General features: G+C 38.1%; 195 protein-coding genes, 1 rRNA gene, 2 pseudogenes and 2 riboswitches (1 of these 200 cut by a window edge). Of the genes and pseudogenes, 72 read left to right on the forward strand and 126 right to left on the reverse strand.

The features are described from left to right. Positions 1-62: 62 nt before the first annotated feature. Positions 63-1,584 (reverse strand): 16S ribosomal RNA (locus ASE74_RS00005). Between the two features lie 1,423 nt (positions 1,585-3,007). On the opposite strand from ASE74_RS00005, the gene ASE74_RS00020 reads away from it, so the two are divergent. Further along, complete coding sequence (locus tag ASE74_RS00020; RefSeq protein WP_055902529.1) at positions 3,008-4,381, forward strand: hypothetical protein; 1,374 nt, start codon at positions 3,008-3,010, stop codon at positions 4,379-4,381. A gap of 243 nt (positions 4,382-4,624) precedes the next feature. On the opposite strand, the gene glyA is transcribed toward ASE74_RS00020, so the two are convergent. Both glyA and ASE74_RS00030 read right to left on the reverse strand, forming a co-directional pair. Then, complete coding sequence (gene glyA / locus ASE74_RS00025; RefSeq protein WP_055902532.1) at positions 4,625-5,896, reverse strand: serine hydroxymethyltransferase; 1,272 nt, start codon at positions 5,894-5,896, stop codon at positions 4,625-4,627. 62 nt (positions 5,897-5,958) lie between these two features. Continuing rightward, positions 5,959-6,702 (reverse strand): ScpA family protein, encoded by a 744-nt coding sequence (locus ASE74_RS00030; protein ID WP_055902534.1) that lies wholly within the window; start codon positions 6,700-6,702, stop codon positions 5,959-5,961. 211 nt (positions 6,703-6,913) lie between these two features. Here ASE74_RS00030 and dxs point away from each other — a divergent pair, with 211 nt between their 5' ends. After that, complete coding sequence (gene dxs / locus ASE74_RS00035; protein WP_055902536.1) at positions 6,914-8,842, forward strand: 1-deoxy-D-xylulose-5-phosphate synthase; 1,929 nt, start codon at positions 6,914-6,916, stop codon at positions 8,840-8,842. Positions 8,843-9,273: 431 nt separating this feature from the next. Here the strand turns inward: dxs and ASE74_RS00040 are convergent, their stop codons facing one another. The 44 genes and pseudogenes from ASE74_RS00040 to ASE74_RS00260 all read right to left on the reverse strand — a co-directional run bounded on the left by ASE74_RS00040 (position 9,274) and on the right by ASE74_RS00260 (position 56,728). Then, positions 9,274-10,902: a hypothetical protein gene (locus ASE74_RS00040; protein ID WP_055902539.1), complete on the reverse strand. Its 1,629-nt coding sequence runs from the start codon at positions 10,900-10,902 to the stop codon at positions 9,274-9,276. 107 nt (positions 10,903-11,009) lie between these two features. Continuing rightward, complete coding sequence (locus tag ASE74_RS00045) at positions 11,010-12,344, reverse strand: undecaprenyl-phosphate glucose phosphotransferase (protein ID WP_235525974.1); 1,335 nt, start codon at positions 12,342-12,344, stop codon at positions 11,010-11,012. Positions 12,345-12,661: 317 nt separating this feature from the next. Then, positions 12,662-13,759, reverse strand: a complete 1,098-nt coding sequence (locus ASE74_RS00050) for a mannose-1-phosphate guanylyltransferase (protein ID WP_055902544.1) — start codon at positions 13,757-13,759, stop codon at positions 12,662-12,664. A 13-nt stretch (positions 13,760-13,772) separates the two neighbouring features. Beyond that, a complete protein-coding gene (locus tag ASE74_RS00055) occupies positions 13,773-14,747 on the reverse strand; it encodes an NAD(P)-dependent oxidoreductase (protein ID WP_055902545.1) in 975 nt (324 codons plus the stop codon). Next, complete coding sequence (locus tag ASE74_RS00060) at positions 14,744-15,679, reverse strand: glycosyltransferase family 2 protein (RefSeq protein WP_055902547.1); 936 nt, start codon at positions 15,677-15,679, stop codon at positions 14,744-14,746. The genes ASE74_RS00055 and ASE74_RS00060 overlap by 4 nt, the downstream gene beginning before the upstream one ends. A 4-nt stretch (positions 15,680-15,683) precedes the next feature. Next, positions 15,684-16,538: a glycosyltransferase family 2 protein gene (locus tag ASE74_RS00065; protein ID WP_055902551.1), complete on the reverse strand. Its 855-nt coding sequence runs from the start codon at positions 16,536-16,538 to the stop codon at positions 15,684-15,686. After that, entirely contained in the window at positions 16,538-17,698 is a 1,161-nt protein-coding gene (locus ASE74_RS00070) for an O-antigen polymerase (protein WP_055902553.1), read from the reverse strand. Before ASE74_RS00070 ends, ASE74_RS00065 begins: the two co-directional genes overlap by 1 nt. 10 nt (positions 17,699-17,708) lie before the next feature. Further along, complete coding sequence (locus ASE74_RS00075; protein ID WP_055902556.1) at positions 17,709-18,908, reverse strand: hypothetical protein; 1,200 nt, start codon at positions 18,906-18,908, stop codon at positions 17,709-17,711. A gap of 82 nt (positions 18,909-18,990) precedes the next feature. Next, positions 18,991-19,138, reverse strand: a pseudogene (locus ASE74_RS25425) (DapH/DapD/GlmU-related protein); the annotation flags it as partial. 1,069 nt (positions 19,139-20,207) lie between these two features. After that, a complete protein-coding gene (locus ASE74_RS00085) occupies positions 20,208-21,251 on the reverse strand; it encodes a glycosyltransferase (protein WP_055902559.1) in 1,044 nt (347 codons plus the stop codon). A gap of 7 nt (positions 21,252-21,258) precedes the next feature. Then, a complete protein-coding gene (locus tag ASE74_RS00090) occupies positions 21,259-22,692 on the reverse strand; it encodes a flippase (RefSeq protein ID WP_055902562.1) in 1,434 nt (477 codons plus the stop codon). 8 nt (positions 22,693-22,700) lie between these two features. After that, positions 22,701-23,927 (reverse strand): NAD(P)/FAD-dependent oxidoreductase, encoded by a 1,227-nt coding sequence (locus ASE74_RS00095; RefSeq protein WP_055902565.1) that lies wholly within the window; start codon positions 23,925-23,927, stop codon positions 22,701-22,703. A 4-nt stretch (positions 23,928-23,931) separates the two neighbouring features. Further along, positions 23,932-24,879 (reverse strand): GDP-L-fucose synthase, encoded by a 948-nt coding sequence (locus ASE74_RS00100; RefSeq protein WP_055902568.1) that lies wholly within the window; start codon positions 24,877-24,879, stop codon positions 23,932-23,934. Further along, on the reverse strand, positions 24,879-26,006 hold the full coding sequence (gene gmd / locus ASE74_RS00105) for a GDP-mannose 4,6-dehydratase (RefSeq protein ID WP_055902571.1): 1,128 nt from the start codon (positions 26,004-26,006) through the stop codon (positions 24,879-24,881). Before gmd ends, ASE74_RS00100 begins: the two co-directional genes overlap by 1 nt. Before the next feature lie 4 nt (positions 26,007-26,010). Next, positions 26,011-28,371, reverse strand: coding sequence for a tyrosine-protein kinase (locus ASE74_RS00110; protein ID WP_055902574.1), 2,361 nt, complete (start codon positions 28,369-28,371; stop codon positions 26,011-26,013). A gap of 17 nt (positions 28,372-28,388) precedes the next feature. Beyond that, a complete protein-coding gene (locus tag ASE74_RS00115) occupies positions 28,389-29,198 on the reverse strand; it encodes a polysaccharide biosynthesis/export family protein (protein WP_082458600.1) in 810 nt (269 codons plus the stop codon). Positions 29,199-29,356: 158 nt separating this feature from the next. Next, the gene (locus tag ASE74_RS00120) at positions 29,357-30,097 is read right to left on the reverse strand and encodes a tyrosine-protein phosphatase (RefSeq protein WP_055902577.1); all 741 of its coding nucleotides are present in this window, start codon (positions 30,095-30,097) and stop codon (positions 29,357-29,359) included. A 264-nt stretch (positions 30,098-30,361) separates the two neighbouring features. Continuing rightward, positions 30,362-31,639 carry a nucleotide sugar dehydrogenase gene (locus tag ASE74_RS00125; RefSeq protein ID WP_055903071.1) on the reverse strand — a complete coding sequence of 426 codons (1,278 nt, stop codon included), beginning with the start codon at positions 31,637-31,639 and terminating at the stop codon, positions 30,362-30,364. 362 nt (positions 31,640-32,001) lie between these two features. Beyond that, entirely contained in the window at positions 32,002-32,862 is an 861-nt protein-coding gene (rfbA, locus tag ASE74_RS00130; protein ID WP_055902580.1) for a glucose-1-phosphate thymidylyltransferase RfbA, read from the reverse strand. A 67-nt stretch (positions 32,863-32,929) separates the two neighbouring features. Then, positions 32,930-33,790: a dTDP-4-dehydrorhamnose reductase gene (rfbD, locus tag ASE74_RS00135; RefSeq protein ID WP_055902582.1), complete on the reverse strand. Its 861-nt coding sequence runs from the start codon at positions 33,788-33,790 to the stop codon at positions 32,930-32,932. Then, a complete protein-coding gene (rfbC, locus tag ASE74_RS00140; RefSeq protein ID WP_055902586.1) occupies positions 33,787-34,335 on the reverse strand; it encodes a dTDP-4-dehydrorhamnose 3,5-epimerase in 549 nt (182 codons plus the stop codon). The genes rfbD and rfbC overlap by 4 nt, the downstream gene beginning before the upstream one ends. Beyond that, positions 34,335-35,387, reverse strand: a complete 1,053-nt coding sequence (gene rfbB, locus ASE74_RS00145; protein ID WP_055902589.1) for a dTDP-glucose 4,6-dehydratase — start codon at positions 35,385-35,387, stop codon at positions 34,335-34,337. Before rfbB ends, rfbC begins: the two co-directional genes overlap by 1 nt. A gap of 194 nt (positions 35,388-35,581) precedes the next feature. Further along, positions 35,582-36,655: a relaxase/mobilization nuclease domain-containing protein gene (locus ASE74_RS00150; RefSeq protein ID WP_055902592.1), complete on the reverse strand. Its 1,074-nt coding sequence runs from the start codon at positions 36,653-36,655 to the stop codon at positions 35,582-35,584. A 23-nt stretch (positions 36,656-36,678) separates the two neighbouring features. Beyond that, a complete protein-coding gene (locus ASE74_RS00155; protein WP_055902595.1) occupies positions 36,679-37,059 on the reverse strand; it encodes a hypothetical protein in 381 nt (126 codons plus the stop codon). Between the two features lie 784 nt (positions 37,060-37,843). After that, positions 37,844-38,407 carry a DUF3109 family protein gene (locus ASE74_RS00160; protein ID WP_055903073.1) on the reverse strand — a complete coding sequence of 188 codons (564 nt, stop codon included), beginning with the start codon at positions 38,405-38,407 and terminating at the stop codon, positions 37,844-37,846. 2 nt (positions 38,408-38,409) lie between these two features. Further along, positions 38,410-39,183 (reverse strand): DUF3108 domain-containing protein, encoded by a 774-nt coding sequence (locus ASE74_RS00165; protein WP_055902598.1) that lies wholly within the window; start codon positions 39,181-39,183, stop codon positions 38,410-38,412. 97 nt (positions 39,184-39,280) lie between these two features. Continuing rightward, positions 39,281-39,796, reverse strand: a complete 516-nt coding sequence (locus tag ASE74_RS00170; protein WP_055902603.1) for a DUF2480 family protein — start codon at positions 39,794-39,796, stop codon at positions 39,281-39,283. A 65-nt stretch (positions 39,797-39,861) separates the two neighbouring features. Continuing rightward, on the reverse strand, positions 39,862-41,946 hold the full coding sequence (locus tag ASE74_RS00175; RefSeq protein WP_055902606.1) for a SurA N-terminal domain-containing protein: 2,085 nt from the start codon (positions 41,944-41,946) through the stop codon (positions 39,862-39,864). A gap of 160 nt (positions 41,947-42,106) precedes the next feature. Further along, on the reverse strand, positions 42,107-42,679 hold the full coding sequence (locus tag ASE74_RS00180; RefSeq protein ID WP_055902609.1) for a hypothetical protein: 573 nt from the start codon (positions 42,677-42,679) through the stop codon (positions 42,107-42,109). Next, on the reverse strand, positions 42,679-43,971 hold the full coding sequence (locus ASE74_RS00185; protein ID WP_055902612.1) for an OmpP1/FadL family transporter: 1,293 nt from the start codon (positions 43,969-43,971) through the stop codon (positions 42,679-42,681). Before ASE74_RS00185 ends, ASE74_RS00180 begins: the two co-directional genes overlap by 1 nt. A gap of 1 nt (position 43,972) precedes the next feature. Continuing rightward, positions 43,973-44,707, reverse strand: a complete 735-nt coding sequence (locus ASE74_RS00190; RefSeq protein WP_055902615.1) for a type III pantothenate kinase — start codon at positions 44,705-44,707, stop codon at positions 43,973-43,975. Positions 44,708-44,861: 154 nt separating this feature from the next. Then, positions 44,862-45,842, reverse strand: a complete 981-nt coding sequence (locus tag ASE74_RS00195) for a DUF6427 family protein (protein ID WP_055902616.1) — start codon at positions 45,840-45,842, stop codon at positions 44,862-44,864. Between the two features lie 57 nt (positions 45,843-45,899). Beyond that, positions 45,900-46,889, reverse strand: coding sequence for a glycosyltransferase family protein (locus ASE74_RS00200; protein WP_055902618.1), 990 nt, complete (start codon positions 46,887-46,889; stop codon positions 45,900-45,902). A 20-nt stretch (positions 46,890-46,909) separates the two neighbouring features. Then, positions 46,910-47,764, reverse strand: a complete 855-nt coding sequence (locus tag ASE74_RS00205; RefSeq protein WP_055902621.1) for a UDP-2,3-diacylglucosamine diphosphatase — start codon at positions 47,762-47,764, stop codon at positions 46,910-46,912. A gap of 375 nt (positions 47,765-48,139) precedes the next feature. Then, the gene (locus tag ASE74_RS00210) at positions 48,140-48,670 is read right to left on the reverse strand and encodes a thermonuclease family protein (protein ID WP_055902625.1); all 531 of its coding nucleotides are present in this window, start codon (positions 48,668-48,670) and stop codon (positions 48,140-48,142) included. A 275-nt stretch (positions 48,671-48,945) separates the two neighbouring features. Next, the gene (locus tag ASE74_RS00220) at positions 48,946-49,788 is read right to left on the reverse strand and encodes a hypothetical protein (RefSeq protein WP_055902630.1); all 843 of its coding nucleotides are present in this window, start codon (positions 49,786-49,788) and stop codon (positions 48,946-48,948) included. A 7-nt stretch (positions 49,789-49,795) separates the two neighbouring features. Continuing rightward, positions 49,796-51,127: a hypothetical protein gene (locus tag ASE74_RS00225; protein ID WP_055902632.1), complete on the reverse strand. Its 1,332-nt coding sequence runs from the start codon at positions 51,125-51,127 to the stop codon at positions 49,796-49,798. Positions 51,128-51,163: 36 nt separating this feature from the next. Continuing rightward, on the reverse strand, positions 51,164-51,544 hold the full coding sequence (locus ASE74_RS00230; RefSeq protein ID WP_055902635.1) for a DUF6804 family protein: 381 nt from the start codon (positions 51,542-51,544) through the stop codon (positions 51,164-51,166). 39 nt (positions 51,545-51,583) lie between these two features. Beyond that, positions 51,584-51,952, reverse strand: coding sequence for a DUF6232 family protein (locus tag ASE74_RS00235; RefSeq protein WP_055902638.1), 369 nt, complete (start codon positions 51,950-51,952; stop codon positions 51,584-51,586). A 160-nt stretch (positions 51,953-52,112) separates the two neighbouring features. After that, on the reverse strand, positions 52,113-52,451 hold the full coding sequence (locus tag ASE74_RS00240) for a hypothetical protein (protein WP_055902641.1): 339 nt from the start codon (positions 52,449-52,451) through the stop codon (positions 52,113-52,115). Positions 52,452-52,711: 260 nt separating this feature from the next. After that, positions 52,712-53,776 (reverse strand): type I restriction endonuclease, encoded by a 1,065-nt coding sequence (locus tag ASE74_RS00245; RefSeq protein ID WP_055902645.1) that lies wholly within the window; start codon positions 53,774-53,776, stop codon positions 52,712-52,714. Positions 53,777-54,018: 242 nt separating this feature from the next. Continuing rightward, the gene (locus ASE74_RS00250; RefSeq protein ID WP_055902648.1) at positions 54,019-54,684 is read right to left on the reverse strand and encodes a response regulator transcription factor; all 666 of its coding nucleotides are present in this window, start codon (positions 54,682-54,684) and stop codon (positions 54,019-54,021) included. Positions 54,685-54,698: 14 nt separating this feature from the next. Beyond that, positions 54,699-56,369, reverse strand: coding sequence for a tetratricopeptide repeat-containing sensor histidine kinase (locus tag ASE74_RS00255; protein ID WP_055902651.1), 1,671 nt, complete (start codon positions 56,367-56,369; stop codon positions 54,699-54,701). A gap of 149 nt (positions 56,370-56,518) precedes the next feature. Further along, complete coding sequence (locus ASE74_RS00260; RefSeq protein WP_055902654.1) at positions 56,519-56,728, reverse strand: hypothetical protein; 210 nt, start codon at positions 56,726-56,728, stop codon at positions 56,519-56,521. 366 nt (positions 56,729-57,094) lie between these two features. Between ASE74_RS00260 and ASE74_RS00265 the strand changes: the two genes are divergently transcribed. Continuing rightward, on the forward strand, positions 57,095-58,135 hold the full coding sequence (locus tag ASE74_RS00265; RefSeq protein WP_055902657.1) for a hypothetical protein: 1,041 nt from the start codon (positions 57,095-57,097) through the stop codon (positions 58,133-58,135). Between the two features lie 80 nt (positions 58,136-58,215). Here ASE74_RS00265 and ASE74_RS00270 read toward each other — a convergent pair whose 3' ends face one another. Next, positions 58,216-58,767: a hypothetical protein gene (locus tag ASE74_RS00270; RefSeq protein WP_055902661.1), complete on the reverse strand. Its 552-nt coding sequence runs from the start codon at positions 58,765-58,767 to the stop codon at positions 58,216-58,218. Between the two features lie 256 nt (positions 58,768-59,023). On the opposite strand from ASE74_RS00270, the gene ASE74_RS00275 reads away from it, so the two are divergent. Next, a complete protein-coding gene (locus ASE74_RS00275; RefSeq protein ID WP_055902663.1) occupies positions 59,024-59,386 on the forward strand; it encodes a hypothetical protein in 363 nt (120 codons plus the stop codon). Then, positions 59,383-60,408 (forward strand): hypothetical protein, encoded by a 1,026-nt coding sequence (locus ASE74_RS00280; RefSeq protein WP_055902667.1) that lies wholly within the window; start codon positions 59,383-59,385, stop codon positions 60,406-60,408. The genes ASE74_RS00275 and ASE74_RS00280 overlap by 4 nt, the downstream gene beginning before the upstream one ends. Positions 60,409-60,468: 60 nt before the next feature. Here ASE74_RS00280 and moeB read toward each other — a convergent pair whose 3' ends face one another. From moeB to ASE74_RS00320, 8 genes are all read right to left on the reverse strand, one after another. Further along, the gene (gene moeB, locus ASE74_RS00285) at positions 60,469-61,506 is read right to left on the reverse strand and encodes a HesA/MoeB/ThiF family protein (RefSeq protein WP_055902670.1); all 1,038 of its coding nucleotides are present in this window, start codon (positions 61,504-61,506) and stop codon (positions 60,469-60,471) included. Beyond that, positions 61,500-62,624, reverse strand: coding sequence for a 2-iminoacetate synthase ThiH (thiH, locus tag ASE74_RS00290; RefSeq protein WP_055902673.1), 1,125 nt, complete (start codon positions 62,622-62,624; stop codon positions 61,500-61,502). The genes moeB and thiH overlap by 7 nt, the downstream gene beginning before the upstream one ends. Next, positions 62,617-63,381: a thiazole synthase gene (locus ASE74_RS00295; RefSeq protein ID WP_055902676.1), complete on the reverse strand. Its 765-nt coding sequence runs from the start codon at positions 63,379-63,381 to the stop codon at positions 62,617-62,619. The genes thiH and ASE74_RS00295 overlap by 8 nt, the downstream gene beginning before the upstream one ends. Positions 63,382-63,391: 10 nt before the next feature. Further along, positions 63,392-64,027, reverse strand: a complete 636-nt coding sequence (locus ASE74_RS00300; RefSeq protein ID WP_055902679.1) for a thiamine phosphate synthase — start codon at positions 64,025-64,027, stop codon at positions 63,392-63,394. A 10-nt stretch (positions 64,028-64,037) separates the two neighbouring features. Beyond that, entirely contained in the window at positions 64,038-64,640 is a 603-nt protein-coding gene (locus tag ASE74_RS00305) for a thiamine phosphate synthase (protein ID WP_055902682.1), read from the reverse strand. A gap of 6 nt (positions 64,641-64,646) precedes the next feature. After that, positions 64,647-66,530 (reverse strand): phosphomethylpyrimidine synthase ThiC, encoded by a 1,884-nt coding sequence (gene thiC / locus ASE74_RS00310; protein ID WP_055902684.1) that lies wholly within the window; start codon positions 66,528-66,530, stop codon positions 64,647-64,649. Positions 66,531-66,613: 83 nt separating this feature from the next. Next, positions 66,614-66,817 carry a sulfur carrier protein ThiS gene (gene thiS, locus ASE74_RS00315; protein ID WP_055903075.1) on the reverse strand — a complete coding sequence of 68 codons (204 nt, stop codon included), beginning with the start codon at positions 66,815-66,817 and terminating at the stop codon, positions 66,614-66,616. Between the two features lie 61 nt (positions 66,818-66,878). Further along, a riboswitch (TPP riboswitch) is annotated at positions 66,879-66,967 on the reverse strand. Between the two features lie 311 nt (positions 66,968-67,278). After that, positions 67,279-68,949, reverse strand: a complete 1,671-nt coding sequence (locus ASE74_RS00320) for a S8 family serine peptidase (RefSeq protein WP_055902686.1) — start codon at positions 68,947-68,949, stop codon at positions 67,279-67,281. Between the two features lie 331 nt (positions 68,950-69,280). Here ASE74_RS00320 and ASE74_RS00325 point away from each other — a divergent pair, with 331 nt between their 5' ends. Further along, on the forward strand, positions 69,281-70,582 hold the full coding sequence (locus tag ASE74_RS00325) for a leucine-rich repeat-containing protein kinase family protein (protein WP_055902688.1): 1,302 nt from the start codon (positions 69,281-69,283) through the stop codon (positions 70,580-70,582). Positions 70,583-70,669: 87 nt separating this feature from the next. On the opposite strand, the gene ASE74_RS00330 is transcribed toward ASE74_RS00325, so the two are convergent. Continuing rightward, the gene (locus ASE74_RS00330) at positions 70,670-71,332 is read right to left on the reverse strand and encodes a DUF1349 domain-containing protein (protein WP_055903076.1); all 663 of its coding nucleotides are present in this window, start codon (positions 71,330-71,332) and stop codon (positions 70,670-70,672) included. Positions 71,333-71,512: 180 nt separating this feature from the next. On the opposite strand from ASE74_RS00330, the gene ASE74_RS00335 reads away from it, so the two are divergent. Further along, a complete protein-coding gene (locus ASE74_RS00335; RefSeq protein WP_055902691.1) occupies positions 71,513-72,079 on the forward strand; it encodes a Crp/Fnr family transcriptional regulator in 567 nt (188 codons plus the stop codon). 511 nt (positions 72,080-72,590) lie between these two features. Here the strand turns inward: ASE74_RS00335 and ASE74_RS00340 are convergent. Beyond that, positions 72,591-73,457, reverse strand: a complete 867-nt coding sequence (locus ASE74_RS00340) for an aldose 1-epimerase family protein (protein ID WP_055902696.1) — start codon at positions 73,455-73,457, stop codon at positions 72,591-72,593. A gap of 247 nt (positions 73,458-73,704) precedes the next feature. On the opposite strand from ASE74_RS00340, the gene ASE74_RS00345 reads away from it, so the two are divergent. Then, complete coding sequence (locus ASE74_RS00345; protein WP_055902699.1) at positions 73,705-74,034, forward strand: hypothetical protein; 330 nt, start codon at positions 73,705-73,707, stop codon at positions 74,032-74,034. A 69-nt stretch (positions 74,035-74,103) separates the two neighbouring features. Here the strand turns inward: ASE74_RS00345 and pepT are convergent, their stop codons facing one another. Next, positions 74,104-75,357 carry a peptidase T gene (gene pepT, locus ASE74_RS00350; RefSeq protein ID WP_055902702.1) on the reverse strand — a complete coding sequence of 418 codons (1,254 nt, stop codon included), beginning with the start codon at positions 75,355-75,357 and terminating at the stop codon, positions 74,104-74,106. Positions 75,358-75,416: 59 nt separating this feature from the next. Between pepT and ASE74_RS00355 the strand changes: the two genes are divergently transcribed. Genes ASE74_RS00355 through ASE74_RS00365 form a run of 3 tightly spaced genes read left to right on the forward strand, consistent with a single transcriptional unit; the run spans position 75,417 to position 78,535 of the window. Continuing rightward, positions 75,417-76,148, forward strand: a complete 732-nt coding sequence (locus tag ASE74_RS00355) for a hypothetical protein (RefSeq protein WP_055902707.1) — start codon at positions 75,417-75,419, stop codon at positions 76,146-76,148. A gap of 28 nt (positions 76,149-76,176) precedes the next feature. Further along, entirely contained in the window at positions 76,177-77,916 is a 1,740-nt protein-coding gene (locus tag ASE74_RS00360; protein WP_055902709.1) for a M14 family metallopeptidase, read from the forward strand. Positions 77,917-77,920: 4 nt separating this feature from the next. Then, the gene (locus ASE74_RS00365) at positions 77,921-78,535 is read left to right on the forward strand and encodes a rhomboid family intramembrane serine protease (protein ID WP_055902711.1); all 615 of its coding nucleotides are present in this window, start codon (positions 77,921-77,923) and stop codon (positions 78,533-78,535) included. Positions 78,536-78,688: 153 nt separating this feature from the next. Here the strand turns inward: ASE74_RS00365 and ASE74_RS00370 are convergent, their stop codons facing one another. Next, positions 78,689-79,672, reverse strand: coding sequence for a hypothetical protein (locus ASE74_RS00370; RefSeq protein WP_082458592.1), 984 nt, complete (start codon positions 79,670-79,672; stop codon positions 78,689-78,691). A 438-nt stretch (positions 79,673-80,110) separates the two neighbouring features. After that, the gene (locus ASE74_RS00375; protein ID WP_055902715.1) at positions 80,111-81,247 is read right to left on the reverse strand and encodes a hypothetical protein; all 1,137 of its coding nucleotides are present in this window, start codon (positions 81,245-81,247) and stop codon (positions 80,111-80,113) included. Positions 81,248-81,324: 77 nt separating this feature from the next. On the opposite strand from ASE74_RS00375, the gene ASE74_RS00380 reads away from it, so the two are divergent. Beyond that, complete coding sequence (locus ASE74_RS00380; RefSeq protein WP_055902717.1) at positions 81,325-82,356, forward strand: dipeptide epimerase; 1,032 nt, start codon at positions 81,325-81,327, stop codon at positions 82,354-82,356. Here the strand turns inward: ASE74_RS00380 and ASE74_RS00385 are convergent. After that, positions 82,334-82,531 (reverse strand): DUF6358 family protein, encoded by a 198-nt coding sequence (locus ASE74_RS00385; protein WP_055902719.1) that lies wholly within the window; start codon positions 82,529-82,531, stop codon positions 82,334-82,336. The genes ASE74_RS00380 and ASE74_RS00385 overlap by 23 nt on opposite strands. Positions 82,532-82,670: 139 nt before the next feature. Then, on the reverse strand, positions 82,671-82,988 hold the full coding sequence (locus ASE74_RS00390; RefSeq protein ID WP_029277953.1) for a rhodanese-like domain-containing protein: 318 nt from the start codon (positions 82,986-82,988) through the stop codon (positions 82,671-82,673). Positions 82,989-83,116: 128 nt separating this feature from the next. Here ASE74_RS00390 and ASE74_RS00395 point away from each other — a divergent pair, with 128 nt between their 5' ends. The 3 genes from ASE74_RS00395 (at position 83,117) to ASE74_RS00405 (ending at position 87,634) form a co-directional block, all read left to right on the forward strand. Continuing rightward, complete coding sequence (locus ASE74_RS00395) at positions 83,117-84,244, forward strand: DUF4407 domain-containing protein (RefSeq protein ID WP_055902722.1); 1,128 nt, start codon at positions 83,117-83,119, stop codon at positions 84,242-84,244. Positions 84,245-84,471: 227 nt separating this feature from the next. Beyond that, entirely contained in the window at positions 84,472-86,304 is a 1,833-nt protein-coding gene (locus ASE74_RS00400; protein ID WP_055902725.1) for a M61 family metallopeptidase, read from the forward strand. Between the two features lie 22 nt (positions 86,305-86,326). Further along, entirely contained in the window at positions 86,327-87,634 is a 1,308-nt protein-coding gene (locus tag ASE74_RS00405) for a M20/M25/M40 family metallo-hydrolase (RefSeq protein ID WP_055902728.1), read from the forward strand. A 172-nt stretch (positions 87,635-87,806) separates the two neighbouring features. Here ASE74_RS00405 and carB read toward each other — a convergent pair whose 3' ends face one another. Beyond that, positions 87,807-90,644 carry a carbamoyl-phosphate synthase large subunit gene (carB, locus tag ASE74_RS00410; protein WP_055902731.1) on the reverse strand — a complete coding sequence of 946 codons (2,838 nt, stop codon included), beginning with the start codon at positions 90,642-90,644 and terminating at the stop codon, positions 87,807-87,809. Positions 90,645-90,856: 212 nt separating this feature from the next. Continuing rightward, positions 90,857-91,174: a hypothetical protein gene (locus tag ASE74_RS00415; RefSeq protein ID WP_055902734.1), complete on the reverse strand. Its 318-nt coding sequence runs from the start codon at positions 91,172-91,174 to the stop codon at positions 90,857-90,859. Positions 91,175-91,609: 435 nt separating this feature from the next. Here ASE74_RS00415 and ASE74_RS00420 point away from each other — a divergent pair, with 435 nt between their 5' ends. The 6 genes from ASE74_RS00420 (at position 91,610) to ASE74_RS00445 (ending at position 98,773) form a co-directional block, all read left to right on the forward strand. Further along, positions 91,610-92,140 carry an AAA family ATPase gene (locus ASE74_RS00420; RefSeq protein WP_055903078.1) on the forward strand — a complete coding sequence of 177 codons (531 nt, stop codon included), beginning with the start codon at positions 91,610-91,612 and terminating at the stop codon, positions 92,138-92,140. A gap of 672 nt (positions 92,141-92,812) precedes the next feature. After that, positions 92,813-92,996, forward strand: a riboswitch (TPP riboswitch). Between the two features lie 55 nt (positions 92,997-93,051). Continuing rightward, positions 93,052-95,499: a TonB-dependent receptor gene (locus tag ASE74_RS00425; protein WP_369800100.1), complete on the forward strand. Its 2,448-nt coding sequence runs from the start codon at positions 93,052-93,054 to the stop codon at positions 95,497-95,499. A 163-nt stretch (positions 95,500-95,662) separates the two neighbouring features. Next, complete coding sequence (locus ASE74_RS00430) at positions 95,663-96,307, forward strand: thiamine phosphate synthase (RefSeq protein ID WP_055902736.1); 645 nt, start codon at positions 95,663-95,665, stop codon at positions 96,305-96,307. Between the two features lie 58 nt (positions 96,308-96,365). Next, on the forward strand, positions 96,366-97,658 hold the full coding sequence (locus ASE74_RS00435; RefSeq protein ID WP_055902739.1) for a hypothetical protein: 1,293 nt from the start codon (positions 96,366-96,368) through the stop codon (positions 97,656-97,658). Between the two features lie 63 nt (positions 97,659-97,721). Then, on the forward strand, positions 97,722-98,282 hold the full coding sequence (locus ASE74_RS00440; RefSeq protein WP_055902742.1) for a hypothetical protein: 561 nt from the start codon (positions 97,722-97,724) through the stop codon (positions 98,280-98,282). Continuing rightward, positions 98,279-98,773, forward strand: a complete 495-nt coding sequence (locus tag ASE74_RS00445) for a GNAT family N-acetyltransferase (RefSeq protein WP_055902744.1) — start codon at positions 98,279-98,281, stop codon at positions 98,771-98,773. The genes ASE74_RS00440 and ASE74_RS00445 overlap by 4 nt, the downstream gene beginning before the upstream one ends. A gap of 108 nt (positions 98,774-98,881) precedes the next feature. Here ASE74_RS00445 and ASE74_RS00455 read toward each other — a convergent pair. Beyond that, positions 98,882-101,370, reverse strand: a pseudogene (locus ASE74_RS00455) (outer membrane beta-barrel protein). 427 nt (positions 101,371-101,797) lie between these two features. Continuing rightward, entirely contained in the window at positions 101,798-103,477 is a 1,680-nt protein-coding gene (locus ASE74_RS00460; RefSeq protein WP_055902754.1) for a Zn-dependent hydrolase, read from the reverse strand. A 115-nt stretch (positions 103,478-103,592) separates the two neighbouring features. Between ASE74_RS00460 and ASE74_RS00465 the strand changes: the two genes are divergently transcribed. Continuing rightward, complete coding sequence (locus tag ASE74_RS00465) at positions 103,593-104,429, forward strand: N-acetylmuramoyl-L-alanine amidase (protein WP_055903083.1); 837 nt, start codon at positions 103,593-103,595, stop codon at positions 104,427-104,429. Between the two features lie 186 nt (positions 104,430-104,615). Here ASE74_RS00465 and ASE74_RS00470 read toward each other — a convergent pair whose 3' ends face one another. Beyond that, on the reverse strand, positions 104,616-106,271 hold the full coding sequence (locus ASE74_RS00470) for a glutamine--tRNA ligase/YqeY domain fusion protein (protein ID WP_055902758.1): 1,656 nt from the start codon (positions 106,269-106,271) through the stop codon (positions 104,616-104,618). A 264-nt stretch (positions 106,272-106,535) separates the two neighbouring features. Here ASE74_RS00470 and ASE74_RS00475 point away from each other — a divergent pair, with 264 nt between their 5' ends. The 6 genes from ASE74_RS00475 to ASE74_RS00500 all read left to right on the forward strand — a co-directional run bounded on the left by ASE74_RS00475 (position 106,536) and on the right by ASE74_RS00500 (position 110,238). After that, positions 106,536-106,955 (forward strand): cobalamin B12-binding domain-containing protein, encoded by a 420-nt coding sequence (locus ASE74_RS00475; protein ID WP_055902760.1) that lies wholly within the window; start codon positions 106,536-106,538, stop codon positions 106,953-106,955. Between the two features lie 3 nt (positions 106,956-106,958). Further along, positions 106,959-107,738, forward strand: a complete 780-nt coding sequence (locus ASE74_RS00480) for an enoyl-CoA hydratase/isomerase family protein (protein WP_055902763.1) — start codon at positions 106,959-106,961, stop codon at positions 107,736-107,738. A 257-nt stretch (positions 107,739-107,995) separates the two neighbouring features. After that, a complete protein-coding gene (locus ASE74_RS00485) occupies positions 107,996-109,045 on the forward strand; it encodes an AI-2E family transporter (RefSeq protein WP_055902765.1) in 1,050 nt (349 codons plus the stop codon). A 73-nt stretch (positions 109,046-109,118) separates the two neighbouring features. Then, a complete protein-coding gene (locus ASE74_RS00490; RefSeq protein WP_055902768.1) occupies positions 109,119-109,385 on the forward strand; it encodes a YtxH domain-containing protein in 267 nt (88 codons plus the stop codon). 51 nt (positions 109,386-109,436) lie between these two features. Next, positions 109,437-109,814 carry a phage holin family protein gene (locus ASE74_RS00495; protein ID WP_055902772.1) on the forward strand — a complete coding sequence of 126 codons (378 nt, stop codon included), beginning with the start codon at positions 109,437-109,439 and terminating at the stop codon, positions 109,812-109,814. Then, complete coding sequence (locus tag ASE74_RS00500; RefSeq protein WP_055902775.1) at positions 109,801-110,238, forward strand: hypothetical protein; 438 nt, start codon at positions 109,801-109,803, stop codon at positions 110,236-110,238. Before ASE74_RS00495 ends, ASE74_RS00500 begins: the two co-directional genes overlap by 14 nt. A gap of 183 nt (positions 110,239-110,421) precedes the next feature. On the opposite strand, the gene aspS is transcribed toward ASE74_RS00500, so the two are convergent. Beyond that, positions 110,422-112,167 (reverse strand): aspartate--tRNA ligase, encoded by a 1,746-nt coding sequence (aspS, locus tag ASE74_RS00505; RefSeq protein ID WP_055902778.1) that lies wholly within the window; start codon positions 112,165-112,167, stop codon positions 110,422-110,424. 284 nt (positions 112,168-112,451) lie between these two features. Continuing rightward, positions 112,452-112,856: a hypothetical protein gene (locus ASE74_RS00510; protein WP_055902781.1), complete on the reverse strand. Its 405-nt coding sequence runs from the start codon at positions 112,854-112,856 to the stop codon at positions 112,452-112,454. Positions 112,857-113,910: 1,054 nt separating this feature from the next. On the opposite strand from ASE74_RS00510, the gene ASE74_RS00515 reads away from it, so the two are divergent. From ASE74_RS00515 to ASE74_RS00530, 4 genes are all read left to right on the forward strand, one after another. Then, complete coding sequence (locus tag ASE74_RS00515) at positions 113,911-114,468, forward strand: RNA polymerase sigma factor (RefSeq protein ID WP_082458594.1); 558 nt, start codon at positions 113,911-113,913, stop codon at positions 114,466-114,468. Continuing rightward, on the forward strand, positions 114,461-114,988 hold the full coding sequence (locus ASE74_RS00520) for a hypothetical protein (protein WP_235525975.1): 528 nt from the start codon (positions 114,461-114,463) through the stop codon (positions 114,986-114,988). Before ASE74_RS00515 ends, ASE74_RS00520 begins: the two co-directional genes overlap by 8 nt. Before the next feature lie 129 nt (positions 114,989-115,117). Next, on the forward strand, positions 115,118-116,401 hold the full coding sequence (locus ASE74_RS00525) for a hypothetical protein (RefSeq protein WP_235525977.1): 1,284 nt from the start codon (positions 115,118-115,120) through the stop codon (positions 116,399-116,401). Positions 116,402-116,471: 70 nt separating this feature from the next. Continuing rightward, positions 116,472-117,017 carry a peroxiredoxin gene (locus ASE74_RS00530; RefSeq protein WP_162235768.1) on the forward strand — a complete coding sequence of 182 codons (546 nt, stop codon included), beginning with the start codon at positions 116,472-116,474 and terminating at the stop codon, positions 117,015-117,017. 53 nt (positions 117,018-117,070) lie between these two features. Here the strand turns inward: ASE74_RS00530 and ASE74_RS00535 are convergent, their stop codons facing one another. Then, positions 117,071-117,961, reverse strand: coding sequence for a bestrophin family protein (locus tag ASE74_RS00535; protein WP_055902785.1), 891 nt, complete (start codon positions 117,959-117,961; stop codon positions 117,071-117,073). A 141-nt stretch (positions 117,962-118,102) separates the two neighbouring features. Between ASE74_RS00535 and ASE74_RS00540 the strand changes: the two genes are divergently transcribed. Beyond that, entirely contained in the window at positions 118,103-119,626 is a 1,524-nt protein-coding gene (locus tag ASE74_RS00540; protein ID WP_055903090.1) for an MFS transporter, read from the forward strand. An 11-nt stretch (positions 119,627-119,637) separates the two neighbouring features. Continuing rightward, positions 119,638-119,889, forward strand: coding sequence for a DUF6814 family protein (locus tag ASE74_RS00545; RefSeq protein ID WP_055902788.1), 252 nt, complete (start codon positions 119,638-119,640; stop codon positions 119,887-119,889). Positions 119,890-120,020: 131 nt separating this feature from the next. Here the strand turns inward: ASE74_RS00545 and ASE74_RS00550 are convergent, their stop codons facing one another. Further along, on the reverse strand, positions 120,021-121,205 hold the full coding sequence (locus ASE74_RS00550; RefSeq protein WP_055902791.1) for a class I SAM-dependent rRNA methyltransferase: 1,185 nt from the start codon (positions 121,203-121,205) through the stop codon (positions 120,021-120,023). A gap of 111 nt (positions 121,206-121,316) precedes the next feature. Continuing rightward, the gene (locus ASE74_RS00555; RefSeq protein WP_055902794.1) at positions 121,317-122,327 is read right to left on the reverse strand and encodes a LacI family DNA-binding transcriptional regulator; all 1,011 of its coding nucleotides are present in this window, start codon (positions 122,325-122,327) and stop codon (positions 121,317-121,319) included. 265 nt (positions 122,328-122,592) lie between these two features. On the opposite strand from ASE74_RS00555, the gene ASE74_RS00560 reads away from it, so the two are divergent. The 5 genes from ASE74_RS00560 to ASE74_RS00580 all read left to right on the forward strand — a co-directional run bounded on the left by ASE74_RS00560 (position 122,593) and on the right by ASE74_RS00580 (position 131,189). After that, positions 122,593-125,823, forward strand: coding sequence for a TonB-dependent receptor (locus tag ASE74_RS00560; protein ID WP_055903092.1), 3,231 nt, complete (start codon positions 122,593-122,595; stop codon positions 125,821-125,823). A 17-nt stretch (positions 125,824-125,840) separates the two neighbouring features. Next, positions 125,841-127,685, forward strand: a complete 1,845-nt coding sequence (locus ASE74_RS00565) for a RagB/SusD family nutrient uptake outer membrane protein (RefSeq protein WP_055902797.1) — start codon at positions 125,841-125,843, stop codon at positions 127,683-127,685. A 10-nt stretch (positions 127,686-127,695) separates the two neighbouring features. Then, positions 127,696-129,342, forward strand: coding sequence for a DUF4957 domain-containing protein (locus ASE74_RS00570; protein WP_082458596.1), 1,647 nt, complete (start codon positions 127,696-127,698; stop codon positions 129,340-129,342). A gap of 70 nt (positions 129,343-129,412) precedes the next feature. Then, a complete protein-coding gene (locus ASE74_RS00575) occupies positions 129,413-130,435 on the forward strand; it encodes a pectinesterase family protein (protein WP_082458597.1) in 1,023 nt (340 codons plus the stop codon). Positions 130,436-130,448: 13 nt separating this feature from the next. After that, positions 130,449-131,189: a rhamnogalacturonan acetylesterase gene (locus ASE74_RS00580; protein WP_157255305.1), complete on the forward strand. Its 741-nt coding sequence runs from the start codon at positions 130,449-130,451 to the stop codon at positions 131,187-131,189. Between the two features lie 27 nt (positions 131,190-131,216). Here the strand turns inward: ASE74_RS00580 and ASE74_RS00585 are convergent, their stop codons facing one another. The 5 genes from ASE74_RS00585 to ASE74_RS00605 all read right to left on the reverse strand — a co-directional run bounded on the left by ASE74_RS00585 (position 131,217) and on the right by ASE74_RS00605 (position 135,268). Continuing rightward, a complete protein-coding gene (locus ASE74_RS00585) occupies positions 131,217-131,696 on the reverse strand; it encodes an SRPBCC family protein (RefSeq protein ID WP_055902802.1) in 480 nt (159 codons plus the stop codon). Positions 131,697-131,708: 12 nt separating this feature from the next. After that, the gene (locus ASE74_RS00590) at positions 131,709-132,638 is read right to left on the reverse strand and encodes a TIGR01777 family oxidoreductase (protein ID WP_055902805.1); all 930 of its coding nucleotides are present in this window, start codon (positions 132,636-132,638) and stop codon (positions 131,709-131,711) included. 5 nt (positions 132,639-132,643) lie between these two features. Further along, positions 132,644-133,459: a hypothetical protein gene (locus tag ASE74_RS00595; protein WP_055902809.1), complete on the reverse strand. Its 816-nt coding sequence runs from the start codon at positions 133,457-133,459 to the stop codon at positions 132,644-132,646. 152 nt (positions 133,460-133,611) lie between these two features. Next, positions 133,612-134,118, reverse strand: a complete 507-nt coding sequence (locus ASE74_RS00600) for a GbsR/MarR family transcriptional regulator (protein ID WP_055902812.1) — start codon at positions 134,116-134,118, stop codon at positions 133,612-133,614. A gap of 46 nt (positions 134,119-134,164) precedes the next feature. Beyond that, positions 134,165-135,268: an alginate lyase family protein gene (locus ASE74_RS00605; protein WP_082458598.1), complete on the reverse strand. Its 1,104-nt coding sequence runs from the start codon at positions 135,266-135,268 to the stop codon at positions 134,165-134,167. Positions 135,269-135,394: 126 nt separating this feature from the next. Between ASE74_RS00605 and ASE74_RS00610 the strand changes: the two genes are divergently transcribed. Then, the gene (locus ASE74_RS00610) at positions 135,395-137,890 is read left to right on the forward strand and encodes a YfhO family protein (protein WP_055902815.1); all 2,496 of its coding nucleotides are present in this window, start codon (positions 135,395-135,397) and stop codon (positions 137,888-137,890) included. A gap of 201 nt (positions 137,891-138,091) precedes the next feature. Here ASE74_RS00610 and ASE74_RS00615 read toward each other — a convergent pair whose 3' ends face one another. From ASE74_RS00615 to ASE74_RS00665, 11 genes are all read right to left on the reverse strand, one after another. Beyond that, positions 138,092-139,717: an NADP-dependent glyceraldehyde-3-phosphate dehydrogenase gene (locus tag ASE74_RS00615; RefSeq protein WP_055902825.1), complete on the reverse strand. Its 1,626-nt coding sequence runs from the start codon at positions 139,715-139,717 to the stop codon at positions 138,092-138,094. Between the two features lie 117 nt (positions 139,718-139,834). Continuing rightward, entirely contained in the window at positions 139,835-141,274 is a 1,440-nt protein-coding gene (locus ASE74_RS00620; RefSeq protein WP_055902830.1) for an MFS transporter, read from the reverse strand. 22 nt (positions 141,275-141,296) lie between these two features. After that, complete coding sequence (locus ASE74_RS00625; protein ID WP_369800102.1) at positions 141,297-141,980, reverse strand: bifunctional 4-hydroxy-2-oxoglutarate aldolase/2-dehydro-3-deoxy-phosphogluconate aldolase; 684 nt, start codon at positions 141,978-141,980, stop codon at positions 141,297-141,299. Further along, the gene (locus ASE74_RS00630) at positions 141,952-143,007 is read right to left on the reverse strand and encodes a sugar kinase (RefSeq protein WP_055902833.1); all 1,056 of its coding nucleotides are present in this window, start codon (positions 143,005-143,007) and stop codon (positions 141,952-141,954) included. Before ASE74_RS00630 ends, ASE74_RS00625 begins: the two co-directional genes overlap by 29 nt. A gap of 114 nt (positions 143,008-143,121) precedes the next feature. Further along, entirely contained in the window at positions 143,122-144,522 is a 1,401-nt protein-coding gene (gene uxaC / locus ASE74_RS00635; protein ID WP_055902835.1) for a glucuronate isomerase, read from the reverse strand. Positions 144,523-144,706: 184 nt separating this feature from the next. After that, positions 144,707-146,353, reverse strand: a complete 1,647-nt coding sequence (locus ASE74_RS00640) for a UxaA family hydrolase (protein ID WP_055902838.1) — start codon at positions 146,351-146,353, stop codon at positions 144,707-144,709. 1 nt (position 146,354) lies between these two features. After that, positions 146,355-147,866 carry a tagaturonate reductase gene (locus ASE74_RS00645; RefSeq protein ID WP_055903101.1) on the reverse strand — a complete coding sequence of 504 codons (1,512 nt, stop codon included), beginning with the start codon at positions 147,864-147,866 and terminating at the stop codon, positions 146,355-146,357. A gap of 114 nt (positions 147,867-147,980) precedes the next feature. After that, positions 147,981-149,012, reverse strand: a complete 1,032-nt coding sequence (gene pelA / locus ASE74_RS00650; RefSeq protein WP_055902841.1) for a pectate lyase — start codon at positions 149,010-149,012, stop codon at positions 147,981-147,983. A 254-nt stretch (positions 149,013-149,266) separates the two neighbouring features. Continuing rightward, on the reverse strand, positions 149,267-151,198 hold the full coding sequence (locus ASE74_RS00655; RefSeq protein WP_055902844.1) for a glycoside hydrolase family 88 protein: 1,932 nt from the start codon (positions 151,196-151,198) through the stop codon (positions 149,267-149,269). A gap of 5 nt (positions 151,199-151,203) precedes the next feature. Continuing rightward, complete coding sequence (locus ASE74_RS00660; protein WP_055902849.1) at positions 151,204-152,874, reverse strand: glycoside hydrolase family 28 protein; 1,671 nt, start codon at positions 152,872-152,874, stop codon at positions 151,204-151,206. Between the two features lie 159 nt (positions 152,875-153,033). Then, a complete protein-coding gene (locus ASE74_RS00665) occupies positions 153,034-153,990 on the reverse strand; it encodes a pectinesterase family protein (protein WP_055902851.1) in 957 nt (318 codons plus the stop codon). Positions 153,991-154,348: 358 nt separating this feature from the next. On the opposite strand from ASE74_RS00665, the gene ASE74_RS00670 reads away from it, so the two are divergent. Together ASE74_RS00670 and ASE74_RS00675 are read left to right on the forward strand one after the other, a co-directional pair. Further along, positions 154,349-155,989, forward strand: a complete 1,641-nt coding sequence (locus ASE74_RS00670) for a glycoside hydrolase 43 family protein (protein ID WP_055902854.1) — start codon at positions 154,349-154,351, stop codon at positions 155,987-155,989. A 4-nt stretch (positions 155,990-155,993) separates the two neighbouring features. Then, a complete protein-coding gene (locus ASE74_RS00675) occupies positions 155,994-156,779 on the forward strand; it encodes a rhamnogalacturonan acetylesterase (RefSeq protein WP_055902857.1) in 786 nt (261 codons plus the stop codon). A gap of 270 nt (positions 156,780-157,049) precedes the next feature. Here ASE74_RS00675 and ASE74_RS00680 read toward each other — a convergent pair whose 3' ends face one another. The 4 genes from ASE74_RS00680 to ASE74_RS00695 form a co-directional block, all read right to left on the reverse strand. Further along, entirely contained in the window at positions 157,050-157,484 is a 435-nt protein-coding gene (locus ASE74_RS00680; RefSeq protein WP_055902858.1) for a carboxymuconolactone decarboxylase family protein, read from the reverse strand. Positions 157,485-157,912: 428 nt separating this feature from the next. Beyond that, entirely contained in the window at positions 157,913-158,485 is a 573-nt protein-coding gene (locus ASE74_RS00685) for a Crp/Fnr family transcriptional regulator (protein WP_055902861.1), read from the reverse strand. Positions 158,486-158,538: 53 nt separating this feature from the next. Continuing rightward, positions 158,539-159,321 carry a GLPGLI family protein gene (locus tag ASE74_RS00690; RefSeq protein ID WP_055903103.1) on the reverse strand — a complete coding sequence of 261 codons (783 nt, stop codon included), beginning with the start codon at positions 159,319-159,321 and terminating at the stop codon, positions 158,539-158,541. Between the two features lie 5 nt (positions 159,322-159,326). Beyond that, positions 159,327-162,113 (reverse strand): outer membrane beta-barrel family protein, encoded by a 2,787-nt coding sequence (locus ASE74_RS00695; RefSeq protein ID WP_055902862.1) that lies wholly within the window; start codon positions 162,111-162,113, stop codon positions 159,327-159,329. A gap of 136 nt (positions 162,114-162,249) precedes the next feature. On the opposite strand from ASE74_RS00695, the gene ASE74_RS00700 reads away from it, so the two are divergent. Both ASE74_RS00700 and ASE74_RS00705 read left to right on the forward strand, forming a co-directional pair. Further along, positions 162,250-164,061, forward strand: coding sequence for a DUF4153 domain-containing protein (locus tag ASE74_RS00700; RefSeq protein ID WP_055902864.1), 1,812 nt, complete (start codon positions 162,250-162,252; stop codon positions 164,059-164,061). A 245-nt stretch (positions 164,062-164,306) separates the two neighbouring features. Beyond that, the gene (locus tag ASE74_RS00705) at positions 164,307-164,948 is read left to right on the forward strand and encodes a GIN domain-containing protein (RefSeq protein WP_055902867.1); all 642 of its coding nucleotides are present in this window, start codon (positions 164,307-164,309) and stop codon (positions 164,946-164,948) included. Between the two features lie 160 nt (positions 164,949-165,108). On the opposite strand, the gene ASE74_RS00710 is transcribed toward ASE74_RS00705, so the two are convergent. Beyond that, entirely contained in the window at positions 165,109-166,650 is a 1,542-nt protein-coding gene (locus ASE74_RS00710; protein ID WP_055902870.1) for an aldehyde dehydrogenase family protein, read from the reverse strand. Positions 166,651-166,773: 123 nt separating this feature from the next. On the opposite strand from ASE74_RS00710, the gene ASE74_RS00715 reads away from it, so the two are divergent. After that, complete coding sequence (locus ASE74_RS00715) at positions 166,774-169,284, forward strand: M1 family metallopeptidase (RefSeq protein ID WP_055902873.1); 2,511 nt, start codon at positions 166,774-166,776, stop codon at positions 169,282-169,284. A 92-nt stretch (positions 169,285-169,376) separates the two neighbouring features. On the opposite strand, the gene ASE74_RS00720 is transcribed toward ASE74_RS00715, so the two are convergent. Genes ASE74_RS00720 through ASE74_RS00730 form a run of 3 tightly spaced genes read right to left on the reverse strand, consistent with a single transcriptional unit; the run spans position 169,377 to position 174,917 of the window. After that, positions 169,377-170,273 carry a DUF1735 domain-containing protein gene (locus tag ASE74_RS00720; protein ID WP_162235769.1) on the reverse strand — a complete coding sequence of 299 codons (897 nt, stop codon included), beginning with the start codon at positions 170,271-170,273 and terminating at the stop codon, positions 169,377-169,379. 13 nt (positions 170,274-170,286) lie between these two features. After that, positions 170,287-171,789, reverse strand: a complete 1,503-nt coding sequence (locus ASE74_RS00725; protein WP_055902878.1) for a SusD/RagB family nutrient-binding outer membrane lipoprotein — start codon at positions 171,787-171,789, stop codon at positions 170,287-170,289. Between the two features lie 17 nt (positions 171,790-171,806). After that, on the reverse strand, positions 171,807-174,917 hold the full coding sequence (locus ASE74_RS00730; RefSeq protein WP_055902882.1) for a SusC/RagA family TonB-linked outer membrane protein: 3,111 nt from the start codon (positions 174,915-174,917) through the stop codon (positions 171,807-171,809). A gap of 271 nt (positions 174,918-175,188) precedes the next feature. On the opposite strand from ASE74_RS00730, the gene ASE74_RS00735 reads away from it, so the two are divergent. Beyond that, a complete protein-coding gene (locus ASE74_RS00735; protein ID WP_055902885.1) occupies positions 175,189-175,836 on the forward strand; it encodes a hypothetical protein in 648 nt (215 codons plus the stop codon). Between the two features lie 11 nt (positions 175,837-175,847). Here the strand turns inward: ASE74_RS00735 and ASE74_RS00740 are convergent, their stop codons facing one another. Continuing rightward, positions 175,848-176,303 (reverse strand): nuclear transport factor 2 family protein, encoded by a 456-nt coding sequence (locus tag ASE74_RS00740; protein ID WP_055902888.1) that lies wholly within the window; start codon positions 176,301-176,303, stop codon positions 175,848-175,850. Positions 176,304-176,553: 250 nt separating this feature from the next. Between ASE74_RS00740 and ASE74_RS00745 the strand changes: the two genes are divergently transcribed. The 7 genes from ASE74_RS00745 (at position 176,554) to ASE74_RS00775 (ending at position 182,666) form a co-directional block, all read left to right on the forward strand. Further along, positions 176,554-177,957, forward strand: a complete 1,404-nt coding sequence (locus ASE74_RS00745; RefSeq protein WP_055902889.1) for a tetratricopeptide repeat protein — start codon at positions 176,554-176,556, stop codon at positions 177,955-177,957. A 60-nt stretch (positions 177,958-178,017) separates the two neighbouring features. Further along, positions 178,018-178,785: a phosphosulfolactate synthase gene (locus tag ASE74_RS00750; protein ID WP_055902890.1), complete on the forward strand. Its 768-nt coding sequence runs from the start codon at positions 178,018-178,020 to the stop codon at positions 178,783-178,785. Positions 178,786-178,883: 98 nt separating this feature from the next. After that, positions 178,884-179,627, forward strand: a complete 744-nt coding sequence (locus ASE74_RS00755; RefSeq protein WP_055902894.1) for a shikimate dehydrogenase — start codon at positions 178,884-178,886, stop codon at positions 179,625-179,627. Between the two features lie 55 nt (positions 179,628-179,682). Beyond that, on the forward strand, positions 179,683-180,270 hold the full coding sequence (locus tag ASE74_RS00760; protein ID WP_055902897.1) for a hypothetical protein: 588 nt from the start codon (positions 179,683-179,685) through the stop codon (positions 180,268-180,270). Between the two features lie 52 nt (positions 180,271-180,322). Next, positions 180,323-180,961 (forward strand): MBL fold metallo-hydrolase, encoded by a 639-nt coding sequence (locus tag ASE74_RS00765; RefSeq protein WP_055902900.1) that lies wholly within the window; start codon positions 180,323-180,325, stop codon positions 180,959-180,961. An 89-nt stretch (positions 180,962-181,050) separates the two neighbouring features. Further along, positions 181,051-182,283, forward strand: coding sequence for an ABC transporter permease (locus ASE74_RS00770; RefSeq protein WP_055902903.1), 1,233 nt, complete (start codon positions 181,051-181,053; stop codon positions 182,281-182,283). A gap of 2 nt (positions 182,284-182,285) precedes the next feature. Continuing rightward, on the forward strand, positions 182,286-182,666 hold the full coding sequence (locus tag ASE74_RS00775) for a hypothetical protein (RefSeq protein ID WP_055902906.1): 381 nt from the start codon (positions 182,286-182,288) through the stop codon (positions 182,664-182,666). A 616-nt stretch (positions 182,667-183,282) separates the two neighbouring features. Here ASE74_RS00775 and ASE74_RS00780 read toward each other — a convergent pair. The 3 genes from ASE74_RS00780 to ASE74_RS00790 all read right to left on the reverse strand — a co-directional run bounded on the left by ASE74_RS00780 (position 183,283) and on the right by ASE74_RS00790 (position 188,224). After that, a complete protein-coding gene (locus ASE74_RS00780) occupies positions 183,283-184,959 on the reverse strand; it encodes a sodium/sugar symporter (RefSeq protein WP_055902909.1) in 1,677 nt (558 codons plus the stop codon). 380 nt (positions 184,960-185,339) lie between these two features. Beyond that, on the reverse strand, positions 185,340-186,671 hold the full coding sequence (xylA, locus tag ASE74_RS00785; RefSeq protein WP_055903105.1) for a xylose isomerase: 1,332 nt from the start codon (positions 186,669-186,671) through the stop codon (positions 185,340-185,342). Between the two features lie 68 nt (positions 186,672-186,739). Next, positions 186,740-188,224, reverse strand: a complete 1,485-nt coding sequence (locus ASE74_RS00790; protein WP_055902912.1) for a xylulokinase — start codon at positions 188,222-188,224, stop codon at positions 186,740-186,742. A 177-nt stretch (positions 188,225-188,401) separates the two neighbouring features. Between ASE74_RS00790 and ASE74_RS00795 the strand changes: the two genes are divergently transcribed. The 5 genes from ASE74_RS00795 (at position 188,402) to ASE74_RS00815 (ending at position 191,189) form a co-directional block, all read left to right on the forward strand. Further along, positions 188,402-188,737 (forward strand): tRNA-binding protein, encoded by a 336-nt coding sequence (locus tag ASE74_RS00795; RefSeq protein ID WP_055902915.1) that lies wholly within the window; start codon positions 188,402-188,404, stop codon positions 188,735-188,737. Between the two features lie 291 nt (positions 188,738-189,028). Next, positions 189,029-189,496: a nucleoside deaminase gene (locus ASE74_RS00800; protein ID WP_055902918.1), complete on the forward strand. Its 468-nt coding sequence runs from the start codon at positions 189,029-189,031 to the stop codon at positions 189,494-189,496. A gap of 239 nt (positions 189,497-189,735) precedes the next feature. Continuing rightward, complete coding sequence (locus ASE74_RS00805; RefSeq protein WP_055902921.1) at positions 189,736-190,344, forward strand: superoxide dismutase; 609 nt, start codon at positions 189,736-189,738, stop codon at positions 190,342-190,344. A 97-nt stretch (positions 190,345-190,441) separates the two neighbouring features. Beyond that, positions 190,442-190,903 (forward strand): hypothetical protein, encoded by a 462-nt coding sequence (locus ASE74_RS00810; RefSeq protein WP_055903106.1) that lies wholly within the window; start codon positions 190,442-190,444, stop codon positions 190,901-190,903. A 43-nt stretch (positions 190,904-190,946) separates the two neighbouring features. Beyond that, complete coding sequence (locus tag ASE74_RS00815; protein WP_055902924.1) at positions 190,947-191,189, forward strand: hypothetical protein; 243 nt, start codon at positions 190,947-190,949, stop codon at positions 191,187-191,189. Positions 191,190-191,371: 182 nt separating this feature from the next. Here ASE74_RS00815 and ASE74_RS00820 read toward each other — a convergent pair whose 3' ends face one another. Together ASE74_RS00820 and ASE74_RS00825 are read right to left on the reverse strand one after the other, a co-directional pair. Further along, complete coding sequence (locus ASE74_RS00820; protein WP_055902928.1) at positions 191,372-192,304, reverse strand: hydrogen peroxide-inducible genes activator; 933 nt, start codon at positions 192,302-192,304, stop codon at positions 191,372-191,374. Positions 192,305-192,420: 116 nt separating this feature from the next. Further along, entirely contained in the window at positions 192,421-193,347 is a 927-nt protein-coding gene (locus ASE74_RS00825; RefSeq protein ID WP_055902931.1) for a GDP-L-fucose synthase, read from the reverse strand. 113 nt (positions 193,348-193,460) lie between these two features. On the opposite strand from ASE74_RS00825, the gene trmB reads away from it, so the two are divergent. Beyond that, entirely contained in the window at positions 193,461-194,111 is a 651-nt protein-coding gene (trmB, locus tag ASE74_RS00830) for a tRNA (guanosine(46)-N7)-methyltransferase TrmB (RefSeq protein WP_055902934.1), read from the forward strand. Beyond that, positions 194,111-194,443, forward strand: coding sequence for an MGMT family protein (locus tag ASE74_RS00835; protein ID WP_055902937.1), 333 nt, complete (start codon positions 194,111-194,113; stop codon positions 194,441-194,443). The genes trmB and ASE74_RS00835 overlap by 1 nt, the downstream gene beginning before the upstream one ends. On the opposite strand, the gene ASE74_RS00840 is transcribed toward ASE74_RS00835, so the two are convergent. Beyond that, positions 194,433-194,792 (reverse strand): hypothetical protein, encoded by a 360-nt coding sequence (locus ASE74_RS00840; protein ID WP_055902941.1) that lies wholly within the window; start codon positions 194,790-194,792, stop codon positions 194,433-194,435. The two genes, ASE74_RS00835 and ASE74_RS00840, sit on opposite strands and share 11 nt — an antisense overlap. A 58-nt stretch (positions 194,793-194,850) precedes the next feature. Between ASE74_RS00840 and ASE74_RS00845 the strand changes: the two genes are divergently transcribed. The 3 genes from ASE74_RS00845 to ASE74_RS00855 all read left to right on the forward strand — a co-directional run bounded on the left by ASE74_RS00845 (position 194,851) and on the right by ASE74_RS00855 (position 196,329). Next, on the forward strand, positions 194,851-195,204 hold the full coding sequence (locus ASE74_RS00845) for a carboxymuconolactone decarboxylase family protein (RefSeq protein WP_055902946.1): 354 nt from the start codon (positions 194,851-194,853) through the stop codon (positions 195,202-195,204). A 175-nt stretch (positions 195,205-195,379) separates the two neighbouring features. Beyond that, a complete protein-coding gene (locus ASE74_RS00850; protein WP_055902948.1) occupies positions 195,380-195,943 on the forward strand; it encodes a DNA-3-methyladenine glycosylase I in 564 nt (187 codons plus the stop codon). Beyond that, positions 195,943-196,329, forward strand: coding sequence for a GNAT family N-acetyltransferase (locus ASE74_RS00855; RefSeq protein WP_200912241.1), 387 nt, complete (start codon positions 195,943-195,945; stop codon positions 196,327-196,329). The genes ASE74_RS00850 and ASE74_RS00855 overlap by 1 nt, the downstream gene beginning before the upstream one ends. A gap of 186 nt (positions 196,330-196,515) precedes the next feature. On the opposite strand, the gene ASE74_RS00860 is transcribed toward ASE74_RS00855, so the two are convergent. After that, the gene (locus ASE74_RS00860) at positions 196,516-197,199 is read right to left on the reverse strand and encodes a hypothetical protein (RefSeq protein WP_055902951.1); all 684 of its coding nucleotides are present in this window, start codon (positions 197,197-197,199) and stop codon (positions 196,516-196,518) included. Positions 197,200-197,351: 152 nt separating this feature from the next. On the opposite strand from ASE74_RS00860, the gene polA reads away from it, so the two are divergent. The 4 genes from polA to ASE74_RS00880 all read left to right on the forward strand — a co-directional run bounded on the left by polA (position 197,352) and on the right by ASE74_RS00880 (position 202,027). Beyond that, on the forward strand, positions 197,352-200,159 hold the full coding sequence (polA, locus tag ASE74_RS00865) for a DNA polymerase I (protein WP_055902954.1): 2,808 nt from the start codon (positions 197,352-197,354) through the stop codon (positions 200,157-200,159). 52 nt (positions 200,160-200,211) lie between these two features. Next, on the forward strand, positions 200,212-201,021 hold the full coding sequence (locus tag ASE74_RS00870; protein ID WP_055902958.1) for an energy transducer TonB: 810 nt from the start codon (positions 200,212-200,214) through the stop codon (positions 201,019-201,021). Between the two features lie 18 nt (positions 201,022-201,039). Then, positions 201,040-201,507 (forward strand): hypothetical protein, encoded by a 468-nt coding sequence (locus ASE74_RS00875; protein WP_055902960.1) that lies wholly within the window; start codon positions 201,040-201,042, stop codon positions 201,505-201,507. Between the two features lie 181 nt (positions 201,508-201,688). Continuing rightward, a complete protein-coding gene (locus tag ASE74_RS00880) occupies positions 201,689-202,027 on the forward strand; it encodes a hypothetical protein (protein WP_055902963.1) in 339 nt (112 codons plus the stop codon). 103 nt (positions 202,028-202,130) lie between these two features. On the opposite strand, the gene ASE74_RS00885 is transcribed toward ASE74_RS00880, so the two are convergent. The 8 genes from ASE74_RS00885 to pdhA all read right to left on the reverse strand — a co-directional run bounded on the left by ASE74_RS00885 (position 202,131) and on the right by pdhA (position 210,846). Beyond that, positions 202,131-202,808: a metal-dependent hydrolase gene (locus ASE74_RS00885; protein ID WP_055902966.1), complete on the reverse strand. Its 678-nt coding sequence runs from the start codon at positions 202,806-202,808 to the stop codon at positions 202,131-202,133. Between the two features lie 59 nt (positions 202,809-202,867). After that, entirely contained in the window at positions 202,868-203,173 is a 306-nt protein-coding gene (locus tag ASE74_RS00890) for a YbaB/EbfC family nucleoid-associated protein (RefSeq protein WP_055902969.1), read from the reverse strand. 22 nt (positions 203,174-203,195) lie between these two features. Further along, a complete protein-coding gene (locus ASE74_RS00895) occupies positions 203,196-204,179 on the reverse strand; it encodes a hypothetical protein (protein WP_055902971.1) in 984 nt (327 codons plus the stop codon). 5 nt (positions 204,180-204,184) lie between these two features. Beyond that, positions 204,185-205,417 (reverse strand): serine hydrolase, encoded by a 1,233-nt coding sequence (locus ASE74_RS00900; protein ID WP_055902973.1) that lies wholly within the window; start codon positions 205,415-205,417, stop codon positions 204,185-204,187. Positions 205,418-205,485: 68 nt separating this feature from the next. Further along, positions 205,486-206,037, reverse strand: coding sequence for a cupin domain-containing protein (locus ASE74_RS00905; RefSeq protein ID WP_055902976.1), 552 nt, complete (start codon positions 206,035-206,037; stop codon positions 205,486-205,488). Positions 206,038-206,234: 197 nt separating this feature from the next. Continuing rightward, complete coding sequence (locus tag ASE74_RS00910; protein WP_055902978.1) at positions 206,235-208,013, reverse strand: DUF885 family protein; 1,779 nt, start codon at positions 208,011-208,013, stop codon at positions 206,235-206,237. A 142-nt stretch (positions 208,014-208,155) separates the two neighbouring features. Further along, the gene (locus ASE74_RS00915) at positions 208,156-209,820 is read right to left on the reverse strand and encodes a dihydrolipoamide acetyltransferase family protein (RefSeq protein WP_055902980.1); all 1,665 of its coding nucleotides are present in this window, start codon (positions 209,818-209,820) and stop codon (positions 208,156-208,158) included. Between the two features lie 30 nt (positions 209,821-209,850). Beyond that, entirely contained in the window at positions 209,851-210,846 is a 996-nt protein-coding gene (gene pdhA, locus ASE74_RS00920) for a pyruvate dehydrogenase (acetyl-transferring) E1 component subunit alpha (RefSeq protein ID WP_055902982.1), read from the reverse strand. Between the two features lie 506 nt (positions 210,847-211,352). Between pdhA and ASE74_RS00925 the strand changes: the two genes are divergently transcribed. The 3 genes from ASE74_RS00925 (at position 211,353) to ASE74_RS00935 (ending at position 213,336) form a co-directional block, all read left to right on the forward strand. Then, positions 211,353-211,910 carry a C40 family peptidase gene (locus ASE74_RS00925; protein ID WP_055902984.1) on the forward strand — a complete coding sequence of 186 codons (558 nt, stop codon included), beginning with the start codon at positions 211,353-211,355 and terminating at the stop codon, positions 211,908-211,910. Between the two features lie 98 nt (positions 211,911-212,008). Beyond that, positions 212,009-213,106: a CapA family protein gene (locus ASE74_RS00930; RefSeq protein ID WP_055902986.1), complete on the forward strand. Its 1,098-nt coding sequence runs from the start codon at positions 212,009-212,011 to the stop codon at positions 213,104-213,106. 44 nt (positions 213,107-213,150) lie between these two features. Then, complete coding sequence (locus ASE74_RS00935; protein WP_055902988.1) at positions 213,151-213,336, forward strand: hypothetical protein; 186 nt, start codon at positions 213,151-213,153, stop codon at positions 213,334-213,336. Between the two features lie 113 nt (positions 213,337-213,449). Here the strand turns inward: ASE74_RS00935 and ASE74_RS00940 are convergent, their stop codons facing one another. Both ASE74_RS00940 and ASE74_RS00945 read right to left on the reverse strand, forming a co-directional pair. Continuing rightward, complete coding sequence (locus tag ASE74_RS00940) at positions 213,450-213,635, reverse strand: hypothetical protein (protein WP_055903108.1); 186 nt, start codon at positions 213,633-213,635, stop codon at positions 213,450-213,452. A gap of 273 nt (positions 213,636-213,908) precedes the next feature. Then, entirely contained in the window at positions 213,909-215,951 is a 2,043-nt protein-coding gene (locus tag ASE74_RS00945; RefSeq protein WP_055902990.1) for a M13 family metallopeptidase, read from the reverse strand. A 90-nt stretch (positions 215,952-216,041) separates the two neighbouring features. On the opposite strand from ASE74_RS00945, the gene ASE74_RS00950 reads away from it, so the two are divergent. Further along, on the forward strand, positions 216,042-216,983 hold the full coding sequence (locus ASE74_RS00950) for an SPFH domain-containing protein (protein ID WP_055902995.1): 942 nt from the start codon (positions 216,042-216,044) through the stop codon (positions 216,981-216,983). 209 nt (positions 216,984-217,192) lie between these two features. On the opposite strand, the gene ASE74_RS00955 is transcribed toward ASE74_RS00950, so the two are convergent. From ASE74_RS00955 to ASE74_RS00970, 4 genes are all read right to left on the reverse strand, one after another. After that, positions 217,193-219,358 carry a carboxy terminal-processing peptidase gene (locus tag ASE74_RS00955; RefSeq protein ID WP_235525978.1) on the reverse strand — a complete coding sequence of 722 codons (2,166 nt, stop codon included), beginning with the start codon at positions 219,356-219,358 and terminating at the stop codon, positions 217,193-217,195. 258 nt (positions 219,359-219,616) lie between these two features. Continuing rightward, on the reverse strand, positions 219,617-220,309 hold the full coding sequence (locus ASE74_RS00960; protein ID WP_055903001.1) for a hypothetical protein: 693 nt from the start codon (positions 220,307-220,309) through the stop codon (positions 219,617-219,619). 29 nt (positions 220,310-220,338) lie between these two features. After that, positions 220,339-221,181 (reverse strand): isoaspartyl peptidase/L-asparaginase, encoded by an 843-nt coding sequence (locus tag ASE74_RS00965; protein ID WP_055903003.1) that lies wholly within the window; start codon positions 221,179-221,181, stop codon positions 220,339-220,341. A gap of 69 nt (positions 221,182-221,250) precedes the next feature. Beyond that, the gene (locus tag ASE74_RS00970) at positions 221,251-222,126 is read right to left on the reverse strand and encodes a cyanophycinase (protein ID WP_055903005.1); all 876 of its coding nucleotides are present in this window, start codon (positions 222,124-222,126) and stop codon (positions 221,251-221,253) included. Between the two features lie 294 nt (positions 222,127-222,420). On the opposite strand from ASE74_RS00970, the gene cphA reads away from it, so the two are divergent. Next, the gene (gene cphA, locus ASE74_RS00975; RefSeq protein ID WP_055903110.1) at positions 222,421-225,036 is read left to right on the forward strand and encodes a cyanophycin synthetase; all 2,616 of its coding nucleotides are present in this window, start codon (positions 222,421-222,423) and stop codon (positions 225,034-225,036) included. 147 nt (positions 225,037-225,183) lie between these two features. Here cphA and ASE74_RS00980 read toward each other — a convergent pair whose 3' ends face one another. The 7 genes from ASE74_RS00980 to ASE74_RS01010 all read right to left on the reverse strand — a co-directional run. Continuing rightward, entirely contained in the window at positions 225,184-225,639 is a 456-nt protein-coding gene (locus ASE74_RS00980) for a PA2169 family four-helix-bundle protein (protein WP_055903112.1), read from the reverse strand. Between the two features lie 103 nt (positions 225,640-225,742). Next, positions 225,743-226,660: a glycosyltransferase gene (locus ASE74_RS00985; protein ID WP_055903006.1), complete on the reverse strand. Its 918-nt coding sequence runs from the start codon at positions 226,658-226,660 to the stop codon at positions 225,743-225,745. A gap of 169 nt (positions 226,661-226,829) precedes the next feature. Beyond that, positions 226,830-227,591: a class I SAM-dependent methyltransferase gene (locus ASE74_RS00990; RefSeq protein WP_055903008.1), complete on the reverse strand. Its 762-nt coding sequence runs from the start codon at positions 227,589-227,591 to the stop codon at positions 226,830-226,832. Positions 227,592-227,604: 13 nt separating this feature from the next. Then, entirely contained in the window at positions 227,605-228,252 is a 648-nt protein-coding gene (locus ASE74_RS00995; RefSeq protein WP_055903010.1) for a hypothetical protein, read from the reverse strand. Beyond that, positions 228,249-229,568, reverse strand: coding sequence for a flippase (locus tag ASE74_RS01000; protein WP_055903013.1), 1,320 nt, complete (start codon positions 229,566-229,568; stop codon positions 228,249-228,251). Before ASE74_RS01000 ends, ASE74_RS00995 begins: the two co-directional genes overlap by 4 nt. Positions 229,569-229,649: 81 nt before the next feature. Then, on the reverse strand, positions 229,650-230,264 hold the full coding sequence (locus ASE74_RS01005) for a hypothetical protein (protein WP_055903015.1): 615 nt from the start codon (positions 230,262-230,264) through the stop codon (positions 229,650-229,652). Between the two features lie 40 nt (positions 230,265-230,304). Continuing rightward, positions 230,305-230,686: the 3' portion of a DUF1569 domain-containing protein gene (locus ASE74_RS01010; protein ID WP_055903017.1), read on the reverse strand. The gene runs 137 nt beyond the window's last position; the window shows 382 of its 519 coding nt (coding positions 138-519); the start codon falls outside the window, past its right edge — the gene reads right to left on this strand; it ends in the stop codon at positions 230,305-230,307.

Genomic DNA, 230,686 nt, shown 5'->3' on the forward strand with positions numbered 1-230,686 from the left:
TTCGAAATATCATGTTGCTTCGAAATATCATGTTGCGTGGCGAGTAGGCGGTGCTACTCCAGAAAGGAGGTATTCCAGCCGCACCTTCCGGTACGGCTACCTTGTTACGACTTAGCCCCAGTTATCGGTTTTACCCTAGGACGCTCCTTGCGGTTACATACTTTAGGTACCCCCAACTTCCATGGCTTGACGGGCGGTGTGTACAAGGCCCGGGAACGTATTCACCGCGTCATTGCTGATACGCGATTACTAGCGAATCCAACTTCATGGGGTCGAGTTGCAGACCCCAATCCGAACTGTGAACGGCTTTGTGAGATTCGCATACCGTTGCCGGCTAGCTGCCCTCTGTACCGTCCATTGTAGCACGTGTGTAGCCCCGGACGTAAGGGCCATGATGACTTGACGTCGTCCCCTCCTTCCTCTCTGTTTGCACAGGCAGTCTGTTTAGAGTCCCCACCTTAACGTGCTGGCAACTAAACATAGGGGTTGCGCTCGTTGCGGGACTTAACCCAACACCTCACGGCACGAGCTGACGACAGCCATGCAGCACCTAGTTTCGTGTGATTGCTCACTCATTTATCTCTAAATGATTCACTAACTTTCAAGCCCGGGTAAGGTTCCTCGCGTATCATCGAATTAAACCACATGCTCCTCCGCTTGTGCGGGCCCCCGTCAATTCCTTTGAGTTTCACTCTTGCGAGCGTACTCCCCAGGTGGAACACTTAACGCTTTCGCTTAGCCGCTGACTGTGTACCGCCAACAGCGAGTGTTCATCGTTTAGGGCGTGGACTACCAGGGTATCTAATCCTGTTTGATCCCCACGCTTTCGTGCCTCAGCGTCAATAAGACCATAGTAAGCTGCCTTCGCAATCGGTGTTCTGAGACATATCTATGCATTTCACCGCTACTTGTCTCATTCCGCCTACCTCTAGTCCATTCAAGCCCATCAGTATCAAGGGCACTGCGATAGTTGAGCTACCGTCTTTCACCCCTGACTTAACAGGCCGCCTACGCACCCTTTAAACCCAATAAATCCGGATAACGCTTGGATCCTCCGTATTACCGCGGCTGCTGGCACGGAGTTAGCCGATCCTTATTCTTCCGGTACATTCAGCTTCCTACACGTAGAAAGGTTTATTCCCGGATAAAAGCAGTTTACAACCCATAGGGCAGTCTTCCTGCACGCGGCATGGCTGGTTCAGAGTTGCCTCCATTGACCAATATTCCTTACTGCTGCCTCCCGTAGGAGTCTGGTCCGTGTCTCAGTACCAGTGTGGGGGGCCATCCTCTCAGATCCCCTAGTCATCGTCGCCTTGGTGGGCCGTTACCCCGCCAACTAGCTAATGACACGCATGCCCATCTCAATCCCATAAATGTTTGATCATTGGATAATGCCATCCTGTGATTTTATGCGGTATTAATCCGGATTTCTCCGGGCTATCCCCCAGATTAAGGTAGGTTGCATACGCGTTACGCACCCGTGCGCCACTTTCAAATCCAGCAAGCTGGAYAATCTCGTTCGACTTGCATGTATTAGGCCTGCCGCTAGCGTTCATCCTGAGCCAGGATCAAACTCTCCATTGTAAAATGTKTTGTAAGATGCTGACCAGTTTTAACTATTGTTAAAAATAGTCTTCTTTTTTGTTATGTTGTCTGTTAGACACCACCTTTAAAATAAAGCTACGTAATCATGTACTTTGATCGGTACTCCATTACCTCGCTACGCTACATTGACATCTCTTTTAAGAACTTGCTATGTTGTCTGTTAGACACCACCTTTAAAATAAAGCTACGTAATCATGTACTTTGATCGGTACTCCATTACCTCGCTACGCTACATTGACATCTCTTTTAAGAACTTGTTGACCYGGTAACCTCACGGCCGGCCATTTTATATATCTTCGGTTTCAGTTTGGAAAAGTCTTSTTYGTCTTCCCCGTGTTTCATCCGTTTCAATCTTTTTTCTGTTYGCTTTCCGCAACATCCGCTGCTCAGCTTTTTGCCCTTCCTTTCGGTTGGGAGTGCAAAGGTAAGGATCTTTTTCAAACTTCCAAATAAAATAAATTTTATTTCGCAACATCCGCTGCTCAGCTTTTTGCCCTTCCTTTCGGTTGGGAGTGCAAAGGTAAGGATCTTTTTCAAACTTCCAAATAAAATAAATTTTATTTTTAAGGTCTTCTTTTTCCTTTCCCTTATTTCAATAGGCTGATTTTATTCAGCTTTCCGTCCTTCCGGAGCGGGCTGCAAAGGTAGCAATCTTTTCCTCACCTGCAACATTTATTTTAAAATAAATCCTGCCCTATCATCACCCTMTGCCATCCTTTTCTAATAAACCCTCTACCAAATCGCTGGCCACGGTTAAATCTTTTAAACCTTGTGTTTCCGCAACATCCGCTGCTCAGCTTTTTGCCCTTCCTTTCGGTTGGGAGTGCAAAGGTAAGGATCTTTTTCAAACTTCCAAATAAAATAAATTTTATTTTTTTGATTCTCATTTTTCCTTTTCCCTTATTTCAATAGGCTGATCTTATTCAGCTTTCCGTCCTTCCGGAGCGGGCTGCAAAGGTAGCAATCTTTTCCTCACCTGCAACATTTATTTTAAAATAAATCCTGCCCTATCATCACCCTCTGCCATCCTTTCATTCAAAACCCTTCCTCCGAAGCGGGATGCAAAAGTAGGGAATTTCAGCTTATCCGCAAAGAAAATATCACTATAAACGCACAGTTTAATGTAAGTGTATGGTTTTCAGAAAGAAAAATTTAATGGAGTGAGCAAACTTTTTGGAAGTTAACGTGTTTATAGGGGCTTTTTAATGAGATTTGCACGGTTTCATCTGCGCTCGACTGTTTGAAAATCAGAAAGACCCTGCTAGCTAAACCCGGCAGCAGCGGCAGCGCCCGGCTTTTCGCCGAGACTGAAACGTATTGAGGGGAAAACTTTTAGTAACACTATGATGTTATTGTATACTTATCTGTTGTAAGTGCTCAAACAATTTTCTAAGTTTGATTTATGCGTTCGATTATCTGTTTGATAGTACCCATCTTTTTACTTGCTTCATCTTGCCGTAAAGGAGAACGCATCACTACTGATGCAAATGCAAGGTTAAGTATAGCAAATACAGAATTATTATTCGACACTATTTTTACTGCTACAGGCTCTACAACAAAGCGGCTAAATATTATTAATAATAACAGCAATGCGGTTAAAGTTTCTGAAATTAGATTGGCCGGCGGAGTTGCTTCTGCGTTTAGTTTGAACATTAATGGTGAAAGTACGCTTACCAAAAACGAAATACTTATAAATGGGCGCGATTCCATAAACTTGTTTGTTAAGGTAACAATTAACCCGACTGCACAAAACCTTGCTTTTTTAGTTCAGGATTCCATTATATTCATTACGAACGGGAATAGGCAGGTGGTTCAGCTTTTGGCTTATGGCCAAAATGCCATATTCATTACAGAATCAACAATCAATTCCAATACAACCTGGGTAAAATCGCTGCCCTATATAGTTAATGGCGCACTAACTGTAAAAAATGGGGCTTCGCTGAACATTCAACCGGGTGTTAAAGTTTATTTTCATAAAGATGCCAATTTAAATATTGAAGGTAACCTTAATGTAAATGGAACGGTTACAGAGCCAGTTGTATTTTGTAGCGATCGGTTGGAAAAAATGTACAATGATGAGCCCGGACAGTGGAAAGGTATTTTTATAAAAAGAACCGGAAATGGAATGATCAAAAATGCACTCATCAAAAATGCATCTGTGGGCATAACTTCCGATTCGTTATCATCGAATGCCAATCCTAAATTAATTTTGAGCAACAGCATTATTAGAAACATGCAGGTGGCGGCCTATATTGGTTACCATTCAGAACTCCTTGCTTTTAATAACCTGATGTACAATTGCGGCAATTATTTAATTTATGCCGTAGGTGGAGGAAACTATAACTTAAAACATAATACTTTTGCTGCTTATAATTTGGATTTTCCCAGGAAAACGGCAGCACTGAGCTTTTCGGACTATTTATCGCCAACGGCGTATAACAAACTGCAATTAGAGATCAGAAATAACATTATTTGGGGCAGCTTAAACAACGAGTTGGATCTTCAAAACAAAAAAGCTACACCTGTACAGCTTAATCTGTCTAACAACTTAATCAGAACCACCAGCACTAGCTATACCAATAATGGAAATATTTTAAATACAGATCCACTCTTTATCGATAGTGAATCTGGAAATTTTGAGTTATCAGCGAATAGCGTTGCGAGAAAAAAAGGTGCCGATTTAAGTACTGATCCATACTTTGCAAGTTTTTTAAGCAAGGACATTAAAAATTATAATAGATTTTCTCCCTCAACGTTAGGGAGTTACGAAAAATAATAAACTATTTCCCCTTTCATAAAAACAAAAGGGAAAGAATTCTCGTTTATATATTTGAGAGCGTTAATTTAGATGGTAAGGGTCGATATTTCTAAAGAATATCGGCCCTTTACTTTTGCCAGCATTTTTTGAAATTAGGTTAACAATGCTTTCACATCTTATAAAAAAATCATAAAACAAAAAGCAGCTACAAATTAATGCAGCTGCTTTTTGGCTTATCCTAAGCTAGATTAGAAACTAATCTTATTTATAAAGCGGGAATGCGCTTACTAGTTTTATTACTTCAGCTTTCACTGCGTTCAGGTTAGCTGCATCTTCAGGATTGGTCAAAACTCTGTCAATGAGCTCCACAATCTGCTCCATTTCGCTTTCTTTTAAACCACGGGTGGTAATTGCTGCAGTACCTACACGGATACCAGAGGTTACAAATGGCGATTTATCATCAAAGGGAACCATATTTTTATTTACAGTAATCTCTGCTTTCTCCAAAGCATTTTCAGCCACTTTACCAGTGATGTTTTTATTACGGAGATCAATCAGCATCAAATGGTTATCTGTACCACCAGAAATAATGCCGTAACCTTTGGCTACAAATGCCTTAGCCATGGCTTGTGCATTGGCAGCAACCTGCTTAATGTAAGTGCCATACTCTTCACTTAAAGCTTCGCCAAAAGCAATTGCTTTAGCAGCAATAATATGCTCTAACGGGCCGCCTTGTGTACCAGGGAAAACTGCCATATCGAGCAAGTTACTCATTAAACGGATTTCACCTTTAGGTGTTTTCAATCCCCATGGATTTTCAAAATCCTGTCCCATCATAATCATACCGCCACGTGGGCCACGCAAAGTTTTGTGGGTTGTAGTAGTTACAATGTGACAGTGTGGAAGTGGGTTGGCCAACAGTCCTTTCGCGATCAATCCTGCCGGGTGAGAAATATCAGCCAAAACCAGAGCACCTATTTTATCGGCCACCGAACGGATAAAAGCATAATCCCACTCACGTGAATAAGCAGAAGCGCCACAAATAATTAATTTAGGTTTTTCTGCTAAAGCTACTTCCTCCAGTTTTTTATAATCGATTAGTCCGGTTTCTTTTTCAACACCATAAAATAATGGCTGGTACAATTTTCCCGAAAAGTTAACCGGCGAACCATGTGTTAAGTGACCACCGTGTGAAAGATCGAAACCTAATATTTTATCGCCAGGCTGTAAAACAGCGAGCATTACAGCTGCATTGGCCTGTGCGCCAGAGTGTGGCTGAACATTTACCCACGCTGCACCGAACAATTGTTTTGCCCTATCGATAGCAATTTGCTCCACAACATCCACTACCTGGCAACCGCCATAATAACGTTTTCCCGGTAAGCCCTCAGCATATTTGTTGGTCAATACCGATCCGGCAGCTTCCATTACCTGCTTGCTTACAAAGTTTTCTGATGCAATAAGCTCTAAACCATGCTCTTGGCGGTTTAACTCCTTATCAATAAGTTCAAAAATTTGGTTGTCGCGTGTCATCATTATATTAGGTTTGTATTTTTTTGGCAAAAGTAAGAAATTCAAATCTAATTTTGGCCGTATTAGCTTAATGCTTTCACATTAAAGTTGTTAAAGCCGCTCCCAATGGTTATCTCTACGATTTGTTGCTGCAACATTTCTAAAATAGCCAGGAAATTGTATACAAAATGAACCTTATTTTCAGAATTCTTAAGCACAAGAGCAAAATCGATCTGTTTGTTAATATCGAGCAGGTTGGCAATAAAGTGCTTTTGTTGTTCAATGGTATAAGGGTATTGCACAACCGTATGCTTCACCTCCTCGCTCCGCAATTCATATTTTTGCATCGTACGGTGATAAACGGTAAGCAGTTTATACAGATCCAGTGATAAAAGTTCATCCTGATGTGTAGACGAAGCCGCAGCCAAGGTAAGATCGTAGGCAATATTTCCCCTATGATCCTGCTTTAAACGCTCTTGCTCCAAAACCTTCATCTCTTCAGCAGCAGATTTAAATTGTTTATAAGCAATCAATCTCGCAATCAGGTCCTGTTCCGAATTAATTTCATTCCCCTCCTCATCGACCGAGATTCTGGGCAACAACATTTTAGATTTAATCCGCATCAGGGTGGCAGCTACCAGGATAAATTCACTCGCTACCTCCACATTTAAAGCCAGGAGCTGATGGATATAGGCTAAAAAGTCGTTGGTTATTTTTGCAATTTCTACATCCTGGATATTAAGTTCATCCCGCTCAATAAAGAACAACAACAAATCGAAGGGACCTTCGAATACCGGAAGTTTTATTTCAAAATTCTCTGCCTGCATCTGGATAAACAAACATAACAAAAATTTTCAGGTCCTAACAACCCAAACCCAATTATAAGGCCTTGTTTAAACAGCACCTGCAACTTTAAAAGCCTGTCGCTAAGCCCTCACCGCCAACCGCTTAACCCTCAAGAATAAACCACGATTTTTCGTTTCGATATTAAAACAAATTTACCTTACTTTGTATCTTGTTTTTTACCACAAATTTCGAATGCAAGTAAAAGCTGGCCCCCTATTATCTAAAATCAACTATCCCGCTGATTTAAAGCAATATAGTGAATCTGACTTAGAACAAATAAGCCAGGAATTACGACAGTATATTATTGACGTTGTAAGTGTTAATGGTGGGCATTTTGCATCCAGCTTAGGCGTTGTAGAATTAACCGTAGCCTTACATTATGCACTCAACACCCCCTACGATAAATTGGTTTGGGATGTGGGGCACCAGGCATACGGACATAAAATCTTAACCGGCCGCAGAGATTTATTTCATACCAACCGCGTATATAAAGGCATTAGCGGTTTCCCTAAAATTACCGAAAGTGAGTACGATACCTTTGGTGTTGGCCACTCCTCTACCTCAATTTCAGCAGCTTTAGGCATGGCGGTAGCTTCGCAGTTAAAAGGCGAAAGCGACAGGCAACATGTTGCCATTATTGGTGATGGTGCAATGACGGCAGGTTTGGCTTTTGAAGGGTTAAACCATGCCGGAATCGAAAACAGCAACGTGCTGGTGATTCTGAATGATAATTGCATGTCCATCGATCCGAATGTAGGTGCACTTAAAGAATATTTAACCAGCATTACCATCTCCAAATCGTACAACCGTTTCCGCGATGATATTTCCCATGTATTGGCCGGCCTTTCTAAACTCGGACCAAATGCCCATAAATACGTTAAAAAAATAGAGAAAAGCATCAAAGGGACCTTGCTGAAACAAAGCAATTTATTCGAAGCCTTGAACTTTAGGTATTTTGGCCCTGTTGATGGGCACGATGTAAAACGTTTGGCGCAAACCATAAAAGATTTATCTGCTATACCCGGCCCAAAACTTTTACATTGTATCACCGTAAAAGGAAAAGGTTTTGCGCTGGCAGAAAAAGATCAAACCGTTTGGCACTCACCAGGGCTGTTTGATAAGATCACAGGCGAAATCAAAAAAAGTATTCCCGATAAACCGCAACCACCAAAATACCAGGATGTTTTTGGGCATACCATGGTAGAACTGGCAGAAGCAAATGCTAAAATTGTAGGAATTACACCAGCAATGCCATCAGGATCGTCATTAAACATCATGATGAAAGCAATGCCAAAACGTGCATTTGATGTCGGCATTGCAGAACAGCATGCAGTAACCTTTTCTGCGGGTTTGGCTACTCAGGGTTTAGTACCTTTCTGTAACATCTATTCCAGTTTTATGCAAAGGGCCTACGATCAGGTGATCCACGATGTGGCCATTCAAAAACTAAATGTCGTATTTTGTTTGGATAGGGCAGGGTTGGCTGGTGCCGATGGAGCAACACACCATGGTGCCTATGATATTGCCTACATGCGTTGTATCCCGAACCTGGTAATCTCCTCTCCAATGAACGAGGAAGAATTGCGTAACCTGATGTTTACCGCTCAGCAAGAAAACATTGGGCCTTTTGTAATTCGTTACCCACGAGGTAATGGTGTGATGCCCGATTGGAAAAGACCTTTCAAAGCGTTGGAAATTGGCAAAGGCCGTAAAATATGTGATGGAGAAGATGTAGCATTGCTAACCATCGGTCATGTTGGTAATTTTGCTGTAGAAGCACGTGCAGAATTAAATAGCGAAGGCTTTCATCCGGCACATTACGATCTGCGTTTTGTAAAACCCTTAGATGAAGCTTTATTGCACGAAGTATTTGCGAAATACAAAAATGTAATCACCGTAGAAGATGGCTCGTTGCCAGGCGGAGTAGGTTCTGCAGTACTCGAGTTTATGGCCGATCATGGTTACAACGCCAACGTTATCCGCTTGGGTATTCCAGATCAGTTTATTGAGCATGGCGAACAGGCCGAGCTTTGGGCAGAATGTGGTTACGATAAAAATGCAATTGTAGAAGCAGTAAGAAAAGTGGCTGTAAAAAGAACAACAGATAGTATGGCGGGTTAAGGTGTGATCTTAATTCATTTTACATCATTCCTGCACAGGTAAACATCTAAATGTGATATGTGTTCTGAAATAAGCGTTACTTAAATAATGCTTATAATGAGCCTATAGGGAAACATGAACTTCCTTTGCCTCAATTATCAGAATTCAGAAATAAATCCCCTCAAAGCACGTCATTTCGAGCAAAATGAACGCATTCGAGAAATCCATCCTATTTACATTCTGTAATACTTTAGTCGAGAATAATAAATACTTTATAAATCCGCTTATTTATTTCCCAAGCACTGAATCATTTACCAAAATCCTAAACAGCGATACCATTTCCGCTTCTTTCCGTACCTCATTAGCAATAAACTTCCATGCACTAAACTCCTCCAACCAAAAAAGCCTCAGCTAAGAAATAACTGAGGCTCTTTTGATATAATAAGTCCTTCCTAAAAATCAGAATATAAATTCCTGAACGAACTGCGTAAACCGAAAGTAATCAAACCCGTATTATTTTTTCCGAGGCTATTACTTTCACGCCTTAATATACCGCCAACTTCTAAACGCAGATTATACTTCGGATTAACCACATAAGCAACTTTACCTTCAGCATAAAAAAGATCAGTACGGATACCTTGTGTTGTATAATTTCCAGTCGGTTTAACGGCATCCGTATAAGGTTCAAAAATATTCTTGCCATAGTTTTGCCCTGCTATATCCAATCCGTACTTGGCATACATCAGTTCACCACTAAAATCAAAACGTTTATAAGAATAGTTTAACAAGCCAACGACTTCTCTAAAGTTAGCCCCCAGCGGATGCGCTAAAGGTTCGCCATATTGGGCATAATTGATAATGGGCTTCCGGGAAGAAAATGTATAAGGCTTTGCGGTATTGTATTCTAGTAAATAATTTAATCCGGCAACATGGAAAACATCAGCTCCGCGGAACCCTAACTGCCAGGCATATTTATTTCTTGCGCTCCCATCAGAAGAGAAAAATTCTTTTGCCTGAAACTCATCAAGTGAAAATTGTCCATAGGCAACCAGCTCTTTTGCAAACTTGTATTTACCCGTAAATCCCAGCAACGCGTTATCTGGAGATCCACTCGAGGCCTCAATTGGCCTCAAAAAGATAATTGGATTGGCGTATCCCCAATCAAAGCCTCTCCTATTTCCAGCATCATCTGTTTGTGCCCATACAATCGAATCAAAAAATCCGATAGATAAACGGTTATTTACATTCCAGTCTAAATAATGGAATATCCCTCCCTTTTTTCTAAAACCAGCTTCATATGATAATTGAGGTGCACTTGGATCTTGCATAGCTGCCCACATCACCATATATTGCACATTACCCAAATTACCCGTCAGCTTTAAAAAAGGATATGGAGAGGCATAATCAGATAATAACAAGGAACGATAACCATCACCTACGAAATTTTTATCATAACCTGCTGTGATATTCAAATACTTTATAGGCGTATAAGAAACTGTAGCAGTAACATAAGACCAATCTGCCGTTAATGGATTAATATCAGGATTATATCCTTGACCATATTTACCACCAACCCGGTTATAAGATTGGCCAGGTACAATACCATTTCGATCTATATAGTTGCGATAATAATCAGCAAAACGACCTTGATTTTCAAATCCACTGGTATAGAAAGAAAACTTCTTACCTATTGTACCCCCAACCTGGTATCCACGGGTATTTAAATACGTATTTTTCTTACCGGAAAAATCTCTTCCTATCTGAAAGTCCGGTAAAAAATCGGCATATACTGTATAATCCTCTTTCTGAATATCCAATAAATGTTCCTGAAACAATTTTCTTGATACCCACGATTTCCTCGTTGAGTCTACTCCAATACTTAATAAAGCTGAGCTTTTATCGCGAAGCAAGCTATCATCAATAAAGAATGGTTTTAACGAGCTATGAATCCTGGTATTCGGATTATATACTTCACCGCTTAATTTCTGATAGAATTGATAAGAATACGGTTGATAAACAGCTTGAGCTTTCAGCTCATGGATAGAAACAACTAAAAATAGTAGGAATAAGATTTTCTTCATGTGGGAAATTTTAATTCGAAGGGCAAAGAACGCAAATTATTATGAATTAAACGACCTTGCTAAATTCCGAAAAAAGAAAAAGCCCTTTCGGGCCTGTGAGTATCTATTTAAAAAGCATTTTCTTCACCTTTAACCATATTAATTACCGTCATAAAAATGATTTTTACATCCAGCATTGCGCTCCAGTTTTCCAGGTACCAGATATCATGCTCAACACGCTTAACCATCTTATAATCTTCCTTAGTTTCTCCACGGTAGCCATTTACCTGTGCCCAACCGGTAATACCCGGTTTCAAAAAATGGCGCACCATAAATTGATCTACAATTCCTTTATATTGTTCGGTATGGCTTAACATATGTGGGCGCGGGCCAACAACACTCATATGCCCCATAAATACATTAAAAAATTGTGGCAGTTCGTCTAAACTTGATTTTCTCAAAAATTTTCCGATTGGCGTGATCCGGTCATCGTTTTTACTGGCCTGCCTTTTATCACTATCCGAATTCATGCGCATACTCCTGAATTTAAAACACCAGAAAGGCTCATCATCACGGCCACTTCTCAATTGTTTAAATAACACAGGTCCTTTACTTTGCATCTTAATAAGCAAGGCAATAATTGGATACAACCAGCTCAACACGAATAAAATCACTAAACCACTAAAAATCACATCAATTGCACGCTTTTTAAAACGGTTATGAATTTTCTCCAAGGGTTCAGAACGTAATGAAATTACGGGGAACTCGTTCCCTAAATAACTTACCGTGTATGGCGATAATAATGCACCACTAATATCTGGAATAAACTTCAAACGCACACATTGGCGTTCAGCTTCTTCAGTTAATAAAGTCATATCTGCCATTCGATCTGGAGCAATGGTCACATAAATATCTTTAATCCCTTTATCTACAGCCATTTTAAACTGGCGGCCTACTATATCAGAAATTTGTCCATCACGATTAAGGTAATCTTCGGGTACATCATTAATAAAACCATGAAATTCGATGTAACGCTGCTTCTCAAAATAACTGGCCAATTGTAAACCCGTAGCATTATTACCCATAATCGCAACTGATTTGACGCCTCGCAAATGGTTGAACAATAAAAACTGAAAAGATGTTCCAATAAAACGGTTCACTAAAAATAAAATGCCGAGCATCCCATAAAAAATTACCAGGAATGATCTAGAAAATTCATTTTGTTTAGAAAAAAACAAGTAGATAGAAAACAGTACACCATGTAATACAACACTTTTCCAGGTTCCCCTGTAAATCCTCTCTATTCTTCTCGATCCATACTCACTATACAAACCAAAGCTGGTGGTACTCACAATCCAGATCAGGTTACATACTACAACGTAATGCCACTGCAATTCAGAACTAACTGCTTTGCCCATATAAGCCGTGAATTCGTATGCAAAAAAGTACACAATATTGACCATTAGTAGGTCAGTGATTGGTAATATATATTTTAGAATAAATAAGTAACGTGTTTGCATAGGCTTAATGGGAAAACGAAAACATTTATCTGTGCTTTTTGTTTTAAGTGAATTACAATGAACAAAAGTTATGCCCAAATTCTGAATTGAATGTTAAATAATCATTAGCAAATCAGAAGGCGCTAATAATAAACCAATATAGGGCTAGAAAAGGCAGCTCGAAAAAGGAGTATCCTACTATCATTAAATAGTAGACTAATCGCACAATTTAGTAGACACACAAAAAAGTTTACCATCCAGGTAAACTTTTTTATATTTTGCTAAGCATATTTTATTCCATGCTCAATGACCATATCTTTAGCCACCTGTTTAATTTCCTGCTCATCAGATTTTGGATAAATTAACAATACCTCACCATCATCAACAACAATAAAGTTATCCAATCCTTTTATAACTGCGGCTTTATCACTGGGCAAATGTATAATACAATTACTGGTATCTTTTAAGTTAACTTTAGCTAAGTTAACCATATTATTATCAACATCCTTTTCCCCAACTGTATGTAAGGAAGCCCACGTGCCTAAATCCGACCAGCCAATATCAGCAGGGATGGTATATACATTGTTTGCTTTTTCTAGGATTGCATAATCAATTGATATATTTGGACTAGTAGGATAGTTTGTATTAATGAATTCAGCTTCTTTGTGTGTGTTATAGCAAGATAGACCGCTTTCGAATAGTCTTGCAATTTCAGGAGAATATTTTTCAAATGCTTTTTTTAAGGATACTGCAGACCATATAAATATGCCCGCATTCCAAACATAATCCCCACTTTTTAAATATTCTTCTGCCTTCGCTAAAATAGGCTTTTCCCTAAAGGCACTCACTTTTTTTATTTCACCAGATTGATTTTGATGGTCAATACTTACATCCTGGTATTGGATATAACCGTAACCCGTATCTGGTCTGGTAGGAGTAATACCTAATGTCAATAACGCATCATTATCCGCACTAAAGGCTAAGGCCTGTTCAATTTTTTCCACGAAAATATCTTCCTTTAGTATTAAGTGGTCAGATGGTGCAACAACGATATTAGCATCCGGATTTAACTGTGCAATCTTATATGTAGCATACGCAATGCAGGGTGCCGTGTTGTTACGGCTCGGTTCTAAAAGAATATTATCATTTAAAACATTTGGTAATTGCTCAGAAACTAAATTCGCGTAACTTTCATTTGTTAGAATAAAGATTTGGTCATTAGCGCAAATATTTAAAAACCTTTCGTAAGTAAGCTGAAGTAATGATTTACCAATTCCAAGAATATCAATAAACTGCTTCGGGAAGTGATTTCTACTTTTTGGCCAAAACCGTGAACCCACACCTCCGGCCATAATCAATACATATGTATTTTTATTCATGTAAATTTAATCCTTAATAAAGTCCAGTTTTCTCACAATCCTTATACCAATCTTTAAGTGCCTCCTTTAATGTAAACTGCAATTTATATGGCGATAAACTAAGTTTTTCTCCAGAGATATTTGTAGATATCATTAATTTTTTCACCCGATCAGGATGGATACCGCTAATCTTTTTACCCAATGTTCTTGCACCAAAATAAACTCCGCCTGCTGCTGATTTCAAAGCCCATGCAGGCACCAATATTTTGGGGGCCTTAGTATGGGTTGCATCAGCCATTGTAATACAAATTTCTTCAATAGTAGGTGCAGGGAAATAAGTTAAATTGTAGGTAACATGACCTGGCTTTTCCATTTGACCTGCTTCATATAATATCCGCACTACATCTTTTACATAAACGCTGGCCTTAATCGTATCTTTTCGTCCTGGGTAAAAGAAAAAGCCTTTTTTCAGTGAATTGTACAATCGGGTAAAATTCCCCCCCTCTTGCTTGCCAAAAACTACACCAGGTCTAACAATTACCAATTTTCGATTTGCTGGATCTTCAGCTTGCCATAACTTATGAATATACTCTGCCGTTAGTTTAGAAATACCATAAGGTGTATTAGGCATAGGCAAAGTCTCTTCATTTTTGAAATCTTCTGATGCGCCATATGGAGCAATAGAGCTGGTAAATACTATTGTTTGAATATTATTTTTACGGGCAAAATCGCAAACGTTCTGTGCACCAAAAATATTAGCTTCAAAATATTCATGGTCGGGGTGACCTGGTGTTGTATGCACTGCCGCAAGATTGTAAATAACACTATCTTTTGCATTGACAATACTTAAGTTGATTGATTGACGTACATCTAGGATCTCGAAACCGTCGCTAACTTTTTTCCTTAAATCGAAACTAAAAACTTCATCACTTGAATGCAAAGTTTCTTTGATATAACTTTTCAAATGAGTACCGATAAAACCGGAGCCTCCAAATATTAAATGATTCATTTGCTATTTTCTAATTTATCCCAATACCTACGGTGCATAGAAAAAGCTTTCCTTTGCCTTGCCGATAATTTTTTATGCATCATACCTAACTTATATCCTATAAACTTTGCTCCAATTGACATAATCATTTTAGGCAGAACTAATAGATTATGAGTAATAACATATTTCAATTCAGACTTTAGATATTTAAGTCCTTCCCCACCTGCAGATCCAAACTCCTCTAAAAGCCAAGGATTTGTTGAATGAAACACGCCAATGTCAAAATACCTCTTAAATTCTTCGTTTATCGTATAATCATGGGAATGATAAACTTCCGCATCTGCCACATAAGCAATCTTCCAACCCTTAATTAACATTTGCCCGCCAACAATTACGTCTTCAGCAAAAATTGTATTGGTAGGAAAGCCACCTACATCCTTTAAAGCTTCTCTGCTATAAGCAGCGTATGAATTAGAGCAAGATGCAGTTTTTATGCCCAATTCATATTTATCACTTAATTGCTTGACCTTTGATTCACTGGTATAATTAAATAATCTAGCGTGTGTTTCCAATACTTTGGCACCAAAATGAGGCAATTGTCTCCCGTATGCAATGCCCACGCTTTGATCTTGAAACGCGGCAACTAGCTCACTAAAAGAATTATCATCTTTTAAAATGCAATCTTGAGTAAGGTAAATCAATATATCACAATCTTGAGCAGCATCAGCCAACAACTGCCTAGCATATCCATGATCAAAATCTGCCTTGTTTATATCAATAGTTTCAAAGCCCGAAGATTTTGCCTCCAATTTAGTATTATCAATAGACCCTGAATCAAGAATTATTTTCCGGTCAACCTTTGCCGTTTGGAGATTAATTGACTCTAATACTTGACCCCATAATTCTCCTGCGTTTAGTGTAGGAATTAATAAAGCTATTTTATGCACTTTCATTAAATTAAATTTTATATGCTGATGAGTGAGCTATGGCAAATTTATAGGAATTAAACACCTGAAAAGTGTTAATAAATAATGCTGAAAATACCTTGGCAAAAATAAATTTTCTTTGCAGAAAACCAACTCCATTCGGGTATCTAGCTAAAACATTTATACCTACTCTTTTCTTTACCTCATCAAATGTCTCATTATGACTATGCTTAACATTAAACATATGGAAATAATATATTCTTCCGAACTTTCTCACAGTCTCATCAGCCCAGAAAGCATCTTCACTTGCTATAACAGGTTTAAATTTAACAGTCTCCCAATGTGATCTGGAAACAATAGAAGCTGCGTTAGAAAATCTATGATTATCTACTTTCATTTCTGGCTCAGTACTGTTGCTCGCTGGAAAGTTGTATTTCAAAAATACTTTATCATATATAGAACATCCAACCTGTTCATTTGGTACTTGCCTAAAATATCCAGAAAGAGTTCCTATTTTATCGAGAAACCTTTGAACCTCTTCAACCAAGTACTGACTTTCTAATTCAACATGGCCTGAAAAAAACAACACATGATCTCCCTTGGTTAGCTCCATCATTAGATTACACGTCTCTCCAAAAGAAAATTCTGAACTGGCTATGCTATATAAATTACAATTTTCTTTTTCCAAGAACTCCAACGTACCATCTGTACTGCCACTATCTAAAAAAACGATATCCAAATACCGGTAGAATGTCTGTGCCTTTAATGAGTCAAAAAAAAGCTTAATCCACTTGAACTCATTTTTGACGCGGGTTGCAATCGAGAATTTAATTTCTGATGTATTATCCTGCGATCTGATTTTTCTAAGAGTTTGAAACTGTTGCATTATATTTTTTTATAATTCATAAAAAACAAAATAAACCAAACATATTGGAATGCTACAGGTAAATAGAAAAAGTGATTGTAAAAAATTGAAAGTATTATACATTGAAACGTAATGGCACGGAAAAAAAACCTTTTGGAACCAGTAGCCCACCAAGTTAAATTACTTATCAACCCTATCACAAAAGCAAATATACCTAATCCATATTTGCCCATATCCATATATGAAGACATAAATGCACTGCTGACATTAAAAGCGGGTGTAACAAGATTTCCAGATACAGTATCTTGTTGGCCGAAAACAATATCTCTAATAAAACTAGGTAATAACAGTGATAGTGTATTGGGAAATAAGTAACTAAATTCGCGAACTTCAAATTGAAAGTTGAAGATTAGGTTGTTAATTGGTGTAGTAAGATAAACGTAAACCCATAGAAAGCCTGAGGGCAACCAATTAGGCCAATTATCACTCGGTTGTGCTAACTCATAAAATGCATCTGCCCCACTTCTCATGTCTCCAACTATTCCAAATAGAAAAATAACTATAAATCCATAAATAGCAACGGTCCTGATTAAGGAGAGTTTATTTTTTGCCATAATGAAAAATATAAAAGTTATCTCCATTAACATAACGATTATAACTTGACGACTTATCACGATTACATACCAAAAAATTAAAAAAAGCATGTAATATAAATACTTTTTGTCTTTATATTTTTTGAATAAATAGAATGACAAAACACAAAGCATCATTCCCAATGCATTTAACAATCCATGAACAGATTGTATACCAAAATCAAAGTATGTTTTGCCATTTTTTAAAAGTAGCCAGAGTACAGGTACTCCTCCTGAAACGATAATTTCAATAATGGTTAGAAATACCCAGATTTTGATAAATAAAAAATATCGATTTTTTAGTTTTAAGCTTAGATCTACAACAGATACACCTATCTTTATTTTTTTCTTTGGAAGAAATCCAACTAAATACCCTGCAGTAAAGCAGGCAAAGACCATTAAGAAAAATGTTATTGCATCATTTACTGATGATTCAAGCAAATTACTTAGCCTTAAAGACAGCAGGAAAATAACGAATATCCATGTACCTGCAAATAAAAGCACTGGCTGGAAATATTTCATTATGACATTATCGGTAAGTCTTGGCATATATAATTATTTAGTTCGAGTCTGAAATATGATTGCTAACAAAGCACAGTTGCATTTTAAAATCTTTTGATATATTTTCGTTCGACAATTGATTTTGTGCCTTTTTTAAGTTTTCTAACTGCTCAAAATATTCTTGTTTCTTTTCTCCTTTAATTATTAACCTTATTAGTTCAGCCATATCATCAATACTTTCACACAGATATCCAATATTACCTAACTTATCAAAATAGTACTCTAAATAGCTATTTTTTATTGCAATTATTGGTTTAAGGTATTTTACCGCATCAAAAAAAGTACCACTTGGGCAAAGTTCATAGTATCCTCCTGTTTTAAAAAAATATATAAAATAGTTTGACTTAGCTAAAGATTCTTCATAAACTGAATTAGGAATAAAGCTTCCGTCTCTTTTTAAAATATCTACAAATTCATTTATAAATGGTTGAAGTTCGGTTGCTACACTTCCAATTTGAGTTAGCTTTAATTCATTATTGGAAATATGAGTTCTAAGTATTTGAGCCAAATCAAAAAGTGATTCTGAATTCTTAATTAATGTTGCCGTACCAATATTCGACAAAGTTAGAATTTCTCCATTAGTTTTATTAAAAAGGTTATTACTAGAATATTCATAAGGGTGATCAATGACAATAAAAGAATTGTCAGAGATGGATGGGGTTGTGGCTATTAATTTATCCTTTATACTTTTACCATAAATTAAAGAGTTGTTAAACTTTAAATTTCTATTAACCATCATTTTTTTAATAAAATAGCGGAAAATTTTTGTAACAAGCTTCTTTTTATCCAAAAGTAGCACGCCCAAATCACCATGATGGCAAATGATAATTTTTTGTTTATATAGACCCGCTAAAAAATTCACAAACAATGCCGTAAATGGGAAACATGAAGTAAAGACAATGAGTTTCGCTCCATGTTTTTTTGCTTGTCTGAACATTTTACAGGATAATCTTGCCTGTCTGAAAAACTTTAGCGCTAAGTTAGTCTTCTTATCCTCTTTGGGTTTATACTTGTAACTATTTAAGACCAAATTTTGTTTGCTCAAATATGGCTTTTCAAGTAGCCTTTTAGAATGCAATTCATCTGCGTATAAATGTATTATATCGCCCGAAAATGTGATTTGCAATATTTCCAAAATACCAGCATTTACTATCACATGTTTCTCCCCCTGCATCTGTGGCTCAACTACTATAATCATCTTTTGAAGTAAATTAATTAATCAAACCATGGTAACCATGTTGGGTTATAATCAAGATCTTTAGATCTATCCTTTATAAATTTAGCAGGTACGCCACCAACCATTGTATAAGGCAGAACATCTTTGGTAACCAGAGCACCAGCACAAACGATAGCTCCTTCTCCTATGACTACTCCAGGTAAAATTGTTGCCCGCGATCCTATCCATACGAAATTACCAATAACAATATCCTTAGATCTAAAAGCAAAATTTCTAGAATTAATATCGTGATCACCTGTAATAATGTGTACATGAGGAGAGATAGATGTAAAGTTGCCAATCTTTAATTTTCCTCGGCCGTCTAAAAAACATTCTCGATTAATAACACATCCATTACCTATCTCAATATTTTTGCCATAAATAAAACAATTTAAATGAATGCTTGATTGCTTCCCTAACTTGATTTTTATCACTTTTCGATAATAAAAATGCCTTAACCAATAGAAAGGAATTTTATTAACCCAATAGTTTGGGAAATAATCAAATATGAATGCTTTAAAAATAGTATAAAGGCCTAATAATGGTGAATTACTTAAAGAAATAAGTATAACCATTTTTATATATGTAGCAGTTACTAATGGTGTGATTTTCTTATGCACCCGCAATACATTCAGCCTTTTTTTTAAAAAAACACTACTTTTCTTAAAATTGTCATCAGTAACGGTTATATTTCTATCATAAAATTTTATATTATTTTCATTTTTAGAGAAGCGAACTAGCAAGTCGTAATCAAACAAATAATTTTTATCAAATCCAATTGGAAAATTCTTTTCTAATATAAAATTTCTCTTCACAATTATTTCACCGAATAAGGGAGGGATACCTTGTAAAGGGTTATTTGTATTATATGATGAAACTTTATCAACAAGGGCCCCGTCTGGAAGCCTAATTTTTTGTCTGCCATAAAGTAAGTCTAATTCCGTAGTTACAAGATAGTCTACGAGATCTTTGACAGACTCTCTTTCATAGAATTGTAGACTAGATGGCAGAACATATAAATATATCCCTGTAGACACCTCTATCGCCTGTTTTAAACTAAACCCAAAATCAGTTCCCTCATCGTCAATATGAGTATACTTCACTTTGTCAATCCTGGAAAATGTTTTAGCTACAGAAGCTTTAGCCCCTAACACAATTAACTCGATTTTTTTCTCAGACATAAGTATACTTTCGACCAAATGGTCAAAAATTAACGAGGTCTTCTCTTCAAGTATTAAAACAATTGATAGAATTACTTTGCTTTCCATATTAAATAATCAACTATGGCTTTATTTTTCCATTAAGTCTCTTTTTAAGTTCGATTGAATTATCAACCACTCTTTCTGAAGTATTAAAGTAACCTTTTAAATAACTTTTTATATAGTAATATTTAATCATTTGCTGTTGATAAAAAGCAAATATTAAAACTTTAAAATTATATTTTTCAGATCTAAATCGGAGCCAATTTAAAAAAGTTGATATATATGATTTAAATCCTATTGCAAGCATTAAGTTGATAACAATAGCAATAATATTTACATCCTTTTCAAGGATATAAAATGTTATATTAAAAATTAAAAGAACAATAAAAAGAACTTGAAAGGATAGAGATATTAAATGCTTAAATAACATTGATACATTTGATTTGGCCTCTCCTTCTCCCAAACCATATCTTCCAGCTTCTTTCAAAAAGCCTATAGGCAAAACGTGACGTCCCCAAAAAACATTAGCTTCATCAACCATTAAAATTTTGTACCCTGAAGCTTTCACCTCCAATCCAAATATAAAATCATCTCCCGCTAAAGTTAACCATTCGCAATATCCCCCTATTTTATCAAATACTTCTCGTCTGTAAGCTATTGATCTAGATGAAGGTATAAAATTGGCAGCTTTAACATTGATATTATAGCCATTATTATTAATATATGCAGCTTTAGCTGCGAGTGAATTTTGATCGGCCTCAATAACACTAAAGCTTCCACCTACAACCATTACTTCAGGATTTAAAAGAGGATTAGTAATTGATTCAAGCCATTTATTAGTAAAGCGGCAGCCAAAATCCGTACTTGCAATAATATCATACTTTGCTGTTCTAATGGCAAGATTACGTCCCTCTGCTACATTACAGCGATGTTTCTGTAATACAATAATAGGAATGTTTGAGGTATCTCTCCATTCTAAAAGTTTTTCGTAAGTTCCATCAGAAGATCCAGCATCGGTAATGATAATTTCAGAAGGTTTTACAGTCTGACTTTCCAGGTCAGCTATAGTTTTTTCTAAACGACTACTTTCATTAAATACTGTTGATACTAAGCTAATTTGCATAAATAATTTACTTTTTAAACTTCAAAATATTAGATACTATTTCATCAACAAACTTATTTCTAAACAATAGTAACTGGAATAATATAAAACTAACTATATATACAAAAATTGATAAAGCCATCATTGATAGAGACGATAAGTAGTTCTTGAGGCCAAGAGTAAATAAAAAACTTGGTAGTAAAGATAAAACAATTAGAGACAATAGTTTATAGTCAAAAGTTATAGCTATATTCTTTCTTGCCCATATATATATATATATACAAACGGTTAGTTCTGCTAACAAACAAGAAATTGCTGCCCCTGTAAAACTATAAATCGGAATTAATATAAAGTTAGCCGTAAGACTCACAATAAGTCCTAAAATAGTGGCGTGTAGTATTTTTCTCTCTTGCCCAATAGGTAATAAATATTGTGTTCCAAAAACATTGCATAACCCGATGATTAGAGGAATTAAAGATAGAATTCGTAATACATTGATAGCTGGCAAATATTTTTCACCGGAAATTATAGTTAAAATTTCTTTAGGAAAAACAACACAAAAAAAAGAAAAAGGTAAAGCAATTAAGAATATTACATTAATTGACTTCGCCATTAGATCCCTAATCGCTTCATTGTTTTTATTGGCATGTAACACTGACATCCGTGGAATTAATACTGTTCCTATACCAGCGATTAGCAGCCAAAACATCTTTACTAATTTCAAGGGTACGTTGTAAAAACTAACCGCTACTGGTGTTGTAAAAAAACCCAAAATAACTGTATCTAAAACAGTATATACGCTTATAGAAACATTTATGCTAAATAGAACTAATAGTGGTTTAAGATGAATTGACAAATTTAATCTCTCAGGCCATCCCTTATAGAAATGTTTATAGAAATTGTAAAAATTAAGAAATGAATTTGCAAATACTAGCAATGAAAGAATTAAAAAATAAAGAATATAATCATCTTGCTGCTTAACCAATACCAATATTGCTATTACGCTAAGGCTTTTGATTATTAATGATCTTTTGGTTATGTAACTGAAATTTTCTATTCCTTGATAGTACCACTCGATCAAAAATGAATTTGACAAGATTGATAAACATGCAATCTGTATTAAACTAATTTGAGAGCCCAATTTTGGGATAAAAAAATGTAGGGCAAAAAAAATACAGCAACAAGTAAGTGCCAAGAAAAATTGTAATATTACAAGCTCTACAACTAGATCAGAATTTCTTTTTACATCATGTTTATGTTTTGCAATTTCTCTAACACCATAGAATGGTATACCTAAAGAAGACAAAATGATGAAATATTGCGAAAATGCATCAATAAAAAATATACTGCCTAAACCATTACTTGAAAGAACCCTTGTTACATATGGAAACGTAATTAAAGGAAATAATATTGTTGATGAAGTAAGTATAAAATTACTTATTACGTTCTTTTTTAAACTCATTTTATCATTTAGGCCAAATTTATTTTTTGTGCTAGGTCTAAACTGCTTTTAATGCAAACATCCATATTGTAATACTGCCACTCACCAAATCTACCTAGGGTATGAAGGCCAATATCTTGAAGATATTTTTTAACAGCAGTTGTCGCTGAATCGTAATTCTCATCAAAAACTACATAGGCATGTTCTGAAACATTATAATCAATAGGTCTTTTCAAAAAACTATCTTTTTTACCGTTCTCTATCATCTCTTCCTTGGTCTTCTCTCCCACAACCTCCGACATTGAATAATTTTTCTTTGGCTTGAAGAAACTTCCAATATGAATATATCTATGAAAAAAATTGTACGATTCAGGTATATAAGTCCAGGTTCTATCTGTTTCTTCAGTTTCCCAGAACATGGTAGTTACTTTATTATAGCGTAATTTATCTGCTGCATCTAAAACTTCATCAGGAGTATCCTTTATTAAATGTGGCAATATGTTTAAAGGCAATGTACTTATCACTAAATCATACTCTTTTTCCCCGTTTACAAGCCATTTTTTTCCTTTCTTTTCTATTGTATTTACAGTAAAGTCAGTTAAAATTGTTAAGCCCTCTGCTAACTTATCTATAAAAGTATTTTGATTATTAGTATCTGGGTAGTAAAAACTTGCATGTGGCATTTTGTCACTCTCATTACTAATTAAACCCTTAAAAAATGATTCCTTATTCGGGATAGGCAATTTTCCATCTACCCAAGCAGGGCTCATTTCACTCGGAGGCCTATTCCAAATTTTAGAATTATAAGGGATAAAGTAAGTTTCCGCTAATGTATTACCGAATTTTTTTCTAAACCAGTCTTCCAAATTTTCATAAACATTATCGTCCTCTGCGCTCAAAAAATCTTTAGTAATATCAATTGCTAGCTCTGGCGCAAAGTCATGAATCTGTTGTATTGCGTACTCTATGGGATAAGAAACCTCTTCTCCCCTTAATTTTATTACGGCATTACGTTGAACCTGATGCCAGCTGTCTTTTGGCAAAACTTCATTAAAAACAAAGTCCATTACATCAGGATATTTGGAGTTAAAGCAATGCCCACCTACAGGATGATATGCAACACCTTCGATAGTTTTTGTTCTCGCAATTCCACCATGTATTGAATGCCTTTCAAGTAATTCAACATCATGTTGCTTGGACAGCATTCGTCCTATACTCAGGCCGGAAATACCAGCTCCTAATATCCCAATTTTCATTTAATTAATTCTTTTTGTTTTTAAAATCTTCATAAGCCAATCTTAGCCCTTTTTCTAAAGTGGTCGCATAAGTCCATCCAAGATTAGTTAATTTAGAAACATCCATTAGCTTCCTTGGTGTACCATCTGGTTTATTGGTATCAAAATTAATTTCACCATGAAAGCCAACGACATCCCTAATCATAAAAGCCAACTCCTTAATACTTAAATCTTCACCACAGCCTATATTTACTAGACCAGCATCATTATAATTCCTCATTAAATGAATACATGCATCTGCAAGATCATCAGCATACAAAAACTCTCTTTTTGGAGAGCCACTACCCCATATGCTTACAGATGATAAATTGTTAATTTTAGCTTCATCAAACCTTCTGATCAAAGCAGGTAATACATGCGAGTTCTCAGGATGATAATTATCATTCAAACCATAAAGATTCGTGGGCATCACAGATATGTAGTTACAACCGAATTGCTGGCGATAGGCATCACACATCTTAATTCCTGCAATCTTAGCAATCGCATAAGGCTCATTGGTAGGCTCCAATTCACCTGTTAACAAATACTCTTCTTTGAGGGGTTGAGGAGCCATTTTTGGATAGATACATGATGAACCCAAAAACATCAATTTTTTCACATCAACACTTCTTGATGACTCGATAATGTTACTCTGAATCATGAGATTCTCATAAATAAAATCTCCTCTATAAGTATTATTAGCAACAATACCGCCTACTTTAGCAGCAGCTAAAAAAACATAGTCAGGCCGTTCATCCTCAAAAAAAACCTTTACAGCGCGTTGATCTCTTAAATCAAGTTCTGCTGAAGTACGGAAAACAAGATTAGTAAAACCTTTTTTTTGTAATTTTCTAAGTATTGCCGAGCCAACCATTCCTCGATGCCCCGCTATATACACCTTTGCATTTTTATCGTGAAAATACAATTCAGACATTATTCGTATTGATTTTTAATGGTATAACCATGAGATTTCAATAGTGATTCTTTCCTGAAATGATCCACGTCAGCCGCCACCATTTCTTTTACTAATGCAGCCAAATCATATTTAGGTTCCCATCCTAATTTAGTTTTTGATTTGGTAGGGTCTCCAATCAACAAATCAACCTCTGTAGGACGGAAATAAGTAGGGTCAACCCCTACAACCTCCGTTCCAATCTCAACTTGAAATTCAGGATTTGAACATGCGGATACGATACCTTTTTCTTCAACGCCTTCTCCAGTAAAATTAATTGTTATCCCAACTTCAGCAAAGGCCAAACGCACAAATTCACGAACTCTCGTAGTCACGCCTGTAGCAATTACGAAGTCTTCTGCAATATCTTGCTGTAATATCCTCCACATGGCCTCAACGTAGTCCTTAGCATGCCCCCAGTCACGTTCCGCATCCAGATTGCCTAAAAATAATTTCTTCTGTAGACCTTGGGCTATTTTAGCAACCGCACGGGTGATTTTACGAGTCACAAAAGTCTCACCTCTTAAAGGGCTTTCATGATTAAACAATATACCATTACAAGCGAACATACCATACGCCTCGCGATAATTTTTAGTAATCCAAAAGCCATAGATCTTTGCTACCCCATATGGTGATCGTGGATAGAAAGGTGAATTTTCATCATAAAATCCCTTATCATTTTTGTTTTCTGGCATCCCACCATATAATTCAGATGTGGATGCCTGATAAACCTTAGTCTTTTTTTCCAAGCCTAAGATTCTAACTGCCTCCAATATCCGTAAAGTTCCGATTCCGTCCACATTAGCAACATATTCAGGTGAATCAAACGACACCTTTACATGACTCATTGCACCTAAATTATAAATTTCATCTGGTTGCACCTCTTGAACAAGTCTGATTAAATTAGTCGAATCGGTTAAATCTCCATAATGCAGTTTAAACCTAACATTATCATCATGTGGATCTTGATAAAGATGATCAATACGATCTGTATTAAACAAAGAACTTCTTCTTTTAATTCCGTGGACCATATAACCTTTATCTAGCAACAGTTCCGCTAGATATGCTCCATCTTGTCCTGTTATACCCGTAATTAGTGCAACTTTCATTTTTCTACGAATTTTTAAATATATTTTTAAGCTTAGTTAATGAATTAGGCTTTTTATTTTCCCCGTAGGTACCATAGCCATAACCATAGCCATAAAGTTTGGTATCGATATCATTCACAACTATACCTAAGTTTTTCATTTTACCACTTGTAAACAATTCTTCAACTATGTTTAGTTGATTCTTTTGTGTAACCTTTTGACGCACTAAGTAAAGTGTTACATCGGCGTATATAGATAGCAATTGTGCATCAGTTATAATTCCGATAGGAGGAGCATCCATTATAATATAATCAAATTGAGTTTTTAATTCTTCGATCAGCCCAGGTGTATGTTCACTTAATAATGTTTCAGCAGGGTTTGGCGGTAGTGGACCTGAAGAGATAATAAACATATTTTTATTTATCGTTAATGGCTTAACAATGTCAGTAACTTTGATTTCAGGGCTAATTGTATAATTGCTAAAGCCAACCGAGTTATCAATGCCCAATTTTGCCGAAAGACCAGGTTTTCTCAGGTCAAACTCCATTAATAATACCTTTTTACCTGCCAGTGCAAGAATATTACCAAGATTTATTGCCGTAAATGATTTTCCCTCACCACTCATACTAGATGTAAGAAGAATAACCTTTTCGTTGTTATTCTTTAAATAGAATGAAAGATTAGTCCTTAGTGCCCTAAATTGTTCAGATATGGCCGATCTTCCTTGATTTGCTACAATTAAATTATCATCACTTTCGTTATGATTTATTTCGCCAATTACTGGAACTTGCGTCAATCCACCGATTTCATCCTTAGTAGTAACAGTTGTATTGAATAATGCTTGACTAAAAATTATTATTATAGGAAGCAAAATGCCAATAATTAACCCAATGGTATAAACTATATTTTTTTTAGGGGCAATTGGAAATAGTTCAGATTTTGGCGGGTCAATGGTTTTTGCAATTGAAATATTAGCTGTTTTTGAAATATTTGTTTCTTCCGCCTTCTGCATTAGAAAGATGTATAGCTCTTGCTTGATCTGTTGGTTTCTAGCTAACTTCAAATAATTTTTCTCAACTTCCGGAACTCCTGAAATTTTACCCTCTGCTTTTAACAACTGACTTTTAAGCCTGTTTCTAGTCAGTATGGCTGAACTTTTACTACTCTGAACATTTGAAAGTATATCACTTTTCAATCCCTTTATCTGAGTATCGATATTTTGAATGAATGGACTTTCTTCAGTTACACTTAACAGTTGTTTTTCTCTTTCAATTAAAAGCGCATTATATTGGCTCATTAAATTAGAGAAAACCATATCGGTTGGTATTAGTGCTGACGGAAAAACCCGCTTCACATTATTTTCATCAGTCAGATATTTCTCCAGATCATTTAGCACGCTTACTTGAGTCTCCGCTTTTGCCAGATCCGTACTAAATTCGCCAGTATTCTGCACTAGAAGTTTACCCTGCTCACTCATGTCTGCCAATTGATTCCTTTGCTTAAAGCTTTCCACGTTATTTTCAACGTCACCTAATTCTGCGGCAATAACATTAAGACGTTCCTTGATAAAACGATAAGTACTATCAGCTACAGCATTCTTATCACTTAGATTAGACTGTGTATATCTATTAATGAGTGTATTCAAAATATCCTCTCCCTTCGCCGGCACAGGGTAAGATAAACCCAAGTCGATTATGCTGACTTGTTTATTACTTACTGTAACACTAAGCTGTTTCATGAGTGATGCAACTCGAGTATCAATAGAGTTAACTTTTATAAAGTATTCACTTTCATCCATTTTAAACCCGGAGTTTTCTATTAGTTGGATTATCCCTACTCCTGGAACGTTAAATTTTTCGCCAAATGCAACTGTTTTTGCAAAGTCCCGGCTAGTAATTTTTAGTTTAGTTGTAGCAACTTTTATTACCTTAAAGTCAGTAGCATTAATTGTATCAACACTTTTAATGAAAACTAGGCTAATAGGAGATCTATAAAGTTCACGTACAAAAAACTCAGTTTTTTTTGAATAAACAACATTTAATTGCATATCCCTAACAACCTGTTCCATTAAAAAACGAGTTTTTAAAATTTCGGCTTCATTATCAACAGAATTTTTTGATCCCATAAGCCCTCCTAAATCCATTAGAGAACTAGCTTGCTTACCTAGATTACCACCCTTTTCATCGTCATTAACGATAAGCTTAGCTCTAATTTGATAGGTTGGAGCGGTATATTTCCCATATATAAAAGCTATTAATAAACATACAAAAATACTTATAACAAACCAAGGCCACTTATTTAGTAATTTGTTTATTATATCTTTAATATTGATGCTATCCTCTTCTTCTATATGGGAAACCATATTTCTTTCGGTTAGATTATTCATTATAATTTATACGGGATCTATTTAAAACTAGAAATGGCAAGCACAATTACTGAAATAACAGAAGCAATCACGCCAATCGTTTGTACTTGGGCAGAGTTAGAGGCAGATACCTTGCGTTTGTTTGGCTCTACATATACAACATCATTCTGCTTCAGGTAATAAAATGGACTATTAAATACCTTGCTACTATTTAAATCTAGTCTAACAAACTCTTTTTTACCATTATTATCTCTGACAATTAAAATATTATCTCTTCTACCATAAATCGTCAAATCACCAGCAAGACTAAGCGCATCCAATATACTTACTTTCTCATTAGGCAAAGTGTAAGCGGAGGGTGAATTAACCTCACCAAGAACACTAACTTTAAAATTTGCAAATCTTAATTGGACATTCGGTTCTTTGTAAACAGCCGCAGCTTTTTCTCTTATCAATTCGCGTGCTTGATAAGTTGTCAAACCTGCTACCTTAACTTTTCCGATAAGAGAAAGCTCTACATCACCGTTCCTATCAACTAAAAAACCTGAAACTTGCTGAGCAGCAACTGCTGTGTTAGCACCTCCACCTAAAACAGTGTTGCTTGCCGCTTGGTTAACTATCGCCCCACTCTGTGGATTGAGCGTAAAAATATTTATACTTAGAATGTCGTCAGACTGTATTACAGGCTCTGTGAAAATAGCTGCACTATCTAATTTAGCTTGTTTAATAGACTGAATATCCTGAAAATATGCTATTTTTTTATTACTTACACAGGATGTGGTAAGAGCTACTACTGCAGAAAATATCAAGTATCTCAGCCCTTTAATTACATTATTCTTATTACTCATAGGTATATATCCGTTCAAAATGCTAAAAATCATTTCAAACCGGTTGCAAACTTAATCATTTAATTGTAAAAGAAGAAAACCGTTGCGAGGATTATCTGTCACTCTCTTAGAGTTAATAATATTTTAAGTTATTTAACAATTGTTTATTTTAGCCATTACTAAGCTAACACAGAAGAAAATACTTGTTGATTTTTGAACTCATAATTGCCAATTAGGTCAAAAAGCTTCCCTGAATGAACTGCTTCAGTTAATGTATTCAGATGTTTATCATGGTGTAAATCAGTACCAACAAAATCATACATTTTTTCCTTGATTAATGTCTCAGCTAGCTGTTTCACTTCTTTACCATAGTATCCTAAAATAGATAAGATATTAAGCTGGAATAAACAATTTTTCTCTTTAAACCTTTTCAGTCTACTTTTATCCTTAAAATAAAACGTATAGCGTTCAGGATGAGCCAAAATAGGTTTGTAACCTTTGATCTCTAAATCAAAAATGGTTTGGCTAATTCCTGGGCTTTCGTTTAAATAGGACATCTCAATCAATAAATGCTTTTGATCGAGGCTACAAAGTTTACCATCCATTTTAAAATCCTGATCAATCATATATTCTGCACCTGCACTAAGCTTAATTAATATATTCGCTTTATCCATTTCCATTTGGAGCAGTTTTTTTGCTTTAAATATCGTCTCCCTATTATTTGGATACAATTCTTGATAAATATGAGGAGTAGCGATCAGCTGATGAAACCCTAACTCTTGAAGTGATTTAACAAAACGTAATGAAGTCTCAACATTTTGTGATCCATCATCAACACCAGGCAAGATATGCGAATGAATATCAACACCAAGCCAAGAAATATCGGTAACCTTATTTTTTTTTGTAAAAAAGCTTAACATACAATTATAAAAAATGGTAAGGATTATATAAAATCATTAAAAATCCATGTAAATAGAACATCATTTAGAACAAAATCGGGATGATTATTATTAATCTGTAACCATTAAAAGCCAAAATTATTATACAGAGTGAACCTTAACATTCAAATTTAGAATAAAGATAGTAATTACAAATTTACGAGTAGAGGAAATGAGACAAAAAGTAGATCTTTTAGTTGAGTTCTGCACTATTAACAGCAATCAACTTACTACTACTTATCCTATTTACAACCTGGCATCCACTAAACTTCGTTGTAGGTAAGATTTTGTATCAAAAATAACAGTCCCATTATCCTTAAATCCCGCATAATCCAGTTCTAAAAACTGTTTGTGCGCCACAGCTAAAATCACCACATCATAATCTTTAAATTCACTCCTTTCGATCAGATCGATATTATAATCCGCTTTCACCTCATTTGCATTGGCCCAGGGGTCATACACATCAACATTCATACTGAATGACTTGAGCTCTTTATAAATATCAATTACGCGGGTATTGCGCGTATCGGGGCAATTTTCCTTAAATGCAAAACCAAGGATGAGCGCGCTGGCACCGTTAATAACTTTATCTCTGGCAACCAGCATTTTGATCACCTTATTAGCTACAAACATCCCCATATTATCGTTTACCCTTCGTCCAGATAAAATCACTTCAGGTTTATAACCCATAGCTTCCGATTTATGCGCCAGGTAATAAGGATCTACACCAATGCAATGCCCCCCAACCAAACCAGGTTTGTAATTTAAAAAATTCCACTTGGTAGCAGCAGCAGCCAACACATCAGTCGTATCAATCTCCATCCGGTCGAAAATTAAGGCCAGTTCGTTTACAAAAGAAATATTCACGTCCCTCTGTGCATTTTCTATCGCTTTAGATGCTTCAGCAACTTTAATGCTTGGGGCCAAATGTGTGCCGGCGGTAATAATGGAAGCGTAAAGTTGATTAATTTCAACAGCAATTGCAGGAGTAGAGCCCGAGGTAACTTTTTTGATTTTAGTTAGCGTATTAATTTTATCTCCCGGATTAATCCTTTCTGGTGAATAACCACAGAAAAAGTCGATGTTATATTTCAAACCCGATATTTTCTCTAGAACAGGAACACAATCATCCTCAGTACAACCCGGATAAACAGTAGATTCATAAATGACAATATCACCAGGCTTAAGGACAATACCTAACATTTTACTGGCAGCAAGTAAAGGTTGCAAATCTGGCCGTTTAAGATGATCGATCGGAGTCGGTACCGTAACGATATAGATCGTGCATTTTGCCAGGTCGGCTATATTGGCACTCAATGTTAAACCTGGTGCAGATGCAGCAACTACATTTCTTAGATCTTCCAGGTCGGCTTCATTTGTTCGGTCTTGTAAATTATTTAACTCAGCCACCCGGTTTTCATTGGTATCAAAACCAATAACATCATATTTTTTAGCAAATTCGATAGCTAGGGGTAAGCCAACATAACCCAACCCAATAATAGCAATCTGCTTTTGTGTAGTCATTTTTTCTTTCGGTAATTGGCCAAAGATAAGATAAATCAGTAAAAGCTTTAATTGTACCTGATTCAACTCTAGAAATCGTAAGCCACAAAGCTCACAAACAAAAAAATAATATCAAACAGATAAGAGCAACGTAATGCTTAAAGGAACTGTCTCTTGTATGGCAAAGACTGCAGATTTTGTAGGAGAAGTTAATTTATGATATTACTTATTCATAATTCTACTATAATTTTCGTCCTCCGAGGAGGCGGGAATCTCATGCAATACGATTAGCCTCGCGAACAACAAACGCAAAAAATCTCCAACCAATACCATCGTATCAACTGGAGATTTATTTTAATGCGTTGTTAAACTATATTAACCTTTTACTTAATCTGTTTTAGCAGGTAACTACCATAGCCACTTTTAACCAATGGCGTAGCAATAGCCTTAAGTTGTGCTGCATCAATAAAGCCCATGCGGTAGGCAATTTCTTCAATACAACCTATTTTCAATCCTTGTCTTTCTTCAATAATCTGAACAAACTGACCCGCCTGCATTAAAGAAGTAAAAGTACCTGTATCCAACCAGGCAGTACCCCGGCTCAACACACCAACCTTTAATTTATTTCGTTCTAAATACACACGGTTTACATCAGTAATCTCGTATTCTCCACGTGGAGAAGGTTTAATGTTTTTTGCAATTTCCACAACTTCATTATCATAAAAATACAATCCAGGCACCGCATAATCAGATTTTGGCTCAACTGGTTTTTCTTCAATTGAAATAGCATTTTTATCCGCATCAAACTCAACCACACCGTAACGTTCAGGATCAGCTACCTGATAGGCAAATACTACACCACCATCCGGATCAGAACTGGCTTGTAACAATTTAGCCATTCCGTCACCATGAAAAATATTATCGCCCAATACCAGGGCCACTTTATCCTTGCCGATAAAATCTTCCCCAATAACAAAAGCTTGTGCTAAACCGTTTGGTTCTGCTTGTACAGCATAACTAAATTTACAGCCTAAACTTGCCCCGTCACCCAACAACTTCTCAAAATTAGGGAGATCATGTGGGGTAGAAATAATTAGGATTTCTTTAATCCCAGCCAACATTAAGGTAGATAGGGGGTAATAAATCATCGGTTTATCATAAACCGGCATCATCTGTTTACTACAGGCAAGCGTTAAAGGATGCAAACGTGTTCCGCTGCCGCCAGCTAAGATTATACCTTTCATATTTGTTAATCAGTTTTTAAAATACAATTAACAGGTTTAAACAATTTAAACAGTTAACCATTAATAATTATTGAGCTTTAATTTTTGATATACATTCAACCAAGCTAGTTCTCCAGTAAGGAATTTCAAGGTTAAATGTACTTTTTATTTTAGATTTATCCATCACCGAAAATGCTGGTCGGATCGCTTTGGTTGGGTAGTCAGATCCAGGGATAGGGTTAACCTTAACCATAGTTTCGCTGATATCAAAAATAGCCTTTGCAAAATCAAACCATGAGGTTACGCCTTCATTACTATAATGATATACACCATAAGCAGTTGATGAAGAATCGATAATAGCAAAAATAGCATTTGCCAGGTCGATAGCATAAGTAGGGGTACCCACCTGATCAGCAATAATATTCAGCTCATCACGATCAGCACCAAGTTTTAACATCGTTTTAACAAAATTGTTGGCATATTCAGAATACAACCAACTCGTACGGATAATAAAATGATTGGGCAGTTTAGCAGCTACAGCCAGCTCACCATCCAATTTAGTTAACCCATAAACGTTGATCGGTTTTGCTTCATCATCCTCCCTTAGCAACTTAAAGGTATTGCCTTCAAAAACGAAATCGGTTGATACATGAACCAAAGTTACTCCATTGGCCAAACAGGCCGAAGCCAGGTAAGCAGCACCCGTTTCATTAATGGCTTTAGCCAGCTCAGTTTCATCCTCTGCTTTATCAACAGCAGTATAAGCCGCACAATTAATTACAAAACCAGGTTTTACTACCGCTAAAAGTTTATGCAAACCGCTTTCATCTAAAATATTGGCATCCTGCTCTGCAGGAAAAACAATTTCCGTAATTCCTCTTCTTTCAGCAACTGTTTTTAAACATTGGCCCAACTGTCCGCCGGCACCAATTACTAATATTTTACTCATATATGCTGTAAAGCTGAAAAAGGTTTTAAAAGAAGATCTTTATCAGATATAGCCTGGTCTTCTTCAGGGATTAACCAATTGATATTTAAATCCGCATCATTATAAATCACCCCTGTTTCCGAAGCTTTATTAAAAAAATTATCGCATTTATATAAAAACTCTGCGGTTTCACTCAATACAGAAAAGCCGTGTACAAAGCCTCTAGGGATGTACAACTGCAATTTGTTTTCTGCGCTTAAACGCACAGCAACGTGTTTCCCATAAGTTGGAGAACTTGGGCGTACATCTACAGCAACATCCAATACCTCACCCTTGGTTACACGCACCAGTTTGGCCTGTGCAAATTCTCCGGTTTGAGCATGTAAGCCTCGGATAACCCCATAAGACGAATAAGATTGATTATCCTGAACAAACCGCCCGGATAAACCTGTTTTTTCCTCAAAAGTATTTTGATTAAAACTCTCAAAAAAATAACCCCTTGGGTCCTCAAATACCCTTGGCTTAATAATCAGGCAGTCTTTTAACCCTGTTTGTTCAATTTCCATTATTTACTGCTGTACTGTTGCTCGTAATAAGATTGATAATTACCCGAAGTAACATTGTTTAACCAGTCTTCATTTTGTAAATACCAGTCTACAGTTTTGGCCAATCCTTCTTCAAACTGTAAGCTTGGCACCCAGTCAAGCTGATTTTGTAACTTGCTCGAATCAATGGCATAACGTAAATCATGCCCAGCACGGTCGGTTACATAAGTAATCAGCTTAGCCGATTCACCTGCCTCACGACCCAATTTCTCGTCCATAATGGTACAAAGCAAGTTGATCAGATCGATATTTTTCCATTCATTATGGCCACCAATATTGTAAGTGTCGCCAGTTTTTGAATTGTGAAAAATCACATCAATTGCACGGGCATGGTCTTCAACCCATAACCAATCGCGAACGTTTTCACCTTTACCATACACGGGTACTGGTTTTTTATTTTTGATATTGTTAATGGCCAGAGGAATCAGTTTCTCAGGGAAATGATGAGAACCATAATTGTTTGAACAGTTCGAAATCACACAATCCATACCATAAGTATCATGATAAGCCCGTACAAAATGGTCAGAACTTGCCTTCGATGCAGAATACGGGCTATGCGGATCGTATGCGGTAGTTTCAGTAAACATACCTTCTTCGCCCAAAGCACCATAAACCTCATCGGTGCTTACATGGTAAAAACGTTTTTTATCGTAATCACCTTTCCAATATTCGCGGGCCGCATTTAATAAATTAACGGTGCCGATAACATTGGTAATCACGAAAGCAGTGGGGTCAGAAATAGAACGGTCTACGTGGCTTTCTGCGGCCAGGTGAATAACTGCATCAAAGTTTTCTGTTTTAAACAGATCGAACATCGCCGTAGCATCCGTAATATCTTCTTTTACAAATCTGTAATTTGGTTTATTTTCAATATCGGTTAAATTAGCAAGATTACCTGCATAAGTAAGTTTATCTAAGTTTACGATCTCGTAGCCAGGATAGTTATTTACAAAACGGCGTACTACATGTGAGCCAATAAAGCCCGCACCACCAGTGATTAAGATTTTTTTCACAGTTATTATATGATTTTCAATTCAGCTAAAGTAAGCTAGATTTGCATGAAATACAACTTATTTTGCATTTTGGTGCAACCTATTTTCCAAAATATGGAGAAATAGGGAGCATATTAAGATAGGAATATTAAATCTCCATTTTGTTTATAGGGTTTTAGTAGACGATGTCACATCCATAGTAGATATAAACTTATCTATCTTCTTTTTCTGCCCTTTTCCCAATCATTCTGATTTTTTTCAGAATAAATACTTTCCTTTTCTATCGATTCAGATATTTTGTTTTGGACTTCATCCGTTTTAAAAAAGATGACCTTATCTCCATCTATATATCCTTCTGGATTTTCCAAGCTTTTAGAGAGGATACTCAAATCAATAATTTCTTTGCCATCATGCACGAGCTTCATTTCATGATTGATCACTGTGAACCCCACAATTTCTCTATTCTTACGGTGATAAATGATATCAATTTTCAGCTGCTCACTTAGTAAAATGCTTAGCTCCGACTTATAGGCTTGCCTTAGATAAGCATGCCAGAAGGACGGATGACGAGTGGGATTACCGGAAACGATTTTCAACAATGTTTTAAATACGCTGTTTAGTGCATGAACTGGAATGGGGCTGGGGTGATATTGCTGGATTCGATTGTTAATAACATCAAGATTTACAGCATGCAGCGTTCTGGAATGTTTCACCATGTGCAGCGCAGAATCTCTCATATAGCCAGAATAACCCATGTTTTTCAAAAGGATTTGAAATTGGTCTAAACTATTGAAACCATAAGCCAGCGCTTTTGTGGCATCCCGCTCAGCCTGGGCCAACGGGTCATGACCGATCAATTCATGGAGCACTACCGATGACCTGAATTTTTCATACCGCGTCGGAACCGCTTTTCTATTCTTGCACACCCTGACTGAAACAATATGAACATGATTGTTTGGATTGTCGTTATGAAAGTAAATCAGGTATGGATTGTCTCCATAGCCCATCCTTTTTAACCATTGATGAGCGATATCAGTCAGTTCAGCTTTACTACGTGAGTTTCCTTTTGCCATAATACTTAGGTGAAGCTGTTTATTTTTAACCTTTGGATTGAGTGAACCAATCATTTGCAGATAGGCTTTAAAATCTGCAGCTCTGGGTTTGGATACCGGGCTAAGCGCCTGAAAATTCCTGACAGCCATTAACTCTGCTTTACCGCAGGATAATTTATCGTTATTATACTTTACGGCAGCAAACTTGCTATTGGAAGAAAGAAACTCAACAATCATTTATATGGATATGAATGACTACATCAATTATTTCCAATGAGCGCAATAAGCTTCTTCATGTACCTTGCTATATCCCGCTTAGATGAGGTCCATTTAGCGATCAGCTTAATCAACTCCTCAGCACCGGGCCGTTCAATCATTGTTTCACCATATCGTTGCAAAACACTTTGGAGCGCTAGAGAAGATGAATCCGATTCAACCGCAATTTTATCCATCCAGTCCACCAAAAAAGCTGAGTCTATTAAAAGATGTGCTCTTTTATCAAATAATATTCTCCTTAGATATTCAGACATCGTCAAACCAAGTTTAGTAATGTCTTTTTTTATCGCATGAAACTCTTCTTCGGTAACGCAGCAAATCAATTTTTGATTACGCAACTCATTCTCTTTATATGATTTTTTCATCACAGAATCATTTTTTAAGATTAAAAAGGAAGGGCTATACCTTAACCCCAATAAAATTCGTGATGAATGCTGAAATTTATTGACAATACCTATGGGAATACCTATTGATTTTTAATCTAATCTGAAGTAGAGCAATATTTGAAGATTTCGCACACAAGAGCTAGTCTGGCAATTTAAATCCATTAGTGCGTACTGAGCCATATTTAAGGCATTCTAAATGATGTTAACCCACCATTTAGAATATTTTTGAATGCACATAACTATTGAATATTTTTTCTGATGGATTCGAGAAGGAATCTTTATCGTTTAAGATTTGAATCCTGAGACACAAATCCTATATCATCATTGAAAAATAAAATGGCGCTGCCTCAATCCCCTTTTTCTTGGTTATTGACAATACCCATAACAATACCTATCGGTTATTTCTCTCACGCTTGCGCTAATTTGTTAAGATTTTATTAGCTTAGAAAAGACAACGTACACCAAATTGATCTGCTTCATTCATTTATAATTGAGGATTGCGTAGTTTATGGAATAATCGATCAAAGAGGAATATTTTAAAAGTGAGGCGGACTCATATACCCGGGACAGAAAATCCAAAGTACGGATGATTCAAAGAGACGGAGAAGAAGGTAATTTTGAAAAATGGTAAAGAATGAAAAAGATCTTGTAGCAACCAATAAGTATTACCAACTATAATAGCATTATCCGAAATTTTTCGATATCATTACAAATTGACATTCAACCATTTTAGAATTTTGATTAGCTTCAAACCACTTTTTGACTACATCGCAGCAACCGAAGCTTCCAATTCCTTATACCACTCTTCTCCATACTTACGGATAAGTGGACCCTTTAAAAAGCTGTAAACAGGAACTTTCAGTTCCCGGCCGAAAGTGCAGGCATCATGGCAAATATGCCAGCGGTCGTAATTTAACACATCAAACTCCGGGTATTTGGTAATCCGGATGGGATATAAATGGCACGAAATCGGTTTTTGCCAATCTACAATACCTTGCTCATACGCTTTTTCAATCGCACATTTGGTAATGCCACCCTCAAAAAGCACATAAGCACATTCTTTATTTTTATCTACACAAGGCGTGGTAAGGTCGCCGTCTTGATCTACCACATAAACACCCTGTTCTTCAATCGCCTTAATGCCTTTTTCATTTAGCAGGTGCTTAATTTTAGGATAAATCTCTTCAAGAACAGCCTTTTCATCATTATCCAATGGCGCACCAGAATCACCCTCCACACAACATATTCCTTTACATTTGCTTAAATTACAAACGAAATTTTCTTTCAATACATCCTCGTGCACCAGCACCTGTTCAACTTCTATCATCATTATTCTTTTGCTAAAGCATATTTCAGCCCACTGGCCGATTTTAATTCCATCGTTACTGCACCAACCAGTATCTCTACCTGTGCCTTTACAGGCACACGGTTTCCGTCATCTGTCACCCAAAGGTATAATCTACTGTCTTTTTTGAATATTCTACCCGGCTTAATTGAGGGACTAAACTTAAGGCAACGGATATTTCCCAATTTACTCTTAATGGTTTCTTTCCCGACATACTCCACTTCCAATGCTGAAATCTCATCTCCTAAAAAGTAGTTCAGCTTAAACTTGTCACCTGTTTTGATTTTACCGATATCAAGGCTCCGGGCAAAATAATAAGCAGAAACCAGGTCAAAAGTTTGCGTCGTTGGCGTGGTAAATGTTCCTCTGTTGGAAACCACTTTTTTAGCATCCTGGTTAAACCTGGCCTTATCCTGCCGTTTATAACTGGCTTCGCGAATATTCTCCTGATAAAAATACGGCAACAAATCTGTTTTATCAATATAGGAATCATAATGGTCCCTTATTTTGTAAAACACATCGAAAGTGCCTGAGGTCTGTGCATCAACGGAAAGTTTATAGGTAGGCTTATTATCAAATTTTAAATCTGAGTTGGCTACCTTAATCGTAGCTTCCGCTGCAGTAATAAATCCGTACCTTAATTTATATTGAAGAACTTCTCCCTCCTGAAATACGGCTTCCTTTTTCAGTGGAAGTTCCTGCGCTGTTGCGAAAAGGCTAAACAAACCTATCGTAAGGGTGATTATTGCTTTCTTCATGCTTTTGTATTCATTTGTGTGTATCAATGAAAGAAACGTCTTAAACAACTGGTCAGATTCTTTCACCAATGAAGATATACAAAAAGCAAACCAAAATTTAATCTTTTCGCTTATATACCGGAACAGTAGAGCAGGGCTCGCCGAACATAATGCTCTTTACAACCGGGGTTAGCAGATTGGTAACCTCCACATAAGCAGAAACCGGAACATCGATATCCCCGCATCCTTTTACCACCACACGCTCATTTGCATAATCCTGTGGATTAATTTTACCAAGCGCTTTGGCAAATAATACAGCCTCCAGGGTATTTAAATCGCCAAATACCACTTCATTGACATAGGGTTGTAATCGGTTGGCCAGTAACATATAAGCCCAGGTAGGAACTATTGCATCTGCAGAGCAGGTAATGGCTACATTTTTTCCCTCGTATTGTGTCCAGTCGTGATTTTTGATAAATTCCCTGAAATCTTTCTCTCTCAGCATTAAGCCATGAAAAAGATTATCTACGATATCGTATAATACCCGCTCGCCTTTATGATAAAAATCTTCAAGGTTTAAAGTGATCAAACCGCTATTGGCTACCTTATTAATAATGTTTTCCTGAATATCCATGGCCTTAAATAAAAAAACCGTTCCGACTGATCATCGGAACGGTTACAAAATTACGGAATTTCTAATTAATAGAATTTCACACGATTGTCTTTTATCTTCGCATTTTCCTGTAAAGCCTGGAAAGCAGATCCTAATGAACGCTGGCCTAAACTTAACAACATGCTTTCTTTTTGCTTGAACATATTTGCAATTGGTGCAGGGTTTGTAAATCCATCAACAGAAAATACATAAACACCACGCTCACCTTGCACAGGGGCTGATACTTTACCTGGTTGAGAACCAAAAACACTTCCCACCAATGCATTTTCTTGTGCCACACCCGGAATTACAGGGTTAGCAAACACAACATTTTGAACTGGATTAACCGGACGCGCTACTTTTGATGCAATTTGATCTAAACTTGCTTTACCAGCATTAGCCAACTTTTCTTTTAATAATTTTGCTTTAACAGCATTGATTACCATTGGCTCAATTTCTTTTTTCACATCATCTAAAGCTAAAATGCCTTTTGGACTGATTGATGTTAAACGGGCAACTACGTAAGCATTGCTCATGGTATAAATTTCTGGCAAAACATCACCTTTTTCAGCAGCATAAGCATCCTGAATCAATTTACGTGGGTTATCCAGTCCTGCAGCAAAGCCTTGAGTTGGAGCAACCTTATCAGCAACAGCAACTTTCAATCCTTTTTGTGCTGCAAACTTGCTAAAATCATTACCTTTTACATCTGTTAAGAAACTGCTTGCTGCTTTATAAGCTGCTGCCTGGGTTTTGCTACTTGCTGCCAATGCTTTTTCTACATAAGCCAACTTAGCCACCTTAGATGAACCGATCTGTTTTTCGATTTTAAGGATATGGTATCCGAACTGGGATTTTACCACTTTAATATCTCCGGCTTTACCATCAAATGCAGCATTTTCGAATTCAGGTACCATCGCACCACGTGCAAAAGTTGGCAATTCACCACCTTTATCTTTCGAACCATCTACACTATAGTTTTTAGCCAGTTCAGCAAAGTTGCCTCCTTTTAAAATTAATCCTTTTAATGAGTCAGCCAATTTAACTGCTTTATCTTCACCACCAACTTTAGCCGGATCGATTAAGATATGGCTTGCTTTTACCGAATCAGGAGAGATGCGGGTAGAAACAACTTTAATGATTTTATATGAGTTACCTGTTAATTTAGGACCATAAAAACTTCCGGCAGGTAAAGCAAACACTGCTGAATCAACAGCTGGATCTAATTTACCTTTAGTAATATAGGTAAACGGAACCTTAACGTCTGAATTGATTGCAGCGAAAAGTGAATCGTTTTTAGCCACCTGGAAATCAGCAGCAATTTTATCAACCTGAGTTTTAATGGCTAATGAATCTGCTTTGTTCGGACTGATACTAAAAGTAACATATTCGAAAGCACGGGTTTCCTGTGGATTGTTGAAACGCGCTTTATTCTGATCATAGTATTCGCTATAATCTGCATCCGTTACTTTAACCGACTTATCAGGTATAGATGCATAATCTAAACTTACATATTTAAAATTAGCCAGTTTGTTGCGGTTGTTATATTCATCAGTAGCCTCTAATGAAGTTACATAAACCGAATTACGGATCAGGTTAGAGTATTTGGTTTGTAACGCCTGGTTTTTAATTTCTTCCTGCAACATATTGGATTGTTGTATGGCTTGAGCTTCTTTCGATTTAAGAAAGTTCATCAGCGTTACACGATCCAACTGCCCGGTTTGAGGGTTAGAGAAATATTGTTTAATCAGCGGGCTAGGGTTCTGGCCTTGTAATAAATCCACAAGTTCATCTTCCGATACCGTTAAACCTAAACGGTCATATTCTTTGGTTAATAAAACTTTAGCCAATTCTGCATTCCAGGCCTGGTCTACAGCCATGGCAGTCATCTGTGCATTTGCACTACCGCCATATTGTTGTTTCATCTGGTTTACACCTTGATCAACTTTTGGTCCGAACTCATCAATATTGATATCGTTACCATCAATAGAACCTACTACCTTTTGATTTGCCGACCAAAAAGGTTTACCCACGTTAATTGCATCACCTACTAAAAATGCAACAATTGCAAAACCTATAGCAAAGACCAGGATATAGCCCGCACGGTTACGCAAAAATGTCATTAATCCCATATTGTAATTATAAATTTATTTAGTTCTTTTTTAAGAGGGCGCAAGATACAAATTTGCCTTAAAAAAGAAAACACAAAATTTTATTTATCAAGTGTTTAATTTTTAAGTAAATAGAAGCCTCTTTTTCTTGATAGAATGACCGTATTAGTGAATAAATAGCTTAAGGGGCCACGCCTTCTTTCATGTTCAGTTCTCCGTTTCCACTATCCATCTCATAGGTGCTAAAATCCTGCGGGGCTTTAAAGTTAATTCCTTCTCCCACGCTACCATCCGCACCTCTAACATATACCCTTTGATTTGAATAAAAGAACTTCTTCGATTCATCCCAGATCAGTTCCTGAGAAGAAAAAGTATCACCTTTACTGTTTTTCACCACTACATTTTTCCTGAATTCAGTTTTAAGTTCAGTATCCTTCCTAATGGCATAATCGCAAACCAGGTTACCATCAATGGTTCCGTTCGGGTTGTAAAAATCGATGTTTACGCCCTTAATCATTTCCTGATAAGAGCTGCCGTTAGATGGCGTAACCTTATCCAATATCGGAGCTGTACCTTTAGCCTTTAATCTGGCCGAATCGCTGTAAACAATATCTACACCAATGGTACGGTCTCTGGTTAAGGTTACCTTATTTGCAGAAACTGAATTTGCATTTTTTAGATCGTCGTCTCCACAAGATGCCAAAAACAATGGCAACACCAGAAACAGACCATATAAAAATGTTCTACAGTTCATTAGTCTACACGGTACTTACGAAACCAGGTATCGTTTAAAGTAAAGCCAAGGTGGAAATTGATGTACTGTTCTTTAACAAGATTGTTGTTCAGTGTTCCTCGTTGGCCAACCTCAGTTGTGAAGTTAATTTTATAAAATGCAGTACCACCGCTTGCAGTAGGCAGTGGGAAACCAAAACCTAAAGATGCGCCCATTTGCTTAATGTCTTGATTATTGATCTGAATATAGGTTTTATCATAACTTACGCCCAAACGGTAATCAACACGTTTCATGTAACTGTTGTAAGAAAAAGCATCTGGCGTCCATTGGCCACCTAAAGATGCACCCCAGCTGTCTTGCAAGCCTTGGTTTACATTATTTATGCTTGTTTTAGACCATTTACTCATTCTAAAATCTGCACCGATTAACCATTTATCATTTTGTTGAATGGCAATACCAAAATTATGTGTTAAAGGTAAAGTAAGGTTAGATTTTCCATTATCCACTGTGTTTAGCGTATCTGCTGCGGTACTTTCATTACCATCCACATCTCTTGTATATAGCGTAGCGTAAGAGGTTAGCGTAGAATTTACTTTTCCTGAAGTACTTCCAGAGTATCCTAAAGTAACGATGGTTTTCTTGCCTACATTAAAATCGTATTGGATACCATATGAATAATTTAAACCGCCAACACTATTTTTAGTCTGAAGTTTAGCATTGTAAGAACCGGCACTATTAAATTCAGTAGCACGGCTGGTTTGAAGGTTACCGAAAATATATTCCAGGTTACCACCAATTCTTAAATGGTCGCCAAAGCGGTAACCATAACCCAAATAAGCTTTTGATAAGCCACCTTCACCTTCATATAATTGATCCAATGTTGTGGTATCAACTTTAACCGTATTCCTATAATTATAACCCAAATCAGAGTAAGGCAAAATACCAAAACTCAATGCTGATCTTCTGGTAACCGGAGCAGCGAAAGCCAAATGGCTAAATGTAGAGTTAAAGCTCGATTCTTTTAAGTTATTGCGTGATAGGCTGGTTACACTTGCACTCATACCAATATCGATCGTTGTTAACGAAATACCAGCATACGATGCAGGGTTTTGCATATTGATGTTATTGAAACCTGTTACTTTGCTCACGGCAGTAGAAATTCCACCCATTGCCCTAAACTGTGGCAACAAAGATCCTTTTATATTTCCAAGTCCATATCTTGAATATGGTGATGATGTGGTAACCTGTGCCTGAGCACCAAAACCACAAACTAGAACGAGTATGGCTGCAATATAATTTATTCTTTTGTACATTTTAATCTGCAATAGCTTCATTTAATCCTTTTAATACCAGGTAGGGATCTTTTATAATTTGAGGGGCAAAGATGCTGTTTTGTAATTGCTTATACAAAAAATTAGCATCACCACCCGTTATAATTACCTTCAGGGCACTTTCTTTCTTATTATTTAAGGCAATAAAGCCTTCAATTTCATTTATTATACCTTGCAAAACACCATTCTTAATCGCCGATAAGGTATCAGTCCCTTCTACTATATCCTCTTTTGCATCCCACTCCACCAATGGCAAACGGCCGGTAAACTCATGCACAGCCTTAAAACGCATATTTATACCAGGGCTTATGCTGCCGCCAAAATATTCTTTTGATCCGCTTAAAGCATCATAAGTAATACAAGTGCCGGCATCTACCACCAAACTTGCACTTGCAGGATACAATCCGTTTGCACCCAAAATTGCTGCCCATCTATCTAATCCTAAAGTAACGGGTGTTTTATACCTGTTTTGCACTCCGTTAGTCAACATGGTTGAAAAGCGGATATAATCGGTATGCTTTTTTAAAAATACTTCCAGCGGACCAACTTCCTGGTTAACACTGCTGATGATTGATTTGGCCGGTGCAAATTTTTCAATCAATTGAGCCAGATCCAGTATCCCAAGTTTATTGAAACGCTGATGATGAACAATTTCTTTCTTTGCAAAAACAGCAACCTTTGCCGAAGAATTTCCAATATCAATGCTTAGCCTGCGCATTTGTAATCTCCCTCCGCAAATAATATGTTGTTTAGAAATTCCAATGACTCCATTTTTATCAATCCGATTAAAACTAAAAAAGCTTTAATTCTAAAATCATGCACAAAGCTATTAATCTTTGTCAAGTTTCGTTCTAGTTATTTGTTAAAAAAGGTTAAACAAATAGAAAATACTGCACCGAAAGCACAAATAAAAGGAACAATGTTTCGTAAAACCAACGTTTTTTAGCATTACTGAAATAGTAGGCCAACAGTACCGATCCGGGTGGTACACACAGCAGGAAATGCCACGTTCTGAAATCAGGTTTGAGGTAAAAACTGACCGCCGATACAATAAACATGAAAAACAACAGCTGAAAACTTTTACGGGTGCTGATAAAACTCCTAAAGAAATTTTCGCGCAGCTGAAGTGATGCCAGTATGATAATTATCGCTACCGGGATAAGCACCAAATAATCGTTATAATTAATTTTAAAAACAGAAGGGAATTTATTGCCCAGCGGTTTCCAGATCTGATAAAATGAACTTAAATTATCGTTCCAGTAGTAAAATACCGCCAGAAAAAAGAATACGGTTATAAATCCGATCAACCCGGCCAACCACTCCCGCCAGTTAAAAGACCTAAACAGCAGCAAAGCCAAAAAGATCATCAGCAGCATGGCCATAAAAGGGAAGTAAATCAGTGTGCCAACCGCTATGATCATCCCGATATCGAAAACGGTGGTGATGGAGTTGGCACTTTTTCCCAGTTTTAAAAATTTATCAATAATCCAGATCAGCAAAAAATTACAGATCAATGCCGGAGAGAGGATCATAAAAGGCATAAATAAACTTGTTCCCGTAACAAACATCAGTCCCGGCAGGAAACTGGGTTTAGCAAGTAAATTGTGGTTGTTTACTATCCTGTTAAAAATTAAAGCCTGAATAAATACCAGCACCGCAGCAATAAAAATATTGGTGGACGGATTAAAGGCATTATCTAAATCTATATTGATCAAAAGCCTTGCAAATGGCTCCAAGAAATCGAAGTTTAATTGCGCAGGAATCTCATAAAAGATGGCCATACGCATAAAAAATGTGTAAACCAGCAGCAACAAGAGGTTAATTGGACTTAGCTTTCTAAACTGATTAATCATGCCTTTTTAAAGAGTAGGCAAAGTAAAGAAAATAATTTAAGAGTAGCAGAAGAAAGACTAAGGCCGGGCATACTTCTTTACCATATCATCAATAATCCGGGCAGTTTCATCCGGGAAATGAAATTCATGCTGCTGAGGATTTTCCACCCAGTTTTTGATAATAGGAAGCCAGTTTCTTGTACTGCCCCAGATCACAGGCAGACCAAACTGTTTTAAGGCGTAAGCATTACATTGCTGCTCAAACTGGAAACGCATTGGTGCAACAAGCAGCTTTTTCTTTAAATAAAGTGCCTCAGCAGGCCCTTCAAATCCGCCTCCCGTGAACAACCCTTCGCAGGTGGCCAGACTTATATTGAATTTTTCGTTGTTGACAGGCTCTACAAAGACATTACCCTCCTGATAAGCTTCCTTGCTATGTTTTGAGAAAATTTCCCATTTAATGTCGGGGATTTGCATAAAAAGCTTCACGAGGCGTTTATCATCAATAGCGGGAAGATACACCGTGTAATGGCCTAGATTTTGGCTTTCCATATTGCGGATCTCCGCCCTGATTACCGGGGTATGAATAAATGTATCGTAGCGGTCGAAGTGAAAGCCAATGTGGTATTTTGTAGGAGCATAACGGCTCAAAATAAGCTTTCCCCAATCCAAAGTTCTTGGCCGGGGTACTTTTTTTGATTTAAATGCTGCTTGATGGCTCAATGATACGCATTCTATACCTTGCAGCTTACAGGCCCAGGCACTTACTGGTTCAAAATCGTTTACAATTAGGTTGTAATCTTTAAGTTCAAGCTGCTTCATGTCTTTGCGGAAACGGAAAAGATTCATGTTCAGCCAGGTTTTGAAATGATCTACGCCGCCTTTTTTCCCAAATATAAAGCTGAAACCGTGCAATTGATATTTTACGGGCTGACTGAGTTTTACATCGGCCTGTGTTCCGCTTACTAAAATATCCAGTTCGCCATATTGCTGTAACAAAGGAATAATTTCCCTCGCCCTGCTGATATGGCCATTACCTGTTCCCTGTATTGCGTAAAGTATTTTCATTTATGCCCGAATATCTAAAATTATTGGGCAATTTCATATTTTATATTCTGTAAAAGAATATTTATATCCAGTTTACTTTTTAGATCCTCGCCATCAGAAAGCAGCCCTTCATCAGTCTCATCCTTTGTAAAGTCCTGATGGTCATACTTAAATACAGTCCAGGTTTTGTTATTATATTCTAATGAAGTCAGACTTTCCACCCAATCGCCACTGTTCAGGTAAACTACTTTTCCATCTTCAGTAGCGATTTCGCGTTGTTCCGCCTGATGGATATGCCCACAAACCACATATTGATAACCTTTTTCGATGGCCAATTCTGCCGCTGTCTGCTCAAAGCTGTTGATGAACTTGACCGCATCTTTAAACTTGGCTTTTATTTTTTTTGAAAAGCTCATTTTTTCCCGGCCAAACGCGGTAAGCACCCAATTTACAAAACTATTGATCAGGATTAGGGTATCGTAGCCAACCGCCCCGAGTTTGGCGAGCCATTTAGAATGTTGCATGGTTACATCAAAAACATCACCGTGGAAAAACCAGGCCCTTTTACCGTCTAACTCTAAAATTAATTTATTCTGAAGGTGGAAAGTTCCCATTTCCATGCCATCGAATTTACGAAGCATTTCATCATGGTTTCCTGTTAAATAATGAACCTGAACGCCTTCTGAAACAAATTTCATCAATTTACGGATGACTTTCATGTGCGATTCGGGCCAGTAACTTTTGCTGAATTGCCAGATATCGATGATATCCCCATTTAAGATTAATATTTTAGGCTTAATGCTTTTCAAATATTTTAAAAGCTCTTTTGCATGGCAGCCATAAGTGCCCAAATGTACATCGGAAATTACGACTACATCTACGTTTCTTTTATCCATAAACGGGAAATTTTAGGGGGAAGAATTTTATTACCGCTCGTTGGGAGCAGTTTAGAGATAAAGTAAAGGTGTTACCACTCTTCTTCCTCATCAAGTTTTACCTCAAAGGGGCTAAAGAAATAAAGTACAACAATTAACAAACACACGGCAAAGAATGACTCTAACATATTACCTGATTTTACATTACAAATGTAAGACACTGGATATCAAACAAATGTTACGACATTGTTAAATTATTATTCTCAGGGTTAAAGTCTGTTAAAATGACTTATAATGGTTAAATGATGCCTGATTTTTTGTTATGCTATTTTTATAAATCGGACATTCTTCTCATCAAAGACTGTTGAGCTTGAATAAATAAGAAGATAAAGAGTTCTATTTTGAAAGGCTATGTTTCGATTCGCGCCATGCCCACGGTGCAATTGCATTTTGCTCTTGCCAGAGGCCGATTTTGTTTTTCCTGGCTGTGATTTCCAGCTGCGCGTACAGTGAATCACTGGAATATTTTTTAAAATGCCAGGCCATTCCCTGTTTAATCATTTCCTGATTTACCACTTGCTTTTTACGATTAATGACAACAGCAATTAACCTTCTATAACGGTCGTATTTCTGGCTTTGTACGTTTACCATTTGCCCGAAACATAAATCGGACAATGCTTTTTTAGCCTGATTACCAAAAGGCTGCTTACCTCGTTTTTCCGGACAATCGATATGGGCCAAACGTATTTTTAAGGGTTGGTTCTGGTACAATACTTCCATCGTATCGCCATCTAAAATGCGAATTACTTTGGCGGTAAAAACAAGGTTGCTGTATTTTCTCGGTTTGCTTCCGCCAGGTTGAATGAAGCAGCTTTGCAGTGTTAACAGCAAAAAGAGAACACTTAATTTCCCTTTTCCCAACCGCATAATGTTTTTCCGTCCTTTTTGGCTTTTTCTATATCCACCTTTACAATTCTATAAGTGCAATTGCTTAAACCGCGACAATTAGAGGTATAATGATATTTTTTTGCACCCGGGCTATTGCATAGGTATACAGTTTTGGTTTCTTTGCAAGCAATGTTGGTAATGAAAAATAAGATTAGGGAGAGGGTTTTCATGTTTAGGGATGGGTAAAAAGTTCAACAATTGATGATCTATTTATATACTAAATATGATTAAATGTAAAGATTAAGGCTTCTGGCTTACTTCATAAAATTACTAATTACTGCTTCAACGCTAGATGCTAGGTCTGTTGTTCGTAATTCAAATCTTTTCACTTTCATGGCTTTGAACCAGTCGGACCAGTATTGTTTTATCACATCCTCTTCATAAGGACTTTGGATAGATGGATTAATACCCAATACCATAATTTCTAGTTCTTTTAAATTGTAAGGAAAAGAGATAAAGCCCAAGTTACTTTTCTTCATAACGGCTAGGTAATTCGCGGTATTTAGCTTTTTTTGAGCTAGAAATTCTGGAGTGATGAATGAACTTTTACCTTTTATGACTATTTTACTGTTTTTGTGGTACATGTAACCATCGGTTAGTATCACTAAAATATTCCTATGATCTGGTTTTATACAATATTGCTGAACATTGTTTTTGAAGAATCTCCAGATGTCGGAGCCAATATAATTACCGTCTTTAATAGCATACTGATAAATTTTTACAGGTTTGTCGTTATAAACTTTATCTAGATTTAAAAAATCATTTTTACTGGATTTAGGATTGAAATCAACCTTTAATTGTTGACTTAACAACTCAATATCTTGTATTTCAGGTATAGGATTAAAAAACACCTGCATTTGATCCTTTAAAAGAAGCATCTTCTTTCTTTTTATGTGTTTAACAAAAAGCTTTTCTACAGATTTGATATATTGAAGATCGCGTTGATAAAGACCAGGATTCTTTTTAGGGTCAATCCGATCTGATAAATCAAGTAAAAAACTGATATTCAGGTTTTGATTTTGCTGGGCTTTAGTCCCTTTCGAGCAGATACAAGTGATCAAAAAGATCATTAATAGGCTTAGTATTTTTTTTTTCATGCTGGTTTTATAAAGTTGACATATAAACGGAATTTTGGGAATCTTCACTTGCACCTACATTTTTAAGGTTTTCATCATAACAGGCCCTGCATTCATTTTGAAGATCAAATTTTTCACGTTGTGAAATGCGAAGTTGTTCATTAACAAATGTGATCCATCCCTGCACATACTCCGAGGCATATAGTACATATTCTTTGGTAGGTATAATTACAGCATCAATGATCCTTTGTAGTGTAACAATGCGTCCTTGCGCTTCAACAGAAAGCTTCTTGATGCTGCTGAGTTCCTCTATCAGTTTTTCTTTTTGAATTTCGATATCCGCAATACGATCCTGGTGAATCTGAATATCTTTTTTTCTGCGTTGCTGTTCGTGTTTAATTTTATCTTTCTCACGGTGCTCTTTCATAATAAAATCGAATACCACACCCCAAATGAGGTATACAACAAAACCTGCAAAGATGATTCCCCAGAACTCTATTTTAGTTATAGCAATAGAAACATTAAATTCCTCAGAATCAAAGTCTTTATTCAACTTATCTATCTTTTCTTCTATCTGATAAGCCAGGATGGCATCAAAAACAAAAGTGGTAATGAAAAGTAATCCGATCTTTAAATAATTCCATTTGCTTTTAGCCTCTCCAAACATGTGGATTAAATAACCCAAACCAAGAAATACAAAAGGAATAAAGGTTACAAATACACCTTCTAATAATCCATCACGCCAGGCTTTTTCAAAGGCTTTTGCATCTAAAATATTCATAACAACTGTGATACTATTCGCATCCAATATTTTAAAAAAAGCGGAGTATGAGGTGGAGATATAAAAGGTAAATAAATATAAACTTAAGGGCATGAGAATGATTAAACCAATATAAAATTTAGCTGAAGCTCCCTTCGATGCACTGATTTGGTATTTTTCTGGATCTCGGGCCAGTTCGTTAATTTCGAACTTTAACTCTTCGATATCATCTTTTACCTTTCTAATATTGCTTTCTACCTGAGTAATCTGCTGTTTTTTGCTTTCTTCGCTGATGGAAAGTGTCTTGATTTCAGTTTCCTTGCTTCTTTGCTCATTGATGTAAGGTTCTTTGGCTAGTTGTTGTTTTTCTACGAGTTCTTTTTCCTCATTTTGAAACTTCGCATAAATAGCATTCAAACATATCGAAAGTGCCAGTGGACTCCCACTGTTTCGAGATCCGTCTCTAAAGCCTTCTTCGTGGTAAGTTCTTTTTCTTACCTCCGCTGCTTGTTCGGTAACAGGTGTTTTGATCTCCACATCGTCATCTTGTGGCACATCGGCTGTTTTGAGGTTAAAAAATTCTTCTATTTGAGCAATCATAACATTTAGTTTTGAGTTTGAATCATTATTTTATAGTTATACTTCCCGCTTTACAGAAACGATGCGGTCTTTAGCGTATGTTTTTTGAGTAGGTGCTAACTCAATAGTTTTTTCTTCTATTTTTGTGGGTGCTTTTTTACTATAAAAAGCAAACAGTAAAAAAAGTAAACCTGTAATTACATCAAGTGGAATCCAAATGCTTTTCCGGTGCAGGTAAATGGGGAAAAAAGGATTAAAAAGAATAAGGACTAGAATAAAAACAATAGCTAACGAATAGTTCTTTTGATTTATCCAGCTGTAAATGTGCAACACTGCTCCAAGTGAGACTATGGTTCTTAAAAAAGTGTAATATTCGATAGGCAACTTCAATATTGCTGCAAAACAACATAGAGCACAAACAATAAGAAAAACTTTCATAATCGAGAATTAGAATGTATTTATCGTAAACTGGATGCGCTAACCCCTGAATACAATGGCATCATTAAGTGCGTTTACAATTTTCTGAACATATAATCGATCTTTTGAAACAATACTGTTCACTTCTCCTGAATTGGTACTGATTCTAACAGTAAATTCATTTTTAATAAGAATACCAATACTTAGAATAATAAAGCCCATGATTCTTGCTTCACTGGAAAGTAACATTAGCGTGCCTATTACGATCATAATAGCAGGTAAAGTTTTACTTTTTATGATTTCAAAAATATGAACAGAAGATATGTTCCTCATTGCATAAGTTTTTGAGTTGGTAACATACCTGGATTGGGTAACCGTAACATTTATATCTTGGTAAAATGTTACTTCGCTTTGTAATTGTGCTTCCATAAGTAGTTTATTAGTTGTTTATTATCCAAAAGTAGACAAGTAACAAGGCTATACATTACGGGAAACCGTAACACAAAAAATTATTTTCAACTCACTCAAAAAACGAAACACTCTCATTATCAAACAGATAAAAATCAATCAACTGTGCATATTTAATACACTATTCATTTTTAGGCTTTATGTAATTCTCAGATTTTTCTTTTATCCACCAGTTATTATCAAGGCGTTTTATTGATTTAAAAGAACGGGTTATACCGGGTTTCATGGTTGCAGTATCGAGGTGCCTCGGCCACACATGTAAAATGGTGTCGGCACCGATACGTACCCACCAAAATGTTTTGCCGTAACGTTTTGTTGTATAAATTTCGCTTATCGTTCCTGTAATGGTGTTCATATTAAAACCAGGTTCCATTAACTGATAAGTTGTTATTTTTTGTTTCTGTGCACGGGCAATGCCAAAAGCGAATGTTAATAAAAGCAACGTACCTAAATGTTTCATTGCGCTAAGGTATTTAGGCAAAAAACGGATTCCTTACGGCAAACCCCATTCGGGTTATTTTATTTAGGATAGATGATTTATTTATGAAAGATTGGATGTATAAGGAATGCTTAACATAAATCATTGCAGTAGCGTATTTTCGGTTATAATATCAAGCTATACAAGATCAAAAAAAATGGTATTGAAAATGAGAGGTTGCCCTGTTTGCCACCAATACAAACGATGGGGCAACCTCTGCACTTTTGAGAATTAAACGTTAATTAATAAAGATCTATGGTTTGATGCAGCTGAATCCGGTAATTGTAAAGCTCATCCAAATTGAATAATTGTTTTTTCTCTCCGGCGTCTTTCCCGTTGTGAAAAGTTTCTATGTATTTATTAGCGGTATTAAAGTGGAATCTACAAATCGGCTTGCGGTTATTGTCATCTAAAAGCACTCCGAAATAAGATTGGGTATCCCGTGCAGCAATTCGAATGGAAGGGATTTTCTCGCGTAAAATGGCCTTTACAATCTGGAAAGCTTCTAACTCTTCCTCTGTGGTTACAATTTTAGATGCATCGGGATCTTCAATAATGGAAATCACTTTATCATCTTCCTTTTTTTCTATTTTCTCATTGATATTCAGCGCTGATTTTAAACGGTCGCTAATGGATTCGTTGATGGAAATGGCAAGGGCTTTTTTAGTATATTCTTTAAAAGCGATCATGCGGTTAGCGGTAAGGGGCTTATCAAAAAACCGGTTAACCAATAACTTCACTATTTCATCAGAAGGGCTATCAATCTCCTTTTCAAATTCCTTTCTAATGGCCTTAATGTATTTTAATCCTTCGGCAGAATCTAGGATGGTTTCTAAATTGTATTCATTTTTAGTAAAGCTTTCGAGAATTTTAATGGCATTGTCTTTCAAATCTTCGATATCGATGGTGAGAAAAGGTTTTTCATCCATGATATTTGGCTTTTCCAGATCGGCATAAAAGTTATAAACCGTACCATTGGTAAGTACACCAAAACGTGCTTTGGAAACATGGTAATAACGGTGAAGTTGAGAGTTATGTGCATCTGCACTTTCTTTCCAATGTTTGCATTCGAAAATAAGAATCGGTTCGTTGTTTTTACGGATCACATAATCTACCTTTTCACCTTTTTTGGTTCCGATATCACAAATATGTTCAGGAATCACTTCGGTTGGATTAAAAATATCATAGCCAAGAATTTGAATAAAAGGCATCACAAATGCATTTTTTGTTGCTTCCTCGGTATTAATCTGGTCTTTTAAACCCACTACCCGCTGATGAAGTTGTTCTAACTTTAGTTTAAGATCCATGTTGCCTGAGTTTTTTGGTTGTTGAACAAATGTAGAACGCGAGCTTGGTTTATTTTTACGGGAAACCGTAGAGGGGTGCATTGGTATCTTTGATATTGCTTATAGAAAGTTTTGTCCGCATTATCATTTTAAATAAGCCGGAAGAAACCGTTAGCCAATAGTTGCACACAGATTAAAGCTGAACCAGCCTGATCATCAATTTTATATTTTAGACCATTAAGCAGTTAAGGGAATTAAGATTATTAAATTACCTTATTTGCGATACAATAAGCGATGAGTTGCCCGTTATTGGAAATATTCAGCGCAGTTTTAATATAACTTATCCTTTTTTCGATACTGCTTAAACCAGATGGTTCCATTTTTTTTTCCTTTAAAATGCCAGCCATTTCTTTTTGGGTTTTGCCATCTAAAATTAGTGAAACGATTGTTTTGTCGTAAGCGGTAAAATCGTGCAGGTATTCTTCTTTTTGCCTCAGATTGGGCGAATGGTATTTTTTATTTTTATAAACACTTTCTAAAGCCAGTTTAAGGTCTTTCGCATCGTGGCGTGCCTTAGGTACAAAAGCATCTATATCATATTCCTTAAAAAGTGTATTGGCTATCAAAGCTCTGTTTTCTATAGAAAATACCAGAATTTTTAAGTCGGGCTGAATTTCCTTTAATGCCTTTATCAGTTCTCTACCTCCTGATATTTTTTGTTTTGGATAATCTTCATCAAAAGAAAGATCGGTAATGATCAATTCATAAGGATCGCCATCTCGAAGTGCTTTTTGTACGCGTGTAAATGCATCATCACAATAAAATACATAATCTTTATCAGCTATGGTAATCCCAAGATCGGTAAGTGCACTACGAAGTGATTTACTCACGATTTCATGGTCTTCGGCGATGAGTACGTTTTTGAACATATTTATATTTTTAATTAGATTGGAAATGAAAATTCAACACAAAGCCCTTCATCGGGCTTGGTGTCAAAAGTAATATGGCCCGAAATACTTTCTATACGGGTTTCCGTATTCCTCAAACCATTTTTAAATGTTAAAACCTCCATTCCTTTTCCATTATCCACATATATTACCTTTACAAGGCCATTTTCACGCTTAAAATCTATTCCAACCATATCTGCACCGCTATGTTTTTTCATATTGGTCATCAGTTCCTGCAAAATGCAAAATACCTCTGTTTTGGTATCATCTTTAATTCCTTCCCAAAGTTTTTCAGCATTACCTCCCAAAACGATGTTGATTTTCTCAGAGGCATAAGCATATAACATTTTTGATAACTCAACAGAAAAACTTTCTTCGTGGCTATTATCTTTATTATCGTAAGAAAGGTCTCTGGATATTTTATAAATCACATCCAACTTATCAGCGAGGTCGTTTTTATCTATTTCATTAGTATTCTCCACTTCCGACATTACCTGGTATACCCGATTGGCAACACGATCGTGAATTTTTTTAACATATTTAAGCTCCGTTCTTTTTACTTCGATTTCCTTCTCCTGTTGCAGGCTTTTTTTCCGTTTTAAGTAAAGGAAATAGCCGAAGATTAAAAATATTATCAGAGTACCGATCCCAATATTTCTAACTAAAATATCCTTTTGTTTCTCTATATTCTCTCCTTGTGCTTTTAGAAAGTTGGCTTTGTTTTTTTCCGAATTATAACGAATAACTGCAAATTGATTCTTGGCAGCACTACGGACAGTTTGTATGCTATCGCTTAGATTTTGATAAGTCTGAAAATATTTTTTGGTGGCTGGTGGAGGACTAAGTTTGATCAGTTTTTGTAAACCTTCCAAACGATCATCAACCCGGTTTAACACTTGAGCAATCTGATATCTCTTGTTTGCATAAAACAAAGCAGAATCAGGTTTAATATTGGTGTAATAATCAGCAAGATGGGCATAACTCGCATTAAGCTCTAATGAGAGATTGTTCCTTTTCCTAATATCTAATGCTCTTAATAATTCAGGGGCAGCATTGTAATTTGGGTTTTGAAGCCATTTGGTTAGGGCAAGGTTGGATAATACTTTGGCAAATGTTTCACTGTCAATTGATTGATTTAAAATATCTTGATAGATGGTTATTGCCTTTAGATAAGCTTTTCTTTTCCTGTAAATATTTCCAATATTATTTTTAAGCACAGCTTCGGGAACAACACCCGTAGTATAATCTAAAGCTTCTGTATAAAATTCAATAGCTTGATCATAATCTTTTAAATTTTCTGAAGCAAATCCTAAGTTATTTAAGTTCGCTTTTATAAATATGTGCTCTTTTGGTATTCTTTTATTGAAAAATGGAGATGCATTTATCGATAATTCTTGTCCTCCAAAATAATCACCATTATTAGTTGAGATCATAGCCATATTTAAAAGGCACTTCGCAACACCTAAATTATTTTTCTGTTGAAGAAAGAGGTCTTTAGCTTTATCCAAATAAAAAAAAGCACTATCAATTTTTTGTTCTACTAAGTATTGATATGCCTTATCGTATATAGGGTTATTTTCTTTTTTTTCGACTTTTATACCCGGGCTTTTCTTGGAGCAGGAGAACAAAAGCACGATGAAGATTATGGCAATATTGAGGCGCTTCACTTTTTTAGATTTTAATCTAAATTAAAGAAATTTAATTTGGATTGCACCTTATTTAAACGTTTTAAAATTGTTAAGCACTAGATGACTGAAATTTTTGAAATATTAAAATAAAAAATAAGGCGGCAATGTGCCGCCTTATTATCCTATTACTATTTCGGTATTTTGATCTGGCCACCTTCACCACCTGTATCGTCGCCCGGAGGGGTGTCTCCTGGGTTATTTGGATCATCTGGATTCGTATCACCAGGATCGGCATCAGCAGTATTTACAGTTGTTGTTCCGCCACAAGAAGCAGACTGATTTGTATTGTACGGAGTAGCTAATCCTAATAGGATTGCAATAAATAATGGAATAAACATTTCTTTAAAAATTTAAAAAGTGATGTACACGTAGTTCCCCACGCCCCATGCATGGGGGTTGCTACAAACTGTAAATCAGAAGGCCTTCTGAAATTTTTGGGAAGTGTTGAGTGTCTGTCGCGGGAGCTTGTAGCTGCTTCCCAAACCGGCTAATAACTACCGCGATTTCTACTCTTTTATTAATCAGTTTTTTAAATTAGCTTTGATAATGAATCGCTGCCTGTGCTGATCAACGATACAAATATGGGGTGAGTCAAAAGATTAATTATCAGTATATTCCGATGTTTCCTTTGTTTCCGCCTAGATTCCGGAAAACCGTAAATATTCCACTTATTCCGTCTTATTTTTACGCTAAATTTTAAAGAAATGTTTGAGGAGTATAAAAGATCGCTATTAGATTTCTACCGTATTAAAAAAGAGAATAATCTGCTTACGACTAATTTGGAAATCCCTGGTCGCGATAAATTAAAGAAAGAATGTGTTGAAGTGTTTCTGAGAAAAAACACACAGAAGGATAAGGATTTAGTCAAATCGATCTTCGATCCAACAAACAAGTATGAAGATCAGGTAAGAAGCATTGAAAAATTCAAGGTAGATAAGTTAAGGCCTTTGGTAAATTTTTTAACCGAAGGAACAAGTATTAGAGAGGAAAAATTTGTCAAACTTCTTGGCTGGTTGTTGGATTTCACCGCTTACGATGAATGGAGGCAACTTAGCGATGAGGATAAAAAACGCATTTTTGAGAAACTATTAAATGGGGGTAAAACTCCTCCTGTAAGTATAGGTCCACCAACGACCACAACAGATCCCCCAAAACCACCAAGGGAAGAAACCACCTATCGTCCCCGCTTCTCAACATCTCAAATAATTATATCCTGTATTATTTTACTTTTTATCACCAGCACTTCTTTTATCGCCTGGGAGCGTATGGCCGCAAGCGTTAGAACGCCCAACGCGGATGAAAAACACATGTATTGGAATGGCGATCATTACGAACCCGTTAAAAACGGGACACATGAACCTGGGGTTACAATTATCCCTTTAGACCTTAAACTTTTGCAACAACAAAGAAAGATTACTTTACCTGATACATTGACAAAATACTCGTTGGGTAAAGTTTGGTACAAAGGCCATGGGAATGATCATGAGTTTTTTACCGATAGTGGTGCATATCCTTCGGATACAAATAGAGTACTTAAGCCACTTTCAAACATGATCTTAACCAAATACACTTCTAATTACAAGTATATGCTCACCCGTTTAGTATGGCTTTTATGTGCGGCTTTTTTGATCAGTACTGGTGGTTATTTGGTGAGTAGGATGAAGCGGAAAATAATCCTTAAAAAGGATCCGCAAGTGGCTGAGGAAAATACCGATGACTTGATTGGAGCGGAATTAGCCCAATAATAAGCCTACTTTATTGTTGCATAATAATTTAGTAATGGTTTAACTCAAATGTTCACACTTGGGTTAAACCATGTTTTATTTTATTGGGCCCAGTTTACCTGGATATTGTGTTTTTGTGCATACACTTTGCCTTTTTCCATCAGTGCATTAAAATTTTGTTCAAATTGGGCACCATATTTCTGGTCGATGCTTTTAATCATTTCATCTTTCGCCGTTTCGCTGCCCTTACTGTCGCAGAGTTTAGCAAAGGCCATGTATTCGTTTTTATAAACAGGGATCACTCTTTCATACAATTGCTGCGAAAGACTTTTAATTTCCTTTTCTTCATCTCCCGATGCTGAAAGTTTTTTCACTTTTTCCAGTGATTGTTCAAGGTATAATATTTTGTTGTTGAGACTGGTAACGGCTTCGTTGCCTTTCTTTTTACTGGATGGAATATCAGGATATTCTTTGGTTTCGTCGTTAATATGACGAGCGAGATCGGCACTGGCAAAATCGTTGATCATGTTGGTGTTCAGGATGGCAATGTCGAAAAAACGTTCAGGGGTTTCGGAGCAAGCCGAGAAAAAAAGCGTGAAGAGGATTAAAATCGCGAATCCAGATTTTTGGGATAGTGCTTGTAATTTGTTCATAATCTAAATGGGTTTCCTTATAAAATTTAAATTTCGGTAGGAGCAAAGATTGAGCCGAGTTTTTGAGTTGTAAGCATAGAAACTGTTCTAGTGTTTGATAATAAAAAAAAATTAACACAAATCAGTATAATTCTAAATGCGATAATTATAATCATTTGGTCTTGATCTTCAACTACATAATATGTAAATTTAGTTCTCTTATACAGCCTTCTTTCAATTACGTTCTTATCATCTTGAATTAAACCCTAAAAAAGCCATGAACCAATCAGAATTAATTGAAAAAAAAAGGCGTTTTATCAAACGCACTTATTTCGGAGTGTCAGACAATCCGCTTGATGATGTAAATCCATTTGACGCCTGGGATGAATTTTTAGCGGCAAAGGTTAAAGACATGAATTGGGGAATAAATCCTGACGCTATAAAAAGATCAAAAATCAGGTTTGCCTATAATTTTAATAAAATTTTAGATCATTACAGTGTTTTACTTGGCCTTGATGATATCCTGGTAGACCTAGATAATGATGCGCAAACCAACGAATCGATGATCAATACCTGGGCGGATAAAGCCATTTTTCCGGGCGATAAAACTGAAACAGAAAACAAAGTGGAAGAGAAATGAAAAAGGCCTTACTAATGATCGCCTGCCTTGGCTTTGGAAGTTTGGCAGTTGCACAGGTAAATAAAAATGCCGATACCACAGCAAAAAAAAGCATTGTGGAAAAATCAAGTTCGTTTAAAATTTTTGATAAATATGGATTAAAGGTTGATCTGAAATTTATTGATCCTGAAAAAGGCTCGTTTGGGATTGATTATCAATTTCAACTAGATCGGAATCTGCTCGGACATGATCCGGCTAAAATCAATAAATTAAATCTATCACTAGGCAGCAGGGGGTTTGTAACCGTAGCTGAAGATAAAAATAAAAACAGCAGCTTAATCTCCGAAATTAAATTGGAAGGGCAACCCCTTTTTCACGTAAAAGGGAAAGAACTCGGCCCGCGGACGCCTATTGATCTCTCAGCGGAAGATGATCCCGAATTGCCTCCGGGCAAAGATCCACTTGTTGATGAAGCGAGAAATTTAGCAGCTCAGGTGGCTTCGCCTTTATGGCTTTCGTTTAATTTGCATGCCAAACACGAAACCACACAGGATTTCAGAAACTCCGACTTTGCATTTGGTCCGCAGCTTTCTGTTTCTACTTCCTACCTCAGCGCATTTCTCGATTTTCCTTTTGGTTTACTTCGGGCAGCTAAAAACAACAATCCAAGGCAGTTGGATTTATCAGTAGGCTATGATTATGTAACCGGAGCAAACAAAACCAGCCTTGCGCCTTTACTTGATGATGCTAAATTTATGAACAGGTTGAACCTCAAAGCAGAATGGGAAACAGGAATATTTTCAGGAAACGAACGCATTGCCTTTTTATTTGACTCATATTATGACCTTGACCGTAATTTATTGCTGAAAAATGCAGGTAAAGACTGGAATTATTTTTATATGATCAGGATTGAAAAACTTTTAAAAATTAACTTAGGGCCGGGCACCAAAACCAAGGTGGCTGTGAAATATACAGCAGGTGAGCTTCCGCCAAATTTCGATAAAGGTTTTGTACTTGGCGGGGGTTTCTCAATTGATTTTTAGTAAGCATATTTCTGGCGATTGTATCTTAAATTAACGATACAGTCGCTTTAAACTCAAAAATCAGATTCCATTTTTAAGGCTGTAGACCTCACCTGTGTAATTTTTCTTCAATATTTGTGCAGCCATTTTACTCCTTTGTCCGGTTTGGCAATAGCAGACAATTGTTTTACTTTTTGGAATGGTTTCAATTGAGTTTTCAAGATCGTATAATGGAATGTTGATCCCGCCGATATTGTAATCTTCATGTTCGAAATCCTCGCGCACATCAATCAGTACAACTTCTTTTGAATTTGTTTCGAGCCAATTGTTCAACGTTATTTTGTCGATTTCTTTTATCGAATCGCCCTTTTTTAAAACATTTATTCCACTGGTTTCTGCTTGCTTTTCTGATGCGATGTTAAATACCATAACAGAATTATTCAGCGCATTAATAGTCATCAGCTTTCCAGATAGGGTTTCTCCGATACCGGTGATTAACTTTAATGCTTCGTTGGCCATGTATAAACCAACAATACCAGGCAGCAGGCCAATTACACCACCCTCCACACAGTTGATATTTTCGGTTGGTGGAGCAGGATAAAGATTTCTATAATTAACACTACCAAAGTGGTTAAATACAGCAATTTGCCCTTCAAACTGTAATATCGACCCAAATATGAGTGTTTTATCCAAGCTTAGGCAGGTATCATTTACCAGGTAACGGGTGCTAAAATTATCAGAGCAATCAATCACCAACTCATAATCCCTGCAAATATTTATGGCACATTCATCGGTAAAACGTTCAGCATAAGCCTTAAGCTTAACATGCGGATTAAGTAGTGTAAGTTTTTTAACCGCCACCTTTGCCTTTGGCTGGCCAATATCGGTATGGTTATATAAAATCTGTCGGTGCAGATTACTCAATTCCACCATATCATCATCCACAATGCCAATTTCGCCAAATCCAGCCGCAGCCAGGTATTGCAAAACCGGGCAGCCCAATCCGCCGGCACCAATTACCAGCACGCTTGCCGCTTTAAGCTTTTCCTGCCCGGCCAAACCCAATTCTGGTAAGATCATTTGCCGGCTGTAACGGCTTAATTCTTCCTTTATCAGCATTTTTTATTAATTAAACTCATATCCCAATCTTTCCAGATCGGTTCATAACCTTGCTTTCTGATCATGGCTGCAATTTCCTGCGCGGAGCGTTCATCAGATATTTCGAACTGCTCTAATGATTGCGGCTCTACTTCATATCCTCCTGGATTGGTTTTAGAGCCTGCACTAATAGCGGTAATGCCCAGCTTAATTACCTGGTTTCTGAAAGCCATTGTTTCCCGGGTGGATATTGAGAGTTCTACTTCGCTATTGAATAAGCGGTAAGCGCAAATCAACTGTACCAATTCCTTATCGTTCATTACCACCTTAGGCTCTAAACCACCGCTAAAAGGCCGCAGCCGGGGGAATGAGATGCTAAATTTACTTTGCCAATACTGTTTTTCGAGATAGGATAGGTGTAGGGCCGTAAAAAAAGAATCAGTCCTCCAGTCTTCCAGTCCGATGAGTACACCCAGCCCCATTTTATGGATTCCAGCCTGCCCCAATCGATCAGGTGTTTCCAAACGGTATAAGAAATTGGATTTTTTTCCTTTGGGGTGGTGTTTGCGGTAATCGTCCTGGTGGTAAGTTTCCTGGTAAACCAGAACGGTATTCAGGCCGTGGTGAATCAGCGTTTCGTAATCTTCTACATCAAGCGGTTGTACCTCCATAGAGATATGGGCAAAATGAGGACTGATCAGATCCAAAACTTTTTTAAAATAATCGGTATGCACACTTTGGTTGGCTTCGCCTGTAACCAGCAAAACATGCTCGTAACCCATGCCCTTAATTACGGCTACTTCCTGCATAATTTCCATAGGGTTCAGGGTTCTTCGCCTCACTTTATTATCGTAGCTAAACCCACAATAAGTACAAATGTTATTGCACTCATTGGAAAGATAAAGCGGAATGTACATTTGGATTACCCTCCCAAAGCGATCCAAGGTTAGCCTTTGACTAATCTGTGCCATATCCTCTAAATAAGGCATTGCAGCAGGCGAGATCAAGGCTTTAAAATCATCCAGACTGCGTTGCGAATTGCTCAATGCCCTTTCTACATCGGCTGCAGTTTTATCATATATACTGGCCTTGGTATCGTCCCAATTATAGGATTCGAATATGTTGTTAAAGCTATTCATCAAGAAATGCGGTTAGTGGACTGCTTGCTGCTGCATATTGTTGCTGGCCTCCCAGTTTAGCTTCAAAGGCCATTCTACCTGCTTCTACAGCCAGTTTAAATGCGGTAGCCATAGCAGTTGGGTTTTTAGCGATGGCAATTGCGGTATTTACCAACACTGCATCGGCGCCAATCTCCATGGCTTTTGCGGCATCAGATGGTGCGCCTATACCAGCATCAATAATAACAGGTACCCTGCTCTGGCTAATAATAATCTCTAAAAAATCAATGGTTCTTAAACCTTTATTGCTACCAATGGGCGATCCGAGCGGCATTACAGCAGCGGTACCTACATCTTCTAAACGCTTACACAAAACAGGGTCGGCATGAATGTATGGAAGTACCACGAAACCCAGTTTAACCAGTTCTTCAGTCGCTTTCAGCGTTTCAATCGGGTCGGGCATCAGGTATTTCGGATCGGGATGAATTTCGAGCTTAATCCAGTTGGTTTCCAAGGCCTCGCGCGCGAGTTGAGCTGCAAAAACAGCTTCTTTCGCATTGCGCACACCAGAGGTATTGGGCAATAAATTGATATGCGGATGTTTAAGGTGATGGAGGATATCATCATCTTTACCTTTTAAATCTACACGTTTAAGCGCAACGGTAACCAGTTCGGAAGCCGAAGCGATTAATGCACTTTCCATCACCCTTGCCGAACTGAATTTTCCGGTTCCGGTAAAAAGTCTGGAGCTAAATGTTTGATCTGCTATTGTTAACATATCTGTAATTTTAATGCGAATGGATGTTAAATTTGCTGTTGATTTCCTCTAGCACAACCGAGGTTTGAATCTGGTTGGTAAGTGCAGCCGATATAGCAATTCCGTAAATTCCGGTTTCTAGAATTGCCGGAATATCTGCCGCTTCAATTCCTCCAATGGCCACAATTGGCGTTTTTATGTTAGCTTGACGAACTTTTTCCATCAATTTCCGGTAACCGGCCAAACCTACAATCGGACTCAGATTTTCTTTAGTACGGGTAAAACGGAATGGACCCAAACCAATATAATCTGCCCCTTCGGCTACCCTTTGCTGTATATGCTCGAATGTGTTGGCCGTACCACCGATAACCTGTTCCGGATTGATAATCTTCCGCGCTTCCAGAATGGGCATATCCTGCAAACCAAGGTGCACACCATAACTACCCACCGCCTTGGCCAGGTGAGGATAATCATTTATAATAAGTTTGGCTCCATAACTTTCGCATAATGCCTGCGCGGCTTTGGCAAAAGGGAGAATCTCAGTTTCCGAACTGTTTTTAATGCGGAGCTGAATCCATTTGCCGCCAGCCTTAAGCACCTGCTCAATGGCATCTATATGGGTTCCAGTTTGAGGGGCTTGTGAGATATATTGTAATGGCTGAATCATGTTCACGTTTTTAAAGATTTTGAGTGTAGCTTTGACATTCGAGCTGTGCTTTTTTGAAAGTATTTAACGCCTCCGAAAGGTTATTCCAAATGGAACCAAGTAGGGCAACCCCATCAAAATTCATTTCCTTTACCACACCGATTTCCTTTATGCCAATGCCTCCAAGGGCAATGATTTTAGGTTGACCGGTCTTCTTTTCCAATTGAAAACCTGATGGGATAACACTTTGATAACCCGGCTTGGAAATGCTGTTGAATACTGGTCCGAAAAAGCTGTATTTATATTGCTGGATGGCACCGATAGCTGATAACTGATGGATAGAGGTACTGAATATAAAGTTCTGAGGCAATTCCTGCTCACCTCTGTTTTTTCTGAAACTTTCGGTATGGTGAATTCTGTTAATGTTGTAATCTTTGGCCAGTGTATGGTAATGGTGTAAGGCAATCTGCGGATGGTATTCGGGTAAAATCCCCTCAATAATATCCCGATAGGCAGCTTCATCAGCATTTTCTTTCCGCAAGTGAAAAACCGCTAAACCTGCTTCAAAAAGTTGGTTTATCAGAAGGCTTTCTTGCTTAAAAATTGTTGGTTTAGCAATTACAATCAGTTCCATAATGGCTTAAGAATAAATTTCGCTGCCTTTTTCTGTAAATTCCTTTGATTTTTCCTGCATCCCTTTGGCTAAAGCATCTTCTGCCTCAACACCTTGTTTTGCAGCATATTCGCGTACATCCTGCGTAATTTTCATAGAGCAGAAATTTGGGCCGCACATGGAGCAGAAATGTGCAATTTTAGCACCCTCAGCAGGCAGTGTTTCATCATGGAATTCTTTTGCGGTATCAGGATCGAGTGATAAGTTAAACTGGTCTTCCCATCTGAATTCGAACCTTGCCTTGCTTAAGGCATTGTCGCGGTATTGCGCACCGGGATGGCCTTTGGCTAAATCGGCCGCGTGGGCAGCAATTTTATAAGTAATTACACCATCTTTTACATCTTTTTTATTCGGCAAGCCCAAATGCTCCTTAGGGGTTACATAACAAAGCATGGCAGTACCGAACCAACCGATCATGGCAGCCCCGATGGCCGAGGTAATATGATCATAACCCGGCGCAATATCAGTGGTTAACGGACCCAAGGTGTAAAATGGAGCTTCAGAACAGTGCTCAAGCTGCTTTTCCATATTGGCTTTAATCAGGTGCATAGGCACGTGGCCCGGGCCTTCAATAATGGTCTGCACATCGTGTTTCCAGGCAATTTTGGTGAGTTCGCCGAGTGTTTCGAGTTCTGAGAACTGTGCGGCGTCATTTGCATCGGCAATACAGCCTGGTCTTAATCCATCCCCTAACGAAAATGCAACATCGTAAGCCTTCATGATCTCGCAAATCTCTTCAAAATGAGTGTACAGGAAATTCTCCTTATGATGTGCCAAACACCATTTGGCCATAATGGATCCGCCACGAGAAACAATACCGGTAATTCGTTTGGCGGTTAATGGCACATAACGGAGCAATACGCCAGCATGAATGGTAAAATAATCTACGCCCTGTTCGGCCTGTTCAATAAGGGTATCGCGAAAAATTTCCCAGGATAAATCTTCTGCTTTTCCATTTACTTTTTCTAAGGCCTGGTAAATCGGAACGGTGCCGATGGGTACCGGAGAGTTGCGGATAATCCATTCACGGGTTTCGTGAATATTTTTTCCTGTTGAAAGGTCCATAATTGTATCGGCACCCCAACGGCAGGCCCAAACTGCCTTTTCTACTTCTTCTTCAATAGTTGAGGTAACGGCCGAATTGCCAATATTGGCATTGATTTTTACCAGGAAATTTCGCCCGATAATCATCGGCTCAAGCTCCGGGTGATTGATGTTGCAAGGAATCACTGCCCGTCCGGCAGCTACCTCTGTTCTTACAAATTCGGGGGTGATGTATCCTTTTGGTGTATTGGCGCCAAAGCTATTGCCCTGGTGCTGATGGTTCATTACCTCGTGTTGGCTGCCTAGTTGTTCGTTCAATAGATCAATCTGCTGATTTTCCCTGATGGCAATATACTCCATTTCGGCCGTTATAATGCCTTTTTTAGCATAATGCATTTGCGATACATTGGCACCTGCTTGCGCTTTATAAGGTTTATTGGTGAAGTTAAACCGCAGCGAATCAAGCTTCTCATCAGCCAAACGCTGCTGCCCGTAAACAGAAGAAAGCACCGGAAGCTCTTCCACATCAAGCCTGTTTTTAATCCACTGCTCCCTTAAGCGCGGCAACCCTTTTTTAACATCAATAATAACATTAGGGTCGGTATATGGGCCGCTGGTATCGTAAACGGTTACCGGTGGGTTAGGCTCGGTTAGGCCAAAACCGTTGTGGATTTTTGTTTCTGTTAAACTGATCTCCCGCATGGCTACCTGTATATTGTGGATTTTTCCGGGAACAAAGATTTTTCGTGATGCCGGAAAAGGACTGCGGCTAATGACTTCCTGGTTTGGTGTTTTTTCTTGTTTCATGTGGTAGTTTGAATATTGAATGATTGAATGGGGATATAAGAGATGTAAAGAATGAATTGAAAGTCATACATTCACTCGTTCTTTTACCCCCCTTGCGTGGCTTTTATGAGTATAATCTGATCGCCATGACTTAACAGATGGCCAGCCCAGCCCGATTTGGGAATGATGTTTTGATTTACCGCAATGGCAAGTCCGTCGGTTTCTAAAAGTAGAACAGTAGCAAATAGCTGTTCGATGGAACAGGTTTCCTTTAGCGAATGATTCTGATTGTTTATAGTTACTTCCATATTAAAAAATTTGGAAAAACTATAGAGATTGCCCCGTATTGGGGATCGAAAAGACAGCAATGGTATTGCTTTCACTTTTCCCTTCGGCAGTACTAACTGCATCAGGTTCAAAGGGTATTTCTCAGCACGTAGGCACCCCTAAAGTTTTTTTGTAAATATATAGGATTAAATTTCTAAAGCAAATAAAAAATAGTATAGATAAAATCTATATGATATGAAGACTAATATAGAGATGGCATAAAAATTTTAGAGAAACAAATCTCCTGAAGGTATTATCATCCGATAGCTATCTGATAACGAGTCCTTTAGCGGAGTCTGTCAATAACTGTTTACGAAGGGTCTTTTCCAATTAGCGTAATGTCCGGAAAAGATCCCTTACTGCGTTAAGGATGACAATCCTGGTGATTAAAACACTAATTTTTCATTCCCCAATCTTCGCTCCCTTTCTCTCGAACAAAAATCTATCTTGATGCAGTGATTGTTTTGCTTAGGTCCATCGCTTTCTGCATATCAGCAATGCCATATCCGAATGGAACTTCCGGTTTTCCAGCACGGTCTGCAGACTTTCTAATAACCTCCATAAGCTCCTCATTGGTAAGTTTAGGGTATGCTTGCCATAAACATGCGGCCAAGCCACACATAATCGGACTGGCGTACGAGGTTCCACTACGTGTTTCACTGTTCCCACTCTCATTAATTACACTTGCAGTACCACCTAAAGCTACTACATCAGGCTTCATCCTGCCATCTACCGTGACGCCCCAAGAACTAAAGGCACTAATTTTCAGGTTGCTGTAAATAGCCCCTAATGTAAGTACGTGAGGGGAATCGGCAGGGGTACCTACCCAAGTGTTTTCATTCCCGGCACAGTTAACAATAAAAATGCCTTTACTAGCTGCTACATTAGCACCACGTGTTGCTAAAGCCGTTTTCCCATCCATATCTTCAAACTTATATCGCGTATATGGGTAATAAAAACCTGTAGAATAAGAAAGAGATGAGTTAACAATATCTACCCCAACACTATCGGCATACTCAATAGCATTTACCCAATAATCTTCTTCGATAGGATATTCGGTAGACTCATCTTCACTGCGCAGCAACCAGTAATTTGCTTCCGGAGCGGTACCCACATAGTTGCCCGGCTGGTTGGTGGCCATGCATGAGGTTACCCAAATGCCATGACTGTCTACACTATAAGGATTATCATTTTCGTACACAAAAGACTTTGCCCCTTTTACATTTACATTTTTTAAAGCAGGGTTAGTTTTGAAGTTAATAAAGCCGGCATCGATCACCGCAATATCAATTCCTTCCCCTCTAAAACCTTTATTATGTAATGCCTGGCCATTATTAATACTAATATTGGTTAATGCTGAGCCATAATTTAATGATGCGCCTGGAGTACGGTTAGCACCAATTTGTGGCACATCTACATACTTAGAGGCGGTTGTTACTTCTTTTCTCTTTCCTTCCCACACCAGAATTACCTCTTTTACAAAGGGCAGCGCTTTGTATTTGTCGATTAAGAATTCATCTGTACAATTTACACTTACAGTGTTCAGCCATTTACTTTTAGCTACAATAGTGCCGCCCACCTGTTGTATTGCTTTTAGGTATTCGGGAGAAATTGGTAAGTCTGACGCATCGATTGGGATGTTTCTCTTACGTCTCCGTTCAATTGCTTTTGGAGAAAGAAATGATTCTGGATTATTGATCGATAAATTCGATTGTCCTTTGTCTTTGAGCACCAAACGAAATTTATAGTCGTTGCCGTCGGTAACCACAACCTTGCATTTGGCTACGCCTTTACCATTAACCAATGTAGCTAAAACATAAGTTTCTCCAGCGGCATCGGGCCAAACGACACCTTCATCCGTTACCCTGGCAATCCTTGGGTTCTCAGAACTCCAAACAACTGAATCAGACTCGCCAGAAAGTAAATTTTGAATTTTTACGGTTAACCTGGCACCAAAAAAACTATCGTTTGCGAGTTTTACCTCACCTGGCTCTATCGATATTGTAATAGCGGGTATGACTGGGGTTTCTGGCACTTCTGATTTTTTACAGGCAGAAAATAAAAAGCAGAATAAAAAAGGGATGAGATAAAGGCGATGGGCGTATAAATTCATGACGAACTTTAAAAATAATAATATCTTTTACAGAAAAAGAAACTCACTTTTAAAGCTACATTCTTCTTCATAGATTTTACAAGTATAAGGTAATTGTGCGGATTGCAGACATACATAAATAAAAAAACTACTTATATAGTAATATAACACATATTATATTTATCAACCCAGGTATTCAACCTGCACGCTAATCCATCCATCCACACCTACCGCCTTATGCAAAATGCAAAACTTCCTTATAGCGGTAGAAAACACCATCAATTTACAGCCGATCTTTATTAAAACGAGTCATATAGCCTATCTTCGTTCCAAAATATTAAACCTCATACCTATGCAAACCCTGTTGGCGCTACAAAGCGGTAAACTTAAAGGAACAGTATCTTTGAAACTTTCGGAAAACCTTACAGATTTTCCGCAGGAAATATTTGAGCTCGCCGATACACTCGAAGTGCTCGATCTTTCTTTTAATAAGCTGAGTACACTACCTACAGATTTCGGCCGGTTAAAAAAGTTGAGGATTTTTTTCTGCTCTGAAAACCTTTTTACCGTTTTACCGGAAGTACTTGCCGATTGCCCTTTGTTGGATATTGCGGGTTTTAAATCCAATCAGATTAAAACTGTGCCTTCAAAATCCATTAATCCAAATTTGCGCTGGTTGATTTTAACCAATAATAATATCGCCGATCTACCAAAAGAAATTGGGCTTTGTACACGCATGCAAAAATTAATGTTATCGGGAAACCGTTTAGCAACATTGCCCGAAGAATTGGCCAATTGCAAAAACCTGGGTTTACTTAGGATAGCAGCAAATAAACTCCATGAATTACCAAAATGGATAAGCACAATGCCGAAACTATCATGGATAGCTTTTTCTGGCAATAATTTTAGTAAAACCCCAGCTGTTGAAACACTTTCATTGATCAATTGGCACGATTTAGAAATCAGTCATTTGTTAGGTGAAGGCGCATCTGGCATTATCTCAAAAGCGAGCAGAACCATTGGTGATGAAACGAGTGAAGTGGCTGTTAAAATTTTTAAGGGCAGTGTAACCAGTGATGGATTACCAGAGGATGAAATGACCGCATATATTGCTGCCGGATACCATCCGGGCCTTGTTAACCTGATCGGGCAGATTGCACACCATCCTGAAGATAAGAAAGGCCTGGTGATGGATCTTATTCCTCATCATTTTTACAACCTGGGCAATCCACCGAGTCTCGAAAGCTGTACAAGAGATGTTTTCCCGGCTGAAATGCAGTTGACAGAACAGCAGCTGTTAAGCATTGCCAAAACCATTGCCTCATTAGCTGCACAATTACATGAGGCAGGCATAATGCATGGCGACCTATATGCACACAATATCCTGATTGATGAGCAGGGCAGCACGTTGTTTGGCGATTTTGGCGCAGCAAGTTTTTACGATAGAACAGCTAATAAAACCGCTTTCTTGCTGGAGAGGATTGAGGTAAGTGCTTATGGTTACCTGCTTGATGACCTGTTATGTTTAGCTAAGGATACTGCAAACAAAAAAGTATTAGCCGATCTTACAGCCATAAAAGATGCCTGCTTAGACCTATTGCCATCAAACCGGCCAGGTTTTGAAGATGTAGTTAACGCACTGGCAAAGATTTAGTGCCAATAAGTTGTTAGTCTGAACTTGTCGAAAAACTTTTATGTACTTCAACAAGCTCATGATGACCATAAAATAAGTTGATTGATCTTAATTCTGCTGTTTTTTTGCCCAATCCAGTCTGCGCTGATCAGGTGTAGGGGTTACCTTAAAATTTTCAAATGTGGCGTTAAAACCTTTTCCATCCGGGCAGGCAGCCACAAGGCCAACCATTACCGGCGCATTATCTTTAAAATAGCAGGTACGGAGCATGGTATATTTTTTATCATCCAACGAATAAAAAATCTCTACTGCATCCAGCTTTCTAACCGCTTTCATCCATATAGATGTAGGCGCCTGCGATAGCTCTACTACACTCCAGTCGCTGGTTTTGTGCGTAACCACGGCACTCACATTCTGTTTTCCATTTACAAATTCTACACCAGATTTTATCCATTCTTCCTCATTGATGCGCAGCATAATGCCCATTTGATCGAAGGTGGTTACATAATTCCCCGTAATTTTTACCTTCACCTCAAATTCACCACCATAGGTAGCATAATAAAAAGGAGCATCATCAACAGTAAAACCATAATGTGAAATGCGCCAATAATCTGTTTTGGCCGGAACAAACATGCTGAAAGTATTTTTATCCTTAATTTCCCACTTTTCAGGCTCATTAAACGAGTTCATTTTGGCAAGACTTTGTGCTGCTGATTTTTGTAAATTTAAGGAGAACAATACGCAGATTGCGGCTAATAATTTAAGTTTCATTTGTGTGTTTGTGGTTGATTTTGTGTCTTTGTGTTTTACAAACCTAAAGCAAGTTGTAATTTTTACAAAGGACATACATCACTATTTTATTGTGACCATTATCACGCATAGCGGGCTGATCAGATACAGGGAGTATATAAATCTGCAAGAAATATTACATTTGTTTTGTTGTACGGAAACATGGAAACAAATTTTTTAAGGGCGCATATTGATCAGATCGTTTGTTTAACAGATGAGGAATTTGCACATGCCAAATCTTTTTTCACCAGGCGGAAATATAAAAAGCACCAATATATTATTCAGGCAGGTGAAGTAAACAGCTGTGAACATTTTGTGGTGAAAGGAATTGTAAAATCTTCTTATACCGACCACGAAGGCAAAGAATATATTTTACAATTGGCCATGGAAGAATGGTGGTTTTCAGATCCTAATGCTTTTAATACCGGAACGCCTGCAACACTAAATGTAGATTGCATCGAAGACACAGAAACGCTTTCTATCTCATTCGACAACAAGGAGAAGTTGTGTGCCTCCTCGAGAAAAATGGAATACTTTTTCAGGAAAAAATACACCACCGGCAATATGGCCTTGCAAAAGCGGGTGCTCGCACTGTTGAGCAATAATGCGGGCGAGCGCTACAAACAATGGCGCAACCAATACCCAACTTTACAAAAAAGAATTTCTAAAACCCTTATTGCCTCATATTTGGGCGTTACCAGAGAAACTTTGAGCAGATTATCAGTCTGATCAACAATGCTTAGTGCTTCTTAAATTGATTAATGATCTGTAATCTTGAGACGGAATTAAAACAAAGTGGCTGATAAATAACAGGGGAAGCAGCTATTCACTTTTATCACATATGTAGCTAAGGTATTATTTTACAGATGAATAAAACTGAACGGAAACTTTTCGGCTATCTTTTTCATATTTGTATCAGGGTATTAAACAATTCATTTGAATTACTTCTCAATCGTCCCAATGATAATTTTAAAGTTCAATGAAACACGTTCTTCTTAAGAGCGTGTTTTTTTATTAAAAAAGCCTTCCATTGCAGAAAGGCCTTGTGTTTAATCTAAATCGTCCCGTTGATTTAATTTTAACGTTATAAATATAGTTATCAACGCATTAACAACAAATTAAAAGGTAAAAATACCCTGATATGGCAGTAAAATCCCTATAAAACTAACCCCATTTTCCACAAAAAAATGCCTGAGTAAATAAAGCTGATAAGTACTAAACTGAAAATAAAAAGATCAGCCTAAAAACATTCAACTTCCCAGAAACGCGACCAACTTTCGAGTGCTCCAAGCTTAACAATGCCTTCCTTATCTGTTAATTCCTGGTTGTGGTTAACGCCATCCGCAACGCCGCACCAAGGTTCTAAACAAACAAAAGGAGCATCAGTAGCGGCCCAAATGCCAAAGAAAGGAAAATCTTCAAAATGGAAATGCAGTCCATAATCATTTTTGGTATTCAGCAAACTGATGCAATTACTTTGCAGGGTTTTAAAAACCAGTGCATCATTATAAAACAGATCATGTGTTAGGTTTAACCTATGACTGCCAAGTTCAATATCCTGGGTTTCATTTGCCACCAAACCATCTTCCAACTTCCAATAAGTTAATTTCTCATCGGCGTTGAAAGCAAGATAATAATCCTCGTAAACGGTATTTGGCGTATTAGGAACCACAAATGCAGGGTGTGCGCCTATGGAAAATAAAAGGGTTTCTGTTCCGGTATTGATTACCTCATATGTTAAATTCAGTTTCCGATCAATCAAACGGTATTTAAGTTTCAACTCAAAATAAAAAGGATACACTTTTAAGGTATCTTCATTTTGGGTTAAGGTAAAAGTGGCTTCGGTTTCACTTGTTTTCTCGATGTTAAAAACATGATCTCGGGCGAAACCGTGCCGTGGCAACTCATAATGCTTGCCTTGATAACTGAAATTGTTATTTTTTAATGAGCCCACTATCGGGAATAAAACCGGGCTATGCTTTGCCCAATATTTTGGATTGGCATTCCATAAATATTCCAGGTTGGTTTCCTTGCTAAATAGACCTTGAAGTTCTGCACCTTTAGCCGCCAGGCTAACTTTTATATAATCGTTTTCGAGAGTTATCATTGCCCCCTAAATTAACAAAAAGATGTACTTTAAAAACATCTTTTTTATTAATTTTGATGATCACCTTAAAATATAGTCCACGACAAAAATCTCCAACAATGGCCATTAAAATTTTAAAAAGCAGTTATCGTTGTTGCGCTGTTTATGATGTATGCACAGCTTCTAGCTAAATTTTAAGCTCAAAAAAGCTTAATAGCTTCTTTATTTATATTATCAAGCGGATTAAACCGCTAAAAATCAGAAAACCATGGCGATAGATTTATCAAAATTATCGAACACAAAAGTGAAAGCCGCTATAACTGCGCTACAAAAAGGAGATGAAAAAACCTGGTTTCCTTTGTTTGCCTCAGATATTTCCTTTTATGATGATGGAAACCAGATGAAATTTAACAATTTCTTTAAAAAAGCATTGGGTCATGAGCGTTTTACCAATATTGATAAAGTTGAAAACAATGGCCTGGATGTGTATGGCAACTTTCATTCCGACCAATGGGGTGATTTCAAAACCTTCTTTAAATTTCAGTTCAATAAAGAAGGAAAAATAAACAGACTGGATATCGGGCAAGCCTTCTATTAAGTTTGGAGTTGGGCGTTTGCACTTGGATACAGCTCCAAAGTCAAAACAGCCAACCCCAAATTGCTATCACTACCCGCGCTCTTCCCAAATACAGGCAATATTTATAATCGTTTGAACCGCCTTTTCCATATCCTGTACGCTTACCCATTCCTGTTTACTATGAAAAGCATGCTCACCTGCAAAAATATTAGGACAAGGTAAGCCCATAAAAGAAAGCCGCGATCCATCGGTACCCCCGCGGATGCTCTGCTGTTTAGCAATTACACCAGCCCTTTCTATCGCCTCTATTCCGTATTGAACAATTTTAGGATGCTGATCCAATATTTGTTTCATATTGCGGTATTGGGCTTTAATTGCCAAGCTATAGCTGGAGTTTGGATATTTAGCCATTACTTTTTTTACTGTTTCTTCCAAAAACAGACCATGTGCGGCAAGGTTTTCGTCGGTAAAATCTCTGATTATAAATTGTGCTTCGGCTTCCTCCACTTGTCCGCTAATGCTTACCGGATGAATAAAACCTTCTTTTTGTGCTGTAGCTTCCGGAGTTAAAGCATCTTTCGGTAATGAATCTAAAACTTCGGACAAAATTTTTATCGCACTCTCCATTTTTCCTTTTGCAAAGCCAGGGTGGGTACTCACGCCATAGATTTTAAGGGTAGCACCATCCGCAGAAAAAGTCTCATCTTCAATGGAACCCAATGTTTCTCCATCAATGGTATAACCAAAATCGGCACCCAGTTTTTTTAAATCCACTTTGTCTACACCTCTTCCAATTTCCTCATCAGGGGTAAAAAGAATTTTAATTGTTCCATGTTTTACATCAGGGTTTTTCATCAAAAAAGCAGCTGCTTCCATAATTTCTGCCAAACCAGCCTTGTTATCGGCTCCCAGCAGCGTTGTACCGCTTGCAGTAATGATATCATTGCTAATTTGGTATTGTAGATCTTTGTGCGCTGATAATTTTATTACTATTTTATTATCATCAGGCAATATGAGGTCTTGCCCTTGATACTTGTCATGTATAATCGGCTTCACGTTTTCACCACTGCAATCGGGAGAGGTATCCATGTGCGAACAAAAGAATATTACCGGCAATGTTTTGGTTGAGTTTGAAGGAATAGTGGCATAAACATACCCGTTATCATCCATTTCTGCATCATTTAGCCCAATTTCCAATAATTCCTGAACCAATTCCCTTGCCAGGTTCTTTTGCTTTTCAGTTGATGGGCAAGTAGAAGAATCTGGATCCGATTGGGTATCAATTTTTGCATATTTTATAAATCTTTGTTCTAAAGATTTGTTAAAGTTGGTGTAAGTGCTCATAATTCAAAGGTAAAAGTTATGGATATTCGATAAACATATTATTTTTGTAAAAAAACAATATGATTTTAAATTTGCTGAGAGCTACATATATATCCCTTTTGCTTGTTTTTACAGGAAGTTTTTCTTTTGCCCAATCCAATTATTTTAAAATGTCGTACGGCTTTGGAGGAGGCGTAAACAAATCATATACAGATGTATATAAAGGAAGCATTGGTTACACGGCTTACGGTGTTTTCGATTATCATATTACACCTTTTGTAACCATAGGTTTGGAAGGACAGATAGGAAGGGTTCAGGGAGGAAATGTTCAAACCGATCTGCATAACCGCCAGTTTGTAAATCAGTACTCAGCAATTTCAGCGAATGTAAAATTGATGCTTGGCGAAGTTGTCGATTACGATAAAAGTGAATTTCTGTACAACATCAGAGGCTTGTATGCTGGTGTAGGTGTAGGTGTTGTTAACAATAACATTACCGATATTGTGCGTTATAAACCACTTTGGGCAGCTTACGATCCGGGTTATGGCCCTTTTCCGGGAAAAGATAAAAGTCTGAACCTTTTGGTGCCTTTAAACTTCGGTTTTAATTATTATATCAACGATGGTTATGGCTATATGCGGTACATCATCAATATCAATGCGCAATCTAACTTTACTTTCGGAGAAGGTTTGGATGGTTATAACGATTCAAGCACCAAGTTTAAAAACTACTCTCCGGATGTTTACAATAGTTATACCATCGGCTTTAGGTACATGTTCGGAAAGATTAAAGTTTACCATAAAACGCTTTAATAAGCATTTCATTTCTTAGATTTAAAGCATGAGAAAATTCTTCGTGTTTTGTTTGCTCGCTATGCGACTAAAAGCAACTGCACAGAAAACCCCTTTCGAATTAAGTGGTAAAACCGAAACCACAACTTATCATGCAGCGATAGCTTACTACGAAAATCTGGCTAAAACTTATCCTGAGGCCAGGCTGCTTACCTATGGCAATACCGACTTTGGCAAACCATTGCATTTATTGGTGTTATCACATGATCAGGTTTTTGACCCATCAGCGATTAAAAAAAGTAATAAAAGAGTTTTATTGATCAATAACGGAATCCACCCGGGAGAGCCCGAGGGCATAGATGCATCAATGATGCTGGCCCGCGACCTGCTAAAGGGAAAAAAAATTCCAAAAGATGTGGTCATCTGTATCATTCCACTCTATAATATTGATGGCAGTTTTAACAGAAGTGGCACTTCTAGAGCAAACCAAAATGGCCCCATTGCTTATGGCTTTAGGGGGAACAGTAAAAATCTAGACTTAAACCGCGATTTCATTAAAACTGATTCAAAAAACTCAGCGGCTTTTCAACTCATTTTTAATACCTGGCAGCCCGAAATTTTTGTAGATACCCATACCAGCAATGGCGCAGATTACCAATACGTAATGACGCTTATTCCTACCCAGAAAGATAAGCTGAACCCAATACTTTCAGCATATTTAACGCAAACTTTGGTGCCAGATCTTTACAAAGGGATGGAGAAAATGGGCTACCCGATGATCCCTTATGTAAATTCGATCGGAGAAACCCCGGAAACGGGAATAACAGGATTTATCGATCCACCACGTTATTCAACAGGATATACAACCCTGCACAACGCCATTGGTTTTATGCCTGAAACGCATATGTTAAAATCATATGATTTACGTGTGGATGCTACCTATAAGTTGTTGCAGAATTATATCGGAATAATAGCACGCGATGCCAAAATTATCGGAGAAAATAAACGCAAGGCAGATGAACTAGTCAGTACACAAAAAGAATTTCCTTTAGATTGGAAGTTGAACAAAAGCGAAGTAAACGACCTTACTTTTAAAGGTTTTGAGGCGGGGCAGAAGCCAAGTACTGTAAGTGGTGCCGACCGTTTATTTTACGACCGCAACAAACCTTACACCAAAACCATTAAAGAATGGAATAAGTTCGAACCCGCCATTGTTGTACAAAAGCCTGTTGCCTATATTATACCAAAAGCATGGGACCGTGTAATTGCCTTGCTAAAGCTGAACAATGTTAAGGTTCAGGAGCTGGAAGCAGATCAGAAAATTGCTGTAGAAAGTTATTATATCGGCGATTTTAAAACCGGAACAAGGCCTTACGAAGGGCATTACCTTCATTCAGGTGTTAAGGTTAACCCTGTGCCACAAAACCAGCAATACTACGCCGGCGATTTTGTAGTGTACGTTAATCAACCCAGTAACCGTTATATTGTAGAAACATTGGAGCCACAGGCCACTGATTCATTTTTTAACTGGAACTTTTTCGATTCTGTTTTAGATATGAAAGAACATTATTCTGCTTATGTTTTTGAAGATACGGCAACGGAACTGCTTAAAAACAATCCGGATTTAAAAAATAAACTGGAAGCGAAAAAAGCTTCAGATCCCGAATTTGCAAAGAACGGTGCCGCACAACTTGAATTTGTGTATAAAAATTCTGATTATTACGAAAAAACACACAATAGATACCCGGTAGCCCGTTTGGTTACAGCCATAAAACTTGATTTAAAATAACCCAATGGAATACTTTAATATTGCACCCGTTGCCTCGGTAATTTTTGTTTTTACCATTATTACAAGCCTGTACGCTTTTTACGATCATTCGATCTATGGAAAGTTTATGCTGCATCCTTACACGGTATCAAAAGGACAAAATGTATATACTTTAATCACCAGCGGCTTGGTACATGCCGATTGGATGCACCTGTTTTTTAATATGTTTACCTTTTATGCTTTTGCTTTTACACTAGAGCGCTTAATGGGGAGCTGGCAATTTGGTTTATTGTACTTCTTGGGATTAATATTAAGTGATTTACCTACTGTAATTAAACATAAAGATAATTTCAACTATAATAGTCTGGGTGCTTCAGGGGCAATCAGTGCCGTGCTTTTTAGTTATATCTTATTTAATCCGATGTCTAAAATTTATATCATGTTTATTCCCATTGGAATCCCTGCTGTAGTTTTTGGAATTTTGTATCTAATTTATTGTGCTTATGCATCCCGCAACTCAAGAGATCACATCAACCACGATGCACACTTTTTTGGTGCCTTAACAGGATTGATTTTCACCATTATATTCGTTCCGGGTATTTTGCAGAATTTTATTGCGATGTTAACAGGAGGAAGATAATATCCTCTAGGAAGAATCGTCATTCCCCTGAAAACGGGAATCCTTTGCGATATATGATGGTTTTTTCCGCACGCGACCGTCATGATGAATTTATTTCAGGATCTTTCATATTAATAGTCCCTGAAATGAATTCGGGTTAACGACCTGAATTGATTAGCCCGCAGCAGGTAAAAAAGGATTCTCGAAGAAACTCATCGGCTCATCAGGATTTTTGATAATTTCGAACACCACATAACCCCATGGTTTCCAGAAATTCTCCAGCACCTGCGCATATATTTTATGTTGCCATACATCAAAAAGCGGTTTGGTCATGTTTCCGCGTAATGGCATTGCTTCGATGTAAGTGGTACCCTCAACAGGCATAAAAGTATATTCGGGTAAACGGTTAAAAAGATAAGCCGAGTAATAAAAACGTGCACTAAGTTCTTCAAATTGCTCGGCCGTTAATGCTTTACCCGCTATTTCGTTAATAATATCCTGATGGTAACGTTTATTGGTTCCGTTATCTTGTAAGCAAGCAATAATGCCAAAATCTTTCATTTTCAATGAGAAAGTCAACGTATTTATCTCATCGCGGAAACTGAATGGCGTTTCTCCGTTTTCTAATTTCACTACCGTGATAGACCATGGTGAAAAATCTTCAAATTCCAGACTGGTAAACAGGTTTTGCATCATGAAATTGAGGTTGGCAAATTTCATCATTAATGATTGCGACATATTCAATCCATCGGCAGTCATCTCTTTGCGCAAAGCTGAGTGCATTTCGATATATACAAAACCATATAAAAACTTGCCGATCCAATTAAAAAGATCAAGTTCTGGCAATGCGGATACCGCATCATAGCCTTTTGCAAACGCAGCTTCAATCTTATCTTCCAACGGCGTTAAAAACTGTTCATTCACCTCGCTATTTACCGGAATAACCAAAGTGTTGTACGAACGGATACTTTCATCCAAAAACTGGATCTGCTCTTCGCCACTTAAACCAGCTTGCTCCAACAGCCATTTAGGGATTAACGGAACCTGCAAAACAGGCGAATTGAACGTTTTGCCACTTAAAAAGCAGATTTTATATAAAAAATCGAAATTTTGGAAAGGATTGTATAAGCCGGTATTCATCGGTACAATATTAGCCATTATATTTTTAGGGCCTTGTACCGATATTATATTTTAACGAAAGGATTACAACAGAACCAATTTTCAAGGCTCGCTTTAGCCGAGGAGTATAGCGACTTCCATTTCGCTGTTTTTTAGTTGAGAAAACACCGCTTTTAAATTTGTCATCCTGAGGGTTAATTTATTTGTATAAAAATCAAAATAAGTAACAAGAGCACTTAAAAGATTAATCTCCTCAGGTTGTCGTTATTGCAAGAAGGCTTTTTCAGCCGACGAAGCAATCTCTATGGTAAAGATCATTAGCATTAAAGATAGCTTTGTCGTTCCTCCTTGCAATGACGACCTTTCTAACAGATCTGTCAATAGGTAGCCTGTCGAAAAACTTTAAAGCGTATTCAAGAAAGCCCTTCGACAAGCTCAGCTTGACGAATTTTTGGTCTCTTTGAAAAGAACGTAATGCTAATAATTATTATAATAATAACTAATATCATCAACCAACTGGCTGTAAATCGGCTTTGTAAATTCTAAAAACAAGGCATTTGGTGGTGGTGGCAGTATTTCTTTTCTCCTGGTAATGGCCAGTTGTTGTTTACTCAATGCCCTGTCGTCTCCTTTATAGCTTGCCCAGCTGTCTTTCCAAACATATGTTCCCGGAAATTTCTGTTGGCGTACAAGTTTCCTCGTTTTCCAATCGGTTATGCTCATATCCAACAAACCCGAGGACGATATATTTTTTTCAAAAATGCTTAATGTGGCTTTTACCGTGCCGTAAACCGGCTTTTTATCGCGGGTTTCGCCAATTACCACACTATCACGTTTTAGCTTCTCAACCCTTTCTTTAACATAGGTTTGCCCCACCACAAAATCATCAAAATTTAAACTTAATACCTGATCGGGAACAATTTTCTGCTCAGTGGCCTGTGTTTCGCCATAAAATATTACAAACTTATTCTTGGCGTAACTTCCAATAAACTGATCAATCTGTTGCTGAAAATAATCGGCACTTAATTTATACATACCGCTCTTTACGATAATCGGCTGCACTACTACCCTGGCAACAGCTGCCCAATAGGCATCTTCCATTTTGGTTTTGGCATCCTTGTAATCCGGCTGTAGGTTTTGTGTTTTCTCAAATTCGTAATATGCCTTTTTAGCCGCCTGGCGATTATTTTCCCTTAAATAACCTAAACCGGAATTATATCGTGCTGCTGCGGCATTATATTTACTATCGGCAAGCTCGTTAAGGTACTTTGAAGGACTTGGAACTATGGTTAAGCAGGCCGGGCAACTATTGATGTCATCTGCCAATTGATTGATTTTTTGATAATCATACATTACTGATTCCCATCTGAAGAGATCGTTTGACATTTTTGCTTCTTCAATTTTCCTTAAATGATCCTGCAGGGCTAAATCGTATGCCGATTTTAATACCTCCCTGGCTTCGCTGTTTTTTGGCGAGTTTTGCAGCCTGCTCACCGCTTTTGCAACAGAAGCATCATAATCACCCTTTTGTAAGGCTTTTTTTCCTGTGGTACATCCTCCAATAATTATTAAGGATAAATAAATAAAATACCGTAATCTTGAATTGTTTTTCATGGCAGTGGTAATTGCGTTAATAACAAAGATAATTTCCCAAACGATAATTGCCCTATTTATTTAGAAGACGATTGATAATGAAGATTAGTTGCAAGCAATTTGAATTAGAATTAAAACATCCTTTTTCGATATCGAAGTTTACCAGAACCAGCACACCTTTAATGTTACTAAAGGTAGAACACGAAGGGGTAACAGGTTATGGAGAAGCCTCCATGGTGCCTTATATGGGCGAAAGTTATGAAAGTGCTGCGGCCTTTCTAAGCCTTGTAGATTGGAACAACATCCGGTTTCCTTTCAATTTTGAAGAAATTATTGCCTACCTGGATAGCCTTGCACCTGGACAGCCAGCAATTAAAGCCGCCATCGATATCGCCTTTAATGATATCCAGGGGAAACTTTTTAACAAACCCTGTTACCAAATTTATGGCGCTGAACCCGCTAAAATGCCGGTAACTTCTTATACCATCGGGATTGATACTCCGGAGGTCATCCGCGAAAAACTGAAAGATGCTGAAGCCTTTAAAGTTATCAAAGTTAAATTGGGAAGGGATAATGATCAGGAAATTATCAACACCATCCGTAGCATGACCAATGTGCCCTTGTATGTAGATGCAAACCAGGGTTGGGCGGATAAAATCAAAGCTATAGACTTAATTTATTGGTTACATCAACAGGGTGTGGTACTAATTGAGCAACCGATGGATAAAAACAACCTTGATGGAAATGCCTGGTTAACCGAACGTAGCCCGATCCCTCTGTTAGCCGATGAAGCGGTACAGCGTTTGGCCGATATGGATAAACTAAAAGGTGCCTACCATGGCATAAATGTTAAACTGATGAAAAGCTGCGGCATGTACGAAGGCCATCAAATGATTTTGAAGGCACGATCTTTTGGGATGAAGGTGCTGATCGGCTGTATGAGCGAAACCAGTTGTGCTACGTTAGCTGCAGCCGCTTTGGCCCCATTATGCAATTGGGCCGATTTGGACGGGCCTTGGCTGACCACAAATAATCCTTTTACAGATCCGGCTTTTGAAAACGGCAGGTATATTTTAAATGATCTGCCTGGTTTAGGCCTGGAGGGTATTACTTCTGATCTTTTTCCTTAAAGCTTTTTCTGATGTCTTTGGTAAGCTGATACTTGAAGTAAAACAGGCAACAGGTAACCCCCACTAAAAATCCGGCAGGAAGATATTTATGGTTATTGTAACACCAAACCAATCCGAAAATAGAAAGGATTATGGCTAAATTATAAAAGATATTTAATGCAAATTTTTTACCCACAACTGGAAGGTTTGTATTTTAAATGAATTAATAATGAGCAAGTAGCAATAGCCAATTATCAAACCTGTATGGCAAAAAACAAAGGTTTAATTCGCGATTTGCAAAAGTTTGATAATTGGAATTTGTTTATTGGTTATCCTTAATAAACTGGCATGCTTGGATCAAAAGCTTCCTGCCAGGCTAAAATACCACCTTTTAAATTATAAAGATTGTCGAATCCGTATTGTTGCTCCAACTGCATTACAGCTGCCGCACTTCTTTTTCCACTACGGCACTGAATAATTACAGGTTTATCTTTAGCCACCTTATCAGCCTCAATTAAAATTCCACCCAAAGGGATATTCTCCCCTTCAAGGTTCGAAACTTCGTATTCAAATGTTTCGCGAACATCAATCAATTGAAAATCTTCTTTATTATCGATTTTCTCTTTTAGTTCCTGTACCGATATTTCTTTCATTTTATTAAATGTATTTATGCAAATATAGGAAAATCAATTTTACCCTTCCCATCAAAAAAATGCCATAAAATTTTGCCAAAAACTGTAACAACTTAAACCCTTAAGCGTTTAATTATAAATAGTTATAAATGGACAAACTGAACCGTTTCTTTTGGTTTTGCTCTGGCGCTCATATACCGACACTGGAAAAATATCCTTCAGAACAAAATAAATATACAGGCATTGGTGCCACCATCTTCTTTACAGGCTTATTTGCAGCCCTTTCTGGCGGTTACGCCATGTATTTTGTATTTAAAGGCGATGATGTGGCCGTAATTTTTGCAATCATTTTCGGGTTTTTATGGGGAGCTGCCATTTTTAATATGGACCGCTACATCGTATCGAGTATTAATAAAAGCGCAACTACCAATAAACAGCTGCTACAGGCAACACCGCGTATTTTGCTGGCCATAATGATTGGTATGGTAATATCGAGACCGATTGAGCTTAAAATTTTTGATAAGGAGATTAAAGAACGGTTAAAAGTGAGTTACCTTAATGGCCAGCGCGCTAAAATTGATACTTTAAACAAAGCTTTCGAGAAAAAATACCAGGTAGAGTTTGGCAGATTAAACCAACAAAAAGCCACCAGAGATTCGCTCGAGAAAGGCATCAAGGCAGATAGGCAAAAACTGAATTTTGAGATTTTTGGCAATAAAACAACAGAAACATCAGGAGTGATGGGATATGGCCCTTATGCTAAACGCAAAGAAACCGAAATTGCACAACGCACAACAGAATTGGATTCACTTAAAGCTGCCATCAATAAATCTGAAGGTTTTGTAGATAAACGTAAAGAATTTGATGGTTTGCTTACCGAAAAATTATACACCAAAAAACAACTGGATAGCTTATCGGATATTGCCGGCTTTGCAGATCGAAACTGGGCCTTAGGGCAGTTAAAATTTAATGTTGATGGCTCGCGCGATAACAATACCGCAATGGCAGTTACCTTTATAGGCCTGCTGTTTATCTTTTTCGAATGTTTACCCGTGTTTGTAAAGCTAATGAGTGCCCGTGGACCGTATGACTACGCGATTTCCGACGGCGATGAGGTATCGATCTATCATTCTAAAAAAGACAAGGATTTCCACTTCGAAGTTGCCGATAATATTCACGAAACCAGGGTAGATTCAGAATCATCGAAAAAGAAAGAAATAATTAAGGGAAAAGCTTACCGCGATCTGGAAAAATACGACTGGGATAGTGAGGGATGATTGATAATTTAGAAGGAAAGGCATAAAGTGAAAAAGGCTAATGGTCTGATGGTTCACAGATCATGGTCTGGAAAGCCATCTGCTATGATCAGTAAACCTGAAAACCATGAACCACCTGGCTATCAACCATAGACTATAAAACCAGAAACCCAAAAATATTTTTCCTCAAAGCATTTCACCTCAAACATCTTACATTTTTCCTTAAATTGCTGCCATATTCCCGAATTATGAAGAAATTTTTAGGTGCTGCAATATTTAGCCTTTTATCGCTCACGGCATTCGCACAGAATGAGATCAGTTATACGGTTTCATTTCCAAATGCGATCCACCATGAGGCAGAAATCAGTATGTTGATTCAAAATGTACCAGCGGGGGCACTAAAGGTTAGAATGAGCAGATCCTCGCCAGGCCGTTATGCTACACATGAATTTGGAAAAAATGTTTATCATTTAAAAGCCTTTAACGAAGCAGGCAAACAGCTGAACATCAAACAATCAGCCGGTGATGTATATGAGATTCCTACTCACGGCAGTAGCGTAAAAATAACGTATACACTTTTTGGAAACTGGATTGACGGAACTTATGCAGGTTTTGATGAAACCCATGCCCACATGAATATTCCGGCAACATTCGCTTTTCCGCTTGGTATGGATAGCAGACCGCGGCTGGTGAAATTCAATTATGCCGAAAAACAGAACTGGAAAGTAGCCACACAGCTTAAACCAATGGGCAACGGAACTTATTTTGCGCCCAACCTTCAGTATTTTATGGATAGCCCAACAGAAATTGCCAACTATAAAACAGCAAGCTGGAAGGTGCAAAATACTGACGGAAAGCAACAAACCGTTCATTTAATTACGCACGCTAACGACGATCAAAAAACCGTTGACAACTATGCGGAAATGCTTAAAAAAATGGTCGATGAACATTTTGCCGTTTGGGGAGAATTCCCAACCTATGATTACGGTAATTATTATTTTCTGGATGATGTATATCCTGAGAATGCGGGCGATGGCATGGAGCATAGAAATTCTACTTCAATTGTACAACGCACACCGAAGATTGAAGGTTATGAAGCGAACCTGCTGGGAACTTTTTCGCATGAATATTTCCACAGTTGGAATGTAGAACGGTTAAGGCCGAAAACCCTGGAACCTTTTAATTTCGAACATGCCAACATGAGCGACGAACTTTGGCTGGCCGAAGGTTTTACACAATATTATGGCAACTTACTCTTAACCAGGGCAGGATTAAAAACTGTAGATAATGCCGTGCAAACTTTTAACGGCCTTGTAAATGCTGTTTTGCTTTCGCCAGGTGCAAAGAATTTCTCGCCGATCGAAGCCAGCCGATATGCCGTATTTGCCGATGCTGGTGTAGCAATTGATCAAACCAACAAAGGCAACATCTTTACTTCATATTATACCTATGGTGCAGCAACAGCATTGGCACTTGATCTTCGCTTAAGAACCGAATTTAAGCTCACACTTGATGATTATATGCGCGCCCTATGGAAAGCTTATGGTAAACCGGAAATTGCTTATACCGTTCCTGATTTAGAAAAAACCTTAGCTCTTTTAACTAAAAACCCCGCTTTTGCTGCCGACTTTTTTAAAAAGTACATCTACGGAACAGATAAGAATGACTATGCCAAACTGCTTTTAAATGCAGGCCTTGTTTCGCAGAAAGCAAGCCCTAACAAAGCCTATACCGGTTTGGGTAGAATTAATGCTGTAGAAGGAAAGCTTATCCTGGGGCAAACACTCATAGGCACACCCGCTTATCAGGCAGGTTTGGATGTTGATGATGTGTTGTTAACCATAGATGGCGAAAAGTTAAAAGATGCGGCCGCCCTTGCAACACTTACCGATGCGCACAAACCCGGAGATGTATTAAAGGTTACTTATCTTCACCGCGGAGAAGAGAAAGCAACCCAGTTAACCCTGACCGAAAACCCATCTTTAGAAATCGTCCCGATCGAAAAAACAGGCGGAAAGTTAACCCCTGCTATGCAGACTTTCAGAGATAAATGGTTATCATCGCAGGTAAAATCTAAATAAAACTAACTAATACTTATTACACATGAAGAAAATATTCCTTTTTACCATTGTCGGTTTGGCAAGTTTGCAGCTGAAAGCGCAAAACATCGATAAAATTATCACGCGCGAGTATACCGACCATCTGATTAAAACTTTAAGTGCAGATGATATGCAGGGGCGTGCAACATTTACCCCGGGCATTGATAAGGCCGCAAGCTTTATCGAATCTGAGTTTAAAAAAATAGGTTTACAGCCTTTAACAGGTGAAAAAACTTTCCGTCAGAGTTTTAACAAATACCAGGTAGCCATTCAAAACACAAGTGTTAAAATTGATGGACAGGAAGTTTCCCCGGAAAACCTGATTGTTTCCGGAGTTACTACTGAAAGTATTTCACTCGATAAATCGAATGCTACTGTTGTTAAGCTTGATCCGGAAAAGGCATTTGTACCGCAGCTTAGGGCGATGATGGGTGCAGAGAAAAATCAGATCGTTTTAGTTGACAGCAAATTTGCTGATTTGTTTAACCGTTACAAAAGTTATTTCAGTAAACCTGCAACCGTAGATGAAAAAGACGTTAAAGCAACTACAAGCGCAGTACAGGTTTTTATTTTAGGTAAAGATGCTGCCACCGATTTTTCTGCAACATTTAAAAGTAAGGTAACTAAAATGCCTTTATTTAATGTTGCGGGCGTAATTCCAGGTAAATCAAAAGCAAAAGAAATTGTGGTTTTCTCAGGTCATTATGATCATTTAGGTTTTTTGAAAGCTGTAGATGGTGATAGTATTGCCAATGGCGCGGATGATGACGCTTCGGGTACTACGGCCATGATTGCCCTTGCCAAGTATTACAAAGCGCAGAAAAATAATGAGCGTACCCTGATTTTCGTTGCCTTTACAGCCGAAGAAATTGGTGGTTTTGGTGCGAAAGACTTTTCAGAAAAATTAAATCCTGATGATGTTGTAGCCATGTTTAACATAGAAATGATCGGTAAAGATTCGAAATTCGGAAAAAATACTGCATTTATAACCGGTTATGAAAGATCTGATTTCGGTAAGATTTTACAGAAAAACTTAGCTGGAACCGAATTTACATTCCATCCAGACCCTTATCCGGATCAGAATTTATTTTACAGAAGTGATAATGCCACTTTAGCTGCCTTAGGTGTTCCGGCACATACCATCAGTACCGATAAAATCGATATTGATAAGTTGTACCACAGTGTTAAAGATGAATACAGCTCTTTAGATGTTGAAAACATACTTTCTACCATCAAAGCAATTGCTAAAAGTGCTGTAACCATAGTAAACGGAACAGATACCCCAACAAGGATACCGAAGTTGAAAAAATAAAAAGGTAGTAGTTATAAAACGGTCGTCATTCCCGCGCAGGCGGGAATCGTAATGCAGTAAGCTTTAAGATTCCCAAACAGGTTGGGAATGACGAGCCGTCCGATACAACTCCAACAAAAATGGCCAGTGAAAAATCACTGGCCATTGCTATTTTATAAATTCAGTAAGTGGATTACTTACTCAAATACATCGATTTATCTTTGTACAACTTACGGAAGTAAGGATCTTCTAAATCTTTAATGAAGCGGATTGCCTCACCTGTGGATTTCATTTCAGGACCTAATTCTTTTGCAACCTCAGGGAATTTCTCGTAAGAGAAAACCGGTTCTTTAATTGCATAACCTTCAAGTTTACGAACAATCGTAAAATCTTTCAGTTTTGCCACACCCAACATAATCTTCGCTGCGATATTGATGTATGGTACATCGTAAGCTTTTGCGATGAAAGGAACCGTACGCGATGCCCTAGGGTTTGCCTCGATTACATAAACTTTCTCATCTTTGATAGCGAACTGGATGTTTAACAAACCTCTCACATCTAAAGCTTTCGCAATTTTGATCGAGTATTCTTCCATCGCTTTAGTTACAGTTTCTGATAAGCTGAATGTTGGTAACACTGCAAATGAATCTCCTGAGTGGATACCTGCTGGCTCAATGTGTTCCATCATACCTACAATGTGAACATCCTCACCATCAGAAATCGAATCAGATTCCGCTTCTTCGGCTCTATCAAGGAAGTGATCGATCAATACGCGGTTTCCTGGTAAATCACCTAGTAACTTCACTACTGCTTTTTCAAGGTCTTCATCGTTAATTACGATGCTCATGCCTTGTCCACCCAATACATAACTCGGACGAACCAATACCGGATAACCTACCTCATTTGCCACAACAATTGCTTCTTCAGCATTTTCAGCGACACCATATTTTGGATAAGGAATATCCAATTCTTTCAACAAATCAGAGAAACGGCCGCGATCTTCGGCGATATCCATGTTTTCGAAAGATGTTCCGATTATCTTGATGCCTTTTTCGGTTAGTTTCTCCGCCATTTTCAAAGCAGTTTGACCACCCAATTGAACGATTACGCCAAGAGGTTTCTCAAGCTCGATGATTTCACGAACATGCTCCCAAAATACCGGCTCGAAGTATAATTTATCGGCCATGTTAAAGTCTGTAGAAACCGTTTCAGGGTTACAGTTAATCATGATGGCCTCGAAACCTGTTTCCTTTGCAGCCAATAAGCCATGTACGCAAGAGTAATCGAATTCGATACCCTGACCGATACGGTTAGGCCCCGATCCCAATACAATTACCTTTTTCCTATCAGATGGAACAGATTCATTTTCTTCTTCGAAAGTAGAGTAGTAATATGGTGTTTTAGCAGGGAATTCCGCAGCACAAGTATCCACCATTTTATATACCCTGTTGATTCCTAAAGCTTTACGGCGATCGTAAACTTCATCTTCGGTAACATTGCCCAACAACCAGGCGATCTGAATATCAGAGAAACCTTTTTGTTTAAGCGTTACGAAGAAATCCTGAGGGATATTGTTTAAAGAATATCTTTTTAATTCAGTTTCAAGCAAAACAAGTTCTTGAATCTGGTTTAAGAACCATTTATCAATTTTAGTAACCTTACGGATCGATTCCAAAGGCACACCCATTGTCATGGCATCTTTTATTAAAAACAGACGGTTCCATGAAGCGTGCTCCAGGCCATCCATAATTTCGTTGATGTTGCGGTTTTGTCTGCCATCGGCACCTAAACCTGCGCGGTTAATTTCTAAACTCTGACAAGCTTTTTGCAATGCTTCGATAAAAGTACGGCCGATCGCCATAACCTCACCTACAGATTTCATTTGTAAACCTAGCTCTTTGTTCGCTCCTTTAAATTTATCAAAGTTCCAGCGTGGTACTTTAACAATTACATAATCCAAAGTAGGCTCAAAATATGCCGAAGTTGTTTTGGTAATCTGATTTTCAATTTCATCAAGGTTGTAACCGATTGCCAGTTTTGCAGCAATTTTTGCAATTGGATATCCTGTTGCCTTACTTGCCAATGCTGATGAACGTGATACACGCGGGTTAATTTCGATGGCGATAATTTCGTCATTTGCCGGGTTAACCGAAAACTGAACATTACATCCACCTGCGAAGTTCCCGATTGCACGCATCATTTTAATCGCCTGGTTACGCATATCCTGGTAACAGCGGTCTGATAAAGTCATAGCAGGTGCAACAGTGATCGAATCTCCTGTATGGATACCCATTGGGTCGAAGTTTTCGATCGAGCAGATAATGATCACGTTGTCGTTGCTATCTCTTAACAACTCCAACTCATATTCTTTCCAGCCTAAAACAGCTTTTTCAACCAATACTTCGTGTGTTGGTGAAGCTTCCAAGCCACGTTTTAAAGCGGCATCAAATTCTTCTTTTTTGTGCACAAAACCACCACCAGAACCACCTAAAGTATATGAAGGGCGGATTACCAATGGATAACCGATTTGTTGTGCAGCTTCTTTACCTTCTAAAAATGAGTTGGCAATTTTCGATTCAGCAACACCTACGCCGATATCCACCATTAACTGGCGGAAAGCTTCACGGTTTTCTGTTTTTTCGATTGCTGCAACATCCACACCAACAACTTTTACACCGTATTTTTCCCAAACACCGCGTTCTTCAGCCTCTTTACAAAGGTTTAGTGCGGTTTGCCCTCCCATAGTAGGAAGTACTGCATCAATTCTAGGTAAATCTGCAGAGTCGATATGCTCCTGTAAAATAACCTCTATTGAATCAACAGTTAACGGGCGCAGGTAAACATGGTCACCGATAACCTTATCCGTCATGATGGTAGCCGGATTGGAGTTGATAATGGAAACGGTAATTCCTTCTTCTTTTAAAGAAAGTGCCGCTTGCGAACCCGAGTAATCAAATTCACAGGCTTGGCCAATGATAATTGGTCCAGATCCGATAATCAGTACTGAGCGAATGGAAGTGTCTTTAGGCATGATAAAGCTTAAACAATAATTAAAATTCTAAAGTATTGGTTCCAATTGAAACCTTGAAAGCAACGAGATTTTGTGCTTGTATGAAGAAAAAATCCCAACTGTTCTGTCGGGATGCAAAGATACATCTTTAGAAGTATTTTAAGCTGATTTTTTTAAAATAAAAAAGAGGGTTTAGAAAGCCCTCTTTATAAATTTTTCTTTTGCCGAAAAGCCTACTGCTGTAATTTTATTTCGCCCAAATCGGTAGTGGCACTATCTTTTACGGCCACCTTTTCTATCACGGCATCTTTATATGGCGCGTTAGCTTTAATTACCACCGTATAAACGCCTTGTTTAAGGTTGGTAAAAGTAAAAACACCTTGATTCACCTGAGCGCTAAGCGTGTCTGTGGAAGCTACAAGAGAAACCGATGAAGCAGCATCCACCGGAGTAATTTTTCCAATTATCCCACCAAGTTTAACATTTGTAAAAGCAATCGCTCCCAATGCAAATACAATTATTAGTGATAATGCAACACATAATTTTTTCATGGTATAACGTTTTAGCTGTTGATGTCTTAAATAAATAACACCATTTTGCCTAAATAGTTTTAAATAATGAACACTCAGATTACGCACTGTACTAGAAATTATACACGAGTGTACACACTGTATATGCAATAGTTACATAAATGTTAATTAGTGTTAAAAGAAATATGCAAATGTAGCCCTACACGTCAGAATTAAGTCACGAAGTTGTGATGAGCCTATTATTGGCAATAATGTTGTAATAAGCTCAACATATATGCGTTTTGTATATACTTTAGACATTGTTCTAAAGCTTCCTCCGCGGCTTAGTTACCCGCCATGAGGATTTCTTCATAAATAGTTTGTTTGGTTTATTATCCGGTTAGAGGAGCCCTCCTCAACCGGATTTTTTCTTTTAAGGCATTTTCTTTTACATTTGATTGTGTTCAGAAAAATATCGTGAATAAAAATATCAAAAAGATTGCAATTGTTGGCCCGGAAAGTACGGGAAAATCTACCATGTCTCAATTACTGGCAAAGCATTACCATGTATCATGGGTGCCGGAGTATGCCCGTTATTATTGCGAAAATTTGGTTACCGATTATACCTTACAGGATGAAATAAACATGTACTACGGTCAGGTAGCTTTGGAAGATGCCATTTTAGTAACTACCCTTAGCGACTTTATTATTTGTGACACCACTTTTGTTACGGTAAAAATCTGGAGCGATGAGGTACTTGGCGAAACTCCGGAAGTTGTTTTAAAAGCTTTGCCAAAAAGACCGTATGATCTTTATCTTTTAATGGATATCGATTTACCATGGCAAGATGATCCGCTACGCGATTTCCCGGAGAAGCGAGAATATTTTATGCAGGTTTGGCATAAGGAACTGCAGGCACTAAACGCCAATTATAAAGTTATTGGTGGTTTAGGAAATGAAAGGCTTGCAAATGCTATAGCGGCAATCGATGATTTTTTAGGTTTATAAGAAATAAATTGTTCTTGATAAAATTCTTGTCTGTTTTGAAATTGCCAAAATAGTACAGAACCACTCTTTTCTCATTAATATAAAACGTTTTTTTTGGAAACGAAAGAACAGCATCTCATAGGTGCTACAGCCCCGCCATCCGCTAATTTCGATCAAGGATCGGAACCGCTCCTGTCGGGTTTAGTTAGCGGCGGGGTTTGCTTCAGGGCAAGAAATTTTCCCAAATAAACCGATTGTAGGGAAGAGCTTCCGATTCTTCATCGGAACGCGTACCAGAAAGCGGGACTGAAATGGCCAAAAGTACAGAACCACTCCTTTCCATAACAATAAAACGTTTTTCTTTTTAGGAAACGAAAGGACAGCATCTCATAGGTGCTGCAGCCCCGCCATCCGCTAATTTCAATCAAGGATCGGAACCGCTTCTGTCGGGTTTAGTTAACAGCGGTTTGCTTCAGGGCACAAAATTTTCCTAAATAAACCCAATTGTAGGGAAGAGCTTCCGATTCTTCATCGGAACTCGTACCAGAAACCGGGACTGAAATGGCCAAAAGTACAGAACCACTCCTTTTCACGGTCTAAAATCACAAATCTTACATTGTACAGTCAATTTTTGCCCTATTGACTCACAATTAATCAAAAAACCCGTTTATTCTTAAATATTTTCTACCTTTGAAGCATCATTAGGGGTGCCTTGTTTAATAAACACAAAACAGGCTGAGAACATACCCATTTTATAGGTGAAAGGTAAAAGATAAAAGCATTTGGTAAAAACCGAAACTTGAATCTCCTAACCATTAACCTTATAAATGCACCTGATCCGGGTAATGCCGGCGTAGGGATTGGAGTTATGGAAGTTTAACTGAAATCGGGGAAACCCCTTTTTCCGATGGGTTTAACTAAAAACAATACAATTGAAAAATTTACTTTTTGCAGCACTTGTTGCAATGTTGCCTTTTATCGCATTGGCACAGAATTCTGTTACTGGTAAAATAACAGATCAAAATCAGCAACCGCTTCCGGGTGCAACCGTAAAATTGAGAAATCAAAAAACCGCGGTAGTAAGTGATGCTTCCGGAAATTATACCATTACGAACATGGTTAATGGAAAATATACCATTGTAGTAAGTTATATAGGCTATAAAACAACCGAAAAAGCAGTTGAAATTAAGCAAAGTATGGTATTGGATTTCTCACTCGCTCCCCAGAATTTCCTTGCCGATGAAGTAATTGTCAGGGCAACGCGGGCGACAGAAAAATCGGCGACCACCTATAAAAACATTGGCAAAGAGGAGATCCAACAGAATAACTTCGGACAGGATTTGCCTTTTATTCTTCAAAATACACCAGGTGTGGTGGTCAACTCTGATGCTGGTGCGGGCGTAGGTTATACAGGCATCCGGATCCGCGGGAGCGATAATAGCCGGATCAATGTAACGGTTAACGGTATTCCGATTAACGACAGTGAAAGCCAGGGTACATTTTATGTAAACATGCCCGATTTCGCCTCTTCGGTAGATAATGTTCAAATTCAGCGCGGGGTAGGCACTTCAACAAATGGAGCGGGTGCCTTTGGTGCAAGTTTAAACATCCAAACAACTGCCAGTGAATTGGAACCTTACGCAGAAGTAAATAGCACATATGGAAGTTTTGATACGTGGAAGAACACTGTAAAAGTTGGAACGGGTTTAATTAATAACCGCTTTAGCTTTGATGGCCGCCTATCAAGAATCAGTTCTGATGGTTATGTAGACCGTGGCTCATCATTACTAAAATCTTACTTTTTATCTGGTGCGTACCACGGCAACAAAGATCTTTTGCGTGTAAACGTTTTTTCAGGCACGGAAAAAACCTATCAATCCTGGAATGGCATTCCGCAATCGCGTTTAGAAAATGATGTAGCTGGCATGAACGCCTATATCGATAGAAATGGATTAAGCACAGAAGATGCTGACAACCTTTTAAATTCCGGCAGAACTTACAATAGCTTCCTTTACAATAACCAAACTGATAACTATACCCAAAATCATTATCAGCTAATTTATGCCAGGCAGTTTTCTGATCAGTTTTCTTTTAACGGTGCCTTACACTATACAAAAGGTGAGGGTTACTACGAAGAATACAGGGTACAGGATAAATTAAAAAATTATGGCTTAAATCCGGTCGATATCAATGGCGGAACGCCTGTTACCGAAACCGATTTAATCCGTCGCCGTTGGCTGGATAATGATTTTTATGGCGTTACCTATGCCTTTAATTACGTACCCGACAAGAATTTAAATTTTACACTCGGTGGTGCCTACAATGAATATAAAGGTGCACATTTTGGACAGGTAATTTGGGCACAGTATGCTTCTAATGGCAATATCGACAGGCACTATTACGATAACGAAGGTTTTAAAACCGATTTTAACGTTTATGGTAAGGTAAACTACAGTCCGGTTGAATCTTTGAGTTTATTTGCCGATTTGCAATACCGCCGTGTATATTACGATATCGCAGGAACTGAAAATAAACTGAATACACTGGCAATTAACGAAACATTAAATTTCTTTAATCCGAAAGTTGGTGCTACATATTTTATCAATCCGCAGAGCAATGTATACGCCTCGTTCAGTGTGGCCAACAAAGAGCCAAACCGCGATGATTATACAGATGCTGGTGTGGCTGGTATTTCACCCAAATCAGAACATTTGAATGATGTAGAGCTGGGATACCGCTATAAAGATGATAAACTCAATCTGGGTGCAAATGCTTACGGAATGTTTTACAAAAATCAGCTGGTGGTTACTGGCCAGATCAATGATGTGGGTGCAAACTATCGCCAGAATGTAGATAAAAGTTATCGTTTGGGTATTGAGCTGGATGGTTCTTACAGCATCAGCAAACAGTTTATGGTAAATGCCAATGCCGCATTCAGCAGAAACAAAATCAAGAATTTTAACGAATATTATGAAGATTATGACAATGGCGGATTTGTAATAAACAATTACAATCTAACTACCATTTCTTTCTCACCAGATGCTGTTCTTTTCGGAGAACTGGTTTATAAGCCGTTTAGCGGTTTTGCTATCGCATTACAAAGTAAATATGTAAGCAAGCAATACCTTGATAATACGCAGAACAATGATAGAACCATTAATGGTTACTGGGTAAACAATGCACGTTTAGGCTACGATTTTAAATTTGCAGGGGTTAAAAACATCAATCTGGGTTTATTGGTAAACAATCTTTTTGATAAAAAATACGAAAACAACGGTTATACCTATGGTTACCAATCAGGAGGAGGCAGAATAACCGAAAATTTCTTTTATCCACAGGCAGGCACCAACTTTTTGCTTAGCTTGAATGTGAAATTTTAGTTTACCATTCAGGGTTGACAACTTTCCATCCTATAAAGCTGTCAGCTCGAATTCCTAAAGCTAAATAAAGGATCGCCATTGCAAGGGACACTTGCAATGGCGATTTTGTTTATATTGCCTTGCTGATCATAAATAACCATTAATCTCGCAATCCTGATCCAGAATGAAATACATAGAAAAACTCCAGTACATTACGCATGATATTCCACATTTAAGCCATATCGAACAGGTACAGCAGGCTTGCGAAGCTGGAGCAAAATGGATCCAATACCGTTGTTTGAGCAAGAATGATGAAGAACTTCTGCAGGATATTAAAGCCATTGCAGAAATCTGTGATGATTGGGGTACCACTCTAATTGTAACCGATCATGTTCATTTAAATGGAAAAGCGGATATACAAGGCTTTCATATAGAAGATATGGATGCTGATTTTATCACGCTACGTAAACTGGTAGGCGATGACATTACTTTAGGCGGATCGGCAAATACGACCGAAAATTTAATCCGACTGGAAAAAGAAGGGGCAGACTATGCTGGTTATGGCCCCTATGCTGCTACGGAAACCAAGCCGAATGATTATACACTTCTGGGTATCGAAGGCTATCAAAATGCAGTAAAAAAACTTCAAGATCAAAACATCAATCTTCCTGTGCTTGCTGTTGGAGGCATTAAAACCTATGATGTAGAAGCTTTAATGCATACAGGCATTTATGGAGTCGCAGTTTCAGGAGCAATTAATTTTGCAGATGATTTTATAGAAACCTATCAGGATTTTTACAGTTTAGTTAAAGAAAGCACTGTTAATTAACACTTTATAATTTGAAGGTCTTTAGATAATTTTTAGTTTTGGGTAAACCCAAACTAACATGTCAGAAAACGCTCTTCAAACCAACACTACCTGGAATATTTATAAAAAAATCGCTTTCAGGTTTTTCTTTCTTTTACTCCCTCTTTTTATAATCCTGAATAATAATGGCTCTTTTACATTTTTTTCGGGCATACTGCAGTTGCCAAGTTTGGTGTTACATCATTTAATTCCATGGTTTTCTGAACATATTATCCATTACAATTACGATCATACCATCACCACCAACGGCAGCGGCGATACCTCTTACGATTGGGTACTGTTACTTTTTATATTTTTAATTTCAGTAATCGGCTGTATCATCTGGTCTGTTTTAGATCGTAACCGGAAAAGTTATAATGCCGCATATTATTGGCTTGTAGTATTGGTGAGGTTTTATCTGGCATTTACCTTAATATTATATGGTTTAATAAAAGTTATTAAACTTCAATTCCCCGATCCTTCGCTAAACCGGCTTTTACAGCCTTTCGGCGATGCTTCACCTATGGGTTTGGCATGGACATTTTTGGGCTTTTCTAAAGGCTATAATATTTTTATGGGCCTTGTAGAAGTTTCTGCTGTTTTATTGTTGTTCCGCAGAACAGTTGTAATTGGCGCGTTTTTGTCTCTCGCGGCAACAGCGCACGTAATGTCTATGAACTATTTTTTCGATGTTCCGGTGAAACTACTTTCTACCGCGCTCGTGGTAATGAGTCTTTTTATACTTGCCCCGCATTTCTTAACCTTATACCGTTTCTTTATCAAATATGAAAATCAACAGCTCAGTAAAATGTACCGCCCTACCTTTAAAAAACGCTGGCTATACATTTCTGCCTATGGCTTAAAATATCTGTACATCACAGCCTCAATTGGTACTTTGCTTTATACCTTTATTCAACAAACAAAAATATATGGCAGTGAAGCCCCAAAGCCGTTTTTATATGGCATATATGATGTAGAAAGCATGAAGTTTAGAGGCAAAACGGTAGCACCTTTAACTAGCGACAGCACGCGATGGAAACAGATGGTTATCAGTTATGCGGGTTATGCAAGGGTAAAAACAATGAACGATAGCACCTACAATTTTTCAACAGTTTTTAATACCAAAAAGAAAGAAGTAGTATTTAACTCTCAGGATAAAGAATCAGCACAATATATTTTAAATTATAACTTGACAGGCAAAGATAAACTGATTATTTCAGGGCTGAAGGGGAAAGATTCAATTTCGGTAAGCTTTAAAAAGAAAGACCTTAAAAATTTCAGACTCATCAACCGGGGCTTCCATTGGGTGAGTGAATATCCGTACAACCGTTAATCATTTTACCCGGTTCTGATTCTTGATGTATTTTACTTAAAGCGAAATTTATATATTCGCACTATGTCTTCACACCATATTGTAAAAGAAAAACAAGAGCCGGCTTTATATATAGATGAGCTTGGAAATTTTAACGAAGAGTTACTCGGGCAACTGCTCGAATGGAGTCCAACACTTTTGGTTAACGGAGAAAATTATGATAAAATATTTTCCTTAGGCTTAAAGGTAGATGTTTTGGTAAACGGTAGCGGACAGGAAACACAAGAAGACACAAAGGTTATCCAGGGGCCTGTTGATGCTTTAATGGTGGCGATCAATTATTTATATGAAGAGAAATACCCTGCAGTAAATGTTATTGCCAAAAAATTCGATTTGGAGAAATTTGCAGGATTTGAAGATCAGATCAACCTGGTGGTATTTACAGAAAAAGCAAAACATTATCCAATTAAATCAGGTTTTTCAGTTTGGAAACCTGCTGGAAGCGAATTTCTTATCCATGGCAACCGGTATATGGAGGTAACCAACTTAGCGCAGAATGAGGACGAAATTTTTATTGTGGTAAAGGATGCCTTTGTAGAATTTACCTTCTCAGGGCAACCGATTTTTATTAGTGAACCGATATGATTACCCTTAGAAAAGCAAAAGAAGAAGATATAGAAATTATCAGGGATATCGCCGCAGCAACCTGGCCATCAACCTACCTTGATATCATCGGGCAGGCACAGATTGATTACATGCTGGATAAAATGTACAACAAAGGAGAGTTGCTGAAGCAATTTATGGAAGGACATATTTTCCTGATTGCCGAGGAGGGCGAAAATCAGTTTGGTTTTGCGGGGTATTCTATAGTTGGGCATGAAGAACGTATTTATAAACTCCACAAGCTTTATGTAGTGCCATCTGCACATGGCAAAGGGGTTGGGAAAATCCTGATCAACGAGGTCTTTAACCAAGTTAAAGATGCCGGCGCAAGCGCGTTACAGCTCAATGTAAATAAGAATAATAAGGCAAAAGATTTCTACCTAAAAGGAGGATTTACCATTAAAGAATCCGTAAAGCTTGATATTGGTGAAGGCTACTTTATGGACGATTATGTGATGGAATATAAATTTTAATGTTTAGCATTTCGTCGTCAGGTTTTTGGATTAAGATGGTAGCCTAATTCAAAAAGACCATCATTCCCAACTCAACTGGGAATGATGGTTGTACGGGCACTTTCTGTCCTAATTTTTCATCCTTCCTTGCTCTGCTTCAGTACCGGTGGAACGGCGGCGGGCAGGTTTAATTTCATTCTTGCCAAAACGGTATGTAAAACTGATTCTGCCGATCTGGCTTTCATTTTTTTGATAAAGATCGTAGGTTAAACCAGAATATATACTCGATAAGTTTGTTTTATACGTGTTAAACACATCAGATAGTGCAAATTTCAAGCTCGCTTTTTTATCAAACAAGGCTTTGCTCACACCGGCATCGATAGAATAACGTGGCCTGATAGAAAACGTTCCGTAATCAAGCGGCGATTCATAGCTGCCACTCAGTTCTGCTGTAAATCCACTTACAATGGTAAAGGTTTGTTGGGTTTTAAACTGAAAAGACGTTTTTCCGGTTTTTAAAGCCTTTCCGGCTAAATCTGGTGCTTCGAAACTCAGGTAAAAAACATTTAAATTGTTATTCGTCTGCCACCATTTGGTAATTTGAACAGGCACATTTAAATTGGCATTATAACTGATGTTTGTGGCAATATTCGCATTGGTTTGATATAAAGATTTACTTGCCGCATCAGGTAATATCACTTCTGTTATTACATCATTAACCCTGCTATACCTACTGTAAGCATATATTTCTGCATTAGGGTATAACTCAGCTCAAAATTGTGTGTATACTGCGGGTTTAAAAACGGATTTCCTTTGCTGTAGGTAAATTCATCCAAATAATAAATAAAAGGATTTAAAGCATCGTAACTTGGGCGGTCTATCCTCCTGCTATAAGAAAATCCTAACTGATTGTTTTTCGAAAGCGTTTGTTGAACAAATAATGTCGGAAAAAAATCCCAGTAGTTCCGTTCAACAACCGTATTGTTTGTAATCAGATTTCCTTTCGAATTGGTTTGCTCAACCCTTAAACCAATTTGTATACTGGTATTTTTAAACTGTTTATTTAAATTGGTGTAAGCTGCATTAACATTCTCATCATATATAAACTGATTGCTCCGTTTAACATCATTCTGCCAGGCACTGTTAATCAACTCTTCTGCCTGTAAGTCATTATCAGTTTTAACCCAACTGCTCTTAACCCCGGCTTCTAATTTTACCGTTTTGTTCAGTGCCACGTTATAATCAATTTTAAATGCTTTAATATCAATGATTGATGGCGTATTGTTCCTGGTATATTTTATTGGGCGGATTCTGTCTCCATTTGCAAAACGGTAATCGTTTTCATAATTAGACCCATCGTTTCCTTTGTATTTAGAATAATCTACATCGGCCGATATTTCTGATCCTGCAGTATCCAGAACAGATCTATAATTTAAATTATAAGAAACGTTATTGTATTTGTTTTGCTGTAATGAGTTGGTGATCAGGCTGGAATCAACCTTAACAAAAGAGGGCCCGATAAAGGTGTTATTTACAGAGGCTTCGTTTCCATGATTAAAATAACCGTTCACCAATAAACCAATCGTATTTTTTTTATCGATAAAATAATCTAAACCTGCCTTAAAATTATTGTTTTGTTGTTTTCGAAGGCTGGAGCCAGACTGCATAAAGTAGGTATCTGTATTCTTACCATTCGAAATCCGGTCAATATCAATCTGGTTCGTCCTATTGTTTTTTCCGTAATTGTAATTTCCAAAAAGATTCAGTTTTTGTGTCCTATGGTTCAGGCTCAAGCCAGCATTACCCCTAAAGTTTTTGCCGTAGCCGGCCATTCCATTAAGACTGCCGTTGGTTCCACCGTTTTTGTTTTTCTTTGTTTTAATGTTGATAATACCCGAATTACCAGATGCATCGAATTTAGATGATGGGTTGGTAATCAGCTCAATGCTTTCAATATCAGAACTTTGCATATTGCGAAGCAAATTGGCCACATCAGCACTACTCATATAAGTCTGTTTTCCATCCAATTGAATTAACACGCCTTGTTTACCCATCATTGAGATGTTATCGTTCTGATCTACCGTTATGCCTGGCGCCTTTTGCAAAACCTCCAGCGCAGTAGAACCGCTCATGATCGAACTGTTCGAAACATTCATCACCACCTTATCCATTTTTCTTTCGATTAACGGCTTGGTAACCGCCACGCTAACTTCTTTTAAATTTTGGGTGCTTGCAGTAAGCTGTGCAGTGCCAAAATCTATTTTCTGATTATCTTCCGTTAAAACAATTGTTTTACTTTTAACCGTTTTATAACCCATATTACTGGCTTTGTAATAATAGCTTCCCTTATTTGGAACATTAAAACCAAAGGTTCCGTTAGGATCTGTGAAAGCTGTTTTAACCACACTCGAATCAGAAGCCTTGAACAATACAACCGTAACATAATCGGCAGGCTTTTTATTTTCATCCAGTATTATACCACTAATGTTGGCTTTAGGGTTTGTTTGTGCAAAAACATTTACACCGGTAAAAAAGAAGGAGAACGTAAATAATATCTTGTATAAATTTTTCATTGGTATGTTTAAATATTTAAAAAATCCGGGCAAAAAGATTTCCATAGCACAGTTTATATGCTTTCCATTAAATTGCCTGCTTATTTTAAAGTTTAGCCCGGAAACGAAAGGTTTCCGCTTGTCAAGTTATAGGTAAGACGACCGTATTTTAAAAAGGTTACAAGGTTTTTGAAAAAGTTGAAGGTTTTAATATAGGATTAAATGATAATAGTCCCAAGATTAGAGTTCAAGAATAAATTCCCATCTTAATTTGGTAGGGGAGCAATTGTTTTGATTTGCTGTAATTAATCGGCACTGCTGAGGCAAAAAGCAATTTAATCACTTCAGCTACCAACGTACTTTTAATGTTCACGCCTGCGCAGGGAATAATGAAACCATTTTAACATTGACGCATTTTTAAAGCAAAAAAGCCACAGTTAAACAAGTGAGTACCTGCTTACCTATGGCTTTTAAACTCTTTGGTAGGAAATCTCTATTTTACACCAAGTACATCTACACCTTGTTCGAAAACTACATCCACCGGAATATTCTTTTTGGTTAACCTGTCAAGATCTGTTTGAAGTTCCGGATGGATAACAGCTTTATCCTTTTGCGCTTTTTCTACGGCAACTTTATCGCCATTACCCTGTAGTGTAATAATAAAAGCACTTAAATCGTTCATAGCTGTGGCAAATTTCTCAAAATTGACCTTATATGTTCCTTTAGCGGTCCTTTCAAATGCCCCTTTTTCCTGGAAGTAGTTGAAACACTGCATATTTGCTTTTCCATGTGCTTCAGAAACGCCAAAGCGTACCGAACGTAAGATACCAGCCATAAACGTGGTGTAATAATCTTTTATATCACCTTGTAGTTCTCCCTTTTTAAGTAAGCCGGTAACCATATACAAGCCTAAAATATCGGCTTTCCCCTCTTCCAACCAGCTGTATTGTTCTTTCAATGCCGCACGTACAAAACCTTTTCCGGTAATGGTTTTTTTAATGCCTAAACCATGTGCAACTTCGTGGAACATTACATTGGCAAAAAAAGCGTCGAATTTGATATATTGTTGTTGGTCAGCTTCAATTAATTCTTTAGAAATTGGTACCAGGATCTTATCAAATTTTGCCTGCATTGCATTTTTAAGCTGCGAACGTCGCGTACCTTTTTCTTGCTGTATCTTTTCATCATTAGGAAGGTTTACGGCAATCGTTTTCGATCCGGCATTACAATCTCCTGCATAATACACTACATCATAAGCATTTAATTCAGAATCAGTTCCTGGAGTTTCCGTTTTGTATTTTGCGGCAACAGGCAAGTTTTTTTGAAGTTCAGGGAGCATTTTTACATACTTTGCCAAACGCTTGCTCCATTCTTTATCTTTAATCAGTACGTAAGCTTCGTAACTGGTGCGAGCATTGAAAAGTTTATCCTCATAATTTTCTATCGGCCCGATAATGATATCCAATCCATTGGTTTTCATATCCAGCCATGCGTAATCACTTGCCGTAAAATTATCAGTAACCAAGGCATCGGCCCTTAAATTAAGGTATTTCTTCAAGCCTTTATCTTCGGCAATTAGTGCTGCTTGTTTCAATAAAGAGCTCACCTTTTGCAATTCAGCAGCAAATAAAACATGATACGGTACGGTAGATAACTTGCCTGTACTATCTTTCTGAATAACAGAATAGGCACCAAATTTATCGGCAAGATCTGATTTTTCAACCGCCTCCTTAGTGATGCCATAAGGATAAAAAGAAGCTCCTTCAGGCTTGGCACCAACACCTTCAACAAAAGGTTTATCGTTATTCAACCTATCCCAAGGGCCGTAGTTGATGTTTATAAAATCGCGTGTTTTTTCGTCTTTAATGGTAGCAAGCAGGCTATCTCTCTGCGGATAAGCCTGTTTCCAGTAAAGCTCATCCATAATTTCTGCAGCCTGAATCAAAAGAGGCAAAACTTTGCGGTCGTTTATACTCAGCTGATTAATATTGGTGGTCAGCTTAACCCTTTCGTAAATGGGTAAACGCTGTGCAACGTAATTGGTAAGGCTATCATTTTTTACCACAACATTTTTTTCACCAGAAGGCTTATTATTGCCCGTACAAGATGCCAGTGAGCCAATTGCAAATGCCAGGGCTGATAATAATATGGATGATTTGTATAAGTTCTTCATTATAGATGTATATCGCTGCTAAATTAGTAAATTTTGAAAGCTTTGTATAAAGTTTGATGCATTGGATGAAGTTTCACATAACTTTGTAACTTCAACTTGCTAACAATTCATGCCCATGTTATATCCCAAAACATTAAATTTATCCACTATTTTCGCTTTTCCGCTGCTACTTGTTTTATCTGGTTGCGGAAGTAGTAAATATGCTGCAACAGAAAAAATTTATAAAGAAAAAGCTAAAGATTTTTCTAAAATAATAGGCACAACACCTCCGGTTGGTCAACTTTACGATTCACTAGGGGCAACAAATCAAACCTGGATTGGTTCTGTAAATTTTGGGATACGCAAACCAAATTTTGTAGTAATTCACCATACCGCACAGGATAGTTTAGCACAAACGGTCAAAACATTCTTTTCAACCAAAGCTGGCACCAGCGCACATTACGTAATCAGTCGCGATGGGAAGGTAGTGCATATGGTAAATGATTATCTGCGTGCAAACCATGCCGGCATAAGCAAATGGGGAAAAGATACTGACCTAAATTCTTCTTCTATCGGTATTGAACTGGATAACAATGGCTTGACTGATCCATGGCCCGATGCACAGATTAATAGTTTGATTAAATTACTGGCTACCTTAAAGAGAACTTATTCTATCCCAACTGCAAATTTTATTGGTCACGCCGATATAGCCCCAAAACGTAAAAATGACCCAAAAAATTTCCCCTGGAAAAAACTGGCAGATAAAGGTTTTGGCTATTGGTATGATGATGTGCTAAAAAATCCACCTGCAGATTTTAACACCGAAATGGCTTTAAAATATATCGGTTACGATACCAGTAATCTTGCCGCTGCAATTACCGCATTTAAGATTCACTTTATCCAAAGCGATATTACGCCAACCTTAACACCGGTAGATGTTTTGGTGCTTTACAATGTGTATACAAAATATTAGATCGGGGAGGCGATTTATAAGGCCGGAGAATGAAGGTCAAAAGTTTATTGCAGAAAGAATAGTGTAATTTTTTGATGCAGACCGCTTCTATTGACCACCTAAATTAAGATAACATAAAAAGGCACAGATAATCCACAATAATCTGTGTTCATCTGTGCCTTATGTATCGCCTAAAAATAGTAAAAACTAGTTTGGCTTTTTAAATGTATCTTTCAGTGTTACCGTTCTATTAAAAACCAATTTATCGGCAGTAGAATCTTTGTCTAAACAGAAATAGCCTTTTCTGATAAACTGATAACGGCCTTCCAAATCTGCATCTGCCAAAGCTGGCTCAATATAAGCGTTTGGTAATACTGTTAAGCTCTCAGGATTCAGGTAATCTTTAAAATCACCTTCTTCCGCATCAGGGGTTTCAGAGGTAAACAAACGATCGTACAAACGAATTTCGGCTGTTTTAGCATGTGGTGCACTCACCCAATGGATGGTTCCCTTCACATTTACGCCACTGGTATCGTTACCGCTTTTTGATTCTGGGATATAGGTACAACGGATTTCAGTAACGTTTCCATTTTCATCCTTAACAAAATCTTCGCACTTCACAATATAAGCGAATTTTAAGCGTACCATTGCGCCAGGTGCCAGGCGGAACCATTTTTTTGCAGGTACTTCCATAAAATCTTCACGCTCAATCCAAAGTTCGTTGCTGAAAGGGATTACACGTGTACCACCACCATCTTCTGCCTCAGGATTGTTTTCGCCAATTAAATCTTCCGTGCCTTTTTCGTAATTTGTGATCACCAGTTTAATCGGATCAAGAACCGCCATTACACGATTAGCTGTTTTATTTAAATCTTCGCGGATACAAAATTCCAATAAGCTCAACTCAATTAAATTTTCGCGTTTGGCAATACCAATTCGCTCGCAAAACTCACGTACGCTTTTTGGGGTAAAACCCCTTCTGCGTAAACCACTAATTGTAGGCATACGCGGATCGTCCCATCCGCTTACTAAATTCTCGTTAACCAGTTGCAACAACTTACGTTTACTCATTACCGTACTGGTAAGGTTTAAACGCGCAAATTCATATTGTTTTGAAGGGAAAATCTCCAGTTTTTCGATAAACCAATCATAAAGTTCGCGGTGCGAAACATATTCCAGGGTACAAATTGAGTGTGTAATGTGCTCGATACTATCACTTTGTCCGTGCGCAAAATCGTACATCGGGTAAATGCACCATTTGTTGCCTGTACGGTGATGTTCAGCATGTTTGATGCGATAAATAATCGGGTCGCGCATTAACATATTCGGACTTGCCATATCAATTTTAGCCCGTAAAATATAAGCACCATCAGCAAACTCACCATTTTTCATTTTCGTAAAAAGGGCTAAATTTTCTGCAACGCTACGGTTACGGTATGGGCTATCCTGTCCTGGTTCGGTTGGCGTGCCTTTTAAAGCCGCAATTTCATCTGCAGAACTCTCATCAACATAAGCCAAACCTTTTTCGATCAGTTCAACGGCAAAACCATACAGCTCGTCAAAATAATCTGACGCATATAATTCGTTTTTCCAGTTAAAACCCAACCATCTAATATCTTCTTGCTGGCTGTTTACATATTCGGTTTTTTCAGTTACCGGGTTGGTATCATCAAAACGCAGATTGGTATAACCGCCGTATTTTTGTGTTAGTCCGAAATTTAAGCATATTGCTTTCGCGTGGCCGATGTGCAGATAACCGTTAGGCTCCGGCGGAAAACGCGTAACCAAGGTTTCATACTTACCACTATTTAAGTCGTTCTCAACAATTTCTTCAATAAAGTTCAATGACTTCTCTTCACTCATAAAAACCTGTAAATTAGGAATGCAAAGGTAAAAAGATTGAGCGGATTTATACAATGATTATAGGTTTATTAACCCATGGTTGATCGTTAATGGTTCAGAACTTCATTATAGTACGATGAAAATACAAATGCTTTAGTATTATGGGCCAAATAGCCTACAAAAACCACAGCTAAAAACAATGAGTCATCAACCAGAGTACACATTTATCCTATTTCTCAATTACCTAATAAAATCAATACATTTACATCAACTTAATATTCATTTATGAGCAAAGCATTAAATCGGCCAATCCGTGTTTTAGTGGCTAAAGTTGGCTTGGATGGGCACGATAGAGGTGCCAAAGTAATTGCAACCTCGCTTCGCGATGCGGGTATGGAAGTAATTTACACCGGCCTACGTCAAACTCCAGAAATGGTGGTTAACACGGCATTACAAGAAGATGTTGATGCAATAGGTATATCGATCCTTTCGGGTGCACACATGACCGTTTTTCCGAAAATTATCAATTTTATGAAAGAAAAACAGATGGATGATGTGTTATTAACCGGTGGAGGGATTATTCCGGAAGCTGACCGGTTAAAACTTGCCGGCATGGGGGTTGGTGAGTTATTTCCACCAGGTACCACTATGGCAAGCATTGTAGAATATATTCAAAACTGGGTTACAGAAAACAGAAATTTTTAAGCTATGGCATATCAGAATTTAATATCAGAAGTAAAAGAAAACATCCTATACCTTACTATAAATCGCGAAAAAGCTTTAAATGCTTTAAATAAAGATACTTTATCAGAACTGGCAGAAGCCATTGCCTATGCCGGAAATACTGATGAAGTAAGAGGCGTTATTTTAACCGGAGCAGGCGAAAAGGCCTTTGTTGCAGGTGCAGATATCAAAGAATTTGCTGATTATAATGGTGAGCAGGGAGAAGAATTGGCTAAAAAAGGGCAAAACGAGGTCTTTAATGCCATCGAAACTTCTCCAAAACCATTTATTGCAGCAATTAACGGTTTTGCCTTGGGCGGTGGACTTGAGCTTGCCATGGCCTGCCACATGCGTATCGCATCTGATAATGCAAAATTGGGTTTACCAGAAGTAACTTTAGGTCTGATACCAGGCTATGGTGGCACACAACGGTTAACCCAGCTGGTTGGAAAAGGCAAAGCCATAGAATTGATTACTACCGCAAATATGATCACCGCAACTGAAGCTGAGAAAATAGGACTTGTAAATTATGTTGTACCCCTAGAAGATTTAATAAGCAAGGCACAGGATATTTTGAATTTAATTAAGCAACGTGCACCCTTAGCGGTATCAGCAGCAATAAAATCAGTAATTGCATCGGTAAATGATGCTGATGGCTTTGCCGTTGAGATTGAATCATTTGGAAAATGCTTTGAAACTGCCGATTTTAAAGAGGGGGTAACTGCATTTGTAGAAAAAAGAAAAGCTGTATTTGTAGGAAAATAATCGTTTTGCAATACAAGCGATTACTCAGTTAACCAGAGAAATTAATTATTGCGATACAGAATGCTGAATGTCCAGCTATTTTAGAGGTGTAAAGGCAATTTACTTTGTCAACACTTAAGACCCGAAAAATTTAATTTAGATGGAAAAACACGCTATAAAAAATTCAAGCTGGCCATGTCTCATGATCATATATAAATTTTAAATTCGAAAAACAAAATCGATCATTTTAGCATTTAAAGAGTACCTATTATCTAAACATGTCAGTATTCTCCTACAAACAGCGTAATAACATTAATCTTGTCATTATTATTGCGCTTGGGGTGTTAATTGCGTATTCTCTACAAGGTATTTTTAGTGCTATATTAAGCACATTGGTACTTTATACCATTATGCGCCCAGCCTATATTCATCTGGCAGAAAATAAAGGTTGGAATAAAAGGTTTGTCGCCATTCTGCTCATCACCATCAGCATTATTTTAATTGTTTTGCCATTCTATGCATTGAGTAGTATGGTAATCAGTAAAATTTCAGAGTTGCGGAATAATGAGATTTTCTTTAAAAACATTCTGGTTAAGCTACAGCACCTTATACCGGTAAAAATTAATCAGGAACTTATTCAGGATGGCTTAAACAGACTGGGTAACTGGGCTACACAGCTTTTCCCCTCACTGATTTCGAGTGCAGTAAATATTATATTGAGTTTACTGGTAATGTACTTTTTACTCTACTTTATGCTCATCGAGCGAAAAAAGTTCGAATTTTCCTTAGTGAAATATGCTCCTTTCAGAGAACAGAATGCACTTCGTTTTGGTGATGAAATGAAAAACACAACTTATGCAAATGTACTTGGGCAAGGATTAATCTGTTTGGTGCAAGGATCATTGGTAAGTCTATCATTTTATGTTTTAGGCTACAAAGATCCTGTATTCTGGGGAGTGATTACCACCTTTATTTCTTTTGTACCTGTTTTGGGGCCCCCTGTTGTTTTTGTGCCTGCAGCTATTTTACAAATTGCAAATGGAAATAATTTTGCAGGTTGGGCAATGCTTATTTTTGGTTTTGTAGTTGTAATTAATATCGATAATGTACTCAGATTCATTATTGCAAAAAAAGTTGGCAACATTCATCCCATAATTACAGTAATTGGCGTAATTATTGGTATTCCTTTATTTGGAATATTAGGCCTTGTTTTTGGCCCGCTACTTTTATCTTATTTTATATTGCTTGTTAAAATTTATGAGACGAGTACGCTCGCATCAGAAAGATTGGAAAGAATTAAAACAAATAATGAGCATAGTGAGTTATAAATATAGCTTAACAATAAAATAATGTAGTAGTTTTATATTGTACTTGATTGTTAAACCCTTAAAATAGATAATTATGAATGATAACTCAAAAGTTGTAGTTGCGCTTTTAGCAGGATTAGCTGCAGGTGCAGCGTTAGGAATTTTGTTCGCACCAGATAAAGGTGATGAAACCCGTGATAAATTAAGCCAATCGCTAAAAGATTTGGGTGATTCTATCAAGGATAAAGCTGCTGACGAAATTAATAACCTTGCCAGTTTAAAAGAAAAAGTGGTAAGCTCGATTAAAACGAAATTAAGAAGTGTAGAAGAAGAATATAGCGACGACGTAGAGCACGCTTAGTAAATAACTTGTATAGCCGGGCATTTTGCCCGGTTAAACCTCATCTGAATTATGCAGGAAAATAAAGATAAAAGTATTGAAGATCTGGTAGAAGACGCCAAAGGCTTTTTGGAAGCCAGGGTTGAATACACCAGACTTTATCTGGTAGAAAAAGTATCGAAAATATTTGCCGATTTAGTAACCAGTACCACTGTTATTGTCTGCTTTATACTAGCCTTTTTATTTGGCTCTGTAACGCTGGCATTGTACTTATCTGATGTTTTAGGTAGCTACGCGGGAGGATTTGGCTGTGTTTCCTTATTTTATATCCTTTTGGCCATAATTGTATATTTAACCAAGGATAAATATATAGAGAAAGCAATTATCAATATTGCCATTAGAAAATACTTTGATAAACTTGCAGATAAGGAGGAAGATGAAAAGGTATAAAGATATCCGCAACCTGGAAAACCTGCAGGCAAAAAAATTAGAACTTAAGGTAGCATATACGCTTAAGCAAAATATGCTTAAAACAGATGCAAAGGCCTATTTGAAACAGTTTACATTGGGCGCATTGATTAAAAGATATGCTACACCTAATAATTTATTCAAAGCTGATGAAAAACTAAACATTAGCGGTACCGCCATGTCATTGCTGTTACCATTCTTTATGAACAAAACCATATTCAGAGGGGCTGGCTTTTTAACCAAGGCAGCTGTTGGATTGGTATCGGGCAAGGTAGGCAAATCATTAGATGCAGAGCATTTATCGGCGATCTTTAATTCGGTAAAAAGCTGGTTTGGTAAAAAGAAAGAGAAAAAAGATAAAAAATTTATCGATTATGGCATTCCGCCAGATAGTGAAACGTATTAGTCTAATGATTCATTAACAATCGGTTCATTGGATAAGCAAAGTGCTAATTATATTATAAAAAAGCCTCAGGATTCTAAATTCTGAGGCTTTTTTTATGCGTTTCACCATCGTGTCCCGATTTTAAATCGGGGTTCAGGGTCTTTTAATGAGATGATGAAACCAGTTCAGCAAGACGGATCTATTTTATAAATCTGTCTTAATTTTCAGTTCCTTCAATTGCTTATCATCAATAGTGCTCGGACTATCGATCATCACATCTCTACCGGAGTTATTTTTAGGGAATGCAATGACATCGCGGATAGAGTCCAAACCAGCGAAAATTGAGGTTAAACGATCAAAACCGAAAGCTATACCACCGTGTGGAGGTGCGCCGAATTCGAAAGCATCCATTAAGAAACCAAATTGCTTTTGCGCCTCTTCTGCACTAAAACCTAAATGTTTAAACATTAAGGCCTGCAAGGCCCGATCATGGATACGGATTGAACCACCACCTACTTCAGTACCATTGATAACCATATCGTAAGCATTGGCACGAACATTTTTAGGATCGGTATCTAATAAGGCTATATCTTCAGGCTTTGGAGAGGTGAATGGGTGGTGCATTGCATGGTAACGTTCAGTTTCTTCATCCCACTCTAAAAGTGGAAAATCCAATACCCAAAGGGCAGAGAATGTATTTTTATCGCGTAAACCCAAGCGGTTACCCATTTCTAAACGGAGTTCGTTTAATTGTTTACGTACTTTATCAGTAGAACCCGCCAAGATTAATATTAAATCGCCTTTTTCCGTTCCGAAAGCTTCACTCCATTGCTTAAGGTCTTCTTCATTGAAGAATTTATCTACAGATGATTTAATGGTTCCATCATCGTTATGGCGGGCATAAATCAAACCTGTAGCACCAATCTGCGGGCGTTTGATAAAATCGGTGAGTTCATCCAATTGCTTACGCGTATAGCTAGCAGCACCTTTTGCATTGATACCTACAACCAGTTCAGCATTATCAAAAACAGGGAAACCTTTTCCTTTAACCAGATCGTTAAGCTCTACAAACTGCATTGCAAAACGGGTATCGGGCTTATCAGATCCATATAAACGCATGGCATCTGCATATTGCATACGCGGCACTTCAGGCAAATCGTAATTACGTACCTCTTTAAATAAAGTACGGATCAAACCTTCAAAAGTATTTAATATATCTTCCTGTTCGATGAAAGACATTTCACAATCAATTTGGGTAAACTCAGGCTGACGGTCGGCTCTTAAATCTTCATCCCTGAAACATTTTACAATCTGAAAATAACGGTCGAAACCGGATACCATTAACAATTGTTTAAAAGTTTGCGGCGACTGAGGCAATGCATAAAACTCACCTTCATTCATGCGGCTAGGCACCACAAAATCTCTTGCTCCCTCTGGAGTAGATTTAATCAGAACAGGCGTTTCCACCTCAATAAAATCTAAAGCATCTAAATAGCGGCGGACCGATTGTGCCATTTTATGACGTAAAACCAGGTTATTGCGAACCGGATTACGGCGTAAATCCAAATAGCGGTATTTCATGCGCAACTCATCACCACCATCAGTTTCATCATCGATCATGAAAGGAGGCAACTTTGCAGCATTTAAAATCTCTAAAGCAGAAACTTTAATTTCTACATCACCGGTTGCCATTTTTGGATTTTTGTTACTTCTTTCTACCACAGTTCCCGTGGTTTTAATCACAAATTCACGACCCAAGGTACGTGCGGCTTCGCAAAGCTCACGATTATCATCCATGTTAAAAACCAGTTGAGTAATACCATAACGGTCGCGGATGTCGATAAAAGTCATACCGCCCAAATCTCTTGATTTTTGTACCCAACCACATAGCGTAACACTTTCTCCTAAGTTATTCAGGTTTAATGCACCACAAGTTACTGTTCTTAACATATATTGTAATCTAAATTAAGCGGCAAAAATACCGATTTTGTTTTAAAGTTAATGCTATAGGCAAAGGTTTTTGAAACAGGCTTTTTGAGAAACAGAAATAAGAGAAATATGTATGCAAGTCATTACTCTGGATTCATTTAAATTCTGAGTTAAAGATCTGAAACAAGATGAATTCATACTTAAGGTCGTCACTCTGAATTCATTTCAGGGTCTGAGTTAAAGATAGAACAACAGCTAAAACTATTTTACCATTCCTTCCGAAAGTATTTCTTCATTCGGCATAATTAATATTTCTCCTCCAATACGATTTCAATTGCTACAACCTTCCACTCTGCTTTAATTTTTTTCCAATGGTAAATTTCTTCAGTTTGTACGGTCTGTTTTTTAGAAAAAATCAGCAGGTTCGGCTTTAAAACAACCGATTTGCGCGCAATTTTTTCGGTAAAAATTTCATTTTCAAAAGATGATTTAATGCGATAATAACTGGTATGGATTTCTTTAATTTGATTAAAATACTTTTTTAAATCAATCGTATAGTCGCGCTTATTAAGTGTAACACCTTCAGCAGGCGTATAAGTTAAATCTTCACTAAATATAGCGGCGTAATTCGTTACATCCTTATTTTCTAAAGCCTGGTTTGCTTTTTGGTGTATCTCATTTATTGCTGAAATGATTAAATCGGTTTCCATGGCATGAAGTTAATGGTTTGTATCAGGGATTTCAAATTTATGATGATCAGGCAGCTGATATTCCACACATGCCAAAAGCACAAATCTGATCATTTTTAATCAACTGTAAAACATTATTATTTGTTTGGAAACGAAAAGACAGCATTTTATAGGTGCTGTAGCCCCGCCATTCGCTTTATCCCGATGAAGGATCGGAATGCCCGCTGCTGTCGGGTTTAGTTAACGGCGGTTTGCTTCAGGGCACAAAACCTTCCCAAATAAACCCGATTGTAGGGAAGAGCTTCCGATCCTTCATCTGAACGCGTACCGGAAAGCGGGACAGCAATTGCCAAAAGCACAAACCTGATCATTTTCAATCAATTGTAAAACATTATTATTTGTTTTGGAAACGAAAAGACAGCATTTTATAGGCGCTGTAGCCCCTCCATTCGCCTTATCCCGATGAAGGATCGGAATGCTCGCTGCTGTCGGGTTTAGTTAACGGCGGTTTGCTTCAGGGCACAAAACTTTCCCAAATAAACCCGATTGTAGGGAAGAGCTTCCGATCCTTCATCGGAACGCGTACCGGAAAGCGGGACAGCAATTGCCAAAAGCATAAACCTGATCATTTTTAATCAACTTTAAAACATTATTATTTGTTTGGAAACGAAAGGACAGCATTTCATAGGTGCTGTAGCCCCGCCATTCGCTTTATCCCAATGAAGGACCGGAATGCTCGCTGCTGTCGGGTTTAGTTAACCGCGGTTTGCTTCAGGGCACTAAACTTTCTCAAACATACCCGATTGTAGGGAAGAGCTTCCGATCCTTCATCGGAACSCGTACMGGAAAGCCGGACAGCAATTGCCAAACGCACAAACCTGATCATTTTCAATCAACTGTAAAACATTATTATTTGTTTGGAACGAAAGGACAGCATTTCATAGGCAGTATCCTTCTTTTATTTAACCGGGATATTTTTAGCTAAAAGCCAGATTAACATATTTTTAAACTTTTTTTATACCTTGATGCAACGTTTTAAAATCCCTTATGTCTTATAATCTGAATATTCGAAATTTTGGAAGCAGTATACATCGATAAAAACCTAGAACTCGTAAAAAAATGCATGCAGGGCAGCCGGGCAGCGCAGTTTGAATTGTACAAACTGTATGCAAAGGCCATGTATAATGTGGCGCTGCGTATTTTAAATTACGAAGAAGAGGCGGAAGATGTTTTACAGGAAGCATTTTTGGATGCTTTTACCAGAATTGTTGATTTTAGGCAGGAAACCACATTCGGACTTTGGTTAAAGCAGATTGTGATCAACAAATCCATTAATTATCTGCGCAAACGCAAAATGGAATTTGTAAGTACCGACGAAATATCGGAAGTGCCCGATGAAGACAGTTTTGATGACAGTGAAGTGCGCTTACAGGCTGATGAAGTTAGAGTGGCCATTGCCCAATTACCAGATGGTTACAGGGTGGTATTGAGTTTATATCTTTTAGAGGGTTATGACCATGAAGAGATTGCACACATTTTAAAAATAAGCGAAAACACTAGCCGTACGCAGTACATGAGGGCTAAAAAGAAGTTAAAAAGTATTTTAGAACAGAAAGGGATGAGAGATGAATAATAGATTAGAAACCTTTGTAAAGGAAAACCGTAGAGCATTCGATGTAATGGAGCCATCGGCCGGACTTTGGGCAAAGATTGAACAGGAGTTAGATCAAAAAAAGAAAAAAAAACCGATAAAGCTATATTTATGGATGAGTGCAGCAGCAGCGGTTGTAGTGGTTTTCGGTTTAATTTGGTTGTACGCAGGCAGGCTACAAAACAAAGATTTAGAAATAGCCGACGTTAGCGCATCTTACGCCAAAAAAGAAGTCCACTTTGCAGGATTGATTACCGAAAAAAGAGATAGCTTGGCCATTTTTGCTTCTGCAAACCCTGAACTATATAAAAAGTTTACTGCAGATCTGAAAAAGCTTGATGAAGATTATGAAAGATTAAAAGCAGAACTGCCAACCTCGCCAAACCAAACTTTTGTGGTAAAAGCGATGGTAAAAAACCGCGAAATACAATTGCAATTGTTAAAACAACAGTTGTTAATCATAAACCAGGTTGACGATTACAAGAGAGTTAACCAGATTTAAATAAGTAAAAATAGCAGGGAAATCAATCTTGATATCTGCTGCTCAATAAATTACATTACGCTCACCTCACCGAATTGCTTATTGCCAGCCGGCAGGCTTTAAGCTTAAAGGTGTTTAAAAACTAACAACATGAAAACAATAAATATATTATTAGCCTTTATGGCTTTAATCGCCGTAAAAGTTGATGCGCAGGAATTGGTGGTGAATAGCCCATCAGAGAAAACAATCGTATATACCGACAAATCGACGACATTGGCGATGGTAAATACATCAAACTATAAACAAACGGGGAACGATGCTGAGCGTTCTAAATCTTTTAGTAAAAGTTTCAGTGTGGATAATAATGATAAAATAAATTTGAACAATCAATTCGGTTCGATTTTAATTAAAACCTGGGACAAAAGAGAAGTGCGTGTTGATGTAGATATTAAAGCCTACAGCAATTCTGACAATGATGTACAAAAACTGATTGATGGGGTGAGCATTGATGCCACTAAAAATGGCGACGTAGTAACTTTTAGAACAAATATGGGTGATAGAAACGGACGTTATGGCCGTGGCGTAAAAAATGGCGTAACCACCTGGCGCAGAGAAGTTAAAGTAAACTATGTTGTATTTATGCCGGCTGTAAACCCATTAACAGTGTCGCAGGAATATGGTAATGTAGAACTGGGTAATTTTTCTGGGCCAACTTCTTTAAAGGTAGAATACGGCAATCTGGTTGCAGGAAATTTAAGTAATATAAACAACTACATTAATGTTCAATACGGCAAATGCGATATCCAGGATTTAAATGCTGCTGTAGTAAAACATGAATACAATGGCCCTGTAACCATTGGTGCTGTGGGTACGTTACAACTTGATGCGGAATATGTTGCTGTAAATATCAATACCATCAGAAAATCGGCCGATATTAAAATACAATACGGTAAAGGCTTAACAGTTGGTACCATTGGCGGCAACCTGCTTTTAAATGCCGAGTATGCAAAGGTAAATATCAATACGGTTAAAGGAAATACAGTTGTTAAACAGGCCTATGGTGATTTAAATATTGCATCGGCAGGTAAAATAGCGGTAAATGCAGAATATTCAAATGTAACTTTGGGCACATTAAATGGCGATGCCAACATTAACATGGATTATAACCGCTTAAGTGTAAATGAAATTACACCTGCCTGCAGAAACTTTACCTTTGGCGGGGAATATGTAAGTGTGGGATTGGGTTTTGCAGATCGTTATAATGCAAATTTCAATGTTTCAACATCATATGCAGGCTTTAAATATGGTTCTAATGTAACCTCAACAACGGTGAGCAAAGATGATGAAACCAAAAAATATTCGGGCAAAATTGGTAGCGGTGGCACAGCAAACGTATCTGTTAAAACCGAATATGGTTCAGTTACCTTTAAATAAGAATTTCCAAACCAAACAAACCATTAAGTCCGGCCATTTTTGGCGGGACTTTTTTTTATATTTAGGCCTGATGAAAATTTGCCTGATTCTTCTACTCATTGTCTTTAGCCTACCCTCGTTTGCGCAGGATGCGCCAATTAGATGGGCAACACAAGAAACATTCTTTGAGGATCTATCTGGAAAAAACCTGCCTGCTTTTAATGGATTAACCATTAATAAAAAGCCATTTTCAAATGCTGATATTAAAGGCCAGGTAGTGGTAATTAATTTTTGGTTTGAAAAATGCCCTCCCTGTATTGCTGAAATGCCCGAACTGAACAAACTTGCAGCCAAATACGCTGCAAGAGGTGTTAGGTTTATCGGAATTACGCATGATGCTCCTTCGAGCGCCAAACGCTTTCAAAAAAAGAATGCTTATCAATACGAAATTTTATCCTTGAGTAAGGATGAAATCCGGAAGCTAAATATCAACCATGGTTTTCCATCCAATATTCTGGTTGGAAAGAATGGAAAAATCGTTTATGCCATGGCAAATTTTTCCCTCTCCGATCCGCAGTTTAAAACCAAGTCCATTATTTTTGAAGAAAAGCTAAAAGCCTTAATAGCTGCTCAATAATTGAGCAGTTTATCGCTAAAAAAGTTTAATTCCTAGGTAATATCCTAATAAAATTAAAGGATATATTCGTTATTTATAGGCTTAATAGGTTCTGGAATGTTTTCTTCCTGGAGCATTTGCAAAAGATTGATCTCTATCGTTCTGGTAATCTGGTTGAGTGGAACACCGGCAGAATTATTTTCAAACGGATTAACAAGGCTCATCCCGTTAATTTGTGTTGATACAAATACGAAACCGATTAACCACCCTAAAAATATGGAGGCTGGTCCGGCATCCTGACTGATTACGAGTGTAAAGGTGACAACAAATAACCAGATAAATACTTTTGTTAAATAGGAATAGGTAGTTGGAAATATTGTATTTTTAATCCTTTCGCTCATCCCCATCGAATCTGAAAAACGGGTTAGCATCTCATTGATCTCGATAAAGCGAAAGCCATCAATTGCATTGTTTTTTGATAGTTTTTGCAGATCTCTGGATTGGATGTTTAAAATGGCATTGTGTGCATTATTATGTTTCCCAATTTCCTCTAAATCTGCTTCAGTAAGGTATTTGGTATAAATTTCATCAACTGCTCCCCTTAAATTGGCTTTTAGCGCATATAAAAAAGCAATGTGCCTGTATACCATACGTTTAACACTTTCATCATCTTCATCAACATAATTAATTAATGCTCTGGCGTAAGAGCGGGAATCGTTTACTAATGCGCCCCAAATTTTTCGGGCTTCCCACCACCTGTCGTAAGCCTGGTTATTATTAAAACCAATAAAAAAGGCAATTGCGGTACCCAGTACAGTTGGTATTATGGATGGTATTGAAAAATGGTGGGCAATTAAATATGCCCTTATGAAATATGCGGCGGTGCATGAGGCGATCATGATTAAATCAATTTGCCAGGTATTTCTTAAAATTCTAGTTAATCTGATATTTTGTATTAAAAGCATATATATTGAAAGGAAACTGATTCATTCGGATGAAAATACAAACATAAAGCCGAAATGTTTTAGTATGAGCAAATTAAATAATAGCGCGGGTTTGCTGTTGTGAAGTAAATGTCTATCTTGGGCCACCAAATATTTCTTTTTATGAGCGAAACGTTGCCGAAAAATAACATTTTCAAAGTTATTGGTGCCTCTTCATTGGGCACTCTTATAGAATGGTATGATTTTTATATTTTTGGAAGCCTTGCGGTTATCATCGGCCATCAATTGTTCCCGGAAGATGCCGGTGCTTCTGCGCTCATTAATACTTTAGCCATTTTTGCTGCCGGTTTTATTGTTCGTCCCTTTGGGGCATTGGTATTTGGCAGACTTGGCGATCTAATTGGTAGAAAATATACTTTTCTACTCACGCTGGTTTTAATGGGTGGATCTACTTTTTTTATTGGCTTAATTCCTTCTTATAAAAGTATTGGATACGCTGCGCCTATTTTAGTACTGGTGTTGAGGTTAATTCAGGGTCTGGCGCTGGGCGGCGAATATGGTGGTGCTGCAACCTATGTAGCAGAGCATGCGCCCAAGAATAGACGTGGCTTTTTTACCAGCTGGATTCAAACTACGGCCACCTTAGGGCTATTCCTCTCACTAGGAATTATTGTAATTACCAAAAATATACTCGGTGCTGAGACCTTTGGCGATTGGGGCTGGCGGATTCCTTTCCTCCTGTCGATTGTTCTTGTTGTGGTTTCGATTTATATCCGGATGAAAATGCACGAATCGCCCATGTTTTCGAAACTGAAAGCAGAAGGAAATATTTCCAAAAATCCTTTAAAAGAAAGTTTTAACAATAAGGCGAACTTTAAAATGGTGCTACTGGCATTATTTGGTGCTACTATGGGCCAGGGGGTAATTTGGTACACCGGGCAATTTTATGCACAATCATTTTTGGAGAATACCTGCAAGTTGGATTTTAACGATTCGAGGTATATTTTACTATGGGGAATTGCTTTTGCAACACCCTTTTTTGTAGTATTTGGCGCATGGAGTGATAAAGTGGGCAGAAAGTGGATTATGTTAACCGGAATGCTTCTTGGGATTATTTTTTACCGACCGATTTATCAAACTTTTTTAAATGATACGGATTATACGAAAGTTGAACAATCAGCAATTTTATCTTCAACGCCTGCACCTGTACACTCCGTTTTAATTGAAAATACAACAGATAGTTTACGAACGGTTTCTACCAAAATAACACTTAAAAACGGAGCTTCTTTTAACAGCGTTCAAACTGATACGGTTTCTGCAACTAAGGGCGTTCTAATAGGCAAGGAAATACTGAAAGATAAGGTATTACCAACGCCGGTATTTTGGAAATTTGTAGGTTTAATCTTTTTTCAGATCTTGCTGGTAACAATGGTTTACGGACCAATTGCAGCATTTTTGGTTGAGCTTTTCCCTACTAAAATCAGGTATACTTCTATGTCATTGCCTTACCATATTGGCAATGGTGTTTTTGGTGGCCTTGTTCCATTTATCGCCACTTTAATTGCAAGTTTTTCTGGTGCAACACCACTTTCCGGGCTATGGTATCCGATAGGTATTGCAACATTAAGTTTAATCATCGGAACAATTTATTTATCAAACAAAAGAGACGAAAACATTAACGATTAGCTACCAGCAAGATGAATATATTAAAGAAATTTTTAGGGTTGGTTTGGATGGTTTTAGGCCCACTAACCATGACTTTCCTATTTATACAAGCAATAGATAAAGTTGGATTGACACATACCGATATTGAAAGAACGAATACCATTTTGCAATGGGCAATTATTCTCTTCATTTTTCTGCCGATTAGCCTTGGTTTGATGATTTTTGGGTTTTATGCCTGGAAAGGCGAGTATGATCATCTACCAGAAAGTTCGGAAGAGTTATAAATACTTGTTTATCAGACAAGAGGCTGTTTTTTACCACAAAGGCATTAAGATCACAAAGAATGGATTATTCCGCGTAGGCTGTTTTTTCCACTTGTAGGCTAGAAATAGGTGTTGGTAGCAGGGGACAATTTTTATAATACCCGCAATAACAGCCCTTTTAGGTATTCACCTTCTGGAAAAGAAATTCTAACCGGGTGATCTTCTGGCTGGCAAAACTGTTTAATAATCTGTACTTCTTTGCCTGCATCAAGTGCTGCCCAGGCAATAATCTGTTTAAAGGTTTCGATATCAACTGCGCCCGAGCAGGAGAAAGTGGCCAGTAAACCACCTTTTTCCAGTAGCAACATACCCAGGCGGTTTAAATCCTTATAAGCTCTTGCCGCCCTATCCAAGGCCGAACGCGATGGTGCATATTTGGGCGGATCAAGCACAATTATGTCGAACATTTCTCCCGATTCTTTAAAAGCGCGGAGTTGTTTATTCACGTCAGATTGTATGGCTGTTACCTTATTTACATCAAAATTGTTTAAGGCTACATTTTGTTTTAGCGTTTCCACAGCTAAGCCAGAACTATCTACACTGGTAATGCTATCGGCCTCGTTTGCAAGGCTATTTAAGCTGAAACCACCACTGTAACTAAAACAGTCTAAAATTTTTTTACCTTTAGCATAACTGGCCAAAATACTCCTATTATCGCGCTGATCGCAATAAAAACCAGATTTTTGTCCTTCTGCAATATTAATATGATAAGTAATCCCGTTTTCTTTAACGGCTAAAAATTCAGGAGGATTTTCGCCCCAAAGCAGACCGTTTTCAATAGGCAAGCCTTCGTGGGTACGGGCTGTGGCGTCACTTTTATCAAATATTCCTGTTGGTTTTAATTCTGCCTTTAATATTTCTACAATTTCTGTTTTTACTTTTTCAATCCCCGAACTTAAAATCTGAAGGGAGAGGAAATCTGCATATTGATCAACAATTAAACCCGGAAGAAAATCAGCTTCACTAAAAACCAGTCTGCAGGTATTGGTATGTTCGCTTAAAATAAACTGACGTGAGGCAATGGCTTGCTTCAAACGGTTATGGTACCAGCTATTATTTATAGTTTGAGTTTCGTCCCATTCCAGAAGACGAACAGCCACGCGCGAATTGCTGTTGTAGTAGCCATAGGCCAGAAATTCATTATCGAAGGCAAAAACTTTTACAACATCACCATCTTCAGGTTTCCCTTTAACTTTCTCCAATGCTCCAGAAAACACCCATGGATGCCTTTGTAATGCTGCTTTTTCTTTGCCTTTTTTTAATATGATTTCTACCATGCTGCAAAGGTAATAATTTGTAGGGAGTTTGGCACAGCGCGTTTGGCGCTGAGTAATGGGAAGTAAGTTTGGAGTTGGCGGCATGGAATGCCATGCACAGCGATATGATGCCTACCGCTTTTTTACCAATTCAGTGTCCAATACTTTGGTTTCGAATTCGGTTACGGGCCTTTTGGCTTCAATCATCGAAATAAGAAGCTCGGTTGCCACCTGGCCCATTTCAAAAGCAGGTTGTTTAACTGAGGTTAGTGAGGGCGAAAATAATTCGACAAGATTAGAGTTGGTGAAACCGGCAATGGCAATTTTATCCGCAACCTCGGGATTGGTTTTCTTTAAAGCCATAATGCAGCCCGTAGTAAGGCGATCGCTCGAAATAAAAATTCCATCCGGTTGTAGTGGTAAAAGTTCTTTTACTGCTTGCTCGAGCTCTGCACTGTGCATGCCCCCGTGCTGACAATATTTAACAAGTTCGGGTTTAAATTCAATGTGGTATTTGAGCAAAGCTGCTTTATAGCCTTCCAGTCTTTCTTTGGTTATCGAAAGGTTTTCAGAATTTGTAAGGTGTGCAATAGTCCTTTTTCCTGATAAGATGAGGTGTTCGGTGGCATCAAAAGAACCTTTAAAGTTATTTGCTATTACTTTGTGGGTTTCAAAATCCTCCGGCACACGATCAAAAAAAACAATTGGCAATCCTTTGGCGTACAAGCTTCTTAAATAATCAATATCCTGTGTTTCTGACGATAATGCAATCAATAAACCGTCAATAGAGCGCGAAGCCAGGTGCTCAACATTCAGTTTTTCCTGTTTATACGATTCGTGACTTTGAGAAATGATTACGTGGTAATCCTTATCATATGCGATGGATTCGATTCCGTTGATCACCTGAGAAAAAAAGTTGTTGGCAATCTCACTCACAATAATGCCAATAGAGTAACTACGGCGTTCTTTTAAACTTCTGGCAATGGGGTTAGCACGGTAGTTTACCTTTTCGGCATAGGCCAGCACCAGTTTTTTTGTTTCCTCACTAATTTCGTAACGGTCTCTTAAAGCCCTGGAAACTGTCGATGTAGACAGGCCCAATGCTTTAGCAATATCTTTTATGGTAGATGTTTCAAATCTCATTTTTCGCAGTGCGTACAAGTTACGAAAAATATCTCTTTAAGGGCGTTCAACTCCCAATAATAATAAACGTTCTCTTAACGTTTTTGGGAACGTTTGCACACTTTTTTAGTTAAAATTAGTTTCAATTGGTTTTTAGTTTGTAAAATTGTTACATCAACGTAACCAAATATAAATAAACAATAACATCCCGAAATAGAATTATATTCTAATGCAAGCAATTGCAACTTCAAATAAGTATCCAAATCATTTCAAATCATTATTAATTATGAGCAGAGTTTTACTCTATTTTGCATTTCTCTCTTTTTTTGGATTATCCGTAGCCCAGGCTCAAACCAGGCAAATTACCGGAACGGTAAAGGATAAGTCAGACGGGCAGGTCTTAATCGGTGTAAGTGTTTCGGTAAAAGATGCTAAAAATGGGGCCAGTACAGATGGCAATGGTGCGTACAAAATTACCGTTCCTGCCAAGGGTGGCGTACTGGTTTTTACGTACATCGGCTATAAAACCAAGAGCGTTGCCATTGGCGACCAAAGTAAAATGGACATCACCCTTGAAGAAGATGCCAACACTTTGCAAGAGGTTACAGTAAACATCGGTTACGGTTCGGTGCGTAAAGAGGCATTAACGGGTTCGGTATCCTCTATAACGGGCAAAGATATTGATCAGTTCCCTGTAAGTACCGCAGCACAGGCGCTAGCCGGAAAACTGGCGGGTGTTTCGGTTACTACATCAGAGGGAAGCCCGGGGGCCGAGATTGTTATTAAAGTGCGGGGCGGAAGTTCACTTACGGGAGATAATTCTCCGCTATACATTGTTGATGGCATCCAGGTAGAAAACGCTTTATCGATTTTATCGCCTAACGAAATACAATCGATCGATGTTTTAAAAGATGTAGCTTCTACCTCAATATATGGTAGCAGAGGTGCTAATGGCGTGGTAATCATCACTACCAAAAGTGGAAAGAAAGGCCGCCCTGTAGTATCATTCGATGTTTATGCAGGTGCAAGGCAGATTGTAAACAAACTCGATGTGATGAATCCTTATGAGTTTATCAAGTATCAATACGAGCTCTATAATAACAACACCACACAGGATGTTAAAGATACTTTTACCAAAAAATACGGTACTTTCGATGATCTTGATATTTATAAAAACATCCCGAATATCGATTGGCAGGATAAAGTTTTTGGTCGCCAGGCCTGGAGCAATACTGAGGTTTTAAATTTATCTGGTGGTACCACAAAAACGACCTATAATGTTTCTGTAAACAATACGAAAGAAGATGGTATTATGCTCAACTCAGGTTACAGAAGAACCTTTGCTTCTGTGCGTTTAGACCATAAATTTTCGGATAAATTCAGGGTTGGCTTAAATGCACGTTACAGCGGGCAGCGTATTGATGGTGTGGGTACAACTTCTACCGGATCGCAAGGTACCAACCGATTAAGGAACTCTGTGCGTTACCAGCCATATTCTGGCGGTAGTGATTCTGGCGATTTATTCGATGCTGATTATTTAACTACCGGATTAACCAATCCAATTACACTTGCCAACCAGGAATTGAAGTATGATTACAGAAACGATTTAATCAGCAGTGGTTATGTGCAATATTCCATTCTTAAAAATTTAACCGTAAAAAGTACTGTGGGTTATAATAGAACCAGCAGACATACCAATACTTTTAATGGCCCTGTAAGTAATGTGGCAAGAAATAATGCCGGTTTACCTGCAATACAACTCGATACGGTTTCGCAAAAATCTTTTATCAATACCAATACCATCAATTATAAACCAGATTTGGGAAAAGACCACAGTTTGGATATTTTGGTAGGACAGGAAATTAACATGGTAGATATTGATTCGAGAACGACAGTACTTAAATTTTTGCCCATTGATATCTCAGCGAGTGATGCATTTGTAAGTCCAGCTCCTGCAAATACGATACAAGACCGCCCAACATCGTTAATTTCAGGCACCAGGCAGTTTTCTATTTTTGGCAGAGCATCATACGGCTTTCAGAATAAATATTTAGCTACAGTAAATTTTAGAACAGATGCTTCTTCGTTATTTGCCGCAGGTAAACAATGGGGTTATTTTCCATCGGCGCAGGTAGCCTGGAGAGTAACTGAAGAGAAATTTGTTAAAGACATGAACCTTAGCTGGTTAAATAATTTTAAAGTAAGGTTTAGTTATGGTGCAGCAGGGAACAACCGCATCGGCCAGGATTTATTCAGAACGCTTTTTTACCTAAGTTCAACCACTGGTGGCTACGCAGATACAGATGGGACGGTTTCAACTGGTCTGATTTCGGGTACAGCTACCGGAAATATCTTATCCAACCCTAACATTACCTGGGAAACCAACATCTCTAAAAACTTGGGTATAGATATTGATCTCTTTAAGAACAAGTTATCGCTTAATCTGGATTATTATGATAACAGAACGAAAAACCTGCTTTTAAATGCAAACGTACCACAAACAACAGGTTATGCCACACAGCAGCAAAATGTGGGCAAAACGCAAAACAGGGGCTTTGAGGTACAATTGAACTATCAGGCGGTAAAATCAAAAAATTTCAGCTATAACACCAGTTTTAATATTTCGTTCAACAAAAATAAAATTGTTGAGCTGCAAAATGGTGTAAGTTCTTATATCACACAATCAGGATGGGTGAACAGTTTAGGCGATTTTAAAGTTGAGGTAGGCCAACCAGTTGGGCAGTTTTACGGCTTTATTTCAGATGGCCGCTACACTGTTGATGATTTTACAAACGTTCAAAACACCACTACCGGCGCTTATACCTATACGCTTAAACCAACAGTTGCTAACGCCAGGGTTTTGTTGGGCAACCGCGATCCACAGCCGGGCGATATGAAAGTGAAAAAATTATCCTCATCAGCAAGCATGATGATCGGTGATGATGACAGAACGGTTTTAGGTACAGCACAGCCGAAATTTACAGGCGGTTTGAATAATCAATTTGCTTATAAAAACTTTGATTTAACCGTATTTGTAAACTTTAGCTACGGAAGTAAAGTTTATAATGCCAATAAAATAGAATTCACCTCACAATACAATGTAAAGGACAACAATTTGCTGGCTGTTATGAATGACAGGTGGCAGAATTTTGATGCAAATGGTGTAAAAGTTACAGACCCGGCATTATTAACGGCAATGAATGCCAATACCACGCTTTGGACGCCTACAGGTGGCAATTACGCCTTAACATCATACGCGATTGAAAACGGATCCTTTTTAAGGATCAGCAACGTAACATTGGGTTATTCCCTGCCGCAAAGTTTAATTAAAAAAACAGGTTTTATCTCAAAACTAAGGGTTTACGGTACGGTTAACAACTTGTATACCATTACCGGTTACACAGGTTACGATCCTGAAGCGAATACGCGCAGATCGAACCCGCTAACACCAGGTATTGATTATGCGGCCTACCCACGGAGCAGGTACATACTTGCTGGTATTAACATGGTATTTTAATTTCAACATTAAAGAAAATGAACAATAAATTTATAAAATCGGCTTTAATGGTAATTGCTGTTGGAGCATTGAGTATAACTACTTCCTGTAAAAAATATTTAGATGTAGAATCGCCATCAACTTCCTCACCTGATGTTGTTTTCGAAAGCACGGCCAATACGAACGCGGCAGTTATTGCTGTGTATAACCGCCTTTGTGGAGATAATGGTTATGGAAGTCGTATTTCTACACTTTTTGGCTTAACTGCCGATGATTTTAAAACGTCGGGGAGTTACAGCTCATCTGATCGTAGGGGGATAAGCATGTACGGCGCGAGTTCAGATAATACTGATCTGGTTAATCCATTTTTGCAATTATATGCAGGTGTAGAACGTGCAAACATCTGTATCAAATTTATTCCGGCCTCAAAACTTTATGCCAATGGATCAGATGCAGAAAAAACGGTTATGAAACGCTATTATGGCGAGGCTTTAACCTTAAGGGCTCAGTTTCTGTACGAACTGATCCGCAACTGGGGAGATGTTCCGGCATCTTTTGTTCCTGCTGCTGATGCGGAAACATTGTACGGACCTAATGTAGACCGTAATAAAACTTACGACCAGATCATCGCTGATTTAAAAGTGGCTGAAGATTTAGTGCCATGGAGAAGTGGAATTACCGAATATGGCAGTTTCCGTTATACCAAAGGCGCAATAAAAGCTTTACGTGCACGCATTGCTTTAGCAAGAGGCGGTTATTCATTAAGATCGGCCAGCCATACCATGGAACGCAGTGCTGATTACCTTACCTATTATAAAATAGCTTTTGATGAGTGCCTTGATCTGATGAACCACCGTTCTGAGCATAACCTGAACCCGGTTTATGAAAATGTATTTAAAACCCTGCATACCGCAAACCGCCTTGATGATGCACATGAACTGATGTTCGAAGTTGCAGCCTTTGGAGGAAACGCATCTACAGACAGTAAACTTGGTTATTATAATGGAATCCGCTTCAATTCAGCCTCTACTTTTGGGTCTGGCGGTGGTGGAATGAATGCCATTCCTACTTATTTTTACGAATTTGATGTAAATAAAGATTGCCGGAGAGATGTAACGATTGGCGTTTTCGAGATTACTGCAACATCAAAAAAAATAGTGAATACTTTATTTAACATGACGGATGGAAAATTCCGTAAATCGTGGACAGCCTTTAATAATTCATCTGCCGCGCAAACATTTGGCATAAACTGGCCAATGTTGCGATTTGCTGATGTTTTACTGATGTATGCAGAGGCTGATAATGAAATAAACGGTGCCCCATCTGCAACTGCGGTAAGTGCATTGCAAGAAGTGCAAAAACGTGCGTACGCTGGTTTTGAAACACAAATTCCTGTAACCCCATTGGATAAAGCAGGGTTTTTTAATGCCATTGTTAAGGAACGCCTGTTGGAATTTGGTGGTGAGGGTATCCGCAAGTATGATTTGATCCGCTGGAATTTACTGGCAGGTAAATTTGAGGAAACCAGAAATAAAATCCGGGCTTTAGTTGCCGGAACGGGAGATTATGCGAGTGTACCAAATTACATTTATGCAAAAGAAAGCGATTATTTGTTGGGCACAAGTGTAAATGAGGTAGCCAAACTCGATTTGTATGGTGGAGCGCCTAATAATGTTTTTGCCTCACCCGGATTAAATGTTACAACTGCTCCGGCGGGTTATACCACCAAAAACTGGAGAAAGGCCGTTACTGAAGAAAATTCGATCACCAGTACTTCTACCGGTATTGCTTTTTACTTCGAAGCCAATAAAAAGGAACTGTTCCCTTATCCTAAAACAACACTAATCGAAAATCCAAGTATGGTTCAAAACTTTGGCTATTAAGGTATTTATTATGAAAAAAATTATAGATCAATTGGGGTTTAAATTCGTCATTTTATTATTGATGACTATAGCAATTTCTTCCTGCAAAAAAGAAGATGATGCGCCAACAGAACCGGCAAGAATTTTTAAACCGGGTGATGTGAAAATTTCTGCCGGAGAAACTTCTGCAAAGTTAACCTGGTCTTTACCGCTCATGTCAACAGGGAAAACTTTTAAATATAGTATCGATTTCTCTACTGATTCACTGTTTGCAACGGTAAATTACACCACTACGGCCGATACTGCGGGTGTAACTGTAACTGAAGATAATTTAGCGGTAAGAACTAAATATTACGCAAGAATTAAGGCCAATGCCACCGAAAGTCAGCCAGAATCGAAATATGTTCGCAGCAGTGCTTTCCAGTTAACAGGAATCCAGTTGTTTCAGGCCATCAGGGATATTGAAATTAAAGAAACAACCGCTAAACTGTATTTTACCCCAACAACAGGCTTAACTTCAATTGTATTAACCCCGGCCACAGGTGCAGCTGTTACAGTTGCATTAAATGCAAGCGATGTAACATTAGGTGTTAAAGCATTTACCACGTTAACTGCTGGTACAAAATACACGGCAGAGCTATTTGCCGGACCAAAAAGCAAGGGAATAACCACTTTCACCACACTTGCACCCACTACCTATACGGTAAAACTCAACCCTGGAGATGACCTGGCAGCAGCAATTGCTAGTGCGGCAAATGGCGCAATAATCGGCCTTAATCCTGGTACTTATACTTTGGCTGCAGCAACTTTTATTACCCAAAAAACCATCACTATCAAATCAATATCGGGCAACCCGGGCGATACAAAAGTGAATTATAAAGAGATTGATGTAGAAGGCACTGGTGCAGGTGTAACGCTATCAGGTATTGAATTTGATGGAACTGCTGGCGCATCGCTCTATTTTATCAATTTCATCGGCTCACAAGCAGCAAATGGATCTGCAGCAACTTTTACCAATGTTGTGGTAGATAACTGTATAACGCATGGCTCTACTACTGCCTTTTTAAGGGGCGACAGGGGTACAGCAGTACGCGATTTTAAAATCACGGGCATTATCGTTAACAATTCGGTTGTATACGATATGGGTTTAAATGGTTCTTCTGCCTATTATACCTTTCATTTAAATAAAATGCAGTTTACTAACCTTAACATTTCTAAGTCTACTTTCTATAATGCCGGCCCTGGGTTGGTTACTGCCAGCACCACATACACTGGCGATGTAACGCCTACGGTTTCCATTACCAATTCTACTTTTAACGGTTTTGGCGGCAATGCGAAATATGCACTGTTAGATGCAAATGCTAACCCAATTAACTTTACCATTGTAAATAGTATTTTAGCCAATACCCCTAAATCTGGTACGGTGAACGCGGCTGCCATAAGGGGTACCGGTGCTGCAAGTACACTTAGAATTTCCAACAGCAATTATTTCAATCTTTCAAGCGCATTAACCAATGGTACCGCCCTAACCTTTGGTACGGCAACATTGGTGAGTAACCAATCTATTAATTTGGGCTGGACTGCTGTAACAACAGATTTTACATTGCCTGCCGGCTCACCTTTAAGAACTGCCGGAAGCGCGGGAGGGCCAATCGGTGATCCTAAATGGACATACTAACAAAATTACAGGGCAGGTTTTAATCTGCCCTTTTTTAATGAACTTTATGCTGTAGATTTAATTGAAAAGAATGACAAGAATATCCTATCTGAAGTTTATTGCAATACTTGTTTTACTTATAGTTCCCTTTCTTCCTCTCCATGCTCAGGATCCGAAATATCCTTCAGCAATCACTGTTGCGCAGGATGGGAGCGGAAATTATAAAACCATTCAGGAAGCTGTTAATTCGGTAAGGGATTTAGGAGAAAAAGAGGTTAAAATCTTTGTAAAACATGGTCAGTACAAAGAAAAACTGATTATTCCATCATGGAAAATTAACCTCTCGATTATTGGTGAAAGCGCCGCAGAAACCATCATTACTTTTGATGATTATTCGGGAAAGCCAAATCCGCTGGGTAAAGATGTTTTTGGCAATGCTAAATTCAGCACTTATACCTCCTTTACAGTATTGATTCAGGGGAATGATATCCACCTCGAAAATTTAACCATTATCAATTCAGCGGGCCGGGTGGGGCAAGCAGTTGCCCTGCATGTAGAGGGCGACCGATTTGTAGCCAAAAACTGCAGATTTTTAGGCAATCAGGATACGCTTTATGCCGCCATCGAAAATAGCCGCCAGTTTTATCAGAACTGCTATATAGAAGGTACAACAGATTTTATTTTTGGCAAAGCAACAGTAGTGTTTCAAAACTGTACGATAAAAAGTTTGACTGATTCTTATGTAACTGCAGCTGCAACGTCTGCACAGCAAAAATTTGGATTTGTTTTTCTAAATTGTTCACTTATTGCAGATTCTGCGGTAACAAAAGCCTATTTGGGCAGGCCGTGGCGACCTTATGCAAAAACGGTATTTATAAATTGTAATCTTGGTAAACATATCTTACCCGAAGGTTGGAACCCATGGAAAGGCGATAAAATGTTTCCGGATAAAGAGCTGACCGTGTTTTATGCAGAATATAAAAATACCGGTGATGGCGCATCGGTAAAAACAAGATTACCCTGGACGAAGCAATTGACAGAAAAAGAAGCAAAAAACTATACTTTAAAAACTATATTGGGCGGAGCAGATCAATGGGATCCGCCGCATTTATAGATTAACAGAAAATATGAAAATCAATTTCCTTAAAATTTTAGCTGCTGGAACTTTAGCTGTTTTACTGTCTTTTACCTTCATCCAAAAGAAAACCAAACTTTATATTATTGGCGATTCTACCGCCGCCAACAAAGAGCAAAAGGCTTTCCCCGAAACAGGCTGGGGAATGGCATTGCAAGCTTATTTTAAGGCAGATGTTATTGTTGATAACCGGGCACTGAACGGGAGGAGTACAAAATCATTCCGGGCCGAAAAACGCTGGGACCCTATTTTAGCTCAGCTTAACCCGGGCGATTATGTTTTTATAGAATTTGGCCACAATGATGAAAAAGTAGATAAACCCACTGTTGGCGTTTCTTTAGCTGATTTCAAAATTAATCTGGTGAACTATGTAAATGAAACCAGGAGCAAAAAAGCTTTTCCTGTTTTACTTACACCAATTTCGCGAAGAAGTTTCAAAAATGGTGTATTAATCGATTCTCATGGCGATTATCCCCGGATAACCCGTCAGGTTGCCGATTCGCTAAACGTTCCTATGATTGATATGCTGGCAAAAACTGAAAGCTTATTAAACCGCCTCGGCGAAGAACCCTCTATCAAATTATTCAACTATGTTGATTCCGGAAATGTAAATTATCCAAACGGGAAAAAAGACAACACGCATTTAAGCCCTGAAGGGGCAAAACAAATTGCCGGCTTGGTGGTAAAAGGCATTAAAGAGTTGAAGCTTAACCTGGTTAAGAGTTTAAAATAGGGATAGGATACAATTAAATTATAAAGATCAGATTTTAAGCATATTAGACGGGGAATTATCAAAATTTGCCACACGACTCAGCATTTCATTTCTTTTTAACAACAGTTTCTTCATATAACTTTTTAGCAACACTTTATTCGCCAACCAGCCAAGTATACCAAAAGGTGTCTCGAACCAAAAGATATCGGTCATTTCTGTCTGTGTACCAAGTACTTTAAACAGGTGTTGATGATGGAGCTTTTTAAAAGGGCCTTTTATCATTTCATCAATAAAAAAGTTTGGCTGCTCCATTGCAGTAATTTTATTGCTCATGGTAAAATAAAGCCCGAAATGCTTGGCTCGCCAGGTAACAGATTCATTTAAGCAAATTAGTCCATTTATTTTTCCTGCAATGGCTTTCTCACCCGATTGTTGCATCGATTGTACATGAAGATCAATACTTCTCGCCAAATCAAAACAACTTTCAAGGGGTGCATCAATCAATGTTTTTAAAACGATTAATGGCATAAATTCTTTAGCTTAATTTTTTCCCTCTACACTCAAAGCCGCTACCGCCTCATCTATATTTGCATATTTAAACCCGAAACCGTTAGCCAATAAAATACCCGGTTTAACCCATCTGCTTTTTAAAATCAGTTCGGTTTCTGTGCCAATAATTTTTGCGCCAATGCCCAATAGCCAGGCAGGGGCAGGTAACCCAAAACCAATGCCATATGCTTTTCTGATACTGCGCATAAACACATTGTTTTTAACAGCTTCCGGAGCAGTACAATTTACAGCTCCTTCAATTTCTTTGTGCTGAAGTAACCACTCGATACTTCTTGCAGCATCTTGCTCGTGTACCCAGCTTACGTATTGTTCGCCATTACCCTGTTTGCCGCCCATGCCCAGTTTTACCAGGTTGAGCAGCCTTGGAAATGCACCATCACTAAGCCCAATTACAATGCCCATTCTTAGTGCTACTTTTCTTGTTTTTGGGGTATTGGTTTCAAAAAAACTACTCTCCCAGGCTTTACATACTTCGATAGAAAAACCTTCACCAATTTCACCTGTTAACTCATCTTGCGGACGATCTTCTGCATGCCTGTAAATGGTTGCTGAGGTAATGTTGATCCAAAGTTTTGGTGGGTTTTCCATTTCACTGATCACTTTACCCAATAACCGTGTAGGGATCAATCTTGAATCGAAAATGGCTTTCTTGTTTTGTTGGGTATATCTGCAGTTTACATTTTTACCACAAAGGTTAACCAATAAATCAGCATCCTGAAGGTTTACACTCCATTCATCAACAGTTTTACCATCCCACAACAGCGTTTTAATGTTCCCCTTTGCGGCTTTTGGTTTCCTGGCGAGGATAATCACTTCGTTAGCCAAATGGCTAAAATATTGGGCCAGTATGGTTCCTAAGTAGCCATTTCCGCCAGCGAGTATAATTTTTCCATATTTCATGATTTCTACAAACTAAAGATCAAACCCAAAACAATTAAACGGTAAAGTGCCCAGCTGATACTCATTATTAAACCCAATTTTAACAGCCTGCCCCTGCGAAGGTGCTCTAAAAACATGAGTCCGGCAACCATTAAAAAATAAAGGATATAAAATAGCGGGTGAATATTGAAATATTTGGCCAATGCTAAACCAGGTATCAGCAAAATTGCGCCTGCAAAAGAGATCGTCATCATGTTGCCCAGGTAATCCCAAAGTTTTTCTTTCTTATAAAAAGCAATAACGGCACCTTGAAAAAACAACTGACCGCCACAAATCAGGTACTCACGGTATTTGCTGCCTAATGGTACAAAATTGGTAAGCAGGTGTGCATAAGCTGTTAATACATAGGCAGTAATTAACCAGGTTAAAACTAGGTAAGCCATGCGGTAATGAACTTTAAAGCTTGGCTGTATGGTATTTTCTTTAATTGCCGCCGGAATAATCACCTTGCGGTTGTAAGAGATAAAGGCATAAAATTTACGCATGATAAACACAAATGGGCCAAATGAAAACAAGGGTTTAAAAAAGGGCATGCTGTGCGCAATAATTTTGAATAAACTCTGAATACCATAGCTAACTTCGCCATTTTCGATGTTTACGAGTGCAATCTCATTGGCTGCCCGTTGCCGATCTACCAATGGGCAAATATTTTCGGGCATTTGTTGGTAAGCCTCCCTACCAGCTTTTTCTAGCATACCTGTCTTCACAAATGCTTTGGTATATACGTTACACATTGGGCATTCATTGTCATACAAAATCAAATGGTTGTAAAGCGTTTTCATATTATTTAAATTTTAATATTTTCAGTAAAAACTGAAAGTTTACTTTAAAAAATTAAGCCGAACTCAATGTTGGGCTTTTGAATGAATATTTAGTTTAGTATTTAGCCGTTTAAGGTAATGAATACACCGCTCGCCAGTTTCACATCTCCAACCTACTTAAACACTTTTAATACCGAACCCCAAAACCAGCTTTCCTCTGCTTTGAGCATGGTTTCCAAGGTTTTATCCACGTTAATGGCCAATTTATTAATATCTTTAATTGATTTTTTAAAGGTTGTAAATTCAGGATCCTTTTCATCACCTGTTACCACAGAAAGTTCGTTAAGTACTTTCAACACAGGTTCTAATTCTCTCTTTTTCCGTTCTTTAGCTACCTGCCGGGCGATATTCCAAACATCTTTATCAGCAAAAAAGTATTCCTTGCGTTCGCCGGCCTTATGTTGTTTTTCAATTAAGCCCCATCCAATTAAGTCGCGGAGCGTCATGTTGGCATTTCCCCTGGAAATGCTCAGTTGCTCCATAATTTCTTCGGTGGTTAGTGCTTCTGCCGAAATTAGCAGCAGCGCATGTACTTGTGCCATGGTGCGGTTAATTCCCCATTCGGAGCCTAATTTACCCCAAGCCTCTATGAATTTCAATTTTGCTGCTGCTAATTCCATACACAAATATAATGTTATTTTTAAACTTTCAAAAATTATTGAAACTTTATTTATTCTGAAAACTTTTTGTGTTCCGCTCAATTTCCTCGAGCACCGTTCGCCAGTTTTTTTGGTTGCCACTCAATTTTTGCAATAATCCAATCTGCGTTGCATCGAAATACACTGAAAACCTTAATACTGGAAGCGCTAAATCTGGTTTAAACATTGTGCCAGGAGCAAAACCAGGTTCATTATTTTTGGCACGGTCGCGATCGAATTTAACGGTTGTATTTACATATTCTTCGTGCTGCTTTTCGCCATTGATGTACGGGATTAACCACTCAACAGATTTTTTAATAGATGATGCTTTTGGCGATTCATAGCTATAAAAATTCTGTCCATTCGCCCTGTCAATGATAATGGCCAGTTTCAACATTGGTTCCAGATCGTAAATGTGGTAGTGCATGGCATCTCGTTCTTTAAAATCCAAACTGGTACCATCGGGATAAAGATTGATGTTGATGTGGCTTTTAAGGTTTTCTATTGTCCAGTTAATCAGTTCCTGGTTATTTAAAGCGTAGCCAATTTCGCCAACTATTTTTAGGCGGTGGGCATTCCAGTTGTTAATTGCCGTAGCCCGGCCGGCTTTCATACGCTTGCTGTTAATTTCTGCTTGTGCAGTTTCGTTCAGCCATTGCTCAATCGGCTTTTTATCCACAGCTGAAATTTCTTTCTTAATCAGATCATAGGCTTCAACTGCCGGATCGAGATTGGTATCGTCGATAGGATCGCCATTTGGCCGATTTATTTTTGCCCAGGCAGCAAGAAATTCTACACATTTGTTTAAATATTTCTGCTCTCCGCTAAGCTGATATTGTAAAGCCAGAACGAACATTTTATTCATATCGGCCAATGCCTGCTGGGTTTTCAGTTTTTTCGGATTTCCTTTCAGTAAACCTTCCGTCCGGATGGTATCAATCGGGTTTGGCTGATCGTTAAGGTAAACTGAAGCAGATTTTTCGAAGCCCTGATAAAGCTTTCTAATTTCTTCGCTGTTTTTGATCTTATTTTTAAGTGTTTTGATTTCGCCAGGGTTTAAACTTACCAGTTGTGCAAAGGAGGCAAAATATAGGGAGGCGAGCGCAACGGTAATCACAAACTTTCTCATCATAAACGGGTTGGATTTTTATTCTCTAACACAAATCTAATTTTTTATTCGCCACCCTTTTAATTTATTCCTTTTTTATACCGCCCAATTTTTTATTTTTGACGTTCGTTTAAACTTAAACAAACCTTAATGAATAACTGGTTTAATAAAAATGGCGTACACCTGGCCATTATTGCATTTTTTGTAGTCATTACGTTTGCCTACTTCAGTCCTGTTTTGCAGGGTAAAGCGCCACAGCAGGGCGATGTTTTGCAGGCTAAAGCCATGCAGAAAGAAATTATGGATATTAAGGCAAAAGATGGCAAAGGACCGCTTTGGACCAACCAAATGTTTGGTGGTATGCCAGCTTATCAAATTTGGGTGCAATATCCTTTAAACATCACCACTTATGGTATTGATGTAATTAAAGGCATATTTCCTGATCCTGTTGGAACGGTTTTATTATACCTTTTAGGTGCTTATTTATTGTTTTGTGTACTCAAAATAAATCCCTGGCTTGCCGCAGCAGGAGCCATTGCCTTTGCATTTACCTCCTACAATTTTATCATTATTGCAGCCGGACACAGCAATAAAGCCTTGGCTATTGGTTTTTTTGCACCTATTTTAGCAGCGATTATTCTTACTTTAAGGGGCAGATATCTGGTTGGCGCGAGCTTACTGGCACTGTTTATGGCGTTGGAGATTCGTTCGAACCACATCCAAATGACCTATTATTTATTTATAGCGTTATTTATTTTGGCCTGTATAGAACTTTACCATGCTTTTAAGGCGAAACAACTGCCTGCATTCGGTAAATCCATCGCTTACATTGTTGCCGGTATCATACTATCAGTTTTGGTGAATGCGGGTACCTTGTGGACAACCTATGAATATGGAAAAGAAACCATCCGTGGCAAATCTAATTTAACAACTGATAAAGCTGAACCTGCAAATGGTTTGGATAAGGAGTATGCATACCAGTGGAGCCAGGGTGTTGGAGAAAGTTTCTCGTTCCTCATTCCGAACATTTATGGCGGTGCCAGCAGTATTGATGAGATGATCAAACCTGAAAGCAACACGTATAAAGCCGTGGAGAAAAACCTTCAGGGTGTTGATCCAAAACAGGCCATTGGATATGTTGCCCAAAATTTGGGTACCAACCAATACTGGGGTAACAAGCCGGGTACATCGGGGCCATATTATTTTGGTGCGATTATCTGTTTCTTATTTGTTTTTGGGTTATTTATCGTTAAACACCGCTGGAAATGGTGGATTTTAGGCGCAAGCGTTTTGTTGTTGTTCCTTTCTTTCGGACAAAACCTACCCTTTATTTCGGATATTTTCTTTGATTACCTGCCGGGTTACAATAAATTCAGGGCAGTAGAATCGATATTGGCAGTTGTTGGCTTATTGGTACCATTGTTAGCAATATTAGCTATCAAAGAGGCACAGGAAGGTCAATATGATCAAAAATATTTAGTGCAGCGTTTAACCTGGTCGGCATGTATTACAGGAGGTTTCGCTTTAATTATTGCGGTGATCCCTACCGCATTCTTCAGCTTTACGCAAACCAACCAGGCTCAGGTTTTAGATGCATTAACACAAACCTTGCAGAATAACCGTGGTGCAGCAATTGAAATTTTAAATGGCGTTGTAGCAGATCGAGTAGCTCTGGCGCGTGCTGATGCTTTACGTAACTTATTGTTTATCGCTATCGGTTTCGGAATAACCTGGGCTTTTATTACCAAAAAAATGAATATGCAACTGGCCTTTGGTTTACTTGCATTGTTTGTTTTGATTGATTTATGGCAGGTAGACCGTCGTTATTTAAATAACCAGAATTTTGTAAGCAAAAACGACCTGAACAACCATTATCAACCGAGAGATGTAGATAATTTTATTTCGGCGGATAAAGATCCGAACTTTAGGGTTTTCGACTTATCATTAGGCGATCCGTTTAAAAGCGCCGAAACTTCTTATTTCCATAAAACAGTTGGTGGTTTCCACTCTGCAAGGTTGAAACGTTTTCAGGAATTGGTTGATAACCAGTTGACAAAAAGCATTAACCAGGATGTACTGGATATGTTAAATACAAAATACATTATTACGCAGGATCCTCAAACCGGATCGTATAAAATGCAACGGAATGCTACCGCTGCGGGAAATGCGTGGTTTGTGCAAAGTGTGCAGTTTGCCAGGAATGCTGATGAAGAAATGAAAGCAATAAGCAGTTTCGATGCTAAAAAAGAAGCTATTGTTGATGAAAGCTTTAAAGCCTCAATTGATACCAAACGCTTGGGTACCGGCCAGGAAGGTTTTATCAAATTAACCGCTTATAACCCTGATCATTTAACATACGAATACTCAACCGCAAAAGATGTAATTGCCGTATTTTCTGAAATCTACTATAATAAAGGCTGGAAGATGTATATCGATGGGGTAGAAAAACCGTATTTCAGGGCTGATTATGTTTTACGTGCAGCACAATTAGAAGCTGGTAACCACAAACTAGAGTTTATTTTCCATCCTACGGCTTATTACGCTGGGGAGAAAATCTCATTGGCAGGATCGATCCTGTTATTGGCTTGTTTGGGTTTTGGATTTTATTCTGAAGAAAAAAAGAAAAAGAAGAGCGCTAAAGTTTAGTGGATTCCTTCCATAGATTACACCCCGTAGAACTTGATTTTGCGGGGTTTTTTATTGTATACTATTTTTTGATTAAATGCAGGATAAAGCGGAGAATCTGATTAGATAGATCTCTCCATTCGCTATGCTTAAGTCGAGGTAAATCCGACACATAGAATCGTCATTACGAGGCTTTTTCCCCGTAATGACGATCATTGTTATTTAGAAAATATATTTCGTACTCAAAAAGTTAGAATCATCTCCTCTAACAATTTCGTTCAATAACTTTTTGTTATCATCTGTAAATTTGGTGGCTACCAAAGAACGGATAGAGAACGAACGCAATGCATCAACTACCGATAGTGTTCCTTCGGCACTGTCTTTACGGCCTGTGAAAGGGAAGGCATCTGGTCCGCGCTGGCATTGGCAGTTAATATTTACCCGGCTTACCTGATTTACCAAAGGATCGATTAACGAAGATATTACCGCAGAATTGTTGCTGAAAATACTCACCTGCTGGCCGTGAGGAGAACCAATTAAATATTCGATAGGCTCTTCCAGATCATCAAAAGGAACCACAGGAACAATCGGGCCAAACTGCTCTTCACGGTAGAGTTTCATATTGCTGTTCACCGGGTAAACAATGGCCGGATACACAAAGGTTTCGAAGGTTTGACCACCATTTTTGTTGATCACTTTCGCACCGTGCGAAACCGCATCATCAATACATTCTTTTAAATATTCTGGCTTGTTCAACTCTGGTAGCGGAGTAAGGTTTACTCCTTTTACCCATGGCATACCAAACTTTAGTTTTTCTACTTCGGCAGATAGACGCTTTAAAAATTCCTGAGCCAAGCTTCGGTGCACATAAACGATTTTAATCGCTGTACAACGCTGTCCGTTAAAAGAAAGCGAACCTAAAACTGTTTCAGAAACGGCTAAATCCAAATCGGCATCTTTAGTAATGATGGCAGCATTTTTTGCATCTAAACCTAAAATTGCCCTTAAACGGTTTACTTTAGGGTGCAGTTTTTTAAGCTCATTGGCCACTTTACTGGAGCCGATTAAAGTAAGCACATTAATTTTCCCCGATTTCATCAACCCAGGAACAATGGTATTACCGCGACCATAAATGGTATTGACCACACCTTTTGGAAAGCTGGAACGGAAAGCTTCCAATAATGGGTAGTGTAATAATGTACCGTGTTTAGGTGGTTTGAATAAAAGGGTGTTGCCCATGATCAAGGCAGGAATCAATGTAGTAAAAGTTTCGTTTAAGGGATAATTAAACGGACCCATACAAAGTACCACACCAAGTGGAGAACGGCGTACCTGGGCCACAATACCCTGCTCTATTTCAAAACGTGATGACTGCCTGTCGATATCCTTCAACGCATCGATGGTTGCATAGATATATTCGACGGTACGATCGAATTCTTTGATTGAATCGGCGTAAGATTTTCCAATCTCCCACATGATCAATTTTGCAACAATTTCTTTTTGCTCAATCATTTTATGGGTAAAGTTTTCTACACAGGTGATGCGGTCGGCAACACTCATTGTAGGCCACTGCCCACGACCATTGTCATAAGCGGCTACGGCTGCATCTAAAGCTTCTGCAGACTCTTTCTCTGTACAAACAGGGAAACTTCCAATACGCTTTCGTTTAAAGCCTTCAGGGGTTTTTACGCATACCGGAGAAAACACTTCATTAAATGGTCCGTTCCAGGGTTTCATTTCCCCATTGGAAAGAAACTCCTTTTGATTGATTTCTTCCGTGAGCCTAAATTCATCTGGAATCTGGCTCTCTTCAACGAAAATACTTTCGAGGTTTAGAGGTGTACTCAATTTGGGTTGGTTGTTAGGGTTTATAATTGTTAATCTATAGTTTAAGTATAGATTAACCTTGTTGCAAAGGTATTGATACGCAGATAATTTAACTTTACCTGTGTATTAAATCTGCAATTATTTTAGTTCAATAACTTTATATTTTGGCACTAAGGTTTTCATTACGGTCCAGCCAATTAAATAGCATACCGCACAAATGGAAAAAATAATAAAATAACCAGCTTCTTCACCTTTGAAGCCCATAAAAACAATCTTGTTTTTGCCTGTATAATCAAACAATAAACCAGAGCCTTTATTGATGATGAAAGAGCCTAATCCGCCGGCCATACCACCAATACCGGTAATGGTGGCAATTGCTTTTTTAGGAAACATATCGCCTACAGTAGAAAATATATTGGCCGACCATGCCTGGTGGGCGGCACCTGCAATACCGATAATGATTACGGGAATCCAATAGGTAATATGCCCTAAAGGTTGTGCGGCCAAAGCCAATAATGGGAAAAATGCGAAAATCAGCATTGCTCTCATCCGGCCTTCATAAGGGTTCATTCCTTTTTTATCAACAAAATAAGTTGGTAACCAACCGCCAATTATTGATAAAAGGGTGATCATATAAAGCACAAACAGCGGAAGGGCACTTTGTGTAGAATCCATTCCATAAACCGATTTTAAATAAGCGGGTGTCCAGAATAAAAAGAACCACCACACGCCATCGGTCATAAACTTACCAAAGGCAAAAGCCCAGGTTTGTTTGTATTTAAAGCAGTCGATAAAAGAAACTTTTTCTTTGGTTTCTTCCACATAATCGGCCAGTTTCCGGTCGTTAATTACATCCTGCTGTATATATGCCAATTCTTCAGCACTAACTCTTTTATGTAATTCTGGCTTATTATAAACAAAAACCCATAATCCCATCCATATAAAGCCTAATGCACCAATAATGATGAACGACATTTCCCAGCCATACGCCTTTGCAATAAAGGGAATGGTGATGGGTGCTGCAAGTGCACCAACCGTAGCCCCGGCGTTAAATATACTGGTTGCAAATGCCCTGTCTTTTTTCGGGAAATATTCTGCGGTGGCTTTAATTGCTGCCGGAAAGTTTCCTGCTTCTCCTACTGCCAATACAAAACGGGCAAAAATAAACAAGGTAACACTTACTGAAACCACTAACCCGGTATCGTTAACGCGGGAGATAACTTCTTTAGCACCTTCAAATCCCACAAACCAGTTTCCATTAATAATCCCTGCAGTTGCGATACCGCAAAAGGCATGTAAACAGGCACCAACAGACCAAACACCTATAGCCCATAAAAAGCCTTTTTTCGTGTCGAGCTTATCAACCAACCGGCCAGCAAAAAGCATTGATATTGCGTAGAAAATTGAGAAAAGCGCGGTAATATTTCCATAATCATTGTTATCCCAATGAAACTCTGGTTTGATAAAATCCGTCCAGGTTAAAGAAAGTACCTGCCTGTCTAAATAATTTATGGTCGTAGCTAAAAATAACAGCAAACATATGGTCCATCTGTATTTGCTTGTTTTGGATTGGTTCATTTGGTTAGGGTGTATTAGGGTTTTACTTGCTTTGCTGAATCAGATCAAGCGCTAATTTTGTGTTGTCGGATAACTCCTCATAAAGACCTTTGCTCATCACATCTTTACTGATTAATTTGCTGCCCATACCAACGGCACAAACACCGGCTTTAAACCAGGTTTTTAAATTATCGGCATTAATTTCTACACCTCCTGTTGGCATAAACAATTGTCCGGCAAAAAGATCTTTGATTGATGAAATAAATTCAGGCCCTAAAATATTGGCAGGGAAAATTTTGATCAACATGGCTTTATGTTCCTGCGCAACGCTGATTTCGGTCGGCGTCATACATCCAGGGATCCAAAGCATCCCGATTTTATTGGCAATTTCGGCAACAGCCGGATTAACGATCGGTGCAACGATAAAATCTGTACCGGCTTCGATAAAAGCATGCGCATCGGCAGGCGTTTTTATTGTTCCGATACCAAGATAAAGATCGGGCATTTCAGCATCGCGTATTTCTTTTAACTTTTTAAAGTTCGGCAAGGCTGATTTACCACGGTTGGTATACTCGAAAACACGCACGCCCGCTTTATATAGGGTACGTAATATTTCTACACTACCCGATTCGCTGTCTTGATAAAAAAGGGGTAGCATGCCCTGCTCTAAAATGGCATCTAAAATTTTGTGCTTGTTGCTAATCATTTCGTAGTATTCTTTTTTCAATATCTGCTACAGTACTGGTTGTAGCATCACTTGGAATGTATAATTTATCGTATGCTGCCGCAGTGGCAAAATTTAAGGTTTCTTTGGCTGATAACTGATTGTAAAAGCCATAAATAAGACCTGCCATAAAACAATCGCCACTTCCTACTTTATCCAAAATTTCATCAGATACATATTCTTCTGAAACGGTTAACTCATCAGCGGTATAAATGGCAGTGTAGTACCTGATGCCTTTACCATAATCGAACCTGAAGGTATTGGCAACGGCTTTACAAGCTGGAAACAAACTTAATATTTCTTTAGCGGTATCGGTTGCCTGTTGTAGTAACGTTTCCTTTGCATAACCTTCGCTTGGGGTTAAATCCTCATGCAGTGCAGTGCCCAACATTTTATTGGCGGCCCAAACATTGCCCATAATCAAAGTACAATATTGCGCCAGTTCTGGTAAAACATCAATCGGATCTTTACCATATTTCCAAAGTTTTGCACGATAGTTCAGGTCCAACGAAATGGTGATATTTTTTGCGGCTGCCACTTTTAAAGCTTCCAGGCAAACATCAGCAATTGATTGATTAATTGCCGGACAGATTGCGCTGAAATGAAACCAGGCAACGCCATCAAAAACCTCATCCCAATTGATCTGGCCAACCTTTAAATCGGCATAAGCAGAATTTGCCCTATCGTAAATTACTCCTGCATTTTTAAGGTCTTTCCCTTTCGGAAGGTAATAAAGGCCCAAACGCTCACCATGGTAAACCATCGGCGTAGTATCGATGTTTCTGGCATCAAGATAATCTACAATTTCCCTGGTTACCGAATTATCCGGCACCGCCGATAAATAAGAAGAGGGTACATTCCAAAGTGCCAGTGCTGTGGCCACGTTTAGCTCTGCACCGCCTACATAAAACGGAAGTTTGTTTTCTTTTAACCATGCACCGTCCATATCGGGGCAAATGCGCAAAAGTATTTCACCAAAGCTTAAAACTTTTTCTCCTTTTTTAGATGAAGCGAATATTTGGGTGCTCATTTTTATATTTAATCGGCGTATTTCATGCTGTTTATTGTTACGGTATGAAAATGGAAGGAAAACGATTGAAATGATTTATTTCCAATGAAATACCTCTCTAAAGCCCTATTTTGGTTAAAATTTAAAGTAATTTTTTGCGTTAAAGTACGAAATATCCTGCACAATCTTACCAACCCACTCCAGGTCGTTAGGCAATTCGCCATTCTCAATGTCTTCGCCAAAGAGGTTGCAAACAATTCTTCTAAAATATTCGTGGCGTGGAAAGGAAAGGAAACTGCGTGAATCGGTAAGCATACCAACCAAACGGCTTAAAAGCCCCATATTTGATAATGCGTTTAACTGCTTGATCATACCGTCTTTTTGATCTAAAAACCACCAGGCTGACCCAAATTGCACTTTACCCGCTACAGAACCGTCGTTAAAATTTCCGATCATTGTTGCAATCAACTCATTATCAGCCGGATTAAGGTTATAGATAATGGTTTTTGCCAGTTTATCCTGATTATCCAAACGGTTTAAAAATTTGGAAAGCATCCGGGCCTGACTAAAATCGCCGATCGAATCCCAGCCTGTATCGGGGCCTAGCTGCCTTAACATCCTTGCATTGTTGTTGCGCAGTGCACCCAAATGATATTGTTGTACCCAACCTTTCTCATGATCCCATTCTGCAAAGTAAATCAGCATTGCTGATTTAAATTTAAGGTTTTCCTGGTAAGAAATGGCTTGTTTGCTGCGGATTTTGTCAAAAATTGCTGAGATTTCTGATTCGGTGTAGTCTTCAGCGTAAATTTGTTCTAAACCATGATCTGAAACGGAACAGCCATTTGCCGCGAAGTAATCGTGACGGCTTTTTAGCGCATCGATATAATCCTGAAAACTACTGATTGTTTTATCGGCAACACCTTCCAGTTTATCAATATATTCGTTTAAACCTTCAATATCGTCGCTGTTCATCGCCTTATCCGGACGAAAGGCTGGCAACATTTTAAGGTTTGCGCCTTCTCTAGCCAGTTGTTGGTGAAAGTTTAAACTATCCAAAGGATCATCAGTGGTACAAACGGCCTCAACATTCATTTTGGCCAATAAACCACGTACCGAATATTCTGGTGTCTGCAATTTTGCAGAACATTCGTCGAAAATTTTCTGAGCAGTTTTACCAGAAAGCAGGTCGTTTATGCCAAAATAGCGCTGAAGCTCTAAATGGGTCCAGTGGTATAATGGGTTACGTAATGCATATGGAACGGTTTCTGCCCATTTTTCAAATTTCTCATAATCTGAAGCCGCACCAGTGATATATTTTTCATCAACACCGTTTGCACGCATGGCTCTCCATTTGTAATGGTCGCCGGCAAGCCAAACCTGACTGATGTTTGCAAACTGCGTATTATTGGCAATCTGCTCCGGAATAAGGTGATTATGGTAATCGATAATCGGCAATGATTTTGCAAAGTTGTGGTAAAGCTTTTCAGCAGTTTTGCTTTGCAAAAGGAAATTTTCGTCTAAAAAAGATTTCATGCTATTTAATTTGAGATAATAGAATTGAGGTGATCAAAACGTATATCTGTTCATTTTTTTATTTATCGCCGGTCTGTGTTCTCAGAAACCGGAATTGAATTTATTGTTTATTCGCTTGGTGGCCTATGAAGACGCGGAATTGGGTTCCAAGACTCACTACTTGAGACTTACGACTCCAAATTCACTACAAACTAACCCCTCGTTTCCATGGAATAAAATCATCCTGGTTAAGCAAAACTGCTTTAGGAATTACTTCGCCACTGGCTGCTTTAATGCAATACTCTAAAATATCTTCTCCCATTTGTTCGATGGTTTTTTCACCTTCAATTACCGGCCCGCAGTTAATATCGATAATATCGCCCATGCGTTTGGTTAATGCATTGTTGGTTGATACTTTAATTGTCGGACAAACAGGGTTTCCTGTCGGCGTACCCAAGCCTGTGGTAAACAAAATTAAGGTTGCCCCTGAAGCGGCTTTTCCTGTAGTAGCCTCAACATCGTTTCCGGGCGTACATACTAAGTTTAACCCTGGTTTTGTTGCTGGTTCTGTATAATCCAGAACATCTTCTACCGGCGATGTTCCTCCTTTTTTAGCTGCTCCGGTACTTTTAATGGCATCAGTAATTAAACCATCTTTTATATTTCCTGGCGAAGGGTTCATAAAAAATCCTGAGCCAACGTTTTCTGCAGATTGGTTGTAGGCTGTCATCAGTTGAATGAATTTACGTGCCGCAGTTTCGTCTTTCGTACGATCAATCAATTGTTGTTCGGCGCCGCAAAGTTCGGGGAATTCGGCAAGCAATACTGTACCTCCCAAAGCCACTAATAAATCGGATGTATACCCTACAGCAGGATTTGCACTGATTCCGCTAAAGCCATCGCTACCGCCACATTTTACACCTAAAACCAATTTGCTTAATGGTGCGGGCTGACGTTCGATTTTATTGATTTCAGTTAAACCGATAAACGTCTTTCTGATGGCTTCTTTAACCAATTGTTCTTCACTTTGTGATTGCTGCTGCTCAAAAATGAATAAGGGCTTATCAAAATTCGGACTACGGTGTTTTAAATCGTCCATAAAATCTTTCACCTGAAGGTTCTGGCAACCTAAGCTTAATACCGTAACCCCGGCAACGTTTGGATGATCGGCATAGGCGGCCAATAATTTGCTTAATACAGCAGCATCCTGACGGGTACCGCCACAACCACCCTGGTGATTTAAAAATTTAATACCATCTACATTTTTGAAAACACGGTTGGCTGATGGATTTGCCAAGCCTATTGAACTTGGATCAGCTTCTGCTAAAATTTCGCCGTTTTTATAGGCCTCAACCAACTGGTGTGCATAAGATTTATACTTATCGGTTACGGCATAACCCAATTCGTTGTGTAAAGCTTCGCGGATTACATCCAGATTGCGGTTTTCGCAAAAAACAGTAGGGATAAACAACCAATAATTTGCTGTACCCACACGGCCATCACTGCGGATATAACCATTAAAAGTTCTGTCTGCAAATTTAGATACATCAGGTGCATGCCATTCGTAATGATACGGACGGAATTCATAAGGATCTGAAGCATGTTTGGTGTTTTCAGTATCCATTAAACCACCTTTAAGGATAAAATGTTGTGCCTTACCTACAAGTACGCCATACATAATGATGTGGTCGCCTGCATTCATATCCTGCATAAAAAACTTATGCTTGGCCTGAATGTCATCCTGTAAAATATATTCCTGTCCATCATAAATAACTGTTTCACCTTTTGCCAGGTTTTGCAGGGCAACAAGTACATTATCGTTGGGATGGATTTTTAAAATTCTAGTAACCATTTTAAATTGTTCTTTCTGAATGCAAGTTACTTAAAGTTTCTTTTGCACCCTTGTTCTGTAATAAATCAACGTAAGATTTTACGGCTGCGTTAAAGCCGGGATAATTATTCAAGTTTTTATCCCAAAGGCGTCTGTCGCCAAGGGTATTATCTACCACGGTTTCAGGATTTTTCCAGTATTCGTATAAAATTTCTGCAAATTCATCCTGTACGGGATAGTTTTTTCCATTGGCACTGGCCGTGTACACATCTCCCTCTTTATTCACATTCATGAAAATAATGTATGCAGCAACGCCCAGGGCCGTTAGTTGAGGCACTTCATTTTTTAATGCATAATATCTTCTGATTAATGGCATATTGCGCATCTGCATTTTTGAAGTGAAGTTCAGCGTAATCGCCTGCCACTGGTGTTCTAAAGCTGGATTGCTAAAACGGTCGATCACACTTTCGGCAAAAGCAATTGCTTCCTCGTAAGTGATATCCTCATTTACCACAACAGGTGTAATTTCATCTTTCATCAGTTTTAACACGTTGGCTGCGAAATCCTCATTCGCCATTGCCTCTTTTACGGTATTGAAACCTGATAAAATAGCCAATCCACAGCTAATGGTATGTGTACCGTTAAGCAAACGGAGTTTCAGCTCTTTAAATTTATCAATTGATGGAACAATGAAAATGCCTTTATCAGCCTTTTCAAAGGATAAAATTTCTTTTACTTTTTCACTTGATGATTCAATCGCCCATAACCTGAAAGGCTCGGCCATGATCATCAGTTCATCTTCATAACCCAGTTCACTTTCGATGGCTTTTTGCTCTGCCTCCGGAAGTTTTCCTGGCACAATCCGATCAACCAAGGTTTTGCAGAAATAATTCGCTGTTTTTAACCAGTTTTCGAAATCCCATCCCAATTTGTTCTGAATGGCCAGATCCAATACTATTTCTTTGAGTTTATCGGCATTATCGCTGATTAATTCAGTTGGTACGATAACCATTCCACTTTCAACTGAGCCATTAAAGGCTTTATATCTTTCGTGCAGAAAAGCCAACAGTTTGCCTGGGTAGGATTGCGGCGGATTATAAGTGATTTTATCTTCACTTTTAACAATGCCTACTTCTGTTGTATTGGAAATTACCACCTGCATTTCGGGCTGGTGGGCAGCTTTTAAAATTTCGGCCCAATCTTGCGATGCTGATAAAACACGACTGATTGAGGAATTTATTGAATTTTCTTCTACGTTAACACCATCTTCAATGCCTTTAACACAAAGTGTGTATAAATTATCTTGTTTGGAAAAAGCATCTGCACCGCCTCTGGAAGTAGATTTAACAACCAGAACGCGACCGTTAAAAATACCTTTTTGGTTGGCTTTATCAATAAAATAATCAGGCAGCCCGCGCAATAAAACACCTGTTCCAAACTGGATTACCTTTTCTGGTAAGGCCAAAATTTCGGCACTGGGTTTTGTAACCTTATCGCCGTTAATGTTTGCTAAATTTTCTTTGTTTAAAATCATTGTTCTTACGGTTTCCGTCATTTCGGGAGCTAAGCGATCTTAAAGCGGCAGAAAATGCCCACCCATAGTTGTAAGATTGCCTGGTGCCTCGCAATAACGATTTTTATTTCTTATTTATTTCCCGTTGGTAATTAACCACTTCGGATATTCTTTTTCAATTAATTTTTGCCCCCAGCTACCATACCAGGCGTAACCATTTCTTCTTTCGGGACTTAACCCTTCTAATTTTGTTTTGATTGTATTGTCGCGGTCGCCAAAAATAGGCGTGTTTTTTTCCAGATCGTAAAAGCGGGCCCAGGCCATGCTGGTGTTATCTGCAACCAATGCAGCTGTTTTAATATTGGTTTTAGGATCGTTTGGTCTGTCGTACCGGTAACCGGAAATTTTATAGGTATCAAACCATTTTACTGCTGCTGCAATTGCAGTTTTTATTTCAGCTGATGGATTTTTAATCCTCATTAAAAAGCGAACAACTCCTACTGATTCACTTGTACTTAGCGATGCAGGTTCAAATGCTCGTGCTTTTGCCGGTAACATCGAATCTTTATCGTATTGCGCTGCCCAGATGCTTAAAGTTCCATTTTGCTTTACTTGGGTTTTTAAAATACAATCAACACCTTTAACAACTGCTTTTTCGGCCTTTTTAATGTAAGCCGGATTTACCACTTCAAAACCATTTTGCTTATTAGCGATATCCTGCAAAATATTAAGCACATTAATCATTGCATCATCGTTATAGGTAATTTCTGAGCGGTACAAACTTTTATCCGGATAATACTGTGGCCAACCACCATTGGCGTATTGAGCCATTAATATATAATCCAATCCCTTTTCTGCTGCTGCCAGATAAGTTTTGTTATTTGTTTTTTTATAGGCTTGAATAAGGTATACAACTTCCCTGCTGGTGGCTTTGTTATCGAAGGTAGCATGGAGATCTTTGGTGGCTTTAATTTTTGCCAAAAGCTCTGGTGTTATGGCTGCACCGTAGTTTACCACGCTTTTATCTTCAAGCTGCTTTGGCCAGCCGCCATTACCCAACTGGTAAACGAGCATTTTATCTGCTGTAGAATCGCTAGGCTGCTGCGCATAACACGATAGTAATAAAGTGCTGCAGATTAGGGTTAACAATATTTTTATTTTCATCATTTTGTTTGTTCGGTGGTCTGTGTTCTCAAAGACCACCAATTTTCTTTTTGTTTCCATGTGCCATGGTTTTTGTTTGCCACGGAGACACAGATTAACACGGAGGACTTTTCTTTTTTATTCGCCATGGTTCGTTTCTCCATTCCGTGGTCTGTGTCTCCACAGACCACTAGCTATTTTTTTTTCGATCGCTCTGCCTGCGTCTTCCCTGGCTAATATTATTTATCTGTGTTGATCCTTTTCATCTGTGGTTAACCTTATTTCTTGCCCGGCACCTGCTTAATCAACCAGTTCACCAGATCATTCGTTGCCTTAAAATTTTCGAATTCTGCCGGCAACTTTCTGCCATCTATATATTCATTGTAAAACCACGGATCGCCAACCGCGAAAACGGTTCCTTTACCATACTTTGCCGTTGCTATAATCACATCACCTTTATCTGTAAGTGCTGAAGTTGCAGGACTTTTGGCCACGATAGTTGAAATTTCCTTGATGTAAACTTTTTTAGCCGTTTTAAAAATTGCATTTCCTGCGGGGATATTTATCGCGCCCTGCTCGAAATTTGCACCCTGAACTTTATTGCGGCTATCTTCATTGAAATGAATACCGAAAGTTTCTGGCAGCACATTGAATTTTGAGATTTCACAATTGCCAACGTCATTTAACAAAAGCACTAAAACTCCACCAGCTTTTACCCATTCACTAATCTGTTTGGCATGTGCAGCATCCATGAAGTTTGGTTTTGCTGTTTCTTTCTCGGTATCAGGATCAACAATGATGTAAATGTTACTTCCTTTTAAATTGGTGGCAGTTGGAGCGGTTTTAAGTGTAGCCGTTTTTGCGCCTGCATTATTAAATACCTTGCCAAACAATGAAAATCCGTTATTATCATCTTCTTCCCAAACATAATGGAAAGGGATTTTATCTCCAGTAGGACCAGTAGTATATTCGTTATTGAAAAAATTATCAACAGTAACGGTTAAACCTTTGCCCGGTTTTGGCAACACGTCTATTTCCATTTCAGAAGCTGCACAAATAAAGGCACCCACACCTTTAGGATCGTTGGTAATTACTTTTTCGCTGATGTAATAATCGAAACTACCATCGCGGTATTTTGGCTTACCACCCAAACCAGATACTGAAACTGTTTTAGTAAGATTTATCCGTTCCTCTCCAGCTTTTTCTACAAATTCTTTCTTTAAACCCGCATACCCTTTATTTGCCGCTGCCATAAACGTTGGGGCCAACCAACCTTTGCGCACACCTTTGGCCAAACCATATACAAACATACTGGAGGCTGAACTTTCAAGATAATTGCCTTTTCTGGTAGGCATATCCAAAATATCAAACCAAACACCCGATTTCGGATCCTGATATTTTACAGCAGCGGTTGCCGTGCGGTTTAAAATGGCGATTAACTCTTTATACTGTGGATGATCGGTTGGAAAATTATCCAGCACATCTACCAAAGCCATAATGTACCAGCCCATTGCCCTGCCCCAAAAATTTGGCGAAAGGCCCGTTTTTTTATCGGCCCATTGCTCGGTTCTGCTTTCGTCGTAACCATGGTAAAGTAGGCCTGTTTTGGCATCGCGGGCATTTTTCTCCATCAGGATAAACTGCTTGGCAATATCATCGAAAGCCGCATCTTTTTTCATTAATTTTGCATACTCAGCATAAAACGGCTCGCCCATGTACAGGCCATCCAACCACATTTGATTTGGATAGATTTTTTTATGCCAAAAGCCACCTTCTTTAGTACGTGGCTGTTTTTGCAGCTGATCGTATAATTTTGTTGCGGCCAATAAGTATTTCTGTTGCCCGGTAACTTTGTAAAGCAACAATAAAGACCGTCCGTTTTTAATGTTATCGATATTAAAATCATCTGGTTTATAAGTACTGATATTTCCATCTTTATCCAAATAAGCATCCATTGAACTTTGGATGTACTTGAAATATTTCCCATCTCCGGTATTCCGCCAAACGCTTGCTGCACCTTCCAATACAACACCCATATCATAAGTCCATTTTGGGCCTTTAGCACCTTTTAGCAATATGGTATCCTGAAACAGTTTTTCCATCGCTGTTAAGGTCAGCTGTTCTGATAATTTCTTTTGGGCAAATCCACTTTGCGATAAAATAGAAAAACAGATGAGCGCCGCTATTGTATATAAAATTGATTTTTTCATATTGGTTATTTTGAAATTTCCAGTGCTTTTTTATCTACTTCAGCACTTAAAAGAGACGCTGTTTTTGCTTTGGAAACATCCGTTCCGGTAATTTTTACACCTTTTGATTTTTCGCCACTTACATCAAACAATACTTTACTGTTATTTGGGAAGGTTAATCCGCTGATATTAATATTTGAGCCATTTTGGATCATTACAACCGGACTGGTGTTTTCGGTAATTACGTTTATATTTCTTAAGAAAATTCCTGCCGCTTCAATAATTTCAATTCCTTTTTTGGCTTTTATGGTCACGTTTTCCAGGTGGATGTCTTTAATGTTCATCTCTGGCAAACCCCTAAAAAATATTGCTTTTTCAGCACCATTTGCCACAACATCCTTAATGTAAAAGTTTTTAAACTGTGGAGTAGCTTCTGTAACCGGAACAGTAACAGTTTTAATGGCTTCGCGTTTTTCGCCGGCCAACGGAACCGGATCAACAGCGGCATAATACATATCAAATAAAATGGCTTCACCAGGAATATCAATCATGTTGATGTTATTGATGTAAATATTTTCTACCACACCACCACGCCCTCGGGTAGTTTTAAAACGTAAGCCGATATCGGTACCGATAAACGAGCAATCGTATACCCAGATGTTTTTAGCACCGCCACTCATTTCGCTGCCGATTACAAAACCACCATGGGCATGGTAAACTACATTATTCCTTACAATTACATTTTCTGTAGGCACACCACGTTTACGGCCAGCCTCGTCTCTTCCTGATTTAATACATATTCCGTCATCGCCCACATCAAAAGTGCTGCCCTCAATTAATACGTTTTTGCAAGATTCTACATCAACTCCATCGCCGTTTTGAGCAAACCACGGGTTTTTTACCTGTAAATTCCTTAAGGTTAAATCTTCACAAAGTAACGGGTGTAAATTCCAGGCTGGTGAATTTTGAAAAGTAACACCTTCTAAAAGGATTTTTTTGCAACCTGTTAATACCAATAAGTTTGGACGGAGAAAATCTTTAATATCATCATAATCGGCCGCTGTTTTTCCCGGCTCAATAACGCCTGCATTTTTAGTGTTTGAGCCTTTAACGGTTTTCTCGGATGGATACCACATTTTACCATCGGCCCTTACTACCCCGCCAGATGCAACCAAAGTTTTCCACTGGGTTTCGGTAAGTTTATCTTTTTTAACCATGCGCCAAGCGCCACCATTGCCGTCTATAATTCCTGTTCCGGTAATGGCTATATTTTCTAAATCGATACCAGAAATCGGACTTTGGTTTCTCCACGCTGGCTGGCCTTCCCAATTTCCCTGAACTAACTTATATTGATTAAAATCAGCGGTGAACTGAAGGATGGCATCGCGTTTTAAATGGAGGTTTACATTACTTTTTAATTCGATAGGTCCGGTTAACCACAGGCCGGAAGGAATTAACACCACACCGCCCCCTTTTTGGCTAACGCTTGCAATGGTTTTATTAATACTTTGTGTATTTAGGGTAATGCCATCGCCTTTTGCCCCAAAACTGACAATGCTTGTGGTATCTTTTTTAAATTTAACCTGTTGAATTACGGGTAAGCTTTGCTTTTGTTGTGCTATAGCAGTTGCAGAAGTTAAAATTAAGCATGCCAGAGCTACTTTAATACGGCATAAACCACCAGAAATATGTTTCATTATTTGTGCTGTTAAATTATACTTGGTTATTGTAATAACAAGTGTACGTTGTTTGCGGTTAAAATCGAAGAGAAATCTATGCAATCGTTGCCGGAGAACAAGGTAAAAAAACACCTGAATTTAGGCGTTTTAATATTGAATATCAACGTTTTAAGCAGACTATTTTGCCTCAGGATTCCATCCACGGAAAACGTTTTCCAAAATGTAGGCCTTATACTCGTCATCTGTTAACTGGTGCGACCATTTTGCCCTGTTTTTTGGATCAGCTCCTTTTCCGGTACTTTTATATTCAGCGTAGTAGGCCGTTTTCTCATTGCTTTCTTTGCCCCAGTTGTTCCAGCCTTCAGGGCGAATTAAATCTGGCAACTCACAGTTTAAATAAGCAACCTTTGCATAAGGCCTCCATGGGCGGCCCAAATAAAAAGTATTGGCTGGAGCATCTCCCTTGATTTTACACTTGTTTAATACGTAACCAAACTTTGTGGTGTCAGCAGTGGAAGCAGCGGTAATGTAACCTGCCTTTTTACAAAAAATGGTGCAGCTTTCGAACCATGCGGTAGAAGCACCGAAAATAAAATCTACCGTTCCCTCAATATAGCAATTCTTATAATATTGGCGGTTGTTGCCACCATAGGTATAAAGTGTATCCTGAAAACCCAAAAACCTGCAGTTTTTAAAAATCATTTTATCACCACCTGCCCAAACGGCCACTGCCTGTCCCACCGGGCCGGATGAGTTTTCGAAAGTAATATTCTCAGCAGAAAAACCTTCCCCGTAAATATAAAAGCTTGAGGAGCCTGAAGTGCCTTTTTCTTCGCCAAAAGCATTTTTCTTCTGTGCATAATCATCATAAGTTAAAATGGTTTCGTTCAAGCGCTCTCCAATAAACTTTACGTTCTTTTTAGAGGCTGCCAAAACTAATTTCTCCTTATAAATACCCCTTTTAATAAAAATTACCGTTGTTTTGTTCCTGAAATCGGGTACAGCATGTATTGCTTCCTGTACTGTTTTAAAATTTCCGCTGCCATCGGCCGCCACCACAAAATCGGGTTTAACTTCCAGGGCACTTGCAGCAAGTGAAAGAGCTAAAAGAAAGAATAAAATAATTGCTTTCATATCAATTTGGTTAGGCTTAAATTAAAATCGGCCACGTAAAAGTATAAAACTTTGTAACGCAGCCGTGTTTTAAAATATATGATGAACAATTTTAAACATTAAAATCTATGCGAAAGAAACATTTAACAGATTAAACTTCGCAAACGATGTCGGGAACGATTGCACAATAACAACTTGCCTGAAAATAAAAAAAAACTTAATCTTGTTGATAGGCTAATTTGATAAAATACACGCATCGTCATTCCCAACATGATTGGGAATCTAATGCCAATCATAAGCCACATTAAGATTTCTGCCTGCGCGTGAATGACGTAATGCTAGATAAATAACTGACCAAATATTAAAAACATTTTTGTTAATGAAATACCTATACAGTTCAATCCTTTTTTTAAGTTTTTGTTTAAATACCTTTGCCCAGCAATCGCCTGATAACCGGTATGTTTCCAAAGTTTGGGTAGCTGATTTAGGCAATGGAACCTTTAAAAACCCGGTTATAAACGCCGATTATTCTGATCCGGATGCTATCCGGGTGGGAGATGATTTTTACATGATCGCCTCAAGTTTTGATGCAATTCCGGGTTTGCCAATTCTCCATTCCAAAGATCTGGTCAACTGGAAAATAATAGGTCATGCTTTAAAACGCCAGCCTCCCTTTGAGCATTTCGAGAAAACGCAGCATGGCAATGGTGTTTGGGCACCTTCGATTCGTTACCACAATGGCGAATTTTATATTTATTATCCAGATCCCGATTTTGGCATTTATTTAACAAAAGCAAAAACGATTACAGGCGATTGGTCGGCTCCAAAGTTAGTGGCTGCAGGTAAGGGATTGATCGATCCTTGCCCTTTTTGGGATGAAGATGGCAAAGCTTACCTTGCTTATGCTTATGCGGGCAGCCGGGCCGGGATAAAAAGTGTATTGGCCATTATGCCCTTAACCAGCGATGGTGCTAAAGCGATGGAAACCGGTCGTATTGTGTACGATGGTCATGAACTCGATCCAACGATTGAAGGACCAAAATTTTACAAACGAAATGGTTATTACTATCTTTTTGCCCCTGCAGGCGGCGTATCTACAGGTTGGCAGCTCATTTTAAGAAGTAAAAATATTTATGGTCCATATGAACGAAAGGTAGCCATGGATCAGGGAAAATCCTCTGTAAACGGCCCCCATCAAGGTGCCTGGGTAAATACTCAAACTGGTGAAGATTGGTTTTTGCATTTTCAGGATAAAGATGCCTACGGGCGTGTGGTGCATCTGCAGCCAATGAAATGGGTAAATAACTGGCCAGTTATTGGCGTGGATAATGATGGCGATGGCAAAGGCGAGCCAGTTATAACATATAAAAAACCAAATGTAGGTAAGGTTTATTCAATTGAAACGCCAGTAGAAAGTGATGAATTTGGAACTTCGCAATTGGGGTTGCAATGGCAATGGCAGGCCAACCCGCAGCCAACCTGGTTATTTACCGATGCGGCAAAAGGTTTGTTGAAATTATACACCGCCAAAACTCCTGATGATGCTAAAAACTTATGGGATGTTCCAAGCCTGTTGATGCAGAAATTTCCTGCCGATGAATTTATGGCCACAACAAAACTTGTTTTTAAGCCCAATCCGAAATTGGAAAATGAAAAAACAGGCCTCGTGGTAATGGGGCGGAGTTATGCACAAATAAGTATTAAAAGTAAAAAAGACGGTTTTTACCTGATGTACGGCGTTTGCCAAAATGCAGATAAAGGAAAAACGGAGAATGAAAAGGAAATTATTAAGCTGAAATCAGCCAGGGTATATTTTAGGGTTAAGGTTACTGCTGGTGCAAAATGCCAGTTTAGTTACAGCGAAGATGGGCTGAGTTTTACCAATGCCGGAGATGAATTTCAAGCAACAGCCGGACAGTGGATAGGTGCAAAAATGGGGATTTTTGCCATTAGGGATGCCCAAACTAATGATTCGGGAATAGCAGAATATGATTGGTTCCGTGTACAACCTTTAAAATAAAATAATGAAAAAGTATCTTACCGTTGCCCTGTTGGGAGTTTTACTGATGTCGTTCATTGTAAAACCAAAGCCCATTAAAATTTATTTAATAGGCGATTCTACTGTTGCAGATTATACCCTGGAGGAAGGTTATATGCAGAAAAAATACCCGATAACGGGTTGGGGACAGGTTTTTCAACAGTTTTTAAAAAAAGACAGTTTAAAAAAATTAAACAAGCTGATTAAAAGTGATAGTGCCCTTGTGGTTGATAAAGCCAAAGGCGGCAGAAGCACCAGAACCTTTTTTGAAGAGGGAAGATGGAAAGAAGTATTATCAACCCTGGAAAAGAACGATTTGGTTTTAATCCAGTTTGGCCATAATGATGCAGCAAAGAATAAGCCAGACCGTTATGTAGATATTCCTGGTTATAAAGATTTTTTAAGGATGTATGTTAAAGAAACCAGGGCCAAAGGTGCCTTACCGATTCTTATTACACCGGTAACCAGAAACTATCCCTGGAAAGATGGAAAACTTGGGAGTGCACATGGCGAATATCCACAAGCGGTAAAAGATGTAGCTCAGGAATTAGATGTACAACTTATAGATTTAACATCACTTTCAGCAGCATTTTTTAGTACAAAAGGAAATGAATTTGTAAGTAAAAATTATTTTATGAATTTAGACTCAGCAAAATATGAAGCTTATCCTAAAGGACAAAAAGACAATACGCATTTTCAACCGGAAGGAGCAAAAGAAGTTGCCAGGTTGGTTTATGAGGAATTGAAGAAGCTTAACGGAGCGCAAAATTAGACCTCGGAGGCTTCAGAAACCTGTGGGGTCTGGATGGTGGGTAATTTACAATGACTGACTTTTTTTAAATAAATCTGATAGAACGTAAAGCCCGAAGCGAAGCGATGAGCGAGGACTTGAGGGGACAACAGGATTACAGTGACCAAATTATACAGAACCATTGTTTTCCAAAAAAATACCGACCATCTGAGTCACCTGAGCGAGATTTTTGATTCAATCTTGTAGCTATAGACCTCTCAGGTTTTAAAAACCTGAGGGGTCTGAAATTAACTACCCTACCATTACTTTTGCAGTAATTGCGAGCCTGTTCCATGCATTAATGGTTACAATAGCCATAATAATCTGTGCAAGTTCCTGTTCGCTGAAGAAGCTTGCCGCGTTTTGATAAACCGCATCCGAAACGTGGTTACTAATTAAAGTTACCTGCTCTGTTAAGGCCAAAACCGCTTGCTCTTGTTCGGTAAAAAGTGTTGTTTCTCTCCAGGCGTTCAACAGATATAAACGCTGCTCAGTTTCGCCGATTTTACGGGCATCGGTTGAGTGCATATTTAAGCAAAAAGCACAACCATTAATCTGTGAAGCACGCATTTTAATCAGCTCTAAAAGGATAGGATCTAATTTGCTGGTTGATAAGTATTTTTCTAAACCGTACATGGCTTGATAAGCTGCAGGTTCTACTTTTGGGATATCAATTCTACTTTCCATATTATTTGTTTTTTGATTATGATGTAAAGTTCTGCATCGAAATGATCAAAAAACTTAATGTAGTTTAAGAAATGATTGCCTAACACAAAGGGCACACTTTTTTCTGCAAAGTTAGCGCTATGTTTATTTTTTAGCCCCGGAAGCACGGAGTAACACGGAGTGGTTTCAAAGCCTGTGTTCTCATTAATGTCATTTATTTAATAAGTTTTTAACCGCAGATGGACACCGATAAACACAGATCTTTATACCTGTGTGCATCCTTTTTATCTGTGATTAAATTAGGTTTGCCTGTAATTAGTGTTTAACTTGATAGCATTGGTGTCCTCATATACCAATGTTTTCTTTTTCAATACCCGTTCGGTATTTATCCATCCCTTCTGTGTTTCCGTGGCCCATGTTAACAAAACTAAGGCTGTGGGCTCTGTGGCTTATATCTTCTTCGCCCTGATCTTACTTAGAAACTCCGGCGTAAAACCCAGATATGAAGCCAGCATATACTGTGGCACACGCTGCACAAATTCAGGAAATAAACTATTAAAATGGCGATATCGCTCTTCGGCCGTTTGACTGTATAAAAATTTGATCCTCCGTTGTGAGGCCTGATGGTTTTTTTGTAAGATCAACCTGAAATACCTTTCCAGTTTCGGTAATTTATGGAACATTTCTTCATAGTGATGGTGTTCAATGGCAATCACGTCTGTAGCTTCGGCAGCCTGAATATAAAATTCTGATTGCTCCTGGAACAGAAAGCTACTGAGATCCGTTATCCACCAATTTTCTATGGCAAACTGAGTGGTTTGTTCCACACCTTTAATGTCGACAAAATAAAGCCTGAGGCAACCTTTTACCACAAAATAATTGGCCCTGCAGGTTTGCCCTTCCTCCAATAAAAAGGCTTTCTTTTTAACTGAAAACGATTTGAGTAGTGGTTCAAGGATTTCCTGTTCATCACTACTCAAATTTATAAATCTGTTAATGTGATTATAAAGCGCAGTAAACATTATATGCTATTTGGCTTGCTAAAATAGGCATAATTGTAATAATCTTCTGTTCCTTAAAGCCCGAAAATTTTCAAATCCGATAATGCTTCAGGTCCGTAATTTTTGAGTGCTGAGGTTACAATCGCTATTAATCCTTTATTGGTTATTGGTTTTCCTTTGGTTGGGGGCAATAAGTCTTTTTCGGGTACGGCAACCTCGGTAACTTTAGTCGCAAACCAATTTACATTTTCATGAGGCAATGCTAAACCTAAAATCATCCCTGGCAACCCCGTAAAAGATTCCGGCCCGCCCGATACTGCAATTTGGTTAGTATAGTAAGCCACTATATAAACCGAATCCATGATTACCGCATTAGCTCTTCTGCATTCGTAACCCGCAATCTCCCTTGTTTCGTCGGTAATTTTCCAATTGATTTTACGAACACTATCTTTCACCAGATAGGTTTCTTCGTAAACATTTTTTTGCGCTATGCTTGTTTCAGTACCAAAATTTGTCGCCACGGTATTCCTTAAGTCGGCCAACATATCTCTTGTTACCCAGTTATTTGTTAAGGGTTCTTCAGCTGAAGTTACCTTATATAAACTTTTGTCTTTTGTGAAGTTTAATACACTTTTTCCGATCTTGGTTTGAGGATTGTTCTTTTTGTATTGATCAAAAGCAGGGCCATAGTAACTTTCGTTATCCTTGTTAATTTTCTTCTTAATTATGGCATACATATTCGATTTTTTTTCAAATTCGATTATACCGTTTTGAACAAAGTGCGCATTCTGTGCAGATGCATTTTTACTGATAAAAATGGCAGTAAATAAGATAAAGTATATAAGCAGATTTTTCATGATCATTATTTTTGTGTTTTAACGCCACCACCCATTTTATTGAAATCCCATATTAATGAGAATAAGAAATACCGCTGAATAGTTGTATAACTGCTTTGGGTAATGTTTCCGTTATATGCCGATCTATCAAAGCCGACATTTTGGTTTAAAATATCGTTTACGGTTAGCGCGAATTTAAGATTCTCTGATTTGAAGAACTTTTTTGTTAATGAGGCATTCCAAAGGAAACGTTGAAAGTTTTCATCAAATGTTTGTGTCTTCCCTTTAAATTCATACTGGCCATCAGTAGATAACTCAAATTTGGCTGGTAATTTTACCGAGCCTGATGCATAACCATCCCAGCCCCAACCATCGCTGTTGCCAGAGGTATTAACACTCGCTCTGGCAATATTATAAGTTGGTCCGAAACGGGCATAGAAATTATACTTCTTATCAACATACTTCGAAAAATTTAATCCAGCTCCGTAGGTATAATTTTTTGTTTTATTTAAAACCCCATTAATAAAATTATACGAAGTGTTTCCATATGCATTACCATTAATACCAACACTTAAATCTATACCTTTTATTTTTCGGCTTGTTTGTGCATTAATTGAAAAATTTGATGGCATTTCATTCGAGAGGTTAACAGATCTGTAAGTACTTTTAGCTGCGTCATCTGTAACAACATCGCTAATAATGGGGTTTGCTGTAAAACTATAATAGCCACTTAGCCAGATCGATTGATCTGTTAATACCTTATACGAATTGAAATTCGCACTGATACTACTTCTAAAAGATGGCCGTAAATCGGGATTACCTAAGGAAATATTCAATGGATCGGTATTTACGCTAATGGGTTGAATTTGCTCCAGAGAGGGCTGATTTGTATTTCCACTATAATTTATTCTCAAAGATTTTTGCTGTGAAAATCTGTATTGATATGATGCCTGAGGCATATAATTAATAAAGTTACGGTTATAGGTTTTATTGTTGTAAAGATCTATCTGTTTGAAGTTAACGCCACTAAATTTTGAGCCAATAGTAGCTGATGATTTTCCACTTTTGTAATTGAATACTGCTCCTCCCTGATTAATGATCTGATCCAATTTATAATCGTTACTGAATTGGGTATCCAGAATATCGTAATTTCCACTTGCTGACTTGTTGAACGACTTTCGGTCAGATTGACCACTCATCAAGCTTAATCCATAATTTACAATTACACTTATGGTTTTACTAAGTGGTTCTGTATATGCTAAATTAGATCTGAACGCATTATTTGAAATATCATTAACTTTATATTGATTGATTACACTATCGCGAACTCCTATAGCGGTGTAGAACGTGTTTTTTGAATTTAAATAACCATCACTATTGCTTTTGCTTATGGCCTCGCTTAAACTAAGGGAAAGTGTACGGCCCTTCTTTTTCAATTTCTTGGTAAATAAAGCACTCATGTTAAACTGTTGCTCGTTAACTTTGTTACTAAGTGTTCTATCGCTTTTATTTAGCAGTTCATCATTACCATTTTTGCTGGAAGTATTGTAAGAATTAAACGTATTGCTTTCTTTTAAAGCACCATCTACACTTACTTTTAAAGTCAGTGTAGTATCCAGTTTAATTTCGTAGGTAGCGTCCAGTTTTTGCCTAAACATATCATTATCATTAAACTGGTCAGAAACATTATTAATAACACCAGAACTTAAGTTGTTTTGGCTTATTGTATTTCGATCTCCACTAACACGGATGGAACCAATTTTGTAATTGGTATTTAATGATTCTTTGTCTTTATTCCACTTACTATCAAAGTGCAGCCCTCCGGTTCTGGCTACAGGTAACCCTTGGCCATTGTACTGCCCATCATAACTATCAAAGTCATCACCGCCCGAGCTAAAATACATATAGCCCTCATCGGTCATAGTCATTGTATTACCGCCATATTTATCCCGGTCATCCCAACCCAAACCAACTGTACCATTGTTGCCAAATATGCCGTAGGCAGAGAATTTTTTCTTGCCCCAAAATTTATTAAACATCAATTGCCCGGTGTAATAATCATCGGTTCCATAACCACCCTGCACCTTACCGAAGTAACCATTTTTTTTATCTTCTTTTAATTTAACGTTTAGTGTTTTCGTTTTTTCCCCATCATCTATTCCGGTAAAGCTGGCCTGATCACTGGCTTTATCATAAAGCTGAACCGATTCTACCATATCTGCACGGAGATTTTTTGTTACAAGTGTGGGGTCATCACCAAAAAACTCTTCACCATCTACTAAAACTTTTTGAACAGCTTTACCCTGAGCAGTAATTTTTCCGTCTTTATCTACCTGTATACCTGGAAATTGTTTAATTAAATCCTCAACTTTAGAGTTTGGTTCAATGTTGAAAGCTTTTGGATCAAATTCGGTGGTATCACCTTTGATTTTCATCGCAGCCCTGTTCCCCTTTATAATTACATCAGCCAAAATCTTTGCCATTCCGGTCAGGTTTACTTTTCCATAATCCTTAACCTGTGTGGTAGAGTCAAGCGTAAAATGATCTACAAAATCGGCATATTTCGGATAAGACACCTGGAGAATAAATTTTCCGTTTTTGATACCATTAATTTCGAACGAGCCGTTTTCTGCAGTTCTGGTAAATTTTACCAGGATAGAATCTTTAGCATTTAACACTGCAACTGTAGTTCCCGATAACAGGGTTGTAGAGGCCGTATCAATCGTTCTTCCTTTAATAGTATGGAGATTCTGCGCTTTCGAATAGGAGGAGATAAACACAAGAAAGCACAACGAGAGTAATAAACGTTTCATAGAAGGATTTGGTTTTGTTTTCCGAAGATAAAACTAATATATTAGTTGCCGGTAATAGTTTAACCTTTTTTAACAAATTAAATTTTGAGCCTTAGCCATTAAGCTTGAAAGCAACTATCTTTAATAAAAATATTACATGAAATTACCTTCTCTCCAACAGCTTTACAATGGATTTGTAAACGTAGTTAAACGTTTTCCGCTACAGTTTACCTTTGCAATTGCTGCAACATTGTGTTGGTGCTATTATATCGATATTTCTGATTATCGGGACTATTCAGAACAGAACGAAAATCTAAAAGATCATTTAATAAAGGCAATTGCCATTTTAGACCTGGCGCTCACGCTCTTATTGGCTCTCGATTTAATTTCAGAACGGAACCAATACACATTAAAGAAAAAGTGGTTATTGCGTTTAGGTGGTGTACTCATCTGTGTTTTGCTTTATTTCAGCCTCGATCCAACAAATTATTCGGCAGATCTTTACCGCATTTTCCTATTTGCTTTTGCCTTCCATTTGCTTGTAGCCTTTGCACCATTTATCGGTCAGAATAAAATAAATGGCTTCTGGCAGTTTAATAAAGCCCTTTTTCTTCGGTTTCTTACCTCTGCACTTTATTCTGCAGTACTATATGCTGGTTTGGCTATTGCCTTGGTTGCCATTGACGGATTGTTTAATGCGGAAATTAAATGGCAGACATACATGACCCTATTTGCCATTATTAGTGCTGGATTTAGCACTACCTTCTTTTTAGCAGGAATTCCAACCGATTATAAATTGCTGGAAGATGATCATAGTTACCCTAAAGGCTTAAAAATATTTGCCCAATTCGTACTTATTCCACTGGTGACCATTTATTTAGCGATTTTGCTCGTTTACGAACTCAAGATCGCTGTGTTATGGGAACTGCCAAAAGGTTTGGTGTCTAGCTTGATTTTAGGTTACGCTGTTTTTGGGATCTTATCACTGCTCCTGGTTTATCCTATTAAAGAAACGGAAGGCAATAGTTGGATTAAACTGTTTTCAAAGTTCTTTTATGTAATGATGATTCCATTGGTGGTGCTTTTATTGCTTGCCGTATGGAAAAGGGTGGGGCATTATGGCATTACAGAAAGCAGGTATATTTTAACCGCACTGGCTTTATGGTTGGCAGGGGTGACCATCTATTTTCTCTTCAGTAAAAAGCAGAATATAAAGGTAATCCCGCTAAGTTTGTGCATCATTTCGCTATTGGCTACTTATGGCCCGCAAAGTGCCTTTTCTATATCTAAATATTCACAGTTAAGCCGGTTAAAGCGGATCATGGGCAGTAAGAAAAAAGATGATATTAAAGAAAAACCAGCCGTAATCAGATATCTTGTATACACCCACGGATTAAAAACCCTTCAACCCTTTACCAAAAGAGATCTTAGTAAAATAGAAGAAAAAATAGATGCTACCAATAGCTATCGGTACAGCATGCGCATGAACAAGGTTGATACCGCGTTGGCTATTTTTAAAGTTAAAGGTGATTTGGAATATGATCATGGTGTGAGCATTACACTCCAAAATGATCAAAACCAGGTTTTAAATGTCAAGGGCTATGACTACCTGATCGAAATGAATGGATATCAGGAAAAAAAAATAACCCGGATTTATGGGACAGATCTAACAACAAATAAAATCGGTTCAAAACTCCTGCTATTGGTTAATAATCAACCAGCTCTGCAGCTTGATTTGAAAGAAGTATTTAAGCAAGCAGTTGATGCATATAAAAAAGGTGCCTTAAAGGCGACAAATAAAAAACAAGAATACCTTTACCCCGCAAAGCTGATGAGTGTTGCTAAAAATATTAATGGGTATCAATACATCATCATCGTTACCTCTTTACAAAGCACCTATTACGAAGATGATGGTAAGGATTATTTTTGGAGTGAGACAAAGAGTTATCTGCTCATTAAAAAGCTATAAACCAAATCTCTTCCTAATAAATGGCCGGTCTTTAAACAGATTGGCCTTTTTTGTTTGTCGATGTTTCAAAAAACAAGCAGGTTTTCGTATAGGTTATTTTGGCGTTCGTCTATAAATAAAAGCCCATGGTATAATAGCCCATAATTGGCTGAAACGTTTTCACAAGAACACCGTCTTAATTACAAAACCACCTAATTATTAGGAACTTAAAAATATAGGATTTATAAACATAAAATATTAAGGTCATGAAAACTTCTATCAAAAATTTGTTCACAGCAACATTAGTAATGTTTACGCTAAGCAGCGCAACAGTTGTAGCAAATGCTACAGAAAACAATGCAAACTACACCGCAATAACGATGGTGAAAAACATCAATAAAATTGTAGTATCTGGAAATGTAAAATTGATATTGATACAGGATGTAAAAGAAAGTATTGAAGTTTACGATCAATATTATACCAAAAACGCATTGATACAGCAACAGGGTGCAACATTGAGAATCAGCTCATTCGAAAAAAATACTTTAACGGTTATTGCGCACGTTAATAATTTAAATAGTATCGAAGCATTAAATACCGCAACGGTTAGCACTGCCGGGAAATTTAATTTATTAAACTTAAGCGTTGTTTTAGGCGATGATGCATCAGCAGATCTAAACGTTAATACAGTTAATTTAACTACTGATGTAAATGATTCAGCCGCTTTAAAGCTCGAAGGTTCAACACAAACACACCAATCGAGAAGCGGTATCACTTCTAAAATAGAAACTGGAAAATTTATAGCTCAGGATACCTATACTAAACTGGTTGCAAAATCTGCTTTGGCAAAAAACAACAAATCCCGTTATGATGATCTTCAGGTAAACTTATTAGAAAAACTATTCTAACTCCATCATATATTTACCAAAAAGGCGCTGAGGTTAATTTCAGCGCCTTTTTTATTTTTTGTCCTTACTGCCAGCAGGCTTTTTCAGCCGAGAGCCTGTCCCGAATTTTAGTGGAAAAACCCTGCACCTATGGGTTATTACTATTGCATTAACGATCCTGCTACAAATCGAATTTTATACCCTGTGCCAGGGGCAAAGTATTTGAATAATTAATGGTATTGGTTTGTCTGCGCATATATGCTCTCCATGCATCAGATCCACTTTCCCTACCTCCTCCAGTTTCTTTCTCCCCTCCAAAAGCACCACCTATTTCAGCACCAGAGGTACCAATGTTTACATTAGCAATACCGCAATCTGATCCCTTAGCAGATAAAAACTGTTCCGCTTCCCTTAAATTTAAAGTCATAATGGCTGATGATAACCCTTGTGGCACACCGTTTTGCAAGGCAATTGCCTCATCTAAAGTTTTATATTTTATCAGGTATAAAATTGGCGCAAAAGTTTCATGCTGCACAATTTTAAAATCATTCTGAACTTCAGCAATACAAGGTTTTACATAACAACCACTTGTATAGGCATCGCCAGATAAAACGCCACCTTCTACTACAAAATTGCCACCCTCTGCCTTGCATTTTTCTATCGAATCTAAATAGGCAGTCACCGCATCAGTATCAATTAGCGGCCCAACATGGTTGTTTTGATCTAAAGGATCGCCGATACGGAGTTGACTGTAGGCTTTAACCAACTTTGCTGTAAAAGCATCATATACACTTTCATGAATAATCAACCTGCGGGTAGAAGTGCAACGCTGCCCTGCGGTACCAACTGCACCAAATACAGCTCCGATTAAACTCATGTCCAAATCGGCATGTTCAGAGATAATGATCGCATTATTGCCTCCAAGTTCCAACAAACTTTTACCCAAACGGGCACCCACCGCAGCTCCAACGGCTTTTCCCATACGGGTAGATCCTGTTGCAGAAATTAATGCAATGCGACCGTCATTCGTCATCATTTCACCTACGCTTCTATCTCCTAAAATGAGGCTGCAAACCCCTTCGGCTATATTATTATTTTTAAAAACCTTAGCTATAATATGTTGACAGGCAATGGCTGTTAAAGGCGTTTTTTCTGAGGGTTTCCAGATGCAAACATTACCACATACCAGGGCTAAAGCCGTATTCCAGCTCCAAACGGCCACAGGGAAATTAAATGCAGAAATAATCCCGACAACCCCCAGTGGATGCCATTGCTCATACATGCGGTGGTTCGGACGTTCGCTATGCATAGTAAGACCATATAGCTGACGTGATAAGCCCACAGCAAAATCGCAGATATCAATCATCTCCTGCACCTCACCAAAGCCTTCCTGCAAGCTTTTTCCCATTTCGTATGATACGAGTGTACCCAATGCATCTTTATTTTCACGTAAAGCATCGCCAAACTGACGCACAATTTCTCCCCGCTTTGGCGCAGGAATGGTACGCCACTCTTTAAATGCCGATTGCGCTTTTAACACAACAGCCTCATAATCTGAACTGCCGGCAACCTTTGCCGAAGCAATCAGTTCACCATCAACAGGAGAAAAACTTTCTAAAGTATCCGGATTCGATTCTCCACCCCAATTGTTGCCTGTACTAAAGGCAGGATTGCTCGCCTGAATGCCCAATTTATTTAAAATGGATTGAATAGCTGTAGTCATATATCTAACGATTTACACAAAAAAACAAAAAATTAACAGAAAGGGGACTACATTTGAGTGTTTACTTTACCACAATTCTTAATATCGTGGTTTAAAGTTAACTGACTTATCAAATCTTTAAAAATGAATAAAAAATTTATTGCCTGTGGCATAATATTGTTTTCTGCCTTTACGGCCAATCTACTTTTTGCACAGGAACAACCGGTAGAAAAATCAACCAATCTTGTTGTTTACCGGGCAACGGCAACCAAGGTTAATGATCTTGTGCATACCAAACTTGATGTAGCTTTTGATTATGCTAAGCGGTACCTCTACGGAAAAGAATGGGTTACCCTTAAACCACATTTTTATGCCACAGATTCGCTAACCCTCGATGCACAGGGCATGGACATCAAAACGGTTGCATTGGTTGGTGCCAAAGGAAATACACCGCTTAAATATGTTTATAATGACAATAAACTGCATATCACTTTAAATAAAAAATACACCAATACTGAAAAGTATACGGTATACATTGCTTATACCGCAAAACCCGATGAGCTAAAAGTAAAAGGCAGCGCAGCCATAACCGATGCAAAAGGACTTTATTTTATCAATCCGGACGGAACTGATAAGAATAAACCAACGCAAATATGGACACAAGGCGAAACGGAATCCTCTTCGGCATGGTTCCCTACCATTGATAAACCCGATCAGAAAACTACTGATGAAATTTCGATGACCGTAAAATCGAAATACACTACACTTTCTAACGGAAAACTGGTGAGCCAGAAAGCCAATGCCGATGGAACCAGAACAGATACCTGGAAAATGGATCTTCCACATTCACCATATCTGTTTATGATGGCTGTAGGCGAATTTAAAGTAACAAAAGATACTTATAAAGGCAAAGAAGTAAGTTATTACTTAGAACCAAAGTTTGCACCCTATGCGAAACAGATTTTTGGAAAAACGCCAGATATGATCCAGTTTTACAGCAATTTGCTTGGTGTAGATTATCCATGGAACAAATATTCGCAGGTGGTTGCCAGAGATTATGTTTCGGGAGCTATGGAGAATACTTCGGCAACTTTGCATGGCGAACAGGTACAAAAAACCGATCGCGAGCTGCTGGATGGCAATGAGGAAGGAACAATTGCACATGAACTTTTTCACCAATGGTTTGGCGATTATGTAACAGCAGAATCATGGTCTAACCTAACCATGAACGAATCTTTCGCCACATTTGGAGAAGTAATCTGGCATGGCCACGATGCCGGTCAGGATGCAGAAGATAAGTCACGCTATGATAAGTTGCAATCTTACATCGGTTCGACCAAAAAAGGCGAAAGCCCTGTTTTAGCGCGTTTCTATTATGGTGACAAGGAAGATATGTTCGATAACATCAGTTATGCAAAGGGATCGATTATTCTGTATGCATTAAAAAACCAGATGGGCGATGCCGCTTTCTACAAATCGCTTAACCGTTATTTAACCACAAATGCTTTCAAAAATGGCGAAACGCAACAATTGCGATTGGCTATGGAAGAGGTTACCGGTAAAGATTGGAGCCCTTATTTTAACCAGTGGTATTACAATGGCGGCCACCCCATTTTAAGCATAGATTATGGTTACCAAAATGGAAAAGCCACCATTAAAGTAAAACAGACCCAGGATTCGAGTGTTCAAACCTTTATTTTACCAATTAAGATTGATATTTATGCAGGTGGCCAGAAAATCAGGAAAGAAATTCTGATCAACAGCCGCGAGCAGAATTTTAGTTTCGATGTTAACAGTAAACCCGACTTAATTGATTTTGACACAGATAAAATTTTAGTTGGTGAAACTAACGACAATAAAACCGCAGAAAACTATTATTTCCAATATAAAAATGCGCCAAGCTATGCCAATAGGATAGAGGCACTTCAGTTCATCATGCAAAGCAAAGCCAACAGCGGCCAACAAGTACTTTTAGAAGGATTAAAAGACAAATCACCCGATTTACGTGCGCTAAGTATTGATGGCATTAACCTGGAAGATGCAAAAATCAAAGCGGTGGCTTTACCAATCCTACTTCAAATTACCAAAACTGATAAGGATACTGAGGTAAGGGCTGCTGCAATTGTGAAATTAGCTGAAACAGGAGATATAACATATAAAACTTTAATGAGCGAAAGCTTAAAGGATAGATCGTACAAAGTAATTGCAGCGGGTATTGGTGGTTTAGCCAAACTGGCTCCGCAAGAAAGCATTTCGGCTTTATCTTCACTAGATGCGGACACAAAAGATCATATTGCACCTTCTATTGCATCGTTATACATTAGCGATCCTAAAGATGAACATCAGGCATTTTATGAAAAGATTATGCTTACAGGTGACCGGAATGAAATCTTTTCAGTAATTGGCCAGTATTTCCAGTACTTGAGGGCGAATACCAATCCTTCGGTTACCGAGAAAGGTATAAACAACATCAGCAGTGCTATCGAAAGGTTAAAACTGCAATCCTATTTAAACAAACAACTGGCAGGTGCATATACTGCAACAGCGCAGGCAAAAACGCAACAGGCCGCAGCCGTAAGTGGCGATGCTAAAGCAAATTTTACCAAACAGGCTGAACTCTTTAAAAAAGGTGCAGCAGATTTAGGGAAGGAATAGTATTTAGCATTAGCTTTAACTATATTATTAAAAAAGGAAGCCCGTTTGATTGTTTCAAACGGGCTTCTGTATTTTATGCTGTTTATATTAACTTATCTGATGGAAACATAGTTAAGCGTATCGGTAGCCGATCGGCTTGTTGGACTAGCACCCCATTTAAAGGAGATATAAAAAGTTTTCGTTGCCGGGTCGTAACGGTTATCGTAAGCCGGATCATTAGCCAAAGTTGCATTGCCCTTGCTTTTCATCGTTACCTTGTTGGTTGCAGGATCAACATTAATGGTTAATCCATCAATACCACCGGCTCCACCACCGTCTGCCCAGTTCTGAGAAAAATTAACCGCATTAGCACCATTACTCGACAAATCTTTACTCAAGCCTTTAAAAAAGCCAGTTAAGCCGCCAGTATCACCTTCTCTAAAAACATAACCTTTGCTTGAGTATTTTCCATCATAACGATTTCTAACGCCTACATTAATAACCACAGCACCAAATTTATTGCTAATTACTTCTCCAGAAGCATCTTTAATAATTACAGGTAAACCGTAACCAATAGCAGGATCAAGTGCTGTACTCACAAACTTCACCGGAACCTGTACCCTACGCTCATTCGCAGGAATCGTAATCGTTGTCGGCATTGTAAAAGCATTCGTTGGTACGATCTTTAATGGAGTATCAGTAGGGTGCGCCTTATTATATGTTAAAAGCGTAGCCGGATCGATAGCTAAAGTAACCTTAATATCAGTCGGCTTTGTGCTTGATGCCGCATAGTTAATGTAAAAGTAATAGTCGGTTGGAACATCTTTTTGAATAAGTGAAGTGCTTAAAGAGTTGATGCTGCCATCACCCACTGGTGAGCCAACAGGAATTTCTACAACTGGTGTTGTTGATGAGAAATCAGGTTGCTCATTTTTGTTCTTCAAACAAGAAGACAAACTTATTATGCATAATGCTGCAATAAGTCCTTTAAATATATTTTTATTTTTCATCGTTTTAAATGATTTATTTAACATCCCAGAAAATTTTAGACGTAAACTGGTTAATTGTACCTTCTGCAATTACATTTGCCGAGTTGGTGTTATATTCTCTTTGTGGATATAACATTCTTACCGGGATTTTTTTGGTAGTTACCGTAGAAGAAATAGATATCGGCATATCTGCAGGAAGCTCTAAACGTCTGTAATCTGTCCAGGGTTCAATATCATTTGTACCGTTCATGGCTGCCCACTTTTGTTTAATGATCAAGGCAATTTTGTCTGCGTTAGCACTCCAATTTGCCACATCCTGATCAGCAAGGTAAGTTACTGCATCTGTATCCTTTAATCCCAGGTAAACAAAGTTGGCCGTTACAGCGGCTTCATAATTCGCTTGTGCATTACCGCCCAGGTAACCTCTTTGTGCAGCTTCAGCCTGTAAGAACAAACTCTCAAAATCTGTCATAATAGGCTGCGATTGATCGAATGATTTTAATACCCCTTTACCAATACCTGAAACGGTAGTAAGTGTCTGATCGAAATTTACATCCTGGCCCCAAACTAAGCTTACATAAGTACTTCCTGCACCATCATTAACTGTGCTATAAAACTTACCTAATCTTGGATCATTATTATTTTTTAGGAAATCCATGCCGTAAGTGCTGGCCAGCATATAGGTGTGCGATGCAGTTTTGTCGCCATTGGCAGCATAACCATATACGCCCCAGAATGGATTTTGCTTACCAGATGTATTTAAATAACCTGGATTATTGAACATTCCCTCACCAACTCCGATGTATCCAAATCCATTTGCAGTAATTTTTGCAATCTCATCTTTGATGTACTGTTCTCTACCAGGAATTTCCGATTGACGTAAAAGAATTCTAAGTTTTAACGTATTGGCAAATTTACCCCATTTTTTCACATCTCCTTTGGCATAAATATCAGCCGTAACATCTGACGGGCTTACCGTTGCTGTTTTAAATAAATTTGCTGCTGTATCTAATTGCTTCGCCAGATCTTCGTAAATAGCCTGCCCTTTATCGTATTTTGGGTTAAGGAAAAGAACCGATTTAGACGCCTGCGTGTAAGGCACATTACCGTAAAAATCTACCAGGTATTGGTAATCCCAGGCTTTCATTGTTTTGGCCACCGCAACGAAGAAATTTTGCCCTGTTGCTTTGCCCTGTTTTTCTAAAGAGGCGTAATCGTTAAGGTTATCGTACAAATTGCCCCAAAGCGTAGTAGAACCGCTCCAGTTGGTGGTAAAATTGTACGAACGCTCTTCGTACCAACCTGAAACACCTCCTGGGGTCATCCAATAGTTCATCCACAAGGCTGCAAAGCTGTAAAAAATAGAGCCGCCCGTTGTATATGCAGCAGTATTGTTTAACGCACCCGTTAATATTAAAGAAGGTTTAACATTTGTAGCGTTGTTGGGATTATCATTAATATCTAAAAAACCCTTTTTACAGGCACCAAGCATTAATACTGCCGATACTGTAAACACATATATAAATTTCTTTTTCATGTTTCTTTTATTAATTGTTAAAAGCCAATTGTTGCGGTAAAACCATAAATACGTGTAGGAGGCGTTTGATTCAAGTTATTAACACCTTGTGCATTCCCTGTGCCCACGTTAATCTCCGGGTCAGTATAAATGTTATCACTAGGCCTGAACATAAATAAGTTTCTTCCGATCAAGGCAATACTTGCATTCTTGATAAATTTGGCTTTGCTCTGCAACCACTGTGTTGGTACCTGGTATGCCAAAGAAAGTTCTCTGATTTTCCAGAATGCAGCACTCATTACGTAGTTAGAGGCCGTATTATTACGGATGCCATCAGCCCAAAAAGATCCATTGCCCTGTATAGTAGTGGTATTGGTATTAGGAACAAATACGCCTGGTGAAGTTTGGATTACTGAATTTGGATAAACAAAACGTTCACGACCAGCCTGGGCAGATGTATAACTAATACCCGCAAAATCCAATGTGCTTGCAAAACTATTATAGAAAACGTTACCACTGCGGTATTCTGCAACACCTGATAGCGTAAAGTTTTTAAAGGTAAAGCTGGTGTTAAAACCAACTACAGTACTTGGGTTGGTTTGTCCGAAATCTTTATTAATTGGGTTTGAAAGTGGCAAACCTGTATTGGCATCCACAATCACACGGCCTAGCGGATCTGTTTGGTAACTGCTCACCTGTAACGAAGGAAAACTCTGACCTACTACGATATAGTTGTTGTCGCCAATACCCAATTGATTTTGACCCTGATATAACGATAGTACCTTATTGGTGTTGTACGAATAATTTACACCTACATTCCATCTAAATCCGTTTGAAAAACCAATTACCGGTGCCGCGTTTAAGCTAAATTCAATTCCCTTATTTTGGCCTTCGCCAGTATTAATTACTGCACTTGTATAACCGGTAGTACCAGATAAATCTATCCCGTTAATGATTTCCTGATCTTTGGTATTTTGCAGATATGCCGAAGTTTCTAAAGTAATCCGGTTATTTAAGAAACCAACATCTACACCAATTTCTTTTGAAATGGTTTGCTCTGGTTTCAAGTTAGGATCATAAACTGCGTTATCAATAGAGTATCCTGCGGTACTGCCATAAGGAAAGTTTCCTGCCGGACTGGTGGTAGAAAGCAATTTGTACGGATCGATCTGTACTGCGTATACTTTAGAAATACCTCCGCGGATTTTTAAGTTACTGATGATTTTGCTTTCTTTTAATGCAGGTATTGCATCTGTAAGTGTTAAAGCTGCATCAATTGCCGGATAAAAGAAAGAGCGGTTACTTTTGGCTAATCTCGAATCCCAGTCATTTCTACCAGAGATATGGATCGTTAAGTAATCGTTGTAGGTAGCCGTTAAATCTCCAAATAAACCCAGCTGGCGGGAGTTACGTTCGTTTTCAGATCCCACGATCTCACCAGAACGGTTATTAAGGTTAAAAAGATTATCAACCACTAAATCGTTGCCAGATTGAGTCATGTACTTATAGTTTTTCTGAATCACCTGCGCACCACCAATCAGCGTAAATTTAAATTGCTTAAACGTTTTAGTTGCAGTTGCAAGAAAATCCCCTGTATACCTGCTTTCAAATTCACTGTAATCTGTTACTGATGATTTTGTGTATTGATTGGCTGCTATCCCTTTACCCGAATTGTGTGCAAAATCCGAATAGGTATAGGCATAGTTCTTATTTTTACCCAGTGTGTTTTTAGTGCTCAAACCACCTCTCGCCATCAAACTCAACCAATCAACTGGTTTATAGGTAAATGAAACATTACCCAGCAAATCGTCTCTTCTCTCGTTGTTGCGGTTTTGCTGTAAACCAAAATATGGGCTGTTATAATAATCATTGTAGTAATCGTTAGGATTACCATATTTCGAATTTAAATCACTGTACTCAGTCAATGGTACGTTTCCTGGCGTATTGATTACATTGTTATATACCTGATTGTTACTCTTATCGTAATTTCTCTGAGTATAGTTAAATGAATAATCCGCTAAAAATTTGTTCAGTTTACGTGTTCCGTTAATACGGATTGCAGTTCTGTTGGATTTATCTCCCGGAACATAACCTTTACTGTTTACACGCTGAAGGTTGATATAGGTTGTTCCGTTCTCGTTTCCTCCAGAGTAGGTAACATCATTCTGCTCATCGATACCAGTTTCAAAGAAACTCTCTTTTTCGCCATCTTTATAAGTGTAAGGAACCATCTGGTAAGTTCCATCTTCTAAAATACGGCCCAACGGTCTGATGCTTCCATCAAAACGCTCTCCAAAGGTCTGGTTCTCAAAAGGAGTATATAAACCAAATCCAAAGTCATCCTGAGTAGTACCACCACCAAACTCTGTTTGGAGCTTAGGGAAGTAACTTAAACGATTTAGTAAAGTGGAATTAGTATAGGTTATGCTACCGCCATCAGAAGATCCCCTCTTGGTACTCACAATAATTACTCCGTTAGAAGCATCCGATCCATAAAGTGCTGCTGCGTTTGCACCCTTCAAAATATTCACATTGTCAATATCGTTCGGGTTAATTGAGTTCAGCTGGCTCAATGGAACAATAATACCATCCAAAACCAAAAGCGCCTGGTTGTTACCGGTAAACGACCTGTTACCACGCAATACCACCCTTACCTGGTCGCCGGCATCAATCTGGTTATTGGCCTGGTTAATCTGCAAACCTGCCACTTTACCAGATAAACCCGTTGCAAGGTTGGTTGGCCTGCTCGAGGTTAGTGCCTTACCGGTTACCTGTTGCGTTGCATAACCGATTTCCTTTGGCTTACGTTTAATACCCAATGCAGTAGAAATCGTAACCTCGCTTAAACTTTTTGAGTCTGGCTCAAGGTTAACATTCAAATTTGATTGCGTACCCACTGCGATTTCTTTCGCTACGAAACCGATATAAGAGAATTGTAACACCTCATTCGCATTAACGCTAATGGTAAATCTTCCATCCGACCCGGTGGATGTTGCTTTTTTTGTATCCTTTACACGGACACTAACCCCTGGAAGCGGCAATCCATCATTAGATGCAACCACTTTCCCAGTAATATTTTTACTCTGAGCATCTGCTTGTATGATACCGCAAAATAAAAATATGAATAAACACAGTACGAGTTTTTTCATAGTTTTTAAAGTTTGTTTAAGTTAATATTCCGCGAATTACAGTTTTTATTATCAATAAATCAAAAAAAATAATGATTATCTTAAAAATGTTATAAATTGCATTTAAATAATCACTAAAATGTTTTAGTAATTTGGAATTATAAGCAATATCCGTAGAAAATCCTCTTATTTTTAGCTTGTTTTTCATTTGTTTTAATTTTGATTTAAAATTTATCGCCAACAAAAAGAACCAATCGAAACACACAAAATTTTCGCCTTATAAAACGCAACCATGAAAAAAATTTTCTTACTTCTTATTTTAATCAGCCTCACTACTTACAATTTTGCACAGAATGTTACAGTAGGCCCAAGTGCGAAACCACTTTTAAAATCAGTAATTAAAAATCCTGTTGAAGGAAGTCCTTATTTCAACACCAAATACGCCAATGGGAGCATTAAAACGGTTAGTCAGAAAGCGTTTGACATTAAAAATGTAAGGTATAACCTGGAAACGCAACAATTGGAATACACAGAAAATGAAAACGTTTACGCCATTCAGGATTCCGTGCAATCTTTCACTTTGCTTGATTCTGTTGGCAATTCTCATCAGTTCATTAAATTAAAAACCGGTCAGGCAGAAGGTTTTTACGAAGCAGTTGCTGAGGGCAACGTTAGCCTGCTAAAACAATACTCGATTAAAAAAGAAATAGTAGAAGATTGGTTTACCAAGAAAAAAACCAACAAACTCGTACAGCGTACCGCATATTTAACCAGTAAAGCTGGAACAATTCAAAAATTTACGCCTTCAACAAAAAACATTACTACGGTTTTGGCCGATAAAAAGGAACAAGTAGCTACTTTCATCAAAAACGAACAACTGGATTTAAAACAGGACGATGACCTGATTAAAGTGTTTAAATATTACAATACTTTACAGTAAAACAATAAAGCTTATTTACAGCCTGTTTTTCTTCTTGTATCAATAAGGTAAACAATCTGCCGGCCTTGATCTCGTTTTACCAACTGAAAGGAATTTACCCCGCAATGGCTAAATTTTTGGCCAAGGTAAAACTTATAGTCTGTCCAAACCGAAGCCAGCGCACCATCAACCAATATTTTGGTAAAAATTATCTGTTCATCATATTTTTCCTGGTGCGGTGCTCCGATAAATTTTACAAAATCATTTACCGATTCGGTACGGACAACCACTTTTCCATCCTTTTCAACAATTGTTTGCATAATAGCACTATTGGCAAACGCAGCCCTTGTTAAAGTACTGTCTCCGGTCTTCATCCCTTCGAAAAGATTATTTACCGCTTTTTTAATGGCGGCTTCCTCGTTAAGCTGTGCAAAGCTTTGAGTAACAAAACATAGTAAAAACAGGGCAAAAATGACTGATCCTTTCATGACTTCTCAATTACGTATATACCATAAATTTATAGTATTTTTGTAAAAGAAGGGAAAAGGAACCGCGATGTTGCAAAAAATCAATCGATTATCCACACATCTTTACTACAGTTAACTCGCTTTATATTCAGCGATTTACGCTGATTAAGCCAATTGATGTTAATAATTATTTTAAAAACGGAAAATTATAATCGGTAAACTTATAATGTGTTTTTATGCTAATTGGCACGGTTCTTTAATAGTATAATATATGGAAGAAGAATTCTTTTTTGAATCCAACGAAGACGCACAACGCTCAGTAGAACGTTACGAAGAAATGCTCCGCAACCAGGATCAGTATTTTTTCGATGCAGGCGCATTCGAATACATAGTAGATTTTTATATCGAGAAAAATGATCCGGTCAAAGCTTTGCAGGTGGTTGATTTTGCAATCAGTCAACACCCCTATGCAACTGTCTTTTTAATCAAGCAGGCTCATCTTTACATTTTAACCAATAACAACGAAAAAGCTTTTATTGCATTGCAAAAAGCTGAACTCTTAGAGCCATCCGAACCGGATATTTATCTTTTGCGCGGTAATATTTTCCAAAATACCGAACGCTATGATGAAGCACTCGAAAACTATGAAAAAGCTTTAGGACTTGCCGAAAGTACCGATGAAATTTTGTTGCAGATGGCTTATGTTTACCAAAGCATGAGCGATTATGAAAGTGCCATTACCTATATTAAACTCAGTTTAGAGCAAAATATGGAAAATCAGGACGGTTTGTATGAGCTGGCTTTTTGTTATGATGTGCTGGATAAACAGGAAGAAAGCATTAAGTTCTATCAGCAGTACATCGATACCGATCCTTATTCATATGCAGCATGGTATAATTTGGGAAACAGTTTCCATAAACTAAATCTTTTTGAAAAAGCCATCGATGCCTACGATTATGCAATTTTAATCAAAGAAGATTTCAGCTCCGCTTACTTCAACAAAGGCAATGCATTGGTACAGCTGGATAAATACGATGAAGCCATTGAAGTTTATAAACAGACTTTCGAGTACGAACAGCCCAATGCCGATACCTATTGCGCAATAGGTGAATGTTACGAGAAGCTTGAAAAAATGGATGAAGCGCGTTCTTATTACAAAAAATCAGTAAAAATGGATCCTAAAATGGCAGATGCCTGGTTTGGGATCGGTGTTACGCTGAATTTTGAGGAACGTTACTTCGAATCGTTGCATTTTTATAAAAAAGCGATCGATTTAGAAGCCGAAAACCCCGATTTTTGGTTTGCCATGGCCGATGCTTATTATAAATTAGGTCAGATTGAGGAATCGATAGAGGCCTATGAAAAAGTTTTGGAATTTAATCCATTGGATATTGAAGCCTGGCTAGATTTTAGTACCGTGCTTTACGAGCAGGGAAAACTTTTGGAAGCATCAGAAACAATGGCTGAGGCGATTAAAAATAATCCCGAAGCTGCCGAACTGTATTACCGTATGGTAGCCTATCTTTTTGCACTTGGCAATTACAGTGATGCGCTGGGATATTTGGAAACGGCTTTAACAACTGACCCCGATAAACACTATATTTTATTTGAATATTTACCGCAATTACAGGATAATAGTGCCATTTTGAGCGTTATAAACAGATATATTCGGTAACGAGCTTGTGAGAAAAATTTAACAAATAAATCTCAAAATTTTTTTCACTTTTGTAGGCATATGAATTATCCATTATTAAACGTTCCCGAACGTCCAGCTAAACCACGCCAAAAAGGCTTAACAATGGTTATGGATAAGGGATTGAGCCTACGCCAGGTTGAAGATTTTATTGAAGTTGCCGGCGTACATACAGATATCGTAAAATTAGGTTGGGCAACATCTCATGTAACCCCAAATCTTAAAGAAAAATTAGCTTTATATAAAAGTGCCGGTATTCCTACCTATTTTGGAGGAACACTGTTTGAAGCCTTTATTATCCGTAATCAATTTGCAGATTACCAACGCATTTTAGATCAATATGGCATGGAGTACGCAGAGGTTTCTGATGGTTCTATTGAAATTGAGCATGATAAAAAATGTGAATTCATCCGCGAACTTTCCAAACAGGTAACCGTTATTTCTGAAGTGGGAAGTAAAGATGCTGCCAAAATATTTGCCCCATACAAATGGATTAAGTTAATGCAGGCAGAAATTGAAGCAGGCTCATGGAAAGTAATTGCCGAAGCACGCGAAGGTGGTAATGTTGGTATTTACCGCGGAAGCGGAGAAGTGCGGGAAGGTTTGGTTGATGAAATATTAACACAGATTCCTGAAGAAACCATTATTTGGGAAGCACCACAAAAAGAACAACAGGTTTGGTTTATTAAATTAATCGGTAGCAATGTAAACCTTGGTAATATTGCCCCAGCTGAGGTAATTCCATTGGAAACCATTCGTTTAGGTTTACGCGGAGATACTTTCGATTATTTCCTGAACCAAGTAAAATAAAAGATAAATCCGTCATTGCGAGGCACGAAGCAATCTCTGATAGTTTATTTCTATCGCGTTAAGATTGCTTCGTGCCTCGCAATGACGTAAATACGCATATGAAAACATACGGCTTAATCGGGTATCCACTATCTCATTCCTTTTCTAAAAAGTATTTTACCGAAAAATTTTTGAATGAGGGCATTGCTGATCACCAATACGAACTTTTCCCTATTGAGGATATCAAATCATTACCCGATTTATTAAGCGAAAACCCATCACTTTGTGGTTTAAATGTAACCATACCGCATAAAGTGAATGTACTTTGCTATTTAAATGAAGTAGATGAAGCAGCCGATAAAATCGGGGCCGTAAATTGCATTTCCATCAAAAGTTTTGAAGACAGAAATTATTTAAAAGGCTACAATACCGATGCTTATGGCTTTGAAGAATCATTAAAACCCTTATTAGGCCCGCAGCATGCAAAAGCGTTGGTTTTTGGTGATGGTGGAGCGGCAAAAGCGGTTAAATACGTTTTAGCAAAATTGAACATCCCCTACCAGGTAGTGGTACGCAAACCTGTTCCGGGGGCAATATTGTATTCAGAAATAACACCGGCAATTTTAGCTTCACATCAAGTATTGATCAATACCACACCGCTGGGGATGTCGCCAAATGTTGATACCTTTCCAGAAATTGATTACAGCCAGCTCGGCCCACAACACCTGGCTTATGATTTGGTATACAATCCATTAGAAACTACATTTTTGGCAAAAGCAGCAGAACGCGGTGCCACCATTAAAAATGGTTTGGAAATGTTATACAAACAAGCCGAAAAAGCCTGGGCAATCTGGAATAAATAAGCTAACTTATCGTCATTTCGAAAAGGAACGACAAAGCAATCTTTGATAAAATGCTATGAAATTAAAACAACTGATCTGTATTTCCGTCATGCTGCTTTTATTCTTAACAGCTTGTCAGAACAATGATTATAGCCCAAAACCAAGAGCTTATTTCAGAATTGAATTCCCTGAAAAAAATTATAAAACATTTATTCAGCCCGTTCCCTTCAGCTTTAAGTATCCAACTTATGCCGTGGTAGAGCAGGATAAAAGCCGTGATGCACAAAAAGACTGGTTTAACATCCATTTCAAACAATTCAATGGCTTTTTACATTTAACCTATTATGATGTATCAGGCAAAGGCGAATACAATGAAATGGTAGAAGATGCCCGGAAACTCGCCTTTAAACATACCATTAAAGCAAGTGCGATAGATCAAAAGCTTATTAATTATCCCGATCGGAAAGTGTATGGTATTTATTATGCCATTGAAGGAAATACAGCATCTTCTGTTCAGTTTTTCCTAACCGATAGTGCAAAACATTATTTTAGAGGTGCATTATATTTTAATGAACGGCCACAATACGATTCAATCGCTCCTGTGATCAATTTCATTAAAAAAGACATTGATACACTGATTTCTTCCTTCAGGTGGAAAAATTAATTTATTATTCAACAGCCTGATACAATTTTAATCAGGAACATTTATAAAACTTATGATTACCATAAAAACCTTCACTTTTAATGCATACAGCGAAAATACCTACGTACTTTACGATGAAAGTAAAGAATGTATCATCATTGATCCTGGGATGTACGAGGGTGTTGAGCAAAACGAATTGGCAGCATTCATTAAACAGCAAAACCTAATACCAGTTTTATTGCTTAATACGCATTGCCACCTTGATCATGTTTTCGGCAATAAATTCGTTTTTGAAACCTATGGGTTAAAGCCGCAGTTTCACGAAGGCGAATTGCCGGTTTTAACTGCCGTTCCGGGTTATGCCCCTTCAATGGGCTTTAACAACTATCAGATTTCACCACTTCCGGATACTTTTTTGCCTGAAACAGGAACAGTTTCTTTTGGCAACAGTACATTGAGCTTAATATTTGCCCCAGGCCACTCACCGGCACACCTTTGCTTTTATAGTGAAGCAGATCATATTTTAATGGGCGGCGATGTACTTTTTTATGGCAGCATTGGCCGTTCCGATCTACCTGGTGGCAATCATCAGCAATTAATTCAAAACATTTCCGATAAACTGTTTGTATTACCAGATGAAACCGTAGTTTATCCTGGCCACGGACCAGCGACAAGCATAGGTTTCGAAAAACAAAACAATCCTTTTTTTTGATACTAAATATTGTTTAAAAGTTCTTTTAAGCGTGGGGGCTGCTAGCATTATACATTTAAACCCTCAACCTTTTAACTATCTTTACCGACGTGAATACATCATTTTATATTGCCAAAAGGTATCTTTTTGCCAAAAAATCAACCAATGCCATCAACCTGATATCGGGTATTTCGATGGTGGGTGTAATGGTGGGCAGTGCAGCATTGATCATTATTCTTTCGGTATTTAACGGTTTGGAAACGGTGGTGTTAAACATGTTCGATACCATTACCCCCCACATTGCCATAACCCCGGCCAAGGGCAAAACCTTCGATCCGAATACTACCTATTTTAACCAGCTTAAAAAAAATAAGGATGTTGCTGCATTTACAGAGGTATTGCAAGAAAATGCTTTGTTGAAATACAACAATAAACAGGCTGTAGGTATGGTGAAAGGTGTGAGTTTAGATTATTTAAAAAACGCCAAACTTGATAGTACCATAAAAGAAGGACACTTTATTTTACACAACAGGAATGGCGACAATGCAGTAATTGGCTCTGCTTTACAAAGTTATCTGGCCGTAAATACGGTAGATCCCTTTACAGAACTTGAAATTTATTCGCCAAAAAAAGACATTTCAGCAAGCAGCTTAAATCCGGCTGATGATTTTGTAGCAAAAAGCATTCGCGTTAGCGGCGTTTTTGAAGTGCAGCAGGATTTTGATAACGGAATTATCGTTCCGCTTGGCTTTGCGCGCGAATTGTTGGGCGAAGAGAAAAATGTGTCTGCAATTGAGATCAATTTGCAACCAGGGGTTGATGTAGACAACTTCCAAAAAGAGGTGATCGAAAAAGCGGGGAAAGCCTATGAGGTACGCAACCAGGCCGAACAGAATAAATCGCTGTACCACATTTTAAATACTGAAAAATGGGCCGTATATATTATTCTTACTTTTATTCTGATTATTGCTATATTTAATATCATAGGGTCGTTAACCATGTTGGTAATCGATAAGGTAAAGGATGTGGCTATTTTGAGCAGTTTGGGTGCAGGAAAAAAATTAATTAAGCGTATATTTTTATTTGAGGGGATGATGATTACCATGTCGGGCTGTGTGCTTGGCCTAATTATCGGCCTTATTTTCTATTATTTTCAGCATACATACGGTTTCATCAAAATGGGAGAAGAAAATAAAACACTTGTCACCTCCTACCCAATAGGGCTAAAATGGAAAGATTTTGTTTTAGTTTTTGTTACAGTGGGCATCTTCTCATTTTTGGCATCTGCTTTGTCATCCAATTTGAGTGTTAAAAAGATAGATCAAATAAATCAATCCATATAAAAATGAAGTTATTTAAACAAGCATTCGTATTTGTTGTGCTCCTTGGCGTAGCCCTTACCGCTTGTAGAAACGATAAGGCCGAGGGAGACAAAAGTAATCTTAAAACAGTTAAGGGCCTGTATACTTTCGGTCCGGAAATGAAATCTTTTACCCTCTGCGAAGATGGCCGCGAATATTGGGTTACAGATAGTGTAAAAACCTTGGAACTTTCTTATAGCAACCTTGGCTTCGAAAAGCCATATGAGCCGGTATATGTCGAATTGGAAGGCTTTTTTGCCAAATCTGACACGGCTACAGTAGCTGCCGACTTCGATTCGACTTTAGTGGTTACCAAAGTAATTAAAATCAGCAAAGAAATTCCAGACGGGCCTTGCGCGCAGTAATTGATTATATCCACACCTTGGTGCGTGTCTCCACGAACCACACCAATTTTATAAATAAAATATTTTTTTCTGCTATAGATTAATGCCTCACTCGTTTCAGATATTCTGACCTTTTTTGGAGCGCAGGTTCTGTGGGAATCGGTTAGGGCAGTCTTGCATAGCAGGATGCCTAAAATCCAACTTGCCTTGGTTCGGTGTCTGTACAAACCATACTAACTTATATTGAGCAAATATCTTTTATGCAATTGATTAAAGCATGGCTCATTTATAAATTAAAATAACACATCCCTGGGCTCATGCCTAACGAACCGCGCAACCACAAATAAAAGTACTATCCCTGCCAACTAAACCTGATCGAAGTGGTTCTGATCCTTCATCAGAAAGAACGTAGAGCAGGGCTATCTTTACCCAAGATCTACTGAACCTGATTTCCAAAAAAAAAGATACCGGATATTCTTTAAGCCTTGGCTTATGTCTTCGCGAATCAAATTAATTTTTATTAAGCAAATAGGTTTGCACTATTGATAAAGCATGGCTCATGTTTAATTCCTAAAATACCCTTAAACAAAAAAAGCTTCCTGATTTCTCAGAAAGCTTTAAAAATTTTAATTTTTATTTACCAGTAAATACCGTAAAGCGCTACCAGTAAACCGATTATGATCAATGCACCAACAGCAAAACTTGTAGTGGTTTTGAACATTTTTGAATCGATTTCCAGTCCTTTAGGATTTACGCCATTTCTATTTTCGAATAAACTGATAATCACCATACCAACAATACAGAATACGAACACAAAACCCATTCTATCCAGGAAAGGAATTTCGTAAATGCCTGCTGCATTTTTTACTGAGAAACCCATTCCTGATAACCATGATAAATCTGTCCAGCCCGGAAGGAATTTTAATACTAGCGACAATCCAAAACCGCCAATGGTTGCAAAAAGTGCAGCATTTGAAGTTGCCCTTTTCCAGAAGAAACCAAGGATGAACATGGCAAATATACCTGGCGATACAAAACCTGTATATTCTTGTATGTATTGGAAACCACCTTTTTTATCGATACCAAGGTGGGGTGCAATTAAAACACCCAGTACCATGGCTACAACAACAGCAATTTTACCTGTAAAAACCAGGTTTTTTTCAGAAGCATCGGTTTTTAATACTTTTTTATAAATATCCAATGTAAAAATAGTTGCAATACTATTTGCCTTACCCGCTAATGAAGCCACCACAGCTGCTGTTAAAGCTGCAAATGATAACCCTTTTAAGCCCGCTGGCAATAAGTTTAACAACACCGGATAAGCACGGTCAGGATTAACAGATCCATCCTGTAACATCTCCGATTGGAAAGCGCCATCTTTATACAATACGTATGCCGCTATACCCGGTAATACTACGATGATTGGCATTAATAATTTTAAGAAAGCGGCAAATAGAATACCACCGCGTGCCGTTTTTAAATCAGCACCTAAAGCGCGTTGTGTGATGTACTGATTACAGCCCCAATAATTTAAATTTACAATCCACATACCACCCACAAGTACGCTTAAGCCTGGCAAATCAATGTAATTCTCATTTTCAGGTTTTAAAATCATGTGAAAATGCTCTGATGCTTTTGAAGTCATTAAGCTATAACCCTCAAAAATACCTGATGTACCGTAGTGTGTAGAAACCAGGTTTAAAGCTAAATAAGTTGTTGCCAAACCACCCAGAATTAAGAAAAACACCTGGATCACGTCAGTATAACCGATTACTTTCATTCCCCCAAGTGTAATTACAATGGCAAATGCTGCAATGGCATACATACAGAATGTTAGATCGAAACCAGATATGCTGCTTACTGCTAAAGCACCTAAATAAAGTATCGAAGTTAAGTTTACCACTACATATAGCAATAACCAGAACACGGCCATAATCATGGCCACGGTTCCGTTGTAACGCTGGTGTAGGAACTGGGGCATTGTAGCAATTTTATTCTTTAGGTATACCGGAATAAAGAAAACGGCAACAATGACCAGGGTAAGGGCAGCCATCCATTCATAAGTTGCAATTGCAAGCCCCATCTTAAAGCCTGATCCACTCATACCAATAAACTGCTCTGCCGAAATGTTGGATGCAATTAATGAGGCACCGATTGCCCACCATGTAAGTGAACCTTCTGCAAGGAAATAATCTTTTGAGCCGGTTGATGCGGATTTTTTCTTATTGTAGATGTACAGACCGTACGCAGCCACAATAACGAAGTAGATTGCAAATACAATGTAATCTTTCGTGTCCAATAAGTTGTGTTTCATTAATATAATAGTGGTTATTTGGTTTAGAAACCTAAATGTAGTAAAATCATAAATTAATCACTGCTTTTTTTTAAATTAAAAAATGTTAATGTAACGTTTATTAATTTGATTGATTAGCCGATTGAATCGGTAATAGTTAAATTCAGTTCGTTTTCACTATGCCCCAGGTCGACAACGATTTGCATACATAATTACCCTTAAGGTCTGTATCCTCGCAGAAGGTATAAAATAAATAAGTAGTGGTCTGTGAGGACACAGACCACGGTATCACATTTTAAAAATAATGTATATAAATAGATTAAATATACCTGTTAATCAAATTCCAGTGGTTTGTGATGGCACAGACCACGCTATCCCATTTTATAAATAATGTAGATAGATTAAATGTATCTGTTAATCAAATTCTCCAAATACTCTTGCTTCCCGCTGCGAACCTCTGGCTCACCATTTTCTGCAGCATAGTTTCGCAAATCTTCCAAAGTTAATTTACCTTGCTCAAATTCTGCTCCTTTACCACTGTCAAATGAAGCATAGCGATCCGTTCTTATTTTCCTATAATCAGACTTTTGAAGAATGGCATCAGCGGTAATCAGGGCCCTTGCGAAAATATCCATACCACCAATATGGGCATAAAAAAGATCTTTAGGATCGGTAGAGTTACGGCGGATTTTAGCATCAAAATTTACACCTCCACCTTGTAAGCCTCCACCTTCTAAAATAATCAGCATGGTTTCTGTTAACTCGTTAATATCGTTCGGAAACTGATCGGTATCCCAGCCATTTTGATAATCACCACGATTGGCATCAATAGATCCTAATAAACCATTATCTACCGCTACCTGCAATTCATGCTGAAAGGTATGTCCGGCTAATGTAGCGTGGTTTACTTCTAAATTTAATTTAAAATCACCCAAAAGATCGTATTGCTGTAAAAAGCCTTTTACTGTAGCTGCATCGTAATCGTATTGATGTTTGGAAGGTTCGCATGGTTTTGGTTCGATAAAAAACGTTCCTTTAAAACCTTGTTTGCGGGCATAATCTTTGGCTGTATGTAAAAATTTGGCCAAATGTTCCTGCTCACGTTTCATATTTGTATTCAATAGCGTCATGTAGCCTTCCCTTCCTCCCCAGAAAACATAATTTTCACCACCAAGCGCAATGGTTGCATCCAGGGCTGCTTTAACCTGCGCTGCGCCGTGGGCAAGTACATGGAAATCGGGATTGGTAGATGCACCGTTCATGTAGCGTTTATGGCTGAATAGATTGGCAGTTCCCCAAAGCAGTTTTACACCACTATCAGCTTGTTTTTGCTTAGCATATTCAACAAGGGTTTGCAAACGGCGTTCGTTTTCAGCAACATCATTTCCATAATCTACTACATCAACATCATGAAAACAGTAATATGGGATTTGCATTTTGGTAATGAATTCAAAAGCGGCATCCATTTTATCTTTTGCCCTTTCTATTGCATCGGCCTTTTCATCCCAAGGGAAAACATGGGTTGGGCCACCAAAAGGATCGGCACCGTTGCCATTAAAAGAATGCCAATACGCACAGGCAAATTTAAAATGTTCGTTCATGGTTTTTCCTGCCACAATTTTATTGGCATCGTACCACCTAAAGGCAAGTGGATTATCGCTTTCTAGGCCTTCAAATTTAATTTGCTCAATGCCTTTAAAAAATTCTTTTGCTCCTGTTACTACTTTTGTCATGTTTTTTGTTTTTGGTGATGGTTTGTTAGTCGATAATTTTAGTTGATCTTCCAAAGGGCGGTTAATCACTAACCAATTGCTAACTGTTTCTCTAATATTTTCTTCCAGTCCTGATAAATTGGTTCATAGGATTCGGAATATTGCGGTGTCAAAGTTTTTATTGCTTCATGTTTGGTGAATGCTTCTTCAGCATTTTTAAAAATCCCTGCACCTATTCCTGCTCCGAGTGCTGCACCCACACTGCCGTCATTTTCGTAAAGCTCAACCGGAATACCTGTTACATCAACGAAGGTTTGAGCAAAAACATCACTTAAAAATAAGTTTGCCTTGCCTGCACGGATTACTTTTGGAGTCATCCCGTTTTCGCGCATTATATCGAGCCCATAGCGGAAAGAAAATGCAATTCCTTCTTGTACAGCCCTGAAAATGTCCGACTGGTTATGGGTATTTAAATCAATACCTAAAAGTTGAGCGCCCGTATATTTATTGTTTAACATCCGTTCTGCGCCATTACCAAATGGAAGTACCTTTAATCCATTACTGCCAATAGGTGCTTTTGCAGCCAGCTTATTCAGCTCACTATATGTTGCCTGAGGCGCAAAATTATTTTTTGCCCAACGGTACATACTGCCTGTGCCATTAATGCAAAGCAATACACCGGTGTGTTTTTTATCTTCGGAATAGGTTACATGAGCAAAGGTATTTACCCTCGATTGTTTATCATAAGTAAGATCATCACTTACACCATAAATTACACCAGATGTACCGGCTGTGGCCGCAACTTCTCCAGGTTTTAATACATTTAGTGAAAGTGCATTATTAGGCTGATCGCCGGATTTATATGCTACAGGAATACCTTTGGTCAAACCAAGCAAATCTGCAACATCAGCTTTCAAATGCCCATGTTCAGAAAATAAAGGTCTTAAAGTTGGTATCAGGCTGCTATCAATACCATAATATTTGGTAACGTCTTCAGATATTTCATGTTGCTCAAAATCCCAGAAAATCCCTTCTGATAATGCTGAAATGCTTGTGGTAATTTCTCCGGTTAATTTCATGGCAATGAAATCACCTGGTAACATCATTTTATCGATACGGCTATAAATTTCTGGCTCATTTTGTTTAACCCAAGCCAATTTTGAAGCTGTAAAGTTTCCGGGAGAATTTAACAGATGTTTTAACGATTTTTCTTCGCCTATAGCATCAAATGCTTTATTCCCCAAATCCACAGCCCTGCTGTCGCACCAGATGATGCTATCGCGTAATACCTGTTGATTTTTATCTACAACAATCAATCCATGCATTTGATAGGCAATGCCAATGGCTTTAATCTGTTTGGGATCGAATAAACCTGTTGCATTTAACTTTAGAATGGCCTGCTGTACATTGTGCCACCAATCATTTGGCGATTGCTCTGCCCAGCCCGATTGTAAAGATTTGATTGCCGTTTCCTCTTCAGGATATTGTGCAGTGGCAATATTTTGCTGTGTTGCCACATCAACTATAGCCACTTTTATGGATGAAGTACCTAAATCAATCCCTAATAAATACATATTTTAATTTAATTAATATCTGGTTATGCAAACGGTTGCATAAAGATAGTTTTAAAAAAATAAAACGCAAATTTTTTATTAAATCTGTTAATCTTAAAGCTGTTAGCAACCTGTAGCTAAATGCGATCACATTTGATATTAATAATTTTTATTTTTGCGCGCATATTTAATTAAGTTATGGAACAGATAACCTGGGATGATTTCGAAAAGGTAGAATTAAGGGTGGGAACAATTTTAGAGGCTTTTGAATTTCCTGAAGCCCGCAGACCAGCCTATAAAGTAAAAGTAGATTTTGGTGAATTTGGCATAAAAATGAGCAGTGCGCAGATAACCAAACACTATACATTGGAAGAATTGCCAGGAAAACAGATTGTTGGTGTGGTCAATTTTCCAAAAAAACAAATTGGAAAGTTTATGTCTGAATTTTTGGTTACCGGTTTTGCCGATGAAAACGGCGATATTGTGTTAACTTCTGTGCTGGGCAAAGTGCCTAACGGGAGTAAGCTGGTTTAGCCGACTTCCGAAGTTTTGCTAGTCTTCGGCCCCTGGAAACTTCGGAAGTCTGCGCGTTATTTGTTCCCCAATAGCACAGACCTTTGTCTAATAGCCCTGATTGAAGTGAAAAGACCGGAGGGAGGTACGAATGAGGACTTGTAACGAAAAGCAGGACTGAGGTAACCGATTATCAGCGACACTGCGCTCCAAAACCTAACCAATTTTCAGCGTAGACTTCAGAAGTTTACCACGCGCATGGCCACCAAAACTTCGGAAGTCTTTTTGTCCATTATACCCTATATTTGCCACATGAGCTTTTACAATTTCGAAAATACCGATCCCGAAGAGGAAGACATTCATTATATGAAGTTGGCTTTGGAAGAAGCAAAAAAAGCGTTAAATGAAGATGAGATCCCGATTGGTGCAATAGTAGTTGGTAAAAACCGGATTATTGGTCGTGGTTATAATTTAACTGAACGCTTTAATGATGTAACTGCGCATGCGGAAATGCAGGCTTTTACTTCTGCTGCACAAACCATTGGTGGAAAATATTTGAGAGATTGCACCTTATATGTAACCATTGAGCCTTGTGTAATGTGTGCAGGCGCAAGTTACTGGACACAAATTGGCCGAATTGTTTATGGTGCCAGGGAAGAAAAAAGAGGTTTTATATCAAAAAACGCAAATCTGCTTCATCCAAAAACATTATTAAAAGGTGGTGTAATGGCAGAAGAATGCGCAATACTGATGCGGGATTTTTTTGCGAAGAAGCGGTAGTGGAGATGGGTTAATGGCGTATAGTTAATAGAAAAATTAGCTATAAACTATTGATTAAAAATCAATTTTTTTATTGAAAAGGAATTGGCTATCGCACTGAACCTTACAACTTTTAACCAGTTCAAATTTACAATAGCAACGCAGAAAACGATTTGATGATAATAACATGAACAAATCTTAACGTTCTAATGTTATATTTGCTACAAGAAACATTTTTAAATCTTTAAACATAAAACATTATGGCTTTTGAATTACCTGCGTTACACTACGCAACCGATGCATTAGAACCGCATATTGATAAAACTACCATGGAAATTCACCATGATAAACACCATCAAGCTTACGTTACCAACTTAAACAAAGCGTTAGAAGGTAAACCTGAAGCAAGCTCGAGCATCGAGGAAATTGTAAAAAATATTTCAAAATACCCTGCTGCTGTTAGAAACAATGGTGGCGGTCATTATAACCACTCATTATTCTGGAACGTTTTAGGCCCCAATAAAGGTGGTGAGCCAACTGGCGATTTAGCTAAAGCAATTAACGAAACTTTCGGATCGTTTGCTGATCTTAAAACTAAATTACAAGAAGCTGGTGCTACCCGTTTTGGTTCGGGCTGGGCTTGGTTATCTGTAGGTGCTGATAAAAAACTTCAGGTTTCATCTACTCCAAACCAGGATAATCCATTAATGGATATTGCTGAAGTAAAAGGTACACCAATTTTCGGTATCGATGTTTGGGAACACGCATATTATTTAAAATACCAAAACAAACGCCCTGATTATTTAGCGGCAATTTGGAATGCAGTAAACTGGGATGCAGTTGCTGAACTTTACAAAAAAGCTTTGTAAGCCAAATATAGTTTAAAATATAAGGAAGTCCCGATGCAAATCGGGACTTCCTTGTTTTAAGATAATTAAGTAACTTCGCAGATATAAAATGTTCGAAATGAAAAGGCTTGTAATTTTATTCTTAATTGTAATTGGTGTAAATGGCTTGGTAAGTGCCCAGCAAAATAAAGTACCTACTCCTTCAGAAATTGCACAAAAGAATGTAGATGATCTCGACAAAAGATTAAAATTAAATGGCACGCAAAAAAGCGTGATCTATAGCTTTACATTTAACCAGGCTAAAGAACAGGCAGATTTAATTAAAAGGCAACAGGCAGGCAATTCGCGCGAAGAGGATGTAGACAAATTCTATAAATTACAGAATGAGACATCAAAAAACATCCGCAATGTTTTAAGGCCAGAGCAGCAAACAGAGTATGATAAAGTGATAGAAGAACGCTTAAGTGGCAAAGGATTAAAAGCAAAAAACAAGAAAAAGAAAAAAGGCGAGGAAGAAGAAGTGGAGAGCGATATTAAAGGATTATTATCTGCACCCCCAATAGAAAAGCAAAACCAGTAATCATTCCTGATACCGCTGGGCAAGATTTTAATTCAAAATAGCCATGCCAGAAATAATCTTAGGATCTCTCGTACTCGGCTTGCTGTTATCACCACAATTGCTGGCAGGTTTTTTGGCAAAAAGAACAGGTCGGAATTTCTGGTTCTGGTTTTTCATTTCCTTTTTAATCCCTATCATTTCACTAATTATCCTCATCTTTTTAGAAGATAAAAATCCAGCAGCACAAAGTTATCAATTGGCAGATCACGTGGATAAGGACAAGAAATTAGTTTCTAAAGTTTTATAAATCTTTCTTGTTGACCATGTAAAGGTTACTATAATATTTTTAATGAATAGCCTTTACCTCTGTATTTATTTCAGGGTTTATGTAGCAATAAAGATGCTGAAATAAATTCAGCATAACGATCGCGTGGGTAAAGTTACCAAATGTTTGCTTTGGCCAATCCTCATTAATTTCAAAAACGCGGTCTAAATTCCAACAATATCTTTTTTCTTTTTTTGTTTCATTGCCTTAGGGATAATTTCCAAAATCTCATCCTTCAAAGCATTAAGCATCCGCTTTTTTATAAAGTTTTTATGGGTAACCAGGCTGATTTCGCGTACAGGCTCCGGAGATTTGAAATGGCGGACTTTACTGGTTTGCTTCACATTTAACTCTGCAATAGCCAACTCAGGAAGCAGTGTTGCACCCCCGTTTAAATCGACCATACGGACAAGGGTTTCTACACTACCTGTATTATATTCCAGCCCTTGCAACCTGTTGTTTTTGGTTGAACGGCAAATGTTCAATACCTGGTTACGCATACAGTGACCTTCGTTTAAAAGCCAGATGTTCTCATCATTTAAGTCTTCAGCATCTACAGCTTTCTTTTTATAAAGCTTGCTGTTTTTACTGATGTAACTTACAAAGTTTTCATAGTATAAAGGAGTTTCTGTAATATTCGGATCAGTTAGTGGGGTGGCCAGAATACCACAATCCAATACGCCTGTTTTTAAATGATGAATAATATCTTCTGTGGTATACTCCCAGATTAGGAGCTTTAATTCCGGATATTTTTCCAGCATTGCTGAAATTACTTCGGGCAGCAAATAGGGCGCAACAGTTGGAATAACGCCAATTCTCAATTCGCCTAAAACATCTTGTTGCTGACTACTAATGAGTTCTTTTATTTTTCCGCTTTCCTGTAAAATAATCCTGGCCTGTGCAATAATCTGTGCGCCAATTTCAGTCGGACTTACAGGCTGTTTACTTCTGTCGAAAATTTTAACACTGATCAGCTCTTCAAGTTTTTGCACCTGCATACTCAATGTTGGCTGGGTTACAAAACACTTATCTGCAGCAGTTACGAAACTTCTGTAAGTATCTACTGCCACGATATATTCAAGCTGAACTAAAGTCATATAGTTAAAATTTATTTATATAATCAAAGATATAAATTCTAACTATAATAAATTACTGAATGATTAAATTTGAAAAGAGAATATCAGGTTAATAAAAATACTACCCGATTATTATTCTAATACCTGCTTTCAAAATCCTGATAGGCCAATGCTATACCTTCTGGTAATTCGATTTTATGTTTCCACCCCAAATCATGAAGTTTGCTAACATCCATCAATTTTCGAGGTGTGCCGTCAGGTTTGCTGGCATCAAATACCAATTCACCTTCGAAACCCAATACATCTTTAATTAATAGCGCTAAATCTTTGATGGTTAAATCGTGTCCTGTACCTACATTAATCAAATGCGGTTCGTTATAATTTTGCATCAGAAAATAACAGGCATCTGCCAAGTCATCTGCGAACAAAAATTCGCGCATTGGCGAGCCTGAACCCCAAACCACAATTTCTTTTTCGTTATTCGCTTTTGCTTCGTGTACCTTACGTATTAAAGCAGGTAAAACATGTGAATTTTGAGGGTGATAGTTATCATTATAACCATATAAATTGGTTGGCATCACCGATATAAAATTACAGCCGTATTGATCGCGGTAAGCATCGCACATTTTAATGCCCGCAATTTTAGCAATGGCATAAGGTTCGTTTGTATGCTCCAAGGTTCCTGTTAAAAGGTACTCTTCTTTTAAAGGTTGAGGAGCCATTTTTGGATAAATGCAACTCGAGCCTAAAAACATTAGTTTTTTTACGCCCGTAACATAAGCATTGTGGATTACATTGTTTTGTATGGCTAAATTCTCGAAAAGAAAATCGGCCCTGTAGGTATTGTTTGCTACAATGCCGCCAACTTTGGCAGCGGCAAGAAATACATAATCAGGTTTTTCTTCAGCAAAGAAATCGGTAACAGCCTGTTGGCTGCGTAAATCAAGTTCACCCGAAGTTCTGGTAATAATATTTGCATAGCCTTCTTTATGCAGTTTACGGTAAATGGCCGAACCCACCATACCACGATGACCTGCAACATATATCTTAGCGTTTTTTTCCACGTTGTTTTTTATAAACCACAAAAATACGATTCCTAAATAAGAATGGTATTAAACTTTCAGTCAAAAGAAACCCGCATTATTGATTTAATTGTATTTTTGCAAAAAAAAGACTTTTGGGTAAAGATAAACTTAGGCGTTTTGCAGAAATAGAAACATTTGCGAACGTATATCAATTAGAAGAAGGAAAGGCATTAAAAGGAACCTGGGCTTCAGAACATTTCAAAAATTCGAATCCTATTGTACTCGAACTGGCATGTGGCAAGGGCGAATATTCAGTCAATTTAGCCAGGCTTTTTCCTGAAAAAAACTTTATTGGGATAGACTATAAAGGCAACCGCATTTGGCGCGGTGCTAAAACAGCCATTGAAGATGGGATCGATAATGTTGCTTTCTTAAGGATCCAGATAGAAAATTTGCTGGATTATTTTAATGAAGGTGAAATTGATGAAATTTGGATAACTTTTCCTGATCCGCAGCCTCAGGATAGCCGCGAGAAAAAACGTTTAACTTTCCCTGCATTCTTAAACCGGTATAAACTTGTTTTAAAACCAGGTGGCAATGTTAACCTGAAAACAGATAACGACCAATTGTATGCCTATACCTGTGAAAAAGTAGAAGAACTGGGCTTACCTGTACATAAAAATACCGATCATTTATATACATCAAACCTGGTAAACGAAGTTTTATCAATCAAAACCTATTACGAAAAAAAATACCTGCTCCACGATAAAAATATTAATTATATTCAGTTTTCATTCGACTGATGAATACCAATTTTTACGAGCAGGTTTATGAGATTGTACGCCTTATCCCCCCAGGGCGGGTTACCTCTTATGGAGCCATCGCCAAAAGTTTAGGGGCCGCAAAATCGTCGAGAATGGTGGGGCATGCCATGCTTTATGCCGGAACAGCCTACCCAAGTGTACCTGCTCACCGGGTGGTTAACAGTAGTGGTTTGCTTACCGGAAAGTTTCATTTTAAAACGCCGGATTTGATGGAAGCACTGCTGAACAAAGAAGGCGTTGAGGTAAAGAACGATAAAGTAGTTAACTTTAAAAAGGTATTTTGGGACCCTCAGAACGAAATTATAGTATAACAGGTAAGCTCCGTTTATAATCGGTAAGGGTAAAAATAATCAGAATCAACAGGCCCAGGCAAGCGTAAAATATTTCGTCGGTTAAATTGCCCTTAAAAAGGGTAAACGCTAAAACAACTAGTAAAATACTTACAAAAAATTCAATTATTCCGTGTAATTTAAGGCTTATTATTTTGAATATGCCTCCGCTGAAATCGGTACATACCGTTAACAAAAAATGGATAATACCAAGTGCATAGGCCAATATAGATGCCGTTTTGGATAGGCCAAAAATATCTGTAGAGGCCAGTAAAAGCATAATCAAAATATAGTCTAAAACAGCGTGAAATTTTGGAGATATCATTTTCATAATCAAATATTTATATTGCTAACAAATAACAGTTGAAAAAGATTTTGAATTTTAAAATATGGGAAAATTAGTAGAAGAATTTAACGGCTATCGTGAAAAAATGAACGATAGGATTATGGAAACAGCAAACACAAACATTAAACGTTTTTTTGCACTTGATACCACTTCCTATGCCGATGGTGCGCTGGATGTTAAAACAAAAGAAATGTTGGGATTGGTAGCTTCTATGGTTCTGCGTTGTGATGATTGCATTAAATACCACCTTGGCAAATGCTTTGATGCAGGTGTAAACAGCGACGAAATGAATGAAATCTTCATGATTGCCAATCTAGTTGGCGGCAGCATTGTTATTCCGCATTATAGAAGAGCCGTTGAGTATTGGGATGAATTGAGTTTGGAGGCGGGAGTTTAGCGACATACGATTAATCATTCGTCATGCTGAATTTATTTCAGCATCTTTTTTTCTTGCTAGGAATTGTGCTAAACCAAGGCCCTAAAATAAATTCAGGTTGACGAGTGTATTAAAGACCGCCAATTTAACAGTTTGTAAAGAATGTTTAATTTGAAATTTCTAAAGGTAAAACGCTATGCTTGACTTAAAAATCCGCTGCGCCTGGGCCGGTTCTGATCCGCTTTACATCAAATACCATGATGAAGAATGGGGGAAACCCGTTTATGATGATAAAATTTTATTTGAGTTTCTGATACTGGAAGGTGCTCAGGCCGGTTTAAGCTGGATTACCATCCTTCGAAGAAGGGAGAATTACCGAAAGGCTTTTGCAGACTTTGAGGTGGAAAAGGTTGCGGCTTTTACAGAAAAAGATGTGGAACGCCTGATGAATGATGAAGGCATAATCCGTAACCGATTAAAAGTTAACGGAGCCATTACCAATGCCAGATTATTTATCGAAATCCAGAAAGAATTTGGCAGTTTTTCTAAATACATGTGGAGCTTTGTGCCGGAAGGTAAACCCATTTTAAACCCTATCGAAAAAATGGGTGATGTTCCACCACGCACAGAACTCTCCGACCGCATCAGTAAAAACATGAAAAAGCGCGGATTTAAGTTTTTCGGTACCACCATCTGTTACGCACATATGCAGGCCACAGGAATGGTTAATGACCATTTGTTAAATTGCTGTGCAAGATAATGTTCGCTTCGAATTCGCTTTATAACGACAGGTTTTTGTTGCGACAGTTTAGCAATGATGACTTAACAGATGTTTTTAAAGGCTTATCACACCCGGATGTGATTCGCTATTATGGTGTAAGTTATGATAACCTCGAGGAAACCAATGCACAATTAACCTGGTTTAATGAACTTCAAAAAAATGAGACAGGCATTTGGTGGGCAATCTGCGACAAGAAAAGTTTAACATTCTTTGGAGCAATAGGAATTAATGACCTGAACACTTTCGAAGAAAAAGCAGAAATTGGCTTCTGGCTGTTACCAGAATATTGGGGATTGGGAATTATTAACGAATCTGCCAGGTTTGTATGCAGTTATGCATTTGAAAATTTAAACTTAAAAAATTGAAGCTCTAGTTGAAACAGAAAACGGAGACTGCAAAAAGGTGCTAAAAAAGATGGGATTCAACTACCATAAAACGATTAAAAATTGTGAAATTAAAAATGGTAAACTCATCAGTTTGGAAATCTATGAAAAGTTGTGGTTTAATGATAAAAACGATCCTGCAATCCTATAATCGATCATTAATCCTGTTTACTTTTTAGTCGCGTTATATTCTTTCACCCACTCAACAACATCTTTGCTGTTAAAATCGGTTCCCGCCTCAACTTTGGCTTTTAATGCAGGCAAATCGCCAATTTTCTGTAAAAGAATATTTTTTACTTCAATTTTTCTGGCATCCTCAGTTATTGCTTTCATAGGCACTTCCTGCAAAGGCCCTGAACCTGGTTTTTCGATAAAATAACGCACTACTGGTGCTCCTGCTGGTCTTTCTGGAGCAGCATTACGGCCACCACCGATACTAATGCCTCCACCCATGCCCATACCGCCATATCCGCCGGTTCCTGTACCAATACCGATTGATGGCCGGAATTTTACCTTTTTCTCTTTTACTTGGGGCACTAAAGTGCCACCACCAAAAGAATATAGGTTAACATTTCCCATTTCAATTACCTTAACAAAACGGTATTCGAAATTGCGGCCGTTAGCAAAGCCCTTACTTACAAAACTATTGCCGTTCCAGAAGAAGTTTTTAACCTCTTTTGCAGGTAAAATCACATCTGCTTCGTCGTTAGCACTAATAAAAACAGAAAAGTAATCAGTTCCCTTGATTGTTCCACGGATTACATCATCATTATTTTTAACGATAAAATCCTGCGCTTGGCTTAAGTAAACTGATGCAAATAACAATATAGTAAGGGTAATGTATTTTTTCATCTTGACTTCTATTTTTTAAGTAACGCAATTTAACTGGTTTTGAGATACGTTCATAAAATTTCATGTTATAGTTCTGTAGATTATTAACTTTGGTTACTTTTATCATCCGGTAAATCCGTTTGCCGGTGTAATCTTTAAATCAGTGTAATCACATGAATAAAAAACTCTTTCTCCTCGATGGTATGGCGCTAATGTACAGGGCGCATTTTGCATTAAGTAAAAACCCGCGTTTTACCTCAACAGGCATCAATACATCAGCAGTAATGGGCTTTACCAATACCTTGCTGGATGTTTTGAAGAAAGAAAAACCAACCCATATTGCAGTTGTTTTTGATACCGAAGCACCCACAGAAAGACATACATCTTTCGAAGCATATAAAGCACACCGCCAGGCCATGCCCGAAGATCTTGCGGCAGCAATGCCATATGTGATTAAATTAATTACGGGTTTTAATATCCCTGTAATAACATCTGATGGTTACGAGGCAGATGATATTATTGGTACACTGGCCAAAAAAGCAGAACAAAAAGGTTACCAGGTATATTGTATGACGCCTGATAAGGATTTTGCTCAATTGGTTTCAGAAAATATTTTCATTTATAAGCCTGCCCGTATGGGTAATGATATGGAAATTTTGGGCGTAAAAGAAGTATTGGCCAAATGGGAAATCGAAAATGTGCTACAGGTAATAGATATTTTAGGCTTATGGGGCGATGCGGTTGATAACATACCAGGTATACCCGGCATAGGAGAAAAAACCGCTAAAGCTTTGATTAAGCAATACGGTTCTATGGAAAACATTATTGCAAATGCTCACGAATTAAAAGGAAAACAACGCGAAAACGTAGAAAATTTTGCAGAGCAGGGTTTAATTTCCAAAAAGCTCGCCACCATCCTACTCGATGTTCCTGTTGAACTGGATGAAGCAAGTTTAGAACTTTGTGATCCAAGCCGCGATTTATTAGAGCCGTTATTTACCGAATTGGAATTTAGAACATTAGGGCGAAGGGTATTTGGTGATGAATTTTCGGTTACAACAGCCCGTTTTCAGGAAGGAACACAAACGGATTTATTTGGCAACCAAACGGGTGAAGCAATTCAATACACCAACACGATTGAAGAAGAACCTGCAGAAAAACTTCCACCTAAAACCATCGAAAATACAGAACACGATTACAAACTGGTAGAAACTGCAGAACAACGAGCCGATTTAATTAAAATTTTGCTAGCTGAAACGCGGATCTCTTTTGATACCGAAACCACCGGTACAGATGCAAACATGGCCGATTTGGTGGGCTTATCTTTCTCTATAAAACCAGGCACCGGCTATTATATACCAGTTCCGGCCGAAAGAGCAGAAGCTCAAGCTATTGTAGACGAATTTAGGGTTGTACTGGAAAATGAGGAAATCGAAAAAATAGGTCAAAATACCAAATACGACATCCTGGTGTTGAAATGGTACGGTGTTCAGGTTAAAGGCAAACTTTTTGATACCATGCTGGCCCATTACCTGATTGATCCCGACACCCGGCATGGAATGGATGTTCTTTCTGAGAATTACCTTGGTTATTCGCCCATATCCATTACTAAATTAATTGGTGCAAAAGGCAAAAACCAAGGCACCATGCGTGATGTTGCAGTGGTAGATGTAGTGGATTATGCCGCTGAAGATGCAGACGTAACCCTACAGCTTGCACACATTTTTGAACCTAAGTTGAAAGAATTGAATGCCGCAAAACTGGCCGAAGAAATAGAAAATCCTTTGGTGTATGTTTTGGCAGATATAGAAAAAGAAGGTGTTCGGATTGACATTGAAACCTTACAGGCCTATTCTAAAGAGCTTGAAACCGAAATTATCAAGTTTGAGCAGAATGTGTATGATAAAGCCGGAATCAAATTTAACCTGGCCTCTCCAAAACAACTCGGAGAAGTATTGTTTGATAAACTTCAGCTTGATCCAAAAGCTAAAAAGACCAAAACTGGCCAGTATCAGACTGGAGAAGATGTTTTAAGCGCTTTGGCAAGCAAAAGCGATATTGTACAGGATATTTTAGATTTCCGACAGTTGCAGAAACTCAAATCAACCTATGTTGATGCACTGCCATTAATGGTTAATCCAAAAACAGGAAGGGTACATACCTCATATAATCAGGCTGTTGCCGCTACAGGGAGGTTAAGTTCTAACAACCCAAACTTACAGAATATTCCAATCCGTACAGAACGTGGCAGGGAAGTACGTAAAGCATTTATTGCAAGAGACGAAAACCACATTTTGTTATCAGCAGATTATTCGCAGATCGAACTGCGCATTATTGCAGAAATCAGTAAAGAAGAAAACATGCTCGATGCCTTTAGCAAAGGCATCGATATCCACACCGCAACAGCTGCAAAAGTATATGGCATTAGCATTGAAGAGGTGGACGGCACACAGCGCAGAAATGCAAAAGCGGTAAACTTTGGAATTATTTATGGCCAATCTGCTTTTGGTTTATCTCAAAATTTAGGTATTCCGCGTAAGGAAGCTGCAGAAATTATCGAACAATATTTTGCACAATACCCAGGTATTAAACGCTACATGAGTGATACCATGAATTTTGCCCGCGAAAATGGATTTGTGGAAACGATAATGGGCAGAAGACGCTATTTAAGAGACATTAACTCTGCCAACCAAACTGTGCGGGGTTTTGCCGAACGAAATGCCATCAACGCACCGATACAAGGCTCTGCGGCAGATATGATCAAGATAGCCATGATTAATATCCATAAAGAAATGAAAGTCCAGCATATGCAATCAACCATGACCATGCAAGTGCATGATGAGTTGGTGTTTGACGTATTGAGATCAGAAAAAGATGCGATGAAAGCAATCATCCAGGATAAAATGAGCAATGCAATTAAATTAACTGTGCCTATTGTAGTCGAAATTGGTGAGGGTGATAATTGGTTGGCCGCACATTAACATGAAAACGTTTTTACCATTTCTGATTTGCTGCTTAACATTTATAACATGCATGGCACAGAAAAGCGATACGCTTGTAACCTACAATTTTGGCGGTGCAGAAGCAAAAAAGGAAAATGTTAACGTATACAAAATTAATAGGAGAGACACGTTAGCATGGGTTAAAACTACGGCTGATAAAAACTTTGTTCTGCTCAAAAAAGAGACTTTTGCTGACGAACAACTGAAAAACCATCATGGGAGTTATCAGGAATTTTTAAATGGCAAGCTTTTTATTCACGGTCATTACAGCAAAAATGCTAAAACAGGTAAATGGATAGTTTACGATTCATTGGGCAATAGAGCGCAGGAAATTCATTTCCAGAACAACAAAATTGACGGTCCATTCAAGTCATATTACGATAAGGACCACATTCAACATCAGGGCTCCTTTAATCAGGGTTTAAAAACCGGCGAATGGAAAATCTTTTATCCCAACGAACAACTGGCGGCAAAAGAGCTTTACAATGCCACAGGTGATTTAACAGACAGTATTTATTTAGACCAAAACAATCAGCCGGCTGCTAAGAAAAATATTTTAACCGAACCCATTTTTAAAGGAGGTAATGTTAAATTTTATAAATTTCTGGGCAAAACGCTTCGCTTTCCTGAGCCAAGCCTTACTGGTAAAGTAATTTGTTCGGCAACGGTAAATACTGATGGCCGATTATCCAATATCGAAATATTTTCATCACCAAACGATATGCTAAGTCAGGAAGCCATTAGGGTGCTTAAATTATCACCGCCGTGGTTTCCTGGTACATTGTTCGGCAAGCTTACTGCTATGCAAGCCAAAATCATAATCAACTTTGTAATTAATTAATCTAGGTAACGCTCAAAAATGAAAATTTTACTCACTGTTGCAATTATTTTATTTGTGGCGCATATTTCGGTTGCACAAACGGATAAATCTTTCGACAAAATTCAGGAAATATTAAGCGCAGACATCCAGACTGCAAATTTGCTTAAAGCCTCAATAAATAAAGAGATTGCTGTAAAAAACCTGATGCAAAACAGGCAATCGGACTTTCTGACTGCTGTTGATTCTATTATTGTAGAAACAAACGGCATAATTGTCAAATCAATTTCGATATATGCTCAAGATAAAAGCACGTGTAGCAAAAACACATTTTTTACGTTAATTAATCCAAAAGATAAGTCTATTTCGATAAACAAAACTTATCAAACCGAATTTAGCGCTAAAAAACCAAGTGCGAAATTTGATGGTGGCGGACAAACGTTATCCAATATTGTTGCTAATGATCACAATAATGGTTATAAACTTATTTTGAGAAAAACCAAAGTTTAGTTAGATCAAGCCCAATAATAAATATCACAATCACCTCAAATTTTATTATCTTCATTAAAACTTCATACCAATTAATCAATTTTATATCAACAAATAAACGAGTAAAACAAAAATTAAAGATTATGAAACCTCGGAGTAAAACGAAGAAGCTTCATAACAACTAAAAAAAAATCAAAGAATTATGAAAAAGTTATTGAGTTTAATCGCAATCGCAGCATTTGGTTTAACAACAGCATTTGCTCAAACACCGGCAACAGCACCAGCTAAAACTAAGATGGTTGCCAAAAAAGAAGTAAAAACTACCACAGCACCGGTTAAAGCAGGTGCAAAACAAGAGGCTAAAAAAGTAGAAACTAAAACGACTACTACAGCTGCTAAAGTAAAAGCAGATGGTACGCCAGATATGCGTTTTAAAGAAAATAAAACAAAAGCGGTAACTAAAGTTGCTGGTCCAACTAAAAAAGATGGTACAGCAGATATGCGTTATAAAGCAAACAAAGAAGCTGCTAAAAAGAATTAGGTTCAGGTTTATAATTTGAAGGGTCTCCGATTAAAATCAGAGGCCCTTTTTTGTTTTCTTACGCTTGTCATCCCGACTGAAGGCAGCGGAACGTCCGCTAAAATTATAAACTTATCGTTTCGCCAATTTCTGGCAGTAATAAGGTTTTATTTTCACGTGCAAACTTATCCAAAGCTACTTTAGTATCAATTTCAATTACAGGGAAGGTATTGTAATGCACGCCAATTACCTGATCGCAATCAAAATATTTAGTGGCAATTAAGGCATCATCAACATCCATGGTGTAATTTCCACCGATTGGTAGAATGGCATAATCCAGGTTATAAATGTCGGCAAGCACTTTCATTTCGATGGTTAATCCAGTATCACCCGCAAAATAAATCTGTTTACCATCTACCTCCAAAACAAAGCCAGCAGGGTTACCACCATAACTTCCATCAGGTAAACCAGAAGAATGTGTTGCAGGCACCATGCGTACAGTTCCCCAATCGAAGGTAAATTTGCCAAAATTCATGCCATGTACTTTTTCTATGCCCTGCTTTGCAGCCCATTCGATAACCTCCGGCATGGCAATTACCGTAGCTTGCGTTTGTTTGGCCAATTGAACCAAATCGGCTACATGGTCGGCATGGCCATGGCTCACCAAGATATAATCTGCCTCAATAGCAGTAATATCTATCTTTTTAGCAAGTGGGTTGTGTGAGATAAACGGATCGAACAATAGTTTTTTTCCAGCTGCTTCTAATAAGAAACAAGATTGGCCATAATAAGTGTATTTCATGATTTTTTTATCAAAATTTGAGTATAATTAATATTGAAAGCAAATAAAAGCTCATGATATTATTGCCCGAACATGCCGCCCAACCCGCCAAGCATATCCTGTGCAGAAGCTTGCATTTCTGCTGCACTTACCTGCTCGGCACTTGCCAAAGCTTTGTTAATTGCGGTTAGTAACAGCTCTTCCAACTCCTCTTTATCAGCACTTTTTAAAAATTCTTCATCAATAGAAACAGCAGTAATAGCTTTATTTGCTGTTGCTGTAATCTTTATTGCACCGTTTTCTACCTCGCCATATACTGATACAGTATCGAGGCGTTTTTTAATTTCTTCGGCTTTTTGTTGTGCCGCAAATAATTTATCGAACATAATGGATGTGTTTTATATTAAACTAAATTCTGCCTAAAATCGTATTCGCCTCATCAATAAAGCGATCGATTTTTTTTGTACCAATAAAATTTTTAAGGATTAAGGTAATTGCCTTGTTTTTGGCCGGAATTTCTATCTCAGCCCTAACTTCGGTACCCGAATAAATGAGATTTGTTGTTTTACGGATAATCTGGAAGCGGATCAGATCATCGAAAGGATATTCTTTTACCACACGGCCAGCAAATGTAGAACGGATTATTTTACGCTGAGTTTTATCAAAACGGATATTGGAAGTTGCTGCAAAAAGTAATGCCAAACCGATAACCGCCGGGAAATAGGTTATCAATAACCTTTTGATAGATCCTTCACTACTTAAAGCATTTGGGGTAAGTAAGATGGCAACAGTAATACCGATCAGGAATAAACCGATAATTAAACTGCCTATTTTATTGTCGCGCAGCAGGTAAACCCCACCCTCTTCTTTAAAAAATTTAAAATCGTAAATGGCCTGTTTAGGGATAAACGGGGCATTGGCAAAAACAAGTTCATCAATTTTTGGCAGTACTTCCTGTTGAAATTGAATGAGGTTGGCATTGGTGGCCTTGCTGTAACCTGAAGAAACGATTAAGCCTTTTCCGTGCCTGTTACTCTTTTTAAACAGCCTGTAATTAAAACCACTTCCCAGTATTTCATAGGCCTGAACCGAAGCAATATCATCAAAGGCAATAGATCCGGTAGGCAAAAAACCAATCTTTTTATATAATCTCCTGCTGTTGCCATCAAAGATAATTTTAGTTTCGGCTACAAAAACTAACAATAGTGGGATGAGCAGCATAAAGATATAATACCCAAAAGTTAAGCCGTATGAATAACCTTGGATAGACCTTGACAGATAGAAAATAAAAGCCGCAATAAGTACGAAAAAGATAATACCAATTATCCTCAAGTTTCTTTTAGGATAGATGGTTAACGTACTTGGTTCAATAATCCACTTAGTTTTTGCCATAAAAATTAATCTTCGTCTGAGCCTGGTAAACTTCCGTTGCCATGGTAAGCACCTTTACGGATAATCGGCATATCAAAGTGTTTGTATAAATCATCGAGATGCATTAAACTTCCGTTAGTTAGGTTGCCTAAAAACACAATAACAATGTTTTTGTTTAAATCTCTAACATAAATATGGCGGAAACCATGCCACCAGCCAGTGTGATAAACCACTTTGTCCATTTTCTCTCCATCAAACATTCTCCATCCATAACCATAGTTAAAGTGGCCATTTATAGGTTTATTATGTCCGGTATATGCAGAATCTAAACTTTTTTTACTTAATAATCTTCCATTTTTCAAATATTTATCAAATAATACCAGATCGTGCACCGTACTGTAAATACCCTTATCGCCCACTGGCCCATCTAAAAAATTCTGTGCAACAGAATACCTAAAGCTATTGCGGTCATGGCCAACCACATCTACCGGTATTTTTTCATATTCGGTGGTGCTGTATACATGGGTGTGCTTTAGCCCAGCAGGCTTAAATACATGTTCCATCATATATTGAGAATAACGCTGTCCGGTTACTTTTTCAATAATGGCTCCCAAAACCATAAAATTTGAGTTGTTATAATGAAAACGGTTGTCGGGTTTGGTATACGGATTTGGTTTACGTTCGGCAATTACATCCATAACCTCTTGGTTGGTAACGCCTTTTTTCATATTGCGTTTCTCTTTTCGCCAGATATCATCGATAAAATAAACGTAGTTCATCATACCGCTTCGGTGGGAGAGCAATAGTTTCACGGTTATCCCTTCATATGGAAAATTAGGATAAAACTTTTTTACGTTATCGTTTAGCGAAAGTTTCCCTGCTTCTACCAGTTGCATTATTGCAGTGCCTGTAAACGTTTTAGTAATCGATGCCAGCTCAAATTCTGAGTTGATATTTAAACTATCGCGGTGCAGGTAATCAGCCCAGCCTATGGCTTTTTCGTAAAGGATCTTACCATCTTTGGCCACAAGCATATTTCCGTTGAAACCGAATTTCCGGTGTAGATTATCTACAAAATCTGCAATCCATTTATCTCCCTTTTGGGGATTGTAAACCAATAAAAGGCTATCGGCTTTGTCGTCATCTTTGGTACGGATTTTCTTTTCAGCCGCCTTTTTCTCCTCGGATTTTTTGCTTGAACATGCAGTTAGTAAAGTTACAGAGAGGGCTAATGCTGAACAGATGTATCGAAAATTCATTTATATTAAGGATAGTGTATTTAAAACCCGAAAATTAAAGAATTTTAGACGGTTAAAACGAAAGAGTTTTACACATTTTCGCAATTTTGGTTATACCAGCACTCCAATAAATGACCTTTACTTCCATAAACCGGGTCGTTATCCGGATTTTTAACTTTTGCAATCTCTTCATCTGCTTCCGGCCGCTCTTCGGCTTTGCCATATTTCATGTTGTATTCGGCACCATTCGGGTATGCGCCAACAACAGTAAAATCTTCACTTGAGTTCAGCTTTTTATGTGCAACACCTGCGGGGATAATGATTACATCACCTTTATCCAGTTCAATACAAACCCCATGATCGCCACCAAACTGCACATCGGCCTTGCCGCAGAAAACGCCCATTACCTCATGTGTATTGCTATGGTAATGGTGATAATCGAAAATACCATCAACCCAGGCATTGGTATAACCATTCTGCGCAAAAACACGTTTAATTACCTCTTCGGTATCGTCAGGATGAAGCCTAAAAGTGCCTTTGTAAATCATTAATGGCAAAGTTGGGTTATTCGGGAAATTGCCGTTCTCTTCAATTTTATGCGCAACTAGGTAAGCTTCTTGTATCAATTTTTCTTTGTCCATGTTTTAGGGATGTTTTTATAGTTAACAAAGTTATTGGCAAAGGGTTTAAAGATTTGATTGCTTCATGCACATTTCTGCAATAGCCGTCATTTGTATGAAGCATCGATTAACGGGATTCATTCGACAGATTCCCGGCTAGATTGCACTTCTCTTCAAATGACGACTTTTTGAACAATTATTTACAACAAAAAACTATCCTATTTGTGGCTTTCAGCCCAGGCATCCATCTTTGCTTCAAAAACAGATAACGGCAAAGATCCATCTTTTAAAACTGCTGTATGAAAAGCTGCCAATTTAAACTTCTGACCTAATTGTTTTTCATACTTTGTTCTTAATTCCCTTATTTTCATTGCACCGGTTTTGTAACCCAAAGCCTGTGCAGGAATACCCATATAACGTTCAATTTCTGCTGTTGCACCTTCATTACTGATGGCCTCATTATCCGTCATATATTTTATGGCTTGCTCTCTGGTCATATTTTTAGTGTGAATGGCCACATCAACCACCAAGCGGATTGCCCTATGCATCTCATCACCCAATGCGCCCATGTGCTGATAAGGGTCCTGATACAAGCCCAGTTCTTTACCCAACGATTCGCAGTACAATGCCCAACCTTCTACGTAAGCATTATGCCCACCAAAACGGCGGAAGTTAGGCAGCGATTTGTTTTCCTGCGTTAAAGAAATCTGGTAATGGTGACCAGGGATTGCTTCATGAAGGAAAAGCGATTCCATTCCTGAGGTGGTATTAAAAGTTTTTGCATCTAATATAGGTACATAAAATATCCCGGGGCGTGTTCCGTCTGCCGAACCCTGATTATACTCTGCACTGGCCGATGCTGCTCTGAAAGCTTCGGTTTGGCGTATTTCGAAAGGGGTTTTAGGCTCCACATCAAACATTTTTTTCAAATTCGGCTTCATCCTTTGGTGGATATTCTCAAAAGCAGCCAAAACTTCTTCGGGTGTTTTATAAGGCATAAATTTTTTATCGGTTTTCATGTACTCGAAAAAAGCCCTTAAATCGCCTTTAAAGCCAACCAAATTTTTGATGCTGTCCATCTGCCCTTTAATCCGGGCAACTTCTTTTAAACCTGTTTGATAAATTTCCTCGGGTGTTTTGTTGGTAGTTGTTTGTTGTTTAACCAGGTAAGTATACCAGGCCAAACCACCCGGCATGGCAGAATAACCAGATGTTGCTCGGGTTTTTGGTAAATATTCATTTTGGAGATAATCACCCAGTTTTTTATAGGTGGGAATAATCACATTGGTGATGGAATTGCGATAAGCTGTGGTTAGTTTTTGTTTATCAGCCGCAGAAAAGCTACCAGGCATTAATTTAACCGGACCATAAAATAAACTTTCTTCGGGCTTTGCCACCACCATGCTTTGCATTTGAGGAATCATTTTTACCACCAATGCCTTGGGCAATACAATACCGGCAGCTGCACCTTTTTTAAAATTCCCAATTGCAGTATCTGCCCATACCGAAAAAGCATATACACGCTTTAACCAGTCTTCGTAATTTTTTACGGTTTTAAAAGGCTGTATCCCCGTACCCGAACCAAACTGACCAATGGTTAGCGGCAAAGCAAACATCTGGTTAAATGGCAGGTATTCGAAATGATACTTCAAACCCTCAAGATTGATATCCAACTGGTCTTTCAAGTAATCGAAAGATAATTTATCATTTGCATTCAGGCTTGCTCTATCATATTTACCCAAACTATCAAGGTAACGTTCGTTGTAAGATCTATATGCTTTCAAATAGGTTTGCGATCCATCATTGGCCAAAAGGTCGTTATACCTTTCATCACCAATGTAAGTTGCATTAATGGGATTCAATTTTAATCCGTCCTGATAATACTGTTCGCACATGCCGGCAAAAGCTTTATTTTCAGCACTGCTATCCAGGCTGCTTTTTTGCTTACACGCAACAAGTGCCATAATACAGGCCGCAAATAGAAATATCTTTTTCATTTAGTTTGGTTTATGGTTCTATTCAAAAATAGTAAAATATGTGGCCATTTACTAAAAGCTTTAAACGCAAAAAAAGCCATCCTGAAAGGATGGCTTTAATTATATTGTCAGCTTGAGCTGAAAATTGTAAATCGCTAACTGGTTATGCTAATAACCTGATTGGTTCTTCCAATAAACCTTTTAAAGTTTGTAAGAATTGTGCACCTGTTGCGCCATCAACCACACGGTGATCGCAACCTAAAGTCAATTTCATTACATTACCAGGAACAACAGCTCCATTTTTAACCACAGGAACTTGCTGGATAGCACCAACTGATAAAATTGCACCATCAGGTGAGTTGATAATTGAAGTAAACTCATCAATACCAAACATACCCAGGTTGGAAACTGTGAAAGTAGAACCTTCCCAATCTGCTGGCTGTAATTTTTTTGCTTTTGCTTTACCACCAAAATCTTTTACTTCTGCAGAGATGTGAGATAAAGATTTACCATCAGCAAAACGCACCACCGGAACCAATAAACCATCTTCAACAGCCATAGCCACACCAATGTTGGTATGTTCGTTAAACCTGATTTTATCGCCACCCCATGATGAATTAACCGCAGGGTGTTTTTTCAATGCAACAGCAACCGCTTTAATTACGATATCGTTGAAAGAAACTTTAACAGGAGCAACTGCATTAATAGCTGTACGTGCAGCCATTGCGTTGTCCATATCAATACTGATGGTTAAATAGAAATGTGGAGCAGTAAATAAACTCTCTGCCAAACGTTTAGCAATTACTTTACGCATTTGCGAAACCGGAGCTTCAGTAAATTTAACTTCACCAACATATTGAGGAATAACCGGTGCCGGTGCAGCAGCTTTCTCAGCAGCCGGAGCCGAAGCAGATTCTGCTTTGGCCGGAGCAGCAGATGGTTTAAAGTTTTCGATATCTTTTTTAATGATACGACCACCTTCTGCACTACCTGCAACCTGTGCTAAATCAATGCCTTTATCTTTAGCAATTTTCTTTGCCAAAGGAGATGCTTTAACACGACTATCAGATGAACTTTCTGCAACCGGGGCAGATGTATTTGCATCAGCAGCTGTAGCTTGTTTTTCTTCTTTAGGTGCTTCAGCACTTTCAGCTTTGGGAGCCGGGGCAGAACCACCAGCCAAAATTCCGCTTACGTCAGTTCCTTCCGGACCAACAATAGCGATAATTCCGTTTACTTTCGCAGCAGCACCTTTTTCTACACCAATGTGCAATAAAGTTCCGGTTGCGTAGCCCATTACTTCCATAGTTGCCTTATCGGTTTCTACATCAGCAAGAACATCATCATCTTTTACTTTATCGCCAACTTTTTTATGCCATTCGGCAATTACGCCTTCTGTCATGGTATCGCTTAATAAAGGCATACGGATTACCGTTACACCTTTAGCAGCCAATTCTTCTTCAGTTAAACCACCACCTTGTGCAGGCGCAGCTTCTTCTTTTTTCTCTTCAGCTTTTGGAGCATCAGTACTTTCGGCCTTCGGTGCTTCAGCACCTTTTTCAGCTTCCAAAGCAGCTTTATAATCTTCGCCTTCTTTACCGATAACGGCCATAATGGCATCAACAGGTACAGATGATCCTTCTTCTACACCTATGTATAAAAGCGTGCCATCCCAATATGATTCCATGTCCATTGTTGCTTTATCAGTTTCTACTTCTGCTAAAACATCGCCGCTTTTCACTTTATCGCCCACTTTTTTGTGCCACTTCGCCAAAACCCCTTCGGTCATGGTGTCGCTCATCTTGGGCATTTTAATTACATCAGCCATTATATCTAATTAATTGAAATCTAAATATTGTTAGTCCATTACATAAGGGTAGTCCTGTTGCATATATACATCTTTGTATAATTCAGATGCATCAGGCCAAGGAGAGTCTTCAGCAAATTTCACTGCCTGATCTACAGTTGCTTTCACTTTAGCTTCTACTTCTTCAATCCAGGCCTGATCTGCATACTTTTCTTTAAGAATAGTTTCTCTTGCATGCTCAACCGGATCTTTTGCTTTATAATCTTCTAATTCTTCTTTGGTACGGTATTTTGCCGGATCAGACATTGAGTGACCACGGTAACGGTAAGTTCTCATTTCTAAGAAAGTAGGTCCTTCACCTTTACGTGCACGTTGAATTGCTTCATCCATTGCGTTATGAACCGCAACAGGATCCATACCATCAACCGGTGCACATGGCATATCAAAACCTAAACCTATTTTATAAATATCGGTCATGTTGGTGGTACGCTGTACTGAGGTACCCATTGCATAACCATTGTTTTCGCAAACAAAAACAACAGGCAATTTCCAAAGCATGGCCATGTTAAATGTTTCGTTTAATGCACCTTGACGCACCGCGCCATCGCCCATGTAACAAATATTAACATTGTCGGTTCCTTTATATTTTTCTGCAAAAGCAACACCAGCACCTAATGGAATCTGACCGCCAACAATTGCATGACCACCATAAAAGTTATGTTCTTTACTGAACATGTGCATCGAACCACCTTTACCTTTAGAGCAACCTGTAGCTTTACCGTACATTTCTGCCATAATACTATCGGCACTAACTCCTAAAGCTAAGGCATGGGCATGATCACGGTAAGTTGTAATCATTGAATCACCTTTTTGCATTGCAGATATTGCACCTGCAACTACAGCTTCTTGTCCAATGTATAAATGACAAAAGCCACGTATTTTTTGTTGTCCGTATAACTGGCCAGTTTTTTCTTCGAATTTGCGCATAAGCAACATCGACTCAAACCACTTTAACCAGGTATCTTTATTTATTTCTACTGCACTCATTTTAGGATATTTGTTTTTTGCGACAGCAAATCTAATTTTTTTATTGTAATTTTTGGCACTTTCTAGTGTAAAAACATCATAGTATCAGGGTTAAAATCAGATTTAACAGTTGTTTTACAATTAAATGCAACAACCAACAGGACTTTTCAATTTTTCGGCGGTTTTAGTACGATTTCCTATAATTAAATCAACACCCTTTATCATAATACGGAATCAAATTACTATAAAATATAATTTTGTTTAAATAAGGATTTACATAATTTAAAAAACAATAATTTAATCTCGAACCGAAATTTAACAGGAGAACGGTATGGGAAAAAAAGTCCCTCCTGTGCTTAAATATTTTTTAAAAAAACGTGGATAAAAAATAAAAATGTTAATAACTTTCACTTTTTACAAGATTACATTTGGATAACATTTGTATAATCAATACTTTTGACAACCAACAATAAGCCCATGTGGTGTACGTTAATGTGTAAGTGAATACCCAAACATAACTGTATAACATGATTAAAAAATTTTTGTTTTCAACCTTAATCGCTATCTGCACGCTCTCAACCGCATTTGCGCAAACAAAAACAAAAGAATCTGGTAAAGACCTGAACGATCCCGACAATCTTGCTTCGCAATATTTCTCACAGGTGATGGGTGTAGCAGTAGATGCAACTTCGAATTTAAAACTATATAAGTTTATATACGAATGGATCGGAACGCCATATAGTTATGGTGGAAACAGTAAAAGAGGCATTGATTGCTCGGCTTTTACCAAAGCGATTTACGACAAAGTTTTCAACACAACGATCAGAAGAAATTCGCGCGATATTTTCAGCATGGTAGATCCATTGTCTAAAGAAGATTTGAAAGAAGGTGATTTGGTTTTCTTCAAAATAAAAAGCAGAAGTATTTCTCATGTAGGAATTTACCTAGGCGATAATAGATTTGCTCACGCATCAAGTTCTCGCGGTGTGGTAATCAGTAACCTGAACGAACCTTATTACAGCCGTTACTTTTACAAAGGCGGTCGTGTTTTAGAATCGTTCAAGAAAGAATTTGAAGTAGAATAGACCAATATATAGTTGACGGTTTTTAGTCAACAGTTTAAAACATACACAATCCTCCTAAAGAAATTTTGGAGGATTTTTTTATACCGCTTAAATCAATAATGAAGTTCTTCAATACACTAATGATATCCGCTATTGCACTGATTATTTTGATTAGTTGCACCAGTAATAATGCCCAGATTACCACTACAGTTGCCAAAAAGGATACCGTAATCAGAAAAATAAAAGATACGATATCCATTACTGCTGTAGGCGATATTATGCTTGGCTCAGCATTTCCTTCAAAAACAAATTTGCCACCCGATGACGCTTTAAATAGTTTTGATGCGGTAGATAGCCTGTTAAAAGGTGATATCGTTTTCGGGAACCTTGAAGGTTGTTTCCTTAATTCTGGCAACTCTAATAAATGTAATGGCATCAACCCTAACAACTGTTACGCATTTAGAATGCCTGAACGGTATGCAGGAATTTACAAAAGTGCAGGCTTTAATGTTTTAAGCATAGCAAACAACCATGTTGGCGACTTTGATGCGAAAGGACGTAAAAACACCGCAAGAATTTTGGATTCGTTACAGATTCATTATGCGGGTCAAGTAAACAAACCATTCGAAATTTTTGAAAAGGATAGTGTAAAATATGCTTTCTGTGCATTTGCACCAAATGAAAATACCGTTTCTATTAATAAGATAGATAGTGCCAAAGCTTTAGTAACCCGTTTAAAAAAGATGGCCGATATTGTAATCGTTTCTTTTCACGGCGGGGGCGAAGGTGCCAGGTTTGAGCATGTGCCGCGCAAAAATGAGATTTTTTACAATGAAAACAGAGGCAATGTATATGCGTTTGCACATGCCGTTATAGATGCCGGTGCAGATGTAGTACTAGGCCATGGCCCACATGTAACCCGTGCGGTTGAAGTATATAAAAATAAATTTATTGCTTACAGTTTGGGTAATTTTTGCACTTATGGCATGTTCAGCCTAAAAGGAAATAATGGCATTGCTCCTTTGCTACAGCTTAAAATAAACGCTAAAGGAGATTTTCTTTTTGCGGATATCGTTTCGGTTAAACAGGATAAAATCAACCGTTTGACATTGGATGATAATTATGGTGCCTTTAAAAGGATTAAAGAATTAACGGATATTGATTTCATTGGCCATCAGCTAAAATTTGCTGATAACAGGATTAGCTTAAAAGATTAATCTTCTAAGACATCAATCTCAATTTATTTAAGAATATTTGCGCCATGAAAACCGGATTAATCATTCATTATATCATAGGTATTGCAGCTGCACTTTTGGTGTTGGCAGCAGCTTATTACATCAATCAGAATCCTAAGAACTTATTATCGGCAGGTATTATTATTTTAGCGGGGTGCCTCGTAGCTTTTAGTCAATACCAGATTATTAAGCAAAAAAAGAAACAGAAGTGATTCACTTAATTTAGCGAACAAAATGCTGCTTAAAAATAAAAGTAATTTGGGATAACCTCAGAGCACCTTCGACACTCCTCCAGCTATCCCAAAAATAAGACAAAAACAATAGCTTAGCTTTCGTCTTTAGTGTTTTTCACCAGACCAATGCCTGATACGAAGAATATCAATCCGATGATTCCATAAACCATCAAACCTCTTGAGTTTTGATTGTGGTTTACAAAACCATACCCTGCGTATATTAGGCCTATTATTCCTAATATAGTTAATACGGTTCCAAAAGTGCGTTTTACATTCATGAGGTTACTTTTTAATATGACTAATACAAAATAACTTTGCTTTTGTTTTAAATCGATCAAAAAAGTGCTTGTGTTGTAAATGCAATTTGCCTGTAAGTTATCTCTTCCAGAAATTTTATAAAAACAGTAAATACCTATCATAGAGAATATTACAAAAAAAGCCGTCATCCCGACTGAAGCATAGCAAAATGGAGAGATCAATATATTCAGATTTCCCGACTGCGTAAACTCCGCTCGAAATGACGATTCTATAATTTAATTTTAATCAATTGCTTACCAAACACCCAAGCGGTCTGCAGGTGCAACATACATTTTTGCCGTAACAGGTATATTGAATGCTTTGTAAAACGCCTCCATATTGTAAACCGGGCCATTTACCCGGAACATTTCTGGGCTATGCGGATCCGTTTTTATCCTTACACGCATACTTTCATCACGGGTTTTCATTCTCCATACCTGGGCAAAACTTAAAAAGAAACGTTGATCTGGCGTAAAACCATCAATCTTTTTATCGCCTTTTCCCTGCTTAGTTAATTTAAATGCATCATAAGCGATGTTCAATCCACCAATATCGGCAAGGTTTTCGCCTAAAGTTAATGAACCATTAACGTGCTGATTATCCAGCAAAGTGAAGTTGTTGTAAAATGTTTCAACCTTACCCACTTTAGCTTTAAATTTATCTGCATCAGCTTTGGTCCACCATTCTTTTAAATTGCCTACAGCATCATACTGGCGGCCCTGATCATCAAAACCATGTGTCATTTCATGTCCGATTACCGCACCAATAGCACCATAGTTTATTGCATCATCAGCCGCGAAATCAAAGAAAGGAAACTGCAAAATTCCCGCAGGGAATACAATTTCGTTAAATGAAGGATTATAATAGGCATTCACTGTAGGCGGAGTTATTCCCCACTCCGTTTTATCAACTTTTTTGCCCAGCTTATCCATCATTTCTTTATAGCCGTGCTTATTTGCTGATTGGAGGTTTGCATAATACGTATTTTTGGAAACCTCTACATCATCATATTTTTTCCATTTATCCGGATAGCCGATTTTTTTAATAAATGCATTTAATTTCTCCAAAGCTTTCTTTTTAGTTTCCGGGGTCATCCAATCCACTTTCTGAATCCGTTCTGCATATACCTTTTGTAAGTTATTTACCAAAGTCAACATGCGTTCTTTCGCTTCCGGTTTAAAGTACTTTTCGGCATACAATTGACCTAAAAGTTCGCCTAAACTATTGTCTGTAGCGTTTACAATGGATTTCCACCTTTCTGTTAGTGCCTGCTGACCATACAGCGTTTTGGAGAAGAAATTGAATTTAGCCGTTCTGAATTTTTTGGTAAAAGCATTGGCCGATCGGTTTAAGGCATCAAATTTTAGCTTTTCTTTCCAAATCTCAATAGGTTGGCTTTTTACCAGGCCCGATAAAGTTTGATAATATTTCGGCTGTCTAACAATAATCGTATCAGTAGTTGCGCCTAATTTATTCAACACAGATTTCCACTCAATATTCGGTGTTTGTTTCTGGAAATCGGCCACTGTCATTTTGTTATAGTTTTTCTGTGGATCGCGTAGTTGAACAGGTGTTGAATGCGATTGTGCAATGGCAGTTTCTAACTTTAAAATGTTATCTGCATACTTTGCTGCATTTATTGAATCGCCTGCAAGACTAAAAATCTTTGTGATGTATTTAATATACTCTGCTCTTATTTTTTTTGCTTTATCATCCTGATCAAGGTAATAGCTCCGATCGGGTAAGGTAAGGCCTGCCTGTGAAAATGCCAGCGCATTTATGGTACTCAGTTTATCGTCGGGCTCTACACTAAAACTTAGCAAATCACCTTCGCCATTTTTATAACCATCAGCCACAAAGTTGATTAAATCTTTATCATTTTTAATCCCGTCAATTTTCGAAAGTAAAGGTTTTATAGGTTCGATACCTAATTTTTCGATGGTAAGTGTATCCATTCCACTCGCATAAAAATCGCCAACTTTTTGCTCGGCACTTCCCCTAGCACCATCTGATTTTGACGCGCTTTCAAGAATCTTATCCAGGTTTTTAAGGTTATCATTATACAAAACATAAAAAGAGCCCCAGCCTGTTTCTGTTTTCGGAATTTCGGTGTTTTTAATCCATTTGCCATTTGCATACAGGAAAAAATTATCACCTGGCTTAACTGTGGTATCCATACCTGTTTTATCGAAAAATTCGGTACGCGCAGTTATCGTTTCGGTTTCCTGATGTTTCTTATTCTGACAAGCAGCAAACAACAAAATGCTGGCCGCCGGAAGAATTAATTTAGTTTTCATTGTTTATGAATTAGTTAGAAAAACTTAAAGCTACTAAATGCCTGATGTAGTTTGCATGAATTTTTTATAACTTCATAAAAAAATCTAATTATGCAATACACCATTTACATTGTAGTTATAGTAGCTTTTATTATTCTACTCAGCTCGTTTGTTACTGTTAAACAAGGAACCATTGCCGTGGTAACGGTTTTCGGTAAATACCGCCGTCAGTTAAGGCCTGGGCTAAACTTTAAAATTCCGTTGATAGAACAGATTTATTCGCGTATTTCGATTCAAAACCGTTCGGTAGAACTTTCATTCCAGGCGGTAACGCAAGATCAGGCCAATGTATATTTTAAAGCCATGCTTTTATATTCTGTGGTAAACCAGGATGAAGAAACCATCAAAAATGTAGCCTTTAAATTCGTAGATGCCACTAACCTTATGCAAGCGTTGATCAGAACCATCGAAGGTTCGATCAGGGCATATGTAGCTACACAAAAACAAGCCAACGTATTGGCTCAGCGTAATGAAATTGTACTGCATGTTAAGGAACAGATAGACCAGGTACTGGATGGCTGGGGTTATCACCTTCAGGATCTTCAGTTGAATGATATTACCTTTGATGAAGAAATTATGCGCTCAATGAGCCGTGTAGTGGCTTCAAACAACCTTAAAGCTGCCGCAGAAAATGAAGGTCAGGCTTTGTTGATTACCAAAACTAAAGCTGCAGAAGCTGATGGTAATGCCATTAAAATTGCAGCAACAGCAGAGCGTGAGGCTGCGCAATTGCGCGGACAAGGTATTGCTTTATTCAGAGCTGAGGTTGCCCATGGTATGAGCAAAGCTGCACAGGAAATGGAACAGGCTAACCTGGATATTTCGGTAATTTTATTTACCATGTGGACGGAATCGATCAAACACTTTGCAGAAAATGGGGATGGTAATGTAATCTTTTTAGATGGGAGTGCCGATGGGATGAATAAAACCATGAAAGAAATGATGGCGATGCAATTGAATAAACAAACTGAACCATCTTCAAAGAAAGCCTAGCTTATTTTGAAGTGCAGTAGGATGTTAGCATTAGACAGTTAACCATATTAAATTGCTATATCGGATAAGAATATCCGAAATCACAATAATTTAGACCTCGGAGTTCTGTTGGGCCAGGTGCCAATGAAACCTCCGAAGTATTTGTAAAAAATAAAAGGCCGCTTTTAGCAAAAAACTAAAGCGGCCTTTTTGGTTAAAGATATTTCTGATTAATTATTCTTAGGCATTAAACCTAAGTTCATTACATAATTACCTGATTGTTGCATAAAATCGCCCATAACTTTTAACGATTCATCTTCGATAAAATCGTAAGCATCCTGTTTGGTAATTTTATCTCCTTTTTTAATTGCAGGCAATCCGCGTAATGCTCTTAATTCATTTTGTCTGGTAAGTGTTTTCGATTCCTGAGCTTCACGTTCAGCTTTAAGCTTAGCCTCATTTAACGTTACAGAAACCTCAGCATCGCGTTTTTTAAGATCGGCGATATCTTGTTTCAGGTATTTAAAATCCAATGAATTTGCAACACGTTGCTCACTGTTCTTCATCAACTGTGCCTTAACGGTTGTTAAGTTTGCAACTGCTTTAAAGTTAGAACTTGGAATAACATCCCAAGGCAATGCAGATGGCTCAGTATCTTCACCAATTTTATCCATCGGATAGATAGAAGGGAAAACAACATCAGGCGTTACACCTTTGTGTTGGGTACTGCTTCCGGCCACACGGTAAAATTTAGCCATGGTTAAGTTAATCTGACCTAAATTAATATCAGCAGGGCTTGTGCCGTTTGGCGAAGTACCTACCGTTTTATCTTTAGAAACCAAACCGGCAACTCTCTGTAACATGCTTGGGTTTACCAATTTATTTAAATCGATAGAAGATTGAACAGTACCTTTACCATAGGTTTGGCTTCCCATAATAATACCACGTCCGTAATCTTGTATTGCCCCTGCAAAAATTTCTGACGCTGATGCACTCAGGCGGTCTACCATTACGCCAAAAGGACCATCCCATGCTACACCACTATTTTCGTCTTCATCTACTTCAATTTTACCACGTAAATCTTTTACCTGAACAACCGGGCCTTTATCAATAAACAAACCTGTTAATGAAATGGCCTCTACTAAAGAACCACCTCCATTACCGCGTAAATCCAATACAATCGCATTTACTTTATCATATGTTTTTAATGAATCGATCAGTTTTCTTACATCACGTGTGGTACTTTTATAATTTTTATCACCAGCATTTGCTGCTTTAAAATCAGCGTAGAATGCGGGCAGCGTAATTATTCCGATCTTAATGTCTTTACCGTTGCTGTTGATCGTTTTAACTTTTTTCTTGGCAGAGGTTTCTTCCAAAATAATTTTATCGCGAACCAATTCAATTATGACTGGTTTTGATGACATTTCTTTACCTACCGGAATAACTTTTAAGCGGACTTTTGTGCCTTTAGGACCTTTAATTTTAGTTACCGTATTGTCTAATCTCCAGCCCACAACATCAACAAATTCACCATCGCCTTGCGCTACAGCAATAATCCTGTCGCCTGCACTTAATTGTTTGCCTTTAAAAGCGGGTCCGCCGGCAATAATTTCCGAGATTTTAACCACTTCATTTTCCAATTGTAAACGGGCACCAATACCTTCAAATGAGCGCGACATATCCTCGTTAAAGGCAACCGCATTGCTAGGGTTAAAATAGTTGGTATGCGGATCGATTGATTCGGTAAATGCATCCATCAAAATCTGGAAAACATCCTGATTGTTTGTTTTTGAAGTTTGAGATTGCAGGTTTTGATAACGTTTTGTTAATGTTTCTACATTCTTGGCTTCAGCTGTTCCTGCTAGGTTTAAATTGATCAGTTCATATTTAACACGTTTTTTCCAGGTATCATTTAAAGCTGTTGAAGAAACTGCCCAAGGCATTTTCTCCCTGTCGTAAACATAGGTATCGGTTTGATTGAAATCGAATTTGGTTTTGATCTGCGCTAAAGAGTAGCTAAAATATTCGTTTAACCTTTTAGCATAAACATTATAGATGAAAAACGGACCACTTAAATCGCCATTTTTAAAATCATCATCAAGTGTATACCTATACTTTTCAAATTCCTTGATATCCGATGCTAAGAAATAATTCTTTCCCTGGTCTAAAGATTTAATGTACTTATCTAAAATAATAGAAGATATGGAATCATTAATCTGAATTTTTTTGTAATTATAGCTTTCAATCAGGTTTACAACCTCCTTAATAACCAATTGTTGTTGCTCATCAGGTTTTACATTGGTAACACCCTCAACCATGGGCTGAGTTTTAGGTGCAGCATGACAAGCAAGTACTGCCGCAGTAAAAATTACAAAAAATATTCTCTTTAACATCTCTTTAAATGATTTAAAATCCATTTCCAATTCTATATAGCCAATATGATACCATTTTAGCAAAAAAACAAAAAAGAGACAGCATTATTACCGTCTCTTGTTAAAACTTTATCAAATCTAACTAAAAGCTTTTTATTTAACAATTTCTATAGGAGAACGTTGAGCCTTATTTTTTGTTTTAAAAGGGAACTGATTTTGACTAATTAAAGACGCAAAAAGATCAGCTATGAGGAAGAAGAGAGGGTTTAAATGCTTAAACTAGCTTGGATTTACTTTTTTGCTTGTTGTTTTACTTGCAATTACTTCTCTTGCATCTTTAATCTGTGATTTATATTGAGAAGTTTTAATTGAATTGGCAATCCATTCTGCTGATTTAAGATCGCGGAGGGCAAGTGTGAAATCCTTCTTTTTGATTTTTACCTGAACAATCCCTAAAATAGATTCGATGTATGCGTTATTATTTTTGGATTGTTTTGCAAGGATACCCTGTTGAGTATAAAACCACATAGACTGCGTGTATTTGGTATTTGCCAGATAAACTTTACCCAATAGGCTATAAGTATTCATTACACCCGCTCTATTGCCTGTTTTAGAATAGTTTTTTAGCGCAACGTTTAAAAGAATCTGTTCTGCATCACTAAAACGGCCCAACTGATAATGCATGCTGCTCATTTTGATAATGGCCTGGCCGTACCTGTTGAAGTTTTTTACAGCATTATATTCGAAAGCGGCTTTTCCGAATAAGGTAAGGGCTTCGTTAAAATCTCCTTTTCGCTCTAAATCTTCTGCTTCCTCAAAAAAAGAATTTCCGTCTTCCAAATCAAATTTAGATACCGCAATATTAATAGCGCTACCTCCATTTGGTTCCTGGATTTCAGTTTTATCTATGTTTTGAGCTTGTAATTGTAATGATGCGAAAAGGCCAATCAAAGCCAATACAATCTTGGTCATGCAACAAAAATAATACTTTAAATCTAATTTCAGCTAAATACCTGTAAATTAACATCAAAAGATGCCCAAACCATGTATGGGTGTGAATCGCAATGGTATACCTCGCCTATAGCGGTTATGCCAACAACTCCTGCAAAGCCATCAAAAGCCTTAAGTTCATCAAAAGATTTATCAGATGCATCCTTCAAAGAAAAGCCATCAGTAACACGGGTAACGATTTTAGCAGCCAGTGCCCCGCTCACTATATCTTCGCCAACACCTGTACAGGATATACCTGCATATTGATTTGCATAATTGCCAGCAACAGTTGCAGAATCACTCACCCGGCAAGGAATTTCGAACCCTTTGCCACCGGTTGATGTTGCAGCAGCCAAATTTCCATCTGCATCGAGCGCAACACAACCTACAGTGCCTTTATTGTTTTTTGAATTTAATTTAGCTTCATATTCTGATTGACGTTGCGCGGTAATGGGATTATAATAGTCGAACCCATTATCCCTGGCAAACTGCTGTGCACCAGCTCCGCTTAAAACACGGTCGTCATAAGTTAATAAGTTCTGTGCAATTTCAATCGGGTTTTTAACATCCTCAATATTGATCACTCCACTAAATTTTTCTGTTTTGCCATCCATTAAAGCAGCACTTAACCGCACCTTACCATCGCTTTGGATCTGTGAGCCAATACCTGCATTAAATAACTCATTATCCTCCAGCAGTGCAACAGTATACACAACGGTTTCTAAAGCCGTATGCGTTTTTAAATATTCATGCCCAAGCGCAACAATAGAAGCCAAAGCATCTTGTTTCGCCTTTTTTGTTTCCTGATTGGTAGACGATTCACTAAAAAATCCTCCGTGTATGATGAGTTTCATCTTTTAAATTTGTGTATTAAAACAATTATTATGAGCGTTTGGCTTTAAATCCTACACCATAATCTTCATTTAAGATATAGGAATAACTTTTGGATGATGAATAACCAAACTATGGTCTGTTAAATCATAAACGTCACCATCACACATTACATGTACCACCATATTTTTAATCGAGACCGGTTGGCCCATTTCTACATCGGTTAAATTGGTATCGGCCATATTGCGTCCATCTACCAAAATCACCATCCCGGAGCCGATCGCTTCCATAATATGCCCGTCGGAGATAAAAAGACCTGTATCTTCGCCAAGGCCGATGCCTAAAATACCCGGGTTACTGGCCGCAGCATACAGTAATCTACCAATTCTGCCGCGCTGAACAAAGTGTGTATCTACAATAACATCATCAATAAAGCCAAGGCCGCCAGTAATTTTCACTTCCCCTTTTAACAAAGCATCTTTGCTGCTGCCCTGGTAAATCATGTTTTTAGAACTCGCCGCCGCACCTGCAGAAGTACCTGCAATTACCACAGGTTCATTTCTATATTTTTCGAGTAAAATCTGGTGAATTTTTGTCCCACCGAAGATCGAAGAAAGACGGAGTTGATCGCCACCTGTAAAAATAATCACTTCAGCTGCTTTGATCCGTTCGTAATTTTCGTCAGAATTGGCTTCTTCACGATTGGTGATATTTAATACACCAACATTATGAACATCCAGTTGTGCGTAAGCCTTTATGTACTCTTCGCCAACTTTTTCGGGCATTAATGAAGCCGTAGTAATGATTTCGAAGCGGGATTGTGTGTCTCTTAATGATTCTGTAGTAATCCGTTTAAGAATTCCACGCTCAAAAAAATTCATGTTTTCAGGGAGGCCAAATTGCGTTTCTGCGAAGCTACCTGTGTTTATTGCGCCGCCAATAATGATGAGTTTACCTTTCGGAACCATTCTTTGTGTATTATATTGTATCAAAAAACCCAAATATATAGGCTTAAGATAAAAAACACGACTTTTTTTGTCAATAATATTCAAATTATTAACAAACCTTAAAATAATCTAACCTAAATTTAACGTTATTGTACTTGAAAATAAAACAAATACACCTTAAAATTGATTTAGCTAAATGAGGCACCTATTTTCAAAATAAATGCATAATTTACAGTCATCAATTTCTTTCTTTAAATTGAATAAAACAGGCTGTTTCAAATGCCTGATTTACCTAAAAAACGAACAAAATATTACATGAAGATATCAAACATACAAGTATTGAGAGGGCCAAATATTTGGTCGATTAGCCGGAAGAAACTGATTCAGATGCGTCTGGATTTAGAAGATTTAGAACAAAAACCAACCAATGTAATAGAAGGATTTAGCGAACGGATAGAGAAACTATTGCCAAGTATGTTTACCCACCGCTGTTCTAAAGGGGTAGAAGGCGGTTTTTTTACCCGCGTGAAAGAAGGAACATGGATGGGCCATGTAATTGAGCACATAGCTTTAGAAATTCAGACTCTTGCAGGCATGGAAACCGGATTCGGTAGAACACGCCAAACCAAAACTGAAGGCATTTATAATGTGGTATTCAGCTATCTGGAAGAAAAAGTAGGTGTTTATGCTGCTGAAGCTGCCGTAAAAATTGCCGAAGCTTTAATTAATAATGAAGAATACGATCTGGAGCACGACATCCGTAGGATGAAAGAAATTCGTGAGCTGGAAGCTTTGGGTCCAAGTACGGGCTCAATAGTGGAAGAGGCAGTGAGCAGAAGCATTCCATGGATCAGACTGAACAAAAGCTCTCTGGTGCAATTGGGATACGGCAAAAACCAGGTTCGTTTTAGGGCCACCATGACTGAAAAAACCAGTAGCATTGCGGTAGATATTGCAAGCAATAAGGAGGAAACGAAACGTTTGCTCACTGAGGCGGCTATTCCGGTCGCATCTGGCGTTACCATTTCCAATATTGATGACCTTGAAGCTTCGGTTAAAAAAGTTGGCTTTCCGTTGGTGTTCAAACCGCTTGATGGAAATCATGGAAAGGGAGCAACCATCAACGTTAAAACGATGGAAGATTCTATTGCTGCTTTTGAATATGCAAAAACTTATTCGAGAAGGGTTATTATTGAAAAATTCATTACCGGATACGATTTTCGTGTATTGGTAATTGACCATAAAGTAATTGCAGCGGCTCAACGCGATCCTGCGCATGTAAGAGGTAACGGAATCCATACCATTCAGGAGCTTATTGATAAGGAAAACGAAGATCCACGCCGTGGTTACGGACACGAAAACGTGTTAACCGAGATTGCTGTAGACCGTGATACGTTAGATCTGCTTGCCAAAAAAGAATATACTTTAGAAACCATCCCCGAAAAAGGAGAGGTTGTTTATTTAAAATCAACCGCTAATTTAAGTACCGGCGGAACATCGATTGATGTAACTGATATTGTTCACCCTCAAAATATCTTTATTTGTGAAAGGATTTCGAGGGTAATCGGTTTGGATATTTGCGGTATCGATATTATGGCCCAAAATCTTACTCAGCCCTTAACCGAAAATGGCGGTGTTGTTTTAGAGGTTAATGCGGCACCGGGATTTAGGATGCACCTAGCCCCGAGCGAAGGCTTACCTAGAAACGTTGCCGCATCGGTAATTGATATGCTGTATCCTCAGGGTAAATTATCACAGATTCCAATTATTGCCGTTACCGGAACGAACGGTAAAACCACCACAACCCGATTAATTGCACACATTATCCGTAGCAATGGTAAGCGTGTGGGCTTTACTACCAGTGATGGCGTATATGTGCACAATACCATGCTGATGAAAGGCGATACCACGGGGCCTGTAAGTGCGGAGTTTATCTTAAAAGACCCAACCGTAGAATTTGCTGTTTTGGAAACGGCCCGTGGCGGAATTTTAAGGGCAGGATTAGGTTTTAATGCCTGTGATATTGGTGTGGTAACCAATATTCAGGAAGATCACTTAGGCATTTCAGATATCCATAACCTTGACGATTTAACTCGCGTTAAAGCGGTTGTAATTGGTGCAGTGCGCCGTAAAGGCTGGGCTGTATTAAATGCTGATAACGGGTATTGTGTGCGCATTGCCAAAGATGCACGCTGTAATGTTGCTTATTTCAGTATGGATGAAAACAATCCGGTAATTAAGGAGCATTGCAGAAAAGGTGGCATTGCAGCCATTTACGAAAACGGATTTATCACCATTAAAACAGGCGACTGGAAACTTCGCGTAGATAAAGCAACTCATATTCCTTTAACTTTTGGTGGCTCGGTAAACTTTATGATCCAAAATGTTCTTGCCGCAACGCTTGCTACCTATTTGTGGGGTTATAAACCGGAAGATATCCGTTTGTCATTGGAAACTTTTATTCCATCTGCAGCACATACTCCCGGCAGAATGAATGTTTTCAGATTTAAGGATTTTAAAGTATTAGTTGATTTTGCGCACAATCCAGATGGATTTAATGGTGTTAAATCTTTTTTACAAAGTGTTGAAGCAACAGAACATGTAGGCATAATATCTGGAACCGGCGACAGAAGAGACGAAGATATTATCGAAACTGCCCGTATTTCAGCACAAATGTTCGATAAGATCTACATCTGTCAGGAAAAGTATTTAAGGGGAAGAGATCAGCAGCAACTGGTTGATTTATTGGTGCAAGGAATTAAAGAGGTAGATCCCAATAAAGAAATCATTATCAATAATAAAAGTACCGAATGTTTGCAGATTGCAATTGAAACTGCTCAAAAAGGTTCTTATTTAACGATTTTAAGTAATACGATCGACAATACAATTCAGCGTGTTACTGAACATTTAGACCGTGAACTGGAGTCATAATTTTCAATTTTATTATGCTACCCATCTTTATCTTGAATTCATTTTAGGATTTTAAATAGCAGAATTGTTATGCTTATCATGACGGAAACCCATAAAAAAGCCCTCTTTCGAAACTAAAGAGGGCTTTTTATTGAATATCCTTTTTATTTATGCTTGTGCATCACGCAATCTTTTAATCTCGTCGTGTGATGTTCTTAATGATGCTTTTTGATCAGAAATCAGTTCTCTAATATTCGATGGAAGATCTTCTTCTTCTAAAGCCATTTTATATCCATTTTGAGCGGCATCTTCACCAAATTCACAATTGTTTAAAACTGTTTTACGGTCGTGTCCGGTAAAAATTGCTTTAACATCCATCCAAGCCCTATAAATTTTACCAGAGTTGGTTGTTCCTGTTTCAATATCTTCGCCCAATGCAGCTACTTCTGTAGCTAAAGCCATTTTATATTTTTGGCTCTCGGCAATCATATTTAAAAATAGTGTTTTTAGATCAGCGTCGCCATCTTTTAATTCCTGACGGGCTTTTTCATAACCCTCAATACGGTCGTTATTGATTTGAACAAGGTCGTTTAATATTTCTGCTGTTGCTGTTGTCGTTTTCATGTTGTTATTTTTATAGTTTTGATGTATAAGAGCAACACCTACAATCAAAAAAAGGTTTGTCATATTTTTGATTGGTTACAACAGATCGCTAAAGATGAACCGCTTATTCTTTAGAAAAATACTGTGTAAGTTTTTCTTTTACGAATCTTCTCACCCGCATAACCATATTGCCCTTCCGTTTGATCAGAAAGTTTTTTATGGCTGCATATGCAATAGGATCTTCAGCAATAACTGCCGGAAATTCGGTAATTGGTTTCGGATTGATAATAACGTTATAGATGTCATTTATGCCGGAGTGCACTCCTGTTCCATCGTGCCCAATGTTGTTCACAAGCGATTGTGATGGATTAAGCGTTATACCTCCTTTTAAAAAGATGGAAGCATACCATCTTATGGCCCAGCTATTGTTTTTTCCTTTTTTAAACTCCTGCATTTGTTTCCAGAAATTCATTTTGTTGTCGATAGAAAACGTTGCACGCTTCTTTTTATCAAACTGTTTTAAGAGCAAGTCTATATTAGGTTCAAAATTTTTCCAGGCTCTTCCCCATGTTGCCCATCCCCAACTTGTTGCAGCCCTGTAAAAAAAAGATTGCGGCAATGTTTCCGTCTTTAAAGGATACATATAAGCACCGATATGCATTACCTTTTCTTCTTTGCGGTAACGGTTTAGGGCATCATTAAAATATGCCAGCGTATGGGGCGAGGTAACCAGATCATCTTCAAAAACAATCACCTGATCGTATTCCTCTACTAATTGGCTTACCCCTGCGATTACCGAATTGGCCAATCCGGCATTATTTTTACTTTCAATAACCTTGACAGATTTAAATCCGTCGATTTTTTTTATGATTTTCCGTACCGCAGCAACTTTTTCTTTATCCTGATCCGTTTTTGCCCCGTCAGAAAAGATGTATAAGTGGCTTTGTTCAGCCAGTTCGTTCTGCTGGAGAAATTTGATTGTCCGCTCGGTATGTTGCGGGCGGTTATATACGAAAAGTGCTATTGGAGCAAGGTTTTGCATTTTTGTTTTATAAATTACCCTATCAATAAATTGGCCAGTTGCTGTTATTCATCGTCATTTTGATCCGATAGCTACCGGATAAAGCATCGCGGACTGGAGAAAAATGATCAAACCTAGCATGAAGTAAAAAGATTTCTCGGCTTCATTTCGAAATGACGGTCTTTCTAATTTAAAATATATGCAGGTTATGATCTGATTTTTTAGTTAAAACCGTGTATGCGTTTGCAAATTGCTCCTGCTTTTTCTTTCCAAAAAGATTGCCCAACACTTTTTTAATGCGGTATTCGAGCTCTATTTTTAATTTTTTAGAAAACGTTTTTGGTGCTTTTCTATTGATAAACTCATTAAATTTAACCGTTTCAGGGGCAGTCATCGAAACTTTATCCTCCAGAATTTCCAAACCTTCACTTTGCAATAAAAATCGCAAAGAAGTTGGCGTATACATGTTGATGTGCCCATAATCCAAAAAATGCTTCATTCTTTGGTCTACACCGAAACGGTAATCTTTTGGCACTTCTACCACTACATATTTTGCAACCCTTTTTAACTCACGGAGCAAAATTCTTTCGTGTTCCACGTGTTCTAAAACATGCGCTAAGATGATTAGGTCGAAAGCATCATCCTGATAAGGAATTTTATATCCATCAAAGGTTTGTGCCTCTTTTAAACTGGCAAGCTTACGGTCTTTTATAATGTCGACACCACTTTGTGCAATTTCCAGCGCATAAAGTTCAGGTGCAAAATGCCATTCATTTAAAAAGTGTAAAATACTGCCATCGCCTGCACCAACCTCTAATACTTTTTTAGGCTTTAGCCCTTTACAAACCTCAACAATGTTTTGTGCTTTATATTTTGCACCGAGCATTCGCCAGGCCACATCGCTATTGGTATAAAAATTATCGTATGCGGTTTTTACTTCTTCGCTTAACATGGTGCTAATTGATTTAAATACCTAAACAATTGTCTTGCTTGTAGAAAACTGATGTTGCTTTTTCGTAAAAAAGCCCTGGTGAAATTCCACTAAAACTAATTTCTTTAAAACCTTGTGTTTTTAAAAGCACACGTGCAGGATTATAAACTTCGCGTTCGCTGTCATCCAAAACCAATACACCATTTGATGATAACGCATCAACGCTATATTTACAGCAATTTACGCGGTCGCGGCCATCTACGATAATAATATCGAACTTTTTACCCAGTAAAGTTGCTTTTTTAGCATATTCGCCATCTTTTTCCAAGTGACAGAAAATCATCTCGGCATTGGCCGGACTTGTATTTTTAACTTTATCAAACCAGCCTTTATCATGTTCAACCGAAGTAACCGAACCTGCTCTTTCTGCATAAAAAATGGTAGAACTGCCCGAACCGTATTCGAAAATATGCTGCGTTTTGTTGATCCGCTCCTTTATAAAATCGATAAACGAATAGGTTACCCAGGGCAAAGCTTTTCCTTTGCCATCTACAGCCTGTTTCTTATCAAAAGCGGTGAACCAGCCAATGCTGTTCAGGTAGCCTTTATGACCGTAAGATAATAATGCTTTAAGCCTGCTTGGCTTTGCAACTAGTGTGGTTAATGCTTTAAGAGTACTCAACGTTTAAATATTTTTTGAAATGCTGTGACCAAAAATAATGATTTTAACATCATTATACCTTGTTGCCTAGTTTTAGGAATAAATAAAAGATAAAATGCGGAACTTGCACAGGCTATCAGGGTAGCAATTGAAGCTCCAACCCCAGCATATAAAGGAATTAACCATAAATTGAGCAGAACATTCAATAATGCACCAAATGCTGTTCGATAAAAAGAAATTTTAGTAAACCCTTCTGCAAGTAAAAACTGAGAACTCGCACTGCCTAAGAAAACAAATATACCCGACCAAATGTGTATCGGGAGCATAGTTTCTGCTCCTTCAAAACGATTTTCGTATATAATTTTGATGATAAGTGATGAGGAAAAAGTAATTACCACAGCAACTGGTAAACTTATTGCAACCAGTAAATCGTACAGGTTTTGCAAGCGTTTCAGGTACCGCTCATGATCTGTTTTTCTGGCAAGAATCAGCGCTGGGAAAACTGAGGTAACAATTGCTACCGGAATAAAATACCAGGCTTCGCTTATTTTTGCAACTGCAGCGTAAATGCCTACGGCCTTACTTCCTTCTGTTTTTAGCATTACCTGATCTATTTTCATGTAAATAGAAACCATTACCGCAGATAAAATTAGCGGCGCAGATTGCTTAAGTAAGGATTTGGCCCTGCTTTTTTTGAAATGCCATTTAGACATATCAAAACCCTTGATGCGGTACATTAACATCAATCCGAAGGCCAAAATGAAACCATCAAAAACCAATGCCCATGCAAACCAGATTACTGGAAGATGCAAGATTACCAGAACTATTTTTACTAACGCAGATAGTATTACGCATATATTCTGAACCTGGACAACATATTTAGACTGTACTTGTGATTGAAAATAAGAATCGATTACGTTGAAAGACTTAAAGAATGCAGCAAAGGATAAAAGTATTACCACATAGGTAAGCGGCTGGCCCGGATTATCTGATAAATGATGAAAAAGCAGGTATAAACCAATAGAAATTGGGATAAGTAGCAGGTTAACACCTAACCTTAAAAACAATGAAGTTCCAAGAATCTCATCTTTTTTAGATGGATCGTTTATAATTTCGCGGATGATAAAAGTATCTAAACCCAACGCACCAATTGCGGCTGCTATCGCTGTAAATGCATCAGCGAAGCTCAGATCGCCAAAAGATACCGGACCTAAAAACCTTGCTACAACAAACCCTACCAACATGCTTAAAATCCGCCCGAACATTAACCATCCCGTATTTTTAAGGTACTTGTTAAATGCTTCTTCGTTAAAACCTTTTATGGCGGGTAATTTCATTAACGCAAAGATGTAAAAAAATGTGCGTTAAGTAAGGCGATGTAAATGCTAAATATTTAATCCCGAAAGTACATATAAAGGTTATTTGCCCTTACCCTTACTTTCCAACACTTTTGTTTCTGTTGTTTTAACTTCGGGCGTTTGCGCAGGGAGCGCATTTACCGATGGAACTGGCTTGCTGTTTAAAGGAGCACCAACTGCAAGGTCGCACCTATGGTTTGGCTGGCCATGTGGTGGGTTTAAACCTTTGGCTGTTTTAATTCCTATCGATTGTTTTACCGCAGGTTGAGTGGTAACAACCTGAGTAGGTTTACTATCAAGAGGTGCGCCGATGGCAATATCACACCGATGACCTGGCTCTCCATGTTTGGGATTTAATTTCTTCCCTGAGGTATTTGCTTGTGTTGTTGCGGGAGTATTATTTGCCTGCTGATTTAGTTTTTGCTGTGGTTGTGCAGCTGCCGCTTGATTTAGTGGTGCACCTACCGCCAAAGCACATGTATGGCCAGCTGCGCCATGCGGTGGATTAAAAATAAGGTTAGTTTTTGAACTTTGGCTTACTGGCTGAATAGTGTTGCTTTTTTGCAAACCCTGCATCCCTGTAGGTGTTGAAATAACCGTTTGAGCAGTTTCTTTTTTTTCGCTATTGCAGGCACAAAGCACAGTAATAATGAGGAGGTAAAAAGCGTTTTTCATGAGACTGAATTTGGGACTACCCAAATATGGCGAAATTAATTTACGCCTGAAAACTCTTTTCTATTCTTTCTAACTGTTTTAAATGGTGTTTTAGATGAATTTCAATAAACCTTAACCATTGTTTAGCATTTAAATAGCCTAACCTGGGGTGTTTGGTTTTACAATCGGGCTTCGCATCGGCAATTAAAGGATAATTATCTTCCAGCGCCTTTTCGAACTCTAAAATAAAATCCAGTGCTTCTGTTTTACTGATCTTTTTTACACGATCTGCCAGGCGTTTGGGCACCTTATATTTTTTTGCAGGCGGAAGAGCACCCAAAAGTAAAATCATTTTTACAATGAAGTGTGTCGGTTTGTTTTCGCCCTTGCCGTTAGCTGCATGCTCCATCGCAATTATAGATAAGAGGCTCGCATCAAAAATA

The organism is Pedobacter sp. Leaf216 (assembly GCF_001421515.1).
GTDB lineage: Bacteria > Bacteroidota > Bacteroidia > Sphingobacteriales > Sphingobacteriaceae > Pedobacter.

Excerpts from the sequence above, each read along its gene's own strand:
- gmd (WP_055902571.1), bottom strand. The coding sequence starts at position 26,006 with ATGAAAGTTGCACTAATTACGGGTATAACAGGACAAGATGGAGCATAT.
- ASE74_RS00380 (WP_055902717.1), top strand. The coding sequence starts at position 81,325 with ATGAAGATTAGTTGCAAGCAATTTGAATTAGAATTAAAACATCCTTTT.
- ASE74_RS01005 (WP_055903015.1), bottom strand. The coding sequence starts at position 230,264 with ATGAAAAACGCTTTTTACCTCCTCATTATTACTGTGCTTTGTGCCTGC.
- ASE74_RS00115 (WP_082458600.1), bottom strand. The coding sequence starts at position 29,198 with ATGAGTAATAAGAATAATGTAATTAAAGGGCTGAGATACTTGATATTT.
- ASE74_RS00110 (WP_055902574.1), bottom strand. The coding sequence starts at position 28,371 with ATGAATAATCTAACCGAAAGAAATATGGTTTCCCATATAGAAGAAGAG.
- ASE74_RS00705 (WP_055902867.1), top strand. The coding sequence starts at position 164,307 with ATGAAAACTTCTATCAAAAATTTGTTCACAGCAACATTAGTAATGTTT.
- ASE74_RS00530 (WP_162235768.1), top strand. The coding sequence starts at position 116,472 with ATGAAAATTTGCCTGATTCTTCTACTCATTGTCTTTAGCCTACCCTCG.
- ASE74_RS00730 (WP_055902882.1), bottom strand. The coding sequence starts at position 174,917 with ATGAAAAAACTCGTACTGTGTTTATTCATATTTTTATTTTGCGGTATC.
- ASE74_RS00485 (WP_055902765.1), top strand. The coding sequence starts at position 107,996 with ATGTCAGTATTCTCCTACAAACAGCGTAATAACATTAATCTTGTCATT.
- dxs (WP_055902536.1), top strand. The coding sequence starts at position 6,914 with ATGCAAGTAAAAGCTGGCCCCCTATTATCTAAAATCAACTATCCCGCT.
- ASE74_RS00490 (WP_055902768.1), top strand. The coding sequence starts at position 109,119 with ATGAATGATAACTCAAAAGTTGTAGTTGCGCTTTTAGCAGGATTAGCT.
- ASE74_RS00040 (WP_055902539.1), bottom strand. The coding sequence starts at position 10,902 with ATGAAGAAAATCTTATTCCTACTATTTTTAGTTGTTTCTATCCATGAG.
- ASE74_RS00840 (WP_055902941.1), bottom strand. The coding sequence starts at position 194,792 with ATGAAAATGATATCTCCAAAATTTCACGCTGTTTTAGACTATATTTTG.
- ASE74_RS00340 (WP_055902696.1), bottom strand. The coding sequence starts at position 73,457 with ATGATAACTCTCGAAAACGATTATATAAAAGTTAGCCTGGCGGCTAAA.
- ASE74_RS00305 (WP_055902682.1), bottom strand. The coding sequence starts at position 64,640 with ATGGAACTGATTGTAATTGCTAAACCAACAATTTTTAAGCAAGAAAGC.
- ASE74_RS00365 (WP_055902711.1), top strand. The coding sequence starts at position 77,921 with ATGGAATACTTTAATATTGCACCCGTTGCCTCGGTAATTTTTGTTTTT.
- ASE74_RS00190 (WP_055902615.1), bottom strand. The coding sequence starts at position 44,707 with ATGCGCAGGCTAAGCATTGATATTGGAAATTCTTCGGCAAAGGTTGCT.
- ASE74_RS00570 (WP_082458596.1), top strand. The coding sequence starts at position 127,696 with ATGAAAAAAATTATAGATCAATTGGGGTTTAAATTCGTCATTTTATTA.
- ASE74_RS00125 (WP_055903071.1), bottom strand. The coding sequence starts at position 31,639 with ATGACTACACAAAAGCAGATTGCTATTATTGGGTTGGGTTATGTTGGC.
- ASE74_RS00230 (WP_055902635.1), bottom strand. The coding sequence starts at position 51,544 with ATGAAAGTTTTTCTTATTGTTTGTGCTCTATGTTGTTTTGCAGCAATA.
- ASE74_RS00065 (WP_055902551.1), bottom strand. The coding sequence starts at position 16,538 with ATGCAACAGTTTCAAACTCTTAGAAAAATCAGATCGCAGGATAATACA.
- ASE74_RS00685 (WP_055902861.1), bottom strand. The coding sequence starts at position 158,485 with ATGTTTACTGCGCTTTATAATCACATTAACAGATTTATAAATTTGAGT.
- ASE74_RS00055 (WP_055902545.1), bottom strand. The coding sequence starts at position 14,747 with ATGAATCATTTAATATTTGGAGGCTCCGGTTTTATCGGTACTCATTTG.
- ASE74_RS00510 (WP_055902781.1), bottom strand. The coding sequence starts at position 112,856 with ATGGAAACCGATTTAATCATTTCAGCAATAAATGAGATACACCAAAAA.
- ASE74_RS00435 (WP_055902739.1), top strand. The coding sequence starts at position 96,366 with ATGTCAGAAAACGCTCTTCAAACCAACACTACCTGGAATATTTATAAA.
- ASE74_RS00935 (WP_055902988.1), top strand. The coding sequence starts at position 213,151 with ATGAAAACCGGATTAATCATTCATTATATCATAGGTATTGCAGCTGCA.
- ASE74_RS00070 (WP_055902553.1), bottom strand. The coding sequence starts at position 17,698 with ATGCCAAGACTTACCGATAATGTCATAATGAAATATTTCCAGCCAGTG.
- ASE74_RS00605 (WP_082458598.1), bottom strand. The coding sequence starts at position 135,268 with ATGATGAGAAAGTTTGTGATTACCGTTGCGCTCGCCTCCCTATATTTT.
- polA (WP_055902954.1), top strand. The coding sequence starts at position 197,352 with ATGAATAAAAAACTCTTTCTCCTCGATGGTATGGCGCTAATGTACAGG.
- ASE74_RS00265 (WP_055902657.1), top strand. The coding sequence starts at position 57,095 with ATGTTTGAGGAGTATAAAAGATCGCTATTAGATTTCTACCGTATTAAA.
- ASE74_RS00660 (WP_055902849.1), bottom strand. The coding sequence starts at position 152,874 with ATGAAACATATTTCTGGTGGTTTATGCCGTATTAAAGTAGCTCTGGCA.
- ASE74_RS00695 (WP_055902862.1), bottom strand. The coding sequence starts at position 162,113 with ATGAAACGTTTATTACTCTCGTTGTGCTTTCTTGTGTTTATCTCCTCC.
- ASE74_RS00700 (WP_055902864.1), top strand. The coding sequence starts at position 162,250 with ATGAAATTACCTTCTCTCCAACAGCTTTACAATGGATTTGTAAACGTA.
- ASE74_RS00165 (WP_055902598.1), bottom strand. The coding sequence starts at position 39,183 with ATGAAGAAAGCAATAATCACCCTTACGATAGGTTTGTTTAGCCTTTTC.
- rfbA (WP_055902580.1), bottom strand. The coding sequence starts at position 32,862 with ATGAAAGGTATAATCTTAGCTGGCGGCAGCGGAACACGTTTGCATCCT.
- ASE74_RS00170 (WP_055902603.1), bottom strand. The coding sequence starts at position 39,796 with ATGGATATTCAGGAAAACATTATTAATAAGGTAGCCAATAGCGGTTTG.
- ASE74_RS00930 (WP_055902986.1), top strand. The coding sequence starts at position 212,009 with ATGAAGTTCTTCAATACACTAATGATATCCGCTATTGCACTGATTATT.
- ASE74_RS00220 (WP_055902630.1), bottom strand. The coding sequence starts at position 49,788 with ATGAAAAAAAAAATACTAAGCCTATTAATGATCTTTTTGATCACTTGT.
- ASE74_RS00765 (WP_055902900.1), top strand. The coding sequence starts at position 180,323 with ATGATTACCATAAAAACCTTCACTTTTAATGCATACAGCGAAAATACC.
- ASE74_RS00755 (WP_055902894.1), top strand. The coding sequence starts at position 178,884 with ATGAAAACATACGGCTTAATCGGGTATCCACTATCTCATTCCTTTTCT.
- ASE74_RS00815 (WP_055902924.1), top strand. The coding sequence starts at position 190,947 with ATGCCAGAAATAATCTTAGGATCTCTCGTACTCGGCTTGCTGTTATCA.
- ASE74_RS00990 (WP_055903008.1), bottom strand. The coding sequence starts at position 227,591 with ATGTTAAGCGAAGAAGTAAAAACCGCATACGATAATTTTTATACCAAT.
- ASE74_RS00415 (WP_055902734.1), bottom strand. The coding sequence starts at position 91,174 with ATGAAAAAATTATGTGTTGCATTATCACTAATAATTGTATTTGCATTG.
- ASE74_RS00885 (WP_055902966.1), bottom strand. The coding sequence starts at position 202,808 with ATGAAATACACTTATTATGGCCAATCTTGTTTCTTATTAGAAGCAGCT.
- xylA (WP_055903105.1), bottom strand. The coding sequence starts at position 186,671 with ATGACAAAAGTAGTAACAGGAGCAAAAGAATTTTTTAAAGGCATTGAG.
- ASE74_RS00960 (WP_055903001.1), bottom strand. The coding sequence starts at position 220,309 with ATGACCAAGATTGTATTGGCTTTGATTGGCCTTTTCGCATCATTACAA.
- ASE74_RS00100 (WP_055902568.1), bottom strand. The coding sequence starts at position 24,879 with ATGTCTGAATTGTATTTTCACGATAAAAATGCAAAGGTGTATATAGCG.
- ASE74_RS00645 (WP_055903101.1), bottom strand. The coding sequence starts at position 147,866 with ATGATTTTAAACAAAGAAAATTTAGCAAACATTAACGGCGATAAGGTT.
- ASE74_RS00880 (WP_055902963.1), top strand. The coding sequence starts at position 201,689 with ATGAAAAAGTTATTGAGTTTAATCGCAATCGCAGCATTTGGTTTAACA.
- ASE74_RS00330 (WP_055903076.1), bottom strand. The coding sequence starts at position 71,332 with ATGAAACTTAAATTATTAGCCGCAATCTGCGTATTGTTCTCCTTAAAT.
- ASE74_RS00780 (WP_055902909.1), bottom strand. The coding sequence starts at position 184,959 with ATGAAACACAACTTATTGGACACGAAAGATTACATTGTATTTGCAATC.
- ASE74_RS00980 (WP_055903112.1), bottom strand. The coding sequence starts at position 225,639 with ATGAAAACGACAACAGCAACAGCAGAAATATTAAACGACCTTGTTCAA.
- ASE74_RS00575 (WP_082458597.1), top strand. The coding sequence starts at position 129,413 with ATGACAAGAATATCCTATCTGAAGTTTATTGCAATACTTGTTTTACTT.
- ASE74_RS00280 (WP_055902667.1), top strand. The coding sequence starts at position 59,383 with ATGAAAAAGGCCTTACTAATGATCGCCTGCCTTGGCTTTGGAAGTTTG.
- ASE74_RS00845 (WP_055902946.1), top strand. The coding sequence starts at position 194,851 with ATGGGAAAATTAGTAGAAGAATTTAACGGCTATCGTGAAAAAATGAAC.
- ASE74_RS00950 (WP_055902995.1), top strand. The coding sequence starts at position 216,042 with ATGCAATACACCATTTACATTGTAGTTATAGTAGCTTTTATTATTCTA.
- ASE74_RS00790 (WP_055902912.1), bottom strand. The coding sequence starts at position 188,224 with ATGTATTTATTAGGGATTGATTTAGGTACTTCATCCATAAAAGTGGCT.
- thiH (WP_055902673.1), bottom strand. The coding sequence starts at position 62,624 with ATGAATAGCTTTAACAACATATTCGAATCCTATAATTGGGACGATACC.
- ASE74_RS00810 (WP_055903106.1), top strand. The coding sequence starts at position 190,442 with ATGAAAAGGCTTGTAATTTTATTCTTAATTGTAATTGGTGTAAATGGC.
- ASE74_RS00655 (WP_055902844.1), bottom strand. The coding sequence starts at position 151,198 with ATGAAAAAATCAATTTTATATACAATAGCGGCGCTCATCTGTTTTTCT.
- rfbC (WP_055902586.1), bottom strand. The coding sequence starts at position 34,335 with ATGGAAATTGAACAAACAGGGTTAAAAGACTGCCTGATTATTAAGCCA.
- ASE74_RS00560 (WP_055903092.1), top strand. The coding sequence starts at position 122,593 with ATGAGCAGAGTTTTACTCTATTTTGCATTTCTCTCTTTTTTTGGATTA.
- ASE74_RS00150 (WP_055902592.1), bottom strand. The coding sequence starts at position 36,655 with ATGATTGTTGAGTTTCTTTCTTCCAATAGCAAGTTTGCTGCCGTAAAG.
- ASE74_RS00375 (WP_055902715.1), bottom strand. The coding sequence starts at position 81,247 with ATGAAAAACAATTCAAGATTACGGTATTTTATTTATTTATCCTTAATA.
- ASE74_RS00155 (WP_055902595.1), bottom strand. The coding sequence starts at position 37,059 with ATGAAAAAATCATATAAAGAGAATGAGTTGCGTAATCAAAAATTGATT.
- ASE74_RS00710 (WP_055902870.1), bottom strand. The coding sequence starts at position 166,650 with ATGACTACAGCTATTCAATCCATTTTAAATAAATTGGGCATTCAGGCG.
- ASE74_RS00805 (WP_055902921.1), top strand. The coding sequence starts at position 189,736 with ATGGCTTTTGAATTACCTGCGTTACACTACGCAACCGATGCATTAGAA.
- ASE74_RS00400 (WP_055902725.1), top strand. The coding sequence starts at position 84,472 with ATGAAGAAATTTTTAGGTGCTGCAATATTTAGCCTTTTATCGCTCACG.
- pdhA (WP_055902982.1), bottom strand. The coding sequence starts at position 210,846 with ATGAGTGCAGTAGAAATAAATAAAGATACCTGGTTAAAGTGGTTTGAG.
- ASE74_RS00610 (WP_055902815.1), top strand. The coding sequence starts at position 135,395 with ATGAATAACTGGTTTAATAAAAATGGCGTACACCTGGCCATTATTGCA.
- pepT (WP_055902702.1), bottom strand. The coding sequence starts at position 75,357 with ATGAGCACTTACACCAACTTTAACAAATCTTTAGAACAAAGATTTATA.
- ASE74_RS00250 (WP_055902648.1), bottom strand. The coding sequence starts at position 54,684 with ATGTTCAAAAACGTACTCATCGCCGAAGACCATGAAATCGTGAGTAAA.
- ASE74_RS00405 (WP_055902728.1), top strand. The coding sequence starts at position 86,327 with ATGAAGAAAATATTCCTTTTTACCATTGTCGGTTTGGCAAGTTTGCAG.
- ASE74_RS00050 (WP_055902544.1), bottom strand. The coding sequence starts at position 13,759 with ATGAATAAAAATACATATGTATTGATTATGGCCGGAGGTGTGGGTTCA.
- ASE74_RS00905 (WP_055902976.1), bottom strand. The coding sequence starts at position 206,037 with ATGGACAAAGAAAAATTGATACAAGAAGCTTACCTAGTTGCGCATAAA.
- ASE74_RS00750 (WP_055902890.1), top strand. The coding sequence starts at position 178,018 with ATGAATTATCCATTATTAAACGTTCCCGAACGTCCAGCTAAACCACGC.
- ASE74_RS00970 (WP_055903005.1), bottom strand. The coding sequence starts at position 222,126 with ATGGTTCCGAAAGGTAAACTCATCATTATTGGCGGCGCAATAAACACA.
- ASE74_RS00465 (WP_055903083.1), top strand. The coding sequence starts at position 103,593 with ATGTTATATCCCAAAACATTAAATTTATCCACTATTTTCGCTTTTCCG.
- ASE74_RS00275 (WP_055902663.1), top strand. The coding sequence starts at position 59,024 with ATGAACCAATCAGAATTAATTGAAAAAAAAAGGCGTTTTATCAAACGC.
- ASE74_RS00390 (WP_029277953.1), bottom strand. The coding sequence starts at position 82,988 with ATGAAAGAAATATCGGTACAGGAACTAAAAGAGAAAATCGATAATAAA.
- ASE74_RS00800 (WP_055902918.1), top strand. The coding sequence starts at position 189,029 with ATGAGCTTTTACAATTTCGAAAATACCGATCCCGAAGAGGAAGACATT.
- ASE74_RS00940 (WP_055903108.1), bottom strand. The coding sequence starts at position 213,635 with ATGAATGTAAAACGCACTTTTGGAACCGTATTAACTATATTAGGAATA.
- pelA (WP_055902841.1), bottom strand. The coding sequence starts at position 149,012 with ATGATGAAAATAAAAATATTGTTAACCCTAATCTGCAGCACTTTATTA.
- ASE74_RS00300 (WP_055902679.1), bottom strand. The coding sequence starts at position 64,027 with ATGATTCAGCCATTACAATATATCTCACAAGCCCCTCAAACTGGAACC.
- ASE74_RS00370 (WP_082458592.1), bottom strand. The coding sequence starts at position 79,672 with ATGGCTAATATTGTACCGATGAATACCGGCTTATACAATCCTTTCCAA.
- ASE74_RS00775 (WP_055902906.1), top strand. The coding sequence starts at position 182,286 with ATGAAGTTATTTAAACAAGCATTCGTATTTGTTGTGCTCCTTGGCGTA.
- ASE74_RS00675 (WP_055902857.1), top strand. The coding sequence starts at position 155,994 with ATGAAAAAGTATCTTACCGTTGCCCTGTTGGGAGTTTTACTGATGTCG.
- thiS (WP_055903075.1), bottom strand. The coding sequence starts at position 66,817 with ATGGAAGTAACTATAAACAATCAGAATCATTCGCTAAAGGAAACCTGT.
- ASE74_RS00210 (WP_055902625.1), bottom strand. The coding sequence starts at position 48,670 with ATGCGGTTGGGAAAAGGGAAATTAAGTGTTCTCTTTTTGCTGTTAACA.
- ASE74_RS00480 (WP_055902763.1), top strand. The coding sequence starts at position 106,959 with ATGGCATATCAGAATTTAATATCAGAAGTAAAAGAAAACATCCTATAC.
- ASE74_RS00680 (WP_055902858.1), bottom strand. The coding sequence starts at position 157,484 with ATGGAAAGTAGAATTGATATCCCAAAAGTAGAACCTGCAGCTTATCAA.
- ASE74_RS01000 (WP_055903013.1), bottom strand. The coding sequence starts at position 229,568 with ATGAAATTACCCGCCATAAAAGGTTTTAACGAAGAAGCATTTAACAAG.
- ASE74_RS00470 (WP_055902758.1), bottom strand. The coding sequence starts at position 106,271 with ATGAGTGAAGAGAAGTCATTGAACTTTATTGAAGAAATTGTTGAGAAC.
- ASE74_RS00430 (WP_055902736.1), top strand. The coding sequence starts at position 95,663 with ATGAAATACATAGAAAAACTCCAGTACATTACGCATGATATTCCACAT.
- rfbD (WP_055902582.1), bottom strand. The coding sequence starts at position 33,790 with ATGAGTAAAATATTAGTAATTGGTGCCGGCGGACAGTTGGGCCAATGT.
- ASE74_RS00525 (WP_235525977.1), top strand. The coding sequence starts at position 115,118 with ATGAAAACAATAAATATATTATTAGCCTTTATGGCTTTAATCGCCGTA.
- ASE74_RS00495 (WP_055902772.1), top strand. The coding sequence starts at position 109,437 with ATGCAGGAAAATAAAGATAAAAGTATTGAAGATCTGGTAGAAGACGCC.
- ASE74_RS00445 (WP_055902744.1), top strand. The coding sequence starts at position 98,279 with ATGATTACCCTTAGAAAAGCAAAAGAAGAAGATATAGAAATTATCAGG.
- ASE74_RS00160 (WP_055903073.1), bottom strand. The coding sequence starts at position 38,407 with ATGATAGAAGTTGAACAGGTGCTGGTGCACGAGGATGTATTGAAAGAA.
- ASE74_RS00090 (WP_055902562.1), bottom strand. The coding sequence starts at position 22,692 with ATGAGTTTAAAAAAGAACGTAATAAGTAATTTTATACTTACTTCATCA.
- ASE74_RS00795 (WP_055902915.1), top strand. The coding sequence starts at position 188,402 with ATGGAACAGATAACCTGGGATGATTTCGAAAAGGTAGAATTAAGGGTG.
- ASE74_RS00045 (WP_235525974.1), bottom strand. The coding sequence starts at position 12,344 with ATGGTCAATATTGTGTACTTTTTTGCATACGAATTCACGGCTTATATG.
- ASE74_RS00925 (WP_055902984.1), top strand. The coding sequence starts at position 211,353 with ATGATTAAAAAATTTTTGTTTTCAACCTTAATCGCTATCTGCACGCTC.
- ASE74_RS00585 (WP_055902802.1), bottom strand. The coding sequence starts at position 131,696 with ATGCCATTAATCGTTTTAAAAACATTGATTGATGCACCCCTTGAAAGT.
- aspS (WP_055902778.1), bottom strand. The coding sequence starts at position 112,167 with ATGTTAAGAACAGTAACTTGTGGTGCATTAAACCTGAATAACTTAGGA.
- ASE74_RS00720 (WP_162235769.1), bottom strand. The coding sequence starts at position 170,273 with ATGAAAAATAAAAATATATTTAAAGGACTTATTGCAGCATTATGCATA.
- moeB (WP_055902670.1), bottom strand. The coding sequence starts at position 61,506 with ATGCTGATAAAGGAAGAATTAAGCCGTTACAGCCGGCAAATGATCTTA.
- ASE74_RS00745 (WP_055902889.1), top strand. The coding sequence starts at position 176,554 with ATGGAAGAAGAATTCTTTTTTGAATCCAACGAAGACGCACAACGCTCA.
- ASE74_RS00545 (WP_055902788.1), top strand. The coding sequence starts at position 119,638 with ATGAATATATTAAAGAAATTTTTAGGGTTGGTTTGGATGGTTTTAGGC.
- ASE74_RS00735 (WP_055902885.1), top strand. The coding sequence starts at position 175,189 with ATGAAAAAAATTTTCTTACTTCTTATTTTAATCAGCCTCACTACTTAC.
- ASE74_RS00460 (WP_055902754.1), bottom strand. The coding sequence starts at position 103,477 with ATGAAGAACTTATACAAATCATCCATATTATTATCAGCCCTGGCATTT.
- ASE74_RS00965 (WP_055903003.1), bottom strand. The coding sequence starts at position 221,181 with ATGAAACTCATCATACACGGAGGATTTTTTAGTGAATCGTCTACCAAT.
- ASE74_RS00205 (WP_055902621.1), bottom strand. The coding sequence starts at position 47,764 with ATGGATAAAAGAAACGTAGATGTAGTCGTAATTTCCGATGTACATTTG.
- ASE74_RS00200 (WP_055902618.1), bottom strand. The coding sequence starts at position 46,889 with ATGAAAATACTTTACGCAATACAGGGAACAGGTAATGGCCATATCAGC.
- ASE74_RS00895 (WP_055902971.1), bottom strand. The coding sequence starts at position 204,179 with ATGGCAAAAACTAAGTGGATTATTGAACCAAGTACGTTAACCATCTAT.
- ASE74_RS00175 (WP_055902606.1), bottom strand. The coding sequence starts at position 41,946 with ATGGGATTAATGACATTTTTGCGTAACCGTGCGGGCTATATCCTGGTC.
- ASE74_RS00595 (WP_055902809.1), bottom strand. The coding sequence starts at position 133,459 with ATGAAAACGCTTTACAACCATTTGATTTTGTATGACAATGAATGCCCA.
- ASE74_RS00225 (WP_055902632.1), bottom strand. The coding sequence starts at position 51,127 with ATGATTGCTCAAATAGAAGAATTTTTTAACCTCAAAACAGCCGATGTG.
- ASE74_RS00060 (WP_055902547.1), bottom strand. The coding sequence starts at position 15,679 with ATGAAAGTGCATAAAATAGCTTTATTAATTCCTACACTAAACGCAGGA.
- ASE74_RS00915 (WP_055902980.1), bottom strand. The coding sequence starts at position 209,820 with ATGGCTGATGTAATTAAAATGCCCAAGATGAGCGACACCATGACCGAA.
- ASE74_RS00195 (WP_055902616.1), bottom strand. The coding sequence starts at position 45,842 with ATGATTAATCAGTTTAGAAAGCTAAGTCCAATTAACCTCTTGTTGCTG.
- ASE74_RS00235 (WP_055902638.1), bottom strand. The coding sequence starts at position 51,952 with ATGGAAGCACAATTACAAAGCGAAGTAACATTTTACCAAGATATAAAT.
- ASE74_RS00325 (WP_055902688.1), top strand. The coding sequence starts at position 69,281 with ATGCAAACCCTGTTGGCGCTACAAAGCGGTAAACTTAAAGGAACAGTA.
- ASE74_RS00520 (WP_235525975.1), top strand. The coding sequence starts at position 114,461 with ATGAATAATAGATTAGAAACCTTTGTAAAGGAAAACCGTAGAGCATTC.
- ASE74_RS00850 (WP_055902948.1), top strand. The coding sequence starts at position 195,380 with ATGCTTGACTTAAAAATCCGCTGCGCCTGGGCCGGTTCTGATCCGCTT.
- ASE74_RS00120 (WP_055902577.1), bottom strand. The coding sequence starts at position 30,097 with ATGTTAAGCTTTTTTACAAAAAAAAATAAGGTTACCGATATTTCTTGG.
- ASE74_RS00185 (WP_055902612.1), bottom strand. The coding sequence starts at position 43,971 with ATGTACAAAAGAATAAATTATATTGCAGCCATACTCGTTCTAGTTTGT.
- ASE74_RS00260 (WP_055902654.1), bottom strand. The coding sequence starts at position 56,728 with ATGTTTATTCCATTATTTATTGCAATCCTATTAGGATTAGCTACTCCG.
- ASE74_RS00320 (WP_055902686.1), bottom strand. The coding sequence starts at position 68,949 with ATGAATTTATACGCCCATCGCCTTTATCTCATCCCTTTTTTATTCTGC.
- ASE74_RS00180 (WP_055902609.1), bottom strand. The coding sequence starts at position 42,679 with ATGAACTGTAGAACATTTTTATATGGTCTGTTTCTGGTGTTGCCATTG.
- ASE74_RS00295 (WP_055902676.1), bottom strand. The coding sequence starts at position 63,381 with ATGTTAACAATAGCAGATCAAACATTTAGCTCCAGACTTTTTACCGGA.
- ASE74_RS00620 (WP_055902830.1), bottom strand. The coding sequence starts at position 141,274 with ATGAACCAATCCAAAACAAGCAAATACAGATGGACCATATGTTTGCTG.
- ASE74_RS00245 (WP_055902645.1), bottom strand. The coding sequence starts at position 53,776 with ATGGATCTTAAACTAAAGTTAGAACAACTTCATCAGCGGGTAGTGGGT.
- ASE74_RS00835 (WP_055902937.1), top strand. The coding sequence starts at position 194,111 with ATGAATACCAATTTTTACGAGCAGGTTTATGAGATTGTACGCCTTATC.
- ASE74_RS00555 (WP_055902794.1), bottom strand. The coding sequence starts at position 122,327 with ATGAGATTTGAAACATCTACCATAAAAGATATTGCTAAAGCATTGGGC.
- ASE74_RS00640 (WP_055902838.1), bottom strand. The coding sequence starts at position 146,353 with ATGGTTACTAGAATTTTAAAAATCCATCCCAACGATAATGTACTTGTT.
- ASE74_RS00395 (WP_055902722.1), top strand. The coding sequence starts at position 83,117 with ATGGACAAACTGAACCGTTTCTTTTGGTTTTGCTCTGGCGCTCATATA.
- ASE74_RS00890 (WP_055902969.1), bottom strand. The coding sequence starts at position 203,173 with ATGTTCGATAAATTATTTGCGGCACAACAAAAAGCCGAAGAAATTAAA.
- uxaC (WP_055902835.1), bottom strand. The coding sequence starts at position 144,522 with ATGAAATCTTTTTTAGACGAAAATTTCCTTTTGCAAAGCAAAACTGCT.
- ASE74_RS00900 (WP_055902973.1), bottom strand. The coding sequence starts at position 205,417 with ATGAATTTTCGATACATCTGTTCAGCATTAGCCCTCTCTGTAACTTTA.
- ASE74_RS00440 (WP_055902742.1), top strand. The coding sequence starts at position 97,722 with ATGTCTTCACACCATATTGTAAAAGAAAAACAAGAGCCGGCTTTATAT.
- ASE74_RS00630 (WP_055902833.1), bottom strand. The coding sequence starts at position 143,007 with ATGAGCACCCAAATATTCGCTTCATCTAAAAAAGGAGAAAAAGTTTTA.
- ASE74_RS00020 (WP_055902529.1), top strand. The coding sequence starts at position 3,008 with ATGCGTTCGATTATCTGTTTGATAGTACCCATCTTTTTACTTGCTTCA.
- ASE74_RS00335 (WP_055902691.1), top strand. The coding sequence starts at position 71,513 with ATGGAAACAAATTTTTTAAGGGCGCATATTGATCAGATCGTTTGTTTA.
- ASE74_RS00500 (WP_055902775.1), top strand. The coding sequence starts at position 109,801 with ATGAAAAGGTATAAAGATATCCGCAACCTGGAAAACCTGCAGGCAAAA.
- ASE74_RS00095 (WP_055902565.1), bottom strand. The coding sequence starts at position 23,927 with ATGAAAATTGGGATATTAGGAGCTGGTATTTCCGGCCTGAGTATAGGA.
- ASE74_RS00085 (WP_055902559.1), bottom strand. The coding sequence starts at position 21,251 with ATGCAAATTAGCTTAGTATCAACAGTATTTAATGAAAGTAGTCGTTTA.
- ASE74_RS00875 (WP_055902960.1), top strand. The coding sequence starts at position 201,040 with ATGAAAATTTTACTCACTGTTGCAATTATTTTATTTGTGGCGCATATT.
- ASE74_RS00030 (WP_055902534.1), bottom strand. The coding sequence starts at position 6,702 with ATGCAGGCAGAGAATTTTGAAATAAAACTTCCGGTATTCGAAGGTCCC.
- ASE74_RS00355 (WP_055902707.1), top strand. The coding sequence starts at position 75,417 with ATGATTTTAAATTTGCTGAGAGCTACATATATATCCCTTTTGCTTGTT.
- ASE74_RS00715 (WP_055902873.1), top strand. The coding sequence starts at position 166,774 with ATGAATAAAAAATTTATTGCCTGTGGCATAATATTGTTTTCTGCCTTT.
- ASE74_RS00360 (WP_055902709.1), top strand. The coding sequence starts at position 76,177 with ATGAGAAAATTCTTCGTGTTTTGTTTGCTCGCTATGCGACTAAAAGCA.
- ASE74_RS00985 (WP_055903006.1), bottom strand. The coding sequence starts at position 226,660 with ATGCAAAACCTTGCTCCAATAGCACTTTTCGTATATAACCGCCCGCAA.
- ASE74_RS00600 (WP_055902812.1), bottom strand. The coding sequence starts at position 134,118 with ATGGAATTAGCAGCAGCAAAATTGAAATTCATAGAGGCTTGGGGTAAA.
- ASE74_RS00690 (WP_055903103.1), bottom strand. The coding sequence starts at position 159,321 with ATGAAAAATCTGCTTATATACTTTATCTTATTTACTGCCATTTTTATC.
- ASE74_RS00820 (WP_055902928.1), bottom strand. The coding sequence starts at position 192,304 with ATGACTTTAGTTCAGCTTGAATATATCGTGGCAGTAGATACTTACAGA.
- ASE74_RS00270 (WP_055902661.1), bottom strand. The coding sequence starts at position 58,767 with ATGAACAAATTACAAGCACTATCCCAAAAATCTGGATTCGCGATTTTA.
- ASE74_RS00535 (WP_055902785.1), bottom strand. The coding sequence starts at position 117,961 with ATGCTTTTAATACAAAATATCAGATTAACTAGAATTTTAAGAAATACC.
- glyA (WP_055902532.1), bottom strand. The coding sequence starts at position 5,896 with ATGACACGCGACAACCAAATTTTTGAACTTATTGATAAGGAGTTAAAC.
- ASE74_RS00475 (WP_055902760.1), top strand. The coding sequence starts at position 106,536 with ATGAGCAAAGCATTAAATCGGCCAATCCGTGTTTTAGTGGCTAAAGTT.
- ASE74_RS00725 (WP_055902878.1), bottom strand. The coding sequence starts at position 171,789 with ATGAAAAAGAAATTTATATATGTGTTTACAGTATCGGCAGTATTAATG.
- ASE74_RS00550 (WP_055902791.1), bottom strand. The coding sequence starts at position 121,205 with ATGGTAGAAATCATATTAAAAAAAGGCAAAGAAAAAGCAGCATTACAA.
- ASE74_RS00665 (WP_055902851.1), bottom strand. The coding sequence starts at position 153,990 with ATGAAAGCAATTATTTTATTCTTTCTTTTAGCTCTTTCACTTGCTGCA.
- ASE74_RS00870 (WP_055902958.1), top strand. The coding sequence starts at position 200,212 with ATGGCACAGAAAAGCGATACGCTTGTAACCTACAATTTTGGCGGTGCA.
- carB (WP_055902731.1), bottom strand. The coding sequence starts at position 90,644 with ATGCCTAAAGACACTTCCATTCGCTCAGTACTGATTATCGGATCTGGA.
- ASE74_RS00670 (WP_055902854.1), top strand. The coding sequence starts at position 154,349 with ATGAAATACCTATACAGTTCAATCCTTTTTTTAAGTTTTTGTTTAAAT.
- cphA (WP_055903110.1), top strand. The coding sequence starts at position 222,421 with ATGAAGATATCAAACATACAAGTATTGAGAGGGCCAAATATTTGGTCG.
- ASE74_RS00345 (WP_055902699.1), top strand. The coding sequence starts at position 73,705 with ATGGCGATAGATTTATCAAAATTATCGAACACAAAAGTGAAAGCCGCT.
- ASE74_RS00955 (WP_235525978.1), bottom strand. The coding sequence starts at position 219,358 with ATGTTAAAGAGAATATTTTTTGTAATTTTTACTGCGGCAGTACTTGCT.
- ASE74_RS00540 (WP_055903090.1), top strand. The coding sequence starts at position 118,103 with ATGAGCGAAACGTTGCCGAAAAATAACATTTTCAAAGTTATTGGTGCC.
- ASE74_RS00075 (WP_055902556.1), bottom strand. The coding sequence starts at position 18,908 with ATGATTATAGTAGTTGAGCCACAGATGCAGGGGGAGAAACATGTGATA.
- ASE74_RS00855 (WP_200912241.1), top strand. The coding sequence starts at position 195,943 with ATGTTCGCTTCGAATTCGCTTTATAACGACAGGTTTTTGTTGCGACAG.
- ASE74_RS00860 (WP_055902951.1), bottom strand. The coding sequence starts at position 197,199 with ATGAAAAAATACATTACCCTTACTATATTGTTATTTGCATCAGTTTAC.
- ASE74_RS00760 (WP_055902897.1), top strand. The coding sequence starts at position 179,683 with ATGAAATTAAAACAACTGATCTGTATTTCCGTCATGCTGCTTTTATTC.
- ASE74_RS00580 (WP_157255305.1), top strand. The coding sequence starts at position 130,449 with ATGAAAATCAATTTCCTTAAAATTTTAGCTGCTGGAACTTTAGCTGTT.
- thiC (WP_055902684.1), bottom strand. The coding sequence starts at position 66,530 with ATGAAACAAGAAAAAACACCAAACCAGGAAGTCATTAGCCGCAGTCCT.
- ASE74_RS00910 (WP_055902978.1), bottom strand. The coding sequence starts at position 208,013 with ATGAAAAAGATATTTCTATTTGCGGCCTGTATTATGGCACTTGTTGCG.
- ASE74_RS00565 (WP_055902797.1), top strand. The coding sequence starts at position 125,841 with ATGAACAATAAATTTATAAAATCGGCTTTAATGGTAATTGCTGTTGGA.
- ASE74_RS00740 (WP_055902888.1), bottom strand. The coding sequence starts at position 176,303 with ATGAAAGGATCAGTCATTTTTGCCCTGTTTTTACTATGTTTTGTTACT.
- ASE74_RS00240 (WP_055902641.1), bottom strand. The coding sequence starts at position 52,451 with ATGAAACATTTAGGTACGTTGCTTTTATTAACATTCGCTTTTGGCATT.
- ASE74_RS00945 (WP_055902990.1), bottom strand. The coding sequence starts at position 215,951 with ATGAAAACTAAATTAATTCTTCCGGCGGCCAGCATTTTGTTGTTTGCT.
- ASE74_RS00590 (WP_055902805.1), bottom strand. The coding sequence starts at position 132,638 with ATGAAATATGGAAAAATTATACTCGCTGGCGGAAATGGCTACTTAGGA.